The organism is Halomonas sp. DP4Y7-1 (assembly GCF_019800705.1).
Taxonomy (GTDB): domain Bacteria; phylum Pseudomonadota; class Gammaproteobacteria; order Pseudomonadales; family Halomonadaceae; genus Halomonas; species Halomonas litopenaei_A.
Genome location: NZ_JAHVKS010000001.1, coordinates 403,700 through 634,385, shown reverse-complemented (window position 1 = coordinate 634,385; position 230,686 = coordinate 403,700). Strand labels below are relative to the sequence as shown.

The 230,686-nt window shown below is 61.8% G+C and carries 192 protein-coding genes, 1 tRNA gene and 1 pseudogene (2 of these 194 cut by a window edge); 96 read left to right on the top strand and 98 right to left on the bottom strand.

Going from position 1 to position 230,686, the window contains the following annotated elements:
- The 3 genes from KUV72_RS02570 to KUV72_RS02560 all read left to right on the top strand — a co-directional run.
- A protein-coding gene (locus tag KUV72_RS02570; RefSeq protein WP_206942935.1) for an SDR family oxidoreductase crosses the window boundary here: on the top strand, window positions 1-649 show its 3' portion. It extends 59 nt beyond the left edge of the window; 649 of the gene's 708 nt are visible here — the last part of the coding sequence; its start codon lies beyond the left edge, outside the window; its stop codon occupies window positions 647-649.
- A gap of 45 nt (window positions 650-694) precedes the next feature.
- Entirely contained in the window at window positions 695-1,174 is a 480-nt protein-coding gene (locus KUV72_RS02565; RefSeq protein WP_222161942.1) for a peroxiredoxin, read from the top strand.
- Between the two features lie 137 nt (window positions 1,175-1,311).
- On the top strand, window positions 1,312-1,749 hold the full coding sequence (locus KUV72_RS02560) for a GFA family protein (protein ID WP_222237323.1): 438 nt from the start codon (window positions 1,312-1,314) through the stop codon (window positions 1,747-1,749).
- A gap of 91 nt (window positions 1,750-1,840) precedes the next feature.
- Here the strand turns inward: KUV72_RS02560 and KUV72_RS02555 are convergent, their stop codons facing one another.
- Entirely contained in the window at window positions 1,841-3,247 is a 1,407-nt protein-coding gene (locus KUV72_RS02555; protein ID WP_261317291.1) for a phospholipase D family protein, read from the bottom strand.
- A 454-nt stretch (window positions 3,248-3,701) separates the two neighbouring features.
- Between KUV72_RS02555 and KUV72_RS02550 the strand changes: the two genes are divergently transcribed.
- The 4 genes from KUV72_RS02550 (at window position 3,702) to KUV72_RS02535 (ending at window position 8,878) form a co-directional block, all read left to right on the top strand.
- On the top strand, window positions 3,702-4,244 hold the full coding sequence (locus KUV72_RS02550; protein WP_222237321.1) for a fimbrial protein: 543 nt from the start codon (window positions 3,702-3,704) through the stop codon (window positions 4,242-4,244).
- 62 nt (window positions 4,245-4,306) lie between these two features.
- The gene (locus tag KUV72_RS02545) at window positions 4,307-5,002 is read left to right on the top strand and encodes a molecular chaperone (RefSeq protein WP_222237320.1); all 696 of its coding nucleotides are present in this window, start codon (window positions 4,307-4,309) and stop codon (window positions 5,000-5,002) included.
- Between the two features lie 16 nt (window positions 5,003-5,018).
- Window positions 5,019-7,568 carry a fimbria/pilus outer membrane usher protein gene (locus KUV72_RS02540; protein ID WP_222237319.1) on the top strand — a complete coding sequence of 850 codons (2,550 nt, stop codon included), beginning with the start codon at window positions 5,019-5,021 and terminating at the stop codon, window positions 7,566-7,568.
- Complete coding sequence (locus KUV72_RS02535) at window positions 7,565-8,878, top strand: fimbrial protein (protein ID WP_222237318.1); 1,314 nt, start codon at window positions 7,565-7,567, stop codon at window positions 8,876-8,878. Before KUV72_RS02540 ends, KUV72_RS02535 begins: the two co-directional genes overlap by 4 nt.
- Window positions 8,879-8,976: 98 nt before the next feature.
- Here the strand turns inward: KUV72_RS02535 and cobA are convergent, their stop codons facing one another.
- A complete protein-coding gene (cobA, locus tag KUV72_RS02530) occupies window positions 8,977-9,840 on the bottom strand; it encodes a uroporphyrinogen-III C-methyltransferase (protein WP_222237317.1) in 864 nt (287 codons plus the stop codon).
- Between the two features lie 154 nt (window positions 9,841-9,994).
- Complete coding sequence (locus KUV72_RS02525; protein WP_222237316.1) at window positions 9,995-12,805, bottom strand: nitrate reductase; 2,811 nt, start codon at window positions 12,803-12,805, stop codon at window positions 9,995-9,997.
- 598 nt (window positions 12,806-13,403) lie between these two features.
- Between KUV72_RS02525 and KUV72_RS02520 the strand changes: the two genes are divergently transcribed.
- The 6 genes from KUV72_RS02520 (at window position 13,404) to KUV72_RS02495 (ending at window position 21,374) form a co-directional block, all read left to right on the top strand.
- Window positions 13,404-14,018 (top strand): ANTAR domain-containing response regulator, encoded by a 615-nt coding sequence (locus tag KUV72_RS02520; RefSeq protein WP_224851810.1) that lies wholly within the window; start codon window positions 13,404-13,406, stop codon window positions 14,016-14,018.
- Entirely contained in the window at window positions 14,015-15,073 is a 1,059-nt protein-coding gene (locus KUV72_RS02515; RefSeq protein ID WP_222237315.1) for a CmpA/NrtA family ABC transporter substrate-binding protein, read from the top strand. Before KUV72_RS02520 ends, KUV72_RS02515 begins: the two co-directional genes overlap by 4 nt.
- A 225-nt stretch (window positions 15,074-15,298) precedes the next feature.
- Window positions 15,299-16,633, top strand: coding sequence for an NAD(P)/FAD-dependent oxidoreductase (locus KUV72_RS02510; protein ID WP_222237314.1), 1,335 nt, complete (start codon window positions 15,299-15,301; stop codon window positions 16,631-16,633).
- On the top strand, window positions 16,633-19,173 hold the full coding sequence (gene nirB / locus KUV72_RS02505; protein ID WP_222237313.1) for a nitrite reductase large subunit NirB: 2,541 nt from the start codon (window positions 16,633-16,635) through the stop codon (window positions 19,171-19,173). The genes KUV72_RS02510 and nirB overlap by 1 nt, the downstream gene beginning before the upstream one ends.
- Window positions 19,174-19,207: 34 nt before the next feature.
- Window positions 19,208-19,594 carry a nitrite reductase small subunit NirD gene (nirD, locus tag KUV72_RS02500; protein WP_206942970.1) on the top strand — a complete coding sequence of 129 codons (387 nt, stop codon included), beginning with the start codon at window positions 19,208-19,210 and terminating at the stop codon, window positions 19,592-19,594.
- 376 nt (window positions 19,595-19,970) lie between these two features.
- The gene (locus tag KUV72_RS02495) at window positions 19,971-21,374 is read left to right on the top strand and encodes a PhoH family protein (RefSeq protein WP_206943184.1); all 1,404 of its coding nucleotides are present in this window, start codon (window positions 19,971-19,973) and stop codon (window positions 21,372-21,374) included.
- Window positions 21,375-21,511: 137 nt separating this feature from the next.
- Here KUV72_RS02495 and KUV72_RS02490 read toward each other — a convergent pair whose 3' ends face one another.
- From KUV72_RS02490 to KUV72_RS02475, 4 genes are all read right to left on the bottom strand, one after another.
- Window positions 21,512-23,131 carry a diguanylate cyclase gene (locus KUV72_RS02490; protein ID WP_222237312.1) on the bottom strand — a complete coding sequence of 540 codons (1,620 nt, stop codon included), beginning with the start codon at window positions 23,129-23,131 and terminating at the stop codon, window positions 21,512-21,514.
- Window positions 23,132-23,250: 119 nt separating this feature from the next.
- A complete protein-coding gene (locus KUV72_RS02485) occupies window positions 23,251-23,919 on the bottom strand; it encodes an alpha/beta hydrolase (protein ID WP_206942982.1) in 669 nt (222 codons plus the stop codon).
- 313 nt (window positions 23,920-24,232) lie between these two features.
- Complete coding sequence (locus KUV72_RS02480; RefSeq protein WP_206942984.1) at window positions 24,233-26,002, bottom strand: SLC13 family permease; 1,770 nt, start codon at window positions 26,000-26,002, stop codon at window positions 24,233-24,235.
- 322 nt (window positions 26,003-26,324) lie between these two features.
- Window positions 26,325-26,531: a cold-shock protein gene (locus KUV72_RS02475; protein ID WP_045994373.1), complete on the bottom strand. Its 207-nt coding sequence runs from the start codon at window positions 26,529-26,531 to the stop codon at window positions 26,325-26,327.
- Window positions 26,532-26,898: 367 nt separating this feature from the next.
- Between KUV72_RS02475 and KUV72_RS02470 the strand changes: the two genes are divergently transcribed.
- Window positions 26,899-28,551, top strand: coding sequence for an FMN-binding glutamate synthase family protein (locus tag KUV72_RS02470; RefSeq protein ID WP_222237311.1), 1,653 nt, complete (start codon window positions 26,899-26,901; stop codon window positions 28,549-28,551).
- A gap of 598 nt (window positions 28,552-29,149) precedes the next feature.
- Complete coding sequence (locus KUV72_RS02465) at window positions 29,150-31,099, top strand: alkaline phosphatase D family protein (protein WP_222237310.1); 1,950 nt, start codon at window positions 29,150-29,152, stop codon at window positions 31,097-31,099.
- Window positions 31,100-31,156: 57 nt separating this feature from the next.
- Here KUV72_RS02465 and KUV72_RS02460 read toward each other — a convergent pair whose 3' ends face one another.
- Complete coding sequence (locus KUV72_RS02460; protein WP_222237309.1) at window positions 31,157-32,347, bottom strand: AI-2E family transporter; 1,191 nt, start codon at window positions 32,345-32,347, stop codon at window positions 31,157-31,159.
- Between the two features lie 520 nt (window positions 32,348-32,867).
- Between KUV72_RS02460 and KUV72_RS02455 the strand changes: the two genes are divergently transcribed.
- Entirely contained in the window at window positions 32,868-33,710 is an 843-nt protein-coding gene (locus KUV72_RS02455) for an SIMPL domain-containing protein (RefSeq protein ID WP_222237308.1), read from the top strand.
- A 142-nt stretch (window positions 33,711-33,852) separates the two neighbouring features.
- Here KUV72_RS02455 and serS read toward each other — a convergent pair whose 3' ends face one another.
- A complete protein-coding gene (serS, locus tag KUV72_RS02450) occupies window positions 33,853-35,130 on the bottom strand; it encodes a serine--tRNA ligase (protein ID WP_206942994.1) in 1,278 nt (425 codons plus the stop codon).
- A 351-nt stretch (window positions 35,131-35,481) separates the two neighbouring features.
- Here serS and KUV72_RS02445 point away from each other — a divergent pair, with 351 nt between their 5' ends.
- Together KUV72_RS02445 and KUV72_RS02440 are read left to right on the top strand one after the other, a co-directional pair.
- The gene (locus tag KUV72_RS02445) at window positions 35,482-38,625 is read left to right on the top strand and encodes an FAD-binding and (Fe-S)-binding domain-containing protein (protein WP_222237307.1); all 3,144 of its coding nucleotides are present in this window, start codon (window positions 35,482-35,484) and stop codon (window positions 38,623-38,625) included.
- A gap of 161 nt (window positions 38,626-38,786) precedes the next feature.
- Window positions 38,787-40,619 (top strand): cation:proton antiporter, encoded by a 1,833-nt coding sequence (locus tag KUV72_RS02440; protein WP_222237306.1) that lies wholly within the window; start codon window positions 38,787-38,789, stop codon window positions 40,617-40,619.
- 201 nt (window positions 40,620-40,820) lie between these two features.
- Here the strand turns inward: KUV72_RS02440 and trpC are convergent, their stop codons facing one another.
- From trpC to KUV72_RS02415, 5 genes are all read right to left on the bottom strand, one after another.
- Window positions 40,821-41,621 (bottom strand): indole-3-glycerol phosphate synthase TrpC, encoded by an 801-nt coding sequence (gene trpC, locus KUV72_RS02435; RefSeq protein WP_206943000.1) that lies wholly within the window; start codon window positions 41,619-41,621, stop codon window positions 40,821-40,823.
- An 80-nt stretch (window positions 41,622-41,701) separates the two neighbouring features.
- Window positions 41,702-42,721, bottom strand: coding sequence for an anthranilate phosphoribosyltransferase (gene trpD, locus KUV72_RS02430; RefSeq protein ID WP_206943002.1), 1,020 nt, complete (start codon window positions 42,719-42,721; stop codon window positions 41,702-41,704).
- Window positions 42,722-42,739: 18 nt separating this feature from the next.
- Entirely contained in the window at window positions 42,740-43,321 is a 582-nt protein-coding gene (locus KUV72_RS02425; RefSeq protein ID WP_206943004.1) for an anthranilate synthase component II, read from the bottom strand.
- A 245-nt stretch (window positions 43,322-43,566) separates the two neighbouring features.
- A complete protein-coding gene (trpE, locus tag KUV72_RS02420) occupies window positions 43,567-45,069 on the bottom strand; it encodes an anthranilate synthase component I (protein WP_206943185.1) in 1,503 nt (500 codons plus the stop codon).
- A gap of 254 nt (window positions 45,070-45,323) precedes the next feature.
- Entirely contained in the window at window positions 45,324-46,016 is a 693-nt protein-coding gene (locus KUV72_RS02415) for a phosphoglycolate phosphatase (RefSeq protein ID WP_224908189.1), read from the bottom strand.
- Between the two features lie 183 nt (window positions 46,017-46,199).
- Here KUV72_RS02415 and KUV72_RS02410 point away from each other — a divergent pair, with 183 nt between their 5' ends.
- A complete protein-coding gene (locus tag KUV72_RS02410; protein WP_206943006.1) occupies window positions 46,200-47,501 on the top strand; it encodes an NAD(P)/FAD-dependent oxidoreductase in 1,302 nt (433 codons plus the stop codon).
- A 102-nt stretch (window positions 47,502-47,603) separates the two neighbouring features.
- Here KUV72_RS02410 and KUV72_RS02405 read toward each other — a convergent pair whose 3' ends face one another.
- The 3 genes from KUV72_RS02405 to rpe form a co-directional block, all read right to left on the bottom strand.
- On the bottom strand, window positions 47,604-48,461 hold the full coding sequence (locus tag KUV72_RS02405; protein WP_206943008.1) for a mechanosensitive ion channel family protein: 858 nt from the start codon (window positions 48,459-48,461) through the stop codon (window positions 47,604-47,606).
- A 29-nt stretch (window positions 48,462-48,490) separates the two neighbouring features.
- Window positions 48,491-48,805, bottom strand: a complete 315-nt coding sequence (locus KUV72_RS02400; RefSeq protein WP_224851814.1) for a GIY-YIG nuclease family protein — start codon at window positions 48,803-48,805, stop codon at window positions 48,491-48,493.
- Between the two features lie 131 nt (window positions 48,806-48,936).
- The gene (gene rpe, locus KUV72_RS02395; RefSeq protein ID WP_222161854.1) at window positions 48,937-49,626 is read right to left on the bottom strand and encodes a ribulose-phosphate 3-epimerase; all 690 of its coding nucleotides are present in this window, start codon (window positions 49,624-49,626) and stop codon (window positions 48,937-48,939) included.
- 385 nt (window positions 49,627-50,011) lie between these two features.
- Here rpe and cysP point away from each other — a divergent pair, with 385 nt between their 5' ends.
- From cysP to KUV72_RS02370, 5 genes are all read left to right on the top strand, one after another.
- Complete coding sequence (gene cysP / locus KUV72_RS02390) at window positions 50,012-51,034, top strand: thiosulfate ABC transporter substrate-binding protein CysP (protein ID WP_222237305.1); 1,023 nt, start codon at window positions 50,012-50,014, stop codon at window positions 51,032-51,034.
- Window positions 51,035-51,058: 24 nt separating this feature from the next.
- Window positions 51,059-51,922 (top strand): sulfate ABC transporter permease subunit CysT, encoded by an 864-nt coding sequence (gene cysT / locus KUV72_RS02385; protein WP_206943013.1) that lies wholly within the window; start codon window positions 51,059-51,061, stop codon window positions 51,920-51,922.
- Window positions 51,922-52,749, top strand: a complete 828-nt coding sequence (gene cysW, locus KUV72_RS02380; RefSeq protein WP_206943014.1) for a sulfate ABC transporter permease subunit CysW — start codon at window positions 51,922-51,924, stop codon at window positions 52,747-52,749. Before cysT ends, cysW begins: the two co-directional genes overlap by 1 nt.
- A complete protein-coding gene (locus tag KUV72_RS02375; protein ID WP_222237304.1) occupies window positions 52,746-53,849 on the top strand; it encodes a sulfate/molybdate ABC transporter ATP-binding protein in 1,104 nt (367 codons plus the stop codon). The genes cysW and KUV72_RS02375 overlap by 4 nt, the downstream gene beginning before the upstream one ends.
- 152 nt (window positions 53,850-54,001) lie before the next feature.
- Window positions 54,002-54,589: a YajG family lipoprotein gene (locus KUV72_RS02370; RefSeq protein WP_206943016.1), complete on the top strand. Its 588-nt coding sequence runs from the start codon at window positions 54,002-54,004 to the stop codon at window positions 54,587-54,589.
- Window positions 54,590-54,673: 84 nt separating this feature from the next.
- On the opposite strand, the gene KUV72_RS02365 is transcribed toward KUV72_RS02370, so the two are convergent.
- Together KUV72_RS02365 and KUV72_RS02360 are read right to left on the bottom strand one after the other, a co-directional pair.
- On the bottom strand, window positions 54,674-55,324 hold the full coding sequence (locus tag KUV72_RS02365; RefSeq protein ID WP_206943017.1) for a thiopurine S-methyltransferase: 651 nt from the start codon (window positions 55,322-55,324) through the stop codon (window positions 54,674-54,676).
- Between the two features lie 12 nt (window positions 55,325-55,336).
- Window positions 55,337-55,963 (bottom strand): TIGR04211 family SH3 domain-containing protein, encoded by a 627-nt coding sequence (locus KUV72_RS02360; RefSeq protein WP_222161852.1) that lies wholly within the window; start codon window positions 55,961-55,963, stop codon window positions 55,337-55,339.
- 549 nt (window positions 55,964-56,512) lie between these two features.
- On the opposite strand from KUV72_RS02360, the gene miaB reads away from it, so the two are divergent.
- From miaB to lnt, 5 genes are all read left to right on the top strand, one after another.
- Window positions 56,513-57,856, top strand: a complete 1,344-nt coding sequence (gene miaB / locus KUV72_RS02355; RefSeq protein ID WP_222161851.1) for a tRNA (N6-isopentenyl adenosine(37)-C2)-methylthiotransferase MiaB — start codon at window positions 56,513-56,515, stop codon at window positions 57,854-57,856.
- Between the two features lie 133 nt (window positions 57,857-57,989).
- Window positions 57,990-59,081: a PhoH family protein gene (locus KUV72_RS02350; protein ID WP_222161850.1), complete on the top strand. Its 1,092-nt coding sequence runs from the start codon at window positions 57,990-57,992 to the stop codon at window positions 59,079-59,081.
- Complete coding sequence (gene ybeY / locus KUV72_RS02345) at window positions 59,081-59,587, top strand: rRNA maturation RNase YbeY (protein ID WP_206943023.1); 507 nt, start codon at window positions 59,081-59,083, stop codon at window positions 59,585-59,587. Before KUV72_RS02350 ends, ybeY begins: the two co-directional genes overlap by 1 nt.
- Complete coding sequence (locus KUV72_RS02340; RefSeq protein WP_206943026.1) at window positions 59,584-60,447, top strand: HlyC/CorC family transporter; 864 nt, start codon at window positions 59,584-59,586, stop codon at window positions 60,445-60,447. Before ybeY ends, KUV72_RS02340 begins: the two co-directional genes overlap by 4 nt.
- A 65-nt stretch (window positions 60,448-60,512) precedes the next feature.
- Window positions 60,513-62,006 carry an apolipoprotein N-acyltransferase gene (gene lnt, locus KUV72_RS02335; RefSeq protein ID WP_222237303.1) on the top strand — a complete coding sequence of 498 codons (1,494 nt, stop codon included), beginning with the start codon at window positions 60,513-60,515 and terminating at the stop codon, window positions 62,004-62,006.
- Window positions 62,007-62,171: 165 nt separating this feature from the next.
- Here the strand turns inward: lnt and phaC are convergent, their stop codons facing one another.
- The 5 genes from phaC to prmB form a co-directional block, all read right to left on the bottom strand.
- Entirely contained in the window at window positions 62,172-63,989 is a 1,818-nt protein-coding gene (gene phaC / locus KUV72_RS02330) for a class I poly(R)-hydroxyalkanoic acid synthase (protein WP_409995879.1), read from the bottom strand.
- Between the two features lie 192 nt (window positions 63,990-64,181).
- Complete coding sequence (locus KUV72_RS02325; protein WP_222161847.1) at window positions 64,182-64,700, bottom strand: phasin family protein; 519 nt, start codon at window positions 64,698-64,700, stop codon at window positions 64,182-64,184.
- A gap of 393 nt (window positions 64,701-65,093) precedes the next feature.
- The gene (locus KUV72_RS02320) at window positions 65,094-65,501 is read right to left on the bottom strand and encodes a hypothetical protein (RefSeq protein ID WP_222237301.1); all 408 of its coding nucleotides are present in this window, start codon (window positions 65,499-65,501) and stop codon (window positions 65,094-65,096) included.
- Window positions 65,502-65,701: 200 nt separating this feature from the next.
- Complete coding sequence (aroC, locus tag KUV72_RS02315) at window positions 65,702-66,787, bottom strand: chorismate synthase (protein WP_206943033.1); 1,086 nt, start codon at window positions 66,785-66,787, stop codon at window positions 65,702-65,704.
- Window positions 66,788-66,827: 40 nt separating this feature from the next.
- Entirely contained in the window at window positions 66,828-67,817 is a 990-nt protein-coding gene (gene prmB / locus KUV72_RS02310) for a 50S ribosomal protein L3 N(5)-glutamine methyltransferase (RefSeq protein WP_206943034.1), read from the bottom strand.
- A 172-nt stretch (window positions 67,818-67,989) separates the two neighbouring features.
- Here prmB and KUV72_RS02305 point away from each other — a divergent pair, with 172 nt between their 5' ends.
- On the top strand, window positions 67,990-68,577 hold the full coding sequence (locus tag KUV72_RS02305; RefSeq protein WP_206943035.1) for a Smr/MutS family protein: 588 nt from the start codon (window positions 67,990-67,992) through the stop codon (window positions 68,575-68,577).
- A gap of 208 nt (window positions 68,578-68,785) precedes the next feature.
- Here KUV72_RS02305 and KUV72_RS02300 read toward each other — a convergent pair whose 3' ends face one another.
- From KUV72_RS02300 to KUV72_RS02280, 5 genes are all read right to left on the bottom strand, one after another.
- Window positions 68,786-69,841, bottom strand: a complete 1,056-nt coding sequence (locus KUV72_RS02300; RefSeq protein WP_222237300.1) for a patatin-like phospholipase family protein — start codon at window positions 69,839-69,841, stop codon at window positions 68,786-68,788.
- A 281-nt stretch (window positions 69,842-70,122) separates the two neighbouring features.
- A complete protein-coding gene (locus KUV72_RS02295) occupies window positions 70,123-71,031 on the bottom strand; it encodes an alpha/beta fold hydrolase (RefSeq protein ID WP_222237469.1) in 909 nt (302 codons plus the stop codon).
- A 26-nt stretch (window positions 71,032-71,057) separates the two neighbouring features.
- A complete protein-coding gene (locus KUV72_RS02290) occupies window positions 71,058-71,873 on the bottom strand; it encodes an alpha/beta fold hydrolase (RefSeq protein ID WP_222237299.1) in 816 nt (271 codons plus the stop codon).
- A gap of 200 nt (window positions 71,874-72,073) precedes the next feature.
- The gene (locus tag KUV72_RS02285) at window positions 72,074-72,232 is read right to left on the bottom strand and encodes a hypothetical protein (protein WP_222237298.1); all 159 of its coding nucleotides are present in this window, start codon (window positions 72,230-72,232) and stop codon (window positions 72,074-72,076) included.
- 61 nt (window positions 72,233-72,293) lie between these two features.
- Entirely contained in the window at window positions 72,294-73,196 is a 903-nt protein-coding gene (locus tag KUV72_RS02280) for a LysR family transcriptional regulator (RefSeq protein ID WP_222237297.1), read from the bottom strand.
- A 165-nt stretch (window positions 73,197-73,361) separates the two neighbouring features.
- Here KUV72_RS02280 and KUV72_RS02275 point away from each other — a divergent pair, with 165 nt between their 5' ends.
- The 8 genes from KUV72_RS02275 to luxS all read left to right on the top strand — a co-directional run bounded on the left by KUV72_RS02275 (window position 73,362) and on the right by luxS (window position 82,492).
- On the top strand, window positions 73,362-74,000 hold the full coding sequence (locus tag KUV72_RS02275) for a glutathione S-transferase family protein (RefSeq protein ID WP_222237296.1): 639 nt from the start codon (window positions 73,362-73,364) through the stop codon (window positions 73,998-74,000).
- A gap of 81 nt (window positions 74,001-74,081) precedes the next feature.
- Complete coding sequence (locus KUV72_RS02270; RefSeq protein ID WP_222237295.1) at window positions 74,082-75,701, top strand: pyridoxamine 5'-phosphate oxidase family protein; 1,620 nt, start codon at window positions 74,082-74,084, stop codon at window positions 75,699-75,701.
- A gap of 346 nt (window positions 75,702-76,047) precedes the next feature.
- Window positions 76,048-76,476, top strand: coding sequence for a TraR/DksA family transcriptional regulator (locus tag KUV72_RS02265; protein WP_206943045.1), 429 nt, complete (start codon window positions 76,048-76,050; stop codon window positions 76,474-76,476).
- Window positions 76,473-77,693 (top strand): zinc metallochaperone GTPase ZigA, encoded by a 1,221-nt coding sequence (zigA, locus tag KUV72_RS02260; RefSeq protein ID WP_222237294.1) that lies wholly within the window; start codon window positions 76,473-76,475, stop codon window positions 77,691-77,693. Before KUV72_RS02265 ends, zigA begins: the two co-directional genes overlap by 4 nt.
- Before the next feature lie 3 nt (window positions 77,694-77,696).
- Window positions 77,697-78,776 (top strand): CobW family GTP-binding protein, encoded by a 1,080-nt coding sequence (locus tag KUV72_RS02255; RefSeq protein WP_222237293.1) that lies wholly within the window; start codon window positions 77,697-77,699, stop codon window positions 78,774-78,776.
- A 68-nt stretch (window positions 78,777-78,844) separates the two neighbouring features.
- A complete protein-coding gene (gene folE2 / locus KUV72_RS02250) occupies window positions 78,845-79,747 on the top strand; it encodes a GTP cyclohydrolase FolE2 (protein WP_222237292.1) in 903 nt (300 codons plus the stop codon).
- Between the two features lie 144 nt (window positions 79,748-79,891).
- Window positions 79,892-81,904 (top strand): threonine--tRNA ligase, encoded by a 2,013-nt coding sequence (gene thrS, locus KUV72_RS02245; protein WP_222161837.1) that lies wholly within the window; start codon window positions 79,892-79,894, stop codon window positions 81,902-81,904.
- A 66-nt stretch (window positions 81,905-81,970) separates the two neighbouring features.
- A complete protein-coding gene (gene luxS / locus KUV72_RS02240) occupies window positions 81,971-82,492 on the top strand; it encodes an S-ribosylhomocysteine lyase (RefSeq protein ID WP_222161836.1) in 522 nt (173 codons plus the stop codon).
- Between the two features lie 71 nt (window positions 82,493-82,563).
- Here the strand turns inward: luxS and KUV72_RS02235 are convergent, their stop codons facing one another.
- Together KUV72_RS02235 and KUV72_RS02230 are read right to left on the bottom strand one after the other, a co-directional pair.
- On the bottom strand, window positions 82,564-83,379 hold the full coding sequence (locus tag KUV72_RS02235) for a metal ABC transporter permease (RefSeq protein ID WP_222237291.1): 816 nt from the start codon (window positions 83,377-83,379) through the stop codon (window positions 82,564-82,566).
- The gene (locus KUV72_RS02230; RefSeq protein WP_222237290.1) at window positions 83,379-84,182 is read right to left on the bottom strand and encodes a metal ABC transporter ATP-binding protein; all 804 of its coding nucleotides are present in this window, start codon (window positions 84,180-84,182) and stop codon (window positions 83,379-83,381) included. Before KUV72_RS02230 ends, KUV72_RS02235 begins: the two co-directional genes overlap by 1 nt.
- A 329-nt stretch (window positions 84,183-84,511) precedes the next feature.
- Between KUV72_RS02230 and KUV72_RS02225 the strand changes: the two genes are divergently transcribed.
- Both KUV72_RS02225 and KUV72_RS02220 read left to right on the top strand, forming a co-directional pair.
- Window positions 84,512-85,645: a zinc ABC transporter substrate-binding protein gene (locus tag KUV72_RS02225; protein WP_222237289.1), complete on the top strand. Its 1,134-nt coding sequence runs from the start codon at window positions 84,512-84,514 to the stop codon at window positions 85,643-85,645.
- A 116-nt stretch (window positions 85,646-85,761) separates the two neighbouring features.
- Window positions 85,762-86,187: a nuclear transport factor 2 family protein gene (locus KUV72_RS02220; RefSeq protein WP_222237288.1), complete on the top strand. Its 426-nt coding sequence runs from the start codon at window positions 85,762-85,764 to the stop codon at window positions 86,185-86,187.
- A 114-nt stretch (window positions 86,188-86,301) separates the two neighbouring features.
- Here the strand turns inward: KUV72_RS02220 and KUV72_RS02215 are convergent, their stop codons facing one another.
- The 3 genes from KUV72_RS02215 to KUV72_RS02205 form a co-directional block, all read right to left on the bottom strand.
- Window positions 86,302-86,991: a pirin family protein gene (locus KUV72_RS02215; protein ID WP_222237287.1), complete on the bottom strand. Its 690-nt coding sequence runs from the start codon at window positions 86,989-86,991 to the stop codon at window positions 86,302-86,304.
- 130 nt (window positions 86,992-87,121) lie between these two features.
- Window positions 87,122-87,568 (bottom strand): DoxX family protein, encoded by a 447-nt coding sequence (locus KUV72_RS02210; protein WP_222237286.1) that lies wholly within the window; start codon window positions 87,566-87,568, stop codon window positions 87,122-87,124.
- Between the two features lie 198 nt (window positions 87,569-87,766).
- On the bottom strand, window positions 87,767-88,216 hold the full coding sequence (locus KUV72_RS02205; RefSeq protein ID WP_222237285.1) for a hypothetical protein: 450 nt from the start codon (window positions 88,214-88,216) through the stop codon (window positions 87,767-87,769).
- A gap of 337 nt (window positions 88,217-88,553) precedes the next feature.
- Here KUV72_RS02205 and KUV72_RS02200 point away from each other — a divergent pair, with 337 nt between their 5' ends.
- From KUV72_RS02200 to KUV72_RS02190, 3 genes are all read left to right on the top strand, one after another.
- Entirely contained in the window at window positions 88,554-89,537 is a 984-nt protein-coding gene (locus tag KUV72_RS02200) for a DUF1852 domain-containing protein (RefSeq protein ID WP_222237468.1), read from the top strand.
- 25 nt (window positions 89,538-89,562) lie between these two features.
- Window positions 89,563-90,591: a methionine synthase gene (locus KUV72_RS02195; RefSeq protein WP_222161829.1), complete on the top strand. Its 1,029-nt coding sequence runs from the start codon at window positions 89,563-89,565 to the stop codon at window positions 90,589-90,591.
- Between the two features lie 210 nt (window positions 90,592-90,801).
- On the top strand, window positions 90,802-91,296 hold the full coding sequence (locus KUV72_RS02190) for a flavin reductase family protein (protein ID WP_222237284.1): 495 nt from the start codon (window positions 90,802-90,804) through the stop codon (window positions 91,294-91,296).
- A gap of 44 nt (window positions 91,297-91,340) precedes the next feature.
- Here KUV72_RS02190 and KUV72_RS02185 read toward each other — a convergent pair whose 3' ends face one another.
- Window positions 91,341-92,279, bottom strand: coding sequence for a LysR substrate-binding domain-containing protein (locus KUV72_RS02185; RefSeq protein WP_222237283.1), 939 nt, complete (start codon window positions 92,277-92,279; stop codon window positions 91,341-91,343).
- A gap of 155 nt (window positions 92,280-92,434) precedes the next feature.
- On the opposite strand from KUV72_RS02185, the gene KUV72_RS02180 reads away from it, so the two are divergent.
- The gene (locus KUV72_RS02180; protein ID WP_224908177.1) at window positions 92,435-93,139 is read left to right on the top strand and encodes an SDR family oxidoreductase; all 705 of its coding nucleotides are present in this window, start codon (window positions 92,435-92,437) and stop codon (window positions 93,137-93,139) included.
- Window positions 93,140-93,206: 67 nt separating this feature from the next.
- Complete coding sequence (locus KUV72_RS02175; RefSeq protein ID WP_206943069.1) at window positions 93,207-93,890, top strand: type 1 glutamine amidotransferase domain-containing protein; 684 nt, start codon at window positions 93,207-93,209, stop codon at window positions 93,888-93,890.
- A gap of 100 nt (window positions 93,891-93,990) precedes the next feature.
- On the opposite strand, the gene KUV72_RS02170 is transcribed toward KUV72_RS02175, so the two are convergent.
- The 4 genes from KUV72_RS02170 to KUV72_RS02155 form a co-directional block, all read right to left on the bottom strand.
- The gene (locus KUV72_RS02170; RefSeq protein WP_222237282.1) at window positions 93,991-94,953 is read right to left on the bottom strand and encodes a CobW family GTP-binding protein; all 963 of its coding nucleotides are present in this window, start codon (window positions 94,951-94,953) and stop codon (window positions 93,991-93,993) included.
- 28 nt (window positions 94,954-94,981) lie between these two features.
- The gene (locus KUV72_RS02165) at window positions 94,982-96,718 is read right to left on the bottom strand and encodes an amidohydrolase (RefSeq protein ID WP_206943073.1); all 1,737 of its coding nucleotides are present in this window, start codon (window positions 96,716-96,718) and stop codon (window positions 94,982-94,984) included.
- Between the two features lie 82 nt (window positions 96,719-96,800).
- Window positions 96,801-98,192 (bottom strand): YjiH family protein, encoded by a 1,392-nt coding sequence (locus KUV72_RS02160; RefSeq protein ID WP_222237281.1) that lies wholly within the window; start codon window positions 98,190-98,192, stop codon window positions 96,801-96,803.
- A 118-nt stretch (window positions 98,193-98,310) separates the two neighbouring features.
- Complete coding sequence (locus tag KUV72_RS02155; RefSeq protein ID WP_222237280.1) at window positions 98,311-99,051, bottom strand: class II aldolase/adducin family protein; 741 nt, start codon at window positions 99,049-99,051, stop codon at window positions 98,311-98,313.
- Between the two features lie 137 nt (window positions 99,052-99,188).
- Between KUV72_RS02155 and KUV72_RS02150 the strand changes: the two genes are divergently transcribed.
- Entirely contained in the window at window positions 99,189-100,088 is a 900-nt protein-coding gene (locus KUV72_RS02150) for a LysR substrate-binding domain-containing protein (protein ID WP_222237279.1), read from the top strand.
- A gap of 343 nt (window positions 100,089-100,431) precedes the next feature.
- Here KUV72_RS02150 and KUV72_RS02145 read toward each other — a convergent pair whose 3' ends face one another.
- Entirely contained in the window at window positions 100,432-100,701 is a 270-nt protein-coding gene (locus KUV72_RS02145; protein WP_222237278.1) for a hypothetical protein, read from the bottom strand.
- Window positions 100,702-100,786: 85 nt separating this feature from the next.
- On the opposite strand from KUV72_RS02145, the gene KUV72_RS02140 reads away from it, so the two are divergent.
- Both KUV72_RS02140 and KUV72_RS02135 read left to right on the top strand, forming a co-directional pair.
- Window positions 100,787-100,969 carry a hypothetical protein gene (locus KUV72_RS02140; RefSeq protein WP_222237277.1) on the top strand — a complete coding sequence of 61 codons (183 nt, stop codon included), beginning with the start codon at window positions 100,787-100,789 and terminating at the stop codon, window positions 100,967-100,969.
- Between the two features lie 114 nt (window positions 100,970-101,083).
- Entirely contained in the window at window positions 101,084-101,965 is an 882-nt protein-coding gene (locus KUV72_RS02135; protein ID WP_222237276.1) for a DMT family transporter, read from the top strand.
- Between the two features lie 440 nt (window positions 101,966-102,405).
- Here KUV72_RS02135 and KUV72_RS02130 read toward each other — a convergent pair whose 3' ends face one another.
- Window positions 102,406-103,953, bottom strand: coding sequence for a nuclease-related domain-containing protein (locus KUV72_RS02130; protein WP_222237275.1), 1,548 nt, complete (start codon window positions 103,951-103,953; stop codon window positions 102,406-102,408).
- Window positions 103,954-104,568: 615 nt separating this feature from the next.
- Between KUV72_RS02130 and KUV72_RS02125 the strand changes: the two genes are divergently transcribed.
- Window positions 104,569-107,808: a hypothetical protein gene (locus tag KUV72_RS02125; protein ID WP_222237274.1), complete on the top strand. Its 3,240-nt coding sequence runs from the start codon at window positions 104,569-104,571 to the stop codon at window positions 107,806-107,808.
- 205 nt (window positions 107,809-108,013) lie between these two features.
- On the opposite strand, the gene KUV72_RS02120 is transcribed toward KUV72_RS02125, so the two are convergent.
- Window positions 108,014-108,397 (bottom strand): hypothetical protein, encoded by a 384-nt coding sequence (locus KUV72_RS02120; RefSeq protein ID WP_222237273.1) that lies wholly within the window; start codon window positions 108,395-108,397, stop codon window positions 108,014-108,016.
- Between the two features lie 54 nt (window positions 108,398-108,451).
- On the opposite strand from KUV72_RS02120, the gene hsdR reads away from it, so the two are divergent.
- From hsdR to KUV72_RS02095, 5 genes are all read left to right on the top strand, one after another.
- Window positions 108,452-110,890: an EcoAI/FtnUII family type I restriction enzme subunit R gene (gene hsdR / locus KUV72_RS02115; RefSeq protein ID WP_222237272.1), complete on the top strand. Its 2,439-nt coding sequence runs from the start codon at window positions 108,452-108,454 to the stop codon at window positions 110,888-110,890.
- A gap of 79 nt (window positions 110,891-110,969) precedes the next feature.
- Entirely contained in the window at window positions 110,970-112,475 is a 1,506-nt protein-coding gene (locus KUV72_RS02110; protein WP_222237271.1) for a type I restriction-modification system subunit M, read from the top strand.
- Window positions 112,472-114,091 carry a restriction endonuclease subunit S gene (locus KUV72_RS02105; RefSeq protein WP_222237270.1) on the top strand — a complete coding sequence of 540 codons (1,620 nt, stop codon included), beginning with the start codon at window positions 112,472-112,474 and terminating at the stop codon, window positions 114,089-114,091. The genes KUV72_RS02110 and KUV72_RS02105 overlap by 4 nt, the downstream gene beginning before the upstream one ends.
- Window positions 114,091-115,065, top strand: a complete 975-nt coding sequence (locus KUV72_RS02100; RefSeq protein ID WP_222237269.1) for an Abi family protein — start codon at window positions 114,091-114,093, stop codon at window positions 115,063-115,065. The genes KUV72_RS02105 and KUV72_RS02100 overlap by 1 nt, the downstream gene beginning before the upstream one ends.
- A gap of 136 nt (window positions 115,066-115,201) precedes the next feature.
- Complete coding sequence (locus tag KUV72_RS02095) at window positions 115,202-116,311, top strand: endonuclease NucS (RefSeq protein ID WP_222237268.1); 1,110 nt, start codon at window positions 115,202-115,204, stop codon at window positions 116,309-116,311.
- Window positions 116,312-116,360: 49 nt separating this feature from the next.
- Here the strand turns inward: KUV72_RS02095 and KUV72_RS02090 are convergent, their stop codons facing one another.
- The 15 genes and pseudogenes from KUV72_RS02090 to KUV72_RS02020 form a co-directional block, all read right to left on the bottom strand.
- A complete protein-coding gene (locus KUV72_RS02090; RefSeq protein ID WP_222237267.1) occupies window positions 116,361-116,636 on the bottom strand; it encodes a hypothetical protein in 276 nt (91 codons plus the stop codon).
- Between the two features lie 16 nt (window positions 116,637-116,652).
- Window positions 116,653-117,258, bottom strand: a complete 606-nt coding sequence (locus KUV72_RS02085) for a hypothetical protein (protein ID WP_222237266.1) — start codon at window positions 117,256-117,258, stop codon at window positions 116,653-116,655.
- 225 nt (window positions 117,259-117,483) lie between these two features.
- Complete coding sequence (locus KUV72_RS02080) at window positions 117,484-117,678, bottom strand: hypothetical protein (RefSeq protein WP_222237265.1); 195 nt, start codon at window positions 117,676-117,678, stop codon at window positions 117,484-117,486.
- Window positions 117,675-117,968 (bottom strand): hypothetical protein, encoded by a 294-nt coding sequence (locus KUV72_RS02075; protein WP_222237264.1) that lies wholly within the window; start codon window positions 117,966-117,968, stop codon window positions 117,675-117,677. Before KUV72_RS02075 ends, KUV72_RS02080 begins: the two co-directional genes overlap by 4 nt.
- Window positions 117,969-117,971: 3 nt before the next feature.
- The gene (locus KUV72_RS02070) at window positions 117,972-118,967 is read right to left on the bottom strand and encodes a type IV secretion system protein (protein WP_222237263.1); all 996 of its coding nucleotides are present in this window, start codon (window positions 118,965-118,967) and stop codon (window positions 117,972-117,974) included.
- Window positions 118,964-119,257, bottom strand: coding sequence for an EexN family lipoprotein (locus tag KUV72_RS02065; RefSeq protein WP_222237262.1), 294 nt, complete (start codon window positions 119,255-119,257; stop codon window positions 118,964-118,966). Before KUV72_RS02065 ends, KUV72_RS02070 begins: the two co-directional genes overlap by 4 nt.
- 9 nt (window positions 119,258-119,266) lie before the next feature.
- Window positions 119,267-119,917, bottom strand: a complete 651-nt coding sequence (locus KUV72_RS02060) for a type IV secretion system protein (protein ID WP_222237467.1) — start codon at window positions 119,915-119,917, stop codon at window positions 119,267-119,269.
- Between the two features lie 2 nt (window positions 119,918-119,919).
- The gene (locus KUV72_RS02055) at window positions 119,920-120,243 is read right to left on the bottom strand and encodes a hypothetical protein (protein WP_222237261.1); all 324 of its coding nucleotides are present in this window, start codon (window positions 120,241-120,243) and stop codon (window positions 119,920-119,922) included.
- A gap of 73 nt (window positions 120,244-120,316) precedes the next feature.
- On the bottom strand, window positions 120,317-120,958 hold the full coding sequence (locus KUV72_RS02050) for a hypothetical protein (RefSeq protein WP_222237260.1): 642 nt from the start codon (window positions 120,956-120,958) through the stop codon (window positions 120,317-120,319).
- Between the two features lie 31 nt (window positions 120,959-120,989).
- Window positions 120,990-121,223, bottom strand: a complete 234-nt coding sequence (locus tag KUV72_RS02045; RefSeq protein WP_222237259.1) for a plasmid-related protein — start codon at window positions 121,221-121,223, stop codon at window positions 120,990-120,992.
- A gap of 363 nt (window positions 121,224-121,586) precedes the next feature.
- Window positions 121,587-121,760: pseudogene (locus tag KUV72_RS19790) on the bottom strand (tyrosine-type recombinase/integrase); the annotation flags it as partial.
- Between the two features lie 133 nt (window positions 121,761-121,893).
- A complete protein-coding gene (locus KUV72_RS02035) occupies window positions 121,894-122,511 on the bottom strand; it encodes a hypothetical protein (RefSeq protein WP_222237258.1) in 618 nt (205 codons plus the stop codon).
- A gap of 36 nt (window positions 122,512-122,547) precedes the next feature.
- Window positions 122,548-123,609: a site-specific integrase gene (locus KUV72_RS02030; RefSeq protein WP_222237257.1), complete on the bottom strand. Its 1,062-nt coding sequence runs from the start codon at window positions 123,607-123,609 to the stop codon at window positions 122,548-122,550.
- Between the two features lie 97 nt (window positions 123,610-123,706).
- A tRNA-Ile gene (locus tag KUV72_RS02025) sits at window positions 123,707-123,783 on the bottom strand.
- 479 nt (window positions 123,784-124,262) lie between these two features.
- Window positions 124,263-125,303: a hypothetical protein gene (locus KUV72_RS02020; protein WP_222237256.1), complete on the bottom strand. Its 1,041-nt coding sequence runs from the start codon at window positions 125,301-125,303 to the stop codon at window positions 124,263-124,265.
- Between the two features lie 269 nt (window positions 125,304-125,572).
- Here KUV72_RS02020 and KUV72_RS02015 point away from each other — a divergent pair, with 269 nt between their 5' ends.
- The 6 genes from KUV72_RS02015 to KUV72_RS01990 all read left to right on the top strand — a co-directional run bounded on the left by KUV72_RS02015 (window position 125,573) and on the right by KUV72_RS01990 (window position 133,657).
- The gene (locus KUV72_RS02015) at window positions 125,573-127,777 is read left to right on the top strand and encodes a TonB-dependent receptor (RefSeq protein ID WP_222237255.1); all 2,205 of its coding nucleotides are present in this window, start codon (window positions 125,573-125,575) and stop codon (window positions 127,775-127,777) included.
- Window positions 127,778-127,994: 217 nt separating this feature from the next.
- A complete protein-coding gene (locus KUV72_RS02010) occupies window positions 127,995-129,542 on the top strand; it encodes a DHA2 family efflux MFS transporter permease subunit (protein WP_222237254.1) in 1,548 nt (515 codons plus the stop codon).
- A 111-nt stretch (window positions 129,543-129,653) separates the two neighbouring features.
- The gene (locus tag KUV72_RS02005) at window positions 129,654-130,799 is read left to right on the top strand and encodes an ABC transporter substrate-binding protein (RefSeq protein WP_261317290.1); all 1,146 of its coding nucleotides are present in this window, start codon (window positions 129,654-129,656) and stop codon (window positions 130,797-130,799) included.
- Window positions 130,799-131,803, top strand: a complete 1,005-nt coding sequence (locus tag KUV72_RS02000) for a FecCD family ABC transporter permease (protein ID WP_222161789.1) — start codon at window positions 130,799-130,801, stop codon at window positions 131,801-131,803. The genes KUV72_RS02005 and KUV72_RS02000 overlap by 1 nt, the downstream gene beginning before the upstream one ends.
- Window positions 131,800-132,903 carry an iron ABC transporter permease gene (locus KUV72_RS01995; protein WP_222237253.1) on the top strand — a complete coding sequence of 368 codons (1,104 nt, stop codon included), beginning with the start codon at window positions 131,800-131,802 and terminating at the stop codon, window positions 132,901-132,903. The genes KUV72_RS02000 and KUV72_RS01995 overlap by 4 nt, the downstream gene beginning before the upstream one ends.
- A 130-nt stretch (window positions 132,904-133,033) precedes the next feature.
- Window positions 133,034-133,657 carry an RraA family protein gene (locus KUV72_RS01990; protein ID WP_222237252.1) on the top strand — a complete coding sequence of 208 codons (624 nt, stop codon included), beginning with the start codon at window positions 133,034-133,036 and terminating at the stop codon, window positions 133,655-133,657.
- 129 nt (window positions 133,658-133,786) lie between these two features.
- Here KUV72_RS01990 and KUV72_RS01985 read toward each other — a convergent pair whose 3' ends face one another.
- The 6 genes from KUV72_RS01985 to KUV72_RS01960 all read right to left on the bottom strand — a co-directional run bounded on the left by KUV72_RS01985 (window position 133,787) and on the right by KUV72_RS01960 (window position 144,299).
- Window positions 133,787-135,886, bottom strand: a complete 2,100-nt coding sequence (locus KUV72_RS01985) for an IucA/IucC family protein (protein ID WP_222237251.1) — start codon at window positions 135,884-135,886, stop codon at window positions 133,787-133,789.
- Window positions 135,887-135,966: 80 nt separating this feature from the next.
- The gene (locus KUV72_RS01980) at window positions 135,967-136,731 is read right to left on the bottom strand and encodes an HpcH/HpaI aldolase family protein (RefSeq protein ID WP_222237250.1); all 765 of its coding nucleotides are present in this window, start codon (window positions 136,729-136,731) and stop codon (window positions 135,967-135,969) included.
- On the bottom strand, window positions 136,725-138,641 hold the full coding sequence (locus KUV72_RS01975; RefSeq protein ID WP_222237249.1) for an IucA/IucC family protein: 1,917 nt from the start codon (window positions 138,639-138,641) through the stop codon (window positions 136,725-136,727). The genes KUV72_RS01980 and KUV72_RS01975 overlap by 7 nt, the downstream gene beginning before the upstream one ends.
- A gap of 14 nt (window positions 138,642-138,655) precedes the next feature.
- Window positions 138,656-140,014 carry a type III PLP-dependent enzyme gene (locus KUV72_RS01970; protein WP_222237248.1) on the bottom strand — a complete coding sequence of 453 codons (1,359 nt, stop codon included), beginning with the start codon at window positions 140,012-140,014 and terminating at the stop codon, window positions 138,656-138,658.
- Entirely contained in the window at window positions 140,007-141,869 is a 1,863-nt protein-coding gene (locus tag KUV72_RS01965) for an IucA/IucC family protein (protein ID WP_222237247.1), read from the bottom strand. The genes KUV72_RS01970 and KUV72_RS01965 overlap by 8 nt, the downstream gene beginning before the upstream one ends.
- Before the next feature lie 294 nt (window positions 141,870-142,163).
- Window positions 142,164-144,299: a TonB-dependent receptor gene (locus tag KUV72_RS01960; RefSeq protein ID WP_222237246.1), complete on the bottom strand. Its 2,136-nt coding sequence runs from the start codon at window positions 144,297-144,299 to the stop codon at window positions 142,164-142,166.
- A gap of 522 nt (window positions 144,300-144,821) precedes the next feature.
- On the opposite strand from KUV72_RS01960, the gene KUV72_RS01955 reads away from it, so the two are divergent.
- From KUV72_RS01955 to KUV72_RS01935, 5 genes are all read left to right on the top strand, one after another.
- Window positions 144,822-145,640 carry an ABC transporter ATP-binding protein gene (locus KUV72_RS01955; RefSeq protein ID WP_315857835.1) on the top strand — a complete coding sequence of 273 codons (819 nt, stop codon included), beginning with the start codon at window positions 144,822-144,824 and terminating at the stop codon, window positions 145,638-145,640.
- A gap of 71 nt (window positions 145,641-145,711) precedes the next feature.
- Window positions 145,712-146,725 (top strand): sucrase ferredoxin, encoded by a 1,014-nt coding sequence (locus KUV72_RS01950; protein WP_261317288.1) that lies wholly within the window; start codon window positions 145,712-145,714, stop codon window positions 146,723-146,725.
- 74 nt (window positions 146,726-146,799) lie between these two features.
- Complete coding sequence (fhuF, locus tag KUV72_RS01945; RefSeq protein WP_222237244.1) at window positions 146,800-147,690, top strand: siderophore-iron reductase FhuF; 891 nt, start codon at window positions 146,800-146,802, stop codon at window positions 147,688-147,690.
- A gap of 2 nt (window positions 147,691-147,692) precedes the next feature.
- Window positions 147,693-148,673, top strand: coding sequence for a helix-turn-helix transcriptional regulator (locus tag KUV72_RS01940; protein ID WP_222161779.1), 981 nt, complete (start codon window positions 147,693-147,695; stop codon window positions 148,671-148,673).
- 200 nt (window positions 148,674-148,873) lie between these two features.
- A complete protein-coding gene (locus tag KUV72_RS01935; protein WP_409995878.1) occupies window positions 148,874-151,036 on the top strand; it encodes a TonB-dependent siderophore receptor in 2,163 nt (720 codons plus the stop codon).
- Between the two features lie 12 nt (window positions 151,037-151,048).
- Here KUV72_RS01935 and KUV72_RS01930 read toward each other — a convergent pair whose 3' ends face one another.
- From KUV72_RS01930 to KUV72_RS01920, 3 genes are read right to left on the bottom strand one after another with little or no spacing between them, the layout of a single operon-like run.
- Complete coding sequence (locus tag KUV72_RS01930) at window positions 151,049-151,981, bottom strand: biotin-dependent carboxyltransferase family protein (protein WP_222237243.1); 933 nt, start codon at window positions 151,979-151,981, stop codon at window positions 151,049-151,051.
- Complete coding sequence (gene pxpB, locus KUV72_RS01925; RefSeq protein WP_206939596.1) at window positions 151,978-152,700, bottom strand: 5-oxoprolinase subunit PxpB; 723 nt, start codon at window positions 152,698-152,700, stop codon at window positions 151,978-151,980. Before pxpB ends, KUV72_RS01930 begins: the two co-directional genes overlap by 4 nt.
- Window positions 152,697-153,461, bottom strand: coding sequence for a 5-oxoprolinase subunit PxpA (locus KUV72_RS01920; protein WP_222237242.1), 765 nt, complete (start codon window positions 153,459-153,461; stop codon window positions 152,697-152,699). The genes pxpB and KUV72_RS01920 overlap by 4 nt, the downstream gene beginning before the upstream one ends.
- 216 nt (window positions 153,462-153,677) lie before the next feature.
- Here KUV72_RS01920 and KUV72_RS01915 point away from each other — a divergent pair, with 216 nt between their 5' ends.
- The 4 genes from KUV72_RS01915 (at window position 153,678) to KUV72_RS01900 (ending at window position 157,262) form a co-directional block, all read left to right on the top strand.
- On the top strand, window positions 153,678-154,115 hold the full coding sequence (locus tag KUV72_RS01915) for a VOC family protein (protein ID WP_206939600.1): 438 nt from the start codon (window positions 153,678-153,680) through the stop codon (window positions 154,113-154,115).
- A 160-nt stretch (window positions 154,116-154,275) separates the two neighbouring features.
- Window positions 154,276-155,262 carry a TRAP transporter substrate-binding protein gene (locus KUV72_RS01910; protein WP_222237241.1) on the top strand — a complete coding sequence of 329 codons (987 nt, stop codon included), beginning with the start codon at window positions 154,276-154,278 and terminating at the stop codon, window positions 155,260-155,262.
- An 80-nt stretch (window positions 155,263-155,342) separates the two neighbouring features.
- The gene (locus KUV72_RS01905) at window positions 155,343-155,900 is read left to right on the top strand and encodes a TRAP transporter small permease (protein ID WP_206939612.1); all 558 of its coding nucleotides are present in this window, start codon (window positions 155,343-155,345) and stop codon (window positions 155,898-155,900) included.
- A 57-nt stretch (window positions 155,901-155,957) separates the two neighbouring features.
- The gene (locus KUV72_RS01900; protein WP_222237240.1) at window positions 155,958-157,262 is read left to right on the top strand and encodes a TRAP transporter large permease; all 1,305 of its coding nucleotides are present in this window, start codon (window positions 155,958-155,960) and stop codon (window positions 157,260-157,262) included.
- 9 nt (window positions 157,263-157,271) lie between these two features.
- Here the strand turns inward: KUV72_RS01900 and KUV72_RS01895 are convergent, their stop codons facing one another.
- The 3 genes from KUV72_RS01895 to KUV72_RS01885 all read right to left on the bottom strand — a co-directional run bounded on the left by KUV72_RS01895 (window position 157,272) and on the right by KUV72_RS01885 (window position 161,432).
- Entirely contained in the window at window positions 157,272-158,474 is a 1,203-nt protein-coding gene (locus tag KUV72_RS01895; RefSeq protein ID WP_222237239.1) for a hypothetical protein, read from the bottom strand.
- 269 nt (window positions 158,475-158,743) lie between these two features.
- Window positions 158,744-160,540, bottom strand: coding sequence for an ABC transporter ATP-binding protein (locus KUV72_RS01890; RefSeq protein ID WP_222237238.1), 1,797 nt, complete (start codon window positions 160,538-160,540; stop codon window positions 158,744-158,746).
- A gap of 280 nt (window positions 160,541-160,820) precedes the next feature.
- Window positions 160,821-161,432, bottom strand: coding sequence for a superoxide dismutase (locus KUV72_RS01885; protein WP_206939619.1), 612 nt, complete (start codon window positions 161,430-161,432; stop codon window positions 160,821-160,823).
- Between the two features lie 367 nt (window positions 161,433-161,799).
- On the opposite strand from KUV72_RS01885, the gene KUV72_RS01880 reads away from it, so the two are divergent.
- Genes KUV72_RS01880 through KUV72_RS01865 form a run of 4 tightly spaced genes read left to right on the top strand, consistent with a single transcriptional unit; the run spans window position 161,800 to window position 166,189 of the window.
- Complete coding sequence (locus KUV72_RS01880) at window positions 161,800-162,567, top strand: ATP-binding cassette domain-containing protein (RefSeq protein ID WP_222237237.1); 768 nt, start codon at window positions 161,800-161,802, stop codon at window positions 162,565-162,567.
- Window positions 162,568-162,623: 56 nt separating this feature from the next.
- Window positions 162,624-163,577 (top strand): iron-siderophore ABC transporter substrate-binding protein, encoded by a 954-nt coding sequence (locus KUV72_RS01875; protein ID WP_261317287.1) that lies wholly within the window; start codon window positions 162,624-162,626, stop codon window positions 163,575-163,577.
- Entirely contained in the window at window positions 163,564-165,552 is a 1,989-nt protein-coding gene (gene fhuB, locus KUV72_RS01870) for a Fe(3+)-hydroxamate ABC transporter permease FhuB (RefSeq protein WP_222237236.1), read from the top strand. The genes KUV72_RS01875 and fhuB overlap by 14 nt, the downstream gene beginning before the upstream one ends.
- Window positions 165,553-165,604: 52 nt before the next feature.
- The gene (locus tag KUV72_RS01865) at window positions 165,605-166,189 is read left to right on the top strand and encodes a peptide-methionine (S)-S-oxide reductase (RefSeq protein ID WP_222237235.1); all 585 of its coding nucleotides are present in this window, start codon (window positions 165,605-165,607) and stop codon (window positions 166,187-166,189) included.
- A gap of 98 nt (window positions 166,190-166,287) precedes the next feature.
- Here KUV72_RS01865 and KUV72_RS01860 read toward each other — a convergent pair whose 3' ends face one another.
- Window positions 166,288-168,390 (bottom strand): TonB-dependent siderophore receptor, encoded by a 2,103-nt coding sequence (locus tag KUV72_RS01860; protein ID WP_222237234.1) that lies wholly within the window; start codon window positions 168,388-168,390, stop codon window positions 166,288-166,290.
- 381 nt (window positions 168,391-168,771) lie between these two features.
- Entirely contained in the window at window positions 168,772-170,448 is a 1,677-nt protein-coding gene (locus KUV72_RS01855) for a multidrug ABC transporter permease/ATP-binding protein (protein WP_222237233.1), read from the bottom strand.
- A gap of 518 nt (window positions 170,449-170,966) precedes the next feature.
- On the opposite strand from KUV72_RS01855, the gene KUV72_RS01850 reads away from it, so the two are divergent.
- A complete protein-coding gene (locus KUV72_RS01850) occupies window positions 170,967-171,566 on the top strand; it encodes a PRC-barrel domain containing protein (protein ID WP_206939655.1) in 600 nt (199 codons plus the stop codon).
- A gap of 160 nt (window positions 171,567-171,726) precedes the next feature.
- On the opposite strand, the gene KUV72_RS01845 is transcribed toward KUV72_RS01850, so the two are convergent.
- The 5 genes from KUV72_RS01845 to KUV72_RS01825 form a co-directional block, all read right to left on the bottom strand.
- Entirely contained in the window at window positions 171,727-172,527 is an 801-nt protein-coding gene (locus KUV72_RS01845) for an ABC transporter ATP-binding protein (protein ID WP_222162096.1), read from the bottom strand.
- Window positions 172,528-172,649: 122 nt separating this feature from the next.
- Entirely contained in the window at window positions 172,650-173,654 is a 1,005-nt protein-coding gene (locus KUV72_RS01840; protein WP_222483542.1) for a FecCD family ABC transporter permease, read from the bottom strand.
- A 155-nt stretch (window positions 173,655-173,809) separates the two neighbouring features.
- Window positions 173,810-174,778, bottom strand: a complete 969-nt coding sequence (locus KUV72_RS01835; RefSeq protein WP_261317286.1) for a FecCD family ABC transporter permease — start codon at window positions 174,776-174,778, stop codon at window positions 173,810-173,812.
- Between the two features lie 29 nt (window positions 174,779-174,807).
- Window positions 174,808-175,770 (bottom strand): iron-siderophore ABC transporter substrate-binding protein, encoded by a 963-nt coding sequence (locus KUV72_RS01830; protein ID WP_315857834.1) that lies wholly within the window; start codon window positions 175,768-175,770, stop codon window positions 174,808-174,810.
- A gap of 157 nt (window positions 175,771-175,927) precedes the next feature.
- Complete coding sequence (locus KUV72_RS01825; RefSeq protein ID WP_222237231.1) at window positions 175,928-177,919, bottom strand: ligand-gated channel protein; 1,992 nt, start codon at window positions 177,917-177,919, stop codon at window positions 175,928-175,930.
- A 306-nt stretch (window positions 177,920-178,225) separates the two neighbouring features.
- Between KUV72_RS01825 and KUV72_RS01820 the strand changes: the two genes are divergently transcribed.
- The 11 genes from KUV72_RS01820 to KUV72_RS01770 all read left to right on the top strand — a co-directional run bounded on the left by KUV72_RS01820 (window position 178,226) and on the right by KUV72_RS01770 (window position 192,037).
- On the top strand, window positions 178,226-179,215 hold the full coding sequence (locus KUV72_RS01820) for a LysR family transcriptional regulator (RefSeq protein WP_261317284.1): 990 nt from the start codon (window positions 178,226-178,228) through the stop codon (window positions 179,213-179,215).
- 234 nt (window positions 179,216-179,449) lie between these two features.
- Window positions 179,450-179,668 carry a DUF1656 domain-containing protein gene (locus tag KUV72_RS01815; protein WP_222237230.1) on the top strand — a complete coding sequence of 73 codons (219 nt, stop codon included), beginning with the start codon at window positions 179,450-179,452 and terminating at the stop codon, window positions 179,666-179,668.
- A complete protein-coding gene (locus KUV72_RS01810; RefSeq protein ID WP_222237229.1) occupies window positions 179,669-180,532 on the top strand; it encodes an efflux RND transporter periplasmic adaptor subunit in 864 nt (287 codons plus the stop codon).
- A complete protein-coding gene (locus tag KUV72_RS01805) occupies window positions 180,532-182,706 on the top strand; it encodes an FUSC family protein (protein WP_222237228.1) in 2,175 nt (724 codons plus the stop codon). The genes KUV72_RS01810 and KUV72_RS01805 overlap by 1 nt, the downstream gene beginning before the upstream one ends.
- A gap of 30 nt (window positions 182,707-182,736) precedes the next feature.
- On the top strand, window positions 182,737-183,612 hold the full coding sequence (locus tag KUV72_RS01800) for an AEC family transporter (protein ID WP_206939676.1): 876 nt from the start codon (window positions 182,737-182,739) through the stop codon (window positions 183,610-183,612).
- Window positions 183,613-183,669: 57 nt separating this feature from the next.
- A complete protein-coding gene (locus tag KUV72_RS01795; RefSeq protein ID WP_222237227.1) occupies window positions 183,670-184,812 on the top strand; it encodes a PQQ-dependent sugar dehydrogenase in 1,143 nt (380 codons plus the stop codon).
- Between the two features lie 376 nt (window positions 184,813-185,188).
- The gene (locus tag KUV72_RS01790) at window positions 185,189-186,391 is read left to right on the top strand and encodes a glycine betaine/L-proline ABC transporter ATP-binding protein (RefSeq protein WP_206939680.1); all 1,203 of its coding nucleotides are present in this window, start codon (window positions 185,189-185,191) and stop codon (window positions 186,389-186,391) included.
- A 5-nt stretch (window positions 186,392-186,396) separates the two neighbouring features.
- Complete coding sequence (locus KUV72_RS01785) at window positions 186,397-187,230, top strand: proline/glycine betaine ABC transporter permease (RefSeq protein WP_315857845.1); 834 nt, start codon at window positions 186,397-186,399, stop codon at window positions 187,228-187,230.
- A gap of 144 nt (window positions 187,231-187,374) precedes the next feature.
- On the top strand, window positions 187,375-188,229 hold the full coding sequence (locus KUV72_RS01780) for a glycine betaine ABC transporter substrate-binding protein (protein ID WP_206939683.1): 855 nt from the start codon (window positions 187,375-187,377) through the stop codon (window positions 188,227-188,229).
- A gap of 321 nt (window positions 188,230-188,550) precedes the next feature.
- Window positions 188,551-190,221, top strand: a complete 1,671-nt coding sequence (locus tag KUV72_RS01775) for a BCCT family transporter (protein ID WP_222237225.1) — start codon at window positions 188,551-188,553, stop codon at window positions 190,219-190,221.
- A 154-nt stretch (window positions 190,222-190,375) separates the two neighbouring features.
- Window positions 190,376-192,037 (top strand): ArnT family glycosyltransferase, encoded by a 1,662-nt coding sequence (locus KUV72_RS01770; RefSeq protein WP_222237224.1) that lies wholly within the window; start codon window positions 190,376-190,378, stop codon window positions 192,035-192,037.
- Here the strand turns inward: KUV72_RS01770 and KUV72_RS01765 are convergent.
- The 7 genes from KUV72_RS01765 to dctP form a co-directional block, all read right to left on the bottom strand.
- Window positions 191,998-192,720, bottom strand: a complete 723-nt coding sequence (locus tag KUV72_RS01765; protein WP_222237223.1) for a 3'-5' exonuclease — start codon at window positions 192,718-192,720, stop codon at window positions 191,998-192,000. The genes KUV72_RS01770 and KUV72_RS01765 overlap by 40 nt on opposite strands.
- 6 nt (window positions 192,721-192,726) lie before the next feature.
- Window positions 192,727-194,625, bottom strand: a complete 1,899-nt coding sequence (locus tag KUV72_RS01760; RefSeq protein ID WP_206939691.1) for a DUF294 nucleotidyltransferase-like domain-containing protein — start codon at window positions 194,623-194,625, stop codon at window positions 192,727-192,729.
- Window positions 194,626-194,721: 96 nt separating this feature from the next.
- Window positions 194,722-195,213, bottom strand: a complete 492-nt coding sequence (locus tag KUV72_RS01755) for an RES family NAD+ phosphorylase (protein WP_224908085.1) — start codon at window positions 195,211-195,213, stop codon at window positions 194,722-194,724.
- Complete coding sequence (locus KUV72_RS01750) at window positions 195,210-195,683, bottom strand: antitoxin Xre/MbcA/ParS toxin-binding domain-containing protein (RefSeq protein ID WP_242520694.1); 474 nt, start codon at window positions 195,681-195,683, stop codon at window positions 195,210-195,212. The genes KUV72_RS01755 and KUV72_RS01750 overlap by 4 nt, the downstream gene beginning before the upstream one ends.
- Window positions 195,684-195,848: 165 nt before the next feature.
- Window positions 195,849-196,238, bottom strand: a complete 390-nt coding sequence (locus KUV72_RS01745) for a DUF4168 domain-containing protein (RefSeq protein ID WP_206939697.1) — start codon at window positions 196,236-196,238, stop codon at window positions 195,849-195,851.
- A 344-nt stretch (window positions 196,239-196,582) separates the two neighbouring features.
- The gene (locus KUV72_RS01740) at window positions 196,583-198,778 is read right to left on the bottom strand and encodes a TRAP transporter large permease subunit (protein ID WP_222237222.1); all 2,196 of its coding nucleotides are present in this window, start codon (window positions 198,776-198,778) and stop codon (window positions 196,583-196,585) included.
- A gap of 136 nt (window positions 198,779-198,914) precedes the next feature.
- Window positions 198,915-200,096: a TRAP transporter substrate-binding protein DctP gene (gene dctP / locus KUV72_RS01735; protein ID WP_224908082.1), complete on the bottom strand. Its 1,182-nt coding sequence runs from the start codon at window positions 200,094-200,096 to the stop codon at window positions 198,915-198,917.
- 730 nt (window positions 200,097-200,826) lie between these two features.
- On the opposite strand from dctP, the gene KUV72_RS01730 reads away from it, so the two are divergent.
- A complete protein-coding gene (locus KUV72_RS01730) occupies window positions 200,827-201,735 on the top strand; it encodes a DMT family transporter (protein ID WP_222237221.1) in 909 nt (302 codons plus the stop codon).
- Window positions 201,736-201,754: 19 nt separating this feature from the next.
- On the opposite strand, the gene KUV72_RS01725 is transcribed toward KUV72_RS01730, so the two are convergent.
- The 8 genes from KUV72_RS01725 to doeA all read right to left on the bottom strand — a co-directional run bounded on the left by KUV72_RS01725 (window position 201,755) and on the right by doeA (window position 211,039).
- The gene (locus tag KUV72_RS01725; protein ID WP_206939705.1) at window positions 201,755-202,570 is read right to left on the bottom strand and encodes a DUF1206 domain-containing protein; all 816 of its coding nucleotides are present in this window, start codon (window positions 202,568-202,570) and stop codon (window positions 201,755-201,757) included.
- A 161-nt stretch (window positions 202,571-202,731) separates the two neighbouring features.
- Window positions 202,732-203,673, bottom strand: a complete 942-nt coding sequence (locus KUV72_RS01720; protein ID WP_222237220.1) for a cyclodeaminase — start codon at window positions 203,671-203,673, stop codon at window positions 202,732-202,734.
- A gap of 116 nt (window positions 203,674-203,789) precedes the next feature.
- Window positions 203,790-204,809, bottom strand: a complete 1,020-nt coding sequence (gene eutB / locus KUV72_RS01715) for a hydroxyectoine utilization dehydratase EutB (protein ID WP_222161755.1) — start codon at window positions 204,807-204,809, stop codon at window positions 203,790-203,792.
- 131 nt (window positions 204,810-204,940) lie between these two features.
- Window positions 204,941-206,350 carry an aminotransferase gene (locus KUV72_RS01710; RefSeq protein ID WP_206939709.1) on the bottom strand — a complete coding sequence of 470 codons (1,410 nt, stop codon included), beginning with the start codon at window positions 206,348-206,350 and terminating at the stop codon, window positions 204,941-204,943.
- 143 nt (window positions 206,351-206,493) lie between these two features.
- Window positions 206,494-207,963: an NAD-dependent succinate-semialdehyde dehydrogenase gene (locus KUV72_RS01705; protein ID WP_222161753.1), complete on the bottom strand. Its 1,470-nt coding sequence runs from the start codon at window positions 207,961-207,963 to the stop codon at window positions 206,494-206,496.
- 243 nt (window positions 207,964-208,206) lie between these two features.
- A complete protein-coding gene (locus tag KUV72_RS01700; protein WP_222161752.1) occupies window positions 208,207-208,692 on the bottom strand; it encodes an Lrp/AsnC family transcriptional regulator in 486 nt (161 codons plus the stop codon).
- Window positions 208,689-209,705, bottom strand: a complete 1,017-nt coding sequence (doeB, locus tag KUV72_RS01695) for a N(2)-acetyl-L-2,4-diaminobutanoate deacetylase DoeB (protein WP_206939723.1) — start codon at window positions 209,703-209,705, stop codon at window positions 208,689-208,691. The genes KUV72_RS01700 and doeB overlap by 4 nt, the downstream gene beginning before the upstream one ends.
- Window positions 209,706-209,839: 134 nt before the next feature.
- A complete protein-coding gene (gene doeA, locus KUV72_RS01690; RefSeq protein ID WP_222237219.1) occupies window positions 209,840-211,039 on the bottom strand; it encodes an ectoine hydrolase DoeA in 1,200 nt (399 codons plus the stop codon).
- Between the two features lie 287 nt (window positions 211,040-211,326).
- Here doeA and KUV72_RS01685 point away from each other — a divergent pair, with 287 nt between their 5' ends.
- Window positions 211,327-212,757, top strand: a complete 1,431-nt coding sequence (locus KUV72_RS01685; protein WP_206939737.1) for a PLP-dependent aminotransferase family protein — start codon at window positions 211,327-211,329, stop codon at window positions 212,755-212,757.
- A 30-nt stretch (window positions 212,758-212,787) separates the two neighbouring features.
- Complete coding sequence (locus tag KUV72_RS01680) at window positions 212,788-213,732, top strand: 2-hydroxyacid dehydrogenase (RefSeq protein WP_222237218.1); 945 nt, start codon at window positions 212,788-212,790, stop codon at window positions 213,730-213,732.
- A 120-nt stretch (window positions 213,733-213,852) separates the two neighbouring features.
- Here the strand turns inward: KUV72_RS01680 and yghU are convergent, their stop codons facing one another.
- The 5 genes from yghU to KUV72_RS01655 all read right to left on the bottom strand — a co-directional run bounded on the left by yghU (window position 213,853) and on the right by KUV72_RS01655 (window position 219,049).
- Window positions 213,853-214,728, bottom strand: a complete 876-nt coding sequence (yghU, locus tag KUV72_RS01675) for a glutathione-dependent disulfide-bond oxidoreductase (RefSeq protein WP_206939741.1) — start codon at window positions 214,726-214,728, stop codon at window positions 213,853-213,855.
- A gap of 153 nt (window positions 214,729-214,881) precedes the next feature.
- Window positions 214,882-215,640 (bottom strand): SDR family oxidoreductase, encoded by a 759-nt coding sequence (locus KUV72_RS01670; RefSeq protein ID WP_206939743.1) that lies wholly within the window; start codon window positions 215,638-215,640, stop codon window positions 214,882-214,884.
- A 252-nt stretch (window positions 215,641-215,892) separates the two neighbouring features.
- Window positions 215,893-217,002 carry an alkene reductase gene (locus tag KUV72_RS01665; protein ID WP_222237217.1) on the bottom strand — a complete coding sequence of 370 codons (1,110 nt, stop codon included), beginning with the start codon at window positions 217,000-217,002 and terminating at the stop codon, window positions 215,893-215,895.
- A gap of 580 nt (window positions 217,003-217,582) precedes the next feature.
- Window positions 217,583-218,167 carry a TetR/AcrR family transcriptional regulator gene (locus tag KUV72_RS01660; protein WP_206939747.1) on the bottom strand — a complete coding sequence of 195 codons (585 nt, stop codon included), beginning with the start codon at window positions 218,165-218,167 and terminating at the stop codon, window positions 217,583-217,585.
- Between the two features lie 324 nt (window positions 218,168-218,491).
- Entirely contained in the window at window positions 218,492-219,049 is a 558-nt protein-coding gene (locus KUV72_RS01655) for a DJ-1/PfpI family protein (protein WP_206939749.1), read from the bottom strand.
- Between the two features lie 210 nt (window positions 219,050-219,259).
- Here KUV72_RS01655 and KUV72_RS01650 point away from each other — a divergent pair, with 210 nt between their 5' ends.
- From KUV72_RS01650 to KUV72_RS01630, 5 genes are all read left to right on the top strand, one after another.
- Window positions 219,260-219,943 carry a hypothetical protein gene (locus tag KUV72_RS01650; RefSeq protein ID WP_222161748.1) on the top strand — a complete coding sequence of 228 codons (684 nt, stop codon included), beginning with the start codon at window positions 219,260-219,262 and terminating at the stop codon, window positions 219,941-219,943.
- Between the two features lie 338 nt (window positions 219,944-220,281).
- Window positions 220,282-221,208: a lysine exporter LysO family protein gene (locus KUV72_RS01645; protein ID WP_206939753.1), complete on the top strand. Its 927-nt coding sequence runs from the start codon at window positions 220,282-220,284 to the stop codon at window positions 221,206-221,208.
- Window positions 221,209-221,305: 97 nt separating this feature from the next.
- A complete protein-coding gene (locus KUV72_RS01640) occupies window positions 221,306-222,379 on the top strand; it encodes a LacI family DNA-binding transcriptional regulator (RefSeq protein WP_224908072.1) in 1,074 nt (357 codons plus the stop codon).
- A 112-nt stretch (window positions 222,380-222,491) separates the two neighbouring features.
- A complete protein-coding gene (locus tag KUV72_RS01635; protein WP_206939755.1) occupies window positions 222,492-223,934 on the top strand; it encodes an ATP-binding protein in 1,443 nt (480 codons plus the stop codon).
- Complete coding sequence (locus tag KUV72_RS01630; protein ID WP_222237216.1) at window positions 223,931-224,638, top strand: response regulator; 708 nt, start codon at window positions 223,931-223,933, stop codon at window positions 224,636-224,638. The genes KUV72_RS01635 and KUV72_RS01630 overlap by 4 nt, the downstream gene beginning before the upstream one ends.
- 71 nt (window positions 224,639-224,709) lie before the next feature.
- Here KUV72_RS01630 and KUV72_RS01625 read toward each other — a convergent pair whose 3' ends face one another.
- Window positions 224,710-226,233, bottom strand: coding sequence for a DUF3360 family protein (locus KUV72_RS01625; protein ID WP_222237215.1), 1,524 nt, complete (start codon window positions 226,231-226,233; stop codon window positions 224,710-224,712).
- Between the two features lie 328 nt (window positions 226,234-226,561).
- Here KUV72_RS01625 and KUV72_RS01620 point away from each other — a divergent pair, with 328 nt between their 5' ends.
- Window positions 226,562-227,392, top strand: coding sequence for a helix-turn-helix transcriptional regulator (locus KUV72_RS01620; RefSeq protein ID WP_222237214.1), 831 nt, complete (start codon window positions 226,562-226,564; stop codon window positions 227,390-227,392).
- Between the two features lie 103 nt (window positions 227,393-227,495).
- On the opposite strand, the gene KUV72_RS01615 is transcribed toward KUV72_RS01620, so the two are convergent.
- Window positions 227,496-228,095, bottom strand: coding sequence for a LysE family translocator (locus KUV72_RS01615; protein ID WP_206939763.1), 600 nt, complete (start codon window positions 228,093-228,095; stop codon window positions 227,496-227,498).
- Window positions 228,096-228,445: 350 nt separating this feature from the next.
- Between KUV72_RS01615 and KUV72_RS01610 the strand changes: the two genes are divergently transcribed.
- On the top strand, window positions 228,446-229,069 hold the full coding sequence (locus tag KUV72_RS01610; RefSeq protein WP_222237213.1) for a hypothetical protein: 624 nt from the start codon (window positions 228,446-228,448) through the stop codon (window positions 229,067-229,069).
- 707 nt (window positions 229,070-229,776) lie between these two features.
- Window positions 229,777-230,686, top strand: the 5' end (the start) of a protein-coding gene (gene betT, locus KUV72_RS01605) for a choline BCCT transporter BetT (RefSeq protein ID WP_206939767.1). The gene runs 1,136 nt beyond the window's last position; the window shows 910 of its 2,046 coding nt (coding positions 1-910); the start codon lies at window positions 229,777-229,779; its stop codon lies off the right edge, out of view.

Below are 230,686 nucleotides of genomic sequence, written 5' to 3'. Positions count from 1 at the left end.
ACGAGCGGCATCGAGGGAAGGCTATCATCTGGTCCTTGCAGCCCGCTCCCAGGAAAGCCTGACGGCCCTTGCTCAGGAGCTGGGCCCCGAAAATGTATTGACCGTTGGCATGGACGTGACCGATCCCGAGGCCCAGAAGATGATGGTCGAGGAAGCGCTGGAGCGCTTTGGCCGCATCGATGCGGTATTTGCCAACGCGGGCCGAGGTGGCTCACCTGGCGGCTTCAGCTCGGCAGACCCGGAAACGTGGAAGGCCATGCTGATGACCAACGTGTACGGGCTTGGGCTGACCATACAGTCTTGCCTCCCGGCCCTGCGGCGCAGCCGGGGCCACCTGCTTCTTACCGGCTCTGCGGCAGGCAGAACCACCCTTCCTGGCTCCATGTACGGGGCGACCAAGTGGGCCGTTTCAGGTATCGGTTACAACCTGCGCGAGGAGCTTCGCGGCAGCGGTATACGCGTGACGCTGATAGAACCCGGCATGGTCGACACCCCATTTTTCGACGAACCGCCGGAGTACGCGCTGGAAGACCGCGATGTGGCCAACGCCGTGATGTACGCGATCTCCCAGCCGCGCCACGTGGACGTCAACGAGATTCTCGTGCGTCCCACCCCACCTCTGCAGGACGACATCACGGACGCTGATTGACGGTCCCTGCATCCCCCTTTTACTTCCCTGACCTGAGGTACTTTCATGACCATTGCCATCGGCGATCGCCTGCCAGATGTGACGCTCTACACCAACGGCGCCAAGGGGCCGGAAGCCATCTCTACCCGCGACGTGTTTGACGGACGCAAGGTGGTTCTGTTCGCCGTTCCTGGGGCCTTCACCCCCGGGTGCTCCAACACCCATATGCCTGGCTTCGTGGTCAATGCCGACAAGCTGCTGGAGAAGGTGGACGCCGTTGCCTGCCTGTCGGTGAACGACGCCTTCGTCATGGGCGCCTGGCAGCAGGATCAGAATGCCCAGGCGCTGACGATGCTTGCCGACGGCAATGCAGACTTCACCCGAGCCATCGGCATGGACAAGGACGCCAGCGGCGCCGGAATGGGCGTGCGCAGCCTGCGCTACGCCATGATCGTCGACGACGGCGTGGTGCAATATCTGGGCGTGGATACCGAGCGCGGCGTGATTGAGGCGTCGAGCGCCGATACCGTGCTGGCCTCACTCTAGGGCTTGTACGAAAAGTGCCTGCGCTTGCAGGCCAGCTCTCATGGCCGGTAGGCGTCCGCATTTCGACGTCGGTCCAGACGTGCCCCACCTCGTGCTTCTGCTAGGCTTGAGGCATCCCGCCTGCAGGAGCACGTGACATGAATACCGCATCAACGCCATCCCACCGCGTCAGTGGCAGCTGCCTGTGCGGTACCGTGACGCTCACGGTGCCACTGACCTCCTACCAGGTGGCCGCCTGCCACTGCCGGATGTGCAGAGTCTGGGGCGGTGGTCCGTTGTTCGCCGTGGAGCCAGCCGGCCCCATCGAGCTGGAAGGAGAAGACGCCATCACCGTCTTTGCCTCCTCGGAGTGGGCCGAGCGCGCTTTCTGTCGGCATTGCGGCACCCACCTCTTCTACCGTTTGAAAGACGGTCAGCACTACGCGATCCCGGCGGGGCTGATCGATCAGGGACAGGACTGGCACTTCGACCACCAGATCTTCATCGACCAGAAGCCAGCCTGGTACCACTTTGGCAACCAGACTCAGGACATGACCGGCCAGGAGGTATTTGACGCCTTCGGCGGCGATGGCTGAATGACGTCCCTACCGCGGAGTCCCTTCACGCCAACGGCCAGCAGGGTGCTGGCCGTTGGTGCCGGTCAAACGCTATCCAGCCACAGTGCCGTTACAACATCCACTCCACCGGCAAGATCGAGATCAGCGACACTGCCGCACGTCGCAACACTCCGACATTCGGCTCGCCCTCGTAACGCACCACCCCTTCCGGGGTGCGCTCGAGCCAGTACATGCTGCCGTCCTCGTCCAGCTTCACTTCATAGGCGTTGTCCAGCACGTCAGTGTTGAACACGCGCTCCATCTCCTGGGCGAGCTCGGGACTCTCGATGATAAAGCCCAGCTCGGTGTTGAGCCTCGCAGAACGTGGATCGAAATTGAACGAGCCGACGAACAGACGATCCCCATCTACTGCAAAGGTCTTGGCGTGCAGGCTGGCGCCGGAGCTGCCGAAGGGGCCGGCCGCGTCGCTGCGCCCGGGCGCATCGGGAGCACGCTTCAACTCGAACAATCTGACGCCGGCTTCCAGCAGTTCACGACGACGCTTGGCGTATCCCGCGTGCACTGCTGCCACATCAGTGGCCTCCAGCGCATTGGTCAGGATGGTGACCTCTACCCCACGGGCTTCAAGGTCGGCGAACATCTGAGTGCCTTTCTCTACCGGCACGAAATAAGGTGACACCAGGTGTACGGTGTCGCGAGGTGGCCCGAGCAACCCGCGAATACGCCCTGTCAGCAGGTCCTCGTCATCTGCCAGCCCAAGCCCTTTGGCCGGGTCATCGCTGACCATCAAGGCATTGGCCCACACAAGCTCAAGGCTGCCCTCCCGAATCGACGACATGAACTGGCTGTCATCCAGAAGCTCCCGGTACTCCCTGGAATCGCCTGAGCCCATGGCGACGGCCAGCGACTGCTCGAGCTGCGCCAACCCTTCACGCCCCACCGAATCGATGACACGACTCGCCGGATAGGATGACTGGCTGGCCCAGTAGCGATCGAAGTCAGCAGACACCTGTTCGACCACCGGACCAATCGCGACCACATCGAGATCGGCGAACATCACGTTGTCACCCGCGCCAAAATACTCGTCACCGATATTACGCCCACCGATGATGGTGGCCTGATTGTCTACAGTCAGCGACTTGTTGTGCATGCGGCGGTTTGCCCGTGAAAAGTCGGTCACGTAGCCAACCAGGCGTGGGGAGCGCACCACAAAGGGATTGAACAGCCGAACTTCGATGCTGGGGTGGGCGTCCAGAGCCGCCAGCTTGTCGTCCAGGCCCGCCGTATTGGTGTCATCCAGCAACAGTCGGACACGCACACCGCGATTCGCCGCATCCAGCAATGCCTGATACAGCATGGAGCCGGTGATGTCGTCGTGCCAGATGTAGTACTGCACGTCCAGCGTGCGCTCAGCCGACTCCGCCAGCAGCAGGCGAGCGGCGAAGGCGTCGTGGGCGTTGCGCAACGGATGGATGCCACTCTTGCCGGGATGAGCGTCGACATAGGGGGACACCATTTCCCCAAGTGCCGTATGTCGTGCGTCATCAGTGGGCAGATAGCGTGTCTCGCTTCGCCCCTCCAATGACGGAAGGCCACTGCACGCCGTCAATGTGATAGCCGAAGCCAGTATCAGACCTGCCCTGAACGAGTGAAGCCACGCGCGCATGATGGAATCCGTGTGTCCTGTGTTGATCGGCTCAGAATAGCGAATGTCTCCGCACAAAGCCCAGAACGACTTCCGTTTAGTGCCAAAACAAGCAATTTGCTCTCGAATAAGGCCAGAAGTCTTAGGCTTTCGTTAACCAAACTTTACATTTCAGAAACATTTTTAACCCTATTTTTCAAAAAATGATCTAGATCAACACCAAATTACTAATACTCAATATTCTTTGACATGTACGACTTCCGAGCACGACTGGCTGACTCATCTGAGCTAGCGCAGATGCTCACTTCATACCTGGAGGTGTCTCATGTCCTATCCCCGTTCCTACATCGCGCCCATCGGCCTCACTCTCGCCCTATTCTCGGCGTGCAGTGCTCAAGCCGCCGATGGCACCATTACCTTCAATGGAGAGATCGTCGCTGCCAACTGCACCATCCCCACCGCTGACACCTCGGTCACCCTGCCGACGGTTTCCACCAGCGCTTTTGGCGCCGCGGGCACACGGGCAGGTCAGAAAGCCTTCCAGCTGGCACTGACCTGCACCGCGGGCACCACCGGCGCACAAAAGGTCGCCGTACGCTTCACCGGTGACGATAGTCAAGTCGACCCTACCACCGGGTTATTCCTGCTGGATGCCACCAGCACGGCACAAAATGTGGGCATCGCCGTCTATGACGCCAACGATGACTGGGTCAAGGCCGCTAACAATGCCAGTACTCCTGCAGTCGACATCGTGGCAGGAAGCGGCACCACCCTCATCCCGCTGACTGCCTGGTATCAGTCCACCGCTGCCGCCGTCACCGCGGGTACCGTCAATGCCACTGGCGCTATCGAGATCGTCTACGAATGAAGCCTACGACCCTACCCTTACCCTGGCGGAGGGTGTCAGGCCGATGGGTTGGCGCGACAGCTATGTTGCTGCTCGCGCTGTCGGTTGCCACATCAGTCTCTGCCAGCGTCTCCATCAATGGCACCCGTGTGGTGTACAACGAAGATCAGAATGAGCAGACCATCAGCCTGGAAAACAAGGACGACATGCCGGTGTTGGTTCAGGCCTGGGCCGATGAGCGAGCAGGCTCTCGGCCCGCCAGGGACGCGGACTCCCCCTTCCTGGTCACTCCTTCGGTCTTTCGGCTGGATCCCGGCCAGCGCCAGACGCTGCGTATCCTGCGCATTCGCCAGATACCCGAAACGCATGAAGAGTCACTCTACTGGCTCAACATCAAGGAAGTTCCGCCGGTCTCGAAACAGCAAACAAATTTGCTGCAACTGGGCATTTTGACACGCCTGAAGTTGTTCTACCGCCCCGCCGACCTGGAGGTCAGCGCGACGGAGGCCATTTCACGCTTGCAGTGGAGGGTCACCCACAGGAATGGCCAAACACTACTGGAGTGCACCAATCCTAGCGATGCGCATGTCTCGCTGGTATCGGCATCCTGGCAACAGGATCCCACCGGAGCCGATGTATCACTGGACATGGTGGCGCCACACGGTCACGCCAGCTGGCCTATCTCTCAAGCCGACGCCCGCCATACCTCACTGTGGTACCAGGCAGTCAATGACTACGGCGCGGTAGTGGTTCGCCAGGCCACGCTTGCGCACGACTGACCAGGAGTGAGCTTCCATGGCAACGCGGCCCCGGGTCTCTTGTTCCCCCTCTCACGTTTGTTGGCTGGCACTCACTAGCTGGGTGCTGCCTGGTCTCGCCTGCGCCGAACAGGTGGAGTTCAATCCTGCCTTTCTCGCATCGAGCGGCTTGGACATCAGTCGCTTTTCTCAAGCGGGCTACATGGTGCCGGGAGACTATCCCGTGGAGCTAATCGTCAACCAGCAGTCGGTGGGACGGCACCTGCTGCGTGTCGAAGAAGACTCGAACGACACGCAGAGCACCCGTCTGGCCTTATCGGCCTGGCAAGTCGTCGGCCTGGACCCGGAGATTCTCCAGGACCTCGAGCAGCGCTGTTCGGGACTAGCCGCGGATGACTGCTACCTCGACGCAACCAGCGTGGCGCCAGGGGTTACCTTGACGCTGGATCAGGGCACGCTGAGCGCTAGAGTCAGCGTACCGCAGGCGCTGATGCTGCAACGCCCTCGGGGTTACGTGGAGTCAGAGCATTGGACTGCCGGGGAGGCCGCCCTGCTGACCAACTATCACCTCAACAGCTACCGGTCGAGCATTTCGGGAGAGGACTTTGACAGCACATTTCTGGGGGCATCGATAGCTGCCAACCTTGGACTATGGCAGTACCGCAGCGACTTCAATGTCACCCGGGATGACCAGGGCCGCGTGGATTGGGACAGTCTGCACCACTACGTGCAGCGCCCGTTGGCCGGGCAGGAACGTCTACTGCGCCTGGGCGAGGTCAACACCCGTGGAGAGCTGTTCGACTCAATCCCGGTACTGGGGGCCACACTGACCAGCGAGCCGCGAATGCTGCCTGACAGTCAGCGAGGCTATGCTCCGGTGGTCACTGGTACCGCGCAAACTCAAGCCAAGGTCACCATCACCCAGCAAGGAAAGCACCTTCTCGAAACCAGCGTTCCCCCAGGTCCTTTCGTCATCGACGACCTCTACCCGACCGGGTACGGAGGCGACCTCGACGTTCAAGTGACCGAAGCTGACGGCAGGATAGAGCGCTACAGCGTGCCCTACGCAGCGCTGCCGGGACTTCTTCGGCCAGGGCACTCCAGGCTCTATCTGGCCGCAGGTGAGCTCAACAATGATGCCATTGGTGATGCTCCGCTACTGGCAGAAATCGGCTATCGGCGCGGGTTAAGCAATGCCCTGACCGGCTATACCGGAGTACAAGCCAGCGAGGACTACTGGTCACCGCTGATTGGCGCCGCCTTCAATACTCGCTACGGTGCCGTAGGGGTCGATGCCCAGTACTCGGATGCCCGCTTGCCCGATGGGAACCGCCATGGCTGGAGTCTGCAGACCTCCTACAGTCGACACTTGATCGGCAGCGACACCGATATCAATCTGGCCGCCTATCGTTACTCCAGTTCCGGCTACCTGTCGCTGAGCGATGCCGCCTACTTGCAAGATGTACCGGCCTCCTCTGAGCCGCAGCAACGGGATGTGGACGCCTACTACAGCGATGCCAGCCAGCGAAACCGGCTGCAGTTCAACATCAGCCAGCCACTGGGTGAGCGCTCCCGCCTGTCATTTACCGGCTCAGTGGCGGACTACTGGCATCGTGAAGGCTCGGAATCGACCTACCAACTCGGGCTGACGCGAACCTTTGGCAGGGTCAGCCTTAACCTCAGTCTGTCACGGGTCGAAAGCGAGGACCGCGACACTGAAAACAGAGCCTTGCTGTCCGCGTCGCTGCCACTATCGAACACCGCCTTCGCGCCACGCATGACGATCTCGGCCAGTCGGGATTCGGCACAGAATGATCATCGCAATCTGAATGTCACCGGAAATCTCGGCGAAGACAGGGGCCTTGCCTATGGGATTCATGCCAGCCAGTCCACAGGGGACACCGGCGACCAGCATTCCTATGGCGCCAACCTTTCCACCCATACCTCCGTGGGACAATACACCCTGTCCGGTTCCGAAAGTGATGACTATCGCCAGCTATCGTTCGGCGCCAGCGGAGCAGTGCTGCTGCATCGCCACGGAGTGACCTTCGGGCAAAGCACAGGTGACACCGTCGGACTGATCAGGGCTGAAGGTGGTGCTGGCGCTCGCGTCACCAACGCCGCCAACCTCACCCTGGATAGCGACGGAGAAGCCCTGGTGCCGTTCCTCTCACCCTACCGCGTCAACGATGTGCAGTTGGACCCTCGTGGCGCGTCTACCGCAGTGGAATTTCAGCGCACCAACGTCCAGGTCTCCCCTTATGCCGGCGCCATGGTGCCCATCCACTTCGCCACCGACACGGGGCAGCCGGTGGTCCTGGTGCTTACGCAACACGGGAGGGGAGTTCCGCTCGGCTCTACCGCCACTGCAGCCGACGGTCGAGTCCTCGGACAAGTCGGTGCAGGCGGCATGCTGCTGGTACGCGACCTCGCTCCGGGAAGCCCGCTGACCATCAGCCTTGACCAAGGTAGGCACTGCCAAGCGCAACCTGAATGGACCCCTCCAGCCATGGGCAGTGACGATATTCCTATTGTCGAGTCGCCGTGCATTGGCCCGTCTTCCGATCACACCAAGGACCCATCATGATCCTACACCCCCCCCTTTTGCACACCGTTCGAGGCAGCGGGTCTCGGCGGCACCCATGGCGCTACCTGCTCCTGCTGCTCGGCTTGCTGGCGCTTTCTTCACGAGCCCATGCACATTGCTTCGAGATCATTCCTCCCTGGGACAACCAGCCGCTACCGGTCGACTTCGGCTCCGAGATAGTCCTGGACAGCGACACCGCCGTCGGCACCCCCATCGCCGTCGGCATTCTTCCCGCTTCCCAGCTGTACGCTATCAATGGCGGCTGGGTAGCGCGCTGCTACTATGCAACGGATACGGTGAAGTACTGGCTGCTATGGCAGCACTATTCAGCCACCAACGGCTACTGGCCGGTGCCAGGCGTCACCTCGGATGCCGCCGATGAAGCCATGTATGTCATGACCGACGATGGTGTCGGAAATCCGTACGGCGGTGGGGGGAGTGGCAGTGTTGGCTACACCACTGAATTGATGGTGGAGGGCAAGGCGCTGCCCTTCAAGTGGGCCAATACCAACCCGGCCTTCAACTTGTTTCCCTTTGACGAGCCGGTACATGGGATTCCCTGTACCGATGCCAAAGCAGGGACAGGACTCGCCGAGGGCTATCCCCCCATCACCACGGACTGCCCTGACGCCTGGTTTGCCGTCAACTGGCGTCAGATGCCCTCATTCTATGTCAAGGTAACGCTTTACAAGATGGCAGGAGATCCTGGTGTCGAGGGGGTCACCCTGAGGCATGCTGCCTGGGAGGGATACAGTCTGTTGTCATTGATGAACGACTTGAGCACTCCCCCTAACCACAACGCCGATCTATTCAGCCTAAGCGGCCTCACCTTCGCCCAACCCCTCAAGGTGCGCATGAACCCCTGTCAAGGCGTCGGCAATGTCTCCGTCTCATTGGGCCAGATCGGCAGTCATCGATTCAACGAACTCGGGCAGCCACCGCAGGGGGTACCCGACACTCCCGTCAATGTATCGGCATGGTGCCACAGCGATGGCGATATCAAATGGGCGGTACTCGGCAATATTCATGATTACGACCCCAGTGGAGATGCCGGTATTCTCGCCTTGGATGGGGAGGCAGACAGCGCCAAAGGCGTTGGTATCCAGTTACTTCACAGTGATCGCCCGGACCCGCTCCCGATCACTCCGGAAGGCAGTGACTACAGTGCCTATCGCTGGATTGATACAGACCTCAAGGCCATCGATGGAGAAGTGCTGATGCTCGATTTTCTCGCTCGCTATGTGAAGACAGGCGACATCGAGCCCGGCGTTGCCAACGGCCACGCAACCCTGGTGCTTGCCCCAAAGTAAGCCGATTGGCCAACCGCCGCAGGCCCCCCCCCGGCGGCCGCTCTTGCAAGCAACCTCCACCCAAGCTGGAGTACTGGAAGGGCCTTGTGCGGCCCTTCTTACAAGGTCGCTGCCTCAGCCGCTGCTGTCACCTTGGCCCGGCTGACCACACTGCCGACGATGATCAGACACGGAGACGGCAGCGGGCTGGCCGCCAGACGGCTGTCGATATCCGCCAACGTACCCACCACTGACGCCATCTCGGGCAGGCTGGCGTTGGCCACCAGCATCACCGGCCAGTCTCGTGGGAGCCCTGCTGTGATGAGGCCTCGACAGATCGCAGTGAGCTTGTTCAGGCCCATGTAGAAAACCAGCGTCTCATCCTGGCGCGCCAGTGATCTCCAGTCCGGCTCGCCGCCCTCGCGACACTGCTGGGCGGTCACCAGACGAAGACTCTGGGCATGGCCCCGCTCGGTCAGGGGAATTCCCATGGCAGCAGCGGCACTGGCCGCCGCCGAGATGCCAGGGACAATATCCCAGGGCACCCCTGCTGCCTCCAGCGCATCCAGCTCTTCTCCCAGACGCCCGAAGATACCGGGATCGCCTCCCTTGAGTCGCACTACACGCTTGCCCTGGCGCGCGAGCATGACCAGCATCTGCCCGATGCTGGCCTGGTCGAGGCTATGATGCCCGCGGGCCTTGCCGACATAGTGCCGCTCCACTCCGGCCGGAATCATCGCCAGTACGTCAGGCCCCACCAGCCGGTCGTAGACGACGGCATCAGCGTGCTTGAGTCGCTCCAGCGCAAGCAGCGTCAGCAACTCGCCGGCTCCACTGCCCGCCCCCACCAACGATACCTGCCCCTGACGTGGGCCAGTAGCCGCTATCGGCACGGGCCTGTCGAGGCGATCGGCGCCACGCTGACAGAGCGTCGCCAGCCGCGCCAACAGCAGCGACAGCGCTCGTGCCGGTGTATCGAACATCGCAGATTGACCGCTGCGCCGAAGCCTGCAACGGCTTCCACCGAGGCGCTTCAACAGCGGCACGGCTAGCCCCATCCATCGCGGCCAGACAGGGCTGTTGCGCCACGTACCAGCGGCGGACGCCTTGACGCTCGATGCCCCTGGGGACGGGTTCTCAGCATGCAGATACTGGCTGCGGGGGCTTGATGGCACCACGGCTCTTCTCCTCTTCTACAAGGCTCTTCAATTCCGGCAGACAACTGCCACACTGGGTGCCACACGCCAACCTCGCCCCCAGCGCCTCCACCGAATCGTCTCCGGCACGTATCGCGCGTTGAATCGGGGTGCGGCCCACCTGGTGACAGCTGCACACAATAGGTCCCTGATCGGCGGCACCATCATCGCAACCCGCCAGCACGCGGCGACGATCCTGCCGGGCCATCACCTCGCCCTTCGCCGCTTCCGTCAGGCGCTGCGACAACCAGCCCAACCCGGGCAGCTCGGTCACCGGTCCCACCATCAGCCACCAGCACAACCGCCCCTGATCGAAGCCGGCCAGGCGCCAGCGGCAGCCTGACGGATCCTGCAGCACCGGGCCCACCTCACCGGGAAGGTGCTGGCGGGCCCAGGCCAGCCAGTCGCGGCTGGCACTCTGCAGATCCCCCGCCAACTGCCAGCGCTCGCCAGCCGCCATCGGTACTCGCGTCCAGTACTCGGTGCCCTTGACCAGGCTGGCCATCGCGTCTCGCGGCGAATCGCTCATAGTGCTCAAGGCATCGTCACCGAGCACCAGGGTGGCTTCCCAGCTATGCACCAGAGGAGAAACCATCACCGCACCATGCTTGGTTTCCGGCTGCCCAGAGAGCGGATCGGTGACACCGCCGAACAGCGCGCCAGCCTGAGGCGAGTGGCTGAAGCGCCGGGTCCAGTGAATCGGCACAAACACCTCACCGCGGCGTTGGCCAGGGGCGACCCGCACACGAGCCCGCATTTCTCCAGTGGGTGAACGGATCGACGCCAATGCCTGATCGACCAGGCCCAGTGCTGCAGCGTCGTCACGATGCACCTCGACGAAGGGCTCGGCACGATGGTTCATCAGCCGGCTGGCTCGGGCGGTGCGGGTCATGGTGTGCCACTGATCACGCACTCGGCCGCTGTTCAAGCGCAGCGGGAACTGCTGGCTGGTGGTCTGCTGTGGCGCCTTGGCATAGACCGGCCAGAGCCGAGCTCGGCCGGTCTCGGTGAAGAAGCGACCATCCTCGAACAGCCGCGGCGTGCCCCGCGGAGCGGAGCGGGTGACCGGCCATTGGATGGGTGCCAAGGCGTCGTACTGCTGCCGGGTAAGTCCCGCCAGGCCCGAGATATCGAAAGCGCGCTGACCGTCGTTGTCGAGACCTGACAGTCGCGCATGTTCGTCAAATATCTCGGCCGGATGGGTGTAGGCGAAGGCCTCCCCCAGACCCAGGCGGGCGGCCACCTGACACAGGATCCACCAGTCATGGCGCGCCTCTCCGGGCGGCGGAAGAAGACCACGCTGGCGTGAAATGCGCCGCTCGGAGTTGGTCACGGTGCCGTCCTTCTCCGACCAGCCGCTGGCCGGAAGAACGATGTCCGCCAGCGCCACCAGCTCGGTATCCTCCATGCACTCGGACACGATCACCAGCGGACAGCGGGCGATGGCGGCGCGAACACGATCACTATCGGGAAGGCTGACCAGAGGATTGGTGGCGATAATCCATAGCGCTTGAATCTCTCCCCGCTCCAGCGCCTCGAACAGCTCGATCGCCTTGTAGCCTGGACCTTCGGGCAGCGTGGCGGTCACCGTCTGAGTCGACCAGAAGCGTGCCACCCTCTCCCTCGCGCCCGGCGCGTGGTAATCCATGTGTGCCGCCAATTGGTTGGCCAGGCCACCGACCTCACGCCCGCCCATGGCGTTGGGCTGCCCAGTGATCGAGAACGGTCCCGCCCCGGGCAGCCCAATCTTGCCGCCGGCCAGGTGGCAGTTGAGGATGGCCTGGCACTTGTCGGTACCGCTGGTCGACTGGTTGACTCCCTGGGAGTAGAGGGTCACCACATGCAGCTGAGTGGCAAACCAGTAGTAGAAGGTTTCCAGGCGCTCAGGGTCCAGGTCGCACGCCGCCGCGACCGCATCGATATCGGGAGCATCGACCAAGGCCGCTTTCAGCGCCTCGTCACTGCCATCCGTATGACGCTGCAGGTACACCCTGTCCAGTCGCTGATGGCGCGCCATCCACGCAAGCAGCCCGTTGAACAGCGCCGCATCCGAGCCTGGGCGAAGTCCCAGGTAAAGATCGGCGACCTCGCAGCTGTCAGTGACGCGTGGGTCGATGACCACCACCCTCAACAGGGGATTACGCGACTTGGCCAGCCGCAGCCGCTGGTAGAGCACCGGGTGGTTCCAGGCCAGGTTGGATCCCACCAGCACGACCAGCTCCGCCTCCTCGAGATCCTCGTAATTACAGGGCACCGCATCGGCACCAAAGGTCCGCTTGTAGGAGGCGACAGCAGAGGCCATGCACAGACGTGAGTTGGTATCCAGGTGCGGGGTACCGATGAACCCCTTGAACAACTTGTTGGCGACGTAGTAGTCCTCGGTCAACAGCTGTCCCGACAGATAGCCAGCGATGGCACCTGGCCCCGCGGCTTCACGTATCTTGAGCAGGCGCTCGGCGAGCGTATCCAACGCCTGCTCCCAACGGGTCTCGTGACCATCGACCCGCGGCATCGTCAGGCGGCCGTGATGGCCCAATGTCTCTGCCAGCGCGGTTCCCTTGACGCACAGACGCCCGAAGTTGGCGGGATGAGAGGCATCGCCTTCGACCACGGCGCTCCCCGCTTTGGCACTCAGCGCGACACCGCAGCCAACACCGCAGTAGGGACAGGTGGTCAGCGTGCCTGCCTGTTTGCCGTCGCCATGGTCGAGGATTGGCTGGGCTGGCGCGCCGTCATGATCTGTCTGGGTCATCCCCTTCTCCTGTGAGCCATCACGCAAAACGCCCACTCAGCGCCTGGCATGGCCAGGAGCTGAATGGGCGTCTTTGCCGAGGAAACCCCACATTGGATTTCCGTTGCGCGCAGACCTGTCGCTGTCCGATGTCTGCGCTTTCCACTACAGAAGCAAACCTCGTGCCATCTTGGCAGGAACCCCCTTCCAGGTTGCCGGCAGCCAGGGCAGGTGCGCCCGGTGACACCGGCTTTCCGCTCCGCCCGAGGGCGACCGCCTGGCTGTTGCGTGAAGGCTCACGCTCTGGGCCCGCCAGGGCATTGCATGGGGCTGAACGAGGCGGCCATGCACCACGACGTTCACCGCGAAGCGTTGTTTCGCACCCATCCGGTGCAATTCGTGCCCCTTGCCTGCCTGCCCATCCCTTCACCCCCCGGCGCACCGTAGCCGTGCATCGCTATCACTCTGATTAAAAAAGATAGTTAACCAGGTGGAACACATATTGCCGCCAGCGAAGCCTAGACGCCGCCCTGAGCTGTCAGCTGACACCAGAGGCAAGTTGCCACCACACAGTGCATCCACCCACACCGTTACCTTTATCAAGCGCCCGACAAGAGCCATGCCTTCTATGCCGATGCCTGAACCTGACACCTTGAGTGTGCTGCTGGTCGACGATGAGATCGTGCGCGCGGCCATGGTCGAAGAGGCCCTGGCCAACGATGGCCATCGGGTCGTCTGCCGGCTATCGAGTCCGGCAAGCCTGAATGACATGGTGCGCCAGCATCAGCCCGATGTGGTCATTATCGACATGGAATCCCCCGACCGGGACACCCTGGAGAGCATGGCCCTGCTGCAACGGGAAAATCCCAGGCCGGTGGTCTTCTTTGCCGATCAGCATGATCCGCAATCCCTCAAGGCAGCGGTCAAGGCGGGGGTCAGCGCCTACGTCGTCGATGGCCTGGCCGCCAACCGGGTCAAGGCCGTGATCGAGGTTGCCATCGCCCGCTTCGAGGCCTTTCAGGGCATGCGCAGAGACCTCGACAAGGCTCGCAATCAGCTGGCCGACCGCAAGCGCATCGAACAGGCCAAGGGCCTGTTGATGAAGCACCAGAGCTGCGATGAAGAACAGGCCTACCGGATGCTGCGCAAGCTGGCCATGGACCGCGGCCAGCGCATCGCCCAGGTCGCCCAGAACGTCATCGATATTCTCAAACCACTGGAGCAGGGATCATGAGCATAGGGAAGGCCACTCAGCCATCGACCAGCGCACCAGAGCTCGCAGGATTGACCCTTGGCTTCGTCCCGCTGCTGGACGCGGCACTGCTGATCATCGCCAGGGAAGGCGGCTTTTTCAGCGCGCAGGGCCTCGATGTCAGCCTGTCACGAGAGAACGCCTGGTCGACACTGCGCGACAAGGTCGCTGCCGGACTCCTCGATGGTGCCCACATGCTGGCGCCCATGCCCCTGGCCATGAGCCTGGGTCTGTCACGGGCGCCATGCGAAACGCTGGCCGCGATGGTACTGGGCCGCCAGGGCAATACCCTGGTGCTGTCCCAGCGGCTGGCCAATGCGCTGGATGTGCGCAGCGACCTGCCCCGCCCGCAAGGCTCCGCCTTGGCCCTGCGCGACTGCCTGACCCGGGGTCTGGCCAAGCCTCGGCTGGCCATGGTCTACCCCTACTCCTGCCAGCACCTGTTGCTCCGTGAATGGCTCTCCCTCGGCGCTATCGACAGCGACAGCGAGGTGGAGCTGGTCGCGCTGCCGCCTCCCCGAATGGTGGACGCCTTGCGCGAGGGCGAAATCGATGGGTTCTGTGTGGGCGAGCCCTGGGGAAGCCAGGCCGAATTTCGACAGGTCGGCAAGGTCATCGCCAGCGGCGCGGACATGATGCCGGGCCATCCCGAGAAGGTGCTGGGCGTCACCGCGTCCTGGGCGCGTCGCTACCCCCACACGCTGGCCGCCCTCATCCGTGCGCTGCGGGCCGCCGCCAGTTGGCTGGACAGCGCGGCAGGCGCCCGCCGCCAGGCGCTGGAATGGCTGGCACTGCCCCCCTACCTGGATGAGGCGGTCGCTCATCTCGACGAACTGCCCGTGGGCTGCGCTCCCGGCTATCCTCTGCTGAGTGAAGGCCTGCGCCCTCACCCCAGCGACTTTTACGGCATGGCCGAGCGGCTCCAACCGCTGCTCATGGCCAGAGGGAGGGAGCTGGACGACGTCACGCTGGAGACCTGCTACAGCAGCGTGCATCACGACGAGGCGTTGCACCAACCAAGTGCCATCACCCCGTAGTACTCTCCGTCGTGGTGTTGCACCACGCGCCCTCATCTTTTAGCAAGACGTTGTAAAAAAAGAAGAACCGCGTATCCCGGCACGAAACTTGGATACTCACTGACATGACACCGGCCCTGGCCGGCCGCGATCAACGGCGATCGCATCGACTCAGACAAAGACGTCTCTTCACCCCCCAATGCTGGGGGAGTGAGAGACGTCTTTGGCGTTTTTGGAGCCTTTACCATGTCCAGCAAGACGCAAGCGGATACCGCACATCCCAGCACCGTATCCCCTTCGACTGAGGCAAACCCCACGACAGGTCACCTCGTGATCATCGGCAACGGCATGGCCGCGCATCGGCTGGTATCACGCCTCAAGGGACGTTCCGGGGCACCGAGCCATATCACCCTCATCGGCGCCGAGCCCCACCCCGCCTACAACCGCATACTGCTCTCCAGCTGGCTTGCCGGAGACATCGAGCGCGAAAGCATGGCTCTGTCGCTCGATGACCACACTTTTCCGATCGTCGGCCAGCGCCTTGGCACCCGGGTGGTAAACATCGACCGTCGACGCCAGCGCGTCGAGTGCGATGACGGTGAAATACTGTGCTATGACCACCTAGTGCTGGCCACGGGCTCACGCAGTGCCATGCCCGAGATTCCCGGCATCGACCTTGAAGGCGTGCATGGCTTCCGTGACCTGGACGATGCTGCCCGGCTGGCGGCCATCGCTGAAGCCGGCGGCACCGCCGTGGTCGTGGGCGGCGGTCTGCTTGGCCTTGAGGCAGCGGCAGGGCTTGCCGGGCGAGGCATGCAGGTTAGCGTTGTGCAGCGCTCATCGCGGGTCATGAACCGTCAGCTGGACGCTGTCGCCGCCAGCATGCTGGCCACCGAACTCGGTCAGCGCGGCATCGCACTGCACACTGGGGCTCGTCTCGACGCCGTCATCGGCGATCAAGGAGGCAAGGTCAGTGGCGTGCGCCTCAGCGGACGGTCAACGGCGCTGGAGGCCGATTGCGTCGTGATTGCGGCAGGCATTACGCCAAACATCGAACTCGGCCAAGCGGCGGGCCTTCACTGCGATCGGGCCATCCATGTGGATGACGGCCTGGCCACATCCGATCCACGCATTTCGGCGGTGGGTGAGTGCTGCCAGTTCGGTGACAGCACCTACGGCCTGGTAGAGCCCATCTGGCGCCAGGTCGAGATACTCGCCGCCCGTCTCAGCGGCCAGGCCGCAGATACCTACAGCGACAAGCCCTGCGCCACCAAGCTGAAGGTGTCGGGCGTCGACCTGTATGCCTTCGGTCCGACCGAGCCAGACAGCGACCACGAAGTGCTGAGCTATCACGATACCGGCGAATATCGTCGCCTGCTGCTGCGCGATGGAAAGCTCGAGGGCGCCGTGCTGTACGGCGACACGCGCATGGGCCCATGGCTATTTTCACTGGCCGAACAAGGTACGTGTCTGGACCGCGTGCGTCATTCCCTGCTGCTCGGCCAGGCCGACACCGACGCCCTGCTCAGCGCCCACGCAGCGCCTCACTCCGACTCTTCACACCACCAGGATGCCGCCTGATGACCACACGTTCAGACTCCGCCACCCGTGACACCCGCCCCACCCTGATCGTGGTGGGCAACGGCATGGTCGGCCATCACCTCATCGAACAGCTGGTCGAACGCGGCCAGCACCATCACTATCGCATCACGGTATTCGGCGAAGAACGCCACCTGGCCTATGACCGTGTCCACCTATCCGACTACTTCACCGGTCAAGACGCCGACTCGCTGGCCTTGTCGACCGCGGACTACTACCACGAACACGGCATCGAGCTGCGCCTCGACGAAGCCATCACCGCTATCGATCGCGACTCTCGGCAGGTCCACACCGCGCAGGGTACTCACACCTATGACCGGCTCGTACTGGCAACGGGCTCGACCCCTTTCGTGCCGCCCATTGCGGGCAATGACCGGGATGGCTGTCTGGTCTATCGCACCCTGGACGACCTGGACGCGATACGCCATGCCGCCAGCACCGCGACCACTGGCGTGGTGGTCGGAGGGGGCTTGCTCGGGCTGGAAGCGGCCAACGCTCTGCGTGGACTCGACCTGGATACGGCGGTGGTGGAATTCGCCCCCCGCCTGATGCCCATGCAGGTCGATGATCAGGGCGGCGAGCTGTTGCGAGAAAAGATCGAGGGTCTCGGGGTTCAGGTGCTGACCGAACGTGCCACCCGCGAGATCGTGCCTGGCGATGCCAGCCGTCTGCGCATGGTGTTCCAGGATGACAAGGTGCTGGAGACCGACCTGATCGTGTTCTCCGCGGGCATTCGCCCCCGGGATGAACTGGCCCGGGAGTGTGGACTGGAGATCGGCGAGCGGGGCGGGGTGGTCATCGACGATCACTGCGTCACCAGCGATGCAGCGATTCTCGCAGTGGGTGAGGTGGCCCTGTACCACAACAGCATCTTCGGCCTGGTCGCTCCGGGCTATCAGATGGCCAAGGCGGCCGCAGACACCTTGAGCGGCGGCGAACTGACCTTCACTGGCGCCGACATGAGCACCAAGCTGAAGCTGATGGGCGTCGATGTGGGCGCCATCGGCGACGCCCATGGCAATCGTCACCCCAGCGCCAAGCAGTACCGCTATTTTGACCAGCTGCAGCAGATCTATCGCAAGCTGGTCGTGTCCGCCGATGGCAAGCGCTTGCTGGGGGCCATGCTGGTCGGTGACAACGGCCCCTATGACACCCTGATGCAGTACTACGCCAACGGCCTTGACCTGCCCGTGGACCCGGCCGCACTTATCCTGCCATCCAACGAGGCTGCGCCGGCACTGGGGCCGGATGCATTGCCCCAGGAGGCGACCATCTGCTCCTGCCACAACGTCACCAAGGGGGCGATCAACGCAGCCGTGGATGCGGGGTGCGAGGACCTGTCAGCGGTCAAGGATGCCACCAAGGCCAGCACCGGCTGCGGAGGCTGCGCTGCACTGCTGAAAAGCGTCTTTGATCATGAGCTGTCAGCTCGCGGCATGGACGTCGATACCTCGCTGTGCGAGCACTTTGCCCACACCCGCCAGCAGCTCTTCGACATCGTCCGGGTGGAAGGCATCAAGACCTTCAGTGAGTTGATGTCACGGCATGGTACGCCGCGCCCGGATGGATCGCCGGGTCTGGGGTGCGACATCTGCAAGCCAGCGGTAGCCTCGATCCTGGCCTCCTGTTTCAACGAGCCGATTACCGACGCAGCACACATCCCCCTGCAGGATACCAATGATACCTTCATGGCCAACATGCAGAAGAACGGCACCTTCTCCGTGGTCCCGCGGATTGCCGGGGGCGAGATCACTCCCGACAAGCTGATCGTGCTGGGCCAGGTGGGCAAGACATACGGCCTCTACACCAAGATCACCGGCGGTCAGCGCATCGACCTGTTCGGGGCTCGCCTGGAGGACCTTCCCGCCATCTGGAGCGAGTTGATCGCGGCCGGTTTCGAGACCGGACACGCCTACGGCAAGTCGCTGCGTACCGTGAAATCCTGCGTCGGCAGCACCTGGTGTCGCTATGGGGTTCAGGACAGCGTCGGCATGGCACTGCGGCTTGAGCACCGCTACAAGGGCCTGCGCTCCCCGCACAAGCTCAAGTTCGCGGTGTCGGGCTGCACACGGGAATGCGCCGAAGCACAGAGCAAGGATATCGGCGTCATCGCCACCGAGCATGGCTGGAACCTGTATGTCTGCGGCAATGGCGGCATGCGTCCACGCCACGCAGAGCTGTTCGCCACTGACCTGGACGACCAGACCTTGATCCAGACCATCGACCGCTTGTTGATGTTCTACGTGCGGACCGCCGATCGACTGCAGCGCACCTCGGTATGGCGGGAGCAGCTGGAAGGCGGGCTCGATTATCTCAAGGCGGTGATCCTGGACGACAGCCTCGGCCTCGGTGCAGAGCTGGAGCGCCAGATGCAACAGGTCATCGACAGCTATCAGTGCGAATGGGCTGGCGCCCTCTCCGACCCGGACAAGCTCAAGCGCTTTCGCAGCTATGTCAACGATCACCGCGCCGACCCCGACATCATTGTCACCCAGGAGCGCGGTCAGCTGCGCCCGGCATGATCCACCCCGCCATCCAGGATACCGAGGACCCACCATGACGCTTTCTTGTCCGAACGCTTCACTCTCTCCCTCCGCGCACGGGGCTCACTGGACCGTGCTGTGCCAGCGCAGCGATCTGGTGGCGTACTCCGGCGTTGCTGCCTGGTGCGATAGCAGTGACGGCGCCCACCAGGTCGCGCTGTTCTATTTGCCGGGCCAACCCACGGAGCTCTTTGCCATCGACCACCACGACCCTGTCGCCCAAGCCAATGTGATCGCTCGCGGTCTGCTGGGCGACCATCAGGGGGAGCCGATGGTGGCCTCCCCGCTTTACAAGCAGCACTACCGACTGGCCGACGGCCAATGCCTGGAAGATCCCGGTATCCAACTGCGTACCTGGTCGGTGGCCTTCGACCAGGACAGGGTAATGATCGCCACCTGAGTCTTCAGCCTCCGGGCTGGCCAGACTGTCTGGCCGGCTCCGGCAAGGATCGCCGGGGCCGCCGCCAGCAAAACGTCATCAAGCGTTGAAACTGTTCGCCCTTGCAGCATTTCTGTCATCGTCCATGCTTAGGTCGAAGGCACCAGTTGAGAACATCACGGTCAAAAGGATGAGCAGGACCGTCTTTGCCGCCCTTCTCAACGACCTTACGGTGACGCCGTCAGCGAGCGGCTGTCGCCCCAGCCACCACAGGAGGACCCCCACGCGAGCAAGCCGACACCTCGGCCTCTGTCACATCTCTGACACGTTGCGCTGAGAGTGTCGACATCGAGGCGTCATGTTGACGCCCAAGGTGATCATCAGGAGAGCTGCGCCGATGGTACGCATCGACAAGAAGGCCACCCGACTGTACGTGCTGGACACCAACGTACTGATCCACGACCCCAGCGCCCTCTACCAGTTCGAAGAGCACGAAGTGGTTATCCCCATGACCGTGCTCGAGGAGCTCGACAAGCACAAGAACGGCATCCGAGAAATTGCTCGCACCGCCCGGCAAGTCAGCCGGACCCTCTCTGACCTCACCGCCAATGTCGATATCGACCAGATTCGCCAGGGCATCCCGATTACCCGCGTCAGCGGCCCGGAAGGCCGACTCCGGCTGCTGTGCTACTCCGACCTGACCCTGCCTGACAACCTGGAGGACAGTCCTGACAACCGGCTGCTGGGAGAAACCTGCCGGCTGCGTCAGGAGCGACCCGATGCATCGGTCGTTCTCGTCACCAAGGACATCAACCTGCGGGTGAAGGCTGCCGCCCTGGGCGTGCCCGTCGAGGACTACCTGACCGACCGCGCCTTTGACGACTCCGACGCCATGACCGATGGCGTGTCTGTCTACCCGGATGCCGGTCATGACCTGTGGGACGCCATGGCTCTTGACGTCAAGGTCGAGCGTGAACAGGACAAGGTGATCTATCGCCTGAGCGGAGAGATCCCCGCCCACTGGCACCTTGGCATGTTGGTCTCCGACGCTGACAGCGAAGCCAGCTTCGAAGCCATCGTGCGCGAACTGGCCCCGCACCAGGCCACCCTGGAGCTGTTGACCAACTACCGTCACGGCGCCAGCGTCTGGGGCGTCCATGCCCACGACAGCCGTCAGAACTTTACCCTTAACCTGTTGATGGACGATGCCATCGATCTGGTCACGGTGGCCGGCAGCGCGGGCACCGGCAAGACCTTCATGACCCTGGCGGCAGCCTTTCAACAAACCCTGGACAGCAAACGCTTCGAGCGCGTGGTGTTTACCCGTGCCCCCATTTCCATGAGCGAGGACATCGGCTTTCTGCCAGGGACAGAAGAGGAGAAGATGTCACCCTGGATGGGCGCCTTCCACGACAACATGGACAACCTGCTGAGAGACGAGCACGACGGCAGTTCAACCTGGAACCAGGATGCCACGCGCCAGCTGCTGGCGTCTCGGGTGCAGATTCGTGCGCCGGGCTTCATGCGCGGCCGTACGCTCAACGATACCTTCCTGATCATCGACGAGGCCCAGAACTTCACCCCAAAACAGCTAAAGAGCTTGATCACCCGTGCCGGGCGCAACACCAAGATCGTCTGCCTGGGTAACGTCGGTCAGATCGACACCCCCTACCTGACCGCCAACACCTGCGGCATGGCTGCCGTCGTTCAGAACTTCAAGAACTGGCCCCACGCTGGACACGTGACCTTGAAGAGCGTGGAACGCTCCCGCCTGGCCCTCGCCGGCGAGGAGCTGCTGTAGTGCTCTGTCGTGCTCTGTCGTGCGGCAGTGACCCGCCCCTAGCGGCACCCTGAACCACCAGCGCCCCCGCCTGCAAAGGCGGGGGCGCTGTCTAGGTGCTGAACGGAAGCGGAGCGGCGACCCGCCCCACGCACGACTTACTTGTCGCGGTTCATCGCCTTCTCGATCAAGGCTTCCTCTTCACTCTTGGGCGTCTTCTCGATCATTTCCGCCGCTTCAGAGTACAGGCATACGTAGCTCTGGCAGGAGGCACAGTGCACCTTCTCATCAGGGTTCTTGGTAGCGGGCACGCGCATGTTATGACTGCCACAGTTAGGACAGGCCTTCGGGATTCGCAGATCTTCGCTCAACGCCATCTTCAACTCCTTGTGAATGCTGGAATACTCACGGGCCTGCTGCGACCCATCGTTGACTTCATCGAAACGTTGCAGGAGGCCACTGAGACGATTGCGCCCAGCTCGCTTCGCCTCGTAGAGTGCTGCGTCCACTCGGCGCATCGCCATGTCGAGACTTTCTTCCTTGCCGACACTGATGGCCCCCATGCTCACTGTTACCTTGAGGGCACGATGGTCCACCTTCAAGGTGGTGGTCTCAACGTTACGCCGCAGACGCTCAAGAATATCCCAGGCATCCTCGGCCACTACATCGGCCAGCAGCACCACGAATTCTTCACCACCAATCCGCGCCAGCACGTCATAGGGGCGCAGGCTCAGGCGACAGGTATCGGCAAATGCCTTGAGCACCATATCCCCCGCGGAGTGGCCAAAGGCGTCATTGAGTGCCTTGAAATGATCCAGGTCGAGCATGGCCAGCACGGCGGGCTCCTGGCGTCGCCGAAGCCGGGCCAAGGCCCCCGCACCCGCTTCAAAGAACGCCCTGCGGTTCATCACCCCGGTCAGCACGTCGGTACTCACCAGCTTGGCAATGCGCTTCTCTGCTTGCTTGCGCTTGGTGACATCCAGCAGCAGCCCATCCCAGACCACCGCGCCATCCTCGAACCGCTGTGGCGTGCCTCTTGCCTCGAACCAGCGCTCGCTCTCGCCACTGTCATCTCCCTGCCGAGCAAGCCTCACATCCAGATGCCATGGCGTCAGGCTGACCAGCGACTGGGCCAGTACCAACGTCAGCTGCTCCCGCGTTTCCTCGGCCAGGCGCGACAGCACCATCTCGGCGTCTTCCAGTGCCTGGGCCCGTGACAGGCCGGTCTGCGCCTCGAAACCGGGTCCTAGATAACCGAACGATAGCTGGCCTGCGGGCGATTGATGCAGGCGAAAGACGACCCCCGGAAGCCGTGCTACGCTGCTCTCGATGGATTCACTCAGGCGTTCTGCCGAGGCGGCCTGGCGCTGCAGCAAGGTGATATCCTGGGACATCAACAGCCAGCAGGCTGGCTCCCGGCGAACGGGATGCAAGGTGCTACTGAGGTGACGTAGTTGCGGCCCCTTGCTGCAGATAACGACTCCCTGCCAGCCCGATCCGCTGGCGCGGCAGTGGTCCAGGGCCGTTTCCAGTATTTTCGCAGCCTCGGGACAAAACACCTGGGACAGCGACTGCCCGACCAGCGCCTCCAGCGGCAGGCCCAATTGCTGGCACTGGCTGCTATTAGCCCAGACGACCAGACCATCAGCGCCTAGGCTTAGCGCCATCGACGGAGCCTGCCCCAGCAAGGCGTCGAGCTCAGTGCTGAAAGCCGCGCCCGTTGGCGGCTCAAGCACTCCGGCGGACCATCGACGTCGGAAGAATGCCAGCAATGACATACCCATGTTCCCATAGTCAATTTCTTAAAATTTTGTAAGAAAAAGCTTAGAAGAACCGTCTTACCTGTGCTGGATGAAAAATCTCATTACCCGTCGATGGGCCGCCGCAGGAATGGGCCTCAGCGGCTGAGCAGCTCGCTCATCCACTCGCCAATATGGCCGATCTGCTGGGGACATACCGCATGGGCCATGGGGTACTGCCGATACACCGTGTGATAGCCCAGCTCTTCCAACCGTGCGAAGGCTGCCCGACCCAATGATTCGGGTACCACAGGATCCATACTGCCGTGATGCACCTCGACACGCAGGTCGCGGTTGGCGTCATTCAGCTCGATCGAGTTCGCCGTGGCAAAGTAGGTCGACATGGCCAGCAGTCCGCCCAGCGGCTGATCAAAGCTCAGCGCTGCTTCATAGGCCACTGCCCCACCCTGGGAGAAGCCAGCCAACAGGATACGTCGACTATCGATGCCAGCATCAATCTGGGATTGAATCACGCCCTTGATACGCTCGGCCGAAAGACGCAGCTGCATCTCATCAACGCGGCGATCCAGGCTCATCTCAAGAATGTCGTACCAGGCAGGCATGACCATGCCACCATTGATGGTCACCGGTAGACGGGGCGCGTGGGGCAGGATGAAGCGGACCTGGGCATAGTCAGGCCTGGGCAGCATCGGCACGACGGGCTCGAAATCCCGACCGTCGGCGCCAAGGCCATGGAGAATGATCATGCAGGCGTCAGCGGGTGCATCGCCACGCGGTTCGATGACCAACTGGTCGTTATTGCTCATGGGCGGGTCTCTATCTGTGTTTCAGCTCTAAGTGCAGCGCAGGTAGGTGGCAACGCACGCAGCTTTCAGGGAATACGTCGCTACCCTAGCGCACTATACGCTCAGGAACGAGCCTCAAGCTCGGCAACAGCAGCGAGCATAACGAGACGTGGGTCGCAGAGCGCACCGCCCAAGGGCCTGTTTCTTCCTCTGCCGCCACTGCTGCCACTGCCACCACTGCCGCCCCTTCCTGCGACAACGGCGGCTAGAACGGACAGCACTGGGCCACTAAACCGGACAGCTCTGGGCTACTAAACCGGACAGCTCTGGGCAGCTAGAACGGCCAGAACAGCGGGGTAAGTCCAAGCACCACGGCAGCGGTCAGCAGGTTGAGAGGCCCCCCCAGGCGCAGATAGTCCCGCAAGCGGTAGCCGCCAGGCCCCATGACCATCAGGTTAGTCTGGTAGCCAATAGGGGTCAGGAAGCTCGCTGAGGCGGCGAACATGACCACCACGACATACGGCAACGGGCTGACGCCAAGGCTGTCTGCACCGGCCATGGCGATGGGGAAAGTGATCACGGCGGCGGCATTGTTGGTCACCAGCGAGGTCAACAAGGCCACCACCACGTAGGTGCCTACCAACAGGGCCCAGGGGCTATTGCCCACCAGCTCCAGTAGCCCGGCCGCCACCGCATCGGCGGCGCCGGAGGTGTGCAGTGCAGCCCCCAGGCCAAACGAGGCAGCGATGGTCAACAGTACCTGGGTGTCCATGCCTCGGCGGGCGCTGCGCACACTGACGCAGCCGCTCAAGAGTGCCGCGGCAGCCCCCAGCATGGCCGCATTCATCATGCTCATCAGGCCCGTGGTGGCCACCAGCACCACCGCCGCCAATATGCCCCAGGCGCGCAGAGCGCGGTCGAAGGCGGGCCGCGCCTGACCATTGACCTGACTGATCAACAGAAAGTCCTGGGACTGGCGATGACGCTCCACGAAGGCAGGACGAGCCTCGAGCAGCAGCACATCCGAGGGCTGCAAGCGAATCTGGCCGAGGCTTCCCACCACCCGGCGCCCATTGCGGCAGACCGCCAGCACGGCAGCGCCGTACAGCGTCCTGAAGTGTCCGTCCCGAATCTTCTGGCCGATGAATTGACACTGATCGGAGACCACCGCCTCGACCAGGCGACGCTCTCGAAATTCCTTCTCGAGGTGGGACTCACCCAGCCGAGAGGGGCGCAGGCCACGAATCTGCTGCAATTCCACCGCACCATCGGTGGTCCCGGCGAAGACCAGGTGGTCGCCGCCTTTCAGGGTCTCCCCAGGCCCCACCACGCTGACCACGTTGCCACCGCGCTCGATCTCGACCAGAAACAGACCGGCCAGGTGGCGCAGCCCGGCGTCTTCTACCGTGCGGTCAACCAACGGCCCCTGCGGGTCTACCTCCATTTCGATGGTGAACTCACGCAGGTTGGCAAAAGCGGCTTCGCTACCGGGATGGCCAGACAGCATGCGCGGCCCCGCCCACAGCAGATAGCCCACACCGGCCAGCGCCATCGGCACGCCCACCAGGGCGATCTCGAACAGTCCCAGGTGCAGATTCGGAAAGCGCTCCAGCATCAGCGAATGCACCACCAGATTGGTACTGGTTCCCATCAAGGTTACGGTGCCGCCGAGGATGGACGCGAAGCTCAAGGGCATCAGCAGATACTGGGGAGCGATGGAGAAACGACGGCTCCAGCTGATCACGGCAGGAATGAAGGTGGCCACCACCGGGGTATTGTTGAGCACACCGCTGACTGCAGTGACCGGCCAGATCAGCCGCGCCATGGCATGACGCACGCCCTTCGGCCGCCCCAGCACATGCCGAATGATCAGGTCGATACCCCCGGTATCGCGTAAGCTGGCCACCAGCACGTACATGAAAGCCACGGTAAATAGGCCGCTGCTGGAAAATCCGCTCAGCGCCTGCTGGGCATCAATGACACCGAGGCTGAGCAGCACCACCAACGCGCCCATCATGACCATGTCTGGCCCGGCGCGGGTGAGCGCCATCAACGGAAAGACAGCGCAAGCAACAGAGAGAGCGATCCAGGCATCCAGAGACATGGGGTGGCCTTGCTGGTGAGACAGCGCTCATTGTGCCTGCTTTAACTTATGCTAAATAGTTACAATGTATTATTTTTTTATCACTTTCGGGCATATGAGACTTCTTGTGCACATCTTCCCGGACGGCTCCCCATCGCGACACACTTTCGTGTCTATCAGCCGCAGCAGCAGGACAGCCAGCCGGCAATATCATCACTCTGAGAAGAGGCTGACAACCAGAAGGCTTTTAAAGGCACAAAAACGCAAAAGGCCCGCCGAAGCGAGCCTTTATCGTCGCGCCCTCGAAGGACGCTACCGCTTACGCGGCCATCAAGCGATCGACTTAGTCGATGACCTTGATGTTGGAGGCCTGGAGGCCTTTCTTGCCCTGAGTCACCTCGAAGGAGACCTTCTGGCCGTCCTGCAGGGACTTGAAGCCGTCAGCCTGAATCTCGGAGAAGTGAGCGAACAGGTCGTCACCGTTGTCGTCCGGAGAAATGAAGCCGTAGCCCTTAGTGTCGTTGAACCACTTGACTGTACCAGTTGCCATGATCGAATCCTCGACTAGCGTGTTTATTGACCGGGAGATACCCGAGTTGCAGTGGGTAAAACAAGAAACCTTTCCCCGGGCAATCGACGCTAGGATGCTTCGATGACCTCTGAGACGTTCAACTTGCTAACCAACTGCCAGCAGCATGCGCCGTCTTGGCGCCAAGGTCAAACACTATTTGCCCTGGATGACGAGAAGATGACGGTGCCGGCTCAATTTACCTAACCCGTCCAGCCCTTCCCGCTCCCGCTGCGTCATGCAGTGTGCCAAGTCGTCACGGCGGGCCCGGCATACTATGCCCAAGCAGGGTTATATGCTTGCATGGTCGGCAGCGTTTTCCTTCGACCTGAGCTGCAGGGAGCTCTTCATGGCCTCTTTACTGTCACGCCACGCTCCGACTCGCTTCGGCGCGTTCTACCTCGCCATTGCAGGCCTCATCGTCAGCGTGATCGGCGTCGGAACGTCCTCGGCCTGGTGGCTGGCCGGCGTGCTGGCGTTCGGTGCCCTCACCGCACTGGGCATCTACGATATCGTGCAGCGACGTCGCACCGTCAGCCGCAATTACCCTATTCTTGCCCACATCCGCTACTTTCTGGAGTCCATCGGTCCTGAGTTTCGCCAGTACTTCATCGAGTCCGACACCGATGAGGCGCCCTTCTCGCGGGAACAGCGCTCGCTGGTCTATCGCCGTGCCAAGAGCACCAGCGACAAGAAACCCTTCGGTTCGCTGAGAGACATGAGTGCCCCGGGATATGAATGGATGGGCCCGTCACTGTCACCCGTGGACATCACCGATCACGACTTTCGCATTGTGGTCGGAGAGCAGCGCGCCCACCCCTACCGGGCCAGCGTGATCAATATTTCCGCCATGAGCTTTGGCGCTCTGTCGCCCAACGCCATCAGCGCCCTCAATGAGGGCGCGAGGGAAGGCGGCTTCTATCACACCACCGGCGAAGGAGCCATCTCGCCCTATCACTTGCGTGGTGGCGACCTGGTCTGGCAGATCGGTTCCGGCTACTTCGGCTGCCGCAGGGAAGATGGCGGGTTCGATCCCGAGAAGTTTCGCCACAACGCTCGCCGCGACGAAGTGAAGATGATCGAGATCAAGCTGTCCCAAGGGGCCAAACCCGGCCACGGCGGCATTCTTCCCGGCGCCAAGGTCACCGCCGAAATCGCCTCCACCCGCGGTGTCCCGGAAGGCCAGGACGTCCTCTCCCCCTCTCGCCATTCGGCGTTCTCTACCCCTTGCGAGATGATTCACTTCATTCAGCAGCTGCGGCAGCTGTCCGGTGACAAACCGGTGGGCATCAAACTGGCGCTAGGGCATCCCTGGGAATGGTTTGCCATCGTCAAGGCCATGCTGGAATGTGGCGATCATCCCGACTACATCGTCGTCGACGGAGGACAGGGAGGTACCGGCGCGGCCCCGCTGGAGTTCATCAATCGCCTGGGTATGCCCCTCAACGATGCCCTGGTCCTGGTTCACAACACCCTGGTGGGCGCGGGCCTGCGCGACGACATCCGTATCGCCGCCAGCGGCAAGCTGATCAGCGCCTTCGACATCGCACGCACCCTCGCGCTTGGCGCAGACTGGGTCAACATGGCCCGGGGCTTCATGTTCTCGCTCGGCTGTATCCAGGCCCAGAGCTGTCACAACGACCAGTGCCCCAGCGGTATCGCCACCCAGGACAAGGCCCGAGGCAGCCGCCTGGATGTGGATGACAAGGCCGTGCGAGTCAAGAACTTCCATGCCAACACCAAGTTCGCTCTGTGTGAAATGCTGGAAGCCGCAGGCCTGTACCATCCCAACGAGCTGGGCCCGGAACATATCATCCGCCGCCTGGATAACGGCAAGGCTCTGCCTTACATCAGCCTGATAGATAGCCTGGCGCCAGGCGAGCTGCTGCGTGGGGGCGCCAAGGACCACCCGCTGTATCGTGAGTTCTGGGACCTGGCGAACGCCAATAGCTTCGATGCACCTGACGCGCTGCAAAGTCTCAGGCAGACCAAGCTGCTTTGATGCACCTGACGCGCTGCAAAGTCTCAGGCAGACCAAGCTGCTTTGATGCACCTGACGCGCTGCAAAGTCTCAGGCAGACCAAGCTGCTTTGATGCCCTACGGGCCTTTCATGACGCGAAAGGCCCGTAGGCTCCCCGCCGCTGGTCGCACCAGGCCCACTCCCTCACACGGATACCGCGGCGGCCCTTCCTTTATCTACTTGCGCAGCGCTCACGCTGTTGAGCCTGCTCGCGACGCTGCTGATGCATGGCAGCAGAGAGGCTTCACAGCGCAGGCAAGTGCCGACACATCCCCCGAGCATGGCTAGGCGCCTACCGTCCAGCGGCTCGTCCGCGCCGGCATTCGCGCCCGCATTCGCGCCGGCATTGATGCCTTGTTCACCCGGTGGCGGAACCCCTTTCAGCACATCATGTCCACTCTTAGGCCTCGGCCTGCACCCGTCCGGTGGTCACTAGCACCGACGATCACTATTGCTGCCACCGCGACCGCATCAACAGGAGACGTGCGCCGGGTTTCAGTGCCGAGCAGCGATGATATTCTTTGCAGCATCTGAACCTCATCATGCTGTTGCCAGCACGACGACATCGACAGGATCGCCATGAACGACACTGGAACGTCAGACCATGACCTGCCCGCTATCCTTGCCGGGCCCATCCTGCGACGCCTGACGCGCGAGAGATTCCGAGCATGGCTGGTCACCAGTCGCGAGCTGACGCTGAAGCTGGAGCTTACGCCGCAGGATGAAGCGCCTCACCGCCGAGTGCTCGGCGACGACGACTACCGCAAGATTCCCCTGGGGCGCCATGCCTGGCTGTATCTCATCGACGCCGCCGTGGATGCCCCGCTTCCGCAGGACACTCTGATCGCCTATGACCTTCAGGTCGTGGAGCAGAATGCCCCGGACAGCCTTGGACAAGGTGCTGCAAGATGGGCCCCTCACCTCTGCCACGACGGCCAGTCCGCCCCCCGCTTCGTCCTCGCCTCCAGTCATCGACGGCTGCTGCATGGCTCCTGTCGCCGCCCCCACTACGATGGCCCCGATGGCCTGGCGCACCTGGACAGCTGGCTGGCCGGGCAGCTTGACCACCCCGAGGCGATGCCCGCCTGGCTACTGATGACCGGGGATCAGGTCTACGCGGATGACGTCGCTGGCCCGATGCTGGTGGCCATCCACGCACTGATCAAGCGCCTGGGGTTATTCGATGAAGTGCTCGAAGGCGCGGTGATCGACGATAGCCCGGCGCTCTATGCAAGCCCTGCCAGCTACTACCGCAGGGAAGAGCTGTTGCCGGACGTCAAGAGCACCGATGACCTCAAGGATCGCTTCTTCGGCGGCGTGCGCAAGCCGGTGTTCACCTCGGCCAGCGCCGCCAATCACTTGATGACCTTCGCCGAAATGATGGCCATGTACCTGCTGGTGTGGTCCCCGACTCCCTGGCGCATCATCGAGCTGACCTGCCCCGAACTCGATGACGAGCACCGCGAACGCTACCAGGAACAGGCCCGTGTCATTGATGACTTTGTCGAGACGCTGCCCGCCGCGGCCAGGGTCATGGCGCATCTGCCCAGCCTGATGATCTTTGACGATCACGACGTCACCGATGACTGGAATCTGACCGCCCAGTGGGAGCAAACGGCCTATGGGCATCCTTTCTCCAAGCGGATCATCGGCAATGCCTTGATGGCCTACCTGCTGTGCCAGGGCTGGGGCAACGATCCGGATCGCCTCAAGACGCCCCTGGACGACGCCCAGGCCTTGCTCGAGGACGCGCGCCAGCGCCAGGGCTGGCTGTCGGCTGGCGATCAGGATGCCTGCCTTGAGCGACTCTTCCGCTTCGAGGGCTGGGAGTTTCAGGTCGAGGGGACGCCCCGCCTGGTGGTCCTGGATACCCGCACGCGCCGCTGGCGCAATGGGCGCAAGCCCCACCGTCCGTCGGGCTTGATGGACTGGGAGGCACTGTCAGAGTTTCAACAGGAACTGATCGATGCCCCCTCGGTGGTCATTGTGTCACCGGCCCCGATGTTCGGCGTCAAGCTGATCGAAGCGATCCAGAAGCTCTTCACCCTGGCGGGTAAACCCCTGATGGTGGACGCGGAAAACTGGATGGCCCACCGCGGCGCCGCCAGCGTCATGCTCAACATCTTTCGCCACTCCCGAACCCCGGGGCACTACGTCATTCTCTCCGGCGACGTGCACTACTCCTTTGTCTACGACATTCGGATTCGCCATCGTCGCCAGGGGCCCAAGATCTGGCAGGTAACCTCCAGCGGGATCAAGAACTGCTTTCCCGACACCCTGCTGGATACCTTTGATCGGCTCAACCGCTGGCTGTATTCCCCACGCTCGCCCCTCAACTGGTTTACCCAGCGCCGTCCAATGGCCGTCGAACCGCGCGACCCTGACCACGCCAAGGCAGGCGAGCGGCTATGGAATGGGCCAGGCATCGGCCTGATCACGCTGGCCAAGGACGGAAGCCCGGACGACATTCGCCAGCTCGATGCCCGTGGAATGGAGGTCACCTTTCCCCCGCCCGACAAGGCGCCGTGACCTGCCCGCGCAGGCAGGACCCAGGCGTCTCGGCGCTCGCAGGTCCTGCCTGACGGCTCAGCTATCGTTGGAGCGAGCCCGGTCCTTCGAGGACGGCTCCCGGGACATCAGTCCTCGCACTCCCTTGCGCATGGCCTGGCGGTGCAGCTTGGCCATGCGCACGCGCTCTGCCAGCGGTCGGCTGGCGTCTTCCACCGGCCCCCCCTTGGCCGGGCCGAGCAAGTGTGCGATCCAGCGCGTCTGGGGATGACTGTCCAGGGCAATCTTCAGCGTCATGGTCAGCACCACCGACAGCAACATGCCGGTGACGCCGAAGATCCAGCCCCACACGACCAGCGACAGAAACGCGACGAAGGTAGACAAGCCCAGGGCGCGCCCCATGACCCGCGGCTCGATCAGGTTGCCCATCACGAAGTTGATCGACAGGTAGGCCAGGCTCAGCAGCAAGGCATCACCCAGGCCACCCTCCGGGGAGACCAGTACCAGCAACACCGGGGGGATCGCAGCGATAGCGGAACCAATGTTAGGGATGTAATTGAGCGCAAAGGCCAGCACTGCCCACAACAGCGGGAAGTCTACTCCCACGATCTGGCAGGCGATCCACACCAGAGCACCGGTAATCAGGCTGATCACCGTCTTGACCGCCAGATATCGCTTGAGCGTGTGGCTGAACTCGTTGAACCGCTCGAGACTAGGCGCGGGATTCGCCAGCGCCCGTGACACCTTATCCCGGAAATTCAGGGTTTCGAACAGCATGAATACCACGAGCAAGGCTACCACCATGCTCTGCATCATCAGGTTGCCCAACTGGCTGAGCAGCGCAGGGATCCACTCGCCCAGCTGTTCGGTATCAAGAAAACCCGCCAGACGCTGGGTATCGATGGCCAGCCCCATGCTCGCCAGACCATCCAGCAGGCGCAGGTAATATTCGTAGAGCTTCTCTTCAATGCCGGGCAGCGCCTCGGAGAACGTGCTGACCGTATTAACCAGCAACAGCGCCAGCAGACTGAGCATGCCCCCGATGACCACCAGCGTCAGCCACACCGAGGAGCGCAGTCCCAGGCCACGCTCGTGCAGCCATTGCACCGGAGCGGTACACACCACGGCGATGAACAGCGACAGCAACACCGGCACCAGCAGATCGGAGCCGGCCCGCATCCCCGCCACAATGACCACCAGCGCCGCCAGCGCCAGGGTCAAGTTGAGGGGAAGTCTGCGCTCTTCCTGCGCATTGACATCGTCTTCCATGCACCTGTACTCCTCTGTCAGGTAGGTCAGGTCGTCCTTGACTGGGGTGGCAGCGACTCAACGCATGCCGTGGGCTTGCTGACGGGCCTACACGCTGCCGAGACAATGACGTCCTCGGCCGCACTCCCGTCCAGGCCGCATCCGGCTCGCACGACATACTGCCCTGCCAATCATTTCAGCACAAAGTAACATGACCGCTACCACAATACGTTGCAGGCCCGAGCCCTTGGGCCCAGGTACGTAAACTCAAGGCCTTGGGCTCTGAGCGGGAGGCCCATGACCCTCGCCCTCGGCCATGCCGTCATTCAACGCGACTGCAACCATGCAACTATCATGGACGTTCTTGCCAGGCCAGGAACGCATTGCCATTGGCGACGTCGAAGGACTGAATCGCCGGGGCCGGCGGAAGGCCAGTCTCACCGAGCGGGTCGAGCCACAACCGTCGCACCAAGGCTATCTCTCGGATAGCTGCCACCCGGCACACAAAACCATAGGAAAGGGAACACCCAAGGAGCACATCATGGCACTGACCCATCCCCGCCGCCGCTTTTCCCCTGTCGCCCTGCTGGGGCTCGGGCTTGGCCTGGCACTTGCCAGCGGCCCTCTGCTGGCCAGCGAACCGGCGCCGCAGCGCTACCTGGATATTCAGGCGCAGTCAGAGCTCCAGGTGGCTCCCGACAAGGCGACCTTGAGCGCGCGGCTGTGGGAGCTGACCCCCGCTATTGCCCAGGAGAAAGACAGTGGCGATCACGCAGAGGCCCTCGGTCAGGCCCGCTCCAAGCTGGAGTCCAGGGCCGCTGAGCTGATCGCCGCGCTGGAGGACGCCGGGCTTGAGCGTGATGCCATCAACGCCGGATCGCTGCGTGTGCAGCAGGAAATGCTGCATCGCGCGAGCCAGAATGGCGACAACCCGACCCCCATGGTACGCACCCGCCTCGAACGACCGATCCGTCTTTCCATCAGCGACCTGGACAGCCTGCCCACCCTGCTTGACGCGCTGACGTCTGCAGGCGTCAACGCTCTGGATGGGGTCAGCTACGACCTCGCCGATCGCGATGCTGCCAGCGATCAGGCACTAACTCAGGCGCTGGAGCGTGCTCGTGCCAAGGCCGAACTGATGGCCGATACCCTGGGCGTTACCTTGGGTGACGTGGTTCAGGTCAGCGAGACCAACGCTCCGGTGTTCCAGCCACGCATGATGGCCATGCGCGCCGACATGGCGGAAAGCGGCGGTGCGGCAGACTACAGCCCCGGCAACATTACCATCGACGCTGGCGTCCAGGTGCGCTGGGCCTTGGCAGGACAGGAAAGCCCGTCGGCCGATCACCCGGACGGTCAGGCGGCAACCGCGTCCAGCCCCTGAAGGCAGCGACCAGGCCGCCAGCCACATGGCTTGACGGCAAGCGGCGGATGGACCACCTGCGCTCAACACGACAAAGCCCCCGGTAGTGGTCCCTACCGGGGGCTTTGTTGCAGCGCTGGAATCACCGCTGCTGCATGGCTTTCTAGATGTTGATGCGCTCGACGCCACCCATATACGGCCTGAGCACCTCGGGCACGGTGATCGAGCCGTCTTCATTCTGATGATTTTCCATCACCGCAATCAGGCAGCGGCCCACGGCCAGACCTGAGCCGTTCAGGGTATGCAAAAGCTGGGGCTTCTTTTCCCCCTGGGCACGGAAACGAGCCTGCAGGCGTCGTGCCTGGAAATCCTCACAGTTGGATACCGAGGAAATTTCACGATAGGTGGCCTGGCTGGGCAGCCAGACTTCAAGGTCGTAGGTCTTGGCCGCGGAGAAGCCCATATCGCCGGTACACAGAGTCACTACACGGTATGGCAATTCCAGCGCCTGCAGGATGGCCTCGGCGTGGCCGCGCATCTCTTCCAGGGCGTCATAACTGGTCGCAGGATCCACTAGCTGAACCATTTCGACCTTGTCGAACTGGTGCTGACGAATCATGCCGCGAGTATCACGACCATGAGAGCCCGCCTCGCTACGGAAGCACGGGGTATGCGCCGTCAGCTTCAGCGGCAGCGACTTGGCATCGACGATTTCATTGCGCAGCAGATTGGTCAGCGGCACTTCGGCGGTGGGGATAAGGTGGAACTCACGCTCGTCATCGAGCTTGAACAGGTCCTCACCGAATTTCGGCAACTGGCCGGTACCGTACAGCGAATCGCGGTTGACCATATAGGGCACGTAGCACTCTTCATAGCCGTGCTCCAGCGTCTGCTTGTCGAGCATGAACTGGGTCAGGGCACGGTGCAGCCGAGCAATGGGGCCTCGCATGACGGCAAAGCGAGCGCCCGTGAGCTTGGCGGCCACCTCGAAGTCGAGGTCGCCCTTCTTGGCGCCCAGGTCGACGTGATCCTGCACCTCGAAGGCGTACTCAGCCGGGGTTCCCCAGCGGGACACCTCGACATTGTCACTTTCGTCCTTGCCCGCGGGCACGCTGTCGTGGGGCAGATTGGGGATGCCCGCCACGATATCGTCCCACTCCCCCTGGACGCCGCCCAGAGCATGTTTTGCCGCGTCCAGGCGCTCGCCCAGATCACTCACCTCATCAAGCAGCGGTTGAATATCTTCTCCCGCCGCCTTGGCCTTGCCGATAGCCTTCGAGCGTGTGTTGCGCTCGTTCTGCAGGCGCTCGGTCTCGGCCTGCAGCTCACGGCGCCGGGCCTCCAGCGATGACAGCGCTGAACTGTCGAGGGTATATCCGCGGGTGGCCAGTCGTGTCGCGACCGTGTCGAGGTCGCCGCGCAGCAGTTTCGGATCGAGCATGGAATCGGGTCCGTCGGCTATGTAGGAAATGGAGATGACGTATCAGTCTGGTGCGGAGGCGCCGTGGGCCGACATACTGCATCGCCAACGAGCCATGACTCACCACAGGTGGAGGCATTCGGCTCGGGCGCCCTCCGCGCAGGCCAGTCATTGTAGGCAAATCCCGCAGGCGACGCCATTGGCCCGGGCTGACATCACCGGCCTGGCAGATGCTGGCGTTACCGGACACGAGGGACAGCCGGGTTCAGGATGTATCGCAGCCAAAGTCGCGGTAAAGTAGGCACACCTCATTCTTCCGCCCTGTCGCGAGCGCTACAACTCGCCAATGCGGGGCCAGCTTCGACCGAGACCATGATCGCTTCCCTGCCTCTTGTTGACACCGCGACCGACCTTGACCAGCACTATGTCACCTTCCTCACGACATTGAAGAACGAAGGCTTCGAGGGCGAGATGGCTCCCGACTATGCCAGTCGGACGGTGCTGGCCACTGACAATTCCCTTTACCAGCGCCTGCCCCAGGCCGCGGTCTTTCCACGCCACGCCGACGATCTGGTGCTGCTGGGCCGACTGGCCGGGCGCGATGAATTCCGCCAGGTGACGCTGACGCCGCGAGGGGGCGGTACCGGCACCAATGGACAATCCTTGAGCGACGGCCTGGTGGTGGATGTCTCCCGCCACATGAACCAGATTCTCGAGATCGACGTGGACAACCGCCGCGTGCGGGTTCAGGCAGGTGTGGTCAAGGATCAGCTGAATGCTGCCCTGAGGCCCCACGGCCTGTTCTTTGCCCCTGAGCTATCCACCTCCAATCGGGCTACCATCGGCGGCATGATCGCCACCGATGCCAGTGGCCAGGGCAGCTGCACCTACGGCAAGACCCGCGATCACGTACTCGAACTGGATAGCATCCTGATCGGTGGGGAGCGGCTGGTCACGGGACCCGTGGACGAGAGCGAACTGGCCGCACTGTGCCAGGAACAGACCGCCAGGGGGCGTGCTTACCGGGTGGCTCGGGAGATCATCGACCACCAGCGCGCTCAGATTGACGCTATCTTTCCACCGCTCAACCGTTGCCTGACGGGCTATGACCTGGCTCATCTGCGCAGCGACGACGGTCGACTGAACCTGAATAGCGTGCTGTGCGGCGCAGAAGGCTCCTTGGCGCTGACCAATGAAGCGGTGCTCAACGTGCTGCCGATTCCTCGCCACGCGGTGCTGGTCAACATCCGCTACCCAAGCTTCATGGATGCCTTGGCCGATGCCAAGGCGCTGATGGCCGGTGGCGCTTCACCGGACTCGCAGCAGGCGCTGCGTCCCACGTCGATCGAGACGGTGGACGACAAGGTACTGAGCCTGGCCATGGAAGACTTCGTCTGGGACGCGGTCGCTGAGTTCTTCCCGGTGGAAGCGGGCATGACCATCGAAGGCATCAATCTGGTGGAGTTCAACGACGACGACCCGGATCGCCTGAGCGCCAGGGTCGCCGAGTTCTGCCAGGCTCTGGACAGCGATACCAGCGTCACAAGGCTGGGCTACACCCGTGCCGAGGGCCGCGAAGCGATTGGTCGCGTCTATGCCATGCGCAAGCGCTCCGTGGGTCTGCTGGGCAACGTGCAGGGCGAGAAACGGCCCCTGCCCTTTGTCGAGGATACCGCCGTTCCGCCAGAGCACCTGGCCGACTACATTGCCGAATTCCGTGCCTTGCTCGACGCCCGGGGTCTCGACTACGGCATGTTCGGCCATGTCGATGCCGGCGTGCTGCATGTGCGCCCGGCCCTGGACATGAAAGACCCGCAGCAGCAGGCCATGATCCGGGAGATCTCCGACGAGGTGGCCGCCCTCACCCAGCGCTATCATGGCCTGCTGTGGGGCGAGCACGGCAAGGGGGTTCGCTCGGAGTATGCGCCGGCCTTTTTCGGTGAGCTGTACCCCAGCCTGCGCCGACTGAAGGGCGCCTTCGATCCCCACAACCAGCTCAACCCCGGCAAGATTGCCACGCCTCTCGTAGCTGACCGCGTCGACGACTCCAGCAGCGACACCAGGGTAACGGCCACCGATCCGGGCCTGCTGGCGATTGACAAGGTGCCCATGCGTGGGGACTTCGATCGCCAGATCGATGAGCGGGTCTGGCAGGCCCACGCAGATGCGGTCTACTGCAACGGCAACGGCGCCTGCTACAACTATGACCCTAATGACGCCATGTGCCCGTCCTGGAAAGCCACGCGGGACCGGGTGCACTCCCCCAAGGGGCGAGCCAGCCTGATGCGCGAGTGGCTGCGCCTGCAGGGCCAGGCCGGCATCGATGTGGTCGAGGAAGCGCAACGCAAGAGAGAAGAAACGCTGCTGGGATGGCTCAAGCACCTGCCTGGACGGGCGCGCAACAGTCTGCGCGGCAAGGACGATTTCTCCCACCAGGTCTACGACGCCATGGCCGGCTGCCTGGCCTGCAAGTCCTGTGCTGGCCAATGTCCGGTCAAGGTCAATGTCCCCGCCTTCCGTTCGCAGTTTCTCGAGGTCTATCACGGTCGCTATCTGCGTCCGCTACGGGACTACCTGATCGGCGGACTGGAGTTCATGCTGCCGGCACTGGCTCCCTTGGCGCCCGCCTATAACGCCGCGCTGAACCATCGACTGGTGGATCGGCTGCTGCGAGATGGCTTGGGCATGGTCGACAGTCCGCGCCTGTCGCAAGCACGCCTTTGCAAGCAGCTCAAGGCCTGGGGCGTGCCACAGGCTACGCCGTTGACCCTTGGCCGGCTGAGCGAGCGCCAGAAGGCACGCAGTGTGATCCTGGTACAGGACGCCTTTACCAGCCACTTCGAAGCCAGGCTGGTCGCCGATGTGGTGGAGCTACTGTCACGACTGGATATCCGCGTCTTCGTGGCGCCCTTCAAGCCCAACGGCAAGCCGCTCCATGTGCAGGGTTTCCTGGGTGCCTTCGAGCGCACCGCCCGACGCCGTGCTCGGGAACTCAGGGCGCTGGCCAGCAGTGGCGTCGCCTTGGTCGGCATCGACCCCGCCATGACCCTGACCTACCGCCAGGAGTACGTGAAGACACTGGGATCGGACGCGGTTCCCGAGGTGCTGATGCTGCAGGAATGGTTGCTCAGCCTGGGCAATGGCCTGGTCCCCAGCGGACTGGACCTGAGCCAGGAGGCGCCCTTCCAGCTGCTGTCGCACTGCACCGAGAAGACCCAGGCGCCCGGCAGCCCCAAGGCCTGGCAACAGCTGTTCGAGCGCTTCGGGCTGGACCTGGCACCGCTGGCATCCGGCTGCTGTGGCATGTCCGGCACCTACGGCCATGAAGCACGCAACCTGGCGACGTCACGCACCATCTATGCTCAGTCGTGGGAGCCCGTCGTGCAGCAACATGGCGCCCAGGGGCGACTGCTGGCCACCGGCTATTCCTGCCGCAGCCAGACCAAGCGTTTCTCGGACCTGCAGTTGCCCCACCCGCTGCAGGCTCTGCTGGAGGCCCTGCGCCGCGCCAGCTGAGGCGCTGCCCCGGGAGCAGAGAGAATCCGTGGCAGCGAGATGCGGTGGCTCCCATCGAGCAACAGTCAGACCATCGTTGACGTCTATAAGGCGAATGCATTGCATGATGGACGCCGCGCCGCTAGTCTGCGCGGCTTTTCTCTTTTCGGAGTCAACCGATCATGGAGCATGCCGGACTCACCTTGGCCAGCGTGGGCCTGCTGGCACTGGGGTCACAGTGGCTGGCCTGGCGTCTCAAGGTCCCCGCCATCCTGACCCTGTTGATTGCAGGCATCGCCGCCGGCCCTGTCACGGGCCTGCTGGACCCCGACGCGCTGTTCGGCGACCTGCTGTTTCCGCTGGTGTCGCTGGCGGTGGCGGTGATCCTGTTCGAAGGCAGCCTGACCCTGAACTTTCGCGAGCTCGGCGGCCATGGCCGCACGGTGCGACGACTGGTGACCTGGGGCGCCCTGATCACTGCGCTGTGTGGTGCATTGGCGGCACACTGGCTGTTGCAGCTGAGCTGGGAGATGGCGAGTCTGCTTGGTGCGCTGCTGGTCGTGACGGGACCGACGGTCATCCTGCCGCTACTGCAGACGCTGCGGGCCCGTGAGCACCTGACCCAGATCCTGCGCTGGGAAGGTATTCTGATCGACCCGGTGGGCGCCATAGGTGCCGTACTGGTGTATGAATTCGTGGCACTGGGTTCCGGCACCCAGGCGCTACCGCATACCTTGGCGCTGTTCGCCCAGACGGCGCTGGTCGGTTTCGGGCTCGGTGTGGCCGGCGGCTACCTGTGGGGCCAGGTGCTGCGCCAGCACTTGCTGCCACAGCGCCTGCACAGCTTTGGCACTCTGATGACCATGCTGGGGCTCTTCACGGTATCCAACGCCCTGTTCCATGAATCGGGGCTGCTGACCGTTACCGTGATGGGGGCCTGGCTTGCCAACATGCGCGGGGTGCCGACACGGCCGATCATCGAGTTCAAGGAGACGCTGTCAGTCCTGCTGATCTCTGGCCTGTTCATTCTGCTGGCAGCGCGCCTGACCGTGGAGCAGCTGGCATTGCTGGGATGGCCTGCCTGGGCCTTCCTGGCGGTGTTGCTGCTGCTGGTCCGTCCGTTGGCGGTATGGTTATGCACTATTGGCAGCGGCCTGGACTGGCGCGAGAAAGGCTTGCTGGCGTTCATTGCTCCTCGCGGTATCGTCGCCGCCGCCGTGGCATCGCTATTCGCCCTGCGTCTCGAAGAGATCGGAGTGCCCGGCGCCGATCGGCTGGTGCCGGTGACCTTTCTGGTCATCATCGCAACAGTGGTGTCACAGAGCCTGCTCGCTCGACCGGTGGGAGACTGGCTCAAGGTGCGCCGCCCTTCCGCCCATGGCGTACTGATCATTGGCGCCAACCCGGTGGCCCGCCAGATGGCACACTGCCTGCGCCAGGCAGGCCTTGGCGTACTGCTGACCGACTCAAGCTGGGATGCCGTGCAAGCGGCGCGCGCCGAAAAGCTGTCCGCCTATTACGGTGATCCGCTGTCGGAACACGCCTCCCAGCACATGGAGCTGACCGGCATCGGCTACCTCGTGCCGCTGTCTCCCTACCGCGAGCTCAACGACCTGGCGGCACTGCACTTCGAGCACCTGCTCGGCCAGGGCCAGGTGTTTCGCCTGGCGGTCAACCTGGGCCGCCAGGCCAGACGCCAGCATGCCACTGCCATTGAACACGTGCCCTACCTGTTCGGCAGGGAGATGACCTTTGCCCAGCTATCCAGCCTGGTCGAGCGAGGCGCCCGCTTCGAGGTCGAGAAACTGACGGAAACCCCACGCCATCGCCAGGTGCTGAGGCCTTCGGGCGTGAAGGCGGCGCCCCCCATCGGCGCACCCGGCACCCGTACAGCGCCCCTCATCTGCATCGGCTCGTCGGGGCGACCGAGGATTGCCAGTGCGGATGCACCGCTCAGCCCGCGCAAGGGCGATCATGTCATCCGGCTGGTCATGCCCGGTGGCGACATCACCTGAGCCAGCTGCCTCTTGCCTGAGGCCACCTTTCGCCCTAAGACGTCTCTCGCCTTAAAACGCCCCTTGCCTTAAAACGTCTCTCGCCTGAAAACGTCTTGGGCCGGTCAAACGACCGGCCCAAGTCATATGGGAAGACATGCGGGCCACCTGCTGGTGGGGCAAATACCCCAGCGGACAAAGTCTAGTGCGCTCGGACGAGCGTCAGAAGAATAGCCGCCTCAGCGCCTCCCCAGGCTCCTCCTCACGCATGAAGGCCTCGCCCACGAGGAAGCCGTTGACGTCATGCTCACGCATGCGCAGCACGTCATGGCGATCGTGAATTCCCGACTCGGTGATGACGGTGACATTCGGCGGAATCCGCGGCAGCAGGTCCAGGGTCGTCTCGAGCCGCGTGTTGAAGGTGTGCAGGTCGCGGTTGTTGATCCCCACTAACGCCAGGTTAAGTGCCAGTGCCCGCTCGAGTTCATGGGCATCATGGACTTCCACCAGCACGTCCATGCCCAGCTCACCGGCCTGCTGGTGAAGGTCCTGCATCTTCACGTCGTCCAGCGCAGCAACGATCAGCAGGATACAGTCGGCTCCGATGGCCCTGGCCTCGCTGACCTGATAGCCATGCACAATGAAATCCTTGCGGATCACCGGCAGATCGCAAGCGGCCCTGGCCGCCACCAGGTAGTCCTCGTGTCCCTGGAAGAAGTCTGCATCAGTCAGCACGGAGAGACATGCAGCGCCTCCACGAGCGTACTGCTCGGCAATCTCGGCGGGACGAAAGTCCTCGCGGATCAGTCCCTTCGATGGCGATGCCTTCTTGATCTCGGCAATCACCGCGGGATCGCCTTCACGGATGCGCTCCGCCAGCGCGCGCACGAAGCCCCGCGGCGCATCCTGCTCGCGAGCCCGCTCGAGCAGCGCCTGCTCACTCACCTGTTGGCGCCTGCTGGCAACTTCTTCATCCTTGCGCTCGAGAATCTTCTCGAGGATCGTCGGGGTGGCATTGGCCATGTTGTGATTCTCCTTGCGGCCCCTGCGGGCATGCCATTACGGCGTCAAAACAGTCGTCACTGACGTCCAAGCCGTCGCGGTCACTGCGCGAAGACTCGCGTGAAGTGCGCCAGCTCCTTCATTTTTTCCAGCGCCAGCCGCGTCCCTTGGGCATCCTGGGCCATCAGCACCCCTTCCTTGAGGGAGTCCGCCACGTCGGCGGCGTACAAGGCAGCACCGGCATTGAGCGCGACAATATCAGCGGCGGGCCCTTCACCGGTCAGCGCCTTTTCCACCAGGCGCAGGCTATCCTCGGCACTACTGACCTTCAGCGAATCCAGGGACTGTCGTTCGATGCCCACGTCTTCCGGGGTCAGGGTGTAGCGATGAATCTCACCATCCTTGAGCTCGGCAATCCGGGTCGGCGCGGCCAGAGAGATTTCATCCAGTCCATCCTCGGCGTGGGCCACCAGAACGTGGTGGCTACCCAGCTTCCTCAGTACGTCGACCATCAGCTCGAGCAGATCCGGATGGTATACCCCCAACAACTGATTGGGCGCCCCAGCCGGATTGGTCAGCGGACCCAGGATATTGAACAGCGTGCGCACCCCCATCTCACGACGCGGCCCGATCGCATGACGCATGGCCGGGTGGTGGTTCGGCGCGAACATGAAGCCAACACCCACTTCCTCGATACAGCGGCCCACTTGCTCAGCATCCAGATCAAGGCCAATGCCCGCCACCTGAAACAGGTCTGCGCTGCCGGAGGACGAGGACACGCCGCGATTGCCGTGTTTGGCCACATGGGCCCCGGCAGCGGCCGCCACAAAACTGGACGCGGTGGAGACGTTGAACAGGTTTGCCCCATCCCCGCCGGTACCGACGATGTCCACCACGTTTTCGCAGGACAAGCGGACCGGGGTCATCAGATCGCGCATCACCTGGGCGCAGCCAGTGATCTCTTCAGCGGTCTCCCCTTTCATGGCCATGCCCATCAGAAAGGCGGCGACCTGAGCGTCGGTCGCTTCACCGGTCATGATGGTATTCATCACTGCGTAGGCCTGCTCGCGGCCGAGATTTTCCCGGCGCATCACCGCCGCGATGGCATTGGTCATCTGCATGCTAGTCTCCTGATCGGTTCAGTGGCGCTCAAGGAAGTTGGCCAGCATTTCGTGGCCTTGTCGGGACAGGATCGACTCCGGGTGGAACTGGACGCCTTCGATGGGCAGCTCCTTGTGACGCAAGCCCATGATCAAGCCTGGCGTCACGTCGTCCGTATCGGTCCAGGCGGTCACTTCCAGGCACTCGGGCAAGCTTTCTCTCTCGACCACCAGGGAGTGATAGCGCGTGACCGACAGGGGGTCATCCAGTCCCTTGAACACGCCCTGGCCAGAGTGGCGAATGTCAGAGGTCTTGCCATGCATGACTTGGGGCGCTCGCACCACCTTGCCACCGAACACCTGGCCAATGGCCTGATGTCCCAGGCAGACACCCAGCAGCGGAAGCTTGCCGGCGAAGTGGCGAATCAGGTCCAGCGAGATACCCGCCTCGTTGGGGGTACAGGGTCCCGGCGACACCACAATATGACTCGGTGCCATGGCCTCGATCTCATCCAGGCTGATGGTGTCATTACGCCGCGTCACCACCTCGGCTCCCAGCTCCCCCAGGTACTGCACGATGTTGTAGGTGAAGCTATCGTAGTTATCGAGCATCAAGATCATGTTGGCTCCAGAATCAAAATTTGGCTTCACCCATTGAGATGAACCACACAAAAATGCCGCCTCATGGGCGGCACTTCTGCTGTCACGACATCCCGTTGGCTGGCACGGGGTCTTCCGCCCTCTTCAGTTGAAGGGGCGCCACCACTGCTGGCGATCACGGGATGTTGTCGGATTCATATTCATCATGGGCTTATAGTGTGTGTCGACCTCAGGACTGTCAAGCCTGGCGCGTCTGCCGACTGCCTTCAGCGGCTGCGCCCACCCGGCTTGTCGAGACCCTGCTCGGCCATGGCGACGGCGCGGAACAGGGCACGGCCCTTGTTCAGCGTCTCGTCCCATTCCGACTGGGGAACCGAGTCCGCCACCACGCCTGCGCCGCACTGCACGTGCAGCTGGCCATCCTTGATCACTGCCGTGCGAATGGCGATGGCGGTATCCATGTTGCCGTGCCAGGACAGGTAGCCCACCGCCCCGGAGTAGACGCCGCGCTTCACCGGCTCGACCTCGTCGATGATCTCCATGGCACGAATCTTCGGCGCGCCGGACAAGGTACCCGCTGGGAAGGTGGCACGCAGGACATCCATGGCACTGTAGCCAGGCTTCAACTTGCCGGTCACGTTGGAGACGATGTGCATGACGTGCGAGTAACGCTCGATGGCCATCTGGTCGGTCACTTCGACGCTACCGGTCTCGGAGATGCGGCCCACGTCATTGCGCCCCAGATCGATCAGCATCAGATGCTCGGCGACTTCCTTGGGGTCTGCCAGCAGGTCCTCTTCCAGCGCCTTGTCCTCGGCCTCGGTCTTGCCGCGCACACGGGTCCCGGCGATCGGGCGCACGGTCACCATGCCATCTTCCAGCCGCGTCAGGATCTCCGGCGAGGCGCCCACCACATGGTGATCATCAAGATTGAAGAAGAACATGTAGGGCGACGGATTCAGGCTTCTGAGGGCACGATACAGATCCAGCGGCTCTGCCTCGAAGTCGATGGACATACGCTGGGACGGCACGCACTGCATCACGTCTCCGGCCAGCACATAGTCCTTGATCTTCTCCACGGCGGCCTTGAACCCTTCTTCCGTGAACCCAGAGGTAAAGTGCCCCTCCTCGACCTGCGGTCGAGCCTGGCCGGGCAGCCGGGAAGGCAGCGCCAGCGGGCTGCGCAGTGACTCCTCCAGCGCTTCCAGTCGTGACAGCGCGGCGCTATAGGCGGAAGGCGTCGCCGGGTCAGCGTGGGTCCACAGGGTCAAGCGCCCATAAAGGTTGTCGAACACGACCAGCTCATCGCACACCATCAGCAGAATATCCGGCACGCCGATGGGATCATCCTTCTCGACGCCGGCGAGGCGGGGTTCGATGTAACGGATGGTGTCGTAGCCGAAATAGCCCACCAGACCACCGTCAAAGATCGGCTGGTCATCCAGCACCGGCACCTTGAAGCGGCTCTGGAACTCTTCGATCCAGGCTAGCGGATCTTCGGCCTCGGTGAGCCCGGACGCTTCACCATCGACGATGTGCTTGACCAGATGGCCGCGCACTTCGATGCGCTCACGACAGGGCAGGCCAATGATCGAGTAACGCCCCCACTTTTCGCCGCCAGTGACGGATTCGAGCAGGAAGGTCCAGGGCTGATCGGCCAGTTTCAGGTAGGTGGACAACGGCGTGTCCAGATCGGCCATCAGCTCACGGGTAACGGGAATACGGTTATAGCCAGCGTCGGCCAGCTCAGCAAAACGCTCGGGGGTCATCATGCCCAGGTCCTCAATGAAAAAGTGGGTGACAGAGGGTCCAGCGTCACCATCGCCAACCGCAACGCGCCGGTGTCGCCGACATCGAGCAGTGCGGGAGGGTCATCAAGGAAGAAAAAGGCTGGGCCATGGGCAATCCATCGCAGCAAGTCAGGGGGTGAAAAGGCAACACGACTCCGCCTCGGCGAGGTCGTCCTGGCTATAGCCAGAGCCTATCGGCATAACGCCATGACATAGCGTCATGCCGAAAAACCCTAAACGAGTTGGTCAAGCGATTCAACTATCAGATCGGGCTCGCTGAGGCTGACAGGTTCGCCGTGATTATAGCCATAGGGCACCGCAATGGTCCGATACCCAGCGGCCTTGCCGGCCTGAATGTCATGGCGTGAATCGCCCACCATCACACACTGCGAAGGACTGACGTCGAATTGCTGGCACAGGTGCCTGAGCGGCATGGGGTCCGGCTTCTTACGAGGGAGAGTGTCGCCTCCCAGGCACACCGTGAAGTAGCCGTCGATCGACAGGTGCTCGAGAATGGGACCAATGAACGCTTCGGGCTTGTTGGTGACGAGGCACAGGATCAAGCCTCGGCGAAACAGCTGAGACAAGGCGGTCTCGACCCCCGGATAGAGGCGGGTATGCACGCAGGGGTGCCGGTGATAGTGCTCGAGGAAGCGCTCGTGGGCGGTCTTGCACAACACCTCACTGGGGGCCTCGCCCAAGGCATCTGTCAGCGCCCGCTCCAGCAACGACCATGACCCATTGCCCACCCAGTCTCTCACGCGCGCCTCACCTGCCACGGGCAGGTCCACGTCGAGCAACGCGGCATCGACCGCCGCGGCCAGGTCAGGCACTGAGTCGATAAGAGTGCCATCCAGGTCAAAGGCCACCAACTGTGACCCATCCAGGGCCTCGCCCACAGGCATTTTCCAACCGTCGTTCACCATGTCCCTGCACTATCCCCTGCTCTATGCCCTGCTCTATGCCCTGCACCGTCCCCTGCACGATCCCCTTCACTATGCAGAAAACGGAATGTACATGCGAGGCGCACATTCTGGCGCAACCACCGTGGTCAGCCAAGCACTTATCTGCCTATGATGGCGCTCCCCTCCCCTTTATGGAGCTCTGCAATGAGCAAACCCACCATTGTTGTTGTCGGCGGTGGCGCCGGCGGCCTGGAACTCGTCACCCGCCTGGGCAGACGCCTGGGCAAGAAAGGCAAGGCGGACGTGGTGCTGGTGGACCGCAATTCCACGCACATCTGGAAGCCTCTGCTGCACGAGGTCGCCACCGGCGTGCTCGACTCCGGCCAGGACGAGATTTCCTACCAGGCCCATTCCGCCAGTAACGGCTACCGTTTCCAGCGCGGTACATTGTGCGATCTCGACCGAGACACTAGAACCCTGACCCTGGCAGCCATCATTGACGACGATGGACACGAAATCCTGCCTGCCAGGCGCCTGTCCTATGACTACATGGTCATGGCCGTTGGCAGCGTCAGCAATGACTTCGGTACCGAGGGCGTCGCCGACCACTGCCATTTTCTCGACAGTCCGGCCCAGGCAGAAGGCTTCCGTCAGGCGCTGCTCAATACCTTCATGCGTTACAGCACCCGGATGACAAACGATGAACCGCCCTGCATCACCGTCGGTATCATCGGTGCCGGGGCCACCGGGGTCGAGCTCGCCGCTGAGCTGCATGATGCATCACGAATGCTCAAGAGCTACGGATTCACCGAGCTCGGCCGTGAGCATCTGCGGGTACATGTGATCGAGGCGGCACCCAAGATCCTGCCGGCCCTGCCGGACCGCATCAGTCAGGCCGTGCACAAGGAGCTGGAGAAACTCGGCGTCAAGGTCCATGTGGATACCCGCGTGACCAAGGTCGACGAACATGCGATCACCACCTCGGATGATGAGCGCATCGACATCGACCTCGGCGTATGGGCCGCCGGCATCAAGGCCCCCGCCTTTCTTTCGGAGCTGGGCCTGCAGACAGAGCGCAACCATCGCATCAAGGTAGCCGCGACCATGCAGAGCATTGATGACCCGCACATCTTCGCCTTCGGTGACTGTGCCAGCTGTCCCCAGCCAGACGGCAAGGTGGTACCGCCACGGGCTCAGGCCGCCCACCAGCAAGCCAGCGTCCTGTACAAGAACCTGTGCGCCGTGATCGACGACAAGCCACTGAAGGAGTTCGTGTTCCGTGACAGAGGGTCGCTGATCTCCCTGGCACACTTCGATGCCATCGGCAGCCTCATGCGGGCCGCTTCCGCTCGCAGCCTGTTTATCGAAGGCAACCTGGCACGTTTCTTCTATGCGTCGCTGTACCGGATGCACCAGCGCACCATTCATGGCTCCATCAAGACCGCCATGATGGTAGTGGTCGATGGTCTCAACCGGTTCTTGAAACCACGCCTCAAGCTGCACTGATCCTGGGCCTTGGTGTGCCAGGCGCCATGCCTGGCGCACTCCAGAAAAAAAGGCTGCCCGGGAAGGCAGCCTTTTTTGGCAACAGGTCAATAAACGGCGAGTTTAGCCGTTGGCCTGGCTCTCTTCCTTGGCGTGATGATAGAGATGCACATCGCGCTGGGGGAACGGAATACTGATGCCCTCGCGGTCAAAGCGGCGCTTGATCTCCTCGGTCATTTCCCAGTAGACGCTCCAGTAATCGGAAGCCTGGACCCAGGGACGCACAATCCAGGTAATGGAGGAGTCCCCCATCGCATTCATGCGGATATTGGGCTTGGGCTCACTCAACACGCGAGGATCGTCGGCCACCACGCTTTCCAGCACACGGCGAACGGTATCGATATTGTCGTCGTAGCCGACACCCACCGCCAGGTCTACACGACGTGTGGCATGGGCCGAGTAGTTGACCACGGCACCACTCATCATCTGGCCATTGGGGACGATGATCTTGCGATTGTCAGGGGTGCTGAGCTCGGTGCTGATGATCTGCACATCTTCCACCGTGCCGCTGACGCCGCCTGCCTCCACATAGTCACCGATGCGGTAGGGACGGAAGATGATCACCATCACTCCCGCGGCGAAGTTGGCCAATGACCCCTGCAATGCCAGGCCGACCGCCAGGCCTGCTGCACCGATCACCGCAATCAGTGACGCCGTCTGAATACCAATGCGGCTGATCGCTGCCAGCACCACAAAGATCAGCAGCAAGGCGTACAGGATATTGCCAAGGAACTTGATCAGCAGCGGCTCGACGTTCGCCCGCTCCATACCCTTGATAACAACGCGGTGTACCGCCTTGGCCACCCAACGGCCAATGATAAAGATCGCCGCAGCGGCGACCAGGTTGATCAGAAATTGCAGCCCTGTGGTGGAGGCAAATGCCACCAGAGCATCCACATTGAGCTTATCCAGAACGTCCATATCCCTCTCCTTGCTTGGCATTTTCTTCGTTATGGGGGTGGCTGCTGGGCCTGTTCCGCCGGCAGGACGGGCAAACCGCTGTCCCGCCGGGCCGTCAGCCACTGTCGTTTGCTGCGCACCGTCATGCGCTTTACGGCAGCTTCCAGGCGGCTCGCCTCACTGCGCGAACCCACCACCTCGTGATGGCGAAGGGTCAGGGGGCCCTTGCCTCGCAGCGCCTTGGCTCCCTTGCCGCTGCGATGTTGCTCCAGTCGCCTGGGGACATCCGTGGTGATACCGGTGTAAAGGGCACCAGCGGCCGTCTCCACCACGTACAGGTACCAGCGTGCGGACGTCTGCGGCACGCCGGCCTGGCTGCCTGCTTCGTCCCCGCTCGAGTCACGCTGCGTCGGGTCGAGCTGGGCAGGGTCAGTCCCGTCAGGGTCAGCCCCGTCAGAGCCAGCCCGCCCTGAGCCAGAATAGTCCGCTTCAGCGCTCAACGCGTACCGGCCAGCTGTGCCCGGAAATCGGCGAGGACACTGTCATAGCCGTGAGGGTCGTCGCTACGCTGGGCGCCAAAGATCGCCGAGCCAGCCACAAAGGTATCGGCACCGGCGCGGGCGATCTCGGCAATATTGTCGACCTTGACGCCGCCATCGACCTCCAGGCGAATGTTACGACCACTGGCATCAATCCGCTGACGCGCCTGGCGCAGCTTATCGAGTGTCGCGGGAATGAAGGACTGACCGCCGAAGCCGGGGTTGACGCTCATCAACAGCACCATGTCGACCTTGTCCATCACATAATCAAGGTAGGACAACGGCGTCGCCGGGTTGAACACCAGGCCAGCCTTGCAACCACCGTCACGTATCAGCTGCAGCGACCGATCGATGTGCTCCGAGGCTTCCGGGTGGAAGGTGATGTAGGTGGCACCGGCGTCGATAAAGTCGCCAATCAGGCGATCCACCGGCTTGACCATCAGGTGTGCATCGATCGGGGCAGTGACGCCATGCTTGCGCAGGGCCTCACAGACCATGGGGCCAATGGTCAGATTGGGCACATAGTGATTGTCCATGACATCGAAATGGACAATATCGGCGCCGGAGGCAAGCACATTGTCCACCTCCTCCCCCAGCCGGGCGAAATCGGCGGACAGAATGGAAGGCGCAATCAGAAAATCGTTCATGACATCCCTGCTGGCAAGAGACAAAAAGCGAGCGGCGCCGCACAGCGGTCAAGGGTGCCGCCACCTGACGAAAATCGCATTCTAGCAGCTGGGCCGTGGCAGGGCAGCGTTAACCAATGACATCCTTCGCCGCAACAGCGCCGTCATGGCTTGCAACCTATTCACATCTCATCGCCTTATATAGCCAAACGTTTTAAGCAGAAGGATTGTCATTACCAAAATTTAGGTTTAGCCTGCGTATCGTTCCCGGAGTTCATGCAACGCTCTTGCATCCCCGGGCACGGCACTGGCGCAAACCTCGCGCACCCTCTCGCAGTCCTCGCCAAGCATTATCGAACGGCTCTCGAAGGACTCGCGACATTCTCTGACGTCAAGGAAGCCTGACATGAAGCTGTCCCCGATCCTTCGCCGTACCGCCCTGTCCCTCGCCCTGGCTACAGGCCTTGGTGGCACCATGGCCTCGCCGGTAATGGCCGAGGACAAGGAGCTGCTCAACTCTTCCTATGACATCGCGCGCGAGCTGTTTGCCGCCATCAACCCAGCCTTCCAGGAACACTGGCAGGCCGAGCACGACGACACCCTGACGATCAAGCAGTCCCACGGCGGCTCATCCGCTCAGGCACGTGCCATCCTGCAGGGTCTCAAGGCCGATGTCGTGACCTACAACCAGGTCACCGACGTTCAGGTCCTGGCGGATGCAGGCCTGGTCGCGGAAGACTGGCAGAGCCAGCTGCCCAACAACGCATCCCCCTACTACTCGACCACCGCCTTCCTGGTCCGCAAGGGCAACCCCAAGGGCATCGAGACCTGGGAAGATCTGGCAGCCGAGGGCGTCGAGCTGGTGTTCCCCAACCCCAAGACCTCCGGCAACGGCCGCTACACCTATCTGGCTGCCTGGGGTTCGGCCGAACGTAATTTCGACGGTGACGAAGATCAGGTTCGCCAGTTCATGAGCGACTTCCTCGGCAACGTCAAGGTGTTCGATACCGGCGGCCGCGGCGCGACCACCAGCTTTATCGAGCGCGGCATTGGTGACGTGCTGATCAGCTTCGAGTCTGAGGTCAACAACATCCGTGACGAATACGGCAGCGATGAATACGACGTGATCGTCCCGCCTGTCAGCATCCTGGCAGAATTCCCGGTGGCCGTGGTCGAGGAGAACGCCGAGCGCAACGGCAACCTGGACCTGGCTCGTGCCTACCTGGAATACCTCTACACCGAGGAGGCCCAGCGCCAGCTGGCTGGCTTCAACTATCGCGTGCATGACGAGGCGGTGAAGGAAGAGTTCGCAGACCGTTTCCCTGCCACCGAGCTGTTCGAGGTCAAGGACGTGTTTGGCGGCTGGGACAATGCCATGGACACCCACTTCAAGAGCGGCGGCGAGCTGGACCAGCTGCAGCGCCGTTAAACGTCAAGGTTAACCATTGCCCCCATGCTGAAGGCCATTTCCCTGCCCTTAGCCCGCAAAGCCCGGCGCCATGTGCTGCCGGGCTTCGGCCTGTCATTGGGCATCAGCCTGACCTTTGTCTCACTGGTGCTGCTGCTGCCGTTGACCGGCCTGGTGGGCCAGTTGAAGGGGCTGTCCCTTTCCGAATACTGGTTCATCATCACCGAACCACGGGTCGTGGCCAGCTACGTCACCACCATCGGCGGCGCCTTCGTCGCGGCACTGATCAATGCCGTCTTTGGCCTGCTCATGGCCTGGGTGCTGGTGCGCTATGACTTCCCCGGCAAGCGTCTGTTGGACGCGCTGATGGACCTGCCCTTTGCCCTGCCCACCGCAGTGGCCGGCATCACCCTGGCGACGCTCTACTCCTCCAAGGGCTGGATGGGCCAGCTGCTGGAGCCGCTGGGCTGGCAGGTGTCCTACACCTGGGTCGGCATCGCCCTGGCCATGGCGTTTACCAGTATCCCCTTCGTGGTGCGGACCGTGCAGCCAGTGCTCGAGGATCTGCCCAGCGAAATCGACGAGGCCGCCATGAGCCTGGGAGCAAGAGATGGCGTCGCCTTTCGTCGGGTGATCCTGCCGCACCTGTGGCCCGCCCTGGTGACCGGCACCGGCCTTGCCTTTGTGCGCTCGCTCGGCGAATTCGGCGCCGTCATCTTTATCGCCGGCAACATGCCTTACGAGACGGAAATCACCTCGCTGATGATCTTCGTCAAGCTGCAGGAATATGACTACGTCGGTGCCTCCGCGATTGCCTCCGTGGTGCTGCTGACCTCGCTGCTGCTGCTGCTGGCGATCAACCTGTGGCAAGGCCGCTTTATCCGCCGCCTGCATGGAGGACGTGGCTGATGCAACGTATCGGTGATGCACCATGGCTCAGACGCAGCCTCATCGCGGTGGCCGTGGGCCTGTCGGCACTGTTCCTGCTGCTGCCCCTGGTCGCCATCTTTGCCCAGGCACTGGCCGAGGGGGTCGGTCCCTTCATCGCCAACCTGACAGACCAGTACACCCTGGCAGCGATCGGCCTGACGCTGTTCGTCACCCTGCTGACGATTCCGATCAACCTCGTCTTCGGGGTGATGCTGGCGTGGCTGGTCACCCGGTTTGCCTTCCCGGGACGCCGTTTGCTGCAGACACTGATCGACATTCCCTTTGCCATCTCCCCCGTGGTGGCTGGCCTGGTCTACTTGCTGCTGTACGGTCGCAACGGCTGGATCGGCGGGTGGCTGGATGCCCACGACATTCAGCTGATGTTTGCCTGGCCTGGCATCCTGATGGTCACCATCTTTGTCACCTGCCCCTTCGTCGCGCGGGAACTGATTCCGCTGATGCAGGCACAGGGTTCCCGTGAGGAGGAAGCCGCCGTCACACTGGGCGCCAGAGGCTTCACCCTGTTCCGCCGGGTGACCCTGCCCAACATTCGCTGGGCGTTGCTCTACGGCGTGATTCTGACCAATGCCAGGGCGGTCGGTGAATTCGGTGCGGTATCGGTGGTGTCTGGCGCCATCCGCGGTGAAACCAACACCCTGCCGCTTCACGTAGAGCTGTTGTACCAGGATTACAACACGGTAGGCGCCTTCGCCAGCGCCGCCCTGCTAGCCCTGATTGCCCTTCTCACCCTGGCCGCCAAGGCCATGCTTGAATGGCGCGCCACGCGCCGGGAGGCCCTGACATGAGCATTCATCTGCGCCACATCCAGAAGCACTTTGGACGCTCCCAGGCGCTGTCTCCTATCGACCTGGAGATCCGCAGCGGTGAGCTGATCGGCCTGCTCGGCCCGTCTGGCTCCGGCAAGACCACGTTGCTTCGGATCATTGCCGGCCTCGAGACCCCCGATGACCATCGAGACTGCCGCATCCTGTTCGGCGAGCACGATGTCACCCAGGTCCATGTGCGCGATCGCCGCATCGGCTTCGTGTTCCAGCACTACGCGCTGTTCCGCCACATGAGCGTTTTCGACAACGTCGCCTTCGGCCTGACCGTTCTGCCCCGCGCCGAGCGCCCCTCCAGTGCCGAGATTCGCTCCCGGGTGATGCAGCTGCTGGAGATGGTCCAGCTGTCGCACCTGGCAGAGCGGTTTCCCGCGCAGCTGTCCGGTGGCCAGCAGCAGCGTGTCTCTCTGGCTCGCGCCCTGGCGCTCAAGCCGGAAGTCCTGCTGCTGGACGAACCCTTCGGTGCGCTGGATGCCAAAGTTCGTCAGGAATTGCGCCGTTGGCTGAGGCACCTGCACGATGAGCTCGGCTTTACCAGCGTCTTCGTGACCCATGACCAGGAAGAAGCGCTGGAGTTGTCCGACCGCGTGGTGGTGATGAGCAATGGACGGATCGAGCAGATCGACACCCCGGATACGCTCTATCGGGCACCCCGCAATCGTTTCGTGTTCGAATTCCTCGGCGACGTCAATCATCTGGAGGGAGTCGTCCAGGACGGCGTGCTGACCTGCGGTGATGCGCGCCTGGCGGTCGACCTCGAGGACGGACGCCAAGAACTGCTGCTGCGTCCCCACGAGGTTCAGGTGGCCCTGCAGGCACAGGCGGATGCCCACCTGCCTGCCAGCGTGATGTCGATTGTGCCGGTGGGTGCAGAAGTCCGTGTAGAGCTCAGTGCCGATTGGATGAGCGAGTCGTGGATGGCCACACTAAGCCACCAGGACGCCGAGCGCCTGTCCCTCAAGCGCGGCATGCGCGTGCATGCCCTGCCCAGACGCTGGCATCACTATCCCGACGCCCAGGAGGCCCCTGGCACCCAGGTGCGCCCGCAGCAGGTGAGCGCCTGACGCCATCAGGCGCCTTAGAGGAACTTTTCCCTGCGCTTGCCCTTCTGATAGGCGTATCATCGCGCAGCCCGGACACACGCTGCTGCTGCAGCGGCGTGACCGGCCGACGCGTTTTTGCGACTTTCAGATACCATGACAAGGAGTTCACCCCTATGCTTCGTCGCCTGTTGAAGGGCGCAGCTGGCATGGCCATGCTGCTTGCCCTTGCCGCCTGCTCCAGCCCCCACCAGCTTCAGCCTGATCCCCAGCGCAGCGTGGCCGTTCCCGCGTCCGGCTCTGGCCAGGCAGTAACCGTGATTGCCGCCGATGACCGTCCTTCCGACGTGCTCGGCACCCGAACCGGCAGCGCCAGCTCGACGGCGACCATCACCGTCAGCCCCCATGAGATCGTGCCGCGGCTGCAAGCCGAGGCGGAACGCGCCGTGCGCGACATGGGCTTCGCCCCTACCGCTGAACCGGCCCCGGGACGACCCACCCTGACCCTGACGCTGAAGCAGCTCAGCTACCAGCGCGGCCAGAGCCAGCCACTGGTAGACGAAGCTCGCCTGGAGAGCGTGATCGAAGCGGTGGCCACCAACGATGGTCAAACCTACACCGGCACCTACACCTCACGACGCGTGCAGAGCTACGCGGTAAAACCTGACAAGGCGACTAACCAGCGTATGGTCACGGACCTGCTGTCCGACGGACTCAATCGCGCCTTTGCCGACCCCCAACTGGGCCAGCTGTTGGCTCGCTAAGCCCTCCAGTCATTGCCGGTTACCGGTCCAGGCTTGCCGGGCCAGTGGCCGGCAAGCGCCTTCGTTGTGCGCTAGCGCAACGACCTACCGATGCTGCGCTGGCTCGTCGGTGACAGGCCCCCGCCGCACCAGCGCCCACACCGACTCCTGAAACCCGTTATCCTCACGCTCACCATCTTCCAGATGGGTGACGATGAAATTCGGGTCGAACAGGCGACGAATCTCCTCATCGCTGACGTTGTAGGGCGGCCCGTCCTCGCCATCTCGTCGCAGGCTGACCAGCAACCCGCGTGCTCCAGGCGGAATCAACTGCGCCAGGTGGAAGGCGTAGCGCTGACGCGTCGCCTCGGGTAAGGCGATCAGGGCGGCCCGGTCGTAGAAGGCACCAATCTCCGCCGCCTGGGCGATGTGAAAGTGGAAGAAATCGCCGCACCAGAGCTCGATGCTGCCCTGGCGCTGGATGGAAAATCCGTCCTGCTGATAGCGCGACACCTCACCCGGTCCTTCTTCCACAAACTGGGCCAGGGCGGCTTCGGCCAGCTCGATGCCCAGCACCGGGTGCTGATGCTCGGCTAGCCAGCGCATGTCGAGGCTCTTTCCGCACAGCGGCACCAGTACCTTGGTACCCGGTGTCGCGCCGAGAAGCGGCCAGTGCCGTACCAGCGCCGGGTGCACGCTATCGCGATGAAAGCCGATCCGGCCTTCCTCCCAGCGCTTCAGCCAGTGTTGTTGCATAGGCGGTCTCGCTTAGAACCAACGATCGCGCTTGCGGCGACGACGGGGCAGGTGCGGAACGATCAAACCGACGATCAGGCCAGCACCGGCGACACCGCCACCGTACATGAAGTAGCGCATCAGCAGGTCTTCCTTGCGGGTCTCCAGACGCGCTTCCAGATCCCGATTGACCTCGCTGATCTCGTCAAAGGAGCTCTCCAGCTCGTGATTGCGCGTCTCAAGCTCAGTAATGCGCTGCTCACGCACCTTAAGCGTCTCTGTCATGGTACTGGTGCGTTCTTCCCAGCTTTCATTGATGCCGTCGAGCTCCGCTGTCAGCTCTTCCACTCGCGATTCGAGTTGAGGCAGCTGGTCGCTGGCACTGGGCGTTTCCTGCAGCTCGCTGCTGGGCACCCACACCACATCGCCACTGGAGCTGCGCACCTGTGAATAGTCACCGGAGGTGTCGAGCAGACTGACTGGTTGGCCCGCCGTCAGCGTGCCAACGATGCGGTAGCCATCGGTAGGGCCGCTGCGCACATAGGTGGTCAGTTCATCCGTGACCCACCTGGCATTGCCATCGTCCTGGGCCATCACCGGCAAGGCACTGCTGGCGAGCGCAAGGCCAAGGGTCACTGTCTTGAGAAATTGCGTTTTCATGCCGTCTTTCCTGACTAATCTGGGCTCGGTTACGACGCTTGTGACGCTGCACTGGCATCCTGCCAGCTCAACAGCGCGCAATGAGAATAGGGTCGCTCGCTGTGCGGCGCGGCCGGCGTGCCGGCGCGTGCCATGCTTGCCAAGGAGGCTCTCAAGGGCTTTCTTGGCAACTCGACACAGGACAGCGACGAGGTGAAAAACGTTCCACAACAGCTGTGGACAACTGTCGGGAAAACCGCTGGACATCGCCGCGCCCGGGGCGCGTCGCCTGGGTTTGACTCAAAACGGTCACAAAATAATCACCCGCCTGTCTGGCTCGCAGGCAAGACTACCACATCGCAGGGCTCTCGCCTCCCGTGAGCAGCCCCTGCCACAGCGCGGCCCAAGCCGTGCCGGCAGACAGGGGCCCACTGGCCCCATCCCCGGTCGGTGCGTATAATATGCCCCCATGCGCCACGGCCGTTCGGCCGCCAGTCTCGCGCCCGATTACCCACATTCACGTAACCAGGCCTGCCTGATGCACTTCGGGCCGGGAGCCCGACCACCGTTATGACGAAGAAGCTCTTCATCAAGACCCACGGCTGCCAGATGAACGAGTATGACTCCGCCCGCATGGCGGACCTGCTCGGCGAATCTCATCAGATGGAGCTGACCGACAACGAGCAAGACGCAGACGTGATCCTGCTCAACACCTGCTCGATTCGCGAGAAGGCCCAGGAAAAGGTCTTCCACCAGCTCGGCCGCTGGAAAAAGCTCAAGCAGTCGAACCCCGACCTGGTCATCGGCGTCGGCGGCTGTGTGGCGAGCCAGGAAGGCGATGCCATCCGCAAGCGTGCTCCCCACGTGGATATGGTGTTTGGTCCACAGACCCTGCACCGCGTGCCGGGCATGCTGGATGCCAGCCGCTCCAACCAGATCTCGGTGGTGGACGTCACCTTCCCCGAGATCGAGAAGTTCGATCACCTGCCCAAGCCAAGCTCCGATGGTGCCAGTGCCTTCGTCTCGGTGATGGAGGGATGCTCCAAGTACTGCACCTTCTGCGTGGTGCCCTACACCCGCGGCGAAGAGGTCTCGCGGCCCTTCGAGGCCGTCATGGATGAGGTCTTCCACCTGGCCGACCAGGGCGTTCGCGAAATCAACCTGCTGGGGCAGAACGTCAATGCCTACCGTGGCATCAACGACGATGGCGACGAGATTGACCTGGCCGAGCTGATTGCCTGCGTGGCGGCAGTGGATGGCATCGACCGCATCCGCTTCACCACCTCCCACCCGGTGGAGTTCAGTGACAGCCTGATCGAGGCATACGCCGACATCCCGGAACTGGTCAGCCATCTGCACCTGCCGGTGCAAGCAGGCTCCGACCGTGTGTTGGCGGCCATGAAGCGCGGTCACACGGTCGAGGAGTACGTCGACAAGATGGAGCGCATTCGCGCGCTGCGTCCCGACATCAGCTTCTCCTCCGACTTCATCATCGGCTTCCCCGGTGAAACCGAAGAAGACTTCGAAGCCACCATGGACCTGATTCACCGGATCGGCTTCGACGTCTCATTCAGCTTTGTCTATTCTGCCCGTCCGGGTACCCCGGCAGCGGCGCTTGAGGACGACACGCCAGAAGAGGTCAAGAAGCAGCGCCTGGCCATTCTGCAGGAGCGTATCAACCAGCAGGCCATGCAGATCAGTCGTCGCATGGTAGGCACGACCCAGCGCGTGCTGGTATCCGGTTTCTCGCCGCGTGACCCGGGACAGCTGTCCGGCCGCACCGAGAACAACCGTGTCGTCAACTTCCGCGCGGCCAATCCGACCGAGTTGATTGGCTACTTTGTCGACGTGGAAATCACCGAAGCGCTGCCCAATTCACTGCGCGGCGAACTCGCCTCTGGCGAGCGCTACTGATACACAGCCGACCCGAGGTGGCTGTCCAACACGCATCGACACCGCCTCGGATCATTGCCCTGGCCTACGCCGGGGCAGTAAGCTGACGGAACTGTTTACACCCTCTAGTCATCAACCACGGATTTTTCTCGCCTTGAGCCAGCCATCGACCCAGGCCAATCGCATCATCACGCTCAACCTTGAACCCAACGAGCCGCGCCGTCTCGCCAATCTGTGCGGCCAGCGCGACGAGCACCTGAAGCTGATCGAAAGCCGGCTCGGCGTCACCCTGCGCAACCGCGGCAACATGTTCCAGCTGGCGGGCCCCGGCCCCCGGGTCAAGGCAGCCTCCAACCTGGTGGAGCATCTCTATCGCGAGACCGCGTCTACCGAACTGACCCCTGACAGCGTTCACCTGTTCCTGCAGGAATCCGGTATCGAAGCCCTTGAGGAAGAGACCGAAGAAGAGATCGGCGACGGCGAAGTGCTGATCCGTACGCCGCGTACGCTGATCAAGCCTCGCGGTTTGAACCAGCAGGGCTACGTCACCAGCATCCGCCAGCACGACATCAACTTCGGCATCGGCCCAGCGGGCACCGGCAAGACGTATCTTGCCGTGGCGGCCGCGGTAGAGGCCCTCAATCAGCAGCAGGTGCGCCGCATCCTGCTGGTACGCCCAGCCGTGGAAGCCGGCGAGAAACTCGGCTTCCTGCCTGGCGACCTGGCCCAGAAGATCGATCCTTACCTGCGTCCGCTGTACGACGCCCTGTATGAAATGATCGGCTTTGAGCAGGTTGCCAAGCTGATCGAGCGCCAGGTGATCGAGATCGCCCCGCTGGCCTACATGCGTGGACGAACCCTCAACAACGCCTTCATCATCCTCGACGAGAGCCAGAACACCACTCGCGAACAGATGAAGATGTTCCTCACCCGTATCGGCTTTGGCTCGACCGCGGTGATCACCGGTGACGTGACCCAGGTGGACCTGCCGCGCGGGCAGAGCTCAGGCCTGATTCAGGTGCTCGACGTGCTGAAGGACACCGCCGGCATTGGCGTCACACACTTCGCCGCCAAGGATGTGGTCCGCCACCCGATGGTCCAGCGCATCATCGAGGCCTATGACCTGTTCGAGGCCAACCAGGAAGCCGAGGAACGCGCACGCCGCGAGGCCCGCGCCGAAGAACGCCGCCAGGAACGTGCCGATCGCCTCCAGTTCAGCAATGGCAGCAACGGAGACGCCCACTGATGAGCGCCTGCGTCGATCGCCAGATCGCCAGCCACGCCGAAGCGCTGCCCGACTCGGCCCAGCTTCAACGCTGGGTCGATGCCGTGCTGGAACATTTTCCCGGCCGTGAAGATGCCGAACTGACGATACGCCTGGTTGATAGCGACGAAAGCCAGGCCCTCAATCGCGACTATCGTGGCAAGGATGCCCCGACCAACGTTCTGTCCTTTCCTTTCGAGGCCCCACCCGGCCTCGACCTGCCGCTGCTGGGAGACCTGGTGGTCTGTCACCCGGTGGTCGAGCGCGAAGCGATGGAGCAGGACAAGCGGCTGATCGATCACTACGCTCATATGGTCGTCCATGGCACCTTGCATTTGCTCGGCCACGACCATATCGAGGACGATGAAGCCGAGGTCATGGAAAACCTCGAGCGCAGTATCCTTGCCGGCCTGGGTATTTCTGATCCCTACGCCCCGCCGGCCCCATCTCCAGATCCCGATAGCGAGGACGAGAGAGCCGACGCATGAGCGAAGACCGATCGAGTAGCCAGGCCAACAAGTCCTGGTTCGACAAACTCTTCAGCGCGCTGTCCAACGACAGCGACGAGCCCAGTTCGCGGGAAGAACTCCGTGAATTCCTGCGCCAGGCAGGCAGCCGTCTACGGCTGGAACAGGACGCCATGACCATCATCGAGGGCGCCCTGAACATCAGCGATCAGCAGGTCAGGGAGGTGCTGATTCCGCGCTCTCAGGTCACTGCGCTTGAGCTCGAACAACCGCTGGAAGACTACCTGCCCATCATTCTGGAAACCGGCCACTCGCGCTATCCGGTCATCGGCGAGAACCTCGATGAGGTCAAGGGCATCCTGCTGGTCAAGGATCTGCTGCCCCTGCTGCAGAACAACAGCGAGGAACGCCCCTTTCAGCTTGAGGAAGTGCTGCGTCCGGCCATGTTCGTCCCGGAGTCAAAGCGCCTCAACAGCCTGCTCAAGGAGTTCCGCGATACCCACAATCACATGGCCATCGTGGTGGATGAATACGGCGGCACCGCGGGTATCGTCACCATCGAGGACATCCTCGAGGAAATCGTCGGCGACATCGAAGACGAACACGATACCGACGAGGAAGAGGACATTCGTCAGCTGGGTGAGGATCGCTACGCCGTCAGAGCCCTGACCCCCATCGAAGACTTCAACGAGCGCTTCGATACCCGCTTTTCCGATGACGAATTCGACACCCTTGGCGGCCTGGTCATGCAACGCTTCGGCCACCTTCCGGCTCGCGGTGAACATACTCAGATCGGCGGTTGGCGCTTCACCGTGCTCAACGCCGATAACCGACGCATTCGCTTGCTGGAAGTCGAGCCCGCCAACGCCGAAAGCGAATGATCCCCGATGCCCCGCAAGGGGCATCGCCCCTCCCCTATCTCTCGTGACCCAAGGATGGACGTTCCATGCTCGAGCGACTGTTCGGTGGCCGACTCGGTTACCTTGCTGCCCTGCTTGCCGGTGGCCTGACCACCCTGGCGGCTGCCCCCTTTGGTTGGTGGTGGCTGGCCCTCCTTTCCCCTGCGCTGGTCTACGCCGGCCTTTACCTCATGTCGCCGCGTCAGGCGCTGCTGCGCGGCTGGAGCTATGGCCTGGGGCTATTTGGCAGCGGCGCCTCCTGGGTCTATGTGTCCATCCACGACTATGGCTACACCAGCGCTCCACTGGCCTTCTTTCTGACCGCGCTGTTCGTTGCCAGCATGGCCCTGTTCGTCGCCATTCCTCTGGGCCTGTTCCGGCGCCTGATGCCAGCACGCCCTACCGTCGTCGCGGGGCTTGCGGGCTTTGTCGGCTTCTGGGTGCTGATGGAGTGGATTCGCACCTGGCTATTCACCGGCTTTCCCTGGCTTCTGCTGGGCAGTACCCAGGTCGACTCGCCGCTGTCGACGCTGGCTCCCCTGGGCGGCGTCTATCTGCTGTCGTTAGCCGTTGCCGCCAGTGGTGTCCTGTTGGTAGAGCTGCTGCAAAGGCGGTATCTGGCAGCACTGCCACTGGTCCTGATCTGGGCCGTGGCCGTCGTCCTGCCAAGCCACTGGACCACACCTGCTGGCGAGCCGCTCAAGGTCAGCCTGTTGCAGGGTAACCTGCCCCAGGAGATCAAGTGGCTGCCTGAAGGTCAGCGTCAAGCCGTCAACACCTATCTCGGCATGACGGGAGAACTGGAGGCCAACCGTCCCACCGAGCCGGATATCGTCATCTGGCCGGAGGCTGCCCTGCCGATGTTCGAAGACCAGGCAAAACCCATCATGGCCCGAGCACAGGCTGCCCTGGCACCCGAAACGGCACTGCTGACGGGCATCCTGCAGCGGGATGAAGACGGCCACTTCTACAACGCCGTATCCGCCTACGGCAACGCCAGCGGCGGCTATCGCAAGGCGCATCTTGTGCCCTTCGGTGAATATCTGCCGTTGGAAAGTGTGCTGCGCGGCGCCATCGCCTTCTTCGACCTGCCGATGCCGGCCATGACACCGGGTCCCGATCGGCAGGACCCGATGGTCGCCGCGGGGCATACCATCGGCAACGCGATCTGCTACGAAATCATCTATGCCGACCTGGTGGCCCAGCGAGCTCGCCACGCCGAACTGCTGCTGACCGTGTCCAACGATAGCTGGTTTGGCAACTCCATCGGCCCGCACCAGCATCTGGAGATGGCTCGCCTGCGAGCCCTGGAGAACGGCCGCTACGTAATCCGCGCCACCAGCAACGGGATTACGGCGATCATCGACGACCAGGGCGAGATCCTCGACCAGCTGCCCCAATTCACCACCGCCAGGCTGGACGGCGAGGTGCAACCGATGCAAGGCCTGACGCCTTTCACGCGCACCGGCAGCTGGCCCACCTGGGCCCTGGCCGCCCTGCTGCTGCTGGTCGGGATCGGCTGGCGCCGCCGCACCGCCTGACGAAAGGGTGATGCGCAGCTGACCTGGCATCAGCCGCTAAAGGCCTATCGCCCCAGCAAGCGCCAATCGCTACCAAAGACCGGCAGACAAAGCACCCGCAAGCAAAACGCCGCAAGGGCCAAGGCCCTCGCGGCGTTGTCGTGACAGCCCTCGTCAGAGCGCGTCTCAGGAGGACGGATCGTCTTCGGGAGACTCGCCCAGTACCTCCGGAATCGAGATCTTCACGAAACGTCCTGGCGCAGGCTCCAGCAAGGCCAGCTCTCCCCCTCCGGGCTGACGGGCCTCGACCATCTTGTCTGCATCCACATAGCCACCGTCCAACATCCACTGCTGCCAATGCGGCCACCAGGACCCTTCGTGGGCCTCGGCGCCAGCCAGCCAGTCGTCATGGTTGTCGGGCAGTTCGCTGTTGGTCCAGTAACCGTACTTGTTCTTGTGAGGCGGGTTGACGATCCCGGCAATATGCCCGGAGCCACCAAGCACGAAGGTGACGGGCCCCTTGGGCAGCAAGGCCCCGTAGTAGCTGCTGTTCCACTTGGCGATGTGGTCTTCACGGGTGGCGACGAAGTAGCTGGGGGTCGATACCTTGCGCAGATCAATCTTGACGTCGTCCAGCTCGATCCCGCCCGGCTCAACCAGGAGGTTTTCCTGGTACAGGTGGCGCAGATACCAGCCGTGAGTGCCCGCCGGAAGATTGGTACCATCCGTGTTCCAGTACAGCAGATCAAAGGCGGCAGGGTCCTCGCCCTTGAGGTAGTTGTTGACGTAGAACGACCAGAACAGGTCATTCTCGCGCAGCAGGTTGAAGGAATACGCCATCACCCGGCCATCAAGATAACCGTCCTGCTCGAGCTTGGCTTCAATCCCTTGCAGTACCGGCTCGCTGAGGAACACGCCGATTTCCCCAGGATCACGAAAGTCCTGCAGCGTCGCCATGTAGGTGACCGACTTGGCCTTGCGCCCGCGCCGGGTGCTGGTCAGGTACGCCATGGTCGACGCGGTCAGGGTGCCGCCAATGCAGTAGGAGAGGAAATTGGCCGACTTCTCTCCGGTAGCCTGCTCGATGCCATCCAGCGCCGCGATGGGCCCAAGCTGCATGTAGTCCGCCCAGGTCAGGTCACGCTGATCGGGGCCTGGGTTGCGCCAGGAAATCAGGAAGACGGTATGCCCTTGGTCCACCAGCCACTTGACCAGCGAGTTTTCCGGGCGCAGGTCCAGCACGTAATACTTGTTGATCCAGGGAGGAACGATCAGCAGCGGTGTCTTGAACACCTTTTCCGTGGTGGGCGCATACTGGATCAGCTGGATCAGCTCGTTTTCCATGACCACGGCGCCTTCGGACACCGCGATGTTGCGGCCGACCTCAAAGGCACTGCGATCGGTCATGGTCACGTTCAGACCTTCGGCAGAGTTGGCCAGGTCTTCGCGCAGTCGCGCCAGACCATCCACCAGATTCTGACCGCGGGTTTCCAGGGTCTTGCGCATGACCTCCGGGTTGGTCGAGACGAAGTTGGTCGGTGACATGGCATTGACCATCTGGCGAGCGTAGAACGACAGATTGCGCTTCTCGCCAGGGGTCAGGTCGTCCAGCCGATCCACCAGGTTCTCCACGGTGCTGGAGAACAGCAGATACTGCTGCATGATGGCGTTATAGGCCGGGTCGCTGGTCCAAGCCTCATCCTTGAACCGGCGATCCCCCCGCGAGGGAGTCACCAAGGGCTCCAGGGCGCCGCCGCTGGCGGCAGACATGGCTTGCTGCCACAGCGCCAGCTGATCCTGCATCAACTTCGTCTGGGTCTCCCACAGCAAGGTGGGGTTACGCATCAGCGATTCCGCACCTGCCTGGAAGCTGTTGCGAATATCTTCCATCACCGAGTCGGCTGCATCACTCGGTACCATGCGTGAAAGAAAGTCCTCCATCAGTGCCTGGTACTCTGCGCTCAGCACTGACAACTGGCTGCCCCACTCTTCAGGGTTGTCCATTACCTGCTCACCTGCCGCCATGGCGACCTCCTCTCCACTGCCCCGCACACAGGATGGCTCACCGTTCGCCGGCCGGCATCGCGGTATCCACCCTCATCTTGTCATGGTTGTTTGATGCGTAAGGGCAAGGGTCCACCGGACCCCTGCCCTTTGCTGGCTGTCGCTTGACCGACCGCCAGGGTGATACCGCGATCAGGACGTGCGCTTGCGACTCGAGGTCGCCCTGGCGGTGCCTGTCGACTTGGTAGATGCAGTAGCACTGGAGGCTGCCTGCGACGCTTGCTGGGCGGTCTTTTCCGCCGCTTCGGTCACCTGCTGGGTGGCCTTTTCCACGGCAGCCGTCGCCTGGTCCCGTGCCTGGGTGGCCTGCTCGGCAAGCTGCTGGCCGGACTCGGCGAACAACGTCTCCAGTTCTGTCTTGAACTCAAGGCTGAGCTGGCTCATGGCGCGGGCATCTTCCAGCATCTGCGCCGACAGCTCGTTGAGCATCTCGGCCTGACGGGTGGAGAAGTCGCGCAGCCCCTCGGCATCGTTGATCTCGGTGGCATCGCGCATGCGCTCGGTGCCCATCTGGCTATAGCGCTTCATCGATTCCATCTGGTACTGGGACATCTTTTCCATGTTGTCCAGCATCAGGGAATTGAGCTTGCGCATCGGCTCGAAGAACTGACGAGTCTGCTCGCTGAAGTTGTCGAACATCTTGTCTTGCATGACCAAACCTCCTGGAAGTCCTGTCGATGAACCCTGTCCAAACAGCCTGTTCATTCAGCATTTCATGGCAATGACGCCGTCGCGTCAGCGCACCGGATGTTCTTCATGCAGGCTCTTCATGCGAGCTCTTCATGGGGGCATTGCGCCCCTTTGGAGTCACATGACGCCTGTCGTTCCAGGCGACCGCCATGGCTCTGCATGGCAACTGCAGGCCAGCCTGACGTTGCTCCTGGCGTGCGCCATCAGCATCATTGTTGCAACGCAACAAAGGTCAGTCTGGCACACACAGGATGACAGCGCCATGACATCCCCTCGAGCTGCGCGAATATGCATGGGACACTCGTCACCGGCATCGCCGCGCCTGTTGCCATGGCCAAGCCGTCAGCCCTGTCGTCACCCCTTGTCCTTGCTGCCGGACCTGGCGCTGGCACTGCCTGTCCGACGAGACGCACTGCTCGACCGAGCGGTGCTGCTGGACCGCGACGCCGATCCCGACTCCTGCTTCGACTCGCTCGAGGAGCTCGATGTACTGCGCGCACTCTGAGCCGCCTGAGTCAGCATATCCATCATCATTTTCTGATAGTTGCCAAAGCTGGCCAGACCCTGGGACAAGCCCTGTTGCAGAGCAGGCTGCTGCAGAAAGGGCTGCATCAGACTCATGGGGTCATAGCCCTCGACACCGGATTCCATCTGCCGCTGAATGCGATCAAGCAGGTCCTGCTGGAAGGCCTCGATATTGGGAAGCCCCAGTGCCTGACGGAATTCTTCTGGCGTCAGATCGAACTCGACGTTGATTTTCATGCTGGCCTCTTACTCCCTGGTCGATATGTCGACGTTGCGTCAGCGCTAGGGGAATATCACATCAGCGATATCGACGGCGACTGTCCTGACCAGCGCCACCCTGCGCAGCAAGCACAAGACGCAATAAGCAAAAGATGCCTTGCTTCGTCATCTTCCTTTCACGCCATCTTGAGTGTAGCAGTCCTGTCACGCTCCGCGATTCAGCGTAACCGTGGGGTGCTGACGGAAACCTCGCTATTCTGTGCGCGATGGCGCAACAGGTGGTCCACCAGCGTCAACGCCATCATCGCTTCGGCAATCGGCGTCGCACGAATGCCGACGCAGGGGTCATGACGTCCCTTGGTCACCACCTCTACCGGATTGCCGTCCACATCGATGGAGCGTCCTGGAATGGTGATGCTCGAGGTCGGCTTGAGCGCGAGATGAGCGATCAAGGTCTGACCACTGGAAATCCCCCCCAGCACACCGCCCGCATGATTGGACAGGAAGCCTTCCGGGGTCATCTCGTCGCGATGCTCACTGCCACGCTGTGACACGCTGGCAAAGCCATCACCGATTTCTACGCCCTTCACCGCATTGATGCTCATCAAGCCGTGGGCCAGGTCAGCGTCGAGACGGTCGAACACCGGCTCGCCCAGGCCAGGCGGCAGGCCTTCCGCGGTCACGGTGATCTTGGCACCGACCGAGTCCTGATCACGACGCAGCTGGTCCATGTAGGCCTCGAGCTCCGGCACGCGCTCCGGGTCAGGGCAGAAGAACGGATTGTCGTTTACCGAGGCCCAGTCGCGAAATTCGATGGCCAGCTCACCCAGCTGACTCATGTAGCCCCTCACCACAATGCCCTGACTGGCCAGGTACTTCTTGGCAATCGCGCCAGCAGCGACGCGCATCGCGGTCTCGCGGGCGCTGGAGCGACCGCCACCGCGATAGTCGCGCACGCCGTACTTGTGGTGATAGGTGTAGTCCGCGTGGGCGGGCCGGAACTGATCCTTGATCTTGGAGTAGTCCTTCGAGCGCTGATCGGTATTCTCGATCAACAGACCGATCGATGTGCCGGTGGTCTTGCCCTCGAACACGCCGGACAGGATCTTGACCTGGTCCGGCTCGCGCCGCTGGGTGGTGTGACGGGACGTGCCGGGACGCCGGCGGTCGAGGTCCGCCTGCAGGTCGGCTTCACTCAGCTCGATGCCAGGAGGACAACCATCGACGATGGCGCCCAGCGCGATCCCGTGGCTCTCGCCGAAGGTGGTGACGGTAAACAGTTTGCCGAAGGTATTGCCGGACATGGGCGCTCCTCTGTGTGTATCGCGAAAGTGTTAGGCGAACTCAGGCAAAGGACGCCGCATGGGCGTCGAGTTCATCGGCGGTCAAGGCAAACACGCCCTGACCGCCGCGCTCGAAGTCGAGCCACAGGAACGGCACCTCGGGGAAGGCCGCTTCAAGGTGATGGTCAGAATTACCCACCTCGACAATCAGCACGCCCTGGTCCGTCAGGTGTGCTCTCGCCTCGCGCAGGATGCGCCGGACGATATCCAGCCCGTCGCTGCCGGCACCCAGTGCCAGCGCAGGTTCATGGCGAAACTCTTCAGGCATGGTGGTCAGGTCCCGCAGATCCACATAGGGCGGATTCGATACGATCAGGTCGTAGCGCTGCCCCTCCAGGCCATCGAAGACATCGCTTTGCACCGCGCGCACCCGACGCCCTACATCATGGCGATTGATGTTCGCCCGCGCCACGGCCAAGGCATCCTGGCTGATATCCGACAGATCGACCTCTGCAGTGGGCAGATATTCGGCACTGGCGATACCGATGCAACCAGAGCCGGTACACAGGTCCAGAATGCGTCGCGGCGGCTCTTCCGGGAACCACGCCTGGTAGCCGCTCTCGATCAGTTCAGCGATGGGCGAGCGCGGAATCAGCACGCGTTCATCCACGGCAAAGGTCAGCCCGGCGAAAAATGCCTCGCCCAGCAGATAGGGCAGCGGCCGGCGATCGGTAATACGCGCGCGGACCAATGCGACGATGCGCTCACGCTCCATCGGCAGCAAGCGGGCCTCCTGCACGCTGGGATCAACGTCCCAGGGTAGATGCAGCGCGCCCAGCACCAGCGCTACCGCCTCATCCCAGGCGCTATCGGTGCCGTGGCTGTAGGTCAATCCGGCCAGATGAAACTCGCTGGTGGCCCAGCGCAGGCAGTCGCGCAGGGTGATCAGACCATCGGCAAGTTCGCCGTCGGCGAGCACCAGCGTGGAGGAAGCGTCGCGCCCTTGGGCAGGAAGGCGCGTGGATGAGGGGGCAGAAGAAGAATCAGCCAAGGGGGAATCCTGTCGAGCGGGTTCGCGATGGGGCTATCCGGCCTTGCAGCACGCGCTGCAACAGGCAATCGGCGTAGCGAAATGGACTGTCCGGCATTGTATCCGCGCCAGCGGTTCACTGCCACGACGAGCGCGGTATACTGACCGCCCCATTCACGCACTCGAGGCCCCGATGAGCCACCGCCAGCCACCGCCCGACGACGACATCAACGCGTTTCGCCAGGCCCTGGAACAGGCGGGAGTCCGTCGCATCCGGCACAATCGCGCTGATACCGGCAAGCCGCGCACCACATCGCATCCACAGCGGGACCAGGCCGCCGCCGCGAGACGCGCGGCCGCGGTCAGTGCCGGGGATGACGTGGCGACGGGGCGCACCTCCGACGGTCGGGTAGAGCCGGTACGTCCTTCCGAGTATCTCGATTTCGCATTGCCTGACCTGCCCTACCGGACGCGCAGCCAGCTGAAGCGCGGATTGATCCAGTGGGAGGGTGGGCTCGACCTGCACGGCTACAGCCTGGAAGAAGCCCGGGCTGAACTTGAGAGCTTTCTGCGCGATTCCGTCGCCAGCGGCCATCGCTGCGTGATTGTCGTCCATGGCAAGGCCTGGGGCGCCACCGCGGATTACCCGGTGATCAAGAGCCACGTCAATGCCTGGCTCAGGGAGTGGCCAAGCGTGCTGGCATTCTGCTCCGCCACCGATGCAGAGGGCGGCACCGGCGCGGTGTACGTGCTCCTGCGCAGACGTGGCCACACCCCGTAGGAAAACGCCGCATAAATTGCTGCGCTCGACATCTCGACGGCTGGCGGTACTCAAGATCCTCATTTAACCGCTCGTAAACTCCGGACTTTCCGTTCCGGCAGTAGCCGACCTGCCATTGCTCGCTACATTTCTGCGGCGCTTCCTTAGGGGCACACCGCATCACTGCCTGCGCTGGCGATCCGCCATCACGTAGTCGCCAGTGATGCGCTTAGCGACGCACCTCGGCATGCTCCACCAGGCCACAGGTCTCGATACGATCCAGCGCCTGGCAGGTCAGGTGGCGTCCCAGCCGAATCAGGTCTCTGGCCCGGTGGAACTCAAACGACCCACACACCGTCTTGGGCACCTCCACCAGAATATCGGGCGGGTATCCCGCTTCCTTGTAGCGCGCCAGGGCCGCCTGGGTGATATCGAATGAGGTGAGGATGGTGGCCAGGCGTCCCCAGTCCTTGGGACCCAGCGCCGCCGTGCCCCGCTCGGCGCGATCCGCCTCGGCCTCGGTATTGGCGCTGTCCAGCAGCCGACGTACCAGCGGCGTCCCTTTCGCCTCGTGTCTTCGATCCCCCTTGCGTCGTTCGTCCTTCGAGGGGGAAGACGCAGGGGATGCCGACCCATCGCGTGACTCGTCACAGCTGGGACAATGGGTCGGCAACAGTTCTTCCAGGGTGACCAGCTGCGGACTGTTGGCCGTGACGTTGACGGCCATTACCAGGTCCGCGTGTACCGAGACATTGGAAATGATCGGCAAGGGATTCAGCAGGCCGCCATCCACCAGCAGGCGTGGCCCGTCCTCCACCGGGGTAAACACCCCCGGGATGGCAATGGAGGCGCGGATAGCCTTCAGCAACGAACCGCGCTGAAACCATACCTCGCGCTGGCGCACCAGGTCGGTGGCCACCGCAGTGAACGGTATCGGCAGATCCTCAATGGCCACATCACCGATGAAGGACTCGATCTTGCTCATGACCTTCTTGCCCTGCATGGCGCCCATGGAAGTGAACGACATGTCGAGCAGTCGCAGCACCCCGAATGAGCCCAGCTCCTCCACCCACTGCCGATAGTCCTCCAGCTTGCCCGCGGCATAGATGCCGCCGATCAGAGCGCCCATGGAACACCCCGAGATAGCGACGATCTCGTACTCGCGCGCGGCCAGCTCCTGCAGAACACCGATGTGGGCGTAGCCTCTGGCTCCGCCGCTGCCCAGGGTCAGAGCGATGCGCTTGCCGGGCAAGCCCGGCGGACAGTCGTGGCGATAGGTCGTCATGGCGTGGCCCTCCTGCCGCTTGATGTCGGCGGGTCGTCCCCGAGTCCACGGCAAGGTCGAGGGCTGGGCAATGACCGTCCTGCCGACGCACGATGATCTGACAGGCTCTGGCGAATACGGCTGCCTCGAACCTGTCTATCAGATTAGTCCACCCCTGCGTGGAAACACTTACACCGCTGATCACGGCGTAGCCGCTTCGAGGCCGGCATCTGGTACGAGCGCCTGACATCCCACGCCATGCCCATGCCGGAGCTTGTTGGGCTGCAGGGCTACTGGGTCAGCTAGGCTGAAGCGGCAGGCGCCCCCGGGCCGCTAGTCAAGGCGTTGACGATGGTGTCTGCCACCGCCTGCACATGGCTGGGCGACGCATGCAGATGATGCCCGCCCTCAAGCACGTGCCGTGTCAGCTGGCGAACCCGTGCCCGCGCCGCAATGCCGCGGGGGCTGTCGCCGAGGATACCGTCGCGTCCCTCGATCAGCAGTACCTCGCAGGCAATAGCATCGAGCAGGTGGGCGACCTGCTCGTCGGTCAGCCTGACGGGAGAGGGTCGCAGCAAGCGTGGATCAGTGCGCAGCTGCAGCTGCCCATCGTCCGCTGGTGCCAGATTGCGCGCCACAATGTCACGAACCGTCTCGGCATCCACGGGCGTCGCACCACCGACGACACGTGCCTCCACCGCGCTGTCGAGATCCGCATAGCGGGGGGAGCGGGACCGCCGGCGACGGTGCGCCTTGAGCGACCGTCCGAGTTGCTGGGCGGTCTCTTGCGGTGCGGTCGTGAGAGCCCCCAGGCCGTCGATCAATACCAGGCGTTCGACCCGCTCGGGCAACGCAGCGGCCAGCAGACAGGCGACCCCAGCCCCCAGCGAATGCGCCAGCAGCGGTGCGCGCTCCAGCCCCAGATCGTCCATGGCGTCCAGCAGGTCATGGCAGTAATCCCAGATGGCGTAATCGAGATTCCCGGCCAGTGGCCGTGACAACCCGTGGCCCGCCATATCGATGGCCACGATGCGTATGCCAAGGCGACGTGCCAGCAGCGGCGCGAGACGACTGAAGCTGGCCGCGTTGTCGAGCCACCCGTGCAGCGCCAGCCAGGTGGGCGCCCCCTCTTCCCCCCAGACCAGCGCAGCCAAACGCCCTTCAGCCAGGCGCCTTTCAGCGAAGCCCAGAGCAGCGCCTGTCGGGGTCATGGCGGTTGCCGTCGTCGGAATCCGGGTCATTTACGCGCCCCCTCTGGTGCCAGCAGGCGATAGATCATGGACAGCAAGGCCTCTCGCGTCGCATCCGGCTGCTCCATGGGGAACATATGCGTCCCCGGCACCGTCTCCAGCACGATACCGCGGCGGCTCAGCCGCCTGCAGCGCGACGGCGTCAGCAGATCCGACGACGCTCCCGCCAACACTCCGATAGGCACCGACACCTCGCGGGGCAGACGATCCAGGTGGTGAGGAAGGTGACGAAATATCTCGACCTCGATATCCGGGTCGTAGCTCAGTACGGCACTACCGTCTTCCAGTACCGTCGTGCCGGCCTCGATATAGTCGTCCAGGGCTTCCGGCGTAAAGGCCCGAAACAGCCCCTTGCGCCGCAGTTGTGCACGCATGGCATCGCGGCTTTCCCAGCGCGCGCGCCGCCCTTTGCTCTTGCCCGCCGGGGTCACCCGATCCACCATGCCCAGCCATTTGCTGAGGCGCATGGCCATTGCGTCCAACCCCAGCATCAGCGGCGGGTCGAGCATCACCACTGCCTGGAACCGCTCAGGAGCCTGGCGCGCTGCCATGGCGGTGATGACGCCGCCCATGGAATGCCCCACGCCGATAAAGGGGCCCGGCAGATCACGCGTACTGTCCAGATATTCGTCGCGCAAGGCCAGCCAGTTGTGACCGACAGGAAAGTCAGGATGATGCCCCAGCCGGTCCAGTGGCTGGATGTCAAAACGCTCCTTCAGTGGAGCCAACAGACTGCGATAGCTGCCCCCGGGAAACCCGTTGGCGTGGGCAAACAGCAAGGTCGGGCGGTGTGACTCGGTCATTGTCCTTCGCTCATCATCATAGGGGCAGCGGCAATCCGGCCGCCGGTAGCGTCAGCAGGCTAACGAGTTTACCCTATGGCGAGTCAGCGCCGTGCTCAAGTGGCTTGCCGGCAGTGGGACGTAGGCCTTCGGTCGCCACCGTGGTGTCTTGTCCTCTTAGCACCTGTCTCATGGCAACCACCGGCGCTTCTGACGCATCGTCATTCGCTTTCATCAGCCAGGTATTCCACGTGTCCTCCAAGCCCCGTCGTGATACGCGTCAGCGCAACCGCATTTTCTTCCTCACCGTCGCCATCGCAGTGATCATTGGGCTTTGGCTGGCCCGGTAACTCATCGGTGACGACACCAGAAGCCCGCATGCCAGTCTCATTGCAATGGGCTGCAATCGTCAGACTATCCGCAGGGCGGCTGCGGCCCCGCTCACTTCAGCATGTCTGCCAAACGAGCACGCAGGCGATCGCGGGCAAAATCCACGAAGCTACGCACCTTCGCTGGCGCACGCCGGCCCTCGACATGCACCAGATGAATCGGCCAAGGAGCGGGCTCGTGATCCTGCAGCACCACGCGCAGACGGCCCGAAGCCAGCTCATCCGCGATCTGATACGACAGCACACGCGTCAGCCCCCAGCCGCGACACGCTGCCTCAATCCCCGCAGCCACGCTACTCAGACGTAGCCGAGGACTTATCCTCACGGTGTCCTTTTCGTCACGTCCAAAGCGCCATTCGACGATTGGACTCAAGGCAGAGACCGCGGCAATGCGATGATCCTTTAGCTCTTGAGGCTTTTGAGGCTCGCCCCAGCGCTCTAGATAATCAGGTGCTGCACAGATCACTCGTCGCACGTCCCCCACCCTGACTGCGACCAGTTCTGATGACGGAAGAGGACCGATACGTAGTGCCACATCAAAGCCCTCTTCCACCATGTTGACCACTCGGTCGAGCATCACGACATCCACTGACACATCCGGATAGGCGTCGAGAAAGTCCACCAGCATGGGCGTCATATATCGCCGGCCGAACTCATTGGGACAGGTGAGTCGCAACTCGCCGAGCGGACGAATGGCCGCGCCGGAAGCAGCATCGTCAGCGGCCTGCAGCTGCGCCAGCACGTGACGGGCATCCTCCAGATAGGCGCGACCTACTTCTGTCAATCGCACTCTACGTGTGGTGCGGATCAGTAACCGCGTACCTAGACGAGCCTCAAGGGCATTCACCCCTCGCGTCACCGAGGGCGCACTCATGCCAAGTCGGCGAGCGGCTTCCGCGAAGCTCTCGGCTTCTGCCACCGCAATGAAGACCTTTAGGCTTTGCAGCCGATCCATTCGCGGATTACCTCCATTTCATAAAATAATGCCTTTCTTTTTTTCCATATTAATTCATTAAACGAAGAGAGATAAGCTCATCAAGCAGTGAGGCCCGCCACAGTGGCCGTCCAATGCTCGTCATTACCGAGGCTTAAGCTCACACTTCCACAGCAGGCACCCATCATGTCGCACCCCATCACCCTATACCGCACGCCAAAGTCTGGTCACTGCCACCGGGTAGAGCTAATGCTCTCTTTGCTCGGGTTGCCCTATCGGACAGTCGATCTTGATATGGCCAATCGCGCGCACAAAGCACCCGAATTCCTGGCGATCAGCCCCTTCGGTCTCGTCCCGGCCATCGACGACAACGGCTATACACTCTCGGACAGCAACGCCATTCTCGTTTATCTGGTCAAGAACTATGCAGCGGACAGCGACTGGCTTCCCGCCTCACCCAAGGACGCGGCCGAAGTGCAGCGTTGGCTGACCATTGCTGCCGACAACCTGTTTGCAGGCCCCTGCGCCGCTCGCCTCGTCAAGGTATTCGATGTCCCGCTGGATCACTCGGCAGCAGTAGAAAAGGCTCACGACCTGCTAGGTATCCTGGACACTCACCTATCCACTCGAGCATGGCTCGCCACTGGGCGACCGACGCTCGCAGACGTAGCGCTCTTCAGCTATATCGCCCATGCCCCAGAAGGCGGCGTCGACTTGAGGCCTTATCCGAGCGTGCATACGTGGCTGCAGCGCGTGCGCGCACTGCCTGGCTTCGTGGCCATGGCATCGTCACCGGTGGTGGCGCCAGAGCCGCGCCCGGCCTAACCGTCATATTTCAGAGCTCATCGACGACCCAAAATACAGTTCCATCAATCAGTTCCCCTCCAAGATCCTGCGAGGATATCCATGACGCAAGTGCCCACCACTCCCTTTCATCAGGGCGAACGCGAGGCCCAGCATCGTGCGGGTGTCGGCGACGTTGCCAGTTGGGCAGGCGGTTTTATTCGAGACTTTCTGCCCGACCAGCATCGAGATTTCCACACTGCTCTGCCCTTTCTGGTCATGGCAGGTAGCGACCTGAACGGTCGTACCTGGGTCACTGTGCTGGAGGGGGCCGACGGATTTCTGCACTCTCCCACGCCCTATCAGCTGAGCCTCCGTACCGAGCCAGAGCCGAGTGATCCGCTAGCCGAGCGCTTATTCTCAGGCGGTGACGTGGGAGTGCTGGGCATCGATCTCGCCAGCCGACGCAGGAATCGCTTCAACGGGCGAATTTCACGGTCCTCCGATGGCTACGTCATCGACGTTCAGCAGTCCTTTGGCAACTGCCCCCAGTACATTCAACAGCGCACACTATCGCGTACCCAAGCCGACGCGCCGGGCACGCTCAAGCGCTTCAGCCAGCTGACACGCGACCACATTCACTGGATTGAACGCGCCGACACGATGTTTATGGGGTCTGGCCATCACGATCACTCCGAAGCACGTCACAACGGCTTCGACGCTTCGCATCGTGGGGGCGCGCCGGGCTTCGTCAAGGTAGAGAGCGAGCAAGAGCTGGTCATTCCGGACTATGCGGGTAACAACTTCTTCAACACCATCGGCAATCTGCTCAAGGATCCACGGGTGGGTCTGGTCTTCGTGGACTTCAACCAAGGCAGCCTGCTGCACATCAGTGGCACCGCACGAATCGACTGGAGCCCGGAGGCGTCCTCCGACCCACAAGCCAGGCGATTTATACACGTCACTATCGAACGCATACTGGAACGCCGCCATGTGCTGTCACTTCGCTGGCAGCGAGATCTTCAACACACACGAGACCTCACGATCAAGCGCAAGGTACGCGAGAGCAAGGACGTCACCTCCTTCTACCTCGCACCTGTCGACGAACATCCCCTGGTACCGGCCACCGCAGGCCAGCACCTCAACGTGGACATGCAGATTCCAGGACAGCTTGACACCACCTCGCGTAGCTACTCGCTGTCAGGTGATCCTGCCGATAGCCAACACTACCGTCTCAGTATCAAGCGCGAGGCCTACGGCCTGGTATCACGCTACCTGCACGACATCCTTGGCGAAGGAGCAATCATCAAGGCAGGCAGGCCCTCCGGCGACTTCGTGTTGCCTGACAAAGAGACACCGGTGGCATTGATCAGTGCGGGTATTGGTCTCACCCCTATGGTCGCCATGCTTCACGCAGCGGCCAGACAAGGACGCCCCGCCTGGTACCTTCACGGAGCTCGCCGAGGCAATCAACATCCCCTGCGCCAGGAAGTCAACGAACTGGTGGCTCGTCATGCCCACTTACACCAGCGCATCTTCTACAGTCAGCCGGCCCCGGAAGATCGCCTCGGACATGACTTCCACGTTGCTGGACGCCTCAGCGCCGCTGCCGTGCTCGAGACCGCTGGTCATCCCGAAACACACTATCTTGTGTGCGGCCCCTCTGCTTTCGTAGCGAACTTGACCGATGATCTCATCAGCTACGGCGTCCCCGCCGCTCGCCTCCATAGCGAGTCCTTTTAACCTCTCAGGGTGCTTGGTGTAGCGGGGGCTCGCCTCCCTCTCGCTTCCCTCTCGCCTCCCCCTCTCCTCCATCTCGCGCTAAACACCACACTAAGCATCGCGCTATTCGACTTTGTCCCCTCATGTGTACTTCGACCGTCTCGGCCCTGCTTCGCAACCTCTTTTTGTTATGTTATAACTTTGCACCCACAGCTTGGGCGCGACGAGCTGTGGTAGCTCGAATCCACACCGTGGCGTCAACGCCTGGCGGTCGGTACGGATGATCAGCCAGTGATCACGACGCAAGCCAAGCCAACGCGTGCTGCCAACACACCGTGATTCACCCCTATCGCTGGAGAACACCGCGATGTCGTCTCCTGAAGAGACCCGTCTTCTGGCCATGTCGGACGACGACTACATGAATGAAGAGCAGCTCGCATTTTTCCGCCAGCGGCTGCTGTCGGAGAGGGCCCAGATAGAGGCCCACCTGAGGGAAATACGGACCAATATGGCGTCCCACGAGCGGGATAGCGACGAACTTGACCAGGCCGCCTTTGAAGAGGAGCTGAGGCTGCAGCTGCGTCAGGCCGATCGCGAAACCCGCCTGATCGCCAATATCGACTCAGCCATTCGTCGGATCGATGCCGGAGACTACGGCTACTGCATCGAAACCGGCGAACCCATAGGCATCCCCAGGCTGCTGCTGCGCCCTACCGCCAAGCTGACCCTTGAGGCCAAGGAACGCCAGGAGCAACGGGAACACCACTATCGCAAGATGCGAGGAGAAAGCGCATGACCCCCTCAGCCGCCCCCCTTCCGGTGACCGTTCTGTCCGGCTTTCTCGGCGCCGGCAAGACCACCCTGCTCAACCATATCCTGGCCAATCGCGAAGGACGCCGAGTGGCGGTCATCGTCAATGACATGAGTGAGGTCAATATCGACGCGGCCCTGGTCAGGGGTGCACCAGACCAGGCAGGCGAGGTCACTCTCAACCGGGCCGAAGAACAGCTGGTCGAGATGAGCAACGGCTGCATCTGCTGCACGCTGCGCGAGGATCTGCTGATCGAAGTACGACGACTGGCCGAGGAAGGGCGCTTCGACACGCTGGTGATCGAGTCCACCGGCATTTCCGAACCACTTCCCGTCGCCGAAACGTTCACCTTCGCCGACGAGCAAGGTCGTAGCCTGTCCGACGTCGCCCGCCTGGATACTCTGGTGACCGTGGTCGATGGCGCCAACTTCCTCAGCCAGTATCGCGAGGCCCAATCCCTGGCAGAGGCCGGGGAAAGCCTGGGAGAAGACGACGAGCGCAATGTGGCCGACCTGCTGGTCGACCAGATCGAATTCTGCGATGTGCTGCTGATCAGCAAGACTGACCTTCTTAGCCAGACCGAACTTGAAGAGCTGACGAGCGTGCTGCGCGCCCTCAACCCCGAGGCCGAATTGCTGCCCATCGCCCATGGCAAGGTGTCCCTTAACAAGGTGCTGGATACCGGGCGCTTCAGCTTCGAGCGGGCCCAGCAAGCGCCGGGATGGCTCAAGGAACTGCGCGGTGAGCACGTGCCAGAGACCGAGGAATACGGCATCTCCAGCTTTGCCTACCACGCACGACGTCCTTTCCATCCACAGCGCTTCTTCGAGCTGCTGCACAGCAACTGGTTTGGCGGCAAGCTATTGCGCTCCAAGGGGTTCTTCTGGCTGGCCACGCGGCCGACCTTTGCCGGCCAGTGGAGCCAGGCTGGGGGTATCGCCCACTACGGCTTTGCCGGCATGTTCTGGAAGGCGATCCCTGAGATCAACTGGCCCGAAGACCCCGACTATCGCGCCTCCATCATGGAACGCTGGGAAGAGCCCTTCGGCGACATGCGACAGGAGCTGGTCTTCATCGGCCAGAACCTCGACGAAGCGCGTATCCGCCAAGCGCTGGATGACTGCCTGATCAGCGAGTCATTGCTGCTGGAGGGCAAGGACGCCTGGGCAACGCTGCCCGACCCCTTCCCCGCCTGGAAGTAAACCATGCAGAATGCCGAACCTATCCCGGTGACCGTGCTGACCGGCTTTCTTGGCAGCGGCAAGACGACACTGCTCAATCATCTGGTGCGCCAGCCGGCCATGAGCGATGCGCTGGTGGTGATCAACGAGTTCGGTGACATCGGCCTGGATCACCGGCTGGTGGCAGAGGGCGATGAGCACACCGTCGTCGAAATGAGCAGTGGCTGTCTGTGCTGCACGATTCGCGGCGACCTCAGTCGCAGCGTGCAGCAAGCCCTGGAGCAGCTGAACCAACGCGAGGCGCGCCCGGTGTCCCGAATGATCATCGAGACTACCGGGCTTGCCGATCCTGCGCCGATTCTCCAGACCTTGATGACCGATCACTGGCTGGCCCAGCGCTTCCGTCTGGACGGCGTTGTTTGCCTGGTCGATGCAGCCAATGGTCTCTCTACCCTTCATGCCCATGGCGAGTCACAGCGCCAGGCTGCGGTCGCTGACTGCCTGCTGCTGACCAAGACCGATCTGGTGGGTGGGACACGCCTGAACGATCTATCGAGGCAGCTGGCCGAGATCAACCCTGCCGCCGAGCAGATCGAGGTCCTGAATGGCGAAATCGATGCTGCACGCCTCACCGCCCGGCGCCTGCCAGCGTCGGCCAAGGATGCGCCGCAGGTTCAGGGCTGGCTCGGGGCCGGCGCCTATCTACAGGTCAGCTCGTTCTCCAGCGTCTCTGTGGGGACTGGCGCCTGCGCCGCGCCGACGCCCATGCTCAGCGTCTCCCACGACGCTCCCGTGAGCCGCCACGGCGAGCAGATTCGTTCGTTCTGCTTCACTGTCGAGACGCCGATTGCCGCCGAAGTACTGGAGGACTGGCTGGACCTTCTGCTGAGCCTGCTGGGCGGCAGAATGCTGCGGATCAAGGCCATCGTTAACGTGGCCAACCGAGACCAGCCGCTGGCGCTGCATGGCGTCCAGCATATCTTTCACCCTCCCGTCCCGTTGCCGCCAGACGCCTGTCCGGACGGCGTGTCTCGCTTTGTATTCATCACCAGTGGTGTGGCCGCCGATACGGTGACGCAGCTGTTCACCTACTTCGATAGCTAGCCCAGCTGCACCACCCGCAGATGCACGAGGCCAAGACCCACGCCACCTAGTCACACATTGAGTTTTCTATGACATCGCACCCTCTGGAAGATATCGCCGCCGCCCCTGCAACTCACTCAGTTCCCCTGGACTGGGTCGGCATGGAGGGCATCGCCCTGCCACTGCAGGTCGCCGGCAAGACCATTGCGGGCCGCGCATCGGCCGGTGTCAGCCTTGACGATCCCGCGGTTCGCGGCATCCACATGTCACGCCTGTACCTGGCACTGGCTGAGCTTGAGGACGTACCGCTGACGTTGCCCCGCGTCAACGACGTCCTCAACAACTTTCTGGACAGCCACCAGCAGCTCTCGCAGCAGGCCTATCTGGACCTGGAGGGCGAGGCCTTGCTGCGACGCCCCGCCTTGATCAGCCCGCTGTCAGGGTGGAAGACCTATCCCTTCGCGCTGCGCATGCGACGTAGCGCCAGTGACCAGGTCAGCGCCGTGCTCGACGTCAGCATCGGCTATTCATCGACCTGCCCCTGCTCGGCGGCGCTGGCACGCCAGTTGATTCAGCAGGCGTTCGATGAAGACTTCACCGATACCCCCGTCACCCGAGAGGCGGTACACGCCTGGCTCGCCAGTGAGCAAGGCATCCTGGCCACCCCCCATAGCCAGCGCAGTCAGGCGCACCTGTCGCTGAGCCTGTCGACAGAGCTTACGGAACTGCCGCTGGAGACCATCGTCGATCGGGTGGAAAAGGCCCTCGGCACTGCCCTGCAGACCGCCGTCAAACGGGTTGACGAGCAGGCCTTTGCCCTCGCTAACGGACAGAACCTGATGTTCTGCGAAGACGCCGCTCGTCGCGTGCACCAGGTCCTGCGGGACCAGCCCGGTATCGACGGTTTTTACCTGAAGGTGGTGCACGCAGAAAGCCTGCATGCCCATGACGCCGTGGCTCGTAGCCAGTGGAATTGGCGAGAGGAAGCGTGATGTCCTCTGGGGCCAGTCCTATGCCACCCACAGGCCACCCACAGGCCGCCCCCATGCCTTCTCAGCCTCCTACTGGGTCACCGCGCTGGCGCGATCTGAACCCGGGCTTCTCTACCGCCACGACGTTTCATCGTGAGAACCGACATGAATGACAGCGCCCCCGCGGCCGCCCCGCACGTCACCATCACACTGCCGGATGAGCGCGAGCTCACACTGCCTTCGCCTACTACAGTCGCAGATATCGCCGCCGCTATCGGTCCGGGGCTTGCTCGGCAAACCCTGGCCGGGCGCGTCAACGACGTGCTAGTGGATGCCTGCGACCCCATCGACCGGGATGCCCGGGTCCAGGTGATCACCCCCAGCGATCCCGAAGGGCTCGATATCCTGCGCCACTCCTGCGCGCACCTGCTGGGGCACGCGGTCAAGCAGCTCTACCCAGACGCCCAGATGGTGATCGGGCCAGTCATCGAAGACGGCTTCTACTATGACATCGCCCACGAACGGCCCTTCACCCCCGATGACCTGCAAGCCATCGCTGAACGCATGACGTCACTGATCGCGCAGAACTACGACGTCATCAAGCGCCGCCTGCCCCGCGACCAGGCCATAGAGATCTTTCGCGAGCGCGGCGAAAGCTACAAGCTTCACCTGATCGAGGAGATGCCGCAGGAAGCCACCCTGGGCCTCTACTTCCACCAGGAATACGTGGACATGTGCCGTGGCCCCCATGTTCCCAATACCCGGTTTCTCAAGCACTTCGCGCTGACCAAGCTGTCGGGTGCCTACTGGCGCGGTGACGCTCGCAACGCCCAACTACAGCGGATTTACGGCACCGCCTGGGCGGACCGCAAGGCACTCAAGGCCTATGTCCAGCGTCTTGAGGAAGCCGAGCGTCGTGATCATCGGCGCCTGGGACGCCAGCTCGGGCTTTTCCATTTCCAGGAAGAAGCGCCCGGTGCGGTGTTCTGGCACCCAGGCGGATGGCAGGTGCTGCAGACATTGATCGCCTACATGCGTCGCCGCCAGGCCAGTAGCGGCTATGTCGAGGTCAACACACCCGACATGATGGACCGCAGTCTGTGGGAAACCTCCGGGCACTGGCAGAACTATCAGGACCACATGTTCACCACCCAGACCGAGGACGGACGGGATCTTGCGCTGAAGCCGATGAACTGCCCCGGCAGCGTGCTGCTCTATCGGCACGGACTGAAGAGCTACCGTGACCTGCCCATTCGCATGGGTGAATTCGGCAAGGTACACCGGTACGAGCCATCCGGTGCCTTGCATGGCCTGCTGCGGGTGCGCCACTTCACCCAGGACGACGCCCACATTTACTGCACGCCGGAGCAGATGAACGAGGAGTGTCAGCAGGTGGTCGCGCTGGTGCTGGATATCTATCGGGAGTTCGGCTTCGATGACGTCCACATCAAGCTGTCGACCCGCCCCGACAACCGCATGGGCAGCGATGCTGTCTGGGATCGCCTTGAACAAGCATTGACGACAGCCCTAGATGCCATGGCGCTGGACTACACTCTCAACCCGGGCGAAGGAGCCTTCTACGGACCGAAGCTGGAGTTCGTGCTGCGCGATGCCATCGGCCGCGACTGGCAGTGCGGAACCCTGCAGGTCGACATGAACCTGCCCGAGCGATTTGGCATCGACTACGTGGATGAGCAGGGCCAACGACAGCGGCCCGTCATGCTCCATCGAGCCCTGTTTGGCTCGCTCGAGCGCTTCATCGGCATCCTGATCGAACATCACGCGGGCAAGCTTCCCGCCTGGCTGATGCCACAGCAGGCCGTGGTCATGTCGATTACCGAGGCCCAGCGGGACTACGCTGAGCTGCTGGCAGATGCCTTGAAGGGAGCAGGGATACGGGCGAATGCCGACGTGCGCAACGAGAAGATCGGCTACAAGATCCGGGAGCAGACCTTGAGCCGGATCCCGTACCTGCTGATTGTCGGCAATCGCGAAGCCGCCGAGGGCAAGGTCACGGTGCGCCTGCGTGACGGCAGCGACCTTGGCAGCATGCCGGTGCAAGAAGCCATTGCCCTGCTCGAAGAACAATGTCAGGCTCCCGACCACAACGCTCAGCGCCGCGAACAGGCACTGCGCCTCGAGCGCCTGGCTTGCGCCACGCTCCCCCAGGAGGCCTGAGCATCATGCTTGCAATGGGCGCGACGCGCGACGTCGTGCCCTTGCGTTATATCTGCAGGAGCCAACATGCCACTTCTCGACAGCTTTACCGTTGACCACACCATCATGAATGCCCCGGCAGTGCGCGTGGCCAAGACCATGCGCTCGCCCTCGGGTGACACCATCACGGTGTTCGACCTGCGCTTCAACCGGCCGAACGAGAGCATGATGGGGGAAAAGGGCATTCATACCCTGGAGCACCTGTTTGCCGGCTTCATGCGCCAGCACCTGAACGGCGACAGCGTCGAGATCATCGATATTTCGCCGATGGGCTGCCGCACCGGTTTCTACATGAGCCTGCTGGGCAGCCCCAGCGAGCAAGCCGTCGCCGACGCCTGGCAGGCGGCCATGAACGACGTGCTCAACGTGAAGCGCATGGAAGATATTCCTGAGCTCAACGAGCACCAGTGCGGCACCTACCTGATGCATTCCCTCGAAGAAGCTCAGGAGATCGCGCGCACCATCATCGACCAGGGCATCGGCGTCAACCGCAATGACGACCTGGCCTTGAGCCCCGAGCAACTCAAGACCCTGGGCAACGACGTTTAAGCACCCAGCGCACATGCAGCAGCGCACGCTTGGTCAACCACCAAGCGTGCGCTGCAGTGTGAGAGCCGCCGTCACTCGGCACGCACGGCCCTAGACCGGGAATAGCAAACACGCCCCACCACGCTGGTCACAACGAATATCAGCGCAGCAAGACTGACAATGGTGGGCCCTGTCGGCGTATCCAGCCAATAGGCGGCCTGGAGCCCGCCAGTGGTCGAACAGGCGCCAATGCTCGCCGCCACCAGCGCCATGGCTTCCGGGGTACGACACAGCGGGCGCGCGGCCGCAGCCGGAATGATCAGCAGCGCCGCAATCAGCAGCACTCCCACCACCTTCAGTGCCACCGCGACCACCACCGCCAGCGACAGCGTCAGCACCAGCTGCTCCCGCCGCGGGTCGATACCACTGGCCCTGGCGAGGTCTTCATCCAGCGTGGCGGTCAACAGCGCCGACCAGCGCCATCCCACCAGGCTAACCACCAGAATCGCGCCAGCGGCGATGATCATCAGGTCGCTCTTGCCCACCGCAAGGATATCGCCGAACAGATACGCCATCAGGTCGATGCGTACACCCGACACAAAGGACACCGCGACCAGCCCAAAGGCCAACGCCGAATGCGCCATGACGCCGAGCAGAGTGTCCATGGCATAGCCCCGTCCACTCAGCTGAGAGACCACCACCGCCATCAGCAGCGAAACGGCCAGTACGCCCGCCAACATGGAGGTGGACAGCAGCAACGACAGAGCCACCCCAAGAATCGCAGCATGCGCCGTCGCGTCGCCGAAATACGCCATCCGTCGCCAGACAACAAAGCACCCGAGCGGTGCAGCCGCCAGGGCGACTCCCAGACCGGCCAACACGGCTCGCACAAGAAAATCGTCAAACATCAGCGAGACGCCTCCATCAGCCTGTCGTTTGCCGCCTTCGCTGGAGTGGTCGGCGGCGCCTCGGCCCCCGCGTCCTCTGGGGCCAGGCACTGGGAAGACGACGGCTGTGGATGCGAATGCCGATAAAACGCCAACGCATCACTGGTGTCAGGGCCAAACAGCTGGCGGTAAACCGGTGATGCGAGCACGCGTTCAGGGGTGCCCTGGCAGCACACGTGGCCATTGAGACACACCACTCTGTCCGACGCCCGCATGACCACATGCAGTTCATGGCTGACCATCATTACCGCACATCCAAGCTCGCTGCGAACCTTGGCGATCTGCCGATAAAAGTCCGCGGTGCCGCGGTGGTCGAGGCCACGAGTCGCTTCATCAAGCAACAGCAGGTCAGGCTTTTCCAGCAGGGCTCGCGCCAGCAAGATTCGCTGAAACTGGCCTCCGGACAGGTCCGCGACCTGCTGTTGTCCGAGTTCCGGCACTCCCGCCTGCACCAGCGCCTGAGCCAGCGCCTGACGCGAATGCCGGCGCGGCAGATTAAGAAAGCGAAACACGGTCAACGGCAGCGTCGGGTCGATGGCCAACCGCTGTGGTACATAGCCGATGACCAGCCCAGCTTCCCGGGTCACACGCCCCTGCGATGGCCTTACTGCACCGATGATGGCGCGCAACAGAGTCGACTTTCCGGAGCCATTAGGGCCCACCAGGGTCACGATTTCGTCGCGATCGACACTCAGGTCGATGCCCTCCAACACGCTATGGCCCCCTAGGGCGACAGACAAATTGTCGATGGACAGCAAGGGCATGGAGGCTCTCCAACTGGCTATTGCTGCGCCGCTCACGCGCAGAGACATGATATTCACAGCCACCGTGCGCGGCGCGCGCGGCATGACGGCTCTTCTGGCCACTCGTACGGACGTGCTGTCACGAGACTGGGACGCGCCGTCGCGGGAGAGGGATGAGCTGTCGCGGACCCCGTACACGCGACCCCGAACCAGGGCGGGCGCTATTGACGAGGCTCAGGTTTACGGGGCTCTCATTGACCAGGCAGTGAATGTTATAATATAACGTTTTATTCCACAAGCGTGGCGTCACCACGTCAGCTGTCCACGTCTAGACCTTCCGGGAGAACACGATGAAAAAACCGCTACTGCGTCCGCTCTGCTTGCCATGGCTGCTGACACCGGCCATTGCCGTCGCTGACGTGCCCAACGTGGCGGTGGATATCCCACCGGTGCATGCGCTGGTGGCCCAGGTCATGGGAGAGTTGGGATCGCCAGAGCTGGTCATCCAGCCCGGTGCGTCGCCCCACGGCTATTCCATGCGCCCTTCCGAAGCGCAGGCACTGGCCAGCGCCGACGCCGTGTTCTGGGTCAGTGACAGCCTGACGCCGTGGCTTGAGCGAGCCAGGACTTCCCTGGCGGATGGCGCTCGCGAAGTGGAGCTGATGGAAGCTCCCGGCACGGTGACACTGGCATATCGCCAAGGCGCTACCTTTGAAGCCCATGATCATGGCGATCACGAAGATCACGAAGATCACGAAGATCACGAAGATCACGATCATGATGGTCACGAACATGGCGATCATGACCATGGCGAGCACGACGAACATGGCGATCATGACCATGCCGACCACGATCACGACCATGCCGACCACGATCACGACCATGCCGACCACGATCATGACCATGCCGATCACGATCACGACCAGCATACCGCTCATGATCACGAACATGGCCATGCACACGACGGCATGGACCCCCATGGCTGGCTTGATCCTGTCAACGCCAAGGCATGGCTCGATACGATTGCGACCACCCTGGCAGAACTGGACCCAGAGCACGCCGATACGTATCGCCAGAACGCAGCGAATGGGCAGACAGAGCTGGACGAGCTGATTCAGCGGCTGGACAACCAACTAGATGACGCGCGAGGGGTTCGCTTCATCGTGTTCCACGACGCCTACCAGTACTTCGAGAACCGCTTCGCTGTCCCCGCCTCCGGGGCCATCTCCCTTGGCGATGCATCAGACCCGAGCCCGGCGCGAATTCGCGAGATCCAGACCCGTGTCAGCGACGACAACATCCAATGCGTCTTCCGCGAACCCCAGTTCAACCCTGCCCTGATTGACAGCGTGTTCGAGGGAACAGAGGTCAACACCTCCATCGTGATGGACCCCCTCGGTGTCGACCTGGACCTGGGACCCGGTCTCTATTCACAGCTGCTGCAGCGACTGGCAGACGGCATGACCGACTGCACCAAGGGCTAGGGCTAGGGCTCGAGGAGTGAGCGTCAAACGAGCCACTCCCCTGCCCTGACGTCGCCGACACCCGCCCTGTCGGCGGCGTCTGTTCATTCCCACACTGTTATGGAGAGCCATTCACCATGCCCCACCCGACCTCCCCGCCATTGACTGAACGGGATGCGCAGTTCTGCCTGGACGCGGCCACCCGAACGCTGGAGCGATGGGCGATTGCCGTCAGTCGTGGAGAGAAGGAGACCCTGCTGGCGCTTTACGCCGAAGACGCCATTCTTGTGCCGACTGTCGCCAACGACGTGAGAGAAGACCGACTTGCCAGGCAGGCCTACTTCGATGCCTTTCTCACCAACGAAGACCTTAGCTGCGAGCTCGGCGAATTCTCTCGCCGTGTCAGTCGCAAGTTGGGCACCGTCGTCATCGGTGGCCACTACGTCTTCAGCTATCTCATAAAGGGTGATATGGCCACCATTCCCGCGCGCTTCCTGTTCACCTTTGAAGAAATCGCAGGAGAATGGAAGATCACGGGCCACCATTCCTCGCAGCTTGTCTGAAGCGGTCTTGAGCCGCACGGTGATGTTGGCGCGACCCAGGCTGACGTCGCGAGTGACGGCGTCGGCCTGGGTCTCTAGCCACGGCATGCAGGGTGGTGGCCGTCCAAGGCCAGGTCAGGCAAGGTCAAACAGCAGCACCTCAGCCGCCGCGATACCGACGACCCTGACCTCTTCTCCCGGTTCAAACGCCGCCGCATCGCCTGCGGACATAAGCTGCCCGTTGACCGCAACCTCGCCCTTGGCCACATGCAGCCATGCGTGGCGTGTTGCCGGCGTCTCGGCGCTTTCGCCCGCATCGAACAGCCCCGCATACAGGTTGACGTCCTGATTCACGCTGACGGAATCGTCCAGCCCCTGCGGTGAGACCACCAGGCGCCAGCGGCCCTGCCTGTCCTCCGGCGGGAACGAGCGCTGCTCATAGCTGGGAGCGATGCCTCGCTCTCGAGGTTCTATCCAGATCTGCAGGAAGTGCAGCTCTTCACTGGGTGAAGCGTTGAATTCGCTATGCAACACTCCCGTGCCTGCCGACATCCGCTGCACGTCTCCAGGCCGCATGGTAGAGCCATTATCCATGCTGTCCTGGTGCGCCATCGTCCCCGACAGCACGTATGAAATGATTTCCATGTCCTGGTGGGGATGGGTGCCAAACCCTGCACCACCGGTCACACGATCTTCGTTGATGACTCGCAGCGATCTGAACCCCATGTGTCGTGGATCCACGTAGCTGGCAAACGAAAAAGTATGGTGAGAGCGTAACCAGCCGTGATTGGCACGTCCGCGTTCATGGGCATGTCGAAGTCTCATATTGCCTCCTACAGGCAGCACCTGGTGAAGCGCAGCCGCCGCAAAAGGATCACGCGTGGCGACGCATCAAGGTCATGATCAAGTCGTGGATAGGTCGAGTATGGGGCGTGGAAAAGTCGCACAACGGCAATCAGGACACCTCACGAGCCATGACCGCATCCAGTGAGGCTCGTCCACCGCCGCTGATCGCAAGAGAGACAGCAATCGCCAACAACGACAGCGCGAATTCATAGCCGTTATTGCTCATGAACAGTCCGTTTGCAGCGTGGACGCTGAAGATCGCCATCAGCATGGTGAACGCGAGCACCACCGCTGCCGGGCGCACCAGCAACCCTATCAACAGCGCCAGACCGCCAAAGAACTCTGCGCTGCCAGCCGCCAGCGCCATCAAGTACCCCGGCTCAAGTCCGATGGAGGCCATCCACTGTCCTGTGCCTTCCAGACCATAGCCGCCAAACCAACCGAAGAGCTTCTGGGCACCATGTGCCATGAAAATGATGCCGGCGGGCACACGCAGGGCCAGGGGGGCCAGGCTGTCTGAACTGCTGATGACGCGGCTAACGACTGATGTGTTCATGATATCTCCAAGAGTGTTCGTGCGGTTGCCACAGCACGGGGGTCCGGGCGGTTGCCATAGAGAGTCGAACGCGATCCCGGCGATTCCACTCTCGGTGAGTCAGCGGATGGATGTGGCGCTGATGGTGTTCGTATTGTCACGACCGAGGGAAGCACTCGGTCGATCTTGCGCAAGCCTCCAGGCCGACGCCTTTCCGGGTTACTTGGTCGCGTTAAGGCTTAGCTGCAGCCCATTGCTGTCCGCAGTCGCCGAGGTGTGGCGCAGGTGGCGTGCCTGCAGGTTGGCTCGGGCCTGCGCCATGGCAGTGCTACCTTCCATGCTGACCTTCGTGGCATTCGCCTCGACCGCAGTACCGACAAGCGGCTGCGCCTGAACAGAGAGCGGCTGCGCCTGAACAGAGAGCGACTGCGCCTGAGTAGAAAGCGGCTCATGCAATCTCGCGGTGAGGGCAGAAGCCTGACCTGCCTGAGCTATTGCAGGAGCAGTGAGGGCTGCTGTGACAGGGGCAGTGGCGAAAAGCAGAGTGAACAGTGCGGGCTTGAGTTTCATGGTGTCTCTCTTCATGACCGTGTAGTGGGTGTCGCGATCAGCGTCTCTGTCGCGTTGAAGAAAGATTAAACCAACAATAATATCGAAAAAAAGCGACATAAATCCGATAGACCATTCGGTTTTATCGAATTAAAAGACGTTCCTGCACGCTGCGGTATCGCCCTCCTCCCTGCATGAATAAATTTGAAGTTAACAATGAGAAACTTCATTTTGCCTCATCTTAGAAGTGTCTTGATAATCGTCATCACTATTTCGTCACGGTCAGCTCGTCACCACCAGCTCGTCACCACCAGCTCGTCACGACCAGCGCGCAAGCTACCGGTGAGCTAGCACACCTTGACGAGATCAACCGTTTGACCCGAAAGGCACCGTCGAAGGACGACTGGATCTCCAGACGCCTTGGATTCACCTCTCAGGAACCAGGATGGCACCCACGATGAACAACGACTTTGCATTCACCGTTAAGAGCCTTCGTTTCGACGAACACTACCAGCCGTCGGACAGCACTCGTATCACCACCAACTTTGCCAACCTGGCCAGAGGGGAAAAGCGCGAGGACAACCTGCGCAACACCCTGCGCATGATCGACAACCGCTTTAATGCCTTGGCTGACTGGGACAACCCCAAGGGTGACCGTTACAGGCTGGAACTGGAGATCATTTCGGTAGAAATGGCCGTGGATGCGTCCACCCGTGACGGTGCCCTGCCACTGATTGAAATCCTCAAGACCCGCATCATCGATACGCACACCAACGAGCGCATCGAAGGGATCGCGGGCAACAACTTCTCGTCCTATGTCCGGGACTACGACTTCAGCCTGGTGCTGAAGGAACACAACAAGGGGCAGGACACCTTCAGCGTTCCTGATGACTTCGGTGTCTTGCACGGCAACCTGTTCAAGGCCTTCGTGAACTCGGACACCTACAGGGAGCATTTCAACAAGCCCCCCGTCATCTGCATCAGCGTGTCGAGCACCAAGACCTATCACCGCACGGAAAATCATCATCCCGTGCTGGGTGTCGAGTATCTGCAGGAGGAGCATTCGCTGACGGATGCGTACTTCAACAAGATGGGCATGAAGGTTCGCTACTTCATGCCCCCGGGCAGCGTCGCACCGTTGGCGTTCTACTTCATGGGCGACCTGCTGGGCGACTACACCAACCTGGAGCTCATCAGCACGATCAGCACCATGGATACGTTCCAGAAGATCTATCGTCCGGAGATCTACAACGCCAACTCAGCTGCTGGGAAGTCCTACCAGCCGAGCCTGCAGCAGCAGGACTATTCATTGACGCAGATCGTCTACGACAGAGAAGAACGCAGCCAGCTCGCGACCGAGCAAGGGAAGTTTGTTGAAGAGTGCTTCATCAAACCCTACCGCGCGATTCTTGAACAATGGTCCGCCAATTACGCTCACTGATTCACTTCTGACAAGGCTATCCATCATGACAACACTGCTCCCGACATCGACGGCCGGCAGCCTTCCAAAACCCTCCTGGCTCGCACAACCTGAAGTGCTGTGGTCCCCCTGGAAGCTTCAGGAAGCCGAGCTGGTGGAAGGCAAGCAGGACGCGCTGCGCCTGGCCCTGCACGAACAGCGCCATGCCGGCATCGATATCGTCAGCGATGGTGAACAGTCTCGCCAGCATTTCGTCACGACCTTCATTGAACACCTCAATGGCGTCGACTTCGAACAGCGCGAGACCGTGCGCATCCGCGATCGCTACGACGCCAGCGTGCCCTCTGTCGTCGGAGACGTCTCCCGCCAGAAGCCCGTCTTCGTGGACGATGCCGCCTTCCTGCGGGCCCAGACAGATCAACCCATCAAGTGGGCACTTCCTGGCCCCATGACCATGATCGATACCCTCTACGATGGTCACTACAAGAGCCGGGAAAAACTGGCCTGGGAATTTGCCAAGATTCTGAATCAGGAAGCCAAGGAACTGGAGGCTGCCGGGGTCGATATCATTCAGTTCGATGAACCGGCCTTCAATGTCTTCTTCGATGAAGTAAATGACTGGGGCATCGCCACACTGGAAAGAGCGATCGAGGGCCTGAAGTGCGAGACGGCCGTTCACATCTGCTACGGCTACGGCATCAAGGCCAACACTGACTGGAAGAGCAGTCTGGGCTCCGAGTGGCGCCAGTACGAAGAGGTCTTCCCCAAGCTCAGGCAGTCCAACATCGATATTGTCTCTCTGGAATGCCACAACTCGCGGGTTCCGATGGAGCTGATCGAGCTGATTCGTGGCAAGAAGGTCATGGTCGGTGCCATCGACGTTGCGACCAATACCATCGAGACCCCGGAAGAGGTGGCCAACACCCTGCGCAAGGCACTTCAGTTCGTCGACGCCGACAAGCTCTACCCCTGCACCAACTGCGGCATGGCGCCGCTGTCCCGCCAGGTCGCCAGGGCCAAGATGGATGCCCTCAGTCAGGGGGCAGCGATTGTCCGCCAGGAGCTGACACGCTAAACCAGGCGCGCACCCTCCGTTCTTTCCCATGGCCGCCGTGATCGCCTCGCGGCGGCCATGCCGTCTGACGTTTCCGGAGTCACCATGTCGTTCCCTGCCCCATCTTCTGACGTTGTTTCAGGCGTTGTTTCAGACCCCGCTGCACCCGCTGTTTCTGGCTCACCCGCTGTTTCTGGCTCACCCGCTACGGCAAGGACCGGCCAAGTTCACATGCCGAGGGATGTGATCGAGCCGGCCCGCTTCCGCGAGGCCCTTGGGCACTATGCGTCCGGAATCACCGTGATCTCTTCTCTTGCTGAGGGTGAGCCGATCGGCTTCACCTGCCAGTCCTTTTACAGCGTATCGATGGATCCGCCGCTAGTCTCCTTCAGCGTCAAATCGACCTCTTACAGCTATCCCAAGATCCGCCAGGCCGGTCGCTTCGCGGTCAACATGCTGTCCGCTGAACAGGCGCCGATCTCGAATCAGTTTGCCCGCCAGGGGGCCGACAAGTGGCAAGGTATCGAGTGGCAAGCATCACCGCTAGGCAACCCGTTGATTCCGGATACCCTGCACTGGCTGGATTGCGACATTCACGCAGAGCACGTCGCCGGGGATCACCTTATCGTGATTGGCGAGGTCAAGGCGCTCCGACTCAACCAGGGCGAGGCTTCCCCAAGTGGCCCCCTGCTGTACTTCAAGGGCCAGTATCGCCAGCTGGCGTGAGGCGCTAGCGCGAAGGATGGAAAGCCGGGCTGATGCATACGCATTTACGTTAGCTCGCCCTGATCAGGCAGCGTACGACAGCACGCGATGATCTGTTCGCGCAGCCAGCGGTGTGCCGGGTCCTTCTGATAGCGGCGATGCCAGCTGAGATGAAAGGGAAAGGCGTCAAAGGCCACCGGCGGCGCCACCGGGGTCACCGCAAACTGTCGCTGGAAATGCTGGCAAAGCCCCGAGGGCAGGCTGGCGATCAGCGAAGACCGCTCCAATAGCGCGGGCACCGCCATGAAGTAGGTCACGGCCAACGCCACCTCACGCCTCAAGCCCTGGCCTTCGAGCTGCTTGAAGATACCGCTTTTCAAGCGCGTATGGGGCTGCACCAGGACATGGGCATAGCGCTCGAAATCGTCCCTGGTCATCTGCCCAGTTCCTTCCAGCCGCTCCAGCAGCGGGTGCCCATTTCCGACCAGACACTCGATCCCCTCGCGGATGACCTCGCGCACGACCAGGTTATCGGGAGGATCGACCTGGCGCCCAAACGCCAGATCGGTCGTGCCGCTCATGACCCCAGCCTCGCTCATGTCCTGTGACAGGCGACGCACCTGCAAGGTGATGCCTGGCGCCTGTTCGCGCAGGACCCCGGCCAGCGCGGGCAGAATCAACACCTCGAAATAGTCGTTGGCCGCAATCTCGAAATGGCGCTGCTCGGTGGCGGGAGAAAAGTCCCGCTCGCTGGTAATCAGGCCATCCAGATCGGTCAACGCTGCCTCGATGACGGGAAAGAGGTGGTCCGCCTTCTCTGTCGGACGCATGCGCTGGCGATCACGTATGAACAGCGGATCATTGAACAGCTCCCGCAGGCGTCCCAAGGCAGCGCTCACCGACGGCTGGCTGAGATGTAGACGTTCTCCCGCACGGGTGACGTTCTGCTCCAGGTACAACGCATGGAAGGTCCGCAGCAGGTTGAGGTCGTAGTTGAGTTTCATCCAGGGCACCCACAGCAGCGTCTGACGTGGCGGCGAGCCACCAACTATTTGTCTCGATAATAACAGCTATCCGCACTATCGATTATGACGATGGTCGAGCAGACGTTACCGTGACACCACACGTGAACTCAGCACTCGACTCACAGGAGCCCATCATGACAGGTGGACAGATGACAGACACTGCCAGCGAAAAGATCGTACTGATTACCGGTGCATCCAGCGGCATTGGCGAGGCCACAGCGCGCACGCTGGTGGAAGCTGGCCACAAGGTGGTCGTCACGGCGCGCCGCGAAGAGCGACTTGCTGCCCTGGCCGAGGAACTGGGTCACGACAAGGTGCTGGCGATTGCCGCCGATGCCACCGACTACGATCAGATGGCTGACGTCGTGGCGCGTGCGGTGGCCCACTACGGCCACCTGGACGTTGCCTTTGCCAACGCTGGCACCGGCATCAGCCAAGCGGGTACGGAGCAGGGAGACCCGGAAGAGTGGAAGCGCGTCATCGATATCAACATCAACGCACTGCTGTGGACCGCCCACACCACTCTGCCCCACCTGCGAGCGCGTCAGGGGCATTTCATCCTCACCAGCTCGGTGGCGGGGCGTGACACCCATGCGGGGTCGATCTACAGCTCAAGCAAGTGGTTCGCCTACGGCTTTGGCCAGAACCTGGCGCTGGAAATGGCCGAGTGGCAGGGCCGTTGCACCACGATTACCCCAGGCATGGTCAACACGCCCTTCTTTGACCAGCCCAAGCCGGACAAGCTGCACCCGCAGGATGTTGCCGACGCCGTGCTGTACGCCATCCAAGCAGCGCCGCGAGCCAACATCCGCGAAGTGCACCTGATGCCAACGCGCTAAACGACGTCTAGGCGTCAACCCCATCATCACGTCCTGCGGATACATCCGCACGATCAAGGAGAGCCCCATGAGCAAGGTACTGGTTGTTGTCACATCCCACGATACCCTTGGAGACACTGGCAAGAAGACAGGCTTCTGGCTCGAAGAGCTGGCCGCCCCCTACTACGTGCTGAAAGACGCCGGTGTCGAGGTCACGCTGGCGTCTCCCAAGGGTGGTCAGCCACCGCTCGACCCGGCCAGTGAAGGCGAAGACTTCCAGACAGACGCCACTCGCCGTTTCGACCAGGACGCGCAAGCCCAGCGTGACCTGGCCAACACCGCGGTGCTGTCCGAGATGAAGGTCGAGGATTTCGATGCCATCTTCTACCCGGGCGGCCATGGCCCGCTGTGGGACCTGACCAATGATGCAGACTCCATTCGCCTGATCGAGCAGTTCCACGCCGCTGGCAAGCCCGTCAGCGCGGTCTGCCACGCCCCTGCGGTGCTGCTGAAGGCGAAGAAGTCAGACGGCACCCCCTTCGTCGATGGCGTGCGAGTCACCGGCTTCACCAATGGCGAAGAAGCCGCCGTTGGCCTCACCGAGATCGTGCCGTTTTTGGTAGAAGACAGCCTGCAGCAGCAAGGTGGCCTGTACGAAAAGAAGGCCGACTTCACCGCCTTCGCGATTCAGGACGGGTTGATCATCACCGGCCAGAACCCGATGTCCTCTGAGGGCGTCGCCGAGCTGTTGCTCGACAGCCTGAAGGCATAAGGTCTGATAGCTGACCCACCGGAGGCCTCCCCTGGCGACGACCTGTTGCTGCCGGGGGAGGCGCTTCAATTATCAGCCAGCGAGCTGGCCTAACAGGCGCTCACGCCACGCATCCCTCGAAGGCCGCTTCCAGCTGGGGAAGGCTCAGCTGTCCGCGCTCACCGATGACCACAACGCGCGATATGGGCTGGTCTTCCACCCAGGGAGCACCGGGCTCAAGCTCACTGCGACTGCCCACCAGATGCAGCACTGCACGGCGATCCGGCAGCTCTGCCAGGCAACAGATACCCTTGGCGCGATAGACACTCGACGGCAGCGATTCGAGCACCCTCCGCAGCGCCGCCAATGACAGCGGCCGATCACTGCTCCAGCTCCAGCTTTCAAACTGGTGAGCGTGATCTGCGTGCGTGCAGTGCGCACCGCACTCATGCGAGGACTCCAGGCGCACAGGATCGAAGGCCCCAACGCCCAGCACCAGCTCCAGCGGCACTTCACCAAAGCGCGCTTCCAGCAGTCGCACTCCGGGATATAGCCAGCGCTGCTTCATCGCCCTCACCTGCGCAGGGCTCGCCAGGTCACACTTGTTGAGTACCACGATGTCGGCAATATCGAGCTGCTCCATCGCCAGGGCCGCCAGCTCGCCCTCGAGCTGATCAAACTGCTCTGCGTCTATCACCGTGAGGACACTGTCGATCACCAGTTGGTCCTGAAACTGTGGATAACGCAATGTCCCGGCTATCTTGCTAGGGTTGGAGACGCCGCTGGCCTCAATAAGGATGTACTCCGGACGCTGCTCCCTGAGAGCCAGCAAGCGGGACACCTGCTCCATCAAGTCGCTCTCTACGGTGCAGCAGATACAGCCATTGGCAAGGCTGACCATGGTCTGCGTCTCACTGACGATCAAGTCACGGTCGATATTGATCGCACCGAAGTCGTTGACCATCACCGCCATCCTCAACCCAATGTCACTGTTGAGAATCTTGTTGAGCAAGGTCGTCTTGCCGGCGCCCAGAAAGCCCGACACGATGGTGACCGGAACAGGGGGGAAATGCTGATGCTTCATGCGGACTCATCCCTTCAGACTGGGCGGTTCAAAATTCAGGAATATCGCGCTGCCATACGGCTTCGCGCACCGTGCCGGAAAACTCTCCCTGTGCGTCCCAGACAAACTCACCTTCCAGCATGGTGAGGTCTACCTGGGTAGCGTGAATATTGCCTCGTGGGGCAACCTCGAAGAGGTTGCGGTCCAGCACGATCAAGTCAGCCGACTTGCCGACCGAGATCGAGCCGGCTTGATGCTCGATTCCCATCGCCCAGGCGCCATTGATGGTCATTACGCGAATAGCCTGCTCCAGGCTGATCGGCTCGCCATAGAAGCTCGCGTCCGTCTCCTCCCAGGGATTCTCTCGGGTCACCATTGCCTCGAAGCCGATCCAGGGGTCCAGACTCGATACCGGCCAGTCGGTGCCCATGACCGCCACGCCGCCGGCATCCAACACGCCCTTGAAGTTGTAGGCACGCTGCATGCGCTCCTCGCCAAACACAGCACGAGCATAGGCAAACGAAGAGGGGAACCACCCCACCGGGGAAAACTCGGCAATGACATCCAGTTCGCTGAAGCGCTGCAAGTTGGCATCCAGCAAGGTGGTGCTGTGGGCACACTGATGGCGCATGCCCTGGCCACCGTTGCGACGCCGAGCCTCGGCCACCGCATCAAGAAACAGATCAGAAGCGCCATCGCCGGTGCAATGCGCAATCACGCGAATGCCCTTGCGATCCATATCCGCGACCATGTCGTTGATATGCTCAGGCGTCAGGTTGAGGTGACCGCGCCAGGCGCTGCCCTCGGCCCAGGGGGTCGACAAGTACGACGACCGCGACTCATGCGTCCCGTCAAAGTGAAATTTGACAGCGTTGGCATTAAGCCGAGCACTGCGATAGAAGTGCCGCTCCCCTGCTATCAGCTCCCACCGGCGCTTCACGGGGAAGATGTCATCCTGCCAGCTGATCGCCGCCTCGACCCTAACTGTCAGCTGTCCTTGCTGGTCGATGGTGCGCAACGCATCGAGACGGTGTTCGCACACATGAACAAACTTGGTGCCGACCACCCCACGTCCGCTTTGGAACTGCACGCCCTCACGATAGGCTCGCTGCAGGGCATGTGCCGGTGTGGGCGGCATGGCGGCATGAATCATCGCGTAGGCACCATCGACCAGGATGCCCGTCGGCTCCCCAGTGATACCGTCACGTTCGATGTAACCATGGCGAGGGTCCGGAGTGTTGACATCGATAGCGGCCAGTTCCAGCGCCATCGAGTTGACCAACATACATCCCCAGGAGCGGTCGAGAATGGCTACCGGGCGATCCGACACAATACTGTCGAGCCAGGCTCGATCCGGAACGATACCCGCCTGCTTGAAGGTATACCGCACAAAATAGGCGCCATAGATCCAGCCATCCCCCGGATGTTGGTCGGCGTAACTCAAGATCGCCTGGCTAACCTGCTCTGGCGTCGGATCCTCGAGTCCGACATCCAGGTATCCTGCGTAGCCAGGTGCCAGCGCCAGGTCAGGATGGGTGTGCATGTCGTAAAGGCCAGGCATAACAAAGCGACCACCTAGATCCACCACACGAGTATGTTCGCCGATATGGGCGGCAACCTGGTCGGCACTGCCGACGGCGATGAAGCGCCCCTGAGAGATCGCTACAGCATCAGCCCAGGGCGTCGCGTCATCCACCGTGTAGAACCGGCCATTGGTCAAGACCAGCTCGGCAGTTGCTGCAGAAGGACGGGTATTGGAAGACAGATAATGACGAGAAACGTCCATGATGTAGCCCTTTCAAACCGGAAGATGCCTCCGGCGACTAGCGCAGTGACATGACACAGGCTAGCCGCAGGCGTTGGCAGATTTATCCCAGGATCAGGTGGCCCAGGAGAGACAGGATCGGCAAGGAGATCAGTACGCGGAGCAGATAAATCACGATGAGGTCCCTCAGCTTCAAACCAATCCCTGCTCGAATCAGGACGATCGCGGCCTCGGTGAAGAAGATGATCTGGTTGACCGCGACACCTGCCAGCACGAACCGGGTAACCTCACTTTCAATACCGGCACCGAGCAACGGCGGCATGATGCTGTCCACAATGCCGGCCAGCAGCGCAGGAGCGGCCTTGTCAGCTTCTGGCAGCTGCAGCAGTTCGAGAAATGGCACCAGAGGCAATGACAGCACGTGGAAGAACTGGGTGAACTCGATCAACGCCAATCCGGTACAGCCAATGATCATCATCGTGGGATATACGGAAATCGCCACATCGAGACTGACATGCACACTGCGCTTGAACAGTTCCAACGGTGGCGCAGCCGAGGCCGCACGTTCTACTGCTCGACGCAGCCCCATCGCAAACAGCCCTTCCCCTGCCTGCTTGTCCATCACCAGTTGCTGACCCACAACGGGATGGTACGCATCGGGCTTACCCCGCAACGGCGGTAACTTTGGCACGATGATGGCGCACACAATACCGGTGAAAGCGACGGCGGCATACCACGGTAGAAATACATGCTGCATTCCGATCAAGCTCAGCAACAGGTACGAGTAAGCGATCGACACGATCGAAAAATTGGTCGAGATGACACAGGCTTCTCGACTGGTATAGAAGCCCTGTCGGTACTGCTGCGTGGTCAGGATAATGCCCACGGCGGACGCTGACAGCCAGGAGGCAAGACTGTCGATAGCGGCACGCCCCGGCAGCCCAAACAGCTTGACGAAAACCCTAGACAGAAGGCTACCGACGAACTCCATTAGCCCATAATCGGTCAGCAGCGGCAGCAGCAAGGCCGACAGAAAATAGATGGCCAGTACCACGGGCCCGACGTCGTAAAGCAGTACGCCCCCGGTGTTGCGGTGCCATACCCACTCTGGCCCCCACTGGAAGTAGGTCATCAGCATCAGTGTGGCTCCTACCACCCTGATAAGCGTCCATCCGACTCCAGGATTCAGCAGCTGCACGAAGCGATTGGAATGCTCCTTTAGCGGGCTGAACGTGACCAGCACCGTCAGTGCGCTGGGAATGACCGCAACGGCAACGGTTACCGGCACCATCAATGGCTTTATCACGGCATTGATATAGTCGATAACGAAAGCAATCAATACCGTCAGGCGGCCATCGACGCTGATGGGAGTAAGGAACAACAGCACGCCAAGAAGAGTGGGCAGCAGGAACTTGGCAAGTTGCGCAGCGCTATAGCGATGGGAGCGATGCGTTGTCTCATCGGTCACGGCCGATGATTCGGATTTATGTTGCATGGGTGCCACCTTGTTATAGTTATCCAGCTTCAGGATTCCATTGTGGTATCAGGCCAACGTCCCGGTACGGCCTGTCTGGCACTGTCGTCCGGAACGACGTGCCGCGGTTCGCCAGGGACTATTGCCGGTAGCTCGGATCCATGCGGTCCAGCTTGCGCCGCAGCGCCTTCCAGACCAGGTCAACACCTTCCTGATGATAGTCGGGGTGCTCGAACTGTCGGGCGGTAAACTCACAGGCATCATGCGAGGGCAGGACCAGCGGACGAGCGCTTTTCATCGCCTCGAGCTGGATTTCGCAGGCCTGGTTCAGGTAATACATGTAGAAAAAGGCCTCGGGAATACTGCGACCCACGGTAAGAAGGCCATGATTTCGCAAGATCATCGCCTGGTGACTGCCAAGCGCTTCGACGATGCGCTGCCGAACGGACAGGTCCAACGGAATGCCTTCGTAGTCGTAGTATCCCAAGCGCTGATAAAAGGCCATGTTCGTCTGATTGATCGGCAGCAGGCCCTCTTCCAACGCCGACACGGCCATTCCGGCCATGGTATGAGTATGCATCACGCATGCTGCGTCATGCCGGTGGAGATGGATAGCGCTATGTATGGTGAACCCGGCGGGATTGACCTCACTATCCACCTCTCCAACTTTATTACCGTAAGCATCGATCTCCACCAGGTTGGATGCGCTTACCTCTTCGGGTAACAGACCATAGGCATTGATCAGAAATGTCGGCTCGTCACCTGGAACCCGAACTGACAGATGGGTAAAGATCTGATCACTCCAGCCGTAGTAATCCAAAAGTCGATAGGCCGCCGCCAGATCGGTTCGCAGCGCCGCGCGCGTGTCCTGATGTCCCATGTCTTGTTCCTGTTCTACCGTTGGACGAGCCCCAATTCGGGCCGACTCGGGTAGAGTAAGGAACTTGTCAGATACGTGATATCGATCTATTTTCCATAGATCATTCCAAAACGGAATGACCCTTCAGGACCGCGCCGATGAGTCGTCAGCTGCCCACCATGATCTCGCTCAGTTGCTTCGAGACGACGGCCCGTCATCTCAGCATCACCAAGGCGGCGGAAGAGCTCAACCTGACCCTGAGCGCTGTCAGCAAGCAGATCAAGAAGTTGGAACGCGAGCTTGGCTGCGCGCTGTTTCACCGGGAGAAGCAGCGCTTGAGCCTGACAGACAGTGGCCAGCAGTACCTGAGCGTGGTATCGAAAGCATTGCACCAGATCGACGGCGTGACACGCTCGCTCAGCAGTGGAACGTCTGACCTGGTCACCGTCGGCGCGGAGCCTTCCTTTACCTCTCGCTGGCTACTGCCCAGACTCGGGGACTTCAAGCTTAAGCACCCTGAGGTGACTACCGACATCATGAATGATCTTCGCCACCTCTACGACGGTAGCGAAGACTTTGACGTGGGTATTCTCTACGGGGACGGACAATGGCCAGAGTTCGAGAGCCACTTCCTGATTCAAGGCGAGCTGGTGGTCGTATGCACCCCGGCCCTGTTCGAGCGGTATGGCCCGATAGACGACCCCAGAGACCTGCTGCGCTACCCGGTGTTGCACCACGGCAGCTATGCTCCCACACCTCAGCTATCTTCCACATACCTTTGGCTACAAGGCGCCGGGCTCGATGGCGAGGCCATAAAGTCGATTCCAGGCCAGCACTTCGAGCACTTCCGGTTCTTGCTCGATGCCGCCGAACATGGCCTCGGCGCGACAGTACTTCCCGCCTACTTTGTCGAAGCCGAGCTATCCAAGGGCCAATTGGTACAGGCCTCCCGCACAGCGATGGTGTGTGGCGCCTACTACGTTGCCATCCGCCGGCAGCGCCTGACCCATCGCCCAACGCAGCTGTTCGCCCGGTGGTTACTGGAGGAAACGACGTAGACAATGATGAAAAGCAGCAGCAGATCTACTCGCCACCGGCGATGAAAGAACGCGGGTGACTCGGCTCTGTCCGAAAAGTCGACGAGCGAAGGTTAGACAAGGAAAAAACGGTGAGAAAGCGCAGTTTACGTGGTGTAAATGAGTATTTTGACCGGGCTGGCGTACCAGACGATTTTTAACGCCGTATTACCGAGCGCAGGCACTTTTCAGACAAGCCCTAGAAGGCAACTGGGGAAAAGAAGAAGAGCACCTGTCACTGCCTGCCCCTGGACCACGTCAGCAACCGACCGCACCACGGCACCCACTAGACCACGACAGCGCCTCCACCGTGGTCTCATCTGAATCACAACCACTCGTCAGCCGGAACGACAGGAGCAAGCTCCAACCGCGTAACGTGCTTCTGGTCTTGCCTACGCGCCCTACGGCGCTTGAGTTCAGCGCGCATCCAGGCCGACGACTCGGCCATATCACGACGTAAGTCGGCTAGCTCATCAGGCGTTAGCCAGCGCACCGCAGGCTCACGGGGGCGGAGTGTCTTATCGGGAATCTGCTCAACGGCATGGCCTTCCAGCGCAGGGCCACCGGCCTCGGGCTTGGGGCGTTGTTCGCTCATTGTGTTCTCCGGGTGGCTGCGCGGACGCCCGCCGCATGGCCTGCCCTATAGCCCGCTCAGCTCGACGGGAGGGGCGCGGCATTTCATGGCCGCTAACGCCATTGCCAGCGGCAAGCTTGTGCGTGATGGCAAGTATAGCGACAACACCAGCCTTGCTGAGTACATCGTGCGCGACCGCAGTCGCCCGCTTGCTAGCGCCCCGCCCCTGTTCAGGGACTCGCTGATCGCGGCTGCCCTTGGGGAAAAGACAACAACCATGCTGTCGTAAAGAGAACAGCTCGCCAGGCGCAGGGCTCGTATCCTGCCTGGGACGTTGTGACATCGTCGCCATCACCCCAGACTGACCCCAGGACCAACGCACATCTCAGCAGGAGCCCACTGAATGTTCTTCCCTCTACATGGCCACGGACGCGGCCTTGCCATGGCGGCGGCAGGCGTCACCGTTCTAAGCTTCGACAGTCTGCTGGTCCGCCTGGCGGCGACGGATGGATGGAACATCATTTTCTGGAGAGGCGCCTTGATGGCACTCTCGCTCGGCTTGCTGTGCCTAAGCGGCCGACGGCTGGCAACACTGAAAGAACATCCCGCCGCGGCCCTGTGCTCTGCCATCACGCTGGCGATCACGTCCAGTCTGTTTGTCCTCGCCGTCATGAACACCAAGGTCGCCAATGTTGTCATCATATTGAGTGCCGCCCCGCTGTTTGCTGCCATCTTCACGCGTTGCTTTCTGCATGAGGCGGTTGCCATGCGGACCTGGTTAGCGATTTTGGCGGCCATGGCCGGCATGCTGATCGTTTTCGCGGGGTCGCTTTCCAGCGAAGGACTGCTGGGAGATATGTATGCGGTGATCGCGGCGGCGGCTGTCGGGGGCAACCTCACCCTGCTGCGCCGTCACCCGAAGCTGGACAGACTCCCCCTTATCGCCATAGGTGGCGGCCTATCGGCACTGATTGCCTGGCCGATGGCAACGCCATTTGCCCTGACAACACAAAGCTACGGCGTATTGGCGCTGATGGGGTTATTGCAGATGCCATTGGCCACCGCACTGATCAACAACGCGACCCGCCACCTGCCATCGGCGGAAGTGGCGCTGTTCTATTTGATTGAAGCAGTCTTTGGCACGCTGTGGGTCTGGTACTGGCTGGATGAGCAGCCACCACAGGCGACACTGCTCGGCGGCTCATTGATTCTGTTGACCCTCTTCATCAACGCCTGGTTGGGCTTGCGAGGCACAGCCCGGCGCCAACCTTCTCATCCCTTGTAGCTTGAGACCGGCCCCTTGAACGATGGAGTTCGCAAGAGTGGGCTTTGCGAGCCGCTGGTTAAGAGGGTGGGGCTAGTGGGATTTGGGGCTGTGACTAAGGGGTTATGAGTTCGCTTTTAAAACAATAAGTTACTGACACACAAAGAAAAGCAACCGTAATCGAGCGAAAGGTACAGTTCTTTGGAATCAGTAGCTTAGCGAAAGTTGAGGATAGCATAGGAAGCTGGTGTGTGTACCGGTGGTGTACCGCTGAGTTGCTCTTGTCACGCATCGCTCTGCTCCTTTGAGGCAAGATGCGTAGGCGATAGCAGCTAGGCGTCCGGCATCATCAGGTGCATGCCGCCATCGCCAGCCGGGCGCGGCCGGTAGCTGGGGTCGCGTCGTCCACCGATACCAGCCATGCCGTAACGTGAAGAGATATTCAGCGACAGAGGAAGGCGTCAAGAGGGAAACATATCGAGATCGATGTTCTCCGGAAAAACCTCTGGCTCACGTTCGATTTTGACGAAATGCTTCTCGAATGCGGTAATCAGGCTCGGATTACGGGTCTTCTTTATAGTCCCGAGTAGATCTGGCCCTAGTTTCAAGTCAATCGTATAGCGGCTCGGCCGGATACTCGACTTGGCTTTAGTGAACAACGCCATTGACTCATCGGTTAGCGGCGCGGTTGTCCAAAACTCGAAGGAAATTGGCAGCCCCTTCCAGTCCGGATGCTGTTTGATCGCGGCATAGCAGGTCGGAACATTGTGCTCAAGCCAGCGCTTGAACAGCTTGTCCGGGATAGTTGCCCTAGGGCTATAACCCTTGCACTCAACAAGAGTAATACCATGGTGCGGTGTCACAGCAACGATATCCGCTTCGGCCTCACTGCCAGGCACCTTGAAGATGCGGTTCATACTGACTTCAGTCGCGAGTTTCTGACGGGCGACCTCTGCGGCAATATACTCGAACAGAGTGCCGCGAAGCTGGTTAGCAGCGCCTTCGATTTTGCTGAGCTTCCTAAACAGGTCATCGAACTGGCCGGGATCGATGATCGCGTGCGCAGCATTGATCAGCACCGAAGTGAGCTGGGTTAGCGCTTCGGCCACCTCCTCGCCGAACAGTGTCTTTGGCGTTGCGGGAATAATCCCGTGGCGCTTGAGTACTAGGAAGGCATCATGATCGAAACGGTTGGCGACGAGAATTTGCATGCATGGCCCAATCTTAGGAAGGCCGCGCAAGGTCAAACATTTACGGATAAAAGGTGCAACACCAGCCCCGGTCATGTCCTTGCCCAGGAAGACGTCACAGGCGACAAAACCGGGCTTTGCCTTACCATCTGGGCCTTTGCGAACCATGTGGCCGAGATAGCAGGGAGCGGACAGGTCCCAAGCGAAGGTCCCAACCTGAGGTGTTTTTTCGCCGCCACGCAGCGCCACCTGACCGAAGCTCGCAATGCCGAGCCTGCGCAGCCAATCCTTGACGGCAGTGAGTAGGATATCTTCGGTGAGGAGCTCCGCACGCAGGAGGTCGGCTTGGGTTTCGTAGTGCCCCTCCTCCTGGATCAAAGCAATGCACTCCCCGACACCCGAGAGTGTGACCTTGGTCAGCAGCTTGGCATCGGATAGCCGCTCGAAGATCGTGTCAGGCGAGAGTTGGCGTTGCTGGCGAAGCGGCGCACCGCAGATGGTGGGGAACTGTTTGGCTGGCACAATACCGCCACGCTGCCTAAGGGCAGCAATGGCATAGCCATATGCTGAGTTGGACTCGATTAATGCTTGAGCCAAGCTCTCCCAATACCATGGAGAACCGAATTGTTGTTGGAGATAGAGGAAACGCGCCTTGTGCGGGAAGACGATCCCCGCCAGCCGCCGCACCTCGCCACCCGCCCGCGAGACACGTTTACGCGCTGCTGATGGAGTGAGGCTGTAGGTGTCGATCAGATATTGGGCGACCTCGCTGGTGAGCGAGGGCCCATTGGTTTCAAGATAGTCAGTGATCGGATCCATGCTCCCTCCCCATGCCTTATGTCACACAGCGCTATTAATAACATATTTACATGTTCATGCTCTTCCTTTTTTTAATCAGGATATATAGCATTGATTCAAAAGGATAAATTTTATCATTTCCACCAATGATACTGGCCTTCAGTCACAATGTGCGGCAGTGAATTTGTCACACGGCCAGTTGTGGGACGCTGCCATTGACTTTGGCTGCACGGTAGAGAGGTATGGGGCCTGATGCTCGATTGTCGGAGCTTGGCTCGATCAGCCAGGCGCTGCTTCTCTGAATCGTGGGGCTTGCCGGAGCCCACCTCGCTGACCGGGGTGGGGCCGAATCGCCCTCGACCTCTTCCAGTCGCAGGCGCTTCTCCTCGCGCTTGGTGAGCCGGTAGCAGATTAGCTCCTGCTCGCGGACGACCTGCTGCACAACCACAGTCTCAGGCGCCTGCGAGTTGGCCTTGCAGTACCTCTACCAGAGCTCTTGCCAGCACTCCCACACGTAGCTGAGCAGATCCTCGGTATAGAGCGCGGCTGCTCGATCGCCGTTGGGCGCGACGGCCTCGCACCTGTGCGAGTACGTGAAACGCATAGACACGATACAATATAGAGATATAACCTTAAGTGAAACTCTCTCCTCTCAAGCTCAGGGAACAAAATATGCTTTGGAGAATTAAAGCAACACTAGACTCCGTTAAATATCGGGCCGAGAAGGACATTAGAGAAACGTTACTTAAAAACAGAAATTTTAAAAACAACAAATGGTCATCACTAGAAAGGCTGGTGACATGGGGAGCAAAAAATACCATTAAAGCTACTGCCATAATAGCTACAATGTATGCCATAGCGACATCTTTAATTTCTAAAAACTATCATGAGCTGAAGGAGATTCTTCCAAAACCTATAAACAGCCTAGATAAAGTCATTGAAATCCAGGGGACACTATTAGGAACTCAGGCAACTTTGGTTGGCCTTATCTTTCCACTGGTAATAGCTTTTATTGGCATATTGCTACAAGGTAAGTCTTCCAACAAAGCAATGTGGGCTATCTATAAAGATTGCTCAGGGTTTATGCTCGTCGGTTTCAGCTCTTTAACCTTAATACTCAGCTCAACTATAACAAATGCCATTTCACCTTGGCTAGAGCTCCATACTATCTCGGCAGCATCTTACGCACTAACCGGCTGGTTTTTATTTAATTTATTTTTATCAGGATGGTTTCTATGGAAGACTATTCAATTTTTACACACTGAAGAACGAATGAACATGGTTCTCAAATACTCCATAAACGAAGTGATGAAGAATGATATAAGAAACAGGCTTGAGGAGCGCCACGGAAACTCCGCACTACTAAAAGAGCTTTGTGAAATCACTAAAAAAAACACCCTTAAGGTAAAGCCATACACTTTAGAAGAGCTACCAACGAAAATAAATAAAATTTCAGACAACCAGGTTGTCAGCAATATTTTACTTATGCCTATAAGGTTCAGCATATCAATCTTAAACATTCAGACAAGAATATCAGAAGATAAAAACAATGAGCACACTCTCTGTTTTTCTATCAAAATCAATGACAAAGGACATCCAGATATTAAAATCGCTGAGACCAGCCTCTCTAAAGCAAACCCACTTTCCAAGGCCTTAATAAAATTTTCCATACGAACATCTAAAATAAAACCCAGCAAATCAATCAGCGTAGAGGAAATAGTCTCAGCCTTATTTGGCCAACTAGAAGATTCATTAAAAGAAAACAATAGCAACCAATTCCAGCAGTCAAGAGATGAACTAATAAAGTTCCAAAAGGAAATAGAAAAATCATGCCAGTTTACCAACGAACAAGGTAAACCAGACAACTGGTTACTCCTACCAGAAGCAAGGCTTTTCGGGAAGGACTTTCTCTTCACCTTTATAGCGGAAGGAACTAATGTTTCATCATTGGTTACAAGCCGCATACAACAAGACAACAGCTATTATGAGAGCTGGTGTTATTTTTATCTTGGACTATTCACTTTTGAAAATTCTGCAAGGCCGAAAAACATTGGTCAAGAATACATTGAAGGCCACTATTTCATATGGGTAAAACTTATGGAGTGGATTAGTGGAAATGACAGCAATTCCTCACACAAAGATAACAATGAAGACAGATCAATAAAACACTTTATTGGAAGCTGGGAAAGCTGGAAAAACCGAATTGGCAAAGATGACGCAACGATATCAGACAGTGAATATTGGTATAAAATAACCCATTTGGAAAGAACCAGCCATATGGCAATAACCTCTATAAAGCATAAAAACATAGAGGCTGCAAAATGGGCCATTGATGCTCTAATATACTGGGAGGATAAATTCATAGAAATACACAAACTAGCCAACTACTACATGTGGCATAGCGCAATTATCACACCCGACCTAATGCAAGACATATCGGAAGAACTTAAAGAACTTATAGCCGAAAAAAACAACTTTAACGAGATAGAAGCCGCAACAATCTCTTTGCTGAATTATTGGACTGACATACGCTGCCTAACCGCGGCTTACATCATCTCACTAACTGGATATATAGATAACCATATTCTCAAAGAATTCTTGAGCTACATAACTGAAGCAAAACGAATCAAGCCGTCAGGGCACATAAGCAATACAACTAACTCAATAAACAATGCCAGCGAACTAATCGGGATTTACCTTAGACAAAATGGTTCATGGAACACCCAAAATGATTATAAAGAAAGACTGGAAAAGCACATAGAAAATCTTGCAAGAATTCAAGAACCTGCTTGGGTTTCTGGCAGAGTGTATTCTTTCGATGGGAATACGCGCGACCAATATCTGTCAGTTTTTTTTACAACATATGGAATCGGGCTCTCCACTAGGGAATTTTCAATCAGTAGGGATTGGCAATCGTTCCTCAACTCCTGCTCCATAGTAGAAAAAGAAAACTTGATAAACAGCTTAAGCAGCTTGAAAAGCACAACCGAAGAAATAGAAGAAAAAATTATAGACCTATTTGATATAGACCATGAGGAAATGAAATCAAGAAAGTCAAATTTCGAAAAATCAGTAGACGTCCTAATCAATGATTTAAAAGAAGGTGCCACCAGATCAATCATAGAGTCTGATGTAGATGAAGATATCCTTCGTAGCTATAGCTCCTACGCTTCCGAGAATAATTTTTCAAAAGAGAAAGGACCTATTCCATTAAGCATGTTCGACAAAGTTTTTCACACTTCAGCTTCAGAAGTAACCTTAAAGACTTTCAATATAACTAATTTTAATAAATCCAATGTTGGGAGAGGCCTTGAGGTGAACAGAGCAATAAATGAGAAAGAGTGGCTTAACAACGTAATGAGGCAAAGAGCTCAGCTAGATACCTTTCGAGAATTAATCATGGGAACAAGCTGGAAAAACCATGAAGCAAAATCAGCTAACGAAGTAATAGAACATGCCGTTAATGAGGGAAGATCAATAATAAAATCTGGAAAAACCCCTATCCTTTTCATAGGGCCATGGAGTGTTTTTAAGAAAATTGATTCGTCAAAGTGGGATTACACTCCGAAATCCGAAAGACTCCCCTATGAAATAAATATTGAGAGTGGAATGCCAGAATCATACATTTGTCACATTGATGGCATTGAGACTTACAGGCTCCCGTTCTCAAGGTCACCTGAATGTTTTCTTACCCCAAAAGAAAACATGGAATCTTTAGAAATAGCGGAGTTCGACGAAGGCATTTATGTAAACATTGCATTCGAGGAAAGTGAGGACGACCCATTAACTGGAACCCTTTCACTTAGATATAGAATTAAACCAAGTATTGGTATTGAAAAAGGACATCGATACATACTCAGTGATGCTGAAGATTAATTATTTTTTTAAACTTTATGAAAAGAGCTACTAAATATATAATAATTAAAATAGCCCTAAGCGCTGATTACTTAGGGCATTGAGACATAGTTATTGTTTTGAATAGTCGATGCTACCGGCTCATTCTGTCCTCCTGATGGCTGCACTATAGCCTGTGCAGCTATGGAGGAGGTCACTTCAATAGATGGAAAAATCAAGTCCTTGGCTACTCATCTCGTCCACTCCTCCTCGCCAGAAACCCAAGCATCAGCAGCGCAAATGCCTCCCCGTTTCCACGTCTCCTCAGCAGCGGCATGCAGAGTTTCTCTTGGTCGCTCACGGAGTCGAGTACGGCGTCGGAGACCTTCTTCGGGAAGAGGCCTTGCATCACCAAGTCTTCGCTATGGTTGCGCACCTGGGCCGTCACCGCTTCGTCGCGTTCAATGCGGTCGGCGATGCCGTTGGTGAAGTGCAGCTTGTTGTCGTCGATGACCTCGATGCTGTAGACATCGTGGAGTCGGCCGGTGATTTCGGCCAGACGCTGCTTCTCTGGGCCGTGGGGCTTGCCGGGTCCTCCTCGCTTCCCCCATGCGTATCTGCTCAGCTTCACGTAAGCTAGCGTAAAAAGTGATAAGTAATCTATAAACGCAGCAGGGAAGCAGCTATGACAAGGCAAGCTTTCAGCGAACGGGACATCTGCACCAAGTTCATCACCCCCGCCATCGAGCAGGCGGGCTGGAACATCCACACCCAGGTACGTGAAGAGTACCCGGTTAGCGATGGCCGCATCACGGTACGCGGCCGCATGCACCACCGGGCTCACCCGCGTCGGGCGGATTACGTGCTGTCTTTCCAGAAGAACCAGCCCATCGCCGTCATCGAGGCCAAGGACGCCAGCCACAGCCTGGGCCATGGCATGCAGCAGGCCCAGGCCTACGCGGAGAAGCTCGATGTCCCCTTCGCCATTAGCTCCAACGGCAGCGGCTTCCTGTTCAGCGACCCCCACCGCCTGGTCTTCGATCAGGCCGAGACCACACTGGCGCTCGATCAGCTCCCCGGGCCCGATGCGCTCTGGCACGGCTACCGCCGCTGGAAAGGCCTAAGTGAAGAAACACGCCCGGTCGTCGAGCAGCCTTTCTACGACGACGGCAGCGGCCGCACGCCCCGCTACTACCAGATGGTCGCGGTCAATCGCACGGTCGAGGCCATCGCCAAAGGGCAGGATCGCCTGCTGCTGGTAATGGCCACCGGCACCGGCAAGACCTACACCGCTTTCCAGCTGATCTGGCGACTGTGGAAGGCCGGCCGCAAGCAGCGCATCCTGTTTCTGGCCGATCGTAACGTACTCGTCGACCAGACCAAGAGTGGCGACTTCAAGCCCTTCGGCGCGGCCATGACCAAGATCTCCAAGCGCCAGGTCGAGAAGTCGCACGAGATCTACCTCTCGCTGTATCAGGCCGTCACCGGCAGCGAGGAAGAAAAGAACATCTACAAGCAGTTCAGTCCGGACTTCTTCGACCTGGTTGTCATCGACGAATGCCACCGTGGCAGCGCCGCCGAAGACTCTGCCTGGCGCGCCATCCTGGACTACTTCAGCGGGGCTACCCATATAGGGCTGACCGCGACGCCCAAGGAGACCACCGAGGTTTCCAACATCCACTACTTCGGCGAGCCCATCTACACCTACTCGCTCAAGCAGGGCATCGACGACGGCTACCTGGCACCCTACAAGGTGATTCGGGTCGACCTGGACCGCGACCTGCAAGGATGGCGCCCCAGCGACGGCCAGACCGACATCCACGGCGAGGTGATCGAGGATCGTATCTACAACCAGCGAGACTTCGACCGTCACCTGATCCTGACGCAACGCACCGAGCTGGTCGCTCGAACCGTCACCGACTACCTGACCCAGACCGACCCGATGCAGAAGACCATCGTCTTCTGCGAGAACATCGACCACGCCGAGCGGATGCGCCAGGCGCTGGTCAATCTCAACCCTCAGCACGTGGCCAAGAACCGCAAGTACGTGATGCGCATCACCGGCGACGAGCTCGAGGGCAAGGCCGAGCTCGACCACTTCATCGACCCCGAAGAGCCCTACCCCGTCATCGCCGTCACCAGCAAGCTGATGACCACCGGCGTCGACGCCAAGACCTGCAAGCTGATCGTGCTCGACCAGCGCATCCAGTCGATGACCGAGTTCAAGCAGATCATCGGACGCGGCACGCGGATTGACGCAGAGCACAATAAGTTCTGGTTCACGATTCTGGACTTCCGCAAGGCCACGGAGCTTTTCGCCGACCCCGCCTTCGACGGCGAACCAGAAAAGGTCTACGTACCCGGCGAAGGCGACCCGCTACTACCGGACGACGACGATGAAGCCGAGGACAGCGTCGATGGAAACGCGCCCGCTGACGAAGACGGCGCATCCCCCGACGACGAGTCACCGAGCGATCCCGCCTTGCCCCCCGAAGAGGGCTGGGTGGATGACGAAGACGGCGGCATCGGCGAGCCGCCCAAGCGATACGTCGTCGATGACGTCACCGTGGCGGTCATCGGCCGGCGCGTGCAGTACCTGGGGCCGGACGGCAAGCTGATCACCGAAGAGCTGACCGACTACACTCGCAAGACGGTACGCGCCCACTACGCCACCCTGAAGGACTTCCTGCGCCGTTGGGAGGCCAGCGACCGCAAGCAGGCCGTGTTGGATGAGCTGGCCGAACAAGGCGTGTTCTGGGAAGAACTCACCAACGAGGTCGAGAAGACACTCGGCGATACACCGGACCCCTTCGATGCCATCGTGCACATCGTCTACGGCCAGCCTGCACTCACCCGTCGCCAGCGCGCGGCCAAGGCCCGCCAGTCGGACTATTTCACTCGCTATGAAGGCCAGGCCCGCGCCGTGCTGGACGCCCTACTCGACAAGTACGCCGACAACGGCGTGGCCACCATCGAGGACACCAAGGTATTGAAACTGGCACCGCTGGACCGGCTCGGTACCCCCGTGGAGCTCGCCAAGGCCTTCGGCGGCAAGGCCGGCTATCGCGAGGCCGTGAGAGCCCTCGAGGAAACGCTCTACGACGACGCCGCTACAGCCGGCTGACACAGCTAGGTACAATACGTCGCATTCTGCGCGCCGGCAGCCACACCGGCGCGCTTTCGGTTATCGAGACGAGATTCCCATGAGCATCAGCACCACCATCAAGAGCATCCAGGACATCATGCGCAAGGACGTCGGCGTCGACGGCGACGCCCAGCGCATCGGCCAGCTGGTCTGGATGCTGTTTCTGAAGATCTACGATGACCGCGAGCAGGAATGGGAGCTGGACTACGACGACTACGTCAGCCCCATCCCCGAGCAATTGCGCTGGAGCAGCTGGGCCGCCGACCCGGAGGGGCTGACTGGTGAGGGCCTGAAGAGCTTCATCGACAACACCCTCTTTCCCGGACTGCAACAGCTGGATGCCGGCGGCGACGCCCGCGCCGCCGTCATCCGCAGCGTGTTCGAGGATGCCTACAACTACATGAAGTCCGGCCATCTGCTGCGCCAGGTGATCAACCGGATTCAGGAAGACATCGACTTCAACGCATCTCAGCAGCGTCACGCCTTCGGCGACATGTACGAGCAGATCCTCAAGGACCTGCAGAGCGCCGGTAATGCCGGTGAGTTCTACACGCCGCGCGCCGTGACCGAGTTCATGGTCAACCGCGTCGATCCCAAGCTTGCCGAGAGCGTGATGGACCCGGCCTGCGGCACCGGCGGCTTTCTCACCTGCACTATCGAGCACAAGCGTAAACATTATGTGCAGACGCCCGCCGACGAGCAGACGCTGCAACACAGCATCTACGGCTGGGAGAAGAAACCGCTGCCGCACCTGCTGGCTACCACCAACATGATCCTGCATGGCATCGAGGTCCCCAGCCAGATTCGCCACGACAACACCCTGAACCGTCCCTACCGGGACTGGGGCCCGAAGGAGCGGGTCGATGTGATCGTCGCCAACCCGCCGTTCGGCGGCACCGAGGAAGACGGCATCGAGAACAATTTCCCGGCGGAATTCCGCACCCGTGAGACCGCCGACCTGTTCATGGCGCTGTTCATTCGCCTGCTGAAGCAGGATGGCCGCGCCGCCGTGGTGCTGCCGGACGGTTTCCTGTTCGGCGAGGGCATGAAGACGCGCCTCAAGGAAAAACTGCTCAGCGAGTGCAACCTGCACACCATCGTTCGCCTGCCCAACGGCGTGTTCAACCCCTACACCGGCATCAAGACCAACCTCCTGTTCTTCACCAAGGGCCAGCCGACCGAACAGGTGTGGTACTACGAGCACCCCTACCCCGAGGGCTACAAGAACTACAGCAAGACCAAGCCTATGCGCGTCGAGGAGTTTGCCACCGAGGTCGACTGGTGGGGCGACGAGGCCGACGGCTTCGCCAGCCGCCAAGAAACCAAGCAGGCCTGGAAGGTCGGCATCGAGGAGATCAAGGCGCGCAACTACAACCTGGATATTAAGAACCCCTGGCAGGAAGAGCAGGTCAGCCACGACCCCGACGAGCTTCTCGAGCAATACGCTCGCCAGCAGGCCGAGATCCAGGAGCTACGTGACCAGTTGAAGACCGTACTCGGCGACGCGCTCAGTCATACGTCTCAGGATCAGCCAGCGCCCCAGCAAGCGGAGGAGTCGGCATGAGCGCTCAGGAGCTGATCACCGACCACCTCGATCTCTGGACCAGCGCCGTGACGCACAAGAGCGGCTCGGGGCATAGTGCATCGGGTAAGAACGGGAAAATCGAACTCACTGGCATCAAGAAGCTGCGCGAGCTGATCCTAGAGCTCGCCGTGCGCGGCAAGTTGGCGGAGCAGGACCCTAGCGACGAGCCCGCTAGCGAGCTACTGGACCGTATCGCCGAAGAAAAGACCCGGCTTGTTAAGGAAGGGAAGATCAAGAAGTCAAAAGGCTTGAAACCAATTGATGAGAAAGATAAGCCATTCTTTCTTCCCGAAGGATGGTCGTGGGTTCGTTTGGGCGAGACCATGGAAATGTACAACGGCAAGGCTTTCAAATCCTCTGAATGGTCAACTTCTGGGCTCCCTATTGTCAGGATTCAAAACCTCAACGACCCTCATGCCCCCACCAATTACTTCAATGGTGAGATAAATGAAAACCACAGAATCGACAACGGTGCTTTCCTCATAAGCTGGTCAGGAACGCCCGGAACTTCTTTTGGGGCTTTTATCTGGGAGAGAGGTCCAGCAGCTCTAAACCAGCACATTAACAAGTGCGTTTTCTTTGGCGACCATCTCGAACCACTCTTTATGAAACTGGCTGTCAATGGCCAGATGTCGCACTTTGTCCAGAGTGCACAGGGCGGGGTCGGACTAAAGCATGTGACGAAGAGTGTTCTCAATAATGCTTTGATTGCTCTCCCTCCATTTGCGGAACAGTGCAAAATCGTCGAAAAAGTCGACGAGCTTATGGCCCTCTGCGACCGCCTGGAGCAGCAGGTCGGCGACCAGCTGAAAGCCCATGAGGTACTGGTCGACACCCTGCTTGATGCCCTGACCCGCTCCGCCGATGCCGCCGAGGTGGCCGAGAGCTGGGCTCGCGTGGCTGAACATTTCGATACCCTCTTCACTACAGAAGCTAGTATCGATAAGCTTAAACTGGTTGTTCTAGATCTAGCTGCCAGCGGCAAGCTTATTGATTTCCATGTGGAAAAGCGACCGCTAAAAAACATACTTTCCTTTGGCCCGAGAAATGGGCTATCACCAAAGGAAAGCAGCTTCCATACTGGCATCAAGGTTCTTAAATTGGGTGCTACGACCAAGGGAACCTTGAAGCTCTCAGAAAGCAAAGACATTGATATTGACGAGCCAGAATCATCTCACTTATGGCTTAAAAAGGGAGACATTCTAATACAGCGTGGAAATGCAGCGCGCCATGTCGGCTGCAATATTATGATAGAAAGCAATCAACCAGGGTTCATCTATCCAGATTTGATGATGAAAATCAGAACCAAAAAAGAAGCCAACCCAAAATTCATCTCTTATTGCTTATCTTCCCCGCAATCAAGAATCTTTATGTGGGATCGTATGACTGGCACCTCTGGAACTATGCCAAAAATAAGCAAGAAAACTGTGGGATCCATACCAGTTCCATTGCCTGATATAAAGACTCAGACAGCTACTGTGGAAAAAGTCGACGAACTAATGGCCCTCTGCGACCGCCTCAAAGTACGCTTGGGCGAGACCGCCGAGACCCGAGCCCAACTGGCCGAAGCGGTAGTAAACCAGACGGTGAGCTGATGGCCTACGATCGCCCCTGGAAGTCGTTTCAAGAGCAGTTAGCCCTGCTCACCGAGCGCGGGATGCAGGTCGGCGATGAGGCCGCCGCCCTGGAGTATCTGGAGCGCGTCGGCTACTACCGACTAAGCGCCTACTGGTATCCCTTTCGGGTCTTCGAGACGGTCGGTCATGACCGACATGACCGGCCAATCACCCAAGCAACGGATCAGTTCGTTCCCTGCACCCAGTTCGTCGACGCGGTGCGACTTTACCTCTTCGACAAGGAGCTTCGGCTGCGCCTGACCGATGCACTTGAGCGCATCGAGATCGCGCTGCGAGTGGATATCGCCTACCTATTGGGCGAGAGCGATGCCTTCGCGCACCTGCATCGCGCTACCTTCCACCCCTCCTTCGCCCGCCGCAAATCCGGACGTGACCCGCGCGACAGCTTCGAGAAATGGCAGGAGCGCTGCGTGGGGATGGAGCGACGCTCCAAGGAAGACTTCGTCAAGCACTATCGGCAAAAGCACGGGCCGCGACTGCCGATCTGGGTCGCCGTCGAGACCTGGGACTTCGGCACCCTCTCGCAGCTCTTTGCCATGATGAAGGTACCGGACCAGGTGCGGATCGCGCAGAAGTATGGCATTCAGGACTGGAAGGTCTTCCAGAGCTGGCTTCGCTCGCTCAACTACCTGCGCAATGTCTGCGCCCACCACAGCCGGCTCTGGAACCGCAACGTCATCGACCAGCCCAGGCTGCCCAAGCCTGGCGAGATACCATGGTGCGATGCGTTCCGCGACGAACAGCGGCTCGCCCGTCCTTTCCTGCTACTGAGCATCGTTCGGCACATGACCCTAGTGGTCTGCCCCAATACCGGGTGGCATCGACGCCTACAGGCACATCTGGAACGTTTCCCGGTGCCGCATTCCAGGCGGAGGCTATCGCTGGAGGACATGGGGGCTCCACCGGGCTGGGAGCGCTGGTGGTACGAGTGAGGCGGCGAAAACACAAATAAGAACCCCCGCGTAAGCTCGTGAGAGCCAAGAGGCGGGGGCCGTGTTGACAACCATGGTAGAGCACCACCCTGGGCGAGGCAACGCTTTTCTCTACCAAACGCAAGGAGGCACCTGGATGGCCATCGAGCAAGGAATCTGGAAGCTGGCAGGTAATGCGGGCGAGCTGCCGCAGAAGCTGCGGCCCACAGGGCTCGCCGACGAGGGGCAGCTGGAAGATCAGATCATGCAGGATGTCTCGATCCTCAATCGGGATTGGCTGCTGATTGGCCGGCAGGTACGCACCGGCTTCGATAAGCTGATCGACCTGCTGGCGATCGACGCCAACGGCACGGTCATCGTCATCGAGCTCAAGCGCGACAAGACGCCCCGCGACGTGGTCGCTCAGGCCATCGACTATGCCTCCTGGGTCGTCACCCTGGCCGACTACCAGCTGATCGAGATCTACCAGGCCTTCGCCAAACGCTATCAGCGCCCTCACGCGTCCCTCGAGGACGCTTTCGAGGCCAAGTTCGGCATCCCGCTGGACAGTGTCACCCTCAACGAGAATCACCAGCTGGTGGTCGTGGCCACCCAGCTCGACGCCAGCAGCGAGCGGATCATCAATTACCTCAACGAGCATGCCCAGCTCTCGATCAACGCCATGTTCTTCGCCGCCTTCGAGGACCAGGGCAACCATTACCTGAGCCGCGCCTGGATGATCGACCCTGACGAGCCAACTCAGCCGGCCGCCCGCAAGACGCGCAAGGAGCCCTGGAACGGCGAGTTCTACGCTTCCTTCGGTGATAACCGCCCTTGGGAGCTGGCACGACGCTACGGCTTCATTGCAGGCGGTGGTGCGGCCTGGTATTCGAAGACCCTCGCCATGCTCTCTGAGGGGGACCGGGTATGGGTCAACATCCCCAAGACTGGCTATGTAGGCGTGGCCGAGGTGACCGGAGAGCGTTGCCGAGGCGACCATTTCACGGTGCAAACCGATCAGGCATGTCAGCGACTCCAGGATCTCACTACGGCCACCGAGTATCCGCAGATCCACCGGGCGACCGATGAAGACGACGAGGAGGCAGCGGAATATCTCGTGCCGGTCCGCTGGATCGCCTCATTTCCTGCCTCGCAGGCATTCAGCGAAGTCGGCCTGTTCGGCAATCAGAACACTGTCTGCAAACCCACGACACCAAAATGGGAGCATACAGTGACGCGCCTGAAGCAGGCATGGGACATAGACTGATATGCCAATCCTAGTTGGCAGCAATGTGGAAGCTTGGACACACTTTCAATTATCTTTCGAGCTTGAAGCTCAGTTGACTAGGGCCTGGCTCGCTCTCAGCCTGAGCTTCTACTACATTCACTCCTCCCTCTACCATCTCTTCGACCCATATCTCTCCGGAAAACTTGGCATTTTCGTATTCAACTCTCTTCATCCATTCAACATCGTGAGGTACAGCAAAGATCTCATATCCTGGGATCTCCCAATCATCCTCAAAGTACCTCAGGACCCAGCCATAGCCGTCTTCTTGAGGGCATGGATCGATCTTGAAACTATATCGCGGCATTGCAATTCTCCTATGCTCACACCAGATTCCAACGCTTTCGTCCACCGGAGACCAGTGCCATCACGCGCTCGTTAACCTCCCAGACTCTGTCCTGTAGCTCCTTGATGCTGATTTCTCCCTCACTCTGACCCTTGATCCGCATACGAGGTAAGCCCAAACGTCTGCCGCCCGAGTTTTCAATCACGTCAGTCAGTGAAAGAGAGGCCTGGATCAGGGCCGAGAGCTCTTCCTCGTTCATGACTGGCTGGCGTAGCAGCGTGGCCCGAATCAGTGCCGAAGCCCAGCGAGTGCGATTTGGGAACCCCTCATAGGCGGCTCGCTCTGCGATCAACTCCTGCTCCTGGCGAGTCAGTCGAATCGATAACTTGCAGGACTTGGGGCCTCGCATCATATCCCGCCCCTCTTCGGCGATGCTTTCGCCACAAACGCGTTGGATCATCTCCCGCAGCACATCTGACTCCGAACGGCCAGATGCCTCACAAAGGCGCTGCCAGGCTTCCTTCTCGGCTGATGTCAGCCTGGTTTTGACCACTGCTGCTTCTGTCATCTCGTCCTCTTTCATCATGTACTTCCCATCGAGTGTGGTACCAAATGCCAGCACGCTGCCGGCAACGGCTGACACTTCGCGAATCCTGCCCTAGCTCTAAAAACACTCATGGATTTCGTACGCACGAAATTTCGACTCTGGCAGTGCCCTCTCTCGGTGCTCCGAATAGGGCAGTGGTACCACTTGCTGGCAGCTCGCGAATCCTGCCCTAGCTCTATAGCCATTCATTCTTTTCGTACGCACGAAAATGGGAGCAGGGACGCGCTAGGCTACTCCGTTAGTAATACGCATGGACCTGTCTCAAACCTGCTCGTCGCCAGGGGCTGATCGGGAGGCTTCGCCATTAGCAATAGGGGAGGCACTTGTCTCAACCGCTTCCGTCTCTCCATGCTCCCGGCGACGCTTGGCCAGCTCAGCTTTCATCCACTGCCCAGAGGCACGCATCTCAGCTCGCAGGTCTTCGATCTCTTCGGGTGTCAAGCGCCGGTAGCTCATGAGGTCTCCTTCTGAGATGGATCAAGCCGAAGCTCGGGATATATCGTTGCGCGCCATAGCCACTGGATAACACACACGGCAATACCGGCCACGCAGACAAACAGGGTACGAGCAGCCTCGCCATCGCCAGTAAGAGCGACGCTGACCAAACCAGGCAGTTCAGGGAGCAACGCCACAGACAACAGGATACCCACCACCAGTAACAGGCCCGAGATGACCAGCCCCACCCCACGCTTTACCCGCGCCACGCGGACGCGCCAGGTATCCAACCACTTGATATTGGTATTCATGACTTATCCTCCTGTCATCGTGTTGCCAGCACCGAAACGCTTCTGGTAGGCACGATAGGCAGACTTGGCGCCACGGTAAGGAGAGGTTGCCGCACTGCCTGCTAAGCGTGCATCACGTTGAACGCCGCGATACTGACGGCGGATGGCTGAGGGACGCATCGCGGACATAGCAGAGCCCAGAGCGCCCTGAGTTGCCAATGCCACACCACCGCCCAATGCAGAAGCAATGGCCGGCACCTGCTTAAGCACGAGGATGCCAAGAGCAAAAAAAGCAATCAGATAGGCACTTGTGGTCATACTGGCCATGCTGCTTGCCGAGGACTCCACGATGTTCATGAACGCCTCGCTGACATCGATGACCATGCGCCCAATGGCTGAACCCAAAACCAGCAACATGCCGAAATTGATCACCATGCCCAGCCAGCTCTCGAAAAAGCGTTGGGTAGCGTTAAAAAGCAGGCCGATGATAAAGAGCGGACCAATCGCCAGCAGCACTGTGGTAGCGACCTTGCTGGCCAGGAGGAGAAACGCCACTACGATGGCAACACCACCGCCAAACACCATGATCAGAATTGCCACTAAATACATGCCGAAATCACCACTCATGACTCCCGCTTTATCCCAGGCCTGATCAGCTACGGCGAGAACGCGGGAGAACAGGCTGTCCAAAATGGCCGTGGCACCTCCATTGGACCCCGTGATGACTGCTGCTACCTTTTCCGGCCCGTGAGCCAGCACGTCCACCACGACGCCCATATAGGTACCGACCGTCAGTCCCAGTGTCATGATGAAGCCGATGCGAAGGATGCGAAAAACACCCTCCTGCAAAGGCTCACTGACCTTGCCAAACATCATCAAATAGCCCCAGATAGCGATCCAGACGATCAACATGCTGGTGAATATCGGAGTGATGTAAGCGATGAGGTCAGTAGCCGTGTTGACGATGTACTGGTCCAGTGCCTGATCAACGACGGAGAACATGCCTTCAAACAGGTTCATGAGTCCTCCTCGCTTTTGAGGCTAGACAGGTCCAGCTCGAAGGTCTCACCGCTAGACAGTGCCCGCTCCGCCTGGAGTGCATTAATGCAATTCGGCGCCTCCTGCAGTTCGCCAGGGTTGTTGCCACACATCTCCAGTGTCATCTTGCGCTCGTCGTCATGCGCTTTGTACCAGTCCACGGTCTGCACCGGGCCAGTATCCGGGGTTTCATCAAAACACCCCGACTGCGCAACGCTGACCAGAACTACAATGGCAATATTTCGTGCGCACGAAATTTTCCTGGTACTCATAAGGCCTCCTTACCAATCTAGTTCGAAAGGTTCCCCTGATGACGCGACGCGCATCTGCTGTACGCGCTGGTTGTGCATGGCTTGGCTAGCCTCGGCCTGCGAACGGAGCATGGACAGCTTGGCCATCTCGTTTTGCAGCATGACTTGCTCGGCGCCGATACGGGCCTGTAGGTCCAGAATGTCTTTCTGGTCAGGGCTGTTGTTGACCTCGGCCACCAAGCCGGTCAGCTCGCTGAAACGCTCCTGAGCCTGCTCCAGGGACTTTTGGGACTGGCCAAGCCAGGTCGCCATGTTCTGGTTGCCGCTGTCATACAGGTCTGCCACGTCACCGGACAGGCCGTGTTCGCTCGCCCCCCTGATGCCGGCGTCGCTCAGCACCTGGTTAGGATCGACGATCACGGCGGTGTCATAGGCCGAGTCGATGACGTTGCCCAAGCCACGAACCCCGCTCATGCTGTCCAACTCCTTGTTGGCCGTTTCGAGCTGGCTTTTCAGTTGCTCGATTTGGTTAAGCATGTGTTGAACCTGCAAAATCTGCTGGGTCAGGCTCGATACGTCGACAACGGGAATCCCGCCTGCCATGGCTGGCTGCGATAGTCCGATGGTGGCCGCGAGGGCGACACCGGCCATTTTTCGTGCGCACGAAATTTTGTTGCTCATGATCAAACCTCCTTTTGACGATCCTGGCGGGTCGCTTTGGCCTCCAGACGCCGTCTCGTCCTCTGGAGCGTGAGCGACCGTTTTTCAAAATCCAGGCTTTTCAGGTCGATGGACTCCATTACCTCTTTCATCTCCTCGATGCAGGTGAAGAAATCCTCGGGAAGGATTTCCAACTCCTCGGTCAGAAAATCGCTTGCGTAGCCGGCGATGATCACCAGAGCTCGAATCTCGCTCTGGATGGCATGCTGTTCGACCGCGTGCGACCGGTACAGCCGCGACAGGCCACTGTCGGTGTAGGCGGGTGTGATACCCTGTTTGTTAGCCATGGATGCCTCCTATGCAGGCAGTCGTGGTTAGGTGCGGTCGGGGCCATCACCCCCGTTCCGCGCCGCTTGAGTTTTATGTGCGGAGGGTTCTGCGCATTTCTTCTACTGCAGGAGCTCCAACCTTGTCGCTGCCGTAATTTCTGGCTATGAGATCTGCTCTTTGCTGGCCCAATAACTCAGCCATCTCCGCCCGAGTTAATTTTGATTCGGACCCAAGATAACTCTTGGCCTTGGCCGCCTCGCTTTTATTTCTTGATGTACTCTGTGTTGTATTCTCTGTAATAGATTTGCCCTTTGGTCGAATCAAGGTTTGACCATCCTGATCACCAGATTGGCCAGAAGGGATAGTAGAATCGACCAAAGGGAAAAACTGGGAATTACAATCACTTCCAGAAGGGTCGTCGTCGAATTGCTCCGCCAGAAGCTCAAGCAAGCGCTCGCAGTTCACCCGATACCACATTTTTGCAGGTACATCTCTCCTTTCCTCTTCCAATACGCCAATTTCCACTAGCGATTTCCTAGCATTAGCCTGCTGCTTTGGAGAAAGTCCTGTTTCTGACTCCCAGCTATCTCTGCCACGCTGATTCTTATAAAACCACCCGCCTCTTTCCTCCGCCTTGGTGTTACGCGTCCAGTAAAATGCTTGGCTGAGAAAAACTGCACCAGGAACTGAAACGCCGGGAAGGAGCGTGAATGCGGCATGATAAGCAACCACCCTACCCAAGATCTTCTGTACTACCGAGGGACTAACACGCGCCATATTCAGAAGGCTCCAAATCCAGAGCGTCTTTGACTTGGAGCGTCCGAAAATAGACACGACGCCCTACCTTCACCATCGTCGGCTTCAGCTTTCGAGAGACCTCAGTATCTGAATAAAGAGAAACTCGCACACCATCGGGCGAACGACCAAGAAGATCCGCCAGGTCTGTTATGCTCATCAGCAGGCCGAACCGATCAATAAGATATTCTTCGACTTTCATGGCTAGCACTCCATCAATCACACATCGACGTAATCAATGCTAACCAAGCAAAGCCAAAGCTCAAGCGCGCGCCCCTTGCATAGCAATCAATGCACTAGATGTTGATTATCAAAGTGTATTATCTTGAAGAAAAGGCGCACTAAAAACACTAGGGATTACAGCCGCTTAAATAAATAACAAAATTTAACAAATTACACAGAAGCGAAGACACGGAGCTCAAGAGGAGCAATAATAAGAATAACAGTATTATTATTCTTATTATTTCTGAAAGAAATCCTCCTTTTGGCAGGGGAGTCAACACTCCTTTACCACCGGTGACAAAGCACCGGCATCCGCTCAACAAACAATGGTCAAGAAGTTTGGCTATTGACTTTGAATTCGGTCTAGCTTCGCGACCAGATCTGCCACCCGCAGTTGTGTATATCTCCTCAGCATCTGCATTGATTTGTGACCCCTGATCGCCGCTAATTTCTGATCAGACAGTCCAGCCTCTACCAGCCGACTGACAGCCTCATGGCGCAGATTATGGGAGCGGACGTCATCTAGTCCGGCCTACTTCTTCGCCTGGCTCCAGAGCTTGGTGTAGGCATAGGGGCCGCGCTTACCGTCTCCGCTAGGTTCACCGAAGAACACCAGGTCACTTCACGCTTTCCTTAGCCTCAGCCAACTGTTAATCAAGTTTTTCCCCCACCGCATTCTTCAGCTCTTCTCCACGAGTAGCTATCTTTTCTTGAAGAACGCGAGAATAGCTTGATATTTCATCTCCCGTTTTAATCACTTTGGACAAACTAGCTTCCCATACGCCTCTTTCATCTTTAATATCAGCTCGCAAAACGCTCTCTTGGTGTCCCCAGAAAACATTAGCTTGCCCATAAATCTTGCAGACAGAATCACTCATCTCAGGATAATAAATATCTGAAATGGCTTTAGCCTCATGAAGCCGATGGCAGCTCTCTACATATCTCTCCCGAAACTCATGGAGTTTCATATTGTTATCAGATTGTATATAGCTCATAGTTAGAGATGTCTCTAGCGAAACTCTTGACAATATCGCATGCATTTTTCTTAGCTCTTCTCTCTCAATTGCCACCTCTGCCATAACACGCTCATGCAGCAATCTATCTGATTGAAGAGCAACATCCTTTTGGGCAGCAATCTCAGCAATCCTTACCTGATTTCTGACTGTTATTTTTGTCGTTATGTATGCGGCAACCGCACCGATAACAGCCCCCAAGAAAACGTACATCTCCTTAGGTAGGTAGCCATCATTTAATGAAACACCCAGCATTTTTCACCCTCCATGCAAGAATTAGAAAACTCGTAACTAATGATCCCTTATACGATCCAGTTTTATAACCAAGTCCTCCGCCCGCAAGTGCGTATATCTTCTCAGCATCTGCATGGACTTGTGACCACTGATCGCGGCGACCTCTTGGTCGGATAGCCCCGCCTCTACCAGGCGGCTGACGGCCTCGTGGCGTAGATCATGAAAGCGAAAGTCATCGAGCCTGGCCTGCTTCTTGGCCTGGTTCCAGAGCTTGGTGTAGGCGTAGGGGCCGCGCTTGCCATCCTTTCCAGGCTCGCCGAAGAACACTAGGTCGCAATCGAGCGGCCGCACGGGGTTGTTCAACGCCAGCTTGAACACCTCCGTGGCAGCCTGAGTCAGCGGCACCAGGCGAGCTTCGTTGTTCTTGGTGTCCGTGAGGCGCACCAGGCGGCGTTTTACGTCGACCTGTGAGCGAGTGAGGGTCAGGATCTCTGAGGAGCGCATGCCCGTCTCCAGGGCGATTCTGGCGATCCATGCCAGCATGGGATTGCTGTGCTGCCGTAGCACGGCGAACAGGCGCTTTTCCTCATCAGCACTCAGGCGTCGGTCGCGCCCTTCTCCAGGGCTGGGTTTGCGGATGTTCTGAACGGGGTTGTAGGTCAAACCGAGGCCCCATTCCTGGATGGCCACGGTGTAGAGGTGGCCGAGCAGGGCGAGCTCCAAGCGCACGGTATTGGGACTGATAGGCTGGCCACGATGGCCAATGCTGTTCAGGCGGGTGTCACGAAAATTGGCGATCAGCTCCGGCGTCAGAGCCGCAAGGGAATACTTGCCCAGTTGCTCAATCAGCGTGCGCGCTTTGTGCTGCTCGCTTTTCTGGGTGCTGGGCTTCTTGGTAGGGGTAACGTCGGCCAGGTAACGTTTTAGCGCGGCTTCGAGCGTCATGCGTTCCGAGGCACTGCGCTGGATATAGATGCCACGCACCATTTCATCTTCGGTGCGGCGTGCCCAGTCCTGAGCGTCTCGCTTGGTGCGGAAGGTCTTGGCGGTGGTGGGCCAGCCGGTCTTGCGGATGACGGCTTTCCAACTACCGGCGGGGGTCTTGACGATGGTGGCCATGAAAATCTCCAGGGGGCTGAAGAATCGGTAATGTACCGAAACTGTACCCTTGGACTATGGGACTCACCAGAGAGAATTCGTAAGATCCTGATTTTATTGGTGGGCCCAGCTGGACTCGAACCAGCGACCAAGGGATTATGAGTCCCCTGCTCTAACCAACTGAGCTATAGGCCCTTATCAGCGCGGACGTATGATAGCGAATGCGGCGGCCGTAGGCCAGCGGGTTTCAGGTGGACGCTTGCCACTGGTCAGTATGGCGGTCTTCGAGGCGTTTTGGCTGCGCCCTTCCTCACATCACAGCCCTGGTCGCATCTTCCCTCGGGCGCCTCGAGAACCGATTTGGCGACTGGCTGTACCGCTGGCGTACCCGCCGCGGCGCCCTTCTCCTTTCACCGATTCCCCGCGCCCTTTCTTCCCACGTCCTTTCCTCCCACGCCCTCTCTTCCCACGCCCTCTCTTCCCACGCCCTCTCTTCCCACGCCCTTCCTCCCTCGCCCTTTCTGACGCGCCATTTTCCCACATCTCTAGTCACGCGTTACTGCTCTTCGCCCTCTATCGCTCATTAACGCTCTCCAGGGCTCTCTAGCCGTCGCCTCTGTGTCCCGCTCTGCTTCTGTGCGCTGTGGCGGTGTGTCGTCTGGATAACTTCGCATCTACTGCACCAGCCCAAGGATGGTGTAGGGGGCTTCGCAGCAGCGGCGTTCGTCGCGTTCGCTGACACTGTGCAGGTCGTAGTTGCGGTCGTTGTCGTAGGCGACGAACAGACGTTCGCGGTCAAGTACGGCGAGGCCTTCGGCCTTGTGTTCGAACTCGAGCACCCTGTCGTTCTCGTCGCGTACCAGGGTGGGTGTCCTGCCCTGGCGGAAGTCGTGCAGCGACATCACCCACAGATAGCCGCCGATGACCTCGTCGTCGCCCTCTTCGGTCTCGAAGCTGGTCAGCAGGTAGAGCTGGCCGTGGTAGGGATCGTACTCAAGGCTAGACAGGCCACAGACGTGGTCCACGCCGTCGTACTCGCCGGGGTCGAAGCTGAAGACGTCATGCAGGGCATCGACAAATTCCAGGTTGTCATTGTCGTTGATGATGTAGTGGGAACCGATGACCCGGCGCACGTAGTCGAAGTCATCGTGGGCCTTGCCCTGCTCGCGGATGCCGAACAACAGCAGGCCATCGCCACGCTCGCCGGGAATCGCGGCCAGACCCTCGATCTTGTAGTAGGGCTCGCCTACGGCTGCGTCCATCTTGCGCCGAAACTCGAGCGAGCCTTCCACGCCGTCGCGGGGGTCGGGGTCCACCACCTGGACCCGGTCAGGCTCGTGAAGGGGCCAGATCAGCAGGTGGTTATAGGCGTTGAGATCGTGAGTCTCGTCGTCGATGCGATCAAAGCCGGTGGTGGCGATCATGTGGCGCCCATCGGTGGTCAGGGCGAAGTCTTCATACTTCACCGCTTCCTTGATGGTCTGCTGGGTCAGGTAGTCGATGCGGTTGTCGTCGGGACCATCGGCGGTCAACGGCAGGCTGAAGGCGGCGGAACGCTCGTGACCGGGGATCGGCTTGTCGCTGGCCATCAGCAGTCGTTCGCCATCGTAGGCCACCGCAGAAATCTCGGCGTTGACCAGCTCGCCCTGGTCGTCACGCAGCCCGGGAGGAAAGCAGTGGATCGTGCCCTGCTTGAGGATCTTTACCCGTGTCATCAAGCCTCCTGATCGTCGTGTAGTAGAGGCATCCAGCCTACGCCTTGTGCCTCTGGTCGGCGAGGGGGGGAGTTTGACGTGCACAAACCACAAGCTTTAATACGAACGCTTCGCATTATTTCCACAATTCGTTATATTGCTTGCGCCAGCAGCGACAGCTGCCCCTTCGATGTCTGCTGGCCGGTTGCGATGAAGCCCGAAGAGGCTTTCACGCGTTGTTTCGCCGACACGCCTAATGGCGGCGGTGTTTCTTATTCAGCGATCCTTTCATGCACTCCAGACACCCTCTTTCCCACGCCATTCGCTTCCCCCTCGCCTGCGACTCAGCATCACCGCGAACGCCCTGCCGCTCCGGCTACGCAGCGCTGCTGCTGACCCTGGCAACACCTGCTACGGCCCTGGCACAAAACGACACTTCCGTTGCCGCGACCACTACGCAAGCGGAGGTTACCGCCGACACCATGGTGGTGGTCGGCTCGCGGACGCCCAAATCGATCAGTGAGATTCCCGGTGCCGTCTGGGTCGTTGACCAGCAACAGCTGAACACCCAGATCGCCACTGGCGCGGATCTGAAAACGGCCCTTGGTCGTCTGGTGCCCGGTCTGGACCTGGCCCCTCAGGGGCGCACCAACTACGGCCAGAACATGCGTGGCCGTAGCGTTCAGGTGCTGATCGACGGTGTCTCGCTGAACAGCTCTCGCGGTCTCTCGCGCCAGTTCGATGCGATTGATCCCTTCAACATTGAGCGCGTAGAGGTGCTGTCCGGCGCCAGCAGCCTGTATGGCGGAGGTGCCACCGGCGGCATCATCAACATCGTCACCAAGAAGGGGGAAGGTCCCGGGCGCCACTTTTCCACCGCCACCAGCGTGACCAGCGGCTTCAATGACAGCGACGATGCCGATTTTCGTCTCGCCCAGGACATCAGCGGCGGCAACGAGCAGATTCAAGGTCGTCTGGCGGTGGCGTATCAGGACAACGGCCGTTTCTACGACGGTCGCGGTGACGAGATCTTCCCGGATATCGCCCAGACCGACCTGCAGGACAACCGCTCCATCGACATCATGGGCAGCGTCGATGTCAGGCTGGCGCCACAACAGACACTGACGCTAGGGGCTCAGCTCTACCGCTCCGCCTATGAAGGGGATCGCGGCCTGTATTTCCCCAACCTGACCCTGGGCAACCTGGACGGTGCCGAGATCCGTGACGGCTACTCATCGGACCGGGACCCGGCGACCGACCGTCGCATGGTCAACCTGCAGTATCATCACGCTGACCTGCTGGGCCAGGACTTCTACCTGCAGGCCTTCTATCGGGAGGAGGAAGCCAGCTTCAACGCCTTCCCCTACGCGACATCTGAGGGCATCGAGTTTCGTACCTCCAAGCAGAACACCGACCTTGGCGGCATCAAGGCGTTATTTGACGCCGACCTGAGCGACAGCGTGTCACTGACCTATGGGGTCGACATGGACCGGGAGTCCTTCGACGCCAACCAGATGCTCTTTGATATCGCTGCGTCCAACGCCAGTGGCGGGCTGACTCAGCAGCGCAGTGACGTGGTCCCCCGCTACCCCAGCTATGAAGTGGATGGCTATGCAGGCTTCGCCCAGGGGGATTGGCGGGTAACCGAGGGGCTGACCCTGTCTGCGGGGGTTCGTCAGCAGCACATGGATGTCGAGGTCGACGACTTCAATGGCATCCCCGGCGGCAAGAATGACTACGACGCGACGCTGCTCAATGCCAGCGCGCTGTACGACTATGGCAATGGTCACCAGAACTGGATTCAGTTCAGTCAAGGCTTCGAGCTGCCCGATCCTGCCAAGTATTACGGCAAGAGCGCCGACGTCAGCGTCGACGACAACCCGCTGGGTGCCATCAAGACGGATCAGGTAGAGCTGGGATGGCGCTTCAACAACGCCGACTGGAGCACCCAGGCAGCGCTTTACTATGCGTGGTCTGACAAGGCGGTGGAAAACGCCGAAGACCTGTCCGTCAGCGTGGTTGAGGAAAACAAGCGTGACTACGGTCTTGAGGCTGCTGTCACTCGCTACCTGGACGGGGGCTTCGAAGTCGGCGGCACCCTGCACCTGGTCCGCTCGGAACAGGAAGACGACGACGGACAGTGGAACAAGCGTGACGCCCGCTACGCCTCGCTGTCATCGGCGACGGCCTTCGTTGGATGGAACGATATGGCCGCGGGTCGCAGCGCGCGCCTGCAGGCCAACCATGCCCACAACCTCGAAGATGACAACGACCGTCAAATCGATGGCTATACCACGGTGGACCTGGCCCTGGCTCAGGACATCGACATCGGCCGCCTGACCCTTGGCATCGACAACCTTCTCGACGAAGAATACTCCACGGTCTGGGGTCAGCGCGCCGCGATGTTCTACTCTCCCTACTATGGTCCAGAGTACCTGTATGACTACCAGGGTCGGGGACGCACCTTTACCTTGGGTTGGACGATGGATTTCTAAGCCCTACCATCGGGCTGTGTCCTGACACCCATCCAGATCCGCTGCTGTCAGCTGCGCCAGGCCTTTGGGTCTGGCGCTTTTGTTTGCCCAACAGCGTGCGGCGCCCCCGGTTGCTGACGGCAACGCCTTATTTGATAATGAATTGCATTTGCCTTTGCGACATGGCATGATCATCGCCCCTCGATGCTCACGCTTTATCACTACGGTGAGACGCTTCATGTCCACGCTTCGCCCCTCGGCACCGTCTTCTTCTCGCTCGCCCACCACGCTGTCCTCTCGCGCTGGCACAGCTGACGAGAACCAGGATGCCCTGGGTAATGACGCGTCACCGCCGCGAGCCACTGGCGACGATACCGTAAAGGTCACGCCAGGAGGTGCCTGGGTACTGGCCAGCGTGCTGCTGGGCACCTTTACCGTGAGCCTCAACAACAGTGCGCTCAACCTCGCGGTAGCAGAGCTGATGGTGACCTTCGAGACCAGCGCCAGCCAGGTGAACTGGGTCATCACGCTGTTCATGATCAGCATGGCCATGAGCATGCCCCTCACCGGCTACCTGGCCGACCGCTTCGGCCGCCGCACGATCTACTTGCTGGGGCTGTCGGGATTTCTGGCGGGGTCCCTGCTCGGTGCCATGGCCGACAGCCTGTCGGGCATCATCATGGCGCGCGCCCTTCAGGGCACCGCTGCCGGCCTGATGATCCCGCTGTCCCTGGCGTTGATCTTTGCCGCCTACCCGCCTGAGCAGCGAGGCCGAATCAGCGGTATATGGGGCTTTGCCGTCATGATTGCACCTGCCATCGGTCCCACGGTGGGCGGTCTCTTGCTGGAGCTGACCCACTGGCGTGCGTTGTTTCTGATGAACCTTCCCTTTGCACTGCTCGGCCTGGCTTTGGGCTGGCGCTGCCTGCGGCGTGAAGCGCCCAATCGTCAGCGTCGCTTCGACTTGCCGGGCTTCGTGCTGATCACCTTGGGCATGGGCGCGGTGCTTGCTGCTCTGGGACGGGTCGAGACCCTTGAAGACCTGCTGTCCATTGGTGTGGCGGTGCCGCTGACCGCGGGAATCGCCTGCCTGGTGGCCTTTGTCCTGGTGGAGCAACGTACCACGACACCGTTGCTGGCACTGTCGTTATTTCGCCACTCGGCCTACCGCTTGAGCGTGGTGCTGGCCTGCCTGCAATCGATCATTCTGTTTGGCTGCGTCCTGCTGACGCCGCTGTGGATGCAGCAGGTGCTAGGTGCCAGTCCTTTCGTCACCGGACTGGTGTTTCTGGCCACCGCCCTTACCGCCTCACTGTGCTCGCCCCAGGCCGGCCGCATGATCGACCGCTACCCGCCCCAATGGTGTCTGCTGGTGGGGCTCGGCGTGACCGCGATCAGCCTGATGGGACTCGCCCTGATGTCACCGGCTGCGCCGGTGTGGCTGGTCGGGGCCTGGATGGGACTTCGCGGAATCGGCCTTGCCTGCGGCTACCTGCCTGCCACGACTGTCGGCGTACGCGCGCTGCCTGACGCCGAGATGACCCAAGCCTCCGCCATGAACAATATGGCCCGACGCCTGGTCGCATCATTGGGGCTGGTGGCGCTATCGCTTTACTACGATGCCCGAGTCGACCAGCTCGCCGGTAGTGACGCCAGTGTTGGCGCCAGTGCCCAGGCCCTGAGTGAAGCCTTCACCGCGCTCGCCCTGATCGCCCTGCTGTGCCTGCCGCTGGCCTGGCGGCTGGGCCGGGCAACACGCCATCACACTGCCCACATGCTTACGTGACGGATCCGCCCCATGATGCCCTCTCCCACGTTACGCCCATCATCGCACCCGCCAGCGCCATCGCCCCCAAGGCCCTTGCGCCCCCGCGCAGCGCCATCGTCCCCGAGGCCCTTGCGCCCCCGCGCAGCGCCTTCGGCGCTGCACGAGCTGCTAAAGCTGCTGGCGTTGCTGTCGGGCGCTCTGCTGTTTGCCGCCATCGCACTGCTGGCCGGCATGCTGCTGTTTGCTGAAACGGCGCGTGGGGACACGGCGCCACCTCCAGCCACCTCTCCGCGTCTGGTCACGCTCTACCAGGGCGCCACCGACAGTGCCGTGGCACTAGGCCTGACGCCGATTGGAGTGGTCGACGCCTGGATGGAGAAGCCCACCTACCGCTATCTGCGACCGGCGCTGAATGGGGTGGAGCATGTGGGCCTGGAAACCCAGCCCAATCTCGAGAAGATCGCCTGGCTCGACCCTGACGTCATTATTGGCACGCGTTTTCGCCACGAGCGGGTTCGCCCGCTGCTGGAACGTATCGCCCCAACCCGCTTCGCGGCCAACGTCTATGACTTCAGGTCTTCCCTTGACGAGGTAGCACAAGCCACCGGCCGCGACGCCCAGGCCCGCGAGCTGATGACCTGCTGGAATGCCCGCATCACCGACCTGCGTCAGCGGCTGGCGCAGCGCCTGGGCGATGATTGGCCGCAGAAGGCGGCCGTGGTCCGCTTCAAGAGTGATCACCTGCGCCTGTATTCCACCGGCTTTGCCGGCAGCATTCTCGGCGAGATCGGCTTCGAGCAGCCCGATGCGGCCAGCGACCAGGGCTGGGGCATCAAGCTGACCAGCGAAGAGAACATCCCGACGCTGGATGCCGATGTCATCTTCGTGCTGCTGGAAGACGACCCGGCCATCCTGGCCACCTACCGTCACTGGACCGCGCATCCCCTGTGGCAGCGCCTGAAGGCAGCACAGGCGGGACGGGTGTATGAGGTCAATACGGTCAACTGGATCATGGGTGGCGGTATTCTGGCGGCCAACGCCATGCTCGATGATCTGTACCGTCACTATTTTCCCCAGCTTGCATCGTCTGAGTCTGCCGCTTCCGCATCACGCTCACTGCCGCTGGCGGCTGACTCGACGCCGCTGGCGGTTCGCACGTCCCAGCAGGCACCCGTCGGCACCGCAGACTGCCAACTGGCCTTCGCGTCCGACGCCAGAGCCACTGCGGAAACCCACAGCACCACTCGCGCTACTGACGACCAGCAGGATTCTTGATGCTTGACCGCACCACCACCCGTTCGGCAGGACTCGTGCTCGGCATCCTGTTGTGGCTTGCGGCCTTCGCCGCGAGCGTGACGCTGGGCACCACCGACATCACCCTGAGCGATGTCTGGCAGGCGCTGAGCGCCTACGACGGAGGCCGAATCGACCACATCATCATCGTCTCCGAGCGTCTGCCACGGGCCGTCATTGCGACCCTGACCGGTTCAAGCCTGGCCATCGCCGGGGTGCTGATGCAGACCATGACCCGCAACCCGTTGGCCTCGCCTGGCATCCTCGGCATCAATGCCGGCGCCATGTTCTTCGTGGTCGTGGCGGTATCGCTGCTGCCGCTGCATGCCCCCGGTCAGTATGTCTGGGCGGCGCTGCTGGGGGCGCTGGTAGCCGCCTTGCTGGTGCTGGCGCTCAGCCGAGGACGTCGCGGTGAATTGTCTCCGCTGCGGGTGGTGCTGGCCGGGGTTGCCGTTAGCGCCATGTTTCTGTCCTTCAGCCAGGGCCTGCTGATCCTCGACCAGCAGAGCTTCGAGAGCGTGCTGTACTGGTTGGCGGGATCCGTTTCGGGTCGCGAGCTCGATCTGGTGGTGCCCCTGTTGCCCCTGTTTATTCTGGCGCTGGCCATCACCGCGACGCTATCACGTCATGCCAATGCGCTGTTGCTGGGCGACGAGATGGTCACCGGCCTCGGCATGCGCGTGGGTACGCTAAAGCTGCTGCTCGGCCTCTGCGTGATCCTGCTGGCGGGAAGCTCCGTTGCCCTGGCCGGCATGATCGGCTTCGTCGGACTGATCGTGCCGCACATGGCCCGCGGCCTGATCGGCATCGACCACCGCTGGCTGTTGCCCGCCTGTGGCGTGCTGGGTGCGACCCTGCTGCTGGCCGCCGATATCGCCTCGCGGTTTCTGATGCCGCCCCAGGAGGTGCCGGTCGGGGTGATGACGGCACTGCTCGGCACGCCCTTCTTCATCTATCTGGCGCGCAGACGGCAGGTGGCGACATGACCCAGGGACGCAACACCTTGTCGACACCCGCCGCCAATCATCGCGCGAACGCCAGCGTCAACAGCAGCAGCTCCCTGACCTCACCGGGCGGCTCTTCGCCACGGGAGCGCACAGCGCGATATCGCTTCCTGTGGGTGGTCACCCTGCTCGGGCTGGCGCTGCTCGCCAGCATGGGGCTGTCGTTGTCCCTGGGCAGTTTCCCCACGTCGCCGCCCAAGGTGCTCGGCGCCCTGGTGGCACCGGCAGACAGCGACGTCGGCTTTATCATCTGGGAGCTTCGGCTGCCACGCATCCTGCTGGCGGTGCTGGCGGGCGCCGCGCTGGCATGCGCCGGCGCGATCCTCCAGGGCATCGTCAGAAACCCCTTGGCCTCACCGGACGTGATCGGCATCACCAGCGGCGCAGCGCTGGCGGCCGTGATCTTCCTGGCAGGCCTTCTCGGTTCGCTGAGCATCAATCTGCTGCCGCTGGCGGCACTCGCAGGGGCCGTGTTGGCCACCCTGCTGGTGGTGTCCCTGGCCTGGCGAGCGGGGCTTGAACCTTCTCGCGTCGTGCTGGTGGGCATCGGCCTTTCAGCGGCCATGGGCGCTGCCACTACGCTGTTGATCGTGATCAGCGACGATGCCTCGGCGCTGCACGCCTACGTCTGGCTGACCGGCAGCCTGTACGCCGCCCAATGGCAGGACGTGCTGTCGCTGCTGCCGTGGCTGTTGATCGCCCTACCGGCCAGTCTCGCGTTGGCTCGACATATGGATGCCCTGGCGCTGGGTGACAGCGTCGCCCTGGGGCTTGGGGTCAACGTGCAACAGAGCCGCCTGATCCTGCTGGCGCTGAGCGTGGCCCTGGCCGGTGCCGCGGTCGCCTTCGTCGGCGGACTCAGCTTCGTCGGCCTGGTGGCGCCCCATCTGGCGGCTCGTCTGGTAGGACGCAGCCTGGCGCGCCTGGTACCAACGGCCGCGCTGTGTGGCGCCCTGATCGTGCTGCATGCCGACCTGCTGGGACGGGTGGCCTTTCTGCCCAAGGACCTGCCGGCCGGTATCTTCGTTTCTGCCGTCGGCGCCCCGTTCTTCGTCTATCTGCTCTATCGCCACCGGCAGTAGCCTGAGGTGCTGCTTGAAGTGCCGTTCAAGCCCAGCGGGACTGCCGGGTCGAGGCGTAATCACGTCAGCACTGGTGTCTTGCTGATACCGTCTTGTTCAAACAGCCTCGTCTTTCAATAAGGAGACCAGCATGTTTTACATCGCGCCGCGACAGCAGCGCTTCAGTGACGAACAGATCGAACGCCTGGGCAGCCTGTCGACCTCCACCCTGGGCCACTTCAGCGACCTCGGCGCTATCGCGTCGCTGCAGCCGATTCAACGTCCCATTCGCCTGTTAGGCACGGCGCTGACGGTCAAGATCCCGCATATCGATGGCAGCATCATCCGCGAAGCATTGATCCAGGCAGAGCCCGGCGACGTGCTGGTGATCGACGTGGGCAGCGACCAGCAGCGCGCCTGCTGGGGGGAGTTTCGCGCCTATGCGGCGCTCAAGAAGGGACTTGCCGGGGTCGTCACCAATGGCGCCATTACCGACTGGGACGCCCTCTCCCGCCTATCGCTGCCGGTCTACGCCAGGGGGACCAGCCCGCTGACCACCCGCTCGCTGTCGTTGGAGGGTGAGATCAACACCACCGTCGCCATTGACGGCGTCACCATTGAACCCGGCGACCTGATTCTCGGCGATGACGACGGCCTGTTCGTGCTGCCGCCCCATCGCGCCGACGCACTGGCGGAGCGCGCCCTGGCCAAGCAAGCCGAAGAAGCCAGCCGCCGCGAGGCGATGTTGCGCGAGCACCCCGACTGGCTGCGCTGAATATCCCCTGTCCCTGTCATAGCCCCTGTCATAGCCCCTGTCATAGTCCCTGTCATAGCCCCTGTCTTGCGCACAAAAAACGGCGGCATCGGTATTCACCGATGCCGCCGCGTACTTTCTTACGCTAGATCAGGCTTGCTGCAGCGTCCTCTGGCGGTCGGCTAGGCTTGCGGTACTGACACCCTGTTCGACACAGGCCGTTGCCTCGGCTGTCTGATGCGTCGGCTCCCCCTGGCAGGCCCGTAGCGGGTTGACGGTCTCGCTGACACCGAAGGGCATGCTGCCGGGGCCGCCGGCGCGCTCGATGATCGGAGCGATCAGGCGCTTGTAGGGCCAGCTTTCGCGCTCGAACAGCACCGCCTTCAATCGACGACGCTCACCGTCTTCGAAGGGAACGACGTCGAGCACGCCGTCCAGCACCGCGCTGAGATCCTGCCACAGGGCCCGACTCGACAGGCCGAAATGCCCCGCCACGGTGTCGATGATGGCGCGCAGGTTCACCTGGATGGCCAGGGTCTGAAGCCAGAACACCAGGGCCTCCTGACTATCGTGGTAGAGAGTATTGGCGTGTCCCTTCTTGATCCGGTAGCACGGGTCCTGCATGCCGTGACACTCGAGCTGACCGACGTGGATGCGCAGCGAGTCATGGTCCCTGAGCAGCAGCCCTTCGACCTGGCCATCACGCACTACCAGCACGGCATTCTGGCCATGGACCTCCGCCAGCATCCCGAGCCTCAGCATACGCAGGTTGATCTCGAAAAAGCGCGAACACAGCTCGCCAAACAGGGCTCTGGCGCTTTCGGCCCCATGTTCCATGCCTCGCTGGTCCATCCAGTCGCTGAACAGGTGGTGGGCGCTTGCCATGTTCTCGCTCGGCAGTGGCGTCCCCAGGGTCGCCATGGGCACCAGCTGCACATCACGCTGGGCCAGCAGCTCCCGCGGATAGCTGCGCACCATGGCGCTGAGATGACGCGGGGCTTCGTCAAACAGGCTGGCATCTTCGGGCATGTAGGCCCACCACTTGCCCTCGTCACACAGGTGCAGGGCACTCGCCAGCACCGGGTCACGCTGCCTGGCCTGGGCCAGCAGCCTGGCGCTGAGATCACCATTGATCATCTTCACGGCGGGCAGGTAGCGCGATGCGCCCAGGGAATGAATGGCCATAGGCAGCTTCAGGCTGTGCTCGGAGCAGCGGGTGGACAGCAGCGAGCGCAGTGATGACGTCGGCCACCAGCCCCCGGTAACCGTCTCAAGGGTCACGCAATGCCCCTCCTGAAGGTCCGTGGCTAGCCACGTCGGCAGCGCATGCTCGTGCTGCCATGGATGCACCGGCAAGGCCACGTGGGTCTGGTCGATACCCTTGTTTCTCAGCTCATCCTGAAGCGCCTGGCGCTCATCATGGGCCAGCACCCAGTCGGCGGGCACGCTGTCCACGTCACCGCCGTCTGCCGCCTCGAGGCCGGCGCCGGTGCATAGCCGATGGCGCGCCACGGCGACCCAGACGAGCCCCACCGGACGAGCGAACTCCGCCATGTAGGCCTGGTACTCATCGGCACTCATGCCCTGCTTGGCCTTGGCCGTCGGATGGTAGGGGCGATCCAGCAGCGATGCCCATTGCTCCATCCGCACGAAGTGGGCGTGGGTATCCAGCGCCTCAAGGTCATCGGTGCGCACGCCGTGATGCATCGACGCCTCGGCTTGCCACAGGCTGTCCTCCAGCGCACGCAGAAACACCTGCTGGCCCTTGGCCAAGCCGCTGTGGGGCTGGTCACCGTTGGCCTCGGCTGGCTCCGGCTCCCCCTTCGCCTGGCATAAAAGGCGCATCAGCGCTGGTGCATCCAGCTCGATGGCGCTGGCATCAGCGTCCGGCACGACCAGCACAGGGGTCGCCGGCACCTTCTGCCAGGCCTGAACAATGCCTGGCTCCAGCAGCATGACCAGGCGCTCGCCCTGGGGTGTCTGCCAGTCCCACAGACGGGTCTGGCCCTGCACCGCTGCCGCGCCAAACCAGGCAGTGGCCTGACGCCGCGCAGCATCGTTGTCTTCACGCAGCTTGGCGCTGTCCAGCAGCCCCTCGACCAGCAGGCCGTCTACGAGAAACGCCAGAATCTGCTCGCCGGCGCCAGGTGTTTCGACAAATGAATCTGCGCCAGCCGAATCAGTGACAGCCGAGTCAGTAACAGACACATCAGTGCCGCGAAAGGATGAGGAACCGTCGATGGACGCCATACCTGGGGCCTCCTGTTGGATAGTAGGACAATACGGGGTGGCTGATGACGCCAGGCCTTCAGCGTCTGGGGATGGCCGGGTCATGACGCGGCCTCCTGCAATGCCTGGCTGAGGGCGCGAAAGGCAATACCGCGTTCATCGCCCAGCATGAAGGTATGCACGCCGCGTTCGCGCCACTCGACCTTGGCACCGGCATGACGCAGGAAGGCGGCGTAAGGGATGCCGTGCTCGGCGGCGCTACGCTGTACCCTGGCCAAGGCATCGGTCACCTCGGGATGAGCGGTCTGCCAGGTGACACCCAGGGATTGCGACAGGTCGGCGGCGCCCTCGAGGATCAGGTCCACCCCAGGGACCGCACACAGCGCGTCGATGCGCTCCACGCCGGTGCGACTCTCGATCATCGCCACCACCAGCATCTCGTCGTTGGCCTTGTGCACGTATTCGGCCAGGGAGTGCTTGCCGAAGGCGCCGGGACGCCCGGCATTGAGGCTGCGGGTGCCCTGGGGCGCATAGCGGCACGCCTGGGCGGCCATTGCCAGGCGCTCGGGATCTTCGACACTGGGCAACACGATGCCCTGGGCGCCGCCATCCAGCAGCCGCAGCAGGGTCTTGGGGTCGTCATCGGCGACCCGCACCAGCGGCGTCAGCGCGTAGCTTTCTGCGGTGCGAATCATGTGCTCGATGGTTTCCGGGTTGATCAGCACGTGTTCGCAGTCGATCACCACGAAGTCAAAGCCAGCCTCGGCGATCAGCTCGATCGACGCCGCCGTAGGCAGCGACGCCAGCACGCCATACACCTCGCGCCCTTGCGCCAGGGCGAGCTTGAGTTGATTGGTTCTCAGCATGGCATCGGCTCCCCGCCCTGGTGCTGGCGCGGCGTTGCACCGCCCGGTGCGTGCTCAGCCAGGGGATTGGGCACGCGCTTGACCTGGGGAATGTCATCGCCAAACAGCCGCCGGCGAGTGAGCGCTTCCACTTCCCATTCGGGGACGAAGACGTCGAAGCTGCGGTAGCGCTCGGCATGCTCCGGGTGGGCTTCTTGGTAGGCCACGATGACGTCGGCGACCATCGCCCAGAAGGTCTTCTCCTCCAGGCCAAAATGACGCTTCAGGAAGATCGCCATCTCGGCCAGGGCAATGAAGAAGAAGGCATCACAGGAGTAATCCCGCACCGCATCCAGGTCATCGGTGACGATGAAGGAGTTGCGGTTGCGAGCGGCATGAGCCGCGGGCAGTGGCTCCAGCCTGGGGGCCAGTTCCGGGCGGGCCAGGGCGGCCTCGCTGTAGCGCACGCCATCGTGGAAGTCCTTGAGCGCGATTCTCACCGGCCAGCCATCGCGGTGAATCACCACGATGTTCTGCCCATGGGACTCAAGCCCGACGCCCTCGGCAAACAGCAGGTGGATGATCGGCAAGGTCGCCACCATCACCAGCTGACGCGTCCATGCATCGCGGCCGTGGCGCTCGATCCAGTCGGCGATGAACGGTGCATCGGGTTCGCCGTCAGGCTGGCGAGTGAACTGACTGAGCCCATTGAAGGGCACCGCCTGCTCTCCGGGCGCCAGGAACTCGTCGATGTGCTCTCGCCACAGCGCGCCTACCTGGCCATATACCTGGTCATGACGCAGCCCGGGGAAGGCGCGCTCGTCTAGGGCAACGCCCGCCACCTCACCGAGGATGACCATGCCCGATGCCCTGGCCGTCGGATGGCTGTCCACCAGGGTCTTGAGCCAAGCGGTGATGATGGGCCCATTGGTGATGGTGTGACGGGCCAGGATGCGGGTGCTGGACGTATTGGTGATACCCAGCGCCAGCTTGAGGTAGGGGCGCGGCGCATCGCGCTCGGCGTTCCCCACCGGCGACAAGGTGCGAATCGACTGCTGGGGCCGGTAGCTTAGCTGGCCTTCCCCCAGCAGAGCGATCTCGCCGCGGGCAAGTTCCGGATACAGCGCCGCGACCAGCACGTTGTCCCACTGCCAGGGATGGACCGGCGTCAGTACCACCTGATCGCGCGTCAAATCCTGCTGCTGCAGCCAACCAGACAGCGCCGATTCGACCTCGGCGCCCGCCTCGGCCTCAACCATGGCCGCTACCCGATAGCCGCAGGAAGCCCCTTGATGGGCCAGCCGCCGGGGTACGCCAAGCCACAGCACACAAAGGTCTTGGCCGAACTCCGGGCCATAGCGGCGGTTGTCGTCGAGGCTGAATCCCAGGCGTGACTTGTAGCTGGGGTGATAGCTGTGGGCATCGGTGAAGGCCTGCTCCAGGGCATCGGCATCCAACTGGCGCGGGTCGACCCCGTTACCCGGGCTTGCGACGGTGGACGACTGCAGGTCCTTGATCAGGGTTTCGGTCAGCTCACGAATAAAGCCCGCACCGAGTTTTCCGTCGCCACCCAGGGCATGGTCGAGGTCATCCAGCACCTCGAACAGGGTCGGCGATACATCGCCATCTGCGGCTTCCTTCACCAGGCTCGAATGATCCAGGCGCACCAGCGCAAAGCTGTGACAGCGAAACCCTTCGACCCGGTAGCGACCCGGCCCCACCTTCAACCGGAACAGCGATCTGTCGGCGGCATCGGGGGACGCCGACGAGGCCTCCAGGCGGGTTTCGCTGATGGGTTCGAGCACGTCTTCGTACAGCAATGTCTGCAGCAGCTGGCCAATGACGCGGCGTTCGATGCGTTGGCGATGCTGCCAGTCGGCAGCCACGGCAAAGGGCCGCGTGGCGGCTGCCGCGGAGGTAAGTAATGTCATGGGATTCCTCGACGTCAATAGATAGCCACGCGGCCGGGCGCGCTGATAAAGCACTGCTCGGGCCTTGGATGACACAGAAAGTCGGCGTGGGAAATGTTGTAGCCATAGGCCCCGGCCAGGGGCAGCACCAGCAGATCCCCTGGCGCCGGGTCGTTGAGCCAGGCGGCGCGTGTCAGTACATCCTTGGGCGTGCACAGCTGGCCGACCACGCTCCAGCGTTTTGTGGCAGCGGGCTTGGCGTCCGCCTGCGCGCCAGAGCGGCCCTCGGCCGGTGATGGGCACAGCGCAACCACCGGGTGGTCATGGCCCTGGGCGGCGGGCAGGCGAAATTGGTGGGTGCCGCCACGGCAGATCACGAAGTTCTCGCCGTGGCTCGACTTGGTGTCGATCACTTCCATGACGTAATAGCCGCAGAAGGCTGAGACGAAGCGTCCAATCTCGAAGCGCAGGCGTGGCGCATCGTCCATGTGCTCAAGGCGCTGTCCCAGATGAGCGCACAGCGCCGGCCAGTCGAACTGCTCTCCCGGGGCAGATGGCGCTTGGTAGTCAACGCCGATGCCGCCCCCCACATTGAGCTGGGTGACCGACGCCGGATGTTCGGCCAGTGCTCGCCAACGCGGCCAGCGATCCAGATAGCTATCGAGCAGTGTCTTGTGCTTGTGCACGCTGCGCTGGTGGGACATGGCGTGCACGTGAAAGCCTACCAGCCTGAGGTGGGACGCTGCCTCCACCGCCGCGACCGCCGCGCCGAGTTCCGCCTCGTCGATGCCGAACGGTGTGGCGGTGCCCGCCATGCGCAAGCGACTGGACAGCGACTCGGGCAGACTCGGATTGATACGCAGCAGCACGCTCTGCGGCTCACCTCGCGCTGCCGCCAGGCGCTCAAGACGCGCAATTTCACCGAGACTCTCCACATGGAAGGCCTCGATACCCTCGTCCATGGCGCGCTGCATCTCGCTATCCAGCTTGCCGGGGCCAGACAGCACCCAGGGCAACGCCAGGGTCGCCTGGCGCATCCGCGCTATCTCACCGCCGGAGGACAGCTCGAAACCATCCACCAGCGGCGCCAGGGTCTTGAGCATCGGGGCCTCGCTGTTGGCCTTGATGGCATAGAACAGCTCGACGCCCTTGGGCAACGCAGACATCATCCAGCGCGCCCGCTCTGTCAGTGCCTCCAGGTCGTAGAAGAAGGCCGCGACCGGGTCCTGGGCGTCTGCCTGATGGGCCAATATGGCCTGGCGCACCGCCTCGGGGATGGCGTGATCGGAACCAGCGGCTACTGCTGCAGAACGCTCCGCCACCACTGGCGTATCAGCGGCATCGCCCCTCGGCACAGCGTCAGCCAACGGGCGGTTCAGGGTGACATCAACCATGGGCCACCTCCCGGCGCGGGCTCGACACCGCGCGCCAGGGGCTCGGCAAGCGCACGTATTCTGCATGCCGATCCGCCTGGGCCATCAGCCTGAGCTTGAGGTTGGTCTTGCATGGCAGCGCGTCACCGGCAAGCAGCGCATCAAGCTCAGGGGTAGCCCTCCCGGGAGATGCCTGTGACATCTCGCTCAAGCGGTCCCTTACTCGCGCCAGCTCGTCGGCGGTGGCGTCCCACAGGTCATCGGCAAGGGCAGGACGCTGCCAGCTCAATGCCAGGATGGCCTCCGCCAGATGATTCAGCAGCAGGCAGTAGGCGATGCGATTCCAGCCTTTCTCGCGGCTGTAGACCATCGACTGGCGGACACGGGGATCCAGCGTCTCGCCGGTCAGCCAGTCCACGCCCAGGTCAGCGGTCAACTTGGTGCCTTCGAAGTCGCGCAGCAGCATCCGCTGCGGGCGTCCTTGCTGATGCACCAGCACACAATTCTGCAGATGGGGCTCGACCACGATGCCGTGCCGGAAGTACAGCGCGAGCACCGGCTCCACCAGGGTCTTCAAGTAGGCACGGAACCAGTCGAGTCGCTGGTCGTCGCTGCTGTCCGCGGGGCCGACGCCATAGCTGCGCCCGACCAGATCGAGCACCATCGGCGTCAGTTGGGTATCCCGCGCAAACACCGTGGCGGACAACAGGCAGCGCTCGGCACCAAAGCGACGGCAGAAGTTGTCGCGCAGGATGATGCCGGTCTGTTCACAGAACCAGCGGCGCACCTCGGGATCCTGGCCATCGGCGTCATCGTCGCTCGGCGTCCAGTGCAGCGTGGCGGGCTCGCGGGCGACCTCCAGTCGCTTAAGCGCGGGATCCCCTGCCTCGACCAGTTGCGCCATGATGCGGTCGATCACCAGCGTGCTGGCCAGTTCGTACCAGGCGTTCTTGCGCACGCAGTTGGTGATGCGCACGTTCAACGAGCCCTTGATGAACCAGGGATGATCCTCCAGGTACCAGGTGCGCATGGACGCCGTGGGCACCGCCTCGAAGCCGCTGGCGCCAAGATCGCGAATCCGCCCGTCGGCCAGATAGGGGGCGACCTGGGGCGAGCGGCGGAACAGCTCGGCCTGGATCGGGTGCATGGCCAGTACCACGCGGTCGTCGGCGCTGTCGGCTGCCTGATCCGCGGCCTGCTGCAGCAGCTCCTGCGGCGACGGGCCATTGCTGTTGATGCGCAGGCCCTCTGCCGGGAACGAGAACTGGTGCAAACGTGTTGCGATACCCGACTCCGGCGAACAGGCAACGCCGGCATCGGGAAGATCCTCAGGCCATTGCCGCGCCTTGGGGGTCGGGTGGTTGGGATGTCCGAACCATAGCCCCTGTTCGCTGGACGCATAGTCGCCAAGGGGGTGCCGCTCAGGACGCTCGCTGCGACGATCAGATTGGTCGGCGCGTGACAGGATATCTTCCATCACGCGCTGACTCAGCAGAACCTGGTCGCGGAATTCCGGATTGGGGAAGGCGTCACGCCAGGGCCCGTCCTCCAGCAATGCCGCTACCAGCTCAGCCGTCTGCGCCGGGCGCCAACGCGGGTCCATAGGACGCCGCAGGTACAGCTCCGATACATAGGCATGAACGCCCAACGCCGAATGCCGGTCGACCAGCACAAACAAGCTCAGCGTCGGTGACCACGCAATCTGCAGCGGCCATCCTTTATCGGTGTGGGGCAGGCCCTGCCGATGGACAGGCCAGTGGTGGCTCAGCAAGTCCTGGGGAATACCCACTTCCTTGATGATGCCGTTGAGCAGGGCATGCTGCGAGGCATGCCGAGCAATCTCGCCAGGGGTGCGAGTCTGTAAGGGGAATTGCATATGCAACCTCCGCAAGGATTCCATCCTTTGTTGCCCTCTCTGGCTACGGCGCACGACCGCAGGCCTGAGAAAGTCGCGCTTTCCTGGCTAGTCACTAGGCGAAGGGGTGTTGTTGTTGCGTTGTTGTGATGGTGTTGCTGTAGCGGTTGTTATGACGATTGATCGGAAGATGGTCGTGATGACCGTGGTGAAGGTGTGCTGTGCTGCGTCAGCGAGCTATTGGCCAGGGCCGCTCAAGTGGCCCGCCGCCGTCCTGACGGCGGGCCTTGATCAGACGCTCCAGAACGTTCGCGCCTAGAACTCCACGCTATAGCCCAGGGTCAGGGTGCGACCACGGCCAGCAAAGTAGCGGTCGTCGTTGACCAGCGCACTCTGGGAGTAGTAGGTGATGTAGTCCTCGTCGAGCAGGTTGGAAACACCGACGTTGATCTTGCCGGTCGGCAGGCGATAGCCCACCGCGGCATCGACCAGCAGGTAGCCATCGAACTCACGCTCTTCTTCATCGTAGGACTCGTCGAAGGCGTAGTTGGCCTGCAGGAAGGTGGACAGCTTGTCGGTCCAGTTGGCGGACCAGCTGCCGACCAGACGGTCCGGCGACACATCCAGGCCGGACAGCTCGGCGTCGAGATCACCATCGTCGTCGCTGTCGTACAGCCCCGTCATGTGGGAGTAGGCCAGACGACCGGAGTGGCGCTCGGTAAAGGCATAGTCTACCGAGGCCTCGATGCCGGTGATCTGGGTTTCCTGACGGTTCATGATGAAGACACCGTCCTGCTCGGTCAGACGACTGCCGAAGTCGGACGTCGACTCGTAGTAGCTCAACTCAGCCGCCAGCCGATCGTTCTCGTAGCGCACACCGGTCTCGATGTTCTCGGTCACGATGGGACGCAGGTTGTCGATGCTGTCGACCGACTGTCCCGGCGTATCGATCCCTCGCAGCGCTCGTCCCACATCGGGAATGGAGAAGCCTTCTGAGTAGTTGGTGAACAGGCTTACACCCTGTACCGGCTTCCATACGGCGCCCACGTTGTAGAGCGTTTCATCGAAGTCGGGGTTGCCGCCTTCCACGTCCACACCGTTGTTGGCCCATACCGTCTGGTAGTCATCGATATCCAGCTCAGCGTACTCGTAGCGCACGCCGGCGGACAGCAGCAGGGAGTCGACAGGGGCGAACTCGGCCTGGAAGAACGGTGACAGGTCGGTGTAGTCGGTGGGCGGCACGTAGGTGCGGCCGCTGCCGTACAGGTACTGTTCGGTCTCGTCGAACAGGGTATCGAAGCCACCGGTCAGCTTCAGTCGGTCATCCCACAGGTCGTCCTTGGTCAGCGAGACCTTGGTACCGAACTTCTCGGTCTTGGCAGAGCTCTGGTCGTAGTAGGTGCCCACCGGCGCCAGCGACGGGTCCTGGAAGGTACCGGAATCGGTGGCTCCGAACAGTGCCTCGTAATCCTGATAGTACGCCTGGGCGCTCAGCTGCATGCCAGCCAGGTCGTAGTTGTCATAGCTCAGGCCCGTCGTCCACACCTCGTTGTAGGGCGCATCGCCCTCGGGCGTGCCACGCTCGGAGGTGGTCGGGATGCCCGCATCGCGGTCGCCGGTCACGCTGACGTAGTCATTGTGGCCTTCGATGTCGTAGTGGTTCAGGGTGAACTGCACGCGCTGGTTGTCGTCGATCCAGTAGGCCAGCTTGCCCAGCAGGTCATAGCTGCGCGAATCCATCAGATCGCCCTGGGTGTTATCGACCCCGACAGGATCGCCCTTGCCATCCAGATAGAGCCCCTGGTCCTCATAGCTGAGGCCAAACACGTAGTCCACGGCACCCTCATTGCCGCTGAAGCCGTAGTCGGTCTTGTAGCTCAGAGTGTCGCCGTCCAGTTCACTGGTGGGCGTGGTCAGCTGCGCGCTGAAGTGCTGGTTGAAGCTACCCGGCTCCGGTCGCTTGGTGATGATGTTGATCACCCCGCCGGCAGCCCCCACGCCGTTGGTCGCGTTGGCCCCTTGAATGACCTCGATCTGCTCGACCTGGGAAAAGTCGATGGTGTGCGATTCACGGCCGGTGGGACGCAGCGGGTTCGACTGGGGAATACCGTCGATCAGAAACAGCGGCGTGCGGCCCCTCAGGGTCTCGCCACTGCCGGTCATTTTCTGGCGGTTGGGGGAGTAGGACGGCAGCAGGTTGCTCAGGATCTGCGACGAGTCCGTGGTCACATCGAGCTGCTGAGCGATCTCTTCCTCGGTGATGATGCGCACCGTCTGAGGAGAGTCTTCCTTGGTGGTATTGGTCCGCGAGGCGGTCACCACCATGGTCGGCCCTTGATCTGCACGGGCAGCATCGGAGGAAGACGAGGAAGCGCTGGTCTGCGCCGCGGCGTGCTGAGCAATGGCGAGGCTCAGCAGTGAGACGGTGGGCCATAGAGCATGACGATTCATGTCGTGCGTTATTCCTTGTGGAGCTATCGTTCGAATGATCTGCGCAGCGACTGATTCAGGCCTGTCGCCCCCTTCGCCCGTGGCGGAGGCGGTGACTCCAGCGAGAGACGACATCAGCCGACATGACAGTCAAGCCTTCCCTGTTCCCAATGGGTCTCCGCAAGCGGAGGTCTTGCTGCACGCCTCTCATCTGATATCGTGCTGCGTCGTTGTTACTACCGCATCTCTAAATGAGAACGATTATCCTAATTAATCAAATTTGCGCTGTCCATGATGTTCGAACGAACCGTTCGTCATAACCTCACAAGTTTTTGTGCTTAAACGACTGGTCAAAAGCGCACGAACAGTGCTGCAAGCTGTTTCGCCAGATTGAAAATGAGAATGTTTTGTCATACCTTCGACAGCCATTTCGCCCTCAGCAGAGACGCGCCCATGTCGTCGTCCCCCTCTTTTCCGCCAAAGCCTTCGCGCCCGGCCCCTCGCCAGGCAGCGTCACATCGACTTCAGGGGACAGCCCTGACAGTGGGATACGAAGACCGGGTGGTGCTGGATGGCGTCGACATCACCATCGCACCGGGCAAGTTGACGGTACTGCTTGGGCCCAACGGCAGTGGCAAGTCGACGCTGCTCAAGACACTGGCGAGAACGCTTAGCCCGCAGTCGGGTCAGGTGCTGCTGGATGGCCAGGCGATCCACCATCAGTCGACCCGAGAGGTGGCCAAACGGCTGGGGTTGCTGCCCCAGGGACCGACCGCCCCGGAAGGCCTCAGCGTGCGCCAACTGGTGGCCATGGGGCGCTTCCCGCACCAGCGCCTATGGCAGCGCGACGCTCGTCGTGACGCCGAGGTCATCGCCGAAGCCATGGCCTACACCCACGTGACCGAGTTCGCCGATCGTCACGTGGACGCCCTCTCCGGAGGTCAGCGCCAGCGCTGCTGGATCGCCATGGTCCTGGCCCAGCAGACCGATTTGATCTTGCTCGATGAGCCCACGACGTTTCTCGATCTCAAGGTTCAGGTCGATCTGCTCGAGCTGTTGACCGGCCTTGCCCACGACCAGGGTCGCACCCTGCTGCTGGTGCTCCACGACTTGAACCTGGCGGCCGCCTACGCCGACGAACTGGTAATGTTGCGGGACGGCCGCATCATCACCAGCGGCACGCCGGCTGACGTTTTTACCCGCGCCAACCTCAAGCAGGTCTTCGACCTGGACGCCCAGGTGATTCACGACCCGGCCAGCGGCAGACCGCTGTGCGTGCCGCTCAAGCGACGCTCGGACAGGGCCGGCAGCCCACTGCTGGAAGACCGCGACCAAGCCGCCGCCTGCACGCGGCCTTCCTGAGACGGTACCCCACGCACCGTGAAATCCCGCCTCGTGAAAACCAGTATCGTGAGAGCAATCCCCGTGCCGATATGAACAGCGCCAGCCACACCACCATCAATACCGCCGTGATCAACAAGACCTTCTGCACCGACCTGAGCCGCCAGCTGGACGATCCCTTGCCCGGCAGCGGCGCCCACGCCGAGCGCAACCTGCTGATCAGCTGGCCCCGGGCCAAATGGCAGCGCAACCTGCGCCACGCCAGCGACATGCCACAGCGCCTGAAAGACAGCCTGGATGGGTTGGCCGCAAGCGGTCGCCGGGTCAATCTGATTCACCGGCGCGACCAGCCAGACGGCCTCCACGAGGTCATGCTGATGCCAGAGCGCCAGCGCCTGCGTCTGGATCTCGATGCCCTGCTGGCGTTCGCCGAGGCGCTGGCCTCGGGTTCCGACCTGTCCGCCTGGCCATCGCTCCCCCAACGCGACGATGTGGTGCTGTGCTGTACCCATGGCAAGAAGGACAAGTGCTGCGCACGCTATGGCTTTCGCAGTTACAAGGCCCTGGCGCACGCGGTCGAGCAGCAGCGCTTGCCGTTTGACGTGTGGGAAAGCAGCCACCTGGGTGGCTGCCGCTTCGCCGCCAGCATCATCGTGCTGTCTCCGGTGCGCAAGTACGGCCGTATCGATCCCGAGCACGCGCTGCCCATGCTGCAGGCCGAAGCTCAGGGCAGGCGCTATCTACCCGGCTACCGTGGCGCGTCCGCGCTGACACCGGTACAGCAGTGTGCCGAGGTCGCCCTGCTCGGCTGGCTCGATGAGCACGACGCCACCAGCGCCGCCGGTGGCGTGCAGCTGACACTGGTCGAGGACGTGGCTGGCGCCGACGCTGGAACCACCGCCGATGCCGATAGCGCCAGCATTCACTGGCACTGGAAATCGACTGACCATGAAGGCGTCGTCCATGAGGGCCATGCGCAAGTGCTATGTCGCTCGATGACCCTTGATCGCGTGGACATGTGCTCGGATCTGGCAGAAGGGCCGAGCGCAAGCCAGGTGTGGCGAGCCATCAGAGTAGTGCCAGCTAACGAGAATCACTGCCCTTGATAACAATTCGCATTTAATCTACTGTAGTCGCCGTTGGTCTTTCGACCTCAAGCCTCCGGCCTGCAGGACGCCCCATGACATCAGCGCTTTCCCGTCTGTATTGCGGTCCCCTGGAACACCTCACGGTGCCTACTGTGGCAGCGACCTTGCCCGACGACGCCATGCCAGCAGAGACACTGCTCGAGCCTGGCGTGCTGGACGAGCTGATCGAGCGCTACACCACGCAGTTCAAGGGAGAGGATCTCAAGGCCGTTGCCTCACTGTGGTCGAAATGGCACTTCAGCCAGCTTGCCGCCCACACACTGGCGTCCAACCTGCTGCTGGAGCGGGACCTGCCGGTGGCACTGGACGAAATGGGGATCTATCTCAACGAATCAGGCTGCACCCACGGCATTGCCTTACGCCATGAGGGCACCCCGCTGCCATCACTGGATGCTTTCGAGCGCTTCGAGCGCTTGCTGCAAGGCCATATTGCTCCTTTGATCGACATGCTGGGTTGCGTTTCCGGCGCCTCGCCCAAGGTATTCTGGAGCAACTTCGGCGGCTACTTCGACTACTTTGCCCGTGGGGCTCACACACACCCCATGGGCTCACCCGACGCCGCCGAGCAAGCGCTGCGGCTGCTCGATCACCGGGTGTATCCCGATGGCCGGCGCAACCCTCTGTTCATGCCGGTTCGCTACCTCCAGGACGATCAAGGCGAGACCCAGCGCATTCGCCGCGTATGCTGCCTACGCTACCGCCTGGATGACCTGGCCTACTGCGGCACCTGCCCGCTGGATGACAATGCCCTGGCAGCCCGCGCCGCGGCTAAGCGCCAGAACCAGCGCCAGAACCAGAACCAGCGCCAGTCTGGCGACACCACCAGCGTGGTGCAGTCCTTCCCTGCGGCCAAGGACGATGGTGAGCGCCAAGCGCGTCGGCCCTCCTTGCGCAACGCCACGTCTCGCGTTGCCGCCGGCTGACCATGCCCCCAGCCCGATCCCGCCCTCTCGTCGGCGCGCCTGCCGAAGGCATCCAGCCACGCCTCATTCGCGCCGGTGACTTTCTTGGCTTTGCCCAACGCCACGGCATCGACTATCGCTTCGCCGGCATGCGCTCGCCCCAGGTGGCCCGCGACCTGGCCGTGCTCAGGGGGCGTGTGATCGAGGAGCAGGTACGCCCTGGCTGGCATCTGACGTTTTCCGACGTCGAGGTGCTGACGCCGTATGACTCCTGCTCCACCATGGCCTCCCCCCTGTTCGTCTGCGTCGTCCTGGAGGGCGCCATTCAGGTAGATCAGGGCGGGCGTCGCCAGCGCCTCTCCGCCGGCAGCGCGCTCAGCGCCAGGCTCGCCGACCAGGTGGCCCTGCGTGTGCACCAGGACGCCGGCCAGCGCCTGCGCACGCTGAACCTGTCCCTCGACGAAGCGGCCATCCACGCGCTTAGCCAACGTCCTGAGATCACCGAACTACTCGACTCGCCGCGCCCTCACCTGCATGTCTGGCCCCTGCCCGGCTATCTGGCACCGATGCTTGAGCAGGCGGTCACGCCGCAACCCTCGGCAGGACAGCGCCAGCTGCTGCTGGAGGCGATCGGACTGCAGCTGTTGGCCCATGGCCTGCGTCATCCCGGAGCGCATCAAAGCGGTCTGCAGCTGGCAGAACGCCAGCGCCTGGAGCGGGTACGTCAAACCCTGCACGATGCCCCTGCTCACCCTTACAGCCTCGAGCAACTCGCCGAGCTCGCCTCCATGAGCCAATCCGGTCTACGCGCAAAGTTCCAGCGCCTGTTCGGTGTCTCGGTCTTCGACTACCTGCGCGAACGCCGCCTGATGCTGGCCTATGAGCTGCTGTCTCGTGGCGCCAGCGTACAGCAGGCCGCCTTCGACAGCGGCTACGGCCATGCTTCCAATTTTTCCACCGCCTTCCGCCGTCGCTTCGGGGTATCCCCCAGGGATATCGGCTAGGCGGTGGCTCACGCATAGCCGCAGCACTCCCACCAGCTTGGCACGGCAATCGTTCAACAGCCTGTCACCGCGCATAAGGATCTTGGCGATACGCATAGGAAGATAGCGCCATTAAAATGGAATAATTCGCATTACCGAAAAGCACGCTTCCAACGCCATCTCCTGGCTCGACTCATACGGTAAGCCCTTCCATGAACACAATGACCTCCCCCGGCCTGCGCCGCCAATGGGCGTCGACGCCACTCGCGACCGCCATCTCTCGTGCATCGCTGGCGATGCTTGGCCTGTCGTCGCTGATGCTCTCTGCTAACGCCCTGGCACAAGCCGCCGACAACAGCGCGGCCGACAGCGCAGAACTCAGCACCATGACGGTCACCGGTGAAGCCGCCACCAAGACCGACACGCCGTTTCTGGAGACCCCGCAGGCCACCTCCAGCGTCAGCGCCGAGGACATCGAGCGACGCGGTGCCCAGTCCGTGCAGCGGGCTCTGGATTACACCCCAGGGGTCTATACCAATCAGATCGGTGCATCCAACCGCTACGACTACATCGTTCTGCGCGGCTTCTCTGACGGCAGCGTGAGCAATACCTTCCTCGACGGCCTGAAACTGATGGGCGACAGCAACAGCTACAGCTCACTGAAGATTGACCCGTGGATGCTGGAAAGTGTCGAGGTGGTCAAGGGCCCGGCCTCGGTGCTCTACGGTCGAGCCTCCCCCGGTGGCCTGGTGGCCTTGACCAGCAAGCGGCCGACCTTCACCGATACCCCCACCGGAGAGGTCCAGGTCGGCTTTGGCAACAACGACCAGCGCCGTGCGGCCTTCGATATCACCGGTAGCGTCGACGAAGGACAGCGCGCCGCCTTCCGCCTGACCGGCGTCGCCCGCGCCGCCGATACCCAGTTCGACCCGGTGGAGGAAGAAAGCTATGCCATCGCACCGTCACTGACCTGGGACATCACCGACGCGACCACCCTGAACCTCAACGCCTACCTGTCTCGTGAACCCGAAGGCGGCTATCACGCGGGCTTGCCCTACGAGGGCACCGTGACCAGCCACGCCGGCCAGCACATCGACAACACCTTCTTCGAAGGCGAAGACGACTACGACAACTTCGAGCGTGACCAGAACCTCTTCGGCTATGAGCTGGAGCATCGCTTCGGCAACGGGCTTATCGCTCGCCAGAAGCTCAGGTACCTGGAGTCGGATGTCACCATGGACCAGGTCTATGCCTATGGCTGGGCCAACGACACTGAGCTCTATCGCTACTATTCAGGCGCCGATGAGGACCTGGAAGCCTGGACGGTAGACAACCAGCTCGAGGCCAGCTTCACCACCGGCGGGCTCAACCACCGCGTGCTGACGGGGGTCGACTATCAGACACGGGAAAACGAGGTGACCTGGTCCAGTGGCGCCTTCCCGCAGATCAATGCCTTCAACCCCAGCTACGGTGCAGGCCCCGTCGGCGACATCGCGGTGACCACCCGCGAGACCCACGAGCTCGAGCAGACCGGCGTCTACCTGCAGGACCAGATCAGCTGGGACCGCTGGCATCTGACCCTTGGTGGCCGTTACGACTGGGTCGACATCGAGAATACCAATCGCGATAGCGGTGACAGCTCCGAACTGGATGAAACTCAGTTCAGTGGACGGGCCGGCCTTCTCTACGCCTTCGATAACGGCGTCTCGCCCTACGTCAGCTACTCCACGGTGTTCACTCCGACCAGCTTCGTCGATGCATCAGGAGATCTGCTTGAGCCCATGGAAGGCGAGCAGGTGGAAACCGGCCTGAAATATCAGCCGCTGGGCACCCAGGACCAATACTCCATCGCCCTGTTCCACATCACTCAAGACAACGTGGCGACCAAGGAGCAGCCCACGGATCCTTACCGCGCCATTGGTGAGATCGAGTCCCAAGGCATTGAGCTTGAAGCCCGCACCCAATTCACCGACGAGTTGAGCATGCAGGCGAGCTACGCCTACACCGACATTACCTACGAGGAGAGCGATGTCCCCGGTGAAGAGGGCAACGACGCCATCTACTCACCCAAGCATATCGCTTCGGTGTGGGGCTACTACGATGTCGCCCGCGGACCTTTGGCCGGCCTGAACACCGGCCTGGGGGTGCGTTACCACGCCGATATCCAGGCAGATCGCGCCAACACCAAGTCGGTTCCGGACTACACCCTGGTCGATGCCACCCTTGGCTACGACTTCAGCCGCGTCGGACTTGAGGGCGTGAGCGCTCGACTCAACGTCAACAACCTGCTGGACGAAGACTACGTCGCCTCCTGCAACTCCCTCGAGTTCTGCTACTTCGGCGCCGAGCGCAGCGTCAGTGCTACCGTGAGCTATCAGTTCTGAGTCTGACGGCGATCACTCAGTACGCCATGCATGCAGGCACTGCAGATGGTCCCGCCGTGCCTGTTCGGGAGACACCGCCTTGAAGCGGACCCGTGTCCCGGGCAGGCACTGGGCCAGGCGTGCACAGGCAAGCGGCGTCAGCGCACCCAGACGCGGGTAGCCGCCGATGGTCTGACGATCGTTCATCAGGATGATCGGCTGGCCGTCGGGGGGCACCTGCACCGCACCCAGCGGAATACCCTCCGACACCATGCCCTTCATGCGGCCTTCAAGGCGCGCCCCGGTCAGGCGAATGCCCATGCGGTCGGCACGCTGATCGATGGTCCAGTCCTCGTTGAAGGCACGGTAAAGGCTGTGTCCGTCGAAGCTTGCGAGCTGAGCGCCCGTTACCAGCGCCAGCTCGAGCGGCTCCGACGAGGCAGCCAGCGTTGCCGCGCTTGGGGCCAGCTCTCGTGCGTTCACACGCTGGTGTGGCGCCTTTGCCTCCACGCGGTCACCCGTCACCAGGGGACGTCCCAGGCCATCCAGACCGCCCAGGCCTTCCCGCACGGTACTCGAAAGACTCCCCATCACCGCTTCTCCGGCCACGCCCCCAGGGAGCGCCAGATAGGCGCGTAGGCCCTTGCTGGGACGCTCGAAGACCAGTCGCTGTCCTTGCTTCAACGTCAGTGCCTGACCGGGAGCAATGGCCTCGCCGTCACGTCGCGCAGCGAGATCCGCCCCCGCCAGCGCCACGCAGATATCGGCCTCGGCGACCAGCTCAAGCCCCCCCACCATGACTTCGAGACCAGCGGCGTCCGGAGCATTGGCGAGCAGCCAGTTGGCCCACCCAAGCGCCACCCAGTCCATGGCGCCGCCCTGGGTCACGCCAAGATGACGCACCCCACCACGTCCACCATCGACCACCAGTGCCATGGGTCCCGCACGTTCCACCTTGAGGCTCATGCGCCGCTCTCCTCGGCCGGGGGTTGGGGGGTGGTGTCGCCGCCCTGCGCCTCGAAGGTAGCGCGGTCGATGGCCACAAAGCGCACGCGATCACCGGGCTTGAACAGGGTGTAGCCCTCGCGCTCGCGATCAAACAGCTTCACCGCGGTTCGCCCGATCAGGTTCCAGCCACCGGGAGAAGGAGCCGGGTAAACCGCCGTCTGGCGATCCGCGATACCGACACTGCCAGCGGCCACTTTTTGCCGAGGGGTCTCCAGACGTGGCGTCGCCAGGGCCTCCTCCACCAGCCCCATGAAGCCGTAGCCAGGCGCAAAGCCCAACGCGAAGACGCTGTAGTCACGCGCACAGTGACGGCGGACGACCTCCTCGACCGTCATCCCGGAGCGGCGCGCCATCAGCGTTAGCTCAGGACCGACGGAGGGGTCGTACCAGACAGGAATCTCATGCAGGGTGCCTTGTTCCGCCGCCTGGGGTGACAGTCCATCAAGTGCCGCCATGAGGCGTGTCCGGGCCTCCGCCAACGACAGTCGCTGGATATCGATCTGGACCAGTACCGTGGTGTAGGACGGCACCACCTCCAGGGCAGCGTCGCCAAGGCGCTGGCGAATCGCGTTGGTGGCCGCCAGCACCCAGGGCATATGCGCTTCGTCGATGGCATCAAACAGCCTGACGATCAGGCTATCGAAGGCGACTGTCTCCAGTCGTGGGCGTGGCGTCATGCCTCCTCCAGTCGGTCGAAGGCCTCACGAATGGCCCGGACGGCGGCCACGGAGCTTTCGTTGTCACCGTGCACGCACAGCGTATCCGCAGGCAGTTGCAGCGAGGTCCCGTCTCGGGCCGCCAGAGGCTCCCCCTTGGCCAGCGTGACCGCCTGGGCGACGATGGTCGACTCATCGTGATGCACCGCTCCCGGTTCGCGCCGAGACACCAGCCGCCCCTGCTGGTCGTAGGCTCGATCGGCGAACACTTCGAACCACAGGGAAACGCCCTCCTCCGCCGCCAACGCCCGGACGTCATCGGTAACGGCGGTGGACATCACCAGCAGCGGCAGGCTGGCATCGTAGGCACGCACGGCGCGCATGGTCGCGCGCAGCAGGTCCTGGCCCGCCGGGCTGTTCACCGCCATATCGTTGTACAGGGCACCATGGGGCTTGATATAGCGGACTCGAGAGCCTTCCGCTCGACACACACCATCCAGCGCGCCGATCTGATACAGCAACAGGTTCTCCGCTTCGGACGGCGATACCGCCAGGCTGCGCCGTCCAAACCCGACCAGGTCCGGGTAGCCGGGGTGCGCACCGATGGCCACGTTGTTGGCCACCGCCAGGCCGACGGTGCGACGCATCACGTCGGGATCGCCCGCATGGAAGCCGCAGGCAATATTGGCGCAGTCGATATACGCCATCACGTCGGCATCGCGGCCTATCTTCCAGGCGCCGAAACTCTCGCCGACATCGCAGTTGAGGAGGGGGATCGGCATAGGGCCACCTTATTGTTGTCGATGAAGTGTCATTGAATGATGTCGCTGTCTGAATTCTCGATCAAGCCGCCGGGCAGCGTACCGGCATCGCCCCGAGACTCGCGTCATCGCTGCGCAGCAACAAATTCAGCGTCAAGATTGACGACAGCAGCTCACCCGGCCAAGAATCACTGACACTACCCTGTCAATAACGCCCTATCCAACCGGAGACTCCCCATGGCTGTCAGCGATCCTTTCCATCTGGCCATCCAGGTCCGCGATATCGACGAAGCCCGCGAATTCTATGGCAACTTTCTCGGCTGCCCCGAAGGCCGCAGCTCCGAGTCCTGGGTCGACTTCGACCTCTACGGCCATCAGTTCGTCTGCCATCTGAATCCTGCGCTCAAGGATGCCGCCAGCGCTGCCCACAAGAATCCGGTCGACGGTCACGGAGTGCCGGTACCGCACTTCGGCGTGGTCCTCGAGATGCCAGCCTGGGAAGCCCTGGCCGACAAGCTCAAGTCCCACGGCGTGGAGTTCGAGATCGAACCCTATATTCGCTTCAAGGGCGAGCCGGGCGAGCAGGCGACCATGTTCTTCAAGGACCCTTCCGGCAACGCGCTAGAATTCAAGGCGTTCAAGGATCGCGACAGCCAGCTGTTCAAGAAGGCCTGACCACCGGGCCGGGCTGCGTCAGTGGTGTCGGTTGATCTTCAACGCCGCCTTCACTGACGCTGACGCAAGCATCGCCTCATCGGTAGGTTCGACAACAGACTCAACGACTCACTCGACGACAAACTCAACAACACACTCAACAACAACAAGGTTCGCCATCATGCCCTGTCTCCGCTCTCTTCGTCTGGCGGTTGCCGTTGCCTCACTGACGGGCCTGGCATCCGCCGCCCAGGCCGCCGATTGGAACCTGGCCACGCCCTATGGCGACGCCAGCTTTCACACCGTCAACACCAAACAGTTCGCTGACGATGTCCGCGAGGCCACCGATGGTGAGCTGGATATCACCGTGCACTCGGGTGGCTCGCTGATCAGCCATGGCGAGATCAAGCCATCGGTCAGGCGTGGCACCGTCCAGGCCGGCGAGATCTTCCTGTCGATCCTGTCCAACGAATCCCCCGTCTTTGAACTCGACACCCTGCCGGGCCTCGCCGGCAGCTACGACGAGGCTTGGGCGCTGTGGCAGGCAAGCAAGCCCGTCATTGAAGAATTGTTCGCTGAACAGGGCATGAAACCGCTGTACGCGGTGCCCTGGCCCTCCCAAGGCATCTACACCGACATCGCGCTCGACGATCCAGCCCAGTTTGAAGGGCTCAGGGTGCGTGCTCCCAACATCAATACCCAGCGCCTGACCGAGAATCTCGGCGGCCTACCCACCGAAACCGAGGAGTCGGATATTCCGACGGCCTTCTCCACGGGACGCGTCGACGCCATGATCACCTCAGTGTCGACCGGTGAGTCCATGGCCGCGTGGGACTACGTGTCCCACTTCACCGATGCCAACCTGTGGATCCCGAAGAACATCATCTTCGTCAATCAGAAGGCCTTCGACCGTCTCGACCAGGCCTCTCAGGACGCACTGCTGGAGGCCGCCGCCCAGGCCGAACAGCGTGGCTGGGAAGCCAGCAAGGCCGACATGGAAGGCAGCGCCCAGGCCCTTGAGGAGAATGGCATCACGATTTCCGAGCCCAATGAGGCGATCGCTGCCGCGCTCGCCGAGGCCGGTGACGCCCTCTTTAAGGACTGGGAGAGCCGCGCGGATGATCGCGCCAAGGCGCTGATCGAGGAATACCGCAGCAACATCGAGTGAGCCAAGGCAGCGCGGATTGCCGATCGCTGGAGGCCATCCGCGCTGATTGATCCTGTCCGCCCTCCGGTGGGAGCATACTCATGACATTTCGCCTGATGCCCATCTACCGCCTGGGCGGATGGGGAGCGGCCGCCTCGATGGTCGCCATCTGCACGCTGATCACCCTGCAGGTACTGTTTCGTCTATTGGACGCCGTACTGGTCATGGCCGGCAGCTCGCGCCTGGGCCTCGAAATCACCGGGGTATCGGAGCTGGCCTCCTTCCTGCTGGTGGGCGCGACCTTCCTCGGCATGGCCTACACCTTCACCCATCATGCCCATATCCGCATGTCGCTGGTGATTCAGCGTCTTCCTGCGGCGGTGCGGGCCTTTACCGAACTTGCCTGTCTGCTGATCGCCTCGGCGCTCAATGCGCTGTTGTGCGTGTCGCTGTGGCAGCTGATGCAGGAGAGCCTGGAATACGACGACGTCTCGTCGGGGCTGCTGGCCATCCCCCTGTGGATTCCGCAGCTGGTGCTATTGATCGGCATGGTCATGATGAGCCTCGCTCTGGCCGAGGCCTTGATCGATACCGCACGCCAGGCGCTGCAGGCACCACAACGCTTCCAGGCCCCGGATGATGAGGCTGGCCATGACTGACATCCCCTGCCCTGTCGCACGGCCCCCTTGCTACCCCTGCGTGGAGAGCCCGTCGCTATGCTGATCATCAGTCTGGTTACCCTGCTGGCCCTGGCACTGCTGCTGGGCAGCGGCGTATGGATCGCCTACGCCCTGCTTGGCACCGGTTTTATCGTGCTGACGCTGTTCTTTCCCCTGGCGCCCGGACCTATCCTGGCGTCCGACTTCTGGGGCGCGAGCTACGGTTGGGACCTGACCGCCCTGCCGATGTTCGTGTGGATGGGCGAAATCCTGTTCCGTTCGGGGCTTGCCAATAACATGTTCCAGGCGCTGTCGCCCTGGCTCGGCCGACTTCCTGGACGCCTGCTGCACTCCAACATCATCGGCAGTGGGCTATTCGCGGCAGTGTGCGGTTCTTCTGCGGCGACCTGCGCCACCGTCGGCAAGATGACCCTGCCTGAGCTCAAGAGCCGAGGATATGACGACGATCTGGCCATCGGCACACTGGCCAGCGCCTCGACCCTGGGCCTGTTGATTCCGCCATCGATCATGATGATCGTCTATGGCGTCGTCACCGAGCAGTCGATCTCGCGACTGTTCATCGCAGGCGTCGGACCCGGTCTGCTGTTGCTGGGGCTGTTCATGGCCTATGTCATCGGCTGGTCACTGCTGGTAGGCAATCGGCGGGGCGCGGTGGGCAAGCGCGACAGCGCCATGCCGCTGCGCCAGAAGCTTACCGGCAGCCTGCAGCTGCTGCCGTTGCTGGCACTGATCGGCGGTATTCTTGGCAGCATCTACGGCGGGCTCGCCTCGCCCACCGAGGCCGCTGCGTCCGGCGTCGTACTGTCCATGCTGATCGCCAGGGCCAACGGCCACTTCAACGCCGCCATCTTCAAGGAGGCGCTGTTTGCCGCGGTGCGGACCTCCTGCATGATCGCCTTCATCATTGCCGGGGCCTCCTTCCTGGCATCCGCCATGAGCTTTACCCAGCTGCCGATGGACCTGGCCGAGAAGATCGGCGCCATGGGCCTGTCACCGGCCTGGTTACTGGTGGTCCTGACCCTGTTCCTGCTGGTGCTGGGTTGCTTCCTCGACGGTATCTCGCTGATCCTGCTGGTGACCTCGATCATCATGCCGGTGATCGAGGTGGCCGGCTTCGACTTGATCTGGTTCGGCATCTACCTGGTCATCGTCGTCGAGATGTCACAGATCACCCCGCCGGTAGGGTTCAACCTGTTTGTGATCCAGGGACTCACCGGCCGCGACATCATGTCGATCACCCGTGCCACGGTGCCCTTCTTCCTGCTGATGATCGTGGCCATCGTGATCATGAGCCTGTTCCCCGGCATCGCTACCTACCTGCCCCAGGCGATGAGCGGATAGCCGCCGTTTTCAGACTCGCTGGCGCTGTCTCAGCGTCTCGATGATGCCTTCAAGCCGGCGCCGGGTCTCGGCGTCGGTCTGCTGGCTCATCAACTCGTCCAGGGTTTCCACCACATCGGCGTCACGCCTTGCCCGTGCCGCACGATTGGCACTGTCGGTGCTGCCATCGGACAGCAAGGCGCGAATCATTCGGTCCAGCGTGCCGAACAGAAAGTCGATACTGTAGCCGGCGAGAAATCCGAGGGCGGCGCCGCTGAGCGCGACCTCTGCGCCCTTGTCGCTGGGAATCTGAGAAACGAACAGCACGATCGCCCCTCCCGACAGGGTGCCGAGCACGATGCGATTGACGTGCTCGCCAATACGCGCCGGGTCGAAGGTACGACTGTAGAGTCGGCTGGCGGTGACCCGCAGCACAAAGGCAAAGGCCCCGAGCGCTCCATACAGAAACGCCTCGGTGTGACGCAGACCTTCGTAGAGAAATCCGAGGATAGTGGCCTGCGCACCAGCGCCAACCGTCATGCCTGCCTCCGCGCCGATCGCTGACATCATTACATTGGAGATGATGGCCAGCATCACCACCGCCGCGGTGCACTGCCACAGCCGCATCAGGTAGCGCCCGGTACGGCTATCGCGAAGTCTGCCGCTTTCCCGGCTGGGACGTGTCGCCGCCAAGGTGCGTGGGGAGATGCCCGGGTAGCGGCGCGACAGCTCCCGGTAACAGGCGACCAGACCGTCGATGTCGGCGCCACTTAACGGCACGTTCTGCCTCTGCTGCTGGCGCGCCCGATAATACGCGGAAAGATCCACATCCAGCGGCACGCCTTCCGCTTCCAGCGCAAAGTCCAGCAAGGCCGCCATGTCATCCAGCAACTGATCCACCCGGTCACCGCAAGGATCGCCGCCGCGACTGTCGTCGGACCTCGGCGGCTCTCGGCTTGGCTGAGTAGGCCCTTGCTCACCCGCCAAGGCCGATGCACTCGAGCGTTCTCGCGCCACACCCCCTGACACCCAGTGTTCCGATACGTCGAGACTGTCAGTATTGAGGCGATTCGCATCGCAGCGCTTGCTGTCGTGGCGACCCGTATCGAGCGCGCCCGTGTCATGGCTGGCCGTATCCTGACTGCCTGTCTCTGGGCATTCCGTCTCAGGGCATTGTGTCTCGAGCGGCTCTGATTGAGCGGCCTTGGGACGCTGCTTGGCCGATATGCCCATGGCAGTTCCTCCCGCGAGCGCGATGTGCTCGCTGTTGTACCGGGAGCTGGCCTGGTCATCAGGCTCCGTCACTACCCCCTGCCGTCCCGGCGCAGCAAAGTGTGTAGTGACTTACTCACCCTAGACGCCCCGGGCCCGCTTGGCGACTTTTGCCGCCAAGCGCGATGGGCCTTTTCTCTGCCGCAGGCACGACTTCTGCTACAGGCACGGCTACTGCCGCTTACTCTGAGGCTGGCGCTGGCGCGGAGCTGATGGCGCCAGCGGACAGCCTAGATGACCTGAGCCGACTGGGCGGCCTCACCGGTCTGTACCTGCCACTGGGCGGCGTAGCGTCCGCCGCGTTCGATCAGCTGCTGGTGGGTCCCGCGCTCGACCACTCGTCCAAGCTCCATCACTACGATGTCGTCGGCGTGAACGATGGTGGACAGACGGTGGGCGATCATGATCACGGTGCGCTCGCTGCCAATCCGCGCCAGCGAGCGCTGGATGGCGGCCTCGGTCTCGTTGTCCACCGCACTGGTGGCTTCATCCAGCACCAGCACCGGCGGGTCCTTGAGCAGCGCCCTGGCCAGGGACAGGCGCTGACGCTGGCCACCGGACAGACGTACGCCGCGTTCGCCGACTCGAGTATCGAGGCCGTCGGGCAGGCGTTCGATAAACTCCCAGGCCTCGGCAGTGCGGGCAGCACGGACGACTTCATCGAGACTTGCCTCGGGTCGTGCGTAGGCGATGTTGTCTCGCACACTGCCCTCGAACAGGTAGACGTCCTGACTGACGAGTCCGATGGCATCGCGCAGCGCATTCTGGCGAAGCTCCGTTACCGGGATGCCATCCAGGACGACCTGCCCCTGGTCTGGATCGTGAAAGCGCAGCAGCAGCTTGATCAGGGTGGACTTGCCGGAACCCGTGGGGCCAACCAGCGCCAGGGTGCGTCCGGCGGGCACCATCAGATCCACATCATCGATACCCGCGTGGCTCTCGGCGTAGTGAAAGCTTACTTTGTCGAACCGCACCTCCCCCCTGACCGGGGTCGGCAACGTGGTCTGACCGTCATCGCGCACACGAATGGGTGTAGCGATCAGATCAAGGATACGACGCGTGCTGGCCATGGCCCGCTCGAACAGGTCGATGACCTGGGCCAACCCTGTCAGCGGCCACAACAGGCGCTGGGTCAGGAACACCAATACACCGTAGGCTCCCACGTTCAGTTCGCCGGAAAGCGCCTGCATGCCGCCGACGATGAAGGTCGCCAGGAAGCCGGTCAGGATCGCCATGCGAATCACCGGAATAAAGGCCGAGCTGATGCGAATGGCACGACTGTTGGCGTCCACATAGGCTTCACTGTCGGCCTTCAGCCGCTCGGCCTCGCGGGCCTCGGCGGTAAAGCTCTTGATGGTGGCCATGCCCTGAATATTGTTCGACAGCCGACTGGAGAGCACGCTCACCTTTTCGCGCACGTCGGCATACAAGGGGCCCGCCTTGCGCTGAAACACGAAGGCCCCCCACAGGATCAATGGCACCGGGGTAAACGCCAGCAGCGCAATCAACGGGGACAGCACGAAGAACACGGCCCCCACCGCTACGACGGTCACCCCAACCTGGATCAGCGAGTTGGCTCCGCCATCCAGGAAGCGTTCGAGCTGGTTGACGTCGTCGTTCATGGTGGCCACCAGCTCGCCGGATGAACGCGATTCGAAGAAGCCCATGTCCAGACGCTGCACGTGTTCGTAGGCGTCTTGTCGCAGGTCCGCCTGCAGGCGCTGGGCGAGATTGCGCCAGAGGATCTGAAACAGATACTCGAACAGTGACTCTCCCGCCCAGATAAAGAAGGTCAGCACCCCCAGCACAATGATCTGGGACGACGCCGAGACGAAGCCCAACCGGGCGACGAAGCTCTGCTCCTGATTGACCACGACGTCGATGGCGACACCGATCAGAATCTCGGGCGCGATATCAAACAGCTTGTTGATAATCGAGCACAGGGTCGCGGCGACGATTCGCCGACGATAGCCCCGGGCATAGCGCAACAGGCGACCCAAGGCCTGCAGGCTGGAGGAAGTGGACACAGTTGGCTCCTTGCGGCTTACATCGGCGCCAGCGCTTCGCGTCCTCGGCACGGGGCGAAGACACGGGTGCTGAGAATGCGAAGCCGTTGATGACGTGCAACATGAACACGCTGGCGCAGGGCGAGACCCGGCCGCCGACACCAGCAATACGCGGCAACTACGCAGCAACTACACAGCAACTACACAGCAACTACACAGCAAAACGCCGCGGCCCTGGGGCCGCGGCGCGTGACCTGCTAGCAGGTCGGACGACGTCGTGATGACGTCATGCCGGTGTCGATCAGGCAGTGGCTGCCTGGTAACGACGCTCGACTTCGTCCCAGTCCACCACGTTGAAGAAGGCGGCGATGTAGTCAGGACGCTTGTTCTGATACTTCAGGTAGTAGGCGTGCTCCCACACGTCCAGACCCAGTACTGGGGTGTTGCCGTGCATCAGCGGGCTGTCCTGGTTGAGGGTGTTTTCCACCACCAGGGCACCGTCCGGAGTCACGGACAGCCACGCCCAACCAGAACCGAAACGGCCCAGAGCGGCCTTGGTAAAGGCATCCTTGAAGGCATCAAAGCCGCCAAGTTCCTTTTCGATGGCGTCAGCCACCTTGCCTTTCGGGTTACCACCGCCGTTCGGGGACATCACCGTCCAGAACAGGGAGTGGTTGGCATGACCACCGCCGTTGTTGATGACCGGCTGGCGCTTGTCTTCGGGCAGACGCTCAAGGTTGGCAACCAGCTCGTCCACCGGCAGGTCTTCAAGACCAGTACCTTCCAGCGCACCATTCAGGTTGGTGACGTAGGTGTTGTGGTGACGAGAATGGTGGATCTCCATGGTCTGCGCATCGATGGAGGGTTCCAGTGCGTCGTAGGCGTAGGGCAGTTCCGGCAGAGTATGTGCCATGGTGATACCTCCTTCCTTGTAAAGTTGGGCTGATTCAGGGGGATAATCCTATCCCACTCACCAGCTTGCGTCATCGTGGGCCTCATACTATAGGCAAGTCGCGACGGTCTCGCTAGCGCCTGCAGCGCTGGAAAAGTTCTCGTCCAGCGGCGTCGCTTCAGCGACCTGGGCTCACCCCGGCAAGGCCCGATGCCGTAGGCCACAGGGTGGCATCTTTTACGCCTCTTCTACAAGGGTTAGCCAACGGCGACTGCCCGATGTTCCCTGATGACACATCGGATTGACAACAGCAAACAAATTGATAACCATTCCTATCCATTAAGAGTGTATTTCCGATCGCCCGGACGACCCAGCGGAGCCCTTGTTCATGTTCGACCTTCAGTCCGCCTCTTTCACGATTCCGGGCAAGACGCTGCTGGCCCCCACCAGCCTGACCTTCGACGCGGGCCGCGTGCATGGCTTGATCGGCCACAATGGCTCGGGCAAGTCCACCCTGCTCAAGCTGATGGCGCAGCAGCAACCGGTCAGCGCAGGACGCATCCTGTTCAACGGCCAGTCCCTTGAAAGCTGGGGGCGCCGTGCCTTCGCCAGGGAGGTGGCCTACCTCCCCCAGCACCTGCCTGGGGCCGAAAACCTGACCTGCCGCGAGCTTATCGCCTTTGGCCGCTACCCCTGGAAGGGACTGCTTGGGCGTTCGCGCCGAGACGACCAGGAACACGTCAGCCGGGCCATGGCACTGACCCACACCGAGGCCTTTGCCGAGCGCCTGGTGGACACCCTGTCCGGGGGCGAGCGTACTCGCGTGTGGCTCGCCATGCTGCTGGCCCAGGGCAGCCGTCTGCTGCTGCTCGATGAGCCATTGGCAGCCCTGGATATCGCTCACCAGGTGGAGGTGATGACCCTGGTGAAGAAGCTCAGCCGTGAGCTCGACCTGGGCGTGGTCATCGTGCTTCACGACATCAATATGGCCTCACGCTTCTGTGACCGCCTGGTGGCCCTGCACAGCGGCCAGGTCATCGCCGAGGGAAGCCCGGAGACACTGATGACCGGAGACGTCCTTGAGGATATCTACGGCATCCCGATGCAGGTCATGCCCCACCCCAGTGGCGAGCACGCCGTGGCCCTGGTCCAATGATGCTCCGTCGGCTTCCACTGCCAGCCCGCCCCCTTTTTCGACGATTGCCGCGACCCTTGCGTTCATGCTGGCTGACAGCACTGGCGCTGGGCGTGTTGTCACTGTCCGCCAGTTGCCTGGCCTCACCACGCATCGCGAGCCTCGACTGGACCCTGGCAGAAACGCTGGTCGCCCTGGAGGCACCGCCCATGGCACTGGCCCAGACCGATGACTATGAAAGCTGGGTGGGGCTCGAGGCACCCGCGCAGAGTGTCGATATTGGCCTGCGCACCCAGCCCAACCTGGAATTGCTGGCCGACCTGAACCCGGACGCGATCGTCATCTCTCCCATGTTTGCGAATCTGGCACCGCGACTGTCGGCCATTGCCGAGGTGAAGCAATTCTCGATGTACAGCGGGGACGGTGACTTCTGGAACGAAGCACTGACCCTGACCCGCGAACTGGGCGAACTGGTCGGCCGCCAGGTGGAGGCGGAGCGCCTTATTGCCAGCAGCGAGGCGCATATCGCGCAGATTGCCGATCGCCTGCCCGAGGACACGCGCCCGCTGCTGCTGATCCAGTTCATGGATGAGCGTCACGTGCGCCTGTTTGGTGACCACAGCCTGTATCAGGCCGTGATCGAGCGGATGGGCCTGACCAACGCCTGGGCCGGCACCACCAATGTCTGGGGCTTCAGCTTGATCGGCATCGAACAGCTGGCCAACTACCCCCAGGCGCGGATCGTGGTGGTCGAACCTTATGTTGCGGGAGTGCGCGAGGCGCTGGCCGACAGCGGGCTATGGCGCCATCTGGGCAGCGTCAAACGAAACGACGTCGTGACCTTGCCACCGGTGTGGAGCTTTGGTGCCTTGCCTTCTGCCAACCGCTTCGCCAGCAAGCTGGGTGAGGCTCTGGGCGCAGACAATCCCGCGCTCCCCACGACAACGGCAACGACACGCTCCGCCCAGCGCGAAACGACGATGCTCCTCCCCTCCTCCCGTGATAGCGAGACCCTTCATGCAGGCCGTTGACACCCGCAGCTGGCGATCACACCGACTGAGTGCAACCGCCGCGGTGCTAGTCGTCCTTTGCCTGCTGGCGGCGTGGCAGTCCCTTGAAGGCCTGGGTGGCGCAAGCTCTGCCCTGGCCGCATTGTCCTCGCTTGACGTGACCACCCCCTCGTCACTGGTACTGCACTACAGCTGGTGGCCGCGACTGACCATTGCCTTGACCGCCGGCGCAGCCCTGGGCTTGGCTGGGGTGTTGATGCAGCAGGTGCTACGCAACCCCCTGGCAGCACCCACCACCCTGGGCGTCGCCAGCGGGGCCAACCTGGCCCTGATGATCGCCACCCTGGTCGCGCCGGGCCTGCTCGCCCTTGGACGGGAGTGGGTCGCCCTGTCCGGCGGTGCCCTGGCCATGGGCCTGGTATTTGCGCTGGGCTGGCGGCGCGGCCTGTCGCCTGGCGTGGTGGTGCTCGGTGGTCTGGTAGTGAATCTGTACTTCGGCGCCCTGGCCATCGTGCTACTGCTGTTTAACCAGGAGGCGCTCAAGGGGGTGCTGGTATGGGGTGCAGGATCATTGGCCCAGAATGGCTGGGACGGGGTGTTCTACCTGCTGCCTCGCGTGCTGGTCGCTGGCGCCCTGGCCATCTGGCTGATTCGTCCGCTGGCACTGCTCGAGCTCGATGATGCCAGCGCCAAGAGCCTCGGCGTGTCACTCAAGTGGCTGCGCTTGGGCGGCCTCGGCCTGGCGGTCTTCCTGACAGGCTGCGTGGTGGCCACTGTCGGCATCATCGGTTTTATCGGTCTGGCGGCCCCCAACATCGCACGTATGGCCGGTGCCCGACGGCTGCCGGCGCGGGTGGGTTGGTCGATGCTGTTTGGCGCGCTGCTGCTGACCATCACCGACCTGGTGCTACAAGGCGGCATCGACGCGCTGCCGACACTGCTTCCCACAGGGGCTACCACGGCGATGCTCGGTGCTCCTCTGCTGTTGTGGCTGATCCCCCGGCTCAAGCTGACGCCCCGTCGGCCACCACCGGCATCGGCTCCCCTGGTGCTGCGAACCTCGACGCCTGTCCCGCTGCTGGCAGGACTCGCAGCGGCACTGGTGATCGCCATGCTGGTCGGCATACTCGCCGGGCAAACCAGCACGGGCTGGTCACTGAGCACAGAGGTCCAGGTACTCGACTGGCGCTGGCCACGGATCATGGCGGCCGCTGGCAGCGGCGCCCTGCTGGCCATCGCCGGTACCCTGATCCAGCGCGTCACCGCCAACCCGATGGCAAGCCCCGAACTGCTGGGCATCAGTGGTGGCACCGCCATCGCGCTGATTATCACCATCTTTGTGGTGCCCGGACCCAGCCACTTGCTGCTGCTGGGAACCGGCACCCTGGGGGCGCTGGTGACGCTGGCGCTGCTGGTTGCACTCAACCGCACCAGCGGCTTCCAGCCCGAGCGCCTGCTGCTCAGCGGCGTGGCCATCACGGCGCTGTTCGACGCGGTGCGCTCCATCATCATGGTGGGAGGCGACCCCCGCGGGCAACAGGTCATGGCCTGGCTGTCTGGCTCGACCTACTACGTCGACCCGACCTCGGCGCTGGTGGTGCTGATGGCCGGTGCGGCCGTCGCCCTGGCTGCCCAGCTGCTGGCCCGCTGGCTGGATATCCTGCCGCTGGGAAGCGCCACCTCCAAGGCCCTTGGCATCCATGTGGAAAACGCTCGCCTGGGATTGTTGGCAACGGTGGCGGTGCTGACTGCCGCGGCCACGCTGATCGTCGGGCCGCTGTCCTTCGTCGGCCTGTTGGCCCCCCATATGGCGCGGCTGATGGGGTTCTCTCGCGCTCGCCTGCACCTGGCCGGTGCGGCGCTGATCGGCGCCCTGTTGATGGTGCTGGCCGACTGGGTCGGGCGACAGCTGCTGTTCCCCCAGGAGATACCTGCCGGTCTGGTCGCCTCGATTCTTGGCGGCAGCTATTTCATGTGGGGGCTGAAGAGACTGTAAGGCTCGGGCATGATGGTCGACCAAGCCGACACTTCCTCCCGGGGTGCCCGACATGCCAGACCATCCCTGCAACAGCTTGCCCCTGCTCGCGCCCAGCAAGGCACGCCTGGCGCTGGGGGGCAGCTGTTACTGGTGCCTGGAGGCGGTCTATCAGTCCCTCAAGGGCGTCGACGCCGTTCACCAGGGCTGGGTCGCCGCAGAGCCGCCTGACAGCGACTTTCATGAAGCGGTGGTGGTGGACTACGACCCCTCGCGGCTACCCATGGACGTGCTGATCGAGATTCACCTGCACACCCACCACGCCACCTCTGGCCATGCCCTGCGCCAGCGCTACCGCTCAGCGGTCTATGTCCAGAACCAGGTTCACGCCCAGCTGGCCCGCCAGGTGCTGACCCAACTACAGGATGACTTCGACGCCCCCCTGGTGACCCAGGTGCTGCCTCTGGCCGCCTTTCGCGATTCCAAGCTGGCCTATCACGACTACTTCTACAGCGATCCCTCGCGGCCCTTCTGCGAGCGCTGGATCACCCCCAAGCTGAAGCTCTTGCTGGACCGCTTCAGCGAGGTCGCAGACGGCGAGCGACTGGCCCAGGCAGGGGTCAACAAGGCGCCGATACCTTCACAGCGTTGTTCTTGAGACGCCAAGGCAGCTGAGCCATGACGTTCCCCGCAGACACACAAACGCCCGACCGGCAGAGCCTGGTCGGGCGTTCTCACTTAGACTGCTTGCCGTGGTCAGAAACGGTACTTGATGCTGCCTACCACGCTGCGCTCTTCACCGTAGTAGCACCAGTAGTCACAACCGGACACGTACTCTTCGTCGGTCAGGTTGTTGACGTTGACCTGGGCGGTCCACCGCGGAGTGATGTCATAGCTGACCTTGGCGTCCCACAAGGTGTAGGAGTCCACCTGAGTATCCGAGTAACGAGGATTGTCCTTGGTCTCGCCCACATAGCGCACGCCACCGCCCAGGTTAAGTCCATGCAGGGCTCCTGGCACTTCATAGTCCAGCCACAGCGACGCCTGATTGCGCGGAATCAGACCCGCGCGCAGATCTTGCTCTTCGCGACTCAAGTCTACCCGTACATCGGTATAGGTGTAAGCGGCGGTGACCTTGAGGTCATCGGTCACGTAGCCCACCCCCTCGATCTCGAAGCCCTGGGACTCCCGCTCTCCCCCCTGGCGATTGGCCGACTCACCGCTGGTGTAGAGGGTATCGCTTTCCTTGAGGTCGAATACTGCCGCGGTGACATAACCATCCAGCCAGTCAGGTGCATACTTCACCCCCAGCTCCCACTGTTCGCCATCGCTGGGGCGGTAGGCGCGGCCGTCCGGATCGGTGCCGATCTGCGGTGAGAAGGACTCGCTGTAGCTCAGATACGGCGAGATACCGTAGTCACCGAGGTACATGATACCGCCGGAGAAGCTCGTCTCATCCTCGGTACCACCGCCATTATCTTCACCGTTGATGCGATTGGTCACATCCACGCTGTCATGGCGCAGGCCGGCAAGAAAGATCCAGCGGTCGTCCAGACGCAGCTGGTTCTGAGCGTAGAAGCCAAGCTGCTCCTTGCCCTCATCATGGTCGCTACCTGTCCGCGATGACGGCGTGAAGTTGCCGTACTCGGGATCAAAGATATCGAAGGGCAATCCGAAGGCGAAGTCATCGTAGTTGTCGTAGTCGATATCCAGGTCTTGATAGTCGACGCCGAGCAACAGGGTGTTCTCGGTACGATCGCTGTACCAGCGGCCGATAGCACGGGTGTCTACCGTGACCGCATCGAAGTCACCATCGCGATAGGTCAGGCCACGTTGGGCATTGCGATCATCCAGCAGATAAGACACATAGACGTCGCGCTCCAGCAGGTCCAGATGGCTGTAACGGAAGTTCTGCTCGATGTCCCAGGTGTCATTCAGACGATGGGACAGCTCGTAGCCCAGCGCCCACTGCTCATGCTCCTGACGCTCGTAGCCCGGCTCCCCGAGGTTGTCTTCGGGATCGAGCCGACCGAAAGGCGTGCTGTCGACGGTGCCGTAAGGCAGCTTGAAGCCGTTGGTGGGTGTCCCGTGGTCCTTCAGGTAGCTTGCCAGGAAGGTAATGCTGGTATCGTCGGACAAATCCACCGCCAGACTCGGCGCCAGATAGACTCGCTGGTTGTCCGCGTGGTCGATCTGCGCATCGCTCTCGCGGAACAGTCCCACCATGCGATAGCGAACATCGTCGCGGCCGGCCACAGGGCCGGAGACGTCGACGCCGACCTGCTCGTGGTTATCGCTACCGTACTGCAGCTCGATAAGCCCCTGCTGGTCTTCCGTCGGGCGCTTGCTGATGGCGTTGATGACCCCACCGGGAGGCGCCTCACCGTACAGGATAGAGGCAGGCCCCTTGAGCAACTCAACGCTTTCCAGACCAAAGGTCTCGGTGCTCCACCAGAAGTAGCCACCCTCGCGGAACTGACGCAAGCCATCCTGATAGAGCGAATCTTCACCGTTGAAGCCGCGAATATAGAACCAATCTGCCTTGTTGTCCTGGCCGAACGGCTGCGATACCACGCCGCTGCGGTAGCGCAGCACTTCGTCGTACTTGTTGACCTGGCGGTTATCGAGCTCTTCTCGGGAGACCTGGGAGGTTGACCTCGGTGTCTCCAGCACCGGCGTATCGACCTTCAGGGTAGACGTCGTCACGACCATGGTGTCACTGGAGACCTCGGTGACCGCTTCCTCCTGTGCCATCGCCAGCGAGGCCATCGGAACCCACCCGACGATCAGGGGCACGGTGGCATAGTGAACCGCCCGTGCAAGCGGGTGACGGGATAGTGAGTGGTGCTGGGGGAGCATGGAGAACCTCGGAGGCAGCGTCAGAGCGAACGACCAAGCAGGAACGCCAATGGGAATCCTGCTCAAGAAAACAACAACATCTACATGCTAATTGTTTTCATTTTATCTCGCAATTTATCCTCCACGAGCAGTCAACGCTTCTCCACCAAATGCGGGTTACGGTCAACGATCGGCATATCGCTACGACCTAACCCGCCAAGATCTCCTCCTCCGAGCCGCTCTCCAAGGCACTCTCCGGGCAGCTCTCCCAGCCTCCCGTACCATCACGGTACGCGCCAGTCAGGGCGAGCTTGCTTAGTTCCTAGCTTGGTTGGGCTTGGCTTGGCTTGGCCCACTGGGCGCCTTAGCTGACCAGCCTTCACTGTCGGACCGGTGAGTACGCTAATGTTGTTCAAGGCGTCCCACGGCATCACGACTGGCGGCCTCGCGATTTTCCCCGGTGAGTTCGATCAACTGTCCGGCGCGCATTTCCAGCAGTCGATCAGCGTGCTGAAAATAGTGATCGTCATGGCTGATGGCGAACACCGTCTTGCCCATGCTCCGCAGCTTGGGTAGCAACTCTTGATAGAACACACGCCGGAACTGCGGATCCTGATCCGCCGCCCACTCGTCGAGCAACAGGATGTCGCGCTCCTCCGCCACCGCCATCAGCAGTGCAAGGCGTTTGCGCTGTCCCTGAGACAGCTCTGGATTGGTCACCCTATGCCCATCGAAGTGCAGTTTGTCCCGCATCTTGAGCACATCGAGCCAGCGTTCCACCAGTACCGGGTCAGGCGAGGCCCCGTCGGGTCCGACCAGGGTGTCAAACTGATGAAAGTCGGTATACACCGCGGAAAAGCGCTGGCGAAACCCTTCTCGATCGCTGTCATTCAACACCTTGCCATCGAGCGTCATGCTGCCCTCGTGAGGGCGATACAGTCCGGTCAACAGCTTTGCCAGCGTGGATTTGCCGCTGCCGTTGCCACCGATCAAAAACACCAGCTCACCTCGCTTAAGCGATAGATCGAGGGGGCCGACCAAGAATCCACCAGAGTCCCCTGCAGAGGTATGCGACGATGAATAGCGGAAGCTGACGCCCTCCAGCCGTAGCTCTTGCCATGCTCCGCTCACCGCCGCTCGACGGCCAAATTCCTGACGGGGCTCAGCCAGATCCAGCCCACGAATCTTATCGAAGGCAACCTGAGCGCTCAGCAGCGTGGGCAAGGCGCCCACCGCAGAGATCAGGGGAGTGCGCAGGAACAACAGGGTCAGCGAAAAGGTGGCCGCGACTTCGGTAGACGCCCAGCCCAGCCCGTTGGCCAGATAGAACACCACACCGATGGCGCCCAACATCATGATGTTGGACACATTGACAGCGCTCAGGTGATAGGTATCGGCGCGGATGATGTGGTGGCGATAGCGCCGGGCATCGCGGTCGTAGGTGTCTTCAAAGAGTGCCTGGGCTCGGTCACGATTGAGCGCCAGCTCCTTGCGACCATCAATGACCGCCTGATAATCGCGGTACAGCGCGTCCTCGGTCTCGCGCACCTGGGACAGATGGCGATACACGCGTCTGACCAACCAGGCTCCGGCTGCCATGGTCGCCCCGACCCAAAGGCTGGTCACGATCAACAGCCCTGGCGACAACCAGCCGAGATAAAGCGCTGAGCCTAGCGTCAATACAATGCCTTGAACCAGCTCGGGAAGACGCACGAAAGCGATCGTGATATTGCGCACATCGCTGGACAGGCTGGCCAACAATTCGGCACTGCCTAGACGTTCCAGGCGCTCGATATCGGTGTCCAGAATCTGCTTGACCAGACGCGAGCGAAGTCCATAGACGAAGTGATGTCCCAGCGTGGTCAGCGCCAGTTGCGAAGCCAGCGTCACGGCCAGTAGCGCCACTACAATGCCCAAGAACTGGGGCAGAATACTGCCGACGTCTCCCGACACTTCGATCAGACGGCGGTTGATGAAGGCGATCGCTCCAATCCCCAGGGCCGCGCTGACGAGGCTCAGCAGCATCACCCCGACAAAGGGCCAACGATAGTAGCGGTAGACGACACTTAATAGTTCCAATGACTCACGCCTCTCAGGGGGAATTTAGCTCGCTGAATGCTGCTCTACGCCGCAGGACTTCTCCACGCTCACAGACCACCACTGGGCGCAGCCTCTTTGGCAACGTGTGACCAGGTCCATGGTTGTCGGCGTGTCACGGCTGGCTTGTGACGACTGGCTTGTCATGGCTGGCTTGCCACACCAGGGCGTGCATTGTCCCAGAGCGAACCGTCGACGCAAGGGAAACACTGCACAAATGCCTGCGCCGCCGATTCGCAGCGTTACGCGCGGCTCAACCGCCGTGCCTTTTCCCCATGGCGTCGGGCTATACGCTTCCCTGAACCTGTCATGAAGCAGCAACACGGGCTTACATATTTCTTTCACAACGCGCCCTTGAAATCTTGTACATAACCTCCACAATAGACATCACAGCGTCGCGATGAGCATCCTTGCGTCGCTGCAAGCAAGACAGGTTGCTGCACTGGAACACGCCGCAACCGAGAGGATCGCAAGAACCACTCGCCAGAAGGAGAAAAGGAATGATCCGCAAGAATCTGCTGACTACCGCTATCGCAAGCACTGTCTTCGCCGGCTCCATGGCCGTGGGCACCACCGCCCTTGCCGATCATCACAACGAGGGCGCGAATCAGGCCGCACACAGCGAGCCGCAAGGCCTCTACTCCGCTGAAGAGCTGCTCGATGCCGATGTCTTTGCCAAAGGCTCAAGCCAGGACGAGGTGGGCGAAGTCGAGGATATCCTGCTCGACAATGACATGAAAATCCGCGCCATCGTGGTGGAAGCAGGCGACCTGCTCGACCTGGGCGAAAACCAGTACGTGGTCGAGACCGGCGACTTTACCGTTCAGACCACCAACGGCGACAGCCTGGACAACATCGAATACTCCGTTCACCTGAACATCACTCAGGATGAAATCTCCGCACAGCCTGAGTACACCAACACCTGGTGGAATCAGACCAAGACCAACGTGCAACAGGCTTGGATGGACACCAAGGAAGGCGCTCAGAGTGCCTGGCAGACCACCAAGTCCGCCACTGCCAACGCCTTGACCAGCGCCGGTAATGCCATCGAAAACGCTGGCGACAATGCCGAAGACGCTGCACAAGATGCCGCCAATTAATGGGGTAGCTTGAACGTCACAGGCTACTATCCTTTGACGCCATCACACACCCGGTCATCGACCGGGTGTGTTGCGTTTTAGGCCCGCACTATATGTCTAACGTTCCTGGATAGGTCTAACGTCCCTGGATAGGTCTAACGTCCCTGGGCTCAGCATCGCGTCAGCTCTGCTCGGACCGCCTCAAGCCTGCCAGCAGCGGCTTGCCCGTCAGCGGATCTTCCACCAGCGAACAGTCAACGTCATAGAGCTGCCTGACCAGGGCAGGTGTCACCACCTCCTGCGGCTTTCCCTCCGCGACTAGCTTACCGTCCCGCATCGCCACCAGATGGTCGGCATAACGGCATGCGCTGGTCAGGTCGTGCACCACCATGATGATGGTGCGCCCCTTGAGCACCAGCCGATGCAATAGCTCGAAGACCTCCAGCTGGTGGCCAAGATCCAGCGCCGACGTCGGCTCGTCCAGCAGAATAATGGGCGTCTGCTGGGCGATGGTCATGGCAATCCAGGCTCGTTGGCGCTGGCCTCCGGAGAGCGTCTCCAGACCACGCTCGGCAAGCGTCTGTAGTCCCGCGCTGGCGATGGCCTGGGCGACCACGGCCTGATCTTCCTCACTCCACTGGCGATACCAGGACTGGTGAGGCTGGCGACCGAAGCGGATCAGATCATTGACGCTAAGCCCCTCGGGGGCGGAGGCCTCCTGGGGCAGCAAGGCAATGCGGCGCGCCAGGTCTCTTGCACTCAGGCGCTTGAGCTCCTGGCCTTGCAGCCAGACCTTGCCCTGTGTCGGCGTGTGCAGCCGTGAAAGTCCCGCCAGCAGCGTCGACTTGCCGCAGCCATTGGGCCCCACGATGGCCGTGAGCTGGCCTTGAGGAATGGTCAGGTTCAAGCCGTCGATGACGCGCAGGCGGCCATGGCTGAGCACCAGGTCTTCCACCACGTAGGGGGCGGGTTCTGGGGCCATCGGCCGAGGCTGTTGCGGTGACGATGATGGGAGTGACATCAAGACTCTCTCAACTATCTAAATTTTCTAAATAGGCTCTAGACGTGCGCCCAACCATGGGCAACCACTCAACCGAAGCCTCATCAGCGGCGCACCAGAATCCAGATCAGCCAGGGGCCACCGACCACCGCGGTGACGATACCCACGGGCAGCTCAAGCGGAGACAGCAACAGCCGTCCCACCAGATCGGCCACCACCATGACCATGGCCCCGGCGAGCCCCGCCCCGAGCAGCGGTACCTGACGGTTGCCGCAGAGGTGGCGCGCGACTTCAGGGCCCAGCAGCCCCACCATGCCCACCGGCCCTGCCACTGATACGGCCAAGGCAGTCAGCGCCACCGAGACCACCAGCACCTGGGCCCGGCGTCGCTTGAGCGGTGCCCCCAGGCCGGTGGCCACGGCATCGGAAAAGCGCATCAATGCCAGTGACCGCGACAGCCACAGCGCCAGCGGCACCAGCACGAGCAGCCCAACACCCAACACCTGCACGGCGCCGGCAGGACGCGCGTTCAGCGTGCCTACGGTCCAGGGGTAGGCTGCATTGGCCACATCGATGGCCGCCCGCGACAGCATCAATTGGGTCACTGCCCCAAAGATGGCACCGACCCCTATCCCAGCCACGATAAAGCGATAGCCACGGGCGCCCCCTCCCGCGGCCAGGCCGAACGTCAGCACAGCGGCAGTCGCCGCCCCGGCCAGCGCCATGGCGGAAGGCGCCAGGCTGAGCCCCATGCCCAGCACCGAGGCCACCGCAAAGGCGGTGGCGCCGTTATCGATGCCAATGATGCCCGGCGTCGCCAGCCGATTGCGTGCCAAGGTCTGCATCAGGCAGCCGGCAAGCCCAAAGGCCAGGCCAGTGGACAGCGCCGCCAGCAGGCGAGGAAGGCGAAGCTGCTCGACCACGAAGGTATCAAGGGGCCCCGCCTGGTTGAGCATGACGTCCCACAGGGTCTGTGGAGGCAGGTGCTGCTCGCCGAGACACAGGTAGGCAAGGCTCGCCAGTCCTAGCGCAGCCAACAGTAACAGCACCCCTGACCAATGGCGCCGGTCGAGCAGCAGGCTGATCCCGCGATAACGCCATAGCCACATGCCCTGGGGCAGCGGGCCGCGATGTTCGGCGCTCTCCGGGAGCGTGGCGGGGCTATTTGAGGGGCTATGTGAGGGGCTATGTGAGGGGCTATGTGAGGGGCTATGCGAAGGGCTATTCGAAGGGCTATGTGAGGAACAAGAAGGCATCGACATCATTACAGACTCGGCAGGCGACGGGCGCGCACAACGCTGATCAGTACCGGTGCCCCGCACAGGGCAGTCAGCACTCCCAGCGGCATTTCAGAGGGTGCCACCAGCCGTCTGGAGACGACATCGGCGGTCAGCACCAGCAGTGGTCCCAGCGGCAGGCACAGCCATAGCGTGCGACGCAGCTCAGGCCCGGCAATGGCGCGGGCGACAAAGGGAACCACCAGCCCCACGAACGCTATGGGGCCGGCCACGGCGGTAGCTCCGCCCACCAGTACCGCGACGATCAGCACCGCCATCAGTCGCAGCCTGCCGGGGTGATGCCCAAGCCCAGCGCTGGCGCGCTCGCCCAGGGCCAGACTGGCCATGGGTCGCACTACCACGATCAGTGCCAGTCCCGCGATCGCCATGCTCGGCAGCACCGCCAGCAAGTCCTCCAGCTGACGTCCTGACAGGCTGCCAACCACCCAGAAGCGAATCTCGTCAGCGGCACGGCGATCGGTCAGCAGAATAAGTGACGTCAGGGCCCCCAGCAGGCCCGAGAATGCCGCCCCCGCCAGCACCAGACGAATCGGATCACTGCCCAAGCCACGGATGCGACTGACGCCCAGCACGCACAGGCAACCGGCCAGCGCCCCCAGTTGCGCCACACCGATGCGCAGCTGAAGCAGGCTGCCTCCCGCCAGCAACATCAGCGCCACGGCAAAGGCGGCCCCCGCGCTGACGCCGAGCAGGCCAGGTTCAGCCAGCGGATTGCGGGTCATGGACTGCAGCAGGGTGCCAGACACGCCGAGCGCAATGCCCACTACCAGGCCCACCAGGGTGCGCGGCAGTCGCAGCTGCCAGACAACGAAGGACGCCTCTTCACCCCCCTGCCCCATCAGCACTCGCAGAGAGTCGACCACACCGAGCTCACCCGCACCCACGGCAAGGCTCGCCATGACGGCGAGCCCAAGCAACACAAAGAGGGCCACCAATGGCCCTCCTGGAACATGTCGAAGTGACGTCACGGTGCGGCAGTGACCTCCAGTGCCCGCTCGATGTCATCGAGCACAGCCTGGGCGGCGATGGGACCATTGGCACTGGTCCACAGCTGACCGTTCACCGCCACGACGCGATCGTTCTCGACCACCGACAGCCGGGCAAACGCATCGCTTTGGCGAGCCTGGGCCAGTGCTTCCTGTCCCTTCTCGTCGAGCGTGGCAAGGAACAGCCAGTCACCGTCGACGCGCGACAGCGACTCGAGGCTCAGCGGGTCGCTATGCGGACGGTTGTCAGGCACCAGTCCATCGTCCTGAACGTCCAGGCCAGCGGCCTCGAGCAAGCCGGTGGAAAACAACTGGGTCGACATCACCAGCGGCCCCTGGGGCATCCAGCGAATCAGGAAAGCACTGTCACCCGCGCTGCGCTCGGCGACCTGATCAGCCAATGAGGCGGCGCGGGTTTCCACTGCATCAATGGCAGCGTCCACCTGGTCCTGATGCCCCAGTGCGGCGCCAAACAGGCGGGCCTCATCCTTCCAGGCATTGGCATCGAAGCCCTGGGTAGTGGGCACGATCGTCGGCGCCAGCTGGGACAGCAGCGCGTAGCTCTCGTCGGACAGACGCGAGGAGGCCAGAATCAGGTCAGGCTTGAGCCCGACCACCGCCTCGACATTGACCTCACCGGAGGTACCCACGATCTGAATATCGGGAACGTCATCGCGCAGATAGTCCGCCACATCCTCGGCGGCACGCGTCGCCACGGCACCCAGCGGCGTTACCCCGGCAGCCAGAGAAGCGTCCAACGCCCCTTCGTATAGCGTGACGACACGCGTCGGCTGCCCGTTGACCGTGACCTTGCCGTTGGCGGTCTCGAGCACACGACTATCTTGCTGGGCACTGGCACTGACAGGCGCCAAAAGGGCAAGAGCGGCCAGGCCGATCGCTGCCACCACCCCTGCGGATGTTTTACGGGACATTGCTCGCATCTTCTCTATTCCTTGTCGCACGCCTCTCCTCGGTGACATGCCGAGGAGGGGCGATGTGGAACGATATAGTAATCAATCTCAGTTGCAGTTGCTTGCCCAACCTCCTCGCTCATATCGGAACGGTGCGTTCGACAGAGCGGGACGCTGACGCTCCTCCTTAGAAGTCGACGTTCAAGCCGAGCCAGACGCGGCGTCCATCTTCGACGTAGCCGTACTCGTCGTAGTCGATGTCTTCATCAAAGAGGTTGTAGATGCCGACGTTGACGCGAGCGGCGTCGGTCAGCTGATAGCCGATGCCGGTGTCGACGAAGGTGTAGTCCGGCGCCACGATGGCACTCTGCGACGGTCCGGTGGTGGGCTGACTTTCGTCACCGCGATAGGTCACGCGTGTCCACTGGGACAGACGGTCGCTCACCTCCCAGTCGAGGTTGGCGGAGAATTCATGCTCGGGCAGCTGGGTCAGGGGCTCGCCTTCATACTCGCCGCTCTTCTGCTCGGAGTCGGTGTAGGTGTAGCTGGCGGACAGCTCCAACGACTGGCCGATGGGGGTCGACAGCGACAGCTCGACGCCCTGCGTTTCGGCTTCATCGACATTGACTCGATAGGTCGGGTTGCTGCCGAACTGGTTGGGGCCATCCGTGCAGATATCTACCGGACAGGCGATCCGGGTGATCTTGTCGTCAAAGTCGTTGTGGAACACGGTGGCGCTGGCAGACAGACCGCTGGCATTGTTGTACAGAAGCCCCAGTTCCTTGTTGACCGACGTTTCCGGCTCGAGATCCGGGTTGCCGTAGATGTTGCCGCCGCGGCTGACCTGCCCCCAGCCAGGGGTGATCTCGCGCAGATCCGGTGCCCGGTAGCCGGTGGAGACACCGCCCTTCAGCGTCCAGTCGGAGGTCATGTGCCAGACGCTGTACAAGCGAGGGCTGACTTCAGAGCCGTAGTTCTCGTCGTGATCCATACGCACCCCGCCGGTCAGCGACCAGTCGTCGAGGAGCATCCACTCGTCTTCGGCAAACAGGGCCCACTGACTGTTGCGCACGTTGGTCAGATCGGAAATCTGATTCGAGGTCTGGTCGTCCAGCTCTTCCTCTTCGAAGCTGGCGCCGACGGTGACAATATGCGCGCCCAGTGGCATGACCAGGCTCGACTTGGCGTTGGTGTTGGTGATCTCCATCTCGCGAGTCTTGTTGCGGGCTTCTTCGCGCTGGACGTAGGTCTCTGTGGTACCAAAGGAGAAGCGACCGGTATGGGTCAGGGCCACGTATTCCTGGGTGAACTCGTCAAAGCTGTCTTCACAGCCACCACGGCAGCCGTCCGGGTCGACGCTGTTGCCAAGCAAGGCTTCGCGATCCTGCTCGGTACGGCTGGCCTCGAGCGCCAGATCATGATTGTCGGAGGGCGTCAGCGACAGCCTCGCGGTCAAGCTCTGGACCTGCTTGTCTTCGTAGCCATTGATGATATTGTCTTCATCCCGCTGGGTGGCACGTCCGTACACCGTCAGCCCGAGCAGTCCCTCGGACAGCGGCCCAGAGGCATAGAAGTTGGCTTGCCGGCTGTCGCCAGAATCGCTGTCCTGCTGCAGGATGGTGTCCAGCTGCAGGTTGCCGTGCCATTCATCGGCCACCTTGCGGGTGATCACGTTGATGACACCGCCGATGGCGTCGGAACCGTAAAGGGTCGCCATCGGGCCACGCACCACCTCGATACGCTCGATCGCCTGCAGCGGCGGCAGCCAATCCTGCTCGAAGCCGGCGCTGCCATTGGGACGAGTCTCGCGGGTGCTGACACGACGGCCGTCGATCAGCAACAGGGTGTACTTGGCGGGCATGCCGCGCATGCTGATGTCATAGCCATTGTCGCCACCGCCACCGCCGGTCACGATGACCCCCGGAACGTCGCGCAGCGCGTCGGTCACGTCCTGGTAATAGCGTTTTTCCAGGTCTTCCCGGGTCACCACGCTGATCGAGGCCGGTGCATCGGCGATGCTCTGATCAAACCCGGCGGCTGTCACCACCACGTCATCCAGGGCAACATCATCAGCGGCCAACACCGGCAGGGCCGTGCATACGGAGGCTCCCGCCAGCCCGACGGCAAGGCGGCGAATGCTGATCGACAGAGGATGGCGCGGCAGGGGGTGAGACAACATCGTTTTTCGCTCCGAGTGAGGTGGCAATCCACCTGGTGGCTCTTGCTCTGGCTCCGGCCCACTGGGTCGTGGGTCTTATGACGAAGCCTTTATGAATGTGAATATTTATCATTTAGATTCTTCCATCAAAGTTTCATAATTGCTGCAAAACACCGCGTTGCACCCTTCGCAACAGGCGATCCGCAACAGGCTATTCGCGATCGGGATCTGTGGCTCGAACGTCGAGAGAGCCACGCGAGGGCCCCGTTCTTGCCTCGGCGACGCTGCGCCGCAGCCCTAGAGAATGATTTTCATCCGCGTCAGCGCATGGCATACTGCAAGGCCTCTTCCTCTTCTTCAGCACGCCTGCGTGATGTGATGCCTGACCTCGACGAACTGCTAGCCTTCAACCGTGTCATGGAGACCGGAAGCCTGACCCAGAGTGCGATTCAGCTGGGCCTGGCCAAGTCGACCCTGAGCCGGCGGATCAGTCAGCTGGAGGCACGTCTAGGCCAGCCATTGCTCAAGCGACAGGCCAATCAGCTGTTGCCCACAGAAGCAGGACAGCGCTACTACGTCATCAGTCGCGAGATACTGAAGCTGGCCGATCAGGGACAGCGCACCCTCGACAGCCTGCGCGAAGACGTCAGTGGCGAGCTCCATGTCGAGGCACACCGCACCCTTACCCGTAGCTGGCTGGGTGGTGTGATGGAGCCCTTTCTCGAGAAACATCCCGCCGTGCGTCTGACCCTGAGCACGGGGGAAGTGGCTGCCAGGGACCCCGACTTCCAGGGTGTATGCGTCTGGCTTGGCCAGGTAGAGGACGGCAACCTGCGCCAGGAGCGCCTTGGCGCTCTGGAGCGTGGCATCTATGCCCATCCCGACTACCTCGCCCACCACGGCGAGCCTGAATCCCCGGATGCCCTGGCCCACCACGCCTGGATTGACCTGATGGGGGAAAGCCAGAACGGCATCACCCTGACTCACCGCCAGGGCGGTCAGGTGCATTTTCAGCCGCCGGCCTCTCGTTTTCGGGTCGATCAGTCCATGCTGCATGTAGATGCCATTGCGCGCGGCCGGGGCATTGGCGTGTTGCCGGTGTGGATGGTTGAAGCCCGGGAGCGTCACCACCCTGGGGAACTGGTGCGCTGCCTTGATCACTGGTCGCTGACGCCCCTGCCGGTGACACTGCTATATGGCTTCGGTCATCAGCCGCGCAAGGTCACTGCCCTGCTGGATCACCTGCGTGATGCGGTGCCTACCGACTGGATCGGCCAGCGCCAGGAGCCACTTGCGCGCCGCCAGGCCGCTGGCTGATCCAAGGCCTCTGCCGTGGCGAGCTTGCTCCCCATAGGCCACCTCCCGCAGGTCAGCTCCTCCTCCACATCAACAGCCTGTACCTCACTACCAACGTCAGGCGCAAAGACGCGACATGGGACGGCAGGGCTGCCGTCAACGTCCGTTGTTTGCTAACCTTTCTCTGGCTTACTCGCTCTGGCTTACTCGATTCACGTAACGCATCCGGCACTTGGTTTGCCCAGGAGACATTCCATGGCGCTCAAGGAAGTCGCCCTGGGCGGCATCTACTTCAGTCCCCTGCTGGTCTACGCGATCCTCGGCCTGCTCATGGCCGCGACACTGCGCTGGCTGCTGCATAGCTGGCTGGGCAGCTCCCGCTACTGGCACGAGGCGTGGCTGGATACCTCATTGTTCGTCATCTGCACCGCTGCCTTCGCCTGGCTCGGTGCCCTTACCCCTGGAGCCACCTGAATGCGCAAGTCGCTACGTGCGCTGATCACCTTGATCGTGGTCGCCGTCGCCATCGCCTGCGGACTATGGCTCTGGCATTACTACCTTTATACGCCCTGGACACGGGACGCCCGTATCGGCGCCGAGATCATCACCATTGCCCCCGATGTCTCCGGCCGTGTCACCGAGCTGGCCGTGGACGACAACGTTCGCGTGGACGCTGGACAGACGCTCTTTCGTATCGAGCAGGCGCGCTATCAAGCGGCCTTCGACAAGGCCTCTGCCATCGTCGCCCAGCGCGAGGCGGAACTGGCGCTGCGTGAACATGAAGCGTCTCGTCGTGCGCAACTGAGCCGCCAGGCCATCAGTGCCGAAAACCAGGAGAGCGCCAATCGCAACCGGGAGGTGGCCGCCGCCACCCTGGATCAGGCCCGCAGCGACCTGGCAAGCGCGCGTCTCGATCTGGAGCGCACCGACGTCACCGCCCCGGCGGCAGGGCATGTGCTGAACCTGCAGCTTGCCCAAGGCAACTACGTCACCCGTGGCACCGCCGTCATGGCCCTGGTGGTTGAAGGGTCCTACTACGTGACCGCCTACTTCGAAGAGACCAAACGCCCAGCGTTTGCGGTCGGGGATCCCGCCACCGTGATTCTGATGAGCGGAGATATCGAGCTGGCTGGCCACGTCGAGAGCATCGGCCGCGGGATTGCCGACGACAACACGGCGCCCAACAACCAGCTGCTGCCTCAGGTCGAGCCGACCTTCAGCTGGGTACGCCTGGCACAACGCATTCCTGTGCGTATTGCCCTGGATGAGCTACCCGAAGGGCTTGAACTGAGCGCAGGCATGACCGCTACGGTACGCGTCCAGCAAGAGTCGCGCTGATGCCGTTCTCTGTGTGGTGGCACGCCTATCTGACGCCGCCGGCCAGCGCGGTCAAGTTTGCCATCAAGGCGACGCTGGCCATGTTGCTGGCTCTGTATATCGCGCTCTGGTGCGACCTCGACCGCCCCTACTGGGCACTGATCTCCGCCGCCTTTCTGCAGATTCGCCCCATGAGCGGCATGGTCCTTGAAAAAGGTATCAGTCAGCTCAGCGGCACCCTCATCGGCTGTGTCGTCGGCATCGCCATCATGGCTGCCTTTGTTCAGGCCCCCACGCCAGCCCTGGTGTGCCTGACGCTGTGGATATCCGTGTGTGCCTACGCTGCCTCGTTGACCCGCAACAACGCGTCCTACGGCTGCATCATGGCGGCAGTCACCGCCATGTTGATCGTGATCATCACCGCCAGTGCCCCCGGGGGGCTGTTCGCGATTGCCGTTGCACGCCTGTCTGAACTGGCCCTGGGCGCCATTTGCGCCACCCTGGTCAGTGCCCTGTTGTGGCCGATCCAGGTACGCGACCACCTGGCCGACCTGGCTGACCAGGTGGTCAATCATGCTTTTCTCCATGGTGCCCTGCGCCTCAACAACAGCGACGACATCGGCGCCTTGCAGTCCACCCTGACCGCCACCCTGACCCCGCTGACCCAGCTTGAGACCGACAGTCAGGCGGCACGTTATGAAGGCCCGGAGGGCAGTGGACGTATTCGCGCCAGCCATGTGCTGACACGTCGCACCTCACGCCTGCTGGCCATCCTGCATGCCCTGCAGCAGCTGCTGCGCTACCACGGCGATCGCCTGCCCGCCGAGACCCGCCAGCTGGCCCGGGACATGGCGGAAGGTCTGCGTCTTAGCGCCGAGGGGCAAGGGGTGAGCCAGGCCCGTGAGCGCCTGCTGCAACTTCGCCACCGCGCCCTCAAGTGCGTCGAGCGCGGCATCGACAAAGGCGGTCCTTGTCGCGGCGCTGTTGATGGCACGTCTCTCAACACGTCTGACAGCACGTCTGGCGTCACTTCCAGCCCCCCTTCCGGACCTGCTGGTGAGCATCTCGATCCGGCCACGACCGGGGACCGTGACGGCGCCGAGGCCCTGCTACAGCTACGTCTCAATATGGGCATGCGCGAAGCCCTGGGCCATGCGCTGGTCATCCTCGATGCGCGTGAGGCCATTCATACCCCTGGCAAACGCCGACTGAAGGCACCCGCCCTGGCGTGGCACAGGGACCACCTGGCAGCAGCCCTGAATGGCCTGCGGGCAGGACTGGTGTTCGCCCTGCTGGCGACCTTCTGGCGCTACACCGCCTGGGACAATGGCCAGGTCGCGATGCTGGTCGGCACCCTGTTCTCGGCGTTCTTCGCCACTCGCGACAACCCTGCCATGGTCGCCGCGACCTTCCTCAAGGGCATGCTGGCGGCCATACCGAGTGCCTTCCTGTTCGGACACGTGCTGCTGGCCCAGGCCAACGATATCGTGACCCTGGCGCTGGTCTTCATGCCTCCACTGTTCGTCGGGCTGCTCGGTGCCGCCAATCCGCGGCTGATGGGATACTGCCTGGCCTTCACCATCGGCAACATCCTGTTGACCATGCCCGGCAATGGCATGGATCTCACGTTCGATGGCTTTCTCAACCGCGCCATTGCACTGGTGATCGGCCTCTCCACCGTGGTCACGGCGTTTCGCCTGTTGCCGGGCCTCCCCCTGGCGGTGCGCAAGCGCCGCCTGGTGAAAGCAACGGTCAGCGACCTGCATCGCCTGTGGCAAAGACCGCCTCACCAGGCAGAAACGCGCTTTGGTGGTACCATGGCCGACCGCCTGCTGAGTCTCGCCCGGCATGATGATGCGCTCCCGGAACAGCGGCGCTATCTGCTATCGCTGGGGCTGGTCGGCCTGGACCTGGGCTACGCCAGCCTGCACCTGAGGCGCCGCCTCGGCGAACAGGCAACCCCGATACGACAGGCGCTCGACCGCTTTGCCGCAGCCTTGGCAGACGACTACGGCGCCAGTGCCCGGGGCGAGCCACCCGAACATATGCGTGCTACCGGCGAGCAGCTGCTCGAGGCACTGGAACAGCACGGCAATGATCCCGTGGAACAACGCCTGACCGCGGGCTTGATCGAAAGACTGACCATGTCGCTTGAACGCCAGGCCGAGCGCTCGCGCCTGGCGCGTGAGCGCTGACCTCCCCAACCTCCAGGAGATTGCGCTTCCATGTTTGCCGAACTCTTTGCGGTAATGGCCCCGGTCATCACCGGAGCAGGCCTCGGGTTCTTCTGGATTCGACGCGGCTTCGACTACCCGGTGGCCTTCGTGACCAAGCTGGTGTTCAACATCGGCACCCCGTCGCTGGTCATCGCCTCTCTGGCCGGCGCCGACATCGATGCGTCGAGCTTTGGCCGAACGATGCTGGCGGCCGCGCTAGTGCTGTGCGCCATGGCCGCCCTGACCTTCCTGCTGGCCGTCATCCTGCGTCGGGACTGGCGCGTGCTGCTGGCGCCCACCATGTACCCAAATACCGGCAACATGGGGTTGCCGGTCGTGCTCTACGCCTTTGGCCAGGCAGGCTTTGCCTTCGGCATCACCGTGATGGTCACGGTCTCGCTGTTCCAATTCACCCTGGGCACGATGCTGGCCAGCCGTGGCAATCCCTTCAAGTCATTGATCAAGACCCCAACCGTCTACGCCATCCTGATCTCGATGGCCTTGCTGTTCACGGACACCCAGCTGCCGCTGTGGCTGCAGAACAGCGTTGACCTTATCTCTGGCTTCACCGTGCCATTGATGCTGATCACCCTGGGGGTATCCCTGGCCAGTATTCAGGTCAGAAGCCTGCGTTCAGGGGTCTGGTTCAGCCTGCTGCGGATTCCGATGGCGGCCGGGGTGGCCTGGGGTGTGGGTACCTGGCTATCGCTGCCCCCCACCGCCCTTGCCATTCTGGTCGTGCAGATGAGCATGCCGGTAGCAGTGTTCAACTACCTGTTTGCCCAGAAGTCCCAACGCGAACCCGCCTACGTGGCCAGCCTGGTGTTCTGCTCCACCCTGCTATCCTTGATCTATCTGCCGGCACTGCTGGCATTGCTGTTGTAGCGTCTGTCGAGACAGCGATGCTGTCGGAGCCAGGCATCTTGATCAACGGGAGACTGCATGATCCGCCGCCTTATCCTGACTCTGTCATTGACCGCAACGGCCCCATCCGCCTGGGCGGAACCGCCGCCGACCGAAGTGCCCGGGCTCTACCATCCGGTGGCACTGGAAGTGATCACGGACGCGCTGGATACCCCCTGGTCGCTGACGTTCCTGCCGGATGGACGCCTGCTGGTCGGCGAGCAGCACGGCTCGCTCGCCCTGATCGACGACGGCCAGGTCGACACGTTGACCGGGCTGCCCGAGGTGTCGACCCAGGGACAAGGCGGACTCTTCGACCTGGCCCTGCACCCGGACTATGGCGACGGCGTCCACGACTGGCTCTACTTTGCCTGGGCGCGTCCCGCCCAGACGGACGACTCCCAGGATGAAGACGCCGAGGGCGATGCCACCGCTGTGTCTCGCGTGTGGTGGGACGGTGAAAGGCTCGGCCGCGTCGAGCCGGTATTCGTGCAGAACCGATTTTCTCGACCTGGACGTCACTACGGGGGCAGGCTGCTGTTCGATCACCAGGGTCTGCTGTGGCTGAGCATCGGCGACCGTGGCGATGGCGAGCGGGCACAAGATGCGCGAGACCATGCCGGCAGCCTGTTGCGCATGACGGCGGAGGGCGCGCCAGCCACTGACAACCCCGCTATCGAAGGCGCGGCAGCGGAACTCTACTCCCACGGTCATCGCAACCCCCAGGGGCTGGCCCTGGCCGCCGATGGTCGCCTGTGGGCCACCGAACATGGTCCTCGTGGCGGTGATGAGCTCAACCTCATCCAGCCTGGCGAGAACTATGGCTGGCCGGACGTCACCCGTGGCCGCGACTACGCCACCAACCTGCCACTGGGCGTGGACAGCGCACCGGGCAAGCGCGACCCGCTGCACGTGTTCGAAGGGCGCTTCGCGCCATCGGGCCTGGCCGTGGTGAGCGGCAATGAGTTTGCGGACTGGCAAGGTGACCTGCTGGCCGGAGGCCTTCGCAGCGAACGCCTGGTGAGACTGCGTTTCGACGCCGATCAGTTGATCGAAAGAGAGGTCATTCTCGACGGCGAAGTGGGACGAATACGCGACGTCAGGGTGGGTCCCGAAGGGGCCGTCTACCTGTTGACCGACGCCAACCCGGGGCGCCTGATCCGACTCTCACGGGCTCGCTGAGGCCCCTGCCACGGGCCCACAGCCCGTCGCGAAAAGCCACAAAACTTCCTCGCTCCCATGCCTAAACGGCATGGGTGGCGATAGCTCTCATGCACAACCCCTTGCCCTGCGCGAGATTGCTTTCAAGCACTCCTCGCCCCCATGCTTAATTTGAATGATCTTTCAAAGACCTTTAGGGTATTGCACTTTTCTGCGCCTCAACGGTGAAAGATGGCATGCTTTCACCCAGCGTGGCTGCGGCAGGGAAAGCCGCAGCCCCGAGGCCTAGCTTCCAGCATTGGACGATGAACGCCGACGCCAACGACCGCATGACGTCGACCTTCATCGTTCGAGCGCCTGGGAGCCAACACGTCACCTGAAAAGGCATCCCGTACCAATGAGCGATAACCGATCCGTCAAGATCAAGGTTCGCGGGCTGAGCAAGGTCTTCGGCGACCAGCCAAAGAAGGCGCTCAAGCTTCGCGACGAGGGACTCAAGCGTCCCGACATCCTCGAGAAAACCGGCCAGACGCTGGGCCTGTCGAACATCGACTTCGACGTCCATGAAGGTGAGCTGCTGGTCATCATGGGCCTGTCCGGCTCCGGCAAGTCCACCTTGATTCGCTGTCTGAACCGGCTGATCGAGCCGACCGAAGGCGAGATCGTCATCGATGGCGAAGATATTCCCCAGCTGTCCGACAAGGCGCTGCTGGAATGCCGTCGCAGGCACTTTTCAATGGTGTTTCAGAACTTTGCTCTGTTTCCCCATCGCACGGTGCAGCAAAACGCCGAATTCGGCCTCGAGATTCGCGGCATCGACGCGGATACCCGAGCCAAGACGGCCCGCGACGCCCTCTCCCAGGTTGGCCTCAAGGGCTGGGAGGATGCCTATCCCAATCAGCTGTCCGGGGGTATGCAGCAGCGGGTGGGCCTGGCCAGGGCACTGGCCAACGACGCCAGCGTGCTGCTGATGGACGAGGCCTTCTCGGCGCTGGATCCGTTGATTCGCAAGGACATGCAGCAGGAGTTGCTGGAGCTTCAGCACCGCATGAAGAAGACCACCGTATTCATCACCCATGACCTGGATGAGGCGCTGAACATCGGTGATCGCATCGTGCTGCTCAAGGACGGTGAAGTGGTGCAGATCGGCACGCCCGAGGAAATCCTGACCAAACCCGCCGACGACTACGTGGAACGCTTCATTGAAGGCGTCGACATGTCGCGGGTATTGACGGCATCCAGCGCCATGCGTCCGGTGCGTGCCACCGCGCGAGAAGATGACGGTCCGCGTACGGCGCTGCGCAAGATGAAAGAAAACGCCATGGACTCGATCTACGTCACCAGCCGAGACCGCAAGCTGATGGGGCTGGTCGAGGCAGACGCTGCCAATACGGCCATTCAAGCCGGTCAGGATCGTCTCGATGGTGTACTCACGCAGGACTTCCGCACGGTGGGCCCCGACGAGCCGTTGCATAATCTCTTCGCCCTGTTCAACGAGAAGAGCTTCCCGATCGCCGTGATCGACGACGAACGACGCCTGCTGGGCGTCGTCGTCAAGGGCGCGGTACTGGATGAACTGGCACAGGCAGGAGATCAATAATGGCGATCGAGATTCCTCGCATTCCCCTCGGAGACTGGATCGAGACTGGGCTGAACTGGCTGACCACAGAGTATTCTGGTGTCACCCGCGGCATCTCGCGATTCACCCAGACCGGTATTGATGGTCTCAACGATGCACTGATGTGGCTTCCCGACTGGGCTCTGCTGGTGATCATCGCAGGCCTGTGCTGGAAACTGGCCAGCCCGCGACTTGCCATCGGTGCGGTGATTGGCCTGGGACTCATCTGGGACCTGGGCCTCTGGGATCCGATGATCGAGACCCTGACGCTGGTGGTGATCGCCACCCTGGTCGCCGTGATCATCGCACTGCCCGTGGGCATCGCCGCAGCGCTATCGGACAGGCTGTACCGAGCGATCATGCCGATTCTGGACTTCATGCAGACGATGCCGGCCTTCGTCTACCTGATTCCGGCTATCCCCTTCTTCGGCATCGGCTCGGTGTCCGCGATCTTTGCCACTGTCATCTTCTCGATGCCCCCGGCGATCCGTTTCACCACTCTGGGTATCCGCCAGGTGCCGGTGGAGCTGATCGAAGCCGCGGACGCCTATGGCGCCACCCGAGGCCAGAAGCTGTACAAGGTTCAGCTGCCGCTGTCCCTGCCGACCGTGATGGCCGGCATCAACCAGACCATCATGCTGGCCCTGTCCATGGTCGTCATTGCGGCCATGATCGGCGCCGACGGTCTGGGTAGCGAAGTCTGGCGCGCGATCCAGCGCCTGCGCCCGGGTGACGGCTTCGAGGCTGGCATCGCCGTGGTCATTCTGGCGATGTTGCTCGACCGTCTGACCCAGTCACTGCGCAAGGAACGCAAGCAGTAAGGGCTGGCAGCGACGGATGGGGCACGGCCGTTGACGCCCGCGCGCCCCATCCATTTGCAAGATGCCACCGCCTGCTTCAGGCTTTAACAGCTTGGAAACACGGCTGATGGAACCTGTTTCACTCATCGCAAGGAGAGTCACAGCATGTCACTGAAGGCAACCCGTACCCTCGGCCTGGCGCTAGCCGTCAGCGCCGTCGCCACTGGCGTGAACGCTCAGGACAAGGGCTCCGTGCACCTGGCCTACGTGGAGTGGTCCTCCACTGTCGCCTCTACCAACGTGGTTCGTGCCGTACTGGAACAGGCCGGCTACGAGGTCGAAACGTCCGCCCTGTCCGCCGCCGCCATGTGGCAGTCCGTCGCCAGCGGCGACGCTGATGCACTGCTGGCCGGCTGGCTGCCGACCACCCATGAGGACTACTACGCTCGCCTCAAGGACCAACTGGTCGATGCAGGGGTCAACCTCGACGGCACCAAGCTCGGCCTGGTGGTCCCGGCGGACGCGGATATCAGCTCCATTGACGAGCTGAACGACCACGCTGACGAATTCAATGGCGAGATCATTGGTATCGATCCCGGCGCGGGCCTGATGCGCCTGACCGAGGAAGTGGTCGATGCCTATGATCTCGATCTGGACCTGCGCACTGGCAGCGGCGCCACGATGACGGCGGCACTGGGCAGTGCCATCGACCGCGGCGAGCCCATCGTGGTGACCTCCTGGACACCGCACTGGATGTTCGCCCGCTGGGATCTCAAGTATCTCGACGACCCGCAGGGCGTCTACGGTGGTGCCGAGCAGATTCACACCATCGTTCGCCAGGGGCTCGAGGACGACATGCCGGAGGCCTACTCGATTCTCGAAAACTTCGAGTGGACCCCGGAAATGATGGGCGAAGTCATGCTGATGAATCAGGAAGACGACGCCGACCCCTATGAAAATGCCAAGCAGTGGGTCGAGAACCATCCGGACGTCGTCAAGGAGTGGCTGGGCGAAGCCTGAGCCCACTTTACCGTGTTGCGTCACTCCGACGCGGCCGTTTTCAGGGGTGCCCCAGGGCGCCCCTGCTGTCGTTGATGTCCTCCACGCTGTCGTCGCGGGAACGCTCTACAGCCGCGGAATGTGACATGCTTGTGGCAGCATTGGCAGCGCGTCCTCGGCCCCTGCCGTTGAAGATGCCGCTGGCAAGCGCCTTCAGACAGGCCACACTTCAGGCAGGCACGGCCAACAGACTGGCACAACAAACGAGCAACGAGTGACAGCAGCATGGCTTGACGGCAGCAACACTTTGCACCTCATCTTCAAACGCAAGGGAGATCGCACGTGGAAACAGACCCTAACCACAAGCCCTCGAGCGCCGATACCGGCAGCGAGGGGGTACCGGCCCCGGACGGGCCCGCCAATCTGATCGATACCGATTACGTCATCGGTCAGGACAATATCGTCACCAAATCCTTCGGCGTGGACGTCGACCTGCACGGCAAGGTCTTCTCCGTCTCGTCGCTGCTGATTCTGGTGTTCGTTATCCTGACCCTGGCCTTCCAGACCAGCGCCGAGCCGTTCTTCAACGGCATCCGCGGTTGGCTGACCAGCAACCTGTCGTGGGTCTTCCTGCTGGGCGGCAACGTCTTCGTGCTGCTGTCGCTGGGGCTGATCTTCACCCCTCTGGGCAAGGTCCGTATCGGTGGTGCTCACGCGACACCTGACTACAGTTACATGGGCTGGTTCGCCATGCTGTTCGCCGCCGGCATGGGCATCGGCCTGATGTTCTACGGCGTGTCCGAGCCGATGTCGCACTTCTCGACGGCGCTGGGTGGCACGACCGTCGGTGACAACGGTATTCGCACTGACTGGGCGCCTCTTGGCGGCGCAGCTGGCGATGAACAGGCCGCCGTCAACCTGGGCATGGCCGCTACCATCTTCCACTGGGGGCTCCACCCCTGGGCAGCCTACGCCATTGTCGGCCTGTCGCTGGCCATCTTTTCGTTCAACAAGGGCCTGCCGCTGACCATGCGCTCCGTGTTCTACCCGATTCTGGGTGAACGCGTGTGGGGCTGGCCTGGACACCTGATCGACATCCTGGCGGTGTTCGCCACCTTGTTCGGTCTGGCGACCTCGCTGGGTCTCGGTGCCTCCCAGGCAGCCGCCGGCCTCAACGAGCTGTTTGGCACACCGAACACCGACACCACCATGGTGCTGCTGATTGTCGCGATCACTGGCGTGGCGCTCTGCTCCATCATGCTGGGCGTCGACAAGGGCGTACAGCGCCTGTCCCAGGTCAACATGGTGCTGGCGTTCCTGCTGCTGACCTTCGTGATCATCGTTGGCCCAACCCTGGCGATTGCCACCGGCTTCTTCTCCAACCTGGGGCACTACCTGGCTGAACTGCCAGCACTGTCCAACCCCTTCGGCCGTGAAGACGCCAACTTCGTGCAGGGCTGGACTGCCTTCTACTGGGCCTGGTGGATCTCCTGGTCACCGTTCGTCGGCATGTTCATCGCCCGTGTCAGCCGGGGCCGCACCGTGCGCGAGTTCCTGACGGCCGTGCTGCTGGTACCGACCCTGGTCTCGGTGCTGTGGATGACGTCGTTCGGCGGCACCGCCATCGAGCAGTACATCACCGATGGCTTCCAGGGTGTGCAGGATGCCGCACTGGAGCTGAAGCTGTTCGCCATGCTGGGTGAGCTGCCGCTGGCGTCGATCACGTCGTTCATCGGCATCGTGCTGGTCATCGTGTTCTTCGTGACCTCCTCCGACTCCGGCTCTCTGGTCATTGACTCGATCACCGCAGGTGGCAAGGTCGATGCCCCCAAGCCGCAGCGCGTGTTCTGGGCACTGATCGAAGGCGCCATTGCCATTGCCCTGCTGCTGGGTGGTGGCCTGACAGCGCTGCAGGCGGCAGCCGTGTCGACCGGTCTGCCGTTCACGCTGGTGCTGCTGGTGGCCAGTTACGCCATCATCAAGGGCCTGATGAGCGAGCCCAAGGCCGTCTGATTCGGCCTGACAGCTTCGTATCATCTACCGTCGGCGGCCTTGTGGCCGCCGACGGTCGTTATGGCCGCCTGAAAAAGCAGCACCCTCCTGCCGGATAAGCCTCTGCTAAGGTTTGTCGTCTAGGGTGACGGGCATCCGTTGATGGAGCCCTGTCATGTCCAAGCACTCCCTGTCCAAGCTACCCCTGCCCCATTTGACACCATTGACCACGGTGATGCTGGCGGCAGCGTTGCTGATCATCGTCCGCGTGGCGTCTACCCCGTTGATGCCCATCGACGAGACCCGCTACCTAGGCGTGGCCTGGGAAATGTGGCAGCGCCACCTTTGGCTGGTGCCCCAGCTCAATGGCGAGCCCTATGCCCACAAGCCTCCCCTGCTGTTCTGGCTCATTCATCTGGCCTGGGCGATCTTCGGCACCGACGACCCGGTCGGGCGCCTTGCGGTGCCCTTGGTGGGCCTGCTGAGCTATCCACTGCTGGTGGCCATTGTTCGCGTCGGATTCCCGCAAAGCGTCGCACAGGCGCGCTGGGCTCCCGGGCTACTGCTGGGCATGACGCTCTGGTCGGTCTTCTTGCCGCTATCGATGTTCGACATTCTGCTGACCACCTGCCTGCTGCTGGCAGTGCTCGGCCTGGTCGGCCTAGCGCGATACGGGGGGACAGGTTGGGTAGTGATGAGCGGCGTGGGGCTGGGACTCGGATTGCTGGCCAAGGGGCCGGTGATACTGCTGTATTGGCTGCCGCTGGCGCTGGGAATCGGCTGGTGGTCGCCGCGCTCACTTGGCGCCAGCGCGATGGCACTCTGTGGCTCTGGGACAATCGGCCTGGCCATGGGCCTGGCCTGGGCCTTGCCCGCGGCACAGGCCGGTGGAGCCGACTATGCCCGTGACATCCTGTGGGGCCAGTTTGCCGGCAGGGTCAGTCATTCCTTTGCCCACGCCCGCCCCTGGTACTGGTACCTGCCGCTAATCCCGCTCGCGCTGTTTCCCTGGTCGATGACATCGTTGTGGTGGCGTCCCCGACTGACGTCCCGACTGGCCCGCCTGGCTCTGCTCGGCGTGCTGCCAGCGGTCCTTGTACTGAGCCTGATCAGTGGCAAGCAGGCGCACTACCTGATCCCGACACTGCCCTTCGCTGCGCTGTGGATCAGCCTGGGCTTGCCTGGCAAGGGGCAGCCACTGCTGGCAAGCCACGGCAGATGGCTACGACATATGCCATGGCTGGCAGTCCCGCTGCTGCTGGTCATGCCGGAGCTCTTGCAGACACTGGGAGGCGTTACGCCTGTTCACAATGGCTATCGCGCGCTGGCGCTGGTTCCCCTGCTGCTGGCCATGATCGCTGCTCCTCAACGCTCTTCGCGCCTGGCCCTGCTGGTGTGGCCGGTCACCCTGACCTGCCTGCTGGTCAGCACCCGCCCGCTGCTGACACAACGCTATGACCTTACTCCTCTGGCCCAGCGACTCCACCAGCTGGAGACTCGCGGAACTCCCGTTGCCTACGCCGGGCGCTACGCGGACCAGTTCCAGTATCTTGGCCGGCTGCAACGCCCTCTGGTCGAGTTGGAGGACGACGAGGTGGATCGCTGGTGGGCGTCCCATCCGAGCGGTCGCATCGTCACCAGCGACGATCAGCTTCCGCTACCCGAGAACGCCACCACCATCCTCTATCAACCCTATCGAGGAAAAACCTATCGCCTGCTGACACGGTCACCGAACGGACGACCCGGCAGTGTCGCAGGGGTCCGCCCGCCACTGCCGTGGGAAGGCCAGCCTAAGGCTCAACTCCAGAGCATTCCGATGGGCGTTTCCGGAGCGTAGTTGCCGGCGACCTGGGCCTGCAGCAGCTCGGCCGTGGCGATAGCATCGGTCAAGGCATGATGTCCGTGGTAGTGAGGCAGGCCATAGCGCACCCGGCTGTCATGCAGGCGGATGGAGGCCGGCGGCCGCCCCATCCAGCGTCGAAAGCGCGCCATCAGTGATTGCCGATGGATTCGCGCCTCCAGGGACATGGTGTCGATGACCGGAAAACTCAGAGTCTCCTGCCACTTAGCCTGCACGGCAGCCTGCAGAAAAGCCCTTTCGATGTGGCGATAGTGCACCACCAGCAGGTGCCCGGCCATCGCCTCGAAGACCTCCTCGAGCACCTCTTCGATGCGCGGTGCTCCCTGGATATCGGCGTGGGTGATGTGATGGAAGGTGACCGATTCGGCCTTGAGCGTGCGGTGCGGCCTGACCACCCAGTAGCGTCGCTCCGCCAGACGAATCCGTGACAGTGAGAAGGGTACCAGGCCAATCGAAACGATCTCGTCTCGCTTGGGGTCCAGACCGGTGGTTTCCAGATCCAGGGCCATCAGCGGGGCCTCCTGCACGGGCAGGATCGGGGACAGATCCGCACCAGCAAAGAAGTCCACCAGGGCACGCTGACGACTCTGCTGGCGCCGGGCCACCAGGTAGTCGTGCCAGTCAGGGGCCGAGCGTGTCTTGGGTCGAAGGAGTGGCATGGCCGCCTACCTGTGCGTCATCGGGTAGCGAAACTTGAGAAACTTCTGGGCATTGCTGAGCGCCTGGAAGGCGTCCTTCAGGTGATGGCGCTCTTCGCTGGACACGTTTTCGGGCTCGATGTTGTTGTCCGGCTGCTGCTCATGCTCGAGATCGATGACCTGATGACGAATCCGCGACATCGACAGAAACTCCAGCGCGTAGCGCAGCCGGTCACTGACGCCAGGCGCCAGCAGCTGAGTGCGGTCGATGTCATCGAGTCGATCGAAGCTGTTCTGGGCACGGGACCCACAGGCCAGGGCATGGATACGAATCAGATCGACCATGGGAGCGGTGCCCCGGCGCTTCAAGTTGATCGAGTTATTGTGCTTGCCGTCCTTCTCCATCACAAACGTCCGAAAGAAGCCAAGTGGCGGCGTACGGTTGAGGGCATTGCGCGCCATGGCGGCCAGGAAGCGCTTGTGCTGTGATGCCTTGGTAGCCACCAGGTCCTGCAAGGCTTCCACCAGCGGGTTGTCGCCATGCACGGTATCCAGGTCGAAGAAGATGGAGCTGTGCAACAGCCCCTCCGGCGAGGGCTGCTCGATCCACTGCGTGAAATAGCGCTTCCATACCGCCAAGGGCTGACGCCACTTGGGATTGGTGGCCATCACGTCGCCCTTGCAGTAGGTGTACCCGCAGGCGGCAAGGCCATCACTGACGCGTTTGGCCATGGTGGCGAAGTACTCGTCATGTAGCGCCGGGTCGAAGTCGTCGGAGAGAACCAGGGCGTTATCCTGGTCGGTGACAATGCTCTGCTCGTTGCGCGCCATGGAACCCAGCGCCATGAAGCAGTAAGGAACCGGTGGCGGCCCCAACTCCTCTTCCGCCATTTCCAAAAGGCGCCGGGTAAAGCTGCGACCGATGGTCGACAGCGCCTTGCCCACCATCTGCGAGTCGGCGCCATCATGCACCATCCGCACGAACGCTGCCTGCACGTCGGGGGCCAGCTTGGCCAGACTCTCCACCGATGGCTGGTGAAAGATATTGCTCACCAGATATAGGCTGCTCTGGGTCTCGTAGCGAATGATATCGGACAGATGCACGATGCCCACCGGTGAGCGCCGATGCATGACCGGCAGATGATGGATGTTGTTACGCAACATGCACAGCATCGCTTCCTGCACCGACTCATCGGACTGTATCGCGATCAACCGACGACCCGCCACCTCCCCTACCGGGGTATCCGGTGACAGCCCCTCGGCGACCACCTTGGTACGAAAATCGCTGTCGGTGAGGATCCCGGTCACTTGCCAGTAGGTGCCCTCGCTGTCCTTGAAGGTATAGCGGGGGTTGTCCCCGGGCTTGTCCAGCACCAGCACGGCGGACGCCTGGAAATCGCTGATCTGGCGGGCCGCGTGTTGCACCGTTGCACGGGCCTCCACCATCACGGGATAGCGGGTCAGCAGCTTGCGGATCCGCGTCACCATCATGTCGTTGTTCTTGCGCTGGCTTTCGACCGCCGTCTCGAGCCGGGGGCGATCCACCTCGACAAAGTCAGAGAAGGCTTCATCGGCCTCGCACAGCCGATGGAACATGGCCTCGGGAATGAAGTAGATCAGACTGTCTTCCAGCGCCTTGGCGGGAAAGCGAACTCTGCTGTGGCGCAACAGGCTGAAATGGCCAAAGATATCGCCCTCGCCAAGCAGGTTGTAAAGCTCGCCGTTGCGGCGCGAGACCTCCACCGCGCCACTGCGGATGTAGCAGAACTCCTCGTGCACCGCATCGAGCTCGAGAATCGTCGAGCCCGCCTTGAAATAGCTGACCTGTACCTGGCTCGCCACCTCATCCAGCAGCTCATCCGTGAGGCCATCAAAGGGCGGGAAGCGCCCCATGTGCTGGCTGATTTCCAACAGTTCCGCTTCCATGGTGTCCTCCGCGCGGTGCCGGTACAGGCGCGCTACATGCTCGGCGCCCTCATGCAGAAAGGATGCGGGCCATGGCAATGGCTGTAAAGCGTTTGCTCACTCGGCGGGAGGATGCAGCCGTGGGTCCAAGGCGAAGGGCTCGATCACGACGATCTCGACGCCCTCCTGGCCCGTCAGCGGATTCATCACGATATTGCGACTATGGCGGGAGACCGTCGAAGGCACTGTGATGAAGGGATAGCGAGACAGTAGCTCATCGCCATAGCATTGCTGACCAAGGCTGGGCGATCCAGGAACCAACCAGTTGGGGTTGGGCAAGTCCTCGGGCACTACCTCAAACACGCTGTCAGGATCGGTGATACGCACGCACAACAACATATGGGGGATGGTATCCAGCGCCTTGAAACCCTTATGCACCGCGACTTCGAGAATCGCCGTTGATGGGTCGCAGGCCCCATATACCGCCGCTCGCCCCTTGGTATTCCAGCGTCCGCCAGCCAGCTTTGCACCGACACCACTGCTCCAGCTGGCCATATGCCGCTCTCGTTCAAGCCGCCAAAGCAGCAGATCCTTGCCAGCGGATGTCACGTGTACACTCCCTGATCCAGGCGGGTAAGAAGGTCGTCCACTAGCTCGTACCCCACCTGGGTGGTGAGAAGATCTATCGGCTTGCGCCCCTCAAGCCCCAAGGCGGGTGTTCCCATCCAACGCTCTGCCTCAGCAGCATCGCCCAACACATCTTCCGCCCTGGTAAGCACCTCGGCGAAACGCCAGGCACGACTACTCTGCTCAGTGTTAAGCGGCTCCGGCGACTTGATCCGACGATAAAGCGTGCGTTCGGACATACCGATCAGCTTAACGGCCATGGCCCTATCGCTAAGCAGATCAACTGATTCAACGAATCGCAGCACGTCGCGAGACGGCAAGCCCTTCTCGATCATCTCGTGAATGTACAGGGCCGTCGTTGCCTCGGGTGCAGGCTTGCCCAGCAGGCGCTCCAGCGTGCGTTGCAACAAACTCGTCTTGGCATCGAGGGCACATTCGGCAACCTTCATCATCAGCCTCATTGACAGCCATCTGTCAAAATAATAGTGCCACCTGGCAGAGGTGTCGAGAGACCTCTGCTTAACGGAAACATACCCACTGACGCAAGGCTGTCCCCAAAACGAAGACGCCCCCTCCGGCGGAAAGCCGTAGGGGGCGTCTTCATGGGCAGTCACCTATCAGGACTGCGCCATCTCCTGAACGCGCTTCATCATGTCAGGATTCTGCTGAATGGCCTGGCCGATGGCATTGAACTTCTCCACCTCGAGCCCGCTTTGCTGTACGGCCTCGACCATCTTCTGGTTGGCCTCGGTGCGCACATCCTGCTGGGCCTGCTGGTCCTCGGCTTCTTGCAGGCGCTGGGTGTAATCCTGAGAAATCGTGGCGATCTCCTTGGACGCATCGGCGAACTTCTGCAGTTCGGCGTCAGAGAAGTTCTGTGCCTGTACTGCTGCTTCCACGTCGGCGCTGGACGATGCCTGTGCGCTGGCGTCTTGAGCGTGGGCCGTGGCGCTCATCAGACCGGCGGAGAGCAGTGCGGCAGTAATCAGGGCAGTGAATCGTTGCATGAAGTCCTCCAGGAGGTCATTGAGAATTCGTCAATCGCTCGCCCATTGTGACGACACACGTTCGCATCGGTTCCCCACGATCGTGTTACGGAATGCAAGCCAGCTGTCTCCAGCGAGCGACATCAGCGTGAAGAGCTGACCCCATGGTACGCCAACGCTGCGTCAGGTGAAGTGCAGAATAGCGGACACTTCTCGCGGTTTCTGTCACTACGTGGTGGGGGCAGCGACTCAGCCGTGCCGGCGCGGATGTGCCGACACTCGCGCCTGCGGCTAGCAAGCCAAGCACTGTCTCCCCTGCCACCGGATGCTCCGGCGACAGGGGAAAAGCGTTGGCCTAGCCGGCGCTATCCGTAAGCCAGGTTGGGTAGCCAGGTCACCAGCGCCGGGAACAGGATGACCAGCAACAGCCCCAAGGCCTGCAGAGCCAGGAACGGGAAGGATGAGCGGAAAATCTGCCCCATGGTGATATGGGGAGGACACACGCCCTTGATGTAGAACAGCGCATAGCCAAAGGGAGGACTCAGAAATGACATCTGCATGTTGACCAGATAGATGACCCCGAACCACAGCGACACATCGGCGGGATCTACGCCAGGCAGCCCCAGCACCCCGGTAAAGTCGAGCCCCTTGATCAGCGGCACGAAGATCGGCACCGCCAACAGCAGGATACCGACCCAATCCAGGAACATGCCCAGCGCCACCAGCAACACCATCATCAACGCCAGTACCGCGTAGGGACCGAGCCCAGCGCCGGCGATCAGGTCCTGCACGAAGGTCTGGCCCCCCTGCAGGATGTAGAAGCCGACGAAGATGCTGGCGCCGAAGATGATCCACATCACCATCGCCGTGGCCACCAAAGTCGTCATGCAGGCGGCGTGCAGATTGGGCCAGGTCAGGCGCTTATGCAGTGCCGCCACCAGCAAGGCACCGAAGGTTCCGATACCGGCCGCTTCCACCGGCGTGGCGACGCCGGTGAAGATGATCCCGAGTACCAACATCACCAGGGCGATGGGCGCCAGCATATTGCGCAACAGCCTCAGCTTCTCGGCGCTGGACACGCGATCTTCCACCGGCATCGGCGGTGCCACCTTGATGTTCAAGGTACCCCGCATCCAGCAATAGAAGGCGTACATGCCCGCCAGCAGAAGACCAGGAATCAGCGAGCCGAGATAGAGCTCGCCTACGGACTGCTGGGCGATGACGCCGTAGATGATCGCCAGGATCGAGGGAGGGATCAGAATGCCCAGGGTGCCGCCGGCCATGATCGAGCCCAGCGCAATCTCGGGCTGATAGTTGCGCTTGAGCATCGCCGGCAAGGCGATCAGCCCCATCGTCACCACCGCGGCCCCTATCACACCGACCATGGCGGCCAGCAAGGTGGAGGCAATGATGGTGGCGATGGCCAGCCCGGCCTTGAGGCCTCCCATCCACTTGTAGACCACATCGAACAGCTCTTCGATGATGCCCGCTTTCTCCAGCACCGCCGCCATGAAGATAAACAGCGGGATGGCCGACAACTGGTAATTGGTCATCATCGGGAAGATCCGCGATGGCATCAGGTTCAGCATGTGCTGATCGCCCACCAGATACAGGAAGACGACACCGAGCCCACCGGTAACGAAGGCCAGCGGCAACCCGGCCACCAGGACCACCATCAAGGTGCCGAACATCAGTAACGTCAGCTCGCCAATGCCGACGGTGGCCAGGGCATTCTCCAGGCTAATCGCCAGGCTTTCGTAGTCGGTCAGAGCGATGTTGACCACTTCATACAGCGTGTAGGCACCCAGCAGCAGAGCCAGCCCCACCAGTACGGCAGCAAAGGTCCGGCTACCGGCGTGGCTCTGGCGGTGATGGGCGTAGGACTGCATATCGCGAATCAGCTGCGCGATGCCCTGCAGCAGCAGCAGCAATGCCCCCAGGAACAGCATGAACTTGACCGGATAATACTGTACGGCCCATTCGGTAAAGGACACCTCATTGGCGTAGCTGTCTCCAAACCACCAGACATCGCTGACCGACTGTGAGAAGAAGCGCCACCCCGTGGTCAGTAGCGCCAGGGTGAAGATAAAGAAGAAAATCGAGGTGACCAGGTCCAGCGCTGCCTTGTTGAGCGGCGCCGCCCGCTGGTAGAGGATATCGACTCGTACATGCCCCCCTTCACGCAGGGCGAAGGCGCCCGCCAGCAGGTATTGCATGCCGAACATCAGGGTCATCGACTCATGCGCCCAGTTGGTCGGCGAGTTGAAGGCGTAGCGCATCAGCACTTCGTAGGTGAAGACAAAGGGGGCGATCAGCGACCAGTAAGCCACATAGCGACCGGCGAACCCCGAGATGCGGTCGATACCCGCCGTCAGCGCATTTCCCGGCGGCACATAGTCAGCCTGCTCCGACGACACAGGCGTCTCGGCCGTATCACTGCCGCTGACCTGACCGCCGCGGCGAAAACTTCTGTCCACCAACAGCATCACGACCAGCGGCAACCCCGCCAACACCGACCAGTACAGCCAGTGAGGCAGAACGAAATCGATCTGAAGATTCATTGACGCTCCTCCGCAGGCCGCCGGCTTGCTGCAGGCGACCACGGACCATTCATCGAAGCCGATCGGGCAGTCCCGGCCGGCACGTCAGTCATTCAAAGGTACTCGCGACGCTGGCGCCCCAGCGTCGCGATTGTCCTCAAGCGTTGAGCTCGAAATCCTTGATGTCTTCTTCGGTGATCAGGGCCACCGCCGGGTCGAGCATGGTGTTGAGGTGGGCGCGGAACAGCTTCGCCGCATCCGGATCCTTGTTGGCCCATTCGAACCACAGCGGGATCGCGGCATCGCGGAAGCGGTCGGCATCCTCTTCTGACAGGTGGATGATCTCGACACCCTTCTCGCGATACTTCGGCCAGGCCTCGGCGTTGGCCTTCTGGATGGCGGCGTAGTGCTCGCGGGAGTAGGCAGCGACCAGGTCGTGCATCAGGTCCTTGGTCTGATCGGACATGCGCTCGTAGACGCGGCGGTTGACCGCGATGTCCATGAGGTCGACCGCCTGGTGCAGACAGGGCGTCGAAGGCGGGCCCATGATGATGTAGTCGGTCACCTGCCAGAAGCCCAGTTCGAAGTTGACCGCCGCACCGGTGTAATCCGCCGCATCAATCGTCCCCTTCTCGAGGGCCGGATAGACCTCTGAGCCAGGCAGCAGCGTGGTACGGGCGCCGATCTTGGCGAAGGTTTCGGCGACAATGCCGCCCGGCATGCGGATCTTGACCCCAGCGAAGTCGTCAAAGCTTCTCAACGGCACCTTGGAGTGAATCAGGTTGAGGTCGTGGTGCACGTAGCCCAGCAGTTCCTGACCCTGTTTGCGGTAAAGATCCTTGGCAATACCGAAGCCGCCGTAAGCGCCGAACATCATGTCCCACTGGTGAGGCACGGACAGGCCCATGGGGTAGGCCGTCAGAAACACCCCAGCCGGCATCTTTCCTGGCCAGTAGACGGTGAACCAGTTCTGTCCATCGAGCACCCCATTACGAACCGCATCGGCTACCTCGAAGGCGCCGGCGACGGCGCCGGCAGGAAAAGGCTCAATCGTCACTTCACCACTGGTGGCCTCGGCCACACCGTTAGCCCATTGTTCGAAGATGCGATAGCCGGTCGTCCCTGGCTGCCAGGACGATTGCATGCGGATGCGAATACCCTGCTGAGCCTGCACGTTGCCGACCCAGGGAGCCGCCACCGCAGCGGCAGAGCCGACCGCCGCAGCCTTGAGGAAGCGGCGGCGATCCGGCGTCACAGGACTGGCAGCGGCCGCATGGGTATCGAGAGGTGTCGTAGACATGCCAGGCTGATCTTGCCGGGACTTGTCGATCGGAGACATGGCAAAACTCCAGGTGGATCGGCACGCCGACGGTCGGCGGTGCCAGGTGCGTTGTTGTTGTCGATCCATGGCGTCAGCATTGACTACCGCAGGCGTTCCCGGGGGGGACCCAGGCCCTGCACGCGTCCATGCGCAGACATCCGCCACCTGACTGCAGGTATTTCCCCAGCGATGCGGCATCAGAGCTTGGGTGATGTGCGGCTCGAGCTGCTGCGCAGCCATATGCCGGCTCACCGTTTTGCAGCTAAAGCTGTGATGGAACGGAGCCCTGATTTACTAGAGCACACACCTGTCGCGGGACGGCTGTCGTCGAAAAAAAGCTAGCGAAAAGCACTAATACGGCCAACGCAGTGTTTCAACGCAAGTGCCCTCTCCGATTGGTCTGACCAGTGCCCATAGAGGCAAAAAAACTTGTAAAAACAACCCAAATCATGGTCTGACCAATCATCTGACGACGTCTCGACCTACGACCAAAGCACGACAGCGACGGGACATCGGCAGCTCCAGCCCGGCCGCCTTTTCAGGCATCATGGGCTCTGCTTTCACGGCTCGCACCTCCGGGCCCTGGCTTATCGCAAAGGAGCCTCTCCATGGAACGGATCCTGTCTTCTCGGCAGTCGCCGGTATTGCTGCCCTTACTGACCACTGTATCCATCACTGCATGCGCCACTGAATTCGCCACAGTCGCCACCACCATCACAGCGCCTGACGTGTGCTCCGAGACGCACCCATGAGCAGCACGAAGACGCTGCCTGGCGGACTGACAGCAGCCATGCCGTTGGTCTTCGTACTGCTGTGGAGTACCGGCTTCATCGGTGCCAAATTCGGCCTGCCCTACGCCGAGCCCTTCACCTTTCTGACCATCCGCTTCATCGCTACCCTGGCGCTGCTGGTACCGATTGTGCTGCTCACTCGATCGGCATGGCCACAGGGGCTGCGTCTGTGGGGGCACGTCGCCGTGTCGGGGTGCCTCGTCCATGGGGCCTATCTGGGCGGCGTGTTCTATGCCATCAGTCTGGGTATGCCGGCGGGGCTGGCCTCTTTACTGGTGGGCCTGCAGCCGCTGCTAACGGCGGCACTGGCGGGCCCATTGCTTGGCGAGAGGCTCACACCGGTGCAATGGCTGGGGCTCGTGATGGGGCTTGCAGGCGTCAGCCTGGTGCTGGGCGGCAAGATGGACCTGTCGGCCCTGTCCTTCGACGGGTTCGGCTGGCCTGCGCTGGCCTGTACGCTGGTCGCGCTGCTGGGTATCGCGCTGGGAACGCTGTACCAGAAGCGCTTTTGCACCGGCATGCCTCTGCTCGGGGGCAGCGTGGTGCAATATCTGGGCGCGCTGGCGCTGCTCGGTGGGGGTTGCCTGCTGCTGGAAAGCCGCGAGGTCGAGTGGACACTGACCTTTGTCCTGACCCTTGGCTGGCTGGTGCTGGTGCTGTCGATCGCGGCCATTCTGCTGTTGATGCTGCTGATCAAGCGCGGAGAAGCTTCCCGGGTCGCCAGCCTGTTCTACCTGGTTCCGCCGGTGACCGCGGTCGAGGCCTGGTGGCTCTTCGGTGAAGGCCTGCCGGCGCTATCCCTGGCCGGCATGGTCATCGCCATCGCCGGGGTGGCGCTGACGATCCGTGCCAAGCGCGGCAGGTGATGCGCCGGCACCGGGCGCATCAGTCCACCTTCACCTGTCGGAAGCGAGCATTGATCACACAGTAGGTGCCGTAATTGAGCAGTCCTCCTGCCACCGCGGCCAACCACCATGGGCCAAAGGGCTGGGCGGCCAGAGCATCCAAGGCCCCACCCAGCCCCTCGGCCTGGCCTGGGTCGGCCTGCCAGGCAGCAGCCAGCAGAAAGCCTCCGATCAGTGCGAAGACTACACCGCGAGCGGCCAGGCCCCAGCGGCTGAGCCCTGACGCGAGGTCTTTCTGGCGCTTGCTCATGTCCTGTCGTCGCCAGCGCTCCAGGTAGCTGGCGGTCAACGCACGCCAAGACTGGCGCACGCCAACACCGATAAAGATCAGGCCCAGTGCGGCCACCAGCCAGAGACCGCCAGGGTGGGACATCAGCATCGCTGTTCGCTCCTCTGCCCCTCCCGTGGTCTCGTGAGGATCATCCAACAGCTCAAGCCCGTACCAGCCTAGACTGGCGTAGATGAGTCCGCTGATCACCAGCGCCGCCCGTGTGCCCAGGGCCTTCAGACTACGGCCACGATTCTCCACATCGAAAAGTCCCTGCAAGCCACGCCAAGCGGCATAGGCATAGAGCCCCGCCACCAGTGCCGCCAGCATCAGCGAGCCAAACGGTTGCCGCGCCAGATGAGCCAGGGCTTCCTTGGTGCCGACATTGTCACCGCCCAGTCCCACCGCCCCCAGCGCGGCCAGGATTCCGATCAGCAGATAGACAACGCCCTTGGCGGTATAGCCAAGTCGCGCCAGGATGACGATCCATCTACGCCGATGACGTAGAGGCGCAGGTAGAGAGGGCATGACAGCTCCAGACACTCAAGACCCCTCTATCCTCCGCAAAAAATCTCGTTTCAGCAAAAACGATTGGCAGCGCAGCCTCCCCCAGCGTCTGGAATCGTCCTGATTCGGCCTGTTATTGGCAAACTTGGCCATCACCGCCCTGACGTTCTGGCGATGAGCCGCTAGCCCAGCCGATTCAGGGCATGGGCGGCAATGGCCGTATCCTGCACGCCCGTCCCGGTGAGGTCACACACGGTAATGGTGGCATCGGACAGGCGCAGACGATCCCCACGCGCAATGACCTGGCCCAGTTCATGCACCTTGAACGGCACCTCACGTCCATGAAACGCCTTCAGCTCGCCGTTGGACTCGCTCTGGGCGCGGGTGTCACAGACAAAGGCATCGGCACGCGTCAGTACGCTTTCGGCCAACTCCCGCTTATCCGGACTGTCCGAGCCCATGGCGGTCACATGCACCCCTTCGGGCAGGTCGGCGGCCTCCAGAATCGGTGCCTGGGAAGGCGTGGTGGTGACGATGATGTCGGCCATCGCGCAGGCCTCACGCACGCTATCGTGGACATTCACGGTAAGCCCAGCCGCACGCATGGTCTCGGCGTACTCCTCGGCAGCCGACCCACGCCGAGACCACACATCGACGATCTCGATGTCACGTACCAGCCGCAGTGCCTCGACCTGCCGGATGGCCTGCTCCCCGGCTCCCAACACGGTGACGCGACGACTGGAGTCACGCGACAGGTACTTGGCAGCGATGGCGCCCGCCAAGGCGGTGCGCACCATCGTCAGATAGCCCTCATCGAACAGCACCGCATCGACCAGACCGGTGCGGGCCGAGAACACCATCATCAGGCCGTTCAGGCTCGGCAGGCCTAACTTGGGGTTGTCGAAGAACCCCGGGCTGACCTTGATCGCAAAGCGGTCGTGACCACGAATATGGGCGGTCTTGACGTCCACCTCGCCATTGGCCTCCTCAATGGCCATGGACAGGATCGGCGGCTGCACCACCTCGCCTCGCCCCAGCGCGGCGAAGCCCTCTTCGACGGCTGCCAGGGCGTGATGGTCGATAGCGACAGCCTGACGAATCTGTTCGCGGTTGAAGAGCTGCATGCATGGCTCCTTGTCATGGATAGGACACCTGTCACCTGTCGGTGCCGTGTGAAGAAAGTCCTGAGGCGGACGCTGGATCCAGCCTTGGTCTCAAGTGCGGGCCTCAAGTGCGCGCCTCAGCCGCGAGGGCCATCGGCCGCACACCGGCGCGCCTGGTCAAGGGTATCCAGCGAAACGCCATTGCCGGAAAGTACCAGCACAACGCGCTCTCCGCGAACGTCCAGATGGCCCTGCGCCATGGCCGCCAAACCGACCGCGGCGGCCCCTTCGACCAGGATCTTGTCGTGCTCGAGCAGGTCCACCATGGCCTGGGCGATGGCACGCTCCGACACTTGGCAATGGTCGTCCATCACCTGTTTGACCAGCTCGAAGGTGCAGCGATTGTCCAAGCCGATACCGCCACCCAGGGAGTCTCCCAGGCTCTCGACCTCGTCCACCTCTACCGGATAGCCCGCCGTGAGGCTGGCATGCATGGCGGCCCCCTCGGCCAGGCTGACACCGCTGACGCGGGCAGCAGGACGCACGCCCTTGATAGCGGCCCCAATGCCTCCCAGCAGTCCTCCACCGGACAGCCCCACGATCACTCGGTCAAGCTCGGGCAGGTCTTCCAGCAGCTCGATCCCGATGGTGCCCTGGCCCGCCGCGATAAGGGGGTCATCAAAGGGAGGGATCAGCGTCATGCCCTCTTGCTCCACCAAGCGCGCCACCTCCATGAAGGCCTCATCCTGGCTGGCTCCCACCTGTCGAACCTGGGCGCCCAGGGCCTCGATAGCGGCGACCTTGTTAGCCGGCACCAATCGCGACAGGCAGATCACGGCGGGTACCCCGAGACGCGACGCCGCATAGGCGACCGCACGCCCATGGTTGCCGGTGGAGGCGGTAGTCACGCCACGTGCCAGGGCATCGCGTCCATCTCGCTCCAGCAGCGCGGCGATCATGTTGGTGGCACCGCGCAGCTTGAACGCGCCGGTGGGCTGCAAGGTTTCGAGCTTGAGATACACCTCAGCGTCAAAGCGTTCGGACAGCGGTCGCGACAACACCAGCGGTGTACGTGTCACCTGGCCGGCAATCCGGTGTCGGGCCTTGAAGATCTCGTCCAGGCTCACGCCATGGGCAGAGCACGTGGAGGCTTGCATGGCTGTCTCCTTGTATGGCGCGCGACGAAGGCGACCGTCCTTCAGCGCCCCCGCCGCCGCATAAAAACCGACAGGGGCCGCCTCCCTCAAGGAGACGACCCCATGTCACACACCGCAGATCAGCGCTGACGTCAGGCGGTCTGCAGTACGCCTTCCTTGACCAGCTGATCGGTGACCTTGTTCACGGCACGCTCGGCACGGGCGACAATTTCATCGACCTCGGCGCGGGTAGTGGTCAGCGGCGGCGCAAACCCGAGGATGTCACCCTGCGGCATGGCACGAGCAATCAGGTTCTCCTCGAGCGCCGCGGCGGCGATCCGTGGGCCCACCTTGTGGCTCGCGTCGAAGGCCTGGCGGGATTCAGGATCCACGGCAAACTCCAGTGCCGCCAGCATGCCCACCCCACGGGCCTCACCGACGATGGGGTGATCGCCGAACACCGCCTGCATGCGGCTCTGCAGGTAGGCGCCGGTATCACGCGCGTTGCCGGTCAGGTTCTCACGCTCGATGATCGCCAGGTTGGCCAGAGCTGCAGCACACCCCAGAGCGTGGCCGGAATAGGTCCAACCGTGACCGATCGGGCCCAGCTCGCTGGTACCTTGCTCAAGCACTTGCCACACGCGATCCCCCACGATCACTCCGGACAAGGGCTGATAGGCACTGGTCAGGCCCTTGGCGATGGTGATCAGGTCGGGCTTGATGCCATAGGCGTGGCTGCCGAAATCGGCGCCGATACGGCCAAAGCCACAGACCACTTCATCGGCGATCAGCAGGATGTCGTACTTCGCCAGCACCGCCTGGATGGCGTCCCAGTATCCTTCGGGCGGAGGCACGATGCCGCCGGTGCCGAGCACCGGCTCACCAATGAAGGCCGCCACGGTGTCGGGACCTTCCGCCAGAATCATCTCTTCGAGCTTCTCGGCACAATAGGCGGAGAACTCGCGCTCGCTCATGCCGGCCTGCTCGGCACTGCGCTGGTAGTAATGGGGTGCCTCGGTGTGCAGCACGCCGGCCATGGGCAGGTCGAACTGATCATGGAACGCCTTCAGACCGGTCAGCGAGCCGGTGGCCAGGCCAGAGCCGTGATAGCCACGCTGGCGCGAGATGACCTTCTTCTTCTGTGGGCGGCCCAGAACGTTGTTGTAGTAGCGCACCAGCTTCAGCTGGGTCTCGTTGGCATCGCTGCCGCCCAGGCCATAGTAGACCTTGGACATGCCGGGACCCGCCAGCTTCAGAATCTGCTCGGACAGGGCGATCTGAGGCTCATTGGAGTGACCAACGTAGGTGTGATAGTAGGACATCTCCAGCGCCTGCTGGTAAATGGCCTCGGCGACTTCGGTGCGGCCATAGCCGATGTTGACGCAGTAGAGCCCGGCAAAACCGTCGATGAATTCGCGGCCGTCCTTGTCGACGATGTGAATGCCCTTGCCGCCGGTGATGACGCGGCCAGGCGCGTCGCCATGGGCGAAGTCACGCAGGTGCGTCGAGGCGTGAAAGGTGACCTTGCGGTCGCGATCGATCAGGTCCTGATGGGTGCTCATGTGGTTTCCTTGTTTCTTGCCCGTAGCGCTTCCCGCTCTCGCCGAGAGAACGGATCAGCGGTTTCGTCATCAATGTCGGCCCGTACCTGCTACGGGCCGACCGTCCTGCCGCGGTCATGTCGTCCATCACCGCAGGCTGCCATCTAGCTGCCAGAGACCGAGCCCAGTGCGCCGAGGCAGTAGTACTTGGTTTCCAGATATTCATCGATACCGGTGGCGCCACCTTCGCGTCCCAGGCCCGACTGCTTGACGCCCCCAAACGGCACGGGAGGACCGGTCATCTTGACCGAGTTCACCGACACCATGCCGAACTCCAGGGCGCGCAGCAGTTTCCAGATCCGCCTGATGTCATGGGTGTAGACATAGGCGGCCAGCCCGTACTCAGTGTCATTGGCCAGAGCGATCACCTCATCGTCATCGCGGTAAGCCGTCACGCCCGCCACCGGAGCAAAACACTCCTGACGCCATACTTTCATGTCCTGGGTCACGCCGGTGAGCAGCACCGGCATGAAGAAGTTCTCTCCCGGAGCATCCGTCTGATCCCCGGCGACCAGGGTGGCACCGCGGGAGACGGCGTCGTCCACGGTGGCACGGGCGTTTTCCACCGCCCGGCGGTGAATCAACGGCCCCAGGTCCACTTCGCTGAGCATCCCGTCGCCCACGGTCAAGGCGGCCATGCGCTCAGTAAAGTGCGCCACGAAGGCGTCGTGGATCGACTCGTGCACCAGGATCCGGTTGGCCGCCAGGCAGTCCTGCCCCGCGGTCTGGAACTTGGCCGCCACGGCGGCCAGGGCCGCTTCCTTGGGATCCATGTCCGGGCCCACGATGAAGGGCGCGTTACCGCCGAGCTCCATCGACACCCGCTTGACCGTCGGCGCAGACTGCTCCAGCAACAGCCGACCCACACGGGTAGAGCCGGTGAACGACACCGCCTTGACCCGGTCCTCGGCGCACAGCAGCGATGACACCTGGGCGGCATCCCCCAGCACCACATTGAAGATGCCCGCCGGGATTCCGGCACGCTCGGCCAGCTCCGCCAGGGCCAAGGCAGAGAACGGCGTCTCGTTGGCTGGCTTGACGATCACCGGACACCCCGCCGCCATGGCGGCTGCTGCCTTGCGGGTGATCATCGCCAGCGGAAAATTCCATGGCGTGATCAGCAGCGCAATGCCGACCGGCTCCTTGATCGTCCCCAGCGCCGCGTTGGGAATGTGGCTGGGAATCGTCTCGCCGTAGGTTCGCTTGCCCTCCTCGGCGAACCAGCGCACGAAGCTTGCCCCATACTCCACTTCTCCACGCGCATCGGGCAGCGGTTTGCCCTGCTCGAGCGTCATGATCGTCGCCAGATCTTCGCGGTGCTGCTGCAGCAAGTCGTACCACGCCAGCAGACGTTCGCAGCGCTCGTCGGCGCGCAGGGCTCGCCACTGGGCGAAGGCCTCGTCGGCCACGTCCACACTACGACGGATCTGGGCCGGCTCGAGCAGCGGGATATGACCGATCACCTCACCATTGGCGGGGTTGATCACCGCTTCTTCACGGCCTTCATCACCGTGGGTCCACTTGCCACCGATGTAGGCATACTGACGAAACAGACGCGGATCGCTGAGCTTCATGACGCTACCTCCCTAGTCGGTTCCGTCGTCTCATCAGGGGGACGGAACACCTGTATCAATGCCATGGCAGGCGCCACGCAATGACGTCATGGTAAGGGAGATACCAGGGACGGACTTTTTGAAGCCGCCGCTGGAAGATGGCATTTTTTTTGTCCCGACTCGCTACATCGAGGTTTTTTCTGCCATGCAGGTTTGTGCAAACCGATGACCCAGGCGGGCCCCTGACGAGGCCTAGCCCGAGCCTCAAGTAGCGCTGCTGTTCAGGGCGTCGATATCGACCCCCTGGCGCGGCGCCTTGACCTGCTTGGTCACGATGTAGGTGAAATAGCGCTCGATCCCGATGTCCGACGTCAGCCAGTCATCGATCAATCGCTGATAGGCGTCGATGGTCTCGGTCTCGACCTTGATCAAATAGTCGACCCCTCCACCGACGGCCACACATTCCGTCACCTCGTCGGTCGCATGAATCAATGCCTCGAAACGCTGGAAGCTCTCGGCGTTATGGGCCTTGAGCTCGATCTGCACCCATACGGGGGTGCGCCGAACCAATGCGGCGGCATTGATTCTGGCGCAATAGCCTTCGATGACGCCGGCCTTCTCCAGACGCCTCACCCGCTCCCAGCAGGGGCTGACCGAGAGGTTGATGGCTTCGGCCAGCCGCGACTTGGTGATGCGCCCGTCCTGGGACAGGATGGACAGTATCTTGAGATCGTAACGGTCAAGTTTCATGACTCGCCCAGGGATTCCACCACTTCCGCGATCACCGCAATGGTGTCCCCCATGTTGACCTGTGCCGGAAAGCGACGGGCCGCCAGGATGCCATCGCGTTCGGCCCGATACTCGATGGGCTTGGCACCGCTGCGCGTCATGTCATACACCCGGGCAATTACATCACCGCGTTGAACGCTGTCGCCGAGGGCGTGGGTCAGTTCGAGCAGCCCGGTGTGTTCACTCTGCACGTAGCAGCTGGCATCCGGCATATCGAGATAGACCTGGGTCTCGGGCATCGCTACCTCACCCTGCTTCAAGCCGAAGTGAATCAAGATATTGTCGATGCCGCGCTCGGTGATGGCGAGGCTCTCGGGGGTCGAGGTGCCACCGCCACCCAGCTCGGTCGCGATGAAGACCTTACCCTGACTTTCCACCACCGTATCGAACAGGGCCGCTGCATCGAGTTCGAACATCATCATGGCGTAGGGAGCGCCAAAGGCCTTGGCGCCTTCCAGCGCCTGACGCTGCTGCTCGGGGTTGTCGAGCACATGGGATGCACCAAACGGAATGATATCGAGGGTGCGGCCGCCAGAATGCAGGTCCAGCACGATATCGGCCATCGGCACCATTTCGCGAGTGAAGTAGTCGGCGATCTTTTCCGTGACGCTGCCGTCGGGGTCTCCCGGAAAGCTGCGATTGAGGTTCCCGCCATCCATCGGTGAGGTGCGTCGTCCTACCTGGGCTGCCGGCGTGTTCATCATCGGCACGATGATCACCCTTCCCTGCACCTCTTCCGGCTTGAGCGATACCGAGAGTTTCTGCAGCGCCGTGATGCCCTCGTACTCATCACCATGGTTGCCACCGGTCAACAACGCCGTGGGACCCTCGCCATTGGCCACCACCGTCACCGGAATCATCACCGCTCCCCAGGCCGACTCGTCGTTGGAAATCGGCAGTTTGAGAAAACCGTGCTGAACGCCCTGGGCGTCGAAATCGACGGTGGCGGAAATCGGGCTCTTGCGCTTGCTCATGGGAACTCCAGAACAGAATCTGCGGAAAGCATGTCGATGCCGTCATGGGCACCGGATTATGGTGAGATCGCATCCGGCGCTGTGGTCCTGTCATGGCAACGGGACAGCAGCGCCGCAGCGGCCAGGGGAAACGCCTACTTGACGAATAGCTGACGCGGGAAGTCGGCCAGGGGCTCAGCCCCGTTTTCGGTGATCAGGATGCTTTCGGTAATCTCGAGCCCCCAGTCATCCATCCACATGCCCGGCATGAAGTGGAAGGTCATGCCCGGTTCGAGGATGGTATCGTCAGACGGGCGCAGGCTCATGGTACGCTCGCCCCAGTCCGGGGGATAGCTGATGCCGATGGGGTATCCGCAGCGGGCGCCCCCCCGGTCAAAGCCGTACTTGTCCATCGCCGCGCCGAGCGCCAGAGCGATATCGGCGGTACGATTGCCCGGCTTGGCCACCGCAAGACCGTTTTCGATACCTTCCAGCAAGGCCGACTCACCGCGCACGAACTCCTTGGGCGGCTTGCCCAGAAACACCGTGCGCGACAGCGGGCAGTGGTAGCGCTTGTAGCAGCCGGCAATCTCGAAAAAGGTGCCTTCCCCCTCGCGGAAGGGAGTGTCGTCCCAGGTCAGGTGCGGTGCCGCGGCATCACTGCCCGTCGGCAGCAGCGGGACGATGGCCGGATAATCACCGCCATAGACCTGACCGGTGCTGTCGGTCCAGCCTTCAATGCCGACACGATAGATTTCCGACACCAGCTTGGACTTGGCCAGCCCCGGCTCGATCATCTCGAGAATGCGTGAATGCATGCCCTCGACGATACGCGCCGCCACCCGCATGTACTCGATCTCACGCGGAGACTTGATCGCTCGGCACCAGTTGACCAGTGCATTGGCATCCTGAAAACGCGCGTGGGGCAGTTCCTTGACCAGACTCTGATAGGCCTTGGCGGAGAAGTAGTAATTGTCCATCTCCATGCCGACCACCCCTTCACACCATGACCGGTCAGGCATGATCGACTGCGCCAGATACTCCATGGGGTGCATGTCGGGGTTCTGGACGTAATAGTCGGGGTAATAGGTGATGTTGTCCGGATCCATCCAGCAGGTGCGCAGCGCACCGTTGCTGTCCTGACGCCGGCCGTACCACACGGGCTCGCCCTCGAGCCCCAGCAAGACGCACTGATGTACGTAAAAGGACCAGCCATCGTAGCCCGTCAGCCAGGCCATGTTGGACGGGTCGCTGACGATCAGCACATCGATGCCTCGCATCGCCATCTCGGCACGCACCTTCTGCAGGCGCTGAGCGTATTCCTCACGAGTGAACGGCAGGGATACCTGAATCATGAAACCACTCGCCAAACAATGTCATCACCGAAAACCGGGCAACTTGAGGCCCGGCGCGCCCTTGCAGATGCCTTGAACGAACCGGCGTCAACCGCTGCCGAAGATGGGCCTGGGGCCTCGCCGCTTTCGTTCGATGTCTGCTTGATGCGGCATTGCTTCCCCTGTAGCGTGCGGAGGAAAGAATTGTCATGACAATCGTCATGAAGCGTCATGACAATGACTGATCAATGCCGTCTTGCTGATACTAGCACTACGTATAAGCTCCCGGTCAAAGGCTTTATTGCATCATGACAATTGATCTACTCGGCCAACTCGCTGCCCTGATCGATGGGCTTCCCGACGACGGCCAGCCAAAGTACCTGGCCATTGCGCGGGCGCTGTCCCGAGGCATACGCTCTGGTGAGCTTATGCCGGGCACTCGCTTGCCGCCCCACCGAAGATTGGCAGAGCACATTGGCGTCAGCGTACAAACGGTATCTCGCGCCTATGCACAGGCCGAAAAAATGGGCCTGGTCCAGGCCAGGGTCGGCAGCGGCACCTGGATCAATGCGCTGGACGACAATCGCGAGTCCGCCTATCTGCGAGCAGGTGAGCCCCGCTCGGAACAGGCATTGATTGACCTGTCGATTGCTCATCCGGTGTGTCCTCCCGCCCATCATCAGCGCTTTCGTGACAGCCTGCGGGAACTGGCCGACACGGCGCATCCTGACGTGTTTGCCGCGTGCCGCCCGATTGCTGGACTCCCTCATCAACGCGAGCTGGCCAGCTGGTGGCTGAACGAGCGGCTGGGGATGCCTGGCGAGCCAGACGACCGCATCCTCACCAACGGTGGCGCTCACGGCATCATGCTGGCCATTTCCAGCGTGGTGCAACACGGTGATCTGGTGCTGACCGAAGCCCTCACCGACCATGGGCTGATCGCCCTGTCGCGGACACTTGGCTTCCAGCTGAGAGGCGTCGCCATCGATGGTCAGGGCATGGTGCCGGAGGCACTGGATGCCGCGTGTCGCCGCTTCAAGCCTCGCGCCGTGTGCCTGACATCAAGCCAGCTCAACCCTACCGGAGCGACTCAGGGCGAGGCCCGTCGGGACGACATTGCCGCGATCCTCGAGCGGCATGGCGTCTGGCTGATCGAAGATGACGTTCACGCATTGCTTGAGCCCCAACCCCTGGCCCCGGTCAGCGCGCGCATCCCCACCCAAGGGTTTCATGTCACCAGCCTGACCAAGGCCACCATGCCGGGACTGCGCGCGGGATATCTGACCGTACCGCGCAGCCAGCTTCACCATACGCTGCCACGCCTGCGCGCGACCTCCTGGATGGCCACGCCGCTGTGCTTTGAAGTGGCCAATGCTTGGCTGGAGGACGGCAGCGTGGATCAGATGGCGGCTCATCAACGGGATCTGCTGGCCGAGCGCCAGCGCTTGGCCGCCCGCCTGCTGGCGGAGCATGGCCGCGCCTCTCGCCCCACCAGCCTGCATGTGTGGCTATCGCTACCGGGAAGCTGGCGCGCGGAGGAACTGCAGCAACTGGCCGAACAGGAAGGCGTGGCGATCACCACGGCCACGCCCTTCATGGTGGAGCAGACTCCGGCCCCGCGACGGGTGCGTCTTAGCCTTGGCGCCGAGCCGGATATCGAACGCCTGGAGGAAGGCCTCAGGCGCCTGGCGCAGCTGCTGGATGACGCCCCGCCCCCCATGATGCAGATTGTCTACTAGACCCGACCTACCGCCCGCAGAGGACTGTCCATGAAAGTTATCGTACATACCGACCAGGCAGACCAGTGGCAGCGCGCCTTGAGCGAACGGCTACCCGGCGCGACCATCTGGAAGAGCCAGGACACGGATCGACAGCAGCGCGCCGAGGCCGACTACCTGGCCGCCTGGAAACCGGATGAGACGCTGATGCGGGAGTGCTCCGGCCTCAAGGGCATCATCAACCTGGGGGCTGGGGTCGATGCCTTGCTGAACAATCCGGCCCTGCCCCGAGATGTCCCGATCGTCAAGCTGCGCGATGCGGGCATGGCCGAACTGATCGCCGACTACACCCGCTATGGCCTGCTGCATTTCCAACGGGACTTCGATCGCTATCAGCGCCAGCAACAGCAGGCCCAGTGGCGAGAACACGCCGTCATCGACAAGCAGGAGTGGACGGTCGGCGTACTGGGATTGGGGGCCATCGGCGCCAAGGTCGCCGCCACCATCGCCGCCGACGGCTACCCGGTGCTCGGCTGGAGTCGATCGCCCAAGTCGCTGGAAGATATCGAGTGCCTGCACGGTGACGCTGGACTGGAGCAGGCGCTGCAACGCTCACGCACCCTGGTGCTGCTTCTGCCAGATACTCCCGCGACTCACCACATCATCAACCAGCGCAGCCTGGCGCTGCTGCCCCAAGGTGCCAGCCTGATCAACCCCGGTCGCGGCACCTTGATTGACGAGGCAGCGCTACTGCAGGCATTGGGCCCGGCCGATGACGATCAGGAGGGTCGTCTGCGCGGGGCGCTGCTCGACGCCTTCCCGGTGGAACCCTTGCCGTCCTCCAGCCCGCTGTGGCACCACCCGAGGGTTCTGGTGACGCCTCACATGGCTGGCCCTACCCCGCTCAACGAGGCCCTCGACCAGGTCGCCGCAAGCATCGAGGCGCTTAGCCAGGGCAAGGAGATCGAGACCGTGGACCCCGAAGCAGGCTATTGATAGCAGCGCTCATTGTGGCCTGGAATCGCTGACACACCCTTGCGAACCAGAAAAAAAAGGGCACCTCATGGAGGTGCCCTTCTGCGGTCGTTGATCAACGATCTTGCATCACGTCACTGCTCAGCTGTCACCGCCGATCTTGTCCTGGGTGCGCGTGTCGAAGTCACTGGCATCGTGCCGTTCGTGCAGCTGCTCGGCAGGCTCGCCGAAGGTGCGATTGACCATGCGCCCACGCTTGACGGCGGGGCGGGCATCGATGGCCTTGGCCCAGCGCAGCACGTGGGTGTACTCGTGGACCGACAGAAACTCGGCGGCATCGTACAGCCGGCCCAGGACCAGCTGGCCGTACCAGGCAAACGTCGCCATGTCGGCGATGCTGTAGCTGTCACCCGCCAGGAATTCATGGTCGGCCAGGTGGCGATCCAGCACATCCAGCTGGCGCTTGGTTTCCATGGTGAAGCGATTGATCGGATACTCGTACTTCTCAGGCGCGTAGGCGTAGAAATGCCCGAAGCCCCCGCCCAGATACGGCGCGGACCCCATCTGCCAGAACAGCCAGTTCATGGCCTCGGTCCGGGCCTTGTGGTCAGTGGGCAGAAAGGCGCCAAATTTCTCCGCCAGATACACCAGGATTGACCCCGACTCAAACACCCGCGTCGCTGGCTGAGTGCTGTGGTCCACCAATGCCGGGATCTTCGAGTTCGGGTTGATCTCCACGAAACCGCTGGAGAACTGGTCGCCATCGCCGATGCGGATCAACCAGGCATCGTATTCCGCCTGGTCATGGCCCAGCGCCAACAACTCCTCCAGCATGATATTGACCTTCACGCCATTGGGCGTCGCCAGGGAGTAGAGCTGCAGCGGATGTTTTCCGACCGGTAGCTCCTTGTCGTGGGTCGGTCCGGCGATCGGCCGGTTGATGCTGGCAAATTGACCGCCACTTTCGCCTTCCCACTTCCATACTTTCGGCGGCTGGTACTGTGTGTCGTTGCTCATGATGTTCCTTCACGTGATGTGGGCATCATCCCGCTCAGACCGGGATCCGCTGTCGTCATGTTCGTCGGCAAATCGAGTCGGGTGGCAACGGCGCCACCCTCCTCGCCGCAACATGACCCGACAGCTGACTCAGTGCCGATGTTCCCGCCTAGCTTACAGCTCCTGACGGGTCGGGCGCAGCACCAGCTCATTGACGTCCACGTCGGCCGGCTGCTCCACCGCAAAGGCGATCGCGCGAGCCACCGCGTCAGCGTCGATGGCCAGGGTGTAAAGCTCATTGACCCCCTTGGCCGTATCATCATCGCTGATCGATTGGGTCAATTCAGTGTCAATGGCCCCAGGGGAGATGTTGGTGGCCCGGATCTCGCCACCGGACTCCTGACGCAGCCCTTCGGTCAACGCCTTGACCGCGAACTTGGTCGCGCAGTAGACCGCCGCGGCCGGGAATACCACATGGCCCGCCACGGAGGACAGGTTGATGACGTGGCCCTCGTGCTGTTCACGCATGGTGGGTAGAACGGCGGCAATGCCGTAGAGCACGCCCTTGATGTTGACGTCCACCATCTGGTCCCACTCGTCTACCTTGAGCTTGTCCAGCGGCGACAGCGGCATCAGGCCAGCATTGTTGACCAGCACATCGATCCGCCCGAACTCGTCACGCGCCAGCTGTGCCAGGGCCTCTACCTGCTCACGATCGGTCACGTCGGTCACCCGGTAGACGGCTTGCCCACCTTCGGCCTTGATCTCCTCGCACAGGCGCTTGAGGCGGTCGTCGCGGCGAGCCCCCAGCACGAGCCTGGCGCCACCCTTGGCCAGACGCTTGGCTGTCGCCTCGCCCAGACCGCTGCTGGCACCGGTGATAATGACAACCTTGTCCTGGATGCCGTCGGTACTTACGTTCTTGATATCCATGCTGATCTCCATTATCGATCCGTTAAGACATCGACGCTCGGTAAAAACACCCGTCGCCCCATGTCATGCACGAAGCACGCCCGTCTGGGGTCGCTCCGCGAAGGCCTCAGAGCGTCACCAAATGCGTCATTGAGACTGTCGTTGAGAATGTCATCTAGCGTGCCGTTAAGAGTGTCATTAACGGTGTCGTGTCTAAGCGCCACCGCACCCCCGCGGGGTGCGGGACTCGGCTCTCCGGGGGAGCCTTCTTCATCACTGTTCGTCGAGAAACGGATAGTCGGTGTAGCCCGTTTCATCGCCACCGTAGAAGGTGTCGTAGTCCGGCTCATTGAGGGGCGCATGGCGGCGGAAGCGTTCAGGCAGGTCCGGGTTCGCGATGAACGGGCGGCCGAAGGTCACCAGGTCCGTCTTGCCGGCGGCAATACGCTCGCGCGCCTCGCTGGCGGTGTAGGCACCGTTGGCAATGTACACGCCGCTGAAGCTGTCACGAATGGCGCTGATGATGGCTTCGGGACGGCCGTTTTCATGATTGCCCTGGAAGGAATCCTCGACCACCTCCAGGTAGGCGATGCCGATGTCATCCAGTGCCGCAGCGAAGGCAGGAAAGGTCTCTTCAGGCTTCTGGTCGTGCACGTCATTGAAGCTGCCCGTCGGGCTGATGCGCACGCCGACACGCCCCTTGCCCCATACGTCGACCACGGCGCGCACGACGTCCAGCGGCAGGCGCAGGCGGTTCTCGACACTGCCACCATAGGCGTCGGTGCGAGCGTTGCTGTCCGACTTGAGAAACTGATCGAGCAGATAGCCGTTGGCAGCGTGGACCTGAACACCGTCGAAGCCCGCCTCACGCGCATTGATGGCGGCCTGGCGATACTGCTCGACGATACCGGGCAGCTCGTCAACGTCCAGCGCACGGGGAGTCGGCACGTCGACCATGCCTGATTCAGCGCTGATAAACGTCTTGGCCCCCTCCGGCTTGATCGCCGACGGGGCGACCGGGTCAGCCTTGCCGGGCTGTAGCTCGGGATGGGAAATCCGTCCGACATGCCACAGTTGGGCATGGATACGGCCGCCGGCCTCATGCACCGCATCGGTGACCTTGCGCCAGCCTGCGATCTGCTCCTGGCTGTGAATGCCAGGGGTGAACGCATAGCCCTTTCCCTGGGGTGAAATCTGCGTCGCCTCACTCAGGATCAGAGCGGCACCCGCGCGCTGACGGTAGTAGTCCACATTCATCTGCTGAGGGATATCCCCTGGCTGCGCGGAACGCGAGCGCGTGAGCGGAGACATCAAGACACGATGCGGCAGTTCAATATCACCCAGTGCCTGGGGGGTAAAAAGCGGATCCTGTTCAGCGCTCATGCAAAGCCTCCTGATCAGTGTTCATCGTCTTGGCGTGACGATCTGGCAAGAAAATGAAAAAGGTCGCCGTTCTTGCTGGTGCAACGTTCTCACGTGGAGAGAGATTCCGTTGGCTGTCCTGCCAATGCCATCACGCCACCGCTAGACAGCCTAGGTGAGTAGCGCTGGCCGCCAGCACTGGAGACCCTTCCTGGTTGCTGGCAATGGAAACTAGCCCTGACGTCGAAACCTGACGCCTATCCCGGAAGGGACTCACCAGTGACGCTCTCTATCAATACACTTAATGTACAACTATTGAATAGATTTTCAACCATGCTGTATAAATTTTTAGACCAGTCTATTAGTAATTGCGTTCAAAAAAAAGCACTAAGAGCGCTGCGCACGTCCAGCGAGCGGAATGAGTCGCCGGACGCACTTGTCGCGACGCCCGAAGAGCGCGAAACCCGAGGCCTAAGCGCTATCGGCGAGGCGTCAGGGCTGTGCCCAATGCAGCGGCTCATTCGTGCAGGCGCTTGTTCCGTCTTGCCGCAGTGTCGCCGCGATGCTGCCGAAGCGGTTCACGCGGTCCTGCTCTTGCGGCTCAGGCCTTGATACACGCCAGCAACGTGTCCTCAAACTCCGACATGGGCGAGCAGGTCCTCATCATCTTGGCCCTGAGCATGGCACCCTGCCAGCCCGCCAGGATGAACGATGCCATCGCCTCTGCGGAGATATCGCTGCGAATCGTCCCTGCTTGCTGCCCTTCTTTCAGGCAGCTGGCAAAGTAGCTTTCCCAGCGCTTGAAAATGCCGTCAAGGGCGTCTCGCAAGCAGTCACTTTGGGACGACATCTCCTGTCCCAGGGTGCCAATCAGACAGCCGCGCAAGTGTCCGCATTCCGCCATGCCTTGACGCGCTTCAGCGAAATAACGGTGCAGCCGCGCAAAGGGCTCGTCAGAAGAATGCACCAGCAAGGCCTGGAAGCGCTTGTCGTACTCTTCCGCGAAAGACTCAACGACCGCAAGGCCGAACGCCTCCTTGCTGGCGAAGTAGTGATAGAAGGACCCCTTCGGCACGCCTGCCGCCTTGAGCACCGCATTGATGCCCGTGGCCGTATAGCCGTGCTCGGCAAAGGTGGTCATGCCGACCTGAATCAACAGGTCTCTGGTGGGAGCTTTAGTCGTCATACATCGCACACTAGACCAGTCGTCTACTCACGTCAACCCCATCACTTGTGACTCCGTCGATAACCGACAGACTGACCACCAAGGCCCGAATAACGGGGCCTTGGCGTCGAGCAAACACCCACTTCATGGCCTCGCCAGCAGCACAATGAGGCACCGAACCGACCACTATTATAGGGATACGCTTCATCGATGTACCTCATCGTTACCCTTCAGGGTTTCACTGCGACGCTTACTTGCGGCGTTTGCCCTGCGGCAATCGATTGGCGACGACACCCGTGCGTGAGCCTCCTCCACTGCATGGGTCTCGCCACCGCCCGCTGCTGTCTACAGCAGCGCGTTGAACTGGCGCAACCACTCCGGATGCGCCGGCCAAGCTGGCGCGGTCACGAACTTGCCACAGGTGATCGCATCGGTCACCTCGAGGTCGACAAATTCTCCTCCGGCCAGGCGCACTTCCGGCGCACAGGCCGGGTACGCGGAGATGCGGTGACCCGACAATGACACTGCGGCGGCCAACAGTTGGGCACCATGGCAGACGGCTGCAACCGGTTTTTCACTGTCGACGAAGTGGCGCACTACCTCCAGCACCCGTTCGTCCAGGCGCAGATACTCCGGCGCTCTGCCACCTGGGATTACCAAACCGTTGTAGTCTGCTACGGTGATGTCAGCAAAGGTCTCGTTCAGCGCGAACAGATGCCCCGGCTTTTCGGTATAGGTCTGGTCACCTTCGAAGTCATGGATGGCCGTCTTGACCGTATCGCCTTCCTTCTTGTCAGGACAGACCGCATCGACACGGTGCCCCATGGCCTGCAAGGCCTGGAACGGCACCATGATTTCATAATCTTCGACAAAATCTCCCGCGAGCAGCAACAAACGTGCCATAAGGCAGACTCCTTGGTCGTTGGAAACGGCGCAGGGTCGAGGCATTGACCGAAAAGTCGACGAGCGCAGGCACTTTTCAGACCCGCCTCACGCTGACCATGCTGTCATGCAGCGTAACCACTGATCCGCGTCATCGCCAGCGTCGCGGAACCTTGTCGCGGAATCGGCCTCCCACTGTAAGCGACCCGACTTGCCAGCACGGATAACACCATGGCCTCTATTCTCCACTATCGCCGACTTGTCACCCACTGCCGCCAGGCGCTCGGCGCCAGTCTGCTGTGGCTGCTGCTCCTGCCTGCCACGGCACAGGCCGCGACGCTATCGGCCTTCGACGCTCGCTATCACCTGTCGGTGGACGGCTGGCCGGATGCCACCGTCCATCACCGTCTGCAGCCAGAGGGCGAACATTGGCTCAGTGATATGCGCGCTCGCGTCGCCGTTGCGGAAGGACAGGAGAGCGCGAGATTCCTGAGCCAGGGGGCACAGCTTCAAGCCATTGGTTACGCCAGCGGCTACAAGCTGCTGGGTATCGGCAAGCGCTACCAGCTCAATGCACCGCAGCTGCGGCAGACCCCTGATCGGCAGACAGCGTTGATTCAGCTGTCTAGCCAGGTACAGCAGCATGGCTGCTCGCCCTCCTGTGAGCTTCGCTATCTCGACCACAAGGGCGAACAGGAACGACTGATTGCCACCCCCATGGCGTCACGCAGGATGGAAGTGCAGGGACGCTCCATCGACGCGCCCAGGGTTCGACTGGCAGACCCTGACAAAGACGACCGACACATGGTGGTGACCTTTCATCCTGAGCTTGCTGGCCTGTTGCTCGGCGTGACCTATACCAAGCGGGGCGAGCAGGTCAGCGAGCTGGCACTCACCTCACTCACCCTTCCGTGACCCACCCCCCATCCCAACCGAGGTCGCGGACCACCGCTCGGCGGCGCTTCCCCCTCTCTTGCACCGACGACGCTCTGCCGCTTTGGTCGCCTTTCCCGGCCGACCAAATTTGCATAGAGTAGTGCGCTTTATATTGGCACCGCAGGTAGCGAGGGACATGTCCCACCGCTCTACCTGCCCATGTTGCCCGCGGCTACCACCCGGGCGCTTGGTGCTGCGAGTGGATCGCCCATGGCAGCGATCCAGCCACCCCTTATACCGGGCGACCATCTCCTTTTCTCCCTGGGTTCTGGGAAGCGCCGACAAGCACTCTATCTATCAAGCAAGGATGCACTTTCATGTTTAGCGGTCTGCTGATCGTTCTGCTGCCCCTGGTACTGGGCTACCTGATCCCCGTTCGCAGCGCTGCGGTGCTTGGCTGGATCAATCGAGGCGTCAGCGCCTCCATCTATCTCATCTTGCTGCTGATGGGCATCAGCCTTGCGGGTTTGCCAGACCTCGGCAACCAGCTGTCGCGCATGGGCGGCCAAGCGCTGACGCTGTTCAGCGTGATTTCGCTGTTCAATCTGGCAGCCCTGTGGTGGCTGTCGCGGCGACTGCGACTGGATCTGGGGAAAAGGCAGGTCGTTGAAGGTGCGCCCACCAGCAAACTGGCCGCCATGGCTGGCTCACTGGCGCTGGTCGGGGTGGTCGTTGCAGGCCTGGTCCTCGGCCTGCTGCTGGTCGGCCGCTGGGGGGCGACCCCTTTCCAGCTGGCGGAGCACCTCGCCGAGTGGGTGCTGTACCTGCTGCTGGCGTTGATCGGCTGCCAGCTGCGCAATTCCGGCATGCCACTCAAGCAGATCCTGTTGAACCGACATGGTCTCTACATCGCCTTGACGCTGGCAACGAGCTCGCTGCTGGGTGGGCTGGCGGCGGCCCCGCTGCTCGACCTTGAGTGGAACGAGGGGCTGGCCATGGCCTCGGGATTTGGCTGGTACTCGCTGTCGGGCATTCTGATCGGTGAGCACCTAGGCCCCGCGCTCGGGGGCGTCGCCTTCTTCAACGACTTGACGCGAGAGCTGCTGGCCTTCGTACTGATTCCTCTGGTCATGCGCCGCTATGCGCCATTGGCCATCGGCTACGGCGGCGCCACCTCGATGGACTTCACCCTGCCCGTCATTCAGCAGCACGGTGGCGTTCGCTGCGTGCCCATTGCGGTGGTCAGTGGCTTTCTGCTGTCGCTGCTGTCACCACCGCTGATTCTCTTCCTGGTGTCACTGTAGCTTCAAGCGTCAGCGCCTGGCAGCGGACCAGGCTTACTGTCGGCACGACATCATCCATCGCAGCCCTGCTGGCGACTGCATCGGAGGACATCCCACCGTGAGCACGTCCGATCGCCCTATCACGCTGAAGGATCTGGCCCAGCGCCTCAAGGTCTCGACGGCCACGGTGTCCAATGCCTTCAACCGTCCCGATCAGCTGTCGCGCGCGCTGCGCGAACATATCCTGGCCGAGGCACGTCGCCTGGGATACCCCGGCCCGGATGCCCGGGCGCGCAGCTTGCGCACCGGGCAGTCACGCATCGTCGCGGTGGTACTGGCAGAAACCCTTACCTATAGCCTGAATGACGCCGTCTCCAGCGAGCTGCTCAGCGGTGTCACCGAGGTCCTCGACGCCCACGGCCACACCTTGTTGCTGCTGTCGGGGCGTCAGGCGGGCTCACCGCGCCAGGCCGACGCACTGTGCCACCCGGGTTCCGCCAGCATGGCCGACGGCTTTATCGTCTACGGCTTGATGCCCGGTGACCGCCTGATCAACGAACTTCCCGCCCAACGACCTCTGGTTGGCGTCGATTTCCATATCGACGCTCGACCTACCGTACACGTCGACAATGAACAGGCGTGCTACGCCATTGCTCGCCACGCTCTGACCCACGCGCCCCAACGTGCGGCCATTGTGAGTCTGCGTCTGACCGTGGAGCCCCATAATGGTCGGGTCAGCCAGGAACAGGACTATTTAAGCGCCGACCACACCATCACCCGGGCCAGACTGGATGGCTTCCAGCGCGCGCTGTCCGAGCAAGGCATAGCCCCTGACGACGTGCCGGTGTGGAACATCGATGAAAACGTTCACGCTGTATGTGCCCCCGTGATCGCGGAGATTCTTGACCTTCCCGCCGAACAGCGTCCCGATCTGCTCTTGTGCATGTCAGACCGAATTGCCCTGACCGCGCTGACCCTGGCCGAGCAACGCGGCATCCGGGTGCCGCAGGACCTGCGCCTGACGGGCTTTGACGGCATCGAAGAGGGACAGTACCGCGCACCTCGGCTGACCACAGTACGTCAGAACAGCATCGAGAAAGGACGCGTCGCAGCACGCATGGTACTCGGCCTGGAGCCCGCTCAGCACCAGCGCCTTTCCACCCAGTTGGTGCTGGGCGATACCTGCCCCTGAACCACCGCCGGCGGCAAGCTGCACAAAGGTTTCACCGTTAATGACGCCTTTTCATGCCGAGCAATGGCATGCTGTGCAGGAACCACTGTCATCACGGTCAAGGAACTCGCGCATGTCCGCGAAACGTCTGTTTCGCCCAGCCTTCTCACGCCTGGGACTGAAGCTTTTCGCCATTATTCTGGTCGTCAACGTGGCCATTGCTGGCCTGGTCTTCGTGGCCATTTCTCGTAGTCTCGATCAGGGCTTCATCGAATACCTGGATCGTTCCCAGACCCGGCGTGCCGAAACCCTGGCGGAGGGGCTGGGCGAAGCCTGGGCGCGGCGACAGAACTGGCAATGGCTACGCCAGTCACCGCGGGCCTGGCATCATCTGGTGCGGCGACAGCTATGGCCCGGCGATAACCTGCCACCGCTGTCGATTGAAGGTGACCTGGGGGATCCACGGGATTTCGTACTGCACGACGAGAACGGACTGCCGGTCATCGGCCTGCCACCGGACAAGGATGACATGGCGGCAGAGCTTCGCTGGCTGCCGGTCATGAGTGCCGGGCGCCAGGTCGGGACCCTGGGGTATCGGCCTCCGGAACAGCTGATGGCCCGCATGGATCGACTGTTTCTGGCCCAGCAGCAGCGCAACCTGACGATCATCGTGATCGCACTGGCGCTGACGTCGCTGCTGCTGGCAGCCGCGCTGTCGTGGTGGATGGGACGCCGCGCCCGTGGCATGGCGCTGGCCACCCGGCGCCTGACCGAAGGCGACTACAGCATTCGCCTGCCCGAGCGGGGCCGCGATGAGCTGTCGAGCCTGTCACATGACTTCAACGTGCTGGCAGAAACCCTGGAGGCCAGTCGTGAGGCAAGAAGCCGCTGGGTATCGGACATCGCCCACGAGCTGCGCACGCCCCTGGCGGTGCTGCGTGGGGAGATCGAGGCGATGCAGGACGGCATTCGCGCCCTCGATCAGGACAATCTGCACTCACTGTCCCAGGAAGTAGGACAGCTGGAACGACTGGTCGCCGACCTGCGCCTGCTGTCACAGAGTGACGCTGGCGCGCTCGAAGTGCAGCTAGCCCCGCTGGACCTGGGCGAGCAGCTGTCCTCTCGCCTGGATGAGGCGGAAGGCTGGCTGAGTGACCACGGCATCAGCCTGGAGCATGATATCCAGCAGCCGGCCTGGATTCGTGGTGACATCCAGCGCCTGCGCCAGCTTTGGAATAACCTGATCGACAACACTTGCGCCTATACTCAGGCTCCTGGGCAGCTCAGGGTCCGACTCGAACGCGACGCCGACGACTGGCTGCTGCGCTGGGAAGATAGCGCCCCTGGCGTCCCGGCCAGCGAGCTGCCCCGCCTGACCGAGCGGCTATACCGCGTTGAAGGCTCCCGCAACCGCGCCAGCGGAGGCAGTGGCCTTGGCCTGTCCATCGCCACCGCCCTGGCACGGGCCCACGACGCCGAGATGACTCCCTCTCCTTCCGCTCTCGGAGGGTTATGCTGGACCTTGCGTTTTCCGGCCCTGCCCGACCACCTGCAGCAGCACGAGGACACCGAATGACTGATAACGACGCCGCCACCGACACGATCCTGATCGTCGAGGACGAGCCCAAGATTGCACGCCTGGTGGCGGACTATCTGCAGGGCAGTGGCTATGCCACCCACCACATTGACCACGGCGATCAGGTCGTGGGCTACCTGAGCGAGGTCGAGTCGCGCCCCAGCCTGGTACTGCTAGACCTGATGCTGCCGGGCACCGATGGCCTGACCCTGTGTCGCGAGATCCGCCAGCGCTGGCCCGATATTGCCGTGGTCATGCTCACCGCCCGCGTCGAGGAAGTCGACCGACTGCTGGGCCTGGAGCTGGGTGCCGATGACTATATCTGCAAGCCCTTCAGCCCACGAGAGGTGGTGGCCAGGGTCAAGGCCGTGCTGCGTCGCAGCCAAGCCCGGCACACTGACGGCCAGGCCAATCACGACCTTATCCTGGACGAGAGCGGCTGGCGCGCCCTGGCCAACGGCCAGGATCTCGGCCTTACCGCGGTGGAATTCCAGCTGCTCAAGGTCATGATGCATTCGCCGGGCCGCATCTTTGCCCGCGAGCAGCTGATGGATCACATGTACCGCGACCATCGCATCGTGTCGGAGCGCACGGTGGACAGCCACATCAAGAAGCTGCGCAAGAAGATCGCGGACATCTGGCCAGAACGAGAAATCATCCGCTCGGTCTACGGCGTCGGCTACAAGTACCAGCCGGAAGAGTGACACCGATCACCCGCCGACAACGCAAGAGGCCGCCCTTGGGCGGTCTCTTGCGTCTGGCACGTGCGCTCGATCTAGAACAGCGCGGGAATCCCGTACTGTCCCTCGAACATGCCCACCGCCAGCATGGCGAACAGACAGATACCGAGCACCGCGACGGGAATGACCAGCCGATCCGTCAGCGACAGCCGCCCGGCACGCTCGCGGTCTCCGATCCAGCCATTATTGTCGAGCAGCATGGTGGCAGCCCAGGCAAGCACAGGGTTGGTCACCGCAGCGGCAAACAGGCATACCCCGGCCGCCTGGGCGTCCCTCCCTTCCTTGATCATCTGTACGCCGGCCTCGAGCATCGGCAGGAACACCCCCACCAACAGCGCCACGCACATGACCGGTGGCCACACCGCGATGTCCATGGGGAACCCCAGAATGGCAATGGTGATGGTCAGCAGGCCCAGCAGGATCGCCCCCGCCGGAATCGGTCGTTTGGCAATCGCTGCCGGGATCATGTAAGTGCCCCAGGAAGAGGTGATATTGCCTCCTCCAAGGGCAGTGCCGACCACCTGGCGGATGGAGCACATGGTCATGGTGTCATCGACGTCCATCAGCACCCTGTCGGCCCCCTTGGGATAGTTCATCTCCTGGAAGATGCGATGGCCGAGAAAGTCGGGGGACCACATGGCCACCGCCAGAATGGCAAACGGCAGTGAGGCGATAAAGTGCTGCACATTGGGCAGCCCCATCATCCAGCCTTGTTCGGTGCTGCCCCACCAGTAGCTTGGGCTCAAGGGCGGAAGGCCTACTTCGGTGGTCAACTCAAGGTCACCACCTGCGCCCAGGGCGAGCGCCACCAGCAGTCCAGTGACCGCACAGGCAGGAATGGCCAGCCAGCGCTTTCCCAGGCGAGCCAGCACCGCATACAGCACAATGTTCACCGCCAGCACGATCAGAGCGACGTACCCCATGTCGCCGGAGAGGCCCAGGCCCCAAGATTTAAGATTGCTGATCTGGCCGATGGCCCCGGAAAATCCGAGGAAGATCAGCAGCCCCCCAGCGGTCCCTTGAGACGTCAGGTTGACCAGCCGCGACCCGCCCTTGATCCACGACAGCCCCAGACCAAAGGCGCCGATCCAAAGCGCCAGCGCCAGGGGATGCGCGCCGGCCAACGCCATGCTGCCGATCAGCGGAATCATCGGTCCATGGTTGCCGGCCAGATTGGCACGGGGATTGAAGATCCCCGAACCCAGCACGCAGAACAGCAGCACCGGGAGCAGCATCTCGAGCCGTGACACGGCGATGGCGAAATCCTTGCCCAGCTGGACACCTGGCCAGGCGGCCGACAGCCCATCGGCCCAGGACATCATCACCGCCGAGTACATCGCGATGATACCGATGGTGCCTGCGATCGCCGGCACCAGATCCTCGATCTCGAAATTGAAGTCACGTCCGATCAAGTTAAGGCTGAAGCGCCTGGGACGCATAATCTTGAGTTCGTGCTCCAGATAGTCGGAGCGGCTGGAAAACTCGCTGGCATGCCGATGCAGCTCACGATAGCTGAGCGCCTCGGGCGATTGCGCCCGGGACGTGGCAGTGTCCGTCATGGTGATCTCACTTGTCAGAGGAAATCGACCCACTGCTCTTGCCACGCAGCGTCGTGTCCGACGGCCTTGTCAGCCAATGGATCGTTTCAGCAAAAAAGGTAAGTCACCTTATCCATCTAAGTGGCGATACTCGTTGATCGCCGTCAGCCTTTTCCCCGCCCCTGGCGGCCACGCTGTGCTCAGGGTGCATCCCTTGACCCAGCTCAGGCTCCACGGCACTTGCCTGCCGCGGGAAGATGGATAACAGTAGCTATCGTTGCTCTCCCTTGCGGCTCGTCAACGAGACGTCCTTGTTAACCAGAGAGCCCTTATTGATAGAGAGCCCGTCATGCGCACTATTCCGGCCACCCTGTCCCGCTATCTGCGCGCCCCTGACCTGCCCCAGCTCGAGGCCAGGCGGGTGAGAGGGGGGCATCGCCTCAGTCACGCCGCCCACAGCCATGACACTCTGTCACTGGGTGCCATCGTTCAAGGACATTCCCAGTTCCGCCATCGCCACCGCTCCCTTGAAGTCACCCAAGGCGACGTGGTGATGATAGAGCCCGGCGCCATGCATGCCTGCAATGCCCTGAGCGACGCTGACTGGGGCTACGATATGGTCTATCTCGACAGCGCCTGGCTGGCCGTCCAGTTGGACGTAACGACGGACGACCTTCCGCCTCTGATTCGGCAGATCAGTCGCGATCCCGTGCTGCACCGCTCCATCATGGTCCTGACTGACACCCTTGCCTCCGCCGATGCCGACCGGATGGAACGGGACGCCGCCTTGGCCTTGCTGGTGGCTGAGCTGGCCAAGCAGATGGCACGAGCCGAGCCTCTGCGCAATGCTCCGCCCGACGCCCTGGCCCGTGCCTGGCAGCGTCTGAACGATGACTGGCAACATGACCTGAGCCTCACCGACCTGTGCCAGGAGGCGGGCTGTCGCACCACCAGCCTGATCGCAGGCTTTCGACGCCACTATGCCACCACGCCCCATGCGGCCCTGATCGATCTGCGAGTGCGCGAAGCTCGCGATCGGCTGCGCCAGGGCCAGCCGATTGCGCAAGTCGCCAGCGATTGTGGCTTCGCCGACCAGGCGCATCTGCAGCGAACCTTCAAGAAACTGCTGGCGACCACACCGGGGCACTACGCCGAGGGTTCCCTCCCCCGCCACGCATAGTCGGCTTATCTCCCTCGAGGTTGTTGCCGCCCTCGGGGCGGCTCTGGGCGTGTTGATGGCCAAGAGCGGTCAACGTCAGCGGATGATAGAGGGTCCACCCCGTTCAAGGCAGAAGCATCAATACGCCACTGCACATCAGCGTCACCGCCAAGCCGCGCTGCAGCAGCTGGCGACGCCCCGCATCGGCCAGCCACTGCCCCGCGTGCGACCCGCACCATGCCCATACGCAGGCACTGGCAAAGCAGACCGTCCCCCACGTCAGGGTAAACACGGCCATATCCAGCCCTCCTCGCCCCGCAGTAAAGATCCCGAGCCCCGCCATGGAGGCGATCCACGCCTTGGGATTGAGCCACTGCATCAGTGCCGCCGTCATCAACCCTGGCGCCGTGCCATGGGCCTCTGCTCCCCAGTCGCCGCGGTCCTGCAGCAGTTTCCAGGACAGCCACGCCACGAACCCTCCGCCCGCCGCCTTCAACACCCACTGCAATACCGGCAGCGCCTGCCAGACGCTGCCAAGTCCGGCCGCCAATACGCCTAGCAAGAGCGTGAAGCCAGCACATGAGCCTACCGCAAGGCGCATCGCTCGGGCGCCACCGTGGCCGATCCCGGCGGTCAGTATCAGCAGGTTCACGGGACCCGGCGAAAGCGACGCCACCAAGGCAAATCCCAATATCGCCAACAGTTCATCAGCAGAAAACGTCATATCGTACTCCACACCCAGGGGAAAGCCTCAGCCTGAGGCTTCTGCTAGTGCGGGTATTGAAGAAAATTTCACCCACTGTCCCTCCAGCCGCCTGACCCAGTCTTGTTCCCTGTCTCGCCACCCGCCTCGTCTCACCACCAGCCACGACCACCGCCTTGGAGCCTTCCGCCTGCCACGGCGGCTCTGACTGGAACAGCGTGTTGCATAACGTCGGCTGCGCTTGCCGCTTCTCTGCACATTGGCTGCATGTCAGTTGCACGACACCCCGCCAAGATAAATCACGTCAACAAGGGCATCGCCCGGACAACATCACCCTTGGTAAAGGGTCATCAACGCTGAAGGAGTCACACATGAACACCACGTTTGCTCGCAAGGCCCTGCTGTCTGCCGCCATCTCCGCTGCCCTGCTGCCGATCGCGATGAGCGCTAGCGCGGCTCCGGATCGCCACGAAGGACCGCGTCACGCTGGCCCTGATATGCGCGCGGAGCTGTATGAGCGTGCCGGCATCGACGCCGACACCCGCGAAGCACTCAAGCAGGCAGGTATCGAGCATCACGAGGCCATCGAGGAACTGAACGCCGATTTCCGCGAACAGCGCCAGGAGATCCTCGGGGAAGATGGCATGGCCGCGCTGGAGCGCGCCCGTCATGAACTGCGCGAAGAGCGCGTCAATGCGCTGGTCGACAAGTGGGAGCTGTCCGCTGAAGACCGCGAGGCCTTCAACGCTGCCCGTGAGTCCTTCAAGGAAGGTGCCGAGGCTCTCAAGGCCCAGGACTTCGAGAGTGACGAACAGCGACACGATGCATGGCGCGAGCTGATGACGTCCTCCAGGGACCAGATGGCCAACATCCTCGACGAGCAGCAGATGCGTGAGCTCAAGCACGCCCTGATGCCGGGCCATGATCAAGGTCCTCGCGGCCACGGCGAGCGTCATCCTCACGAACATGGCAAGCGCCACGCTCCCGAGGCCTGATCCCCGCCCACTAGGAAACACTGGCAGCCTGTTGCAGCTGATGACGCCACCGCAGCAGGCGGCCTCGGAATGACTGACGGTCACCAGGATCGTATCGCTGCAGTCACCGTAGCCTCTTGAGCGTCATCATCGATGCCGTGTTTCCCTAGGCGCCGGAATCGCTTTCCGGCAGCCCCTCGTAAGCCCCATGCCGCCCGGCATGGGGCTTTTTCATGGGTATCGCCCCCTTATGGCGTGGGTTTCTCGACCCTGCTTCTTTAATCGTTCTCTGACCCGGTTTCTGCGCGCCATGCCCAACGCTTTCTCCACGGTCTTTTGGTGACGACCTTGAAAGATGCATCGGGACTCTGTATTTTATTGAACGTTCAATCAATAAAATGTGAGCCTCCAACGGCTGGATAGGATCGTCAGCGACCCCATCCAAGAGCCGCCGCTGGGGTCGCGCTTGCTGTCTCGCGAACACTTGCTGTGCTGGCGACCTGCCCTATCGGCAGCAGCACAATGAGACTTCGGCCAGACGGCATTGATCGCGACACTCCGTCACCACCATTTCGTTAATTGCTCATCCAATTAACGAAATGGCGTAGCAGCAAGGAATGCCCGCTGGGAGATGCCAGGACGGCGCTACGGAGACCGGCACAGCAGGGCCTCGGTCAGCAAGTTGCCGGATCGGCTCAGTCTCATTTCATCCTCTAGGGAGCACGTGCATGTCACAACATGAAAACGCCTCCCGCGATCGTCTCAACCCCGTCGTCTTTCATGGCGCCGTGGCAGGCATCGTGGTCTTTCTCATCTTCACCATGACCTTGACCGAGCAGGCAGGCGCCTTGTTCGATGCAGGGCTGGCCTGGGTCAACGATACCTTTGGCTGGTACTACATGCTGGCCGCCGTGGCCTATCTGGTATTCGTGCTGGTGATCAGCCTGTCCCGCGTCGGCAACATTCGGCTAGGCCCGGATCACTCCCGCCCAGAGTTCTCGCTACTCTCCTGGGCGTCCATGCTGTTCGCTGCAGGCATTGGCATCGACCTGCTGTTCTTCTGCGTGGCAGAGCCGCTGTCGCACTACCTGACCCCTCCGGACATGGCACCGGAAAGTGCCGCTGCGCTGCGCCAGGCCGTCCCCCAGACCTTTCTGCACTGGGGCCTGACCGGGTGGGGCATGTACGTCCTGATGGGCATGGCTCTGGCCTACTTCAGCTATCGTCACCGCCTACCGCTGGCCATCCGGAGCGCGCTCTATCCGCTGCTGGGCAAGCGCATCTACGGCCCGATCGGCAATGCGGTGGACATCACCGCGGTCATTTCCACGGTGTTCGGTATCGCCACCAGCCTGGGCATCGGCGTCATCCAGCTCAATTACGGCCTGACGTTCATGTTCGGCGTGCCTGAGAGCCTTTCGACGCAAGTCGTGCTGATCGTACTGGTGGTCATACTGGCGACCATTTCCGTGGTGACCGGCGTAGAGAAAGGCATCCGTCGCCTGTCCGAGTTCAACATGCTGCTGGCTGCTGCCCTGCTGCTGTTCGTGTTGTTCCAGGGCGATACGCTTCATCTGCTGAATGCCCTAGTGCTTAACGTCGGGGACTATCTGGGTGGCTTTGTCGGCAAGAGTTTCG

Coding starts and splice junctions, on each gene's coding strand:
- KUV72_RS02565 (WP_222161942.1), top strand. CDS start 695: ATGACCATTGCCATCGGCGATCGCCTGCCAGATGTGACGCTCTACACC.
- KUV72_RS02560 (WP_222237323.1), top strand. CDS start 1,312: ATGAATACCGCATCAACGCCATCCCACCGCGTCAGTGGCAGCTGCCTG.
- KUV72_RS02555 (WP_261317291.1), bottom strand. CDS start 3,247: ATGGTGTCCCCCTATGTCGACGCTCATCCCGGCAAGAGTGGCATCCAT.
- KUV72_RS02550 (WP_222237321.1), top strand. CDS start 3,702: ATGTCCTATCCCCGTTCCTACATCGCGCCCATCGGCCTCACTCTCGCC.
- KUV72_RS02545 (WP_222237320.1), top strand. CDS start 4,307: ATGTTGCTGCTCGCGCTGTCGGTTGCCACATCAGTCTCTGCCAGCGTC.
- KUV72_RS02540 (WP_222237319.1), top strand. CDS start 5,019: ATGGCAACGCGGCCCCGGGTCTCTTGTTCCCCCTCTCACGTTTGTTGG.
- KUV72_RS02535 (WP_222237318.1), top strand. CDS start 7,565: ATGATCCTACACCCCCCCCTTTTGCACACCGTTCGAGGCAGCGGGTCT.
- cobA (WP_222237317.1), bottom strand. CDS start 9,840: ATGTTCGATACACCGGCACGAGCGCTGTCGCTGCTGTTGGCGCGGCTG.
- KUV72_RS02525 (WP_222237316.1), bottom strand. CDS start 12,805: ATGACCCAGACAGATCATGACGGCGCGCCAGCCCAGCCAATCCTCGAC.
- KUV72_RS02520 (WP_224851810.1), top strand. CDS start 13,404: ATGCCTTCTATGCCGATGCCTGAACCTGACACCTTGAGTGTGCTGCTG.
- KUV72_RS02515 (WP_222237315.1), top strand. CDS start 14,015: ATGAGCATAGGGAAGGCCACTCAGCCATCGACCAGCGCACCAGAGCTC.
- KUV72_RS02510 (WP_222237314.1), top strand. CDS start 15,299: ATGTCCAGCAAGACGCAAGCGGATACCGCACATCCCAGCACCGTATCC.
- nirB (WP_222237313.1), top strand. CDS start 16,633: ATGACCACACGTTCAGACTCCGCCACCCGTGACACCCGCCCCACCCTG.
- nirD (WP_206942970.1), top strand. CDS start 19,208: ATGACGCTTTCTTGTCCGAACGCTTCACTCTCTCCCTCCGCGCACGGG.
- KUV72_RS02495 (WP_206943184.1), top strand. CDS start 19,971: ATGGTACGCATCGACAAGAAGGCCACCCGACTGTACGTGCTGGACACC.
- KUV72_RS02490 (WP_222237312.1), bottom strand. CDS start 23,131: ATGTCATTGCTGGCATTCTTCCGACGTCGATGGTCCGCCGGAGTGCTT.
- KUV72_RS02485 (WP_206942982.1), bottom strand. CDS start 23,919: ATGAGCAATAACGACCAGTTGGTCATCGAACCGCGTGGCGATGCACCC.
- KUV72_RS02480 (WP_206942984.1), bottom strand. CDS start 26,002: ATGTCTCTGGATGCCTGGATCGCTCTCTCTGTTGCTTGCGCTGTCTTT.
- KUV72_RS02475 (WP_045994373.1), bottom strand. CDS start 26,531: ATGGCAACTGGTACAGTCAAGTGGTTCAACGACACTAAGGGCTACGGC.
- KUV72_RS02470 (WP_222237311.1), top strand. CDS start 26,899: ATGGCCTCTTTACTGTCACGCCACGCTCCGACTCGCTTCGGCGCGTTC.
- KUV72_RS02465 (WP_222237310.1), top strand. CDS start 29,150: ATGAACGACACTGGAACGTCAGACCATGACCTGCCCGCTATCCTTGCC.
- KUV72_RS02460 (WP_222237309.1), bottom strand. CDS start 32,347: ATGGAAGACGATGTCAATGCGCAGGAAGAGCGCAGACTTCCCCTCAAC.
- KUV72_RS02455 (WP_222237308.1), top strand. CDS start 32,868: ATGGCACTGACCCATCCCCGCCGCCGCTTTTCCCCTGTCGCCCTGCTG.
- serS (WP_206942994.1), bottom strand. CDS start 35,130: ATGCTCGATCCGAAACTGCTGCGCGGCGACCTCGACACGGTCGCGACA.
- KUV72_RS02445 (WP_222237307.1), top strand. CDS start 35,482: ATGATCGCTTCCCTGCCTCTTGTTGACACCGCGACCGACCTTGACCAG.
- KUV72_RS02440 (WP_222237306.1), top strand. CDS start 38,787: ATGGAGCATGCCGGACTCACCTTGGCCAGCGTGGGCCTGCTGGCACTG.
- trpC (WP_206943000.1), bottom strand. CDS start 41,621: ATGGCCAATGCCACCCCGACGATCCTCGAGAAGATTCTCGAGCGCAAG.
- trpD (WP_206943002.1), bottom strand. CDS start 42,721: ATGCAGATGACCAATGCCATCGCGGCGGTGATGCGCCGGGAAAATCTC.
- KUV72_RS02425 (WP_206943004.1), bottom strand. CDS start 43,321: ATGATCTTGATGCTCGATAACTACGATAGCTTCACCTACAACATCGTG.
- trpE (WP_206943185.1), bottom strand. CDS start 45,069: ATGACCCCCGAGCGTTTTGCTGAGCTGGCCGACGCTGGCTATAACCGT.
- KUV72_RS02415 (WP_224908189.1), bottom strand. CDS start 46,016: ATGGTGAACGACGGTTGGAAAATGCCTGTGGGCGAGGCCCTGGATGGG.
- KUV72_RS02410 (WP_206943006.1), top strand. CDS start 46,200: ATGAGCAAACCCACCATTGTTGTTGTCGGCGGTGGCGCCGGCGGCCTG.
- KUV72_RS02405 (WP_206943008.1), bottom strand. CDS start 48,461: ATGGACGTTCTGGATAAGCTCAATGTGGATGCTCTGGTGGCATTTGCC.
- rpe (WP_222161854.1), bottom strand. CDS start 49,626: ATGAACGATTTTCTGATTGCGCCTTCCATTCTGTCCGCCGATTTCGCC.
- cysP (WP_222237305.1), top strand. CDS start 50,012: ATGAAGCTGTCCCCGATCCTTCGCCGTACCGCCCTGTCCCTCGCCCTG.
- cysT (WP_206943013.1), top strand. CDS start 51,059: ATGCTGAAGGCCATTTCCCTGCCCTTAGCCCGCAAAGCCCGGCGCCAT.
- cysW (WP_206943014.1), top strand. CDS start 51,922: ATGCAACGTATCGGTGATGCACCATGGCTCAGACGCAGCCTCATCGCG.
- KUV72_RS02375 (WP_222237304.1), top strand. CDS start 52,746: ATGAGCATTCATCTGCGCCACATCCAGAAGCACTTTGGACGCTCCCAG.
- KUV72_RS02370 (WP_206943016.1), top strand. CDS start 54,002: ATGCTTCGTCGCCTGTTGAAGGGCGCAGCTGGCATGGCCATGCTGCTT.
- KUV72_RS02365 (WP_206943017.1), bottom strand. CDS start 55,324: ATGCAACAACACTGGCTGAAGCGCTGGGAGGAAGGCCGGATCGGCTTT.
- KUV72_RS02360 (WP_222161852.1), bottom strand. CDS start 55,963: ATGAAAACGCAATTTCTCAAGACAGTGACCCTTGGCCTTGCGCTCGCC.
- miaB (WP_222161851.1), top strand. CDS start 56,513: ATGACGAAGAAGCTCTTCATCAAGACCCACGGCTGCCAGATGAACGAG.
- ybeY (WP_206943023.1), top strand. CDS start 59,081: ATGAGCGCCTGCGTCGATCGCCAGATCGCCAGCCACGCCGAAGCGCTG.
- KUV72_RS02340 (WP_206943026.1), top strand. CDS start 59,584: ATGAGCGAAGACCGATCGAGTAGCCAGGCCAACAAGTCCTGGTTCGAC.
- lnt (WP_222237303.1), top strand. CDS start 60,513: ATGCTCGAGCGACTGTTCGGTGGCCGACTCGGTTACCTTGCTGCCCTG.
- phaC (WP_409995879.1), bottom strand. CDS start 63,989: ATGGACAACCCTGAAGAGTGGGGCAGCCAGTTGTCAGTGCTGAGCGCA.
- KUV72_RS02325 (WP_222161847.1), bottom strand. CDS start 64,700: ATGCAAGACAAGATGTTCGACAACTTCAGCGAGCAGACTCGTCAGTTC.
- KUV72_RS02320 (WP_222237301.1), bottom strand. CDS start 65,501: ATGAAAATCAACGTCGAGTTCGATCTGACGCCAGAAGAATTCCGTCAG.
- aroC (WP_206943033.1), bottom strand. CDS start 66,787: ATGTCCGGCAATACCTTCGGCAAACTGTTTACCGTCACCACCTTCGGC.
- KUV72_RS02305 (WP_206943035.1), top strand. CDS start 67,990: ATGAGCCACCGCCAGCCACCGCCCGACGACGACATCAACGCGTTTCGC.
- KUV72_RS02300 (WP_222237300.1), bottom strand. CDS start 69,841: ATGACGACCTATCGCCACGACTGTCCGCCGGGCTTGCCCGGCAAGCGC.
- KUV72_RS02295 (WP_222237469.1), bottom strand. CDS start 71,031: ATGACCCCGACAGGCGCTGCTCTGGGCTTCGCTGAAAGGCGCCTGGCT.
- KUV72_RS02290 (WP_222237299.1), bottom strand. CDS start 71,873: ATGACCGAGTCACACCGCCCGACCTTGCTGTTTGCCCACGCCAACGGG.
- KUV72_RS02285 (WP_222237298.1), bottom strand. CDS start 72,232: ATGCGGGCTTCTGGTGTCGTCACCGATGAGTTACCGGGCCAGCCAAAG.
- KUV72_RS02280 (WP_222237297.1), bottom strand. CDS start 73,196: ATGGATCGGCTGCAAAGCCTAAAGGTCTTCATTGCGGTGGCAGAAGCC.
- KUV72_RS02275 (WP_222237296.1), top strand. CDS start 73,362: ATGTCGCACCCCATCACCCTATACCGCACGCCAAAGTCTGGTCACTGC.
- KUV72_RS02270 (WP_222237295.1), top strand. CDS start 74,082: ATGACGCAAGTGCCCACCACTCCCTTTCATCAGGGCGAACGCGAGGCC.
- KUV72_RS02265 (WP_206943045.1), top strand. CDS start 76,048: ATGTCGTCTCCTGAAGAGACCCGTCTTCTGGCCATGTCGGACGACGAC.
- zigA (WP_222237294.1), top strand. CDS start 76,473: ATGACCCCCTCAGCCGCCCCCCTTCCGGTGACCGTTCTGTCCGGCTTT.
- KUV72_RS02255 (WP_222237293.1), top strand. CDS start 77,697: ATGCAGAATGCCGAACCTATCCCGGTGACCGTGCTGACCGGCTTTCTT.
- folE2 (WP_222237292.1), top strand. CDS start 78,845: ATGACATCGCACCCTCTGGAAGATATCGCCGCCGCCCCTGCAACTCAC.
- thrS (WP_222161837.1), top strand. CDS start 79,892: ATGAATGACAGCGCCCCCGCGGCCGCCCCGCACGTCACCATCACACTG.
- luxS (WP_222161836.1), top strand. CDS start 81,971: ATGCCACTTCTCGACAGCTTTACCGTTGACCACACCATCATGAATGCC.
- KUV72_RS02235 (WP_222237291.1), bottom strand. CDS start 83,379: ATGTTTGACGATTTTCTTGTGCGAGCCGTGTTGGCCGGTCTGGGAGTC.
- KUV72_RS02230 (WP_222237290.1), bottom strand. CDS start 84,182: ATGCCCTTGCTGTCCATCGACAATTTGTCTGTCGCCCTAGGGGGCCAT.
- KUV72_RS02225 (WP_222237289.1), top strand. CDS start 84,512: ATGAAAAAACCGCTACTGCGTCCGCTCTGCTTGCCATGGCTGCTGACA.
- KUV72_RS02220 (WP_222237288.1), top strand. CDS start 85,762: ATGCCCCACCCGACCTCCCCGCCATTGACTGAACGGGATGCGCAGTTC.
- KUV72_RS02215 (WP_222237287.1), bottom strand. CDS start 86,991: ATGAGACTTCGACATGCCCATGAACGCGGACGTGCCAATCACGGCTGG.
- KUV72_RS02210 (WP_222237286.1), bottom strand. CDS start 87,568: ATGAACACATCAGTCGTTAGCCGCGTCATCAGCAGTTCAGACAGCCTG.
- KUV72_RS02205 (WP_222237285.1), bottom strand. CDS start 88,216: ATGTCGCTTTTTTTCGATATTATTGTTGGTTTAATCTTTCTTCAACGC.
- KUV72_RS02200 (WP_222237468.1), top strand. CDS start 88,554: ATGAACAACGACTTTGCATTCACCGTTAAGAGCCTTCGTTTCGACGAA.
- KUV72_RS02195 (WP_222161829.1), top strand. CDS start 89,563: ATGACAACACTGCTCCCGACATCGACGGCCGGCAGCCTTCCAAAACCC.
- KUV72_RS02190 (WP_222237284.1), top strand. CDS start 90,802: ATGCCGAGGGATGTGATCGAGCCGGCCCGCTTCCGCGAGGCCCTTGGG.
- KUV72_RS02185 (WP_222237283.1), bottom strand. CDS start 92,279: ATGAAACTCAACTACGACCTCAACCTGCTGCGGACCTTCCATGCGTTG.
- KUV72_RS02180 (WP_224908177.1), top strand. CDS start 92,435: ATGACAGGTGGACAGATGACAGACACTGCCAGCGAAAAGATCGTACTG.
- KUV72_RS02175 (WP_206943069.1), top strand. CDS start 93,207: ATGAGCAAGGTACTGGTTGTTGTCACATCCCACGATACCCTTGGAGAC.
- KUV72_RS02170 (WP_222237282.1), bottom strand. CDS start 94,953: ATGAAGCATCAGCATTTCCCCCCTGTTCCGGTCACCATCGTGTCGGGC.
- KUV72_RS02165 (WP_206943073.1), bottom strand. CDS start 96,718: ATGGACGTTTCTCGTCATTATCTGTCTTCCAATACCCGTCCTTCTGCA.
- KUV72_RS02160 (WP_222237281.1), bottom strand. CDS start 98,192: ATGCAACATAAATCCGAATCATCGGCCGTGACCGATGAGACAACGCAT.
- KUV72_RS02155 (WP_222237280.1), bottom strand. CDS start 99,051: ATGGGACATCAGGACACGCGCGCGGCGCTGCGAACCGATCTGGCGGCG.
- KUV72_RS02150 (WP_222237279.1), top strand. CDS start 99,189: ATGAGTCGTCAGCTGCCCACCATGATCTCGCTCAGTTGCTTCGAGACG.
- KUV72_RS02145 (WP_222237278.1), bottom strand. CDS start 100,701: ATGAGCGAACAACGCCCCAAGCCCGAGGCCGGTGGCCCTGCGCTGGAA.
- KUV72_RS02140 (WP_222237277.1), top strand. CDS start 100,787: ATGGCCGCTAACGCCATTGCCAGCGGCAAGCTTGTGCGTGATGGCAAG.
- KUV72_RS02135 (WP_222237276.1), top strand. CDS start 101,084: ATGTTCTTCCCTCTACATGGCCACGGACGCGGCCTTGCCATGGCGGCG.
- KUV72_RS02130 (WP_222237275.1), bottom strand. CDS start 103,953: ATGGATCCGATCACTGACTATCTTGAAACCAATGGGCCCTCGCTCACC.
- hsdR (WP_222237272.1), top strand. CDS start 108,452: ATGACAAGGCAAGCTTTCAGCGAACGGGACATCTGCACCAAGTTCATC.
- KUV72_RS02110 (WP_222237271.1), top strand. CDS start 110,970: ATGAGCATCAGCACCACCATCAAGAGCATCCAGGACATCATGCGCAAG.
- KUV72_RS02105 (WP_222237270.1), top strand. CDS start 112,472: ATGAGCGCTCAGGAGCTGATCACCGACCACCTCGATCTCTGGACCAGC.
- KUV72_RS02100 (WP_222237269.1), top strand. CDS start 114,091: ATGGCCTACGATCGCCCCTGGAAGTCGTTTCAAGAGCAGTTAGCCCTG.
- KUV72_RS02095 (WP_222237268.1), top strand. CDS start 115,202: ATGGCCATCGAGCAAGGAATCTGGAAGCTGGCAGGTAATGCGGGCGAG.
- KUV72_RS02090 (WP_222237267.1), bottom strand. CDS start 116,636: ATGCCGCGATATAGTTTCAAGATCGATCCATGCCCTCAAGAAGACGGC.
- KUV72_RS02080 (WP_222237265.1), bottom strand. CDS start 117,678: ATGAGCTACCGGCGCTTGACACCCGAAGAGATCGAAGACCTGCGAGCT.
- KUV72_RS02075 (WP_222237264.1), bottom strand. CDS start 117,968: ATGAATACCAATATCAAGTGGTTGGATACCTGGCGCGTCCGCGTGGCG.
- KUV72_RS02070 (WP_222237263.1), bottom strand. CDS start 118,967: ATGAACCTGTTTGAAGGCATGTTCTCCGTCGTTGATCAGGCACTGGAC.
- KUV72_RS02065 (WP_222237262.1), bottom strand. CDS start 119,257: ATGAGTACCAGGAAAATTTCGTGCGCACGAAATATTGCCATTGTAGTT.
- KUV72_RS02060 (WP_222237467.1), bottom strand. CDS start 119,917: ATGAGCAACAAAATTTCGTGCGCACGAAAAATGGCCGGTGTCGCCCTC.
- KUV72_RS02055 (WP_222237261.1), bottom strand. CDS start 120,243: ATGGCTAACAAACAGGGTATCACACCCGCCTACACCGACAGTGGCCTG.
- KUV72_RS02045 (WP_222237259.1), bottom strand. CDS start 121,223: ATGAAAGTCGAAGAATATCTTATTGATCGGTTCGGCCTGCTGATGAGC.
- KUV72_RS02035 (WP_222237258.1), bottom strand. CDS start 122,511: ATGCTGGGTGTTTCATTAAATGATGGCTACCTACCTAAGGAGATGTAC.
- KUV72_RS02030 (WP_222237257.1), bottom strand. CDS start 123,609: ATGGCCACCATCGTCAAGACCCCCGCCGGTAGTTGGAAAGCCGTCATC.
- KUV72_RS02020 (WP_222237256.1), bottom strand. CDS start 125,303: ATGACACGGGTAAAGATCCTCAAGCAGGGCACGATCCACTGCTTTCCT.
- KUV72_RS02015 (WP_222237255.1), top strand. CDS start 125,573: ATGCACTCCAGACACCCTCTTTCCCACGCCATTCGCTTCCCCCTCGCC.
- KUV72_RS02010 (WP_222237254.1), top strand. CDS start 127,995: ATGTCCACGCTTCGCCCCTCGGCACCGTCTTCTTCTCGCTCGCCCACC.
- KUV72_RS02000 (WP_222161789.1), top strand. CDS start 130,799: ATGCTTGACCGCACCACCACCCGTTCGGCAGGACTCGTGCTCGGCATC.
- KUV72_RS01995 (WP_222237253.1), top strand. CDS start 131,800: ATGACCCAGGGACGCAACACCTTGTCGACACCCGCCGCCAATCATCGC.
- KUV72_RS01990 (WP_222237252.1), top strand. CDS start 133,034: ATGTTTTACATCGCGCCGCGACAGCAGCGCTTCAGTGACGAACAGATC.
- KUV72_RS01985 (WP_222237251.1), bottom strand. CDS start 135,886: ATGGCGTCCATCGACGGTTCCTCATCCTTTCGCGGCACTGATGTGTCT.
- KUV72_RS01980 (WP_222237250.1), bottom strand. CDS start 136,731: ATGCTGAGAACCAATCAACTCAAGCTCGCCCTGGCGCAAGGGCGCGAG.
- KUV72_RS01975 (WP_222237249.1), bottom strand. CDS start 138,641: ATGACATTACTTACCTCCGCGGCAGCCGCCACGCGGCCCTTTGCCGTG.
- KUV72_RS01970 (WP_222237248.1), bottom strand. CDS start 140,014: ATGGTTGATGTCACCCTGAACCGCCCGTTGGCTGACGCTGTGCCGAGG.
- KUV72_RS01965 (WP_222237247.1), bottom strand. CDS start 141,869: ATGCAATTCCCCTTACAGACTCGCACCCCTGGCGAGATTGCTCGGCAT.
- KUV72_RS01960 (WP_222237246.1), bottom strand. CDS start 144,299: ATGAATCGTCATGCTCTATGGCCCACCGTCTCACTGCTGAGCCTCGCC.
- KUV72_RS01950 (WP_261317288.1), top strand. CDS start 145,712: ATGAACAGCGCCAGCCACACCACCATCAATACCGCCGTGATCAACAAG.
- fhuF (WP_222237244.1), top strand. CDS start 146,800: ATGACATCAGCGCTTTCCCGTCTGTATTGCGGTCCCCTGGAACACCTC.
- KUV72_RS01940 (WP_222161779.1), top strand. CDS start 147,693: ATGCCCCCAGCCCGATCCCGCCCTCTCGTCGGCGCGCCTGCCGAAGGC.
- KUV72_RS01935 (WP_409995878.1), top strand. CDS start 148,874: ATGACCTCCCCCGGCCTGCGCCGCCAATGGGCGTCGACGCCACTCGCG.
- KUV72_RS01930 (WP_222237243.1), bottom strand. CDS start 151,981: ATGAGCCTCAAGGTGGAACGTGCGGGACCCATGGCACTGGTGGTCGAT.
- pxpB (WP_206939596.1), bottom strand. CDS start 152,700: ATGACGCCACGCCCACGACTGGAGACAGTCGCCTTCGATAGCCTGATC.
- KUV72_RS01920 (WP_222237242.1), bottom strand. CDS start 153,461: ATGCCGATCCCCCTCCTCAACTGCGATGTCGGCGAGAGTTTCGGCGCC.
- KUV72_RS01915 (WP_206939600.1), top strand. CDS start 153,678: ATGGCTGTCAGCGATCCTTTCCATCTGGCCATCCAGGTCCGCGATATC.
- KUV72_RS01910 (WP_222237241.1), top strand. CDS start 154,276: ATGCCCTGTCTCCGCTCTCTTCGTCTGGCGGTTGCCGTTGCCTCACTG.
- KUV72_RS01905 (WP_206939612.1), top strand. CDS start 155,343: ATGACATTTCGCCTGATGCCCATCTACCGCCTGGGCGGATGGGGAGCG.
- KUV72_RS01900 (WP_222237240.1), top strand. CDS start 155,958: ATGCTGATCATCAGTCTGGTTACCCTGCTGGCCCTGGCACTGCTGCTG.
- KUV72_RS01895 (WP_222237239.1), bottom strand. CDS start 158,474: ATGGGCATATCGGCCAAGCAGCGTCCCAAGGCCGCTCAATCAGAGCCG.
- KUV72_RS01885 (WP_206939619.1), bottom strand. CDS start 161,432: ATGGCACATACTCTGCCGGAACTGCCCTACGCCTACGACGCACTGGAA.
- KUV72_RS01880 (WP_222237237.1), top strand. CDS start 161,800: ATGTTCGACCTTCAGTCCGCCTCTTTCACGATTCCGGGCAAGACGCTG.
- fhuB (WP_222237236.1), top strand. CDS start 163,564: ATGCAGGCCGTTGACACCCGCAGCTGGCGATCACACCGACTGAGTGCA.
- KUV72_RS01865 (WP_222237235.1), top strand. CDS start 165,605: ATGCCAGACCATCCCTGCAACAGCTTGCCCCTGCTCGCGCCCAGCAAG.
- KUV72_RS01860 (WP_222237234.1), bottom strand. CDS start 168,390: ATGCTCCCCCAGCACCACTCACTATCCCGTCACCCGCTTGCACGGGCG.
- KUV72_RS01850 (WP_206939655.1), top strand. CDS start 170,967: ATGATCCGCAAGAATCTGCTGACTACCGCTATCGCAAGCACTGTCTTC.
- KUV72_RS01845 (WP_222162096.1), bottom strand. CDS start 172,527: ATGGCCCCAGAACCCGCCCCCTACGTGGTGGAAGACCTGGTGCTCAGC.
- KUV72_RS01840 (WP_222483542.1), bottom strand. CDS start 173,654: ATGTGGCTATGGCGTTATCGCGGGATCAGCCTGCTGCTCGACCGGCGC.
- KUV72_RS01830 (WP_315857834.1), bottom strand. CDS start 175,770: ATGCGAGCAATGTCCCGTAAAACATCCGCAGGGGTGGTGGCAGCGATC.
- KUV72_RS01825 (WP_222237231.1), bottom strand. CDS start 177,919: ATGTTGTCTCACCCCCTGCCGCGCCATCCTCTGTCGATCAGCATTCGC.
- KUV72_RS01820 (WP_261317284.1), top strand. CDS start 178,226: ATGGCATACTGCAAGGCCTCTTCCTCTTCTTCAGCACGCCTGCGTGAT.
- KUV72_RS01815 (WP_222237230.1), top strand. CDS start 179,450: ATGGCGCTCAAGGAAGTCGCCCTGGGCGGCATCTACTTCAGTCCCCTG.
- KUV72_RS01810 (WP_222237229.1), top strand. CDS start 179,669: ATGCGCAAGTCGCTACGTGCGCTGATCACCTTGATCGTGGTCGCCGTC.
- KUV72_RS01805 (WP_222237228.1), top strand. CDS start 180,532: ATGCCGTTCTCTGTGTGGTGGCACGCCTATCTGACGCCGCCGGCCAGC.
- KUV72_RS01800 (WP_206939676.1), top strand. CDS start 182,737: ATGTTTGCCGAACTCTTTGCGGTAATGGCCCCGGTCATCACCGGAGCA.
- KUV72_RS01795 (WP_222237227.1), top strand. CDS start 183,670: ATGATCCGCCGCCTTATCCTGACTCTGTCATTGACCGCAACGGCCCCA.
- KUV72_RS01790 (WP_206939680.1), top strand. CDS start 185,189: ATGAGCGATAACCGATCCGTCAAGATCAAGGTTCGCGGGCTGAGCAAG.
- KUV72_RS01780 (WP_206939683.1), top strand. CDS start 187,375: ATGTCACTGAAGGCAACCCGTACCCTCGGCCTGGCGCTAGCCGTCAGC.
- KUV72_RS01770 (WP_222237224.1), top strand. CDS start 190,376: ATGTCCAAGCACTCCCTGTCCAAGCTACCCCTGCCCCATTTGACACCA.
- KUV72_RS01765 (WP_222237223.1), bottom strand. CDS start 192,720: ATGCCACTCCTTCGACCCAAGACACGCTCGGCCCCTGACTGGCACGAC.
- KUV72_RS01760 (WP_206939691.1), bottom strand. CDS start 194,625: ATGGAAGCGGAACTGTTGGAAATCAGCCAGCACATGGGGCGCTTCCCG.
- KUV72_RS01750 (WP_242520694.1), bottom strand. CDS start 195,683: ATGATGAAGGTTGCCGAATGTGCCCTCGATGCCAAGACGAGTTTGTTG.
- KUV72_RS01745 (WP_206939697.1), bottom strand. CDS start 196,238: ATGCAACGATTCACTGCCCTGATTACTGCCGCACTGCTCTCCGCCGGT.
- KUV72_RS01740 (WP_222237222.1), bottom strand. CDS start 198,778: ATGAATCTTCAGATCGATTTCGTTCTGCCTCACTGGCTGTACTGGTCG.
- dctP (WP_224908082.1), bottom strand. CDS start 200,096: ATGTCTCCGATCGACAAGTCCCGGCAAGATCAGCCTGGCATGTCTACG.
- KUV72_RS01730 (WP_222237221.1), top strand. CDS start 200,827: ATGAGCAGCACGAAGACGCTGCCTGGCGGACTGACAGCAGCCATGCCG.
- KUV72_RS01725 (WP_206939705.1), bottom strand. CDS start 202,570: ATGCCCTCTCTACCTGCGCCTCTACGTCATCGGCGTAGATGGATCGTC.
- KUV72_RS01720 (WP_222237220.1), bottom strand. CDS start 203,673: ATGCAGCTCTTCAACCGCGAACAGATTCGTCAGGCTGTCGCTATCGAC.
- eutB (WP_222161755.1), bottom strand. CDS start 204,809: ATGCAAGCCTCCACGTGCTCTGCCCATGGCGTGAGCCTGGACGAGATC.
- KUV72_RS01710 (WP_206939709.1), bottom strand. CDS start 206,350: ATGAGCACCCATCAGGACCTGATCGATCGCGACCGCAAGGTCACCTTT.
- KUV72_RS01705 (WP_222161753.1), bottom strand. CDS start 207,963: ATGAAGCTCAGCGATCCGCGTCTGTTTCGTCAGTATGCCTACATCGGT.
- KUV72_RS01700 (WP_222161752.1), bottom strand. CDS start 208,692: ATGAAACTTGACCGTTACGATCTCAAGATACTGTCCATCCTGTCCCAG.
- doeB (WP_206939723.1), bottom strand. CDS start 209,705: ATGAGCAAGCGCAAGAGCCCGATTTCCGCCACCGTCGATTTCGACGCC.
- doeA (WP_222237219.1), bottom strand. CDS start 211,039: ATGATTCAGGTATCCCTGCCGTTCACTCGTGAGGAATACGCTCAGCGC.
- KUV72_RS01685 (WP_206939737.1), top strand. CDS start 211,327: ATGACAATTGATCTACTCGGCCAACTCGCTGCCCTGATCGATGGGCTT.
- KUV72_RS01680 (WP_222237218.1), top strand. CDS start 212,788: ATGAAAGTTATCGTACATACCGACCAGGCAGACCAGTGGCAGCGCGCC.
- yghU (WP_206939741.1), bottom strand. CDS start 214,728: ATGAGCAACGACACACAGTACCAGCCGCCGAAAGTATGGAAGTGGGAA.
- KUV72_RS01670 (WP_206939743.1), bottom strand. CDS start 215,640: ATGGATATCAAGAACGTAAGTACCGACGGCATCCAGGACAAGGTTGTC.
- KUV72_RS01665 (WP_222237217.1), bottom strand. CDS start 217,002: ATGAGCGCTGAACAGGATCCGCTTTTTACCCCCCAGGCACTGGGTGAT.
- KUV72_RS01660 (WP_206939747.1), bottom strand. CDS start 218,167: ATGACGACTAAAGCTCCCACCAGAGACCTGTTGATTCAGGTCGGCATG.
- KUV72_RS01655 (WP_206939749.1), bottom strand. CDS start 219,049: ATGGCACGTTTGTTGCTGCTCGCGGGAGATTTTGTCGAAGATTATGAA.
- KUV72_RS01650 (WP_222161748.1), top strand. CDS start 219,260: ATGGCCTCTATTCTCCACTATCGCCGACTTGTCACCCACTGCCGCCAG.
- KUV72_RS01645 (WP_206939753.1), top strand. CDS start 220,282: ATGTTTAGCGGTCTGCTGATCGTTCTGCTGCCCCTGGTACTGGGCTAC.
- KUV72_RS01635 (WP_206939755.1), top strand. CDS start 222,492: ATGTCCGCGAAACGTCTGTTTCGCCCAGCCTTCTCACGCCTGGGACTG.
- KUV72_RS01630 (WP_222237216.1), top strand. CDS start 223,931: ATGACTGATAACGACGCCGCCACCGACACGATCCTGATCGTCGAGGAC.
- KUV72_RS01625 (WP_222237215.1), bottom strand. CDS start 226,233: ATGACGGACACTGCCACGTCCCGGGCGCAATCGCCCGAGGCGCTCAGC.
- KUV72_RS01620 (WP_222237214.1), top strand. CDS start 226,562: ATGCGCACTATTCCGGCCACCCTGTCCCGCTATCTGCGCGCCCCTGAC.
- KUV72_RS01615 (WP_206939763.1), bottom strand. CDS start 228,095: ATGACGTTTTCTGCTGATGAACTGTTGGCGATATTGGGATTTGCCTTG.
- KUV72_RS01610 (WP_222237213.1), top strand. CDS start 228,446: ATGAACACCACGTTTGCTCGCAAGGCCCTGCTGTCTGCCGCCATCTCC.